Here is a 227369-nt window from a genome sequence, read left to right as displayed (position 1 = left end):
GTCAGGCGACGGCATGTCGTCGGCGTCAAGGCGCGGCGCGGGCACGAGCCGCAGGAGCGGCCTTCCCTGCGCCGCAGCCCGACGGCGGACAGACCCTCCGCCGGCCGATCCGCCACCGGCACGCGCGCCGCCTCCCCTTGGACGGCCTCCGCCCCCACGTTCAGGACGTCCCCCACCCTCTCCGCCGAAACGCCGCCCTGCGCCCCCACCCTCTCCGCCAGAACGTTTTCCGTCCCCACCTTCTCCACCGGAACGTTTTCCGTCCCCACCCTCTCCTGTGGAACGCCCTTCGCCCTCACCATCGCGAGGACGGCCGCCCCCGCTCCGGAGACGCCCCTCGTCCCCGCTTCCGGAACGGGCGCCACCCTCGTCCCCACGCCGGCCTTCACCCCCCGAACCGGCGGATCCCAGGCCCGGGGGCCGAAGACCGGCAGGCCCCGCCTCCCGATCGCTGGAGCGGTCATTGACATACGTACGTTCGAAACTCGGTCGGCCGGCGGAATCGCCATCCCGACGGCCGTCCCCCCGGTCCTCACCCTCATTTCCGGCCCGGGGCGCCGGTCGCCGGGTGGCGTCTGCCAGAAGAGTGAGGCGCTTGACGTCTTCGCTGGTGGCATCTGTGATGGTGGTCGCTCGCATGTTTGACCTCCCCGCCGTCCCGGCCCGAAAAAAAGACCCAATAAAGATCGGCAAATCGAACACGGTGTCGATCGAACTCCCGTACGATGTTGTACACCACGCTGCCAACAATTTCGAGGAAGACTCGAACAATTGTTTGAAGATGATCTTCAACAGCGATACGGTCGCTGTGTGCGACACGAAGACCACGGACCGGAAGATTCGCCGGTGAGGCGGGCCGCCGGGCGAGGAGGCAGATCATGAGCGATCGGGATGACGCCAACGGGGTCAGCGACCTCGCGGTGCGTCGGCGTGACTCCCTGGGCCTGACGCCCAGGCAACGCAAGATCCTCGAGGTGATTCGCGACTCGGTCCAACAGCGCGGATACCCGCCATCCATGCGCGAAATCGGCGAGGCCGTACAACTGACCAGCACGTCCAGCGTGTCGCACCAGTTGACGGCGTTGCAGCGCAAGGGCTACCTGAGACGTGACCCGCACCGGCCGCGCGCGCTCGAGGTGCGGCTGCCCGGCGAGCCCGTGCTCTGGGTCGACCCCGAGGCCAGCGAGTCCGATCCTCCGGTGAGCAGGCCCACGGCCGCCTACGTGCCACTGGTCGGCCGGATCGCCGCCGGTGGTCCGATCCTCGCCGAGGAGAGCGTCGAAGACGTCTTCGCCCTGCCCAAGCAGCTGGTGGGTGAAGGCACGCTCTTCCTCCTGCAGGTCGCGGGTGACTCGATGATCGAGGCCGCCATCGCCGACGGCGACTGGGTCGTCGTTCGCCAGCAGCCGGTCGCGGAGAGCGGCGACATCGTGGCGGCCATGATCGATGGCGAGGCCACGGTGAAGACGTTCAAGCGCAAGGACGGCCACGTCTGGCTGGTGCCGCACAACTCCAACTACGACCCGATCCCCGGCGACGAGGCCAGCGTGCTGGGCAAGGTCGTGGCGGTCCTCCGCCGCCTCTAGTATCTGCGGACATTTCGGGCGTACGGCAGAGTGACGGCCCTGCCATACGCCGTCTGCGACGTACGCACATCCCGTGGGCATGGCAGGAGAGCGACTCTCCTGCCATGCCCTATTTCTGTGCCGGGAAGCTTGCGCGGGTCGGCGGTACGGTCCAGCCCGTCGATGGTGAGGTCGCACGAAAAGGGCCCAGGTCGGGGATCGGCCCGTCTCGGGCGGTCTGGCATCGGGAGTTGGCCTGTCTCAGGTGTCCGGCATAGGAGAACGGCCGACCTCGGGCAGTCCGGCATCGAGGACCTGGCGGATATTGGCCCGGACGTCGCCGCTCATAGGGCAGCAGCCCAGCCAGTTCAGGCAGTACAGCCACAGCCAGCCTGGTCTGGATCGGATGTAGCCGTGGGGAGCCTGGCCTGTCGCGTGGTCTGAGTCGGACGTAGCAGCAGTTATCTGGGGTTCTTGATCCCTTCTCGCAGGTCAGAGCGAGATGACCTCTTCAGACGAGTAAGGCGCGCTCTGGCCCTGCTCCGCACGCGGTGAGGAGAGCTCGCGGCGCGGCCGTGGAACGTCATCAGATTCCGCTGTTCGTCCCACCGAGCTGGATGAGGCCTCCCGCGCGACTGACTGCGACCGCACCGCCGGCTCCACGACGATCGCGCCGACCGGCTGGCGCACCAGGAACTCGAAGAGGCCACCACGCTCTGGAACCGTAACGGCCAAGGTGGCAAGTTACAAGTTTTGACATCTGTAACCCACCCGCTTAGCGTTTCTCGCATGGAGCAGAGAACACTCGGCGCCGACATCTGTGTGGCGGCGGTCGGGCTCGGCTGTGCGGGCATGTCCGGCGCGTACGGACGCAGCGCCGACGAGCAGAGCATCGCGACGCTTCGCAACGCGCTCGACGCCGGGATCACGTTCATCGACACGGCCGACCACTACGGGATGGGGCACAACGAGACGCTCCTCGGGCAGGCGCTGCGACCCGCCGATCGCGACCGCGCCGTGGTGAGCGTGAAGTTCGGCGCGTTGTTCGGTGTGGACGGCAGCGTGCGCGGCATCAACGGCCGGCCCGACGCGATCCCGAACTTCCTGGGCTACTCACTGCAGCGGCTGGGCACCGACTATGTGGACATCTACCGCCCGGCCAGGCTGGACCCCGCTGTCCCGATCGAGGAGACCGTCGGCGCCGTCGCCGAGATGGTGCGGAAGGGCTACGTGCGCGGCATCGGGCTGTCCGAGGTCGGCGCCGAGACGATCCGCCGCGCCCACGCCGTGCACCCGATCACCGACGTCCAGATCGAACACTCACTGTTCAGCCGCGGCGTCGAAGACGAGATCCTGCCCACCTGCCGCGAGCTGGGCATCGGCGTCACCGCGTACGGGGTGCTCGCCCAAGGAATGCTGACCGGGACGTGGCGACCGTCGGCCGGCGACGTACGGCTTCGCGGGCACCTGCCCCGCTTCGCCGCCGGCAACATCGAGGCCAACCTCGCGTTGGTCGAGCGGCTGCGGGAGATCGCCGCCTCCCGCGGCGCCACGGTCGCACAGCTCGCGATCGCGTGGGTGCTCGCGCAGGGTCGCGTGCACCGGGACATCGTCGCGCTGGTCGGGGCGAGCCGACCGCGCAACATCACCGAGGCGGTGGAGGCCGCCGACCTGCGGCTGACCGAGGACGACCTGAACGCGATCGAGCAGGCCGTCCCCCGAGGGGCGGCGGCGGGAGAACGCTACCCCCCCGCCCTGCTCGCGCTGCTGGACAGCGAGCGAACGGTCGGCAGACGCTGATGCCCGCCCGAACCCCGCTGGACGCGAACGCCATCCTGGCGGCCACCGAGGAGATCCTGCGCCGCCACGGACCGGACAAGGCAACGGTCGTCGACGTCGCCCGGGCACTCGGGGTCAGCCACGCCGCCGTCTACAAGCACTTCCCCTCCAAGCAGGCGCTGCGCGAGGCCGTGACCCGGCGCTGGCTCGACCGCAACCGCGACGCCCTCGCCGTCATCGTCGCCGACAGCGCGGTCCCGCCGGCGCGGCGACTGCGTACCTGGCTGCACGCCGTTCTGGCCGTGAAGCAGGCCAAGATTCGCGAGGACCCGGAGCTGTTCGCCGCCTATGGAATCCTCGCGGCCGCGCACAGCAGCGTCGCCACCGACCACGTCGCCGACCTCTTGGGCCAGCTGACGGCCATCATCGCCGACGGCGCCGCCGACGGCAGCCTCCGCACCGACGACGCGGAGGCCACCGCCCGCGTGGTCTTCAACGCCACCGCCAAGTTCAACCACCTCGCCCACGCGGCCGAATGGCAGAACCCCGGCATCGGCGCCGAACTCGACGAGGTGTGCAGCCTGCTGCTCGAGGGTCTTCACGCCCCCACATCGCCGTAGCCGAACCGGGTCGAACACACGCCGCGACTCGTCAGCGGCGCGGTCGGCCCTGCCCACCGCCGCCCAGGCGGCAACGACCAAGGAGTGACGAACGACCATGGTTCAAGCAATCGGAGTGACGCGACCAGGCGGACCGGACGCTCTCGGCGAGTTCGACCTGGCGGCCGAACCGATCGGTCCCGGTCAGGTCAGGATCCGGGTGAGCAGCGCCACGGTGAACCCGATCGACGCGGTGATCCGTTCCCGTCCGCGGCAGGATGGGGCGGACGCGGTGCGGGTGCCGGGCATGGAGGTCGCCGGCGTGATCACCGAGATCGGCCCCGCCGTCGACCGCCCGTTCGCGATCGGGGACGCCGTCATGGCCATCGTGGTGCCCTCAGGTGCGCACGGCGGCTACCGGGCAGACCTTGTCATGTCGGCACGCTCGGTCGCGAAGATCCCGGCCGGGCTCTCGGACGTTCAGGCCGCCACCATCCCGATGAACGGGCTCACCGCCCGGCTCGCACTCGACACGCTGGCGCTCCCGGCCGGCGCGACGGTTGCCGTCACCGGCGCCGCCGGCACCGTCGGCGGGTACGTCGTCCAGCTCGCCAAGCAGGCCGGGCTCGTTGTCGTCGCCGACGCCGCCAGACAGGACGAGACCTTCGTCCGCGAGTGCGGAGCCGACGAGGTCGTGCCGCGAGGGGACGACTTCGCCGCAATGGTCCGCCGCCACCATCCGGGCGGCGTCGACGGGCTCGTCGACGCCGCCGTGCTGGAGGCCGCCGTGCTCCCTGCCGTCAAGGACGGCGGCACCGTCGTCACCGTCCGCGGTTACCAGGGCGACGGGACCGACCGGGTCCGCGTCGCCCCGATCTTCGTCCGCGACTACGTCGAGGCCGCGGCCGAGCTCGACCGGCTCGCCGAACTCGCCGGTGAAGGACGGCTCACCGTCCGCGTGGCCGGCGAACTGCCTGCCTCCCGAGCCGCCGACGCGCATCGCTCGCTCGAACGGCGCGGCGTTCGGGGGCGGTTCGTCCTGCGGTTCGACTGACCGATCCTCGCGGAGGGCTGCACATGACTCCCGAATACTCACATCTCAGAGCGAGGTGATCTTGACAGTAGCGGCCTGGTCGGTGCGGCGTGGTCAGTAGGGCACGGGCCGGTTGTGCTGCGCCCAGAGCTGCTCCGCCTCCGAACCCGTCGGGGGCGGGCACAGCCCGTCGATCATCCACAGATCCCGCGGGGTCTCGTCGACGTGGAACTCGCAGTGCAGCCCGCGGTCGCCCGTATGCGCGGCCAGCAGGCGACCCAGGGCCTCGCTCATCCGCTCGCGCAGGCCGGGATCCTCAGCATGGCGGGCGATGTGCTCGATCACGACGCGCACGGTGTCGTCCGAAGGCACTCCCCCGACCAGAAACGATGCCCGAGGGACCTCGTGGAAGAGCGTGACGACGTAGAACTTCGGCAGTCCGAAACGGGCGTAGAACTGCGTGGCATCCTCGGCGAAGTCACGCTTCTGCTCCTCGGAAAACGCGCCGACGGGATGATAGACCTGCCACAACGGCATCTGCTCTGCCTCCTTGAGGTTCGACGGCTACGCGCCTGACAGCTCAAATGTCAGACGGCTCAACGTCCGATGGCCACGGTGAGCCCTCCTACCGGGCCGGACAGCGCCGCCTTCATCCGCCTGGTGACCTCGTCCACGAGCACCTCGTCGGCACCGCTTTCGAGGCCGTCCAGCACCGCGATGGCGACCTCGGCGGGCGATACCTTCGGGGCCGAGATCCCGGCCACCATGTCGGTGTCGGCGAGGCCGAGGTGCACGCCGACGACCTGGGTGCCCTGCGGGGCCAGTTCGACGCGCAGGGAGTTCGTGATCGACCACAGCGCGGCCTTCGAGGCACCGTAGGCCGCCGCGCCGGCACCCCAGGACAACACGGAGTGCATGTCGACCAGCGCCCCACCGCCGTTGGCCGCCAGGACGGGAGCGAAGGTCCGCGCCACTCGCAGCGCGCCGAACACGTTGGTGTCGAACGTGGCGACCACGTCGGCCATGTCCGCCTTCAGCAGCGGCGACGGGATGAGCACGCCGGCGTTGTTGATCACGATGGTCACCTCCCGGGCCTGGGCGGCGAGGGACGATACCGCGTCCTGATCGGTGACATCGAGGGCAACGGGCAGGATTCGCGGATCATCACTGGTAGCGGGTTTGCGCGCGGTCACGTAGACCTTCGCCGCGCCGCGCTCCACCAGTGCCTCGGCGAACGCCTTGCCGAGACCGCGCTGGCCACCGGTCACCAGCGCCACGGAATTCTCGATCGCGACCATGGACGGACCTCCTTCTGAGTAGAATAGATGATGAGCATCATCTATATCGTGAGGGAAGTGTACCCACCATGCCCCGAGCATCCAAGGCCGAAGCCGAGCGGCACCGTGAGCAGGTGATCGAGGCCACGGCGAAGCTGCTGCGCGCGCACGGCGTCGAGAAGGTGAGCGTTCCGCAGGCGATGGCCGCGGCGGGGCTGACCCACGGCGGCTTCTACCGCCACTTCAGCTCCAAGGACGACCTGGTCGCCCAGGCCTGCTCGGCCGCGTTCGCCGAACGGGCCACCGCCCTGGACGACCTCACCCAGCACGCCACCCCCGGCCGCGCCCGCACCGAATTCCTGGCGGGCTATGTGTCGGCCCTGCACCGCGACAACCCCGCCCTCGGCTGCCCCGGCCCGGCCCTCGCGGTGGACGCCGCCCGCGCGGAACCCGGCGACCCCCTGCGTCAGGCGTTCGCCACCGGCTTGCGCGGCATGGTCGACGGGATGCGGCAGCTCGACGACGGGAACGAGGAGGCGGTGCTCGTGGAGTTGTCCACCATCGTGGGAGCGGTGCTGTTGTCACGGGCCTGCGCCGACGACGACCTGTCCGACCGCATCCTCACCGCGGTCCGCGAACATCTCGTGGGTGACGCGAACGGGGAGACAAGCCCCGCCGAGTAACCCGGAGCTCCGCGCCCAGCGGCTCTCGACCTTCTCCTGCACCGTGACCGGATGCTCGACCTGCTGGCCAACCTCGCGCCGGGCCGCGTCCTCGGTCCAGCGGCGCTCTCCACGACACCTTCGGCTGACGGCGTTCGACCGGCCAGCGGGCCGCCACCCTGGGTCGTCCGTCGTCGGTGAGCGGCGGGAACACTGGCGAGTTCCTCAGCCGGTGAGCCGTCGGTGAGCCCACGGTGAGCGGCCACCGTCACTGTTGAGCCATCGCCGGATCCACCGAGGGCCCGGCCACTGAGCGAGGAGCAGAGATGGACGTTCTGGCAGGCAAGACGGCGTTGGTGACGGGCGGTTCGCGCGGCATCGGCCGGGCGGTGGCGCTGCGGCTGGCCGCCGAGGGCGCGCTGGTCGCCGTCCACTACGGCAGCGACGAGGGCGCGGCCAAGGAGACCGTGGCGCGGATCGAGGCGGCAGGCGGCCGGGCGTTCGCCGTCCAGGCCCGGTTCGGTGACGAGGGCGCGGTGGATCAGCTGTTCGTGGGCCTGACGGCGGGGCTGGCGGGACGCGGGCTGGACATCCTGGTCAACAACGCGGGCATCGGCTCGGGCAACCCGATCTCACAGGTCACCCCGGAGGAGTTCAGCAGGCTGCTCGCGATCAACGTCGCCACCCCGTTCTTCGTGATCCAGCGCGCACTGCCGCTGCTGAACGACGGGGGCCGCATCATCAACATGGGCTCGACGGCCAGCCGGTTCGCGGTCTCCACGCAGATCGGCTACACGATCAGCAAGGCGGCGCTGGAATCGATGGCTCCGTCGCTGGCCAACGAGCTCGGCGCGCGGGGCATCACGGTGAACACGGTCGCGCCCGGCGCGGTGCGGACCGACCTGACCGCGGGCTTCACCTCCATCCCCGAGGTGGTCGCCGGGCTGGAGGCGATCACCGCGCTCGGCCGGCTCGGCGAGCCCGAGGACGTCGCCGATGTCATCGGCTTCCTGGCGGGGCCGCAAGGCCGGTGGGTGACCGGCCAGACCATCGACGTCTCAGGCGGCACCTACCTCGGCCCGATCGCCCCGCGCACGTGACCGTCCCCGCCTGGCGGTCACCGCGTGACCGTCCCCGCCTGGCGGTCACCGCGTGACCGCCCCCGCGTGGCTGCCGCCGCGTGATCGCCTGGGAAGGCTAGAAGCGGGGGAAATCCGTCTCTCCCACCCCCGGCGGCCCAGCGCCCACCGAGTCCTTCTTCATGGACTCCGCCACCAGATACTCCAGCCGCCCAGTTATAGCCCCCTGAATCACGACAAGGGCCATGGACAACCGCCACCCCACCTTGATGGCAGCCAGCCGGGAAGCCGGATTGACGGCCGCGACCAGGCGCAGCGCCATGATCAATCCCAGCTCGCCCACAGTCGTCCAGAACGCGTACGAGTGCAGCCGGTTCAGCTGCCTCACCGCGTCCTGCAACCCGACGGCCCGGCCCGCGGCGTAGTCGGCGAGTTGGATACCCGCGGTGACGAAGTCGCGTAGCTTCTGGTCGGCGACGTCCTTGGCGCCGCCGTGCCACGCGGCCGCCAGTGCCTCCAGTTTCATCGGGTCCCCGGCCCCGAAGGTCTGGCCCAGGGAGTTGGCGGCGTGCCGCCAGGCCGCGATGGCCTCGTCGACCTTCTCGTCGTGCCAGGACACGGTGACCAGCCAGAGCAGGAGCCCGGTTCCGGCCGTGATCGACATCGTGGCGGCGACCTTGAGCATGGACAGCGTGCGCTGGCTCAGGTTCGCCATCTTCGCCGCCTCGGCCGACAGGTTCGCGATCCCGGCGGCCGAGCCGCGCTGGAAGTAGGAGGACGCCTCTGCCAGCCGGATGAGGGTCGCACCGGTGGTGCCGAGCGACATGAGGCCCTGTCCCACACCGTTCCGGACTTCCGACTCCGGCGAAGGCGCGTCCCCGCGTACGAGAGGCTGCGTGTGGCGGCTGACGGCAAGGACCGCGCGCATGACGTCGTTGGAGGCCCGCACGTACCCGTCCGCGGTGAGGTTCAGGTTGCGCGAGATGCCCTCGGCCGACTCCACGCCCCGCCGCGCCCGGCCGTTGAACTCGTCACTGGCCTGGTTGTGACGGTCTCTCGCCGAGTCACCGGCGATGCCGAACGTCCCCCAGGGGAGCTCTGGAACAGCGAGCCCTTCGAGAGCCTTCCGGATTTCCTGGGCATTCAGTCCGGTTTCCCGGATACCGCTCTGACGGTAGGCGAGAGGTTCCACCGCCTTACGCCTGAGGAAGGAGGGTGGGCGAGAGCCAGGGGGAGTCACTCTGGCGGTACGCGAGGGGCTTCATGGGGTCAACCCTGCCTACATGATCCGCTCCGATCATCATGGGAGCAGATCCCGTGATGATTCCGTTATGTCAGGAGAGGCGGCAGGTGTGGCTCAGCGCGTCATTTGGCGAGCTGACCATTGCGTTGATCAGAGAGTTGATCTCTGTTACGGCCGGCGACCGTAACAGAGCGGGCGCATAGGATCGCCGGCATGGCACTGCGACCTGTTCAGGTGAACATCAAGGCTCTTGACAGCTTGGCGGTCGGCCGGTTCTGGGCGGAGGCGCTCGGCTGGAGTGTTTACCGACCTGGCGTGACCACCTACGTCGGACCCGTCGGCGGCCCCGTTTGGCCGGACCCGGTCGCCGTCTGCGTCGACGTCGTTCCCGTCCCGGAAGCCAAGACAACGACGAAGAACCGTGTGCACCTCGATCTCGCCACCACCTCCGCGGCCCATCAGGCGGAGTTGGTCGCGCGCCTCCAGGATCTCGGTGCGACGCCCGCCGACGTGGGCCAGGGCGACGTCCCGTGGACGGTCCTCGCCGACCCGGAGGGCAACGAGTTCTGCGTGCTGGAGCCTCGGGAGATCTACCGGGACACCGGGCCGATCGCCGCGGTGGTGGTCGACTGCGCGGATCCGCGGGCCATGGCCCGGTTCTGGGGGGAGGCGGTGGACTGGACCCTGCATGAGGTGACTGACGATCATGCGGCGTTGCGCTCCGCCAAGGGTGTCGGGCCGTATCTCGAGTTTCTCCGTGCGCCCGACGTGAAGACCGTGCCAGACCGCGTCCATCTTGATCTGCTGCCGTACCCCGGTGACGACAAAGCAGCGGAGGTGGCCCGGCTGCGGGCCCTCGGCGCCACCGACCTCGATGTCGGCCAGGGCGACGTCCCGTGGACGTGCCTGACCGACCCGGAGGACCACGAGTTCTGCGTCCTCGCCCCGTCCTGACGCGGAGCCTTCGGGATGGGGCTGGCAAAACCAGAGGGGGTTTCTAAAATGACCGCGTGACCGACATAAAACGGGCAGAAGACCTCAAGGCAACACACGACGGATTCAAATGGGCAAAAGCTGCCCCCGGCGTCATCCCCGCTTGGATAGCCGACATGGACCTCCCCACCGCCCCAGAGGTCATCGCCGCCCTCCAGCGCCGAGCCCACGGCGACCTCGGCTACCCCACCTGGCTGGACAACCCCAGCTGCGGCCCCCTGGCCGAGGCGTTCGTCGAGCGGATGGGGAGCCGGTACGGCTGGCAGCCGGATCCCGAGTACGTGCGCAGTTATACAGACATCAACCAGGCACTCCAGGTGTTCCTCCACCTATGGACCCGCCCGGGCGACGGTGTGGCCGTACACACTCCGGCCTATCCCCCGTTCCTCGGCACGCTGGAGAACATGGATCGGCCGCTGCATCCCCTGCAGCTGAGCGCCGACGGGGATTCGTGGCGGTTCGAGGTGCCTGATCTGTCCGGGTGCAAGGTGCTGCTGCTGGTCAATCCGCACAACCCCACCGGCCGGGTCTTCACCCGCGAGGAGCTGACCGAGCTGGCCGAACTTGCCGAACGCCACGACCTGCTGGTCATCTCCGACGAGATCCACGCCGACCTCACGCATGCCCCGCACCAGCACATCCCGTTCGCCACCATCCTGCCCGAGCGGACCGTCACGCTCACCTCCGCGACCAAGGCGTTCAACCTGGGCGGCATCCGCTGCTCGGTCGCCCACATCGGCTCGCCGGAGCTGCGTAAGGCCCTCGACGCGCAGCCGCCCTTCTTGTACGGCTCGGCCAACCTGTTCGGTGTGGAGGCGACGGTGGCGGCCTGGCGGCACGGTGACGCCTGGCTTCAGGAGACCCGTGCCCTGCTCGACAGGAACCGCAGGACGATCGCCGACCGCCTGCCCGAGGGAGTCAGGTACCGCATCCCCGAGGCCACCTACCTGGCCTGGCTCGACTACGGCCGTCCTGGCGTACAGGAGATGCTCGAACGCGATGCCAAGGTCATGCTGAGCGACGGCGCGACGTTCGGGCCCGGCGGCGCGCACTGCGTACGGCTGAACTTCGCCACCACCGAGCCCCTCCTGACCGAGATCCTCGACCGCATCGCACAGGCGGAGACCAGCGGTGGTCCAAGCCAACCGCACCGGAGCTGAAGGCCGGGTGCCGGCCGGCTGCCAAGAAGGGCGGCAGCCGGTCGGCTCCAGACCGACCACGACCTGCTGATCAGGCCGGGAGCGGCGGCAGGTCGGGAGGCATGGCGGCGGGGTTCTCGGCCAGGGCGGCGAGCGCGAGTTCGACCGCCTTCTCCAGCTGTGGATCGCGGCCTGCCACCCGGTCCTGCGGTGTGATGACCACCTCGATGTCGGGGTCCACGCCGTAGTTCTCCACGCCCCAGCCCTGACCCGCCAGCCAGAACGAGTAGCGCGGCTGGGTCACCACGGTGCCGTCCACCAGCGAATACCGCGAGTCGATGCCGATCACCCCGCCCCACGTCCGGGTGCCCACCAGCGGACCGAGCCCCCGGTTCTTGATGCCCGCGCTGACGATGTCGCCGTCCGAGCCCGCGAACTCGTCGGTGACGGCCACGATCGGGCCGCGCGGCGAGTCCTCCGGGTAGCGCATCGGCTCGTAGCCGCGCGCGTGCGCCCAGCCGGAGACCCGGCGGGACAGCTTCTCCAGGACGAGCTCGGAGGTGTGCCCGCCGCCGTTCTCGCGTACGTCCACGACCAGCCCCTCGCGGGCCATCTCCGTACGCAGGTCACGGTGGAACTGCGCCCACCCGGAGGCCACCATGTCGGGTACGTGCAGGTAGCCGAGCCGCCCGTCCGACGCCTCCCTGACGTAGGCCCGGCGGCCCTCCACCCAGTCGTGGTAGCGCAGCTGGGTCTCGTCCGAGATCGGGGTGACCACCACCCGGCGCGTCTCGCCACCCGAGGCCGGTCGTACGGTCAGCTCGATGGGCTGGCCGGCCGTGCCGGACAGGGCGGCCAGCGGGCCGCGTACGGGATCGACCGGCCGGCCGCCCACCGCCACGATCGCGTCGCCCGCGCGCACGGCGACGCCCGGCGCGAGCAGCGGTGAGCGCGCGTCGTGGTCGGACGACTCGCCGGGCAGGATCCGCTCGACGCGCCAGACGCCTTCCGGGTCGCGGGTGATGTCGGCGCCCAGGAGGCCCTGGCGGCGGCGCGGGTCGTAGGTTCCGCCGCTGGCGCGGGCGTAGGCGTGCGAGGTGCCCAGTTCGCCCTGTACCTCCCAGAGCAGGTCGATGAGCTCGGAGTAGGAGCCGATCCGTTCGACCAGCGGCGCGTAGCGGTCGAGCGCGCCCTGCCAGTCGACGCCGTTCATGTCCGCGCGCCAGAAGTGGTCGCGCATCAGCCGCCCGGCTTCGGCGTAGCCCTGCCGCCACTCGGCGATCGGGTCGATCTGGACCGTGATCCGGTCGAGGTCGATGGTGACGACCTCGTCGCCCTCGCCGCTGGCGCGGGTCTGCAGGCCGTTCTTGCCGTTGAGTACGAGCCTGGTGCCGTCGCCGCTCACCTCGAAGGCACGCGCTTCCTTGCCGAGCTCGGCCTTGGCGCGCTTCTTGAGGTCGTAGCGTTCCAGCACGGTCTCGGCCGCCGAGTCGGTGCCGTCGCCGAGCTGCCCGGCGACCGGGTGGCGCAGCCAGAGCAGCGCGTCCTTGGCGGTGCGCAGGTTGCGGTAGTGCGCGGCGGGGACGGGCACGGGCACCACCCGCGAGGCCAGCCCTTCGGCGTCCACCTCGGTGCGCGGCGGCTCGGCGTCCTTCTTGTCCGAGCCCTTCTTCTCCTCCGCGGCCGAGGCGGGCTTGTCGTCCTCGCCGTTGAACCCGCGCCCCTGCAGGCTCGGGTCGAACGGTGAGGGCGTCGTCGCCTGCAAGGGCACGATGTACGGCCGGCAGCCGGCCGGGAACGACAGGTCGAACACGTGCGCGTCGTAAATCGGATCGAACGTCCGCACCGACAGGAACGCCAGATGCTTCCCGTCCCTGGTGAACACCGGGTCATAGTCGGAGAACCGCAGCGGCGTCACGTCGATGACCGAGGTCCCGTCGAGACGGCCCATCCTGATCTGCGACAGCCGTTCGTCGTGCGGATGTACCCAGGCCAGCCAGGACGAGTCGGGCGAGAACGTCAGCCCGCTGACATCGCCCTGCGTGGTGCGATCCAATTCCCGGACATTTCCGGATTCGAGGTCGACGACCAGCAGCCGCCCGTCGTGCGTGGCCGCGGCCACGTGCTTGCCGTCGGGCGAGGCGGCCAACTGGAGCACCCGGCCCAGCTCGCCCGCCGCCAGCGTACGGATCTCACCGCCGGGCGTGCCGATCTCCAGGCCGTCCTCGCCGGTGGCGTCCGACACCCAGACCGCCCGGCCGTCGGAGTCGAGCACGCGCGGCAGCCGTACCCGGACCCCGGGCTCCACCCGCAACGCGCCCGCGGGCCCGTCGCGATGGGTCACCCAGTGGGCGGTGCCGCGGATCTCGACCGCGCTCGCCCGGCCGGTCTCGTCCGGCGAGAAGCCGCCGACGCGGGCCGGCGCCGGTCGCCGCGCGCGAGCCGGACGCGGCCCGCCGAGCTTGACCTCCAGCTTGTACGGCTCGGCGTCGAGGCTGTCCAGCAGCCACAGGTCGCCGGCGTGGCTGTAGACCACCCGCTCCCCGTCGGTCGAGGCGTGGCGGGCGTAGAACTCGTCGTGCCCGGTGTGCCGGCGCAGGCCGGAGCCGTCGGGCAGGGCCGAGTACACGTTGCCGGTGCCGTCGACGTCGGCCAGGAAGGCGACGCGGTCGCCCACCCACATGGCCGACCAGTACTGCGCGTCGCTGTCGGCGAACAGCCGGGCGAACTCACCGCTCCCGTCGGCGTCGACCCAGAGCTTGCCCGCCGTGCCGCCCCGGTAGCGCTTCCACTGTGACGGCTCGCGCCAGATCGAGGACACGGCCGCGACCCGGTCCCCGCTGACGGCGGCCTCGCTCACCCACCCGTACGGCAGGCGCACCGCCTGGCCGCCGTCGAGCGGCACCGCGTACGCCCAGGTCCTGGTGCGCCCGCCCTCGCCCGCCGCGCTGACCGCGAGCACATCCCCGCCGGCGGTCCACCCGCGCGCGCCGGTCGTCGAGCTGCCCCAGTGGGTCAGCCGCTCGCCCTCGGCCCCGTCGAGCTCGGCGGCGAACACTTCGGGCTGTCCCTCACGATGGCTGGTCCACGCGATGCGGGCGCCGTCGGGAGAGAACCTGGGGAACGTCGCGGCCGTGCGGTCGGCGGTGAATCGCCATGCCCGTCCGCCCGTGACGGGTGCCAGCCAGACATCGTCGTCGGCGACGAAGGTGACCAGGTCACCGTGCAGATGTGGATATCTCAGGTATGCGCCAGTTGTCACAGAAGCACACTAGTGCGCGTCCGGCCGTGAAGGCTGCCCTTGAAGTCTTGGTCAAGGCCGGTCGCTGGACGCGTGTGATGGATGGTAAGGGGCAAGAGCCGAACGCGACTTCGGTTTCGGGAGGAATCATGAAGATCTTCGCCCGCGCCTACCAGTGGCCGCCTCGCCTGGCCGCGGGGGCGTACATCCTGAACTCCGGGCTGTCCAAGGCCCAAGCCGATCGGGACACCGCGATCGGCGTGCACGGTATGGCGGCCACGGCCTTCCCGTTCCTGGGTGAGCATGACCCCGAGACGTTCGTGGGGCTGTTCTCGAAGGCGGAGATCGCCGTGGGGGCGGCGCTGCTGCTCCCGACGGTGCCGTCGCTGGTCGCGGGGGCGGCGCTGACCGCGTTCGCCGGCGGGCTGCTCGGCTTCTACCTCAAGATGCCGGGGCTGCGCGAAGAGGGCAGTCTGCGCCCGTCGCAGCAGGGGATCGGCATCGCCAAGGACATCTGGCTGCTGGGCATCGGGCTCGGCCTGGTGCTGGACGAGCTGACCCAACGTTCCCGTTGACTCTCGGCCGTCGCGCTCGTGCCGATCGACTACGACCAGCAGCAGCCCTTCTTCGGCTGGGCCGAGAAGGAACTGCTGCCGGCGCTACGCCAACTCTGAGCGGGGCTCGTCAGGGGACGATGTTGACCAGCTTCGGCGCGCGTACGATCACCTTGCGCGGCTCGCCCGTCAGGTGCGCGCTGACCTTCTCCGACCCCAGGGCCAGCGCCCTCAGGTCGGCCTCGGAGATGTCGGGCGACACCTCCAGGCGGTCACGCACCTTGCCGGCCACCTGGACGACGGCGGTCACCGACTCCTGCACCAGCAGCGCGGGATCGGCGGTGGGCCAGCCGGCCCGGCCGACGCCGGTGCCGCCCACGTGGCCCAGGCGCTCCCAGCCCTCCTCGGCGGTGTAGGGGGCCACCAGCGACAGCATGACGGCCAGTGTCTCGGCCGCCTCGCGGACCGCGGGGTCGGCGGCACCAGGACCGGAGTCGATGGCCTTGCGGGCCGCCGACGTCAGCTCCATCATCCGCGCGATCGCCACGTTGAAGCGCTGGGACTCCACCAGCTTGGTGACCTCGTCGATCGTGTGGTGGGTGACCTTGCGCAGCTCGACGTCGCCGCCCTCGAACGGCACGCCGGGCTCACTGGCCACCTCGGTCATCACGCGGAAGGCGCGGGCCAGGAACTTCTGCGACGCGGCCGGCGACATGTCGGCCCAGTCGATGTCCTCCTCGGGCGGCCCGGCGAACAGCATGGTCAGGCGGACCGCGTCGACGCCGAAGTCGTCGATCTGCTTGCCCAGGTCCACGCCGTTGCCCAGGGTCTTGGACATGGCCTTGCCGCCGTTGATCACCTGGCCCTGGTTCAGCATGCGCCGGAACGGCTCGGTGAAGTCGAGCATGCCCATGTCGTGCAGCACCTTGGTGAAGAACCGCGAGTAGAGCAGGTGCAGCACCGCGTGCTCGATGCCGCCGACGTACTGGTCGATCGGGCCCCACTTGCGGACCTGCTCGACGTCGAACGGGCCCTCGGTGTAGCCGGGTGAGGTGTAGCGCAGGTAGTACCAGGACGAGTCGACGAAGGTGTCCATCGTGTCGGTGTCGCGCTGGGCGGGACCGCCGCACTTGGGGCACTCGACGTTGACCCAGTCGGTGGCGCTGGCCAGCGGGGACACGCCCTTCGGCGCCAGGGCCTCGCCGCGCAGGTCGGGCAGCGTGAGCGGCAGCTGGTCGTCGGGGACGGGCACCTCGCCGCAGTCGACGCAGTGGATGATCGGGATCGGCGTGCCCCAGTAGCGCTGCCGGGACAGCAACCAGTCGCGCAGCCGGAAGTTGATCGCGCCCGTGCCCCTGCCGTCGGTCTCCAGCACTTCGATGATCTTGGAGATGGCGTCGGCCTTGGTCAGCCCGTCCAGCGGGCCGGAGTTGACCAGCGTGCCCTCGCCCGGCGTGGCCTCACCGGTCTCGCCCGGATCGGCCAGGCCGGTGTGCACGACGACCTTCACCGGCAGCCCGAACTTCAGCGCGAAGTCCAGGTCGCGCTGGTCGTGGGCGGGCACGGCCATGATGGCGCCGTGGCCGTAGTCGGACAGCACGTAGTCGGCCGCCCAGACCTGGATGCGCTCGCCGTTGACCGGGTTGATCGCGTAGCGGCCCAGGAAGACGCCGCTCTTGTCCTTGTCGGTGGACAGCCGCTCGATGTCGCTCAGCTTGGCCGACTCGGCCCGGTAGGCCTCGAACGCCGCGCGCTGCTCGTCCGTGACGATCTCGTCGGCCAGCGGCGCGTCGACCGCCACCACGAAGAACGTCGCGCCGAACAGCGTGTCGGGCCGCGTGGTGTAGACGTGGACCGGCTCCTCGCGGCCCTCGATCTCGAACAGCACGTCGGCGCCCTCGGACCGGCCGATCCAGTTGCGCTGCATGGTCAGCAGGCGCTCCGGCCAGCCCTCCAGCTGCTCCATGTCGTCCAGCAGCCGCTGCGCGTAGTCAGTGATCTTGAAGTACCACTGCGTCAGCTCACGGCGGATCACGTCGGCGCCGCAGCGCTCGCACTTGCCCGCCACGACCTGCTCGTTGGCCAGCACCGTCTGGTCGTTGGGGCACCAGTTGACCAGGCCGCCCTTGCGGTAGGCCAGGCCGCGTTCGAAGAAGCGGATGAACAGCCACTGGTTCCAGTGGAAGTAATCGGGGTCGCTGGTGTGCAGGCGGCGCGACCAGTCGAAGGAGATGCCGTAGCGCTTGAACGAGCCGGCCTGCGTCTCGATGTTGGCGTAGGTCCATTCGGCGGGGTGCGCGTTCCGCTTGATGGCGGCGTTCTCGGCCGGCAGGCCGAAGGAGTCCCAGCCGATCGGGTGCAGGACGTTGTAGCCCTGCTGGAACCAGAAGCGCGCGATCACGTCGCCGATCGCGAACACCTCGGCGTGGCCCATGTGGAGGTCACCGGAAGGGTAGGGGAACATGTCCAGCATGTAGCGCCGCTCACGCGTGTCGGCGGCGTCCTCGCTGGCCCGGAACGGGTCCTGCTCCTCCCATCGCTGCTGCCACTTGGCCTGCAGCGCCTGCGGGTTGTACTCACTCACGGCGGTTGTCCTTTTGGATTGTGTCGGACCCATAAGAAAACCCCTCGTGCGCACAACGAGGGGCCAGCCGCGACGGCGAGATGTCAAGGCCGTCGCGGCCCGCTAAGAAGCAGGGTCGCGGAACGCATAGGTCAAGCCTAGCGCACCTCTTCGGCTGAATGCGGGCCATCGATCCGGCCTAGTAGGCACAATGGAACCTTCTGGTCTGGTGAGACCCGATGGTGATCTATCCGTTGTGACCTCTAATGTCCCATTAGAATACTGTCGTCGCCGTGGTGTACCTAGTTGAGCCAGAACATCCAGAAGGTGGCCTGCCCATGCAGGACCCACCGACGGATCCGCACGGCTTCGCGCGTTTTACTGCGAAACCCCTGGTCTCGCGTGAGATCATGCCGGATGCGTCAAATCCGGACATAACCTCGGGAGGTACGGCAGCAATGGCAACGGAGAATTCCGGAGCACCCCATCTGCCACCGTCCTGGCCCGAGGCGCCACAGCCGGAGGTGCCGACATCCTGGCCCGAGGCGCCTCGCCAGGACTCGTCATGGCCCGACTCCTCACGGAGCGGCGCCGGTCAGTCATCATGGCCGGACCCGGCACAGTCGCAGCCTTCGTGGCCCGACCCCGCGCACTCCGCACCGTCGTGGCCCGACCCCTCGCAGTCGGCGCCGAACTGGCCGGACCCCGCACAGTCGGCCCCCTCTTGGCCTGACCCGTCGCACTCGGCGCCTTCTTGGCCCGACCCGTCGCAGTCGGCGCCGAACTGGCCCGACCCCGCGCGGCAGGGCTCCCCGCCGCCGCAGGGACCGGGGCCGCAGCAGTCCCGCCCGGATGCCGCCTGGTCCGAGGCTCCGCCCGCCTCGAACGCCTGGTCGAACCTCGGCCATCCCGACGCCCAGCCCCAGCAGCGTCCCGGCGACCCGCTGGCGCACCCAGGCTCGCCGGACAACCAGGCCACGGCGTACCACCAGTTCCCGAATCCGCTCGGCGAGCGCGCGTACCCGCCCCAGGACGACCGGGGGGCGCCACGCGGCGACTTCGACCAGCGCGGTGGGCCGCGCCCCGGCTTCGACGACCGAGGGGCACCCCGGTCCGACTTCGACCACCGCGGCGGGCCGCAACCCGGCTTCGACGACCGAGGGGCACCCCGGTCCGACTTCGACCACCGCGGCGGGCCGCAACCCGGCTTCGACGACCGAGGGGCACCCCGGTCCGACTTCGACCACCGCGGTGGACCGCAGCCTGGATTCGACGACCGCGGCGCGCCCCGCTCCCCCTCCCCGCTGGACGGCCCGCGGAGTAACGTCACTCCGCTGGACAGCCGGCGTGGTGGCACGCCCCTGGACGAGCGTGCGGTGCCGCGTTCCGCGCCCTCCCCGGACGACCGCCTGGTCGCCTATGGCCAGGCTCCGGGTCAGGCTCCAGGTCAGGCGCCGGGCCAGGCCCCGCCCCAGGCGCCGGGCGCCGAGCACCACCAGGCCGAGCACGGCAGGCCGGGCGCCAACCTGAGCCGCGACCCGTCCGACCCGGAGAACAGGTTCGTGACGGCCGGCCAGATCAGCGGCTCCCGCACCCCGCCGCCCGAGCGCCAGCAGGAGCTCTGGGACAACGTCTTCGGCGACAACTACCAGGCGATGGGCGAGCCGGAGTCGCTGGACACCCCCGGCAAGCCCATCTGGATCTACGCCCTGGCGGGCTCGGTGGCCATCGCCCTGGTCGGTGCCGTCCTCTGGGCGTTCCTCGCCGGACCCCTGGCGGCCGACAAGCCGACCGCCAGCAGCAGCGCGGCCGCCACCGCCAAGTCCAGCTCGTCGCCCAGCTCCGCCCCCACCAAGACGACCAGCTCGATCCCCCGCCTGCCGCGGTGGTCCGGCAAGGCCGCTCCGGTGCTGGGCACGGTCGCCAACCCCACGGCCGGCATCACGATCCCGCGCCTCGGCGGCACCTGGCAGCAGGACCAGCGCACCACCGTCAAGAGCACGTACGGCTTCGACACCCGCCAGTACGTCGTGACGGGCACCAACACCTCCGCCCAGATCCTCACGGGCCCGCTCCCGGCCAAGCTGGCGTCCGCGTTCACCAGCGAGGACGACCTGGAGCCGGTGATCAAGCAGGTGGTGCTGAACGCCCGCAAGCGCTTCTTCCCCGCGGACAACAAGGTCCGCAAGATCGCCCAGCAGCCGCTCAAGGTCGGTCAGTCGTCGGGCCGCGTCATCGCCTACGAGCTCACCTCGGGCACCGGGAAGGCCACCATCGTCACGGCCGCGATCAACACGGGCAAGGACGTACCGGCGATCGTTTACATGTCGATCCCGTCGACCAGCAAGCAGCTCCTGCCCGACGTCAACACGATCATCAAGCAGCTGAAGGTCACCGCGTCCTGACCCCCGGGACCCGGGGGTCAGGACCCTGCTAGAAGGTGCACTCCAAGCGCTTGATGCCGTTGATGAAGCTGGAGTACAGGCGGTCCGGCTTGCCCCCCTCGATGCCCGGCACCCGGCGGAGCAGCTCGCGGAACATCACCGTGATCTCCCGCCGGGCCAGGTGCGCCCCCAGGCAGAAGTGCGGCCCCGGCCCGCCGAATCCCACGTGCGGGTTGGGCGAGCGGGTGATGTCGAACCGGTCGGGGTCCTCGAAGACGGACCGGTCGCGGTTGGCCGCCCAGTAGAACATCACCACCTTCTCCTCCTCCCGGTACAGGTGGCCGTTCATCTCGAAGTCCCTGGTCACCTTGCGGCGCATGAAGTTCACCGGCGAACCGAGGCGGACGATCTCCTCCACGGCCCCCGGCGCCCGGCCCTCGATGTCCTCCAGCCAGAGCGCGCGCTGGTCGGGGTTGTTGGTGAGCAGGCGCAGGCCGTACGAGATGGCGTTGCGGGTGGTCTCGTTGCCCGCCACCACCAGCAGGATGAAGAACGACCCGAGCTCCTGCAACGTCAGCCGCTCGCCGTCGATGTTGGCGTTGACCAGGGAGGACGTCAGGTCGTTCGTGGGGTGCTCGGCGCGGTAGGAGGCCAGGTCCTGGACGAGTTGCTGGAGCTCCGCGCCGGCGTTGAGCAGGCGCGGGACCACCTGACTGACGTCGCCGCCGGTGTATTCGGGGTCGAAGCCGCCCAGGATGACGTTCGAGCGATCGTAGACGAACTGGTAGTCGCGCTCGGCGATGCCCATCATGTCGCAGATGATCTTCAGGGGCAGGCGGGCGGCGACCTGGGCGACGAAGTCGCAGCCGGGACCCGCGTCCAGCAGGTCGTCCACGATCTTGGCGGCCGCGGTGTTCACGTCCGCCTCGAACTGCTTGATCATCTTGGGGGTGAACGCCCGGGAGACGATCCGGCGGAGGCGGGCGTGCCGGGGGTCGTCCATGTTGATCATCGAGCCGAAGTACTCGGCGAACTCGCCGGGCATGTCGATGATGTTCGTGGCACCGCCGCTGCCCGAGGAGAAGACCTCCGGATTGCGGCTGGCCTCCAGGATGTCGGCATGCTTGACCAGGGCGTAGTAACCGGGACCCTGCGGGGCGAAGTCGACCACGGGCTCGGCGAAGAAGGCCGGCGTATCTCGCGCCCGCAGCCGGTCGAAGGCATCCCTCCGCTCCACCATCGGCTTGGCCCAGAACTCACGGTCCGACAGGTCGAAGTCAAGCACGTCCATGAAACACCATCATTCGGATAGCGGCCTATACACGTCAACGTGATCGAAGTACACCGTACGTCTGCGTGGGCGGGCGCGCGCGGAAAATCGATGGCCTCGGCAGGCAGTTGATCTATAGCGTGGGCCCATGACGTTCTTCTTCTTCCTGCGTTAGCGACCCGCCGGCGGGCCGTGGATGACCCACCGCCGGTGATGCGGGACGGCCGGCCGCCGTCCCGGGTCGCGACGTGGGAGAAGGACACGTGCATACGCTTGCCGTGGCCAGGGCGGTGCGTGGCATCGAGCCCCTGGTGGCCGCGGAGATCCGACGTGCCGGGCTCGGGGTGGTGCGCGGGGTGCGCCACCGTGAGGTGTGGTTCGAGCCGGCCGGTCCGGGGCCTGAGCTGCTGGGGCTGCGGATGGCCGACGACCTGCTGCTGGTGGCGGCGGTCGTGGAGGGGGTCGGGCGCGGTAAGGAGGCGCTGGTACGCCTGGCGCGGGCCGCCGGCGAGATCGACACCGAGAGCCTGACGAAACGCGCCGAGCAGATCACCGGCCGAGCCGTTAGAAGCCCGTACCACGACCCGCACGCCGTCCACGTCGCCGCCGCCAACGCCGCGCGCGACACGACGGGCAGGATGGCCGTCCGAGACACGGCTCGCGGCCTGGCCACCCCGGACGCGGCAGGCGACGCCTGTGGAGGCGTCTGCGGCACCGCGGATGCGGAAGGCTGCGTCTGCGGCACCGTGAACGCGGCGGGCAACTTTTGCAGCGTCCCGGACGCGGCGGGCGGCATCGCCTGGGGGGTGGCCGACGCGGGGCGGATTCCTCTACCGGACCGCAGCGTGGATCGGGTCCTGGTGAACCCGCCCTGGGACCGTCAGGTGGCCCCGAGCGGCCGTCTCCGCCGCGATCCCGGCCGCCTGTGGCGGGAGATCCATCGCGTCCTGGCCGTCGACGGCATCGCCGTGGCGCTCCTTCCGGAGCCTGGGCAGCCGCCCGGGTTCAGGGTGAACAGGATGGTTCACCTCACCCTGTCAGGGCGGCATCCGGTCATCGCGGTCCTCAGGAGGTCACCCAGTCGAGGATGAGCCGGTTGACCTCCGCGGGCTGTTCGAGGTGCAGGAAATGGCCCGCGCCGGACACCAGCTCGGTCCGCGACCCCTCGGGCAGGTGGCTCTGCGCGTCCTTGACCAGGTCGGCCGCGAGGGCGCCGTCCCGTGTCCCGTGCAGGTAGAGGATCGGCCCGGTGGTCGCGGGCTCCGGTGCCGGGTAGCGCCCGGTGGGCGGGGTGGTGCCGAGCATCGCCCGGTAGTAGCCGATGGCCGCCGCCAGGTTCGCCGGCGCGCCGATGCTCTGGCGGACGAACTCCAGGTCCTGCTGGGCGTCGTAACCGGGCGACCAGTCGCGCCAGAGCCCCTCCAGGAAGCCGGGGGCGGCGGCGGCCGTCTCGGCCAGGCCGGTCTGGAAGAGGAAGACGTAGAACGACCGCTTGAGCTGCTCGTACTCCAGGAACCCGGCCGCAATGGCGGCCAACGGCGGCACCGCCATGGCCACGGACCGGCGGAAACGGTCGGCGGTCCCGTAGACGGGGAACGCGCCCCAGTCGTGGCCGACGAGCACCGCGTCGGAGTCGCCGCCGAGTTCCTCGTGCAGAGCGCGTACGTCGGCGACGAGCGCGCCGCCCTCGTAGGCGCCGTCGGCGGGGATCTCGGTCGGTGCGTAACCGCGCATGAACGGCGCGACCGCGCGGTAACCACGCTCGGCCAGTGCCGGCAGGAGGTGGCGCCAGGTGTGGGCCGTGTCAGGGAAGCCGTGCAGGCACAGGGCCAGAGGCCCTTCCCCTACGGTCAGATACGCGAACTCCACCCCGTTGGCGTGGATAGTTCTGATCTCCATGACTGCGAAACCTAGCATTCGGCTCCCGGTTGGAGTACCACTTCACCTATGCGACGAAGCTGGGTGTTAGCACTTGCTTCTCTCACGATCGTGCTCGTGGTCGTCGACCTGACGGCTGTGACGATCGCCCTGCCCGCCATCCGCTCCGATCTGGGGGCGAGCCTGCCCGAGGTGCAGTGGGTGGTCGACGCCTACGCGCTCACGCTGGCCGCCGTCCTGCTGCCGGCCGGAGTCCTGGCGGACCGGTACGGCCGGCGCAGGCTGCTGGCGATCGGCGTGACCATCTTCACCCTGGCCTCCCTCGCGTGCGCCCTGGCCCCGAACGCGCCACTGCTCGACCTGGCCAGAGGCGTGCAGGGGCTGGGCGCTTCGGCCCTCTACGGCACGACGACGCCGCTGATCGCCTCCGTCTATCCGGAGGGCCCGGAACGCGGCAAGGCGCTCGGCATCTTCAGCGCGGTGTCGGGGCTGGCGATGACGCTGGGCCCGGTGGTGGGCGGCGCGCTGACGGCGGGCTTCGGCTGGCGGGCCATCTTCCTGATCAACCTGCCCATCGGCGTGTTCGTGCTGGTCGCGTTACGGCAGCGGGTCGAGGAGTCGCGGGGCGCCGGCCATCTCGATCCGCTGGGCATCGTGCTGATCAGCGCGGCGCTGTTCGCGATCATCCCGGCGCTCATCCACGACCTGCCGTGGCTGCTGGTGGCGGGGCTGGTGCTGCTGGCCGCGTTCGTGCTCGTGGAGCTGCGGCTGCGTAACCCGATGGTCGACTTCGGGCTCTTCAGGAACCGGGTGTTCGCGGTCGGGTCGGGCACGACACTGCTCATGCTGGCCGCGCTGCTCGGCGCGTTCACCTATCTCACGCTGTACGTCCAAGGGCCGCTCGAGGCGACGCCCGTCGAGGCGGGGGTGCGGTTCCTGGCCTTCAGCGCGGCGGCCGTCATCGGGCCGGTGGCGATCGGCCGGGTGCTGCACCGCTGGCCGATGGGCGTGCTCATCGCGGTCGGCCCGGCGCTGATCGCGGTCGCGCTGCTCGTGATGGCGATACCGGCCGCGAACCGGTGGACGCCGATCATGTTCGGGCTGTTCCTCGGCGGTCTCGGCCTGGGCGCCGGGAACGTGGTGGCCAACCAGGTCGGCCTCACCGCGCCCATGGACCGGGTCGGCATGGCCACGGGCATCGTCAACACGCTCAAACAGGTCGGCACCGCCGTCGGCGTGGCCGTGCTGGCGGCGCCGTACAGCTCGGGGATCGGCACGATGCTGCTCGTGGCGGCCGGGCTGGCCCTGGCCGGGGCGCTGCTGCCGGTGGCTCTGGCCGGCCCGCTGATCAGCCGGTCTTCTCGATCCCCTGGAGCAGGCAGCGCAGCCCGAACTCGAACTGATCAGTGAAGTCCAGGTCGTCGGCCTCCACCACGCTCCTGGCGAACTCCGGATAGTCACCGCTCGCGACGACCTCCCGGATGTAGGGAGCGACGCTCGCCCGCCACTCCTGCTCGGTCATCCCCGTGCGGCGGCTCGCCTCCTGGTCGGCGAGCTCCCTGGCCACGGCCCCCAGCACGTAGTCGCCGATCAGCGCCATGACCGCGGAGGCCCGCGTGATGTCGGGGGTCAGGGCGCCGGCGGCCTTCAGCGCCGCGTCGAAGCGGCGTAGCGAGTTGGGGCCGAGCGAGGGCCTGCTCGCCAGCAGCGCGCCGAGCCAGCCGTGGCGCAGCAGCGTCGAGCGCTGCCGGCGCGCGACCTCGGCCAGATCGGCCCGCCAGTCACCGGTGACCTCCTGAGGCGGGTCCTCGCCCCAGACCGCGTCGGCCATCAGGTCGAGCAGCTCGTCGCGGTTGGCGACGTAGCGGTAGAGGGAGGTGGTGCCCGACTTCAGCTCCGCCGCCACCCTGCGCATCGACAGGGCGTCGAGGCCCTCCGCGTCGGCGATCGCGATCGCGGTGCGTACGACGCGTTCGACGCTCATCGCCTGCCGCTTGGGCGAGTACGGCTCGCGATTCCACACCAGAGACATCCGGCCACCCCCTCTGGACGTCATCGTACGACAGTGGTTACAGTGTTCCCACAAACGGGAACACTGTTCCCACAGCCGAGAGGGGAAGCGCCATGCACGACGTCATCATCACCGGAGGCGGCTCGGTGGGCCTGAGCGCGGCGGTGTTCTTGGCACACCACGGTGTCCGGGCCCTGGTGGTCGAGCGCCGCCCAGGGCCGCAGATCCATCCGCGCGCCACCGGCCTGGGCATGCGGACCGCCGAATTGCTGCGCGAGGTCGGTCTGGAGGAGGCCGTCAACGAGGTGGCGGTCAATATGACCGGCATGACCCTCGGCAAGATCACCGTTGACACGCTCGCGGGAGCCGACCTGGCCGCCCTGGCCACGACCGTCCCCACCCGCGCCCAGACCGTCGCGAAGATGGACTACACGCCGGCCCGGATCCGCGGCACCTGCCCGCAGAACCGGCTGGACGCGGTGCTCCTCGACAAGGCCCGCGACCTGGGCGTGACCGTCCGCTACGGAGCCGAGGTGGTCTCGGTCGAGCAGGACGGCGAGGGGGTGACCACACAGCTGTCCGACGGGACCACACTGCGGGCGCGCTACCTCGTCGCCGCCGACGGCGCGCGCAGCAAGGTGCGCTCGGAGCTCGGCATCGGCCTGTCGGGCCCCGGCGCGCTCGGCCCCTCCATGAACAACATCCTGTTCCGCGCCGACCTGAGCGGGCTGACCGGCGAGTACACCTTCGGCCTCTGCGAGATCACCGACCCGGCGGCGCCCGGCATGATCATCACGATCGACGGCAAGAGCGAGTGGGTGTTCCACACCGGCCAGGAGCCCAGCGCCGAGCTGATCAGGACCGCGATCGGCGACCCCGGCCTGGAGGTCGAGATCCTCAGCGTGCTGGCCTGGCGGGGCCGCGCCCAGGTGGCGGACCGGCTGTCGCTGGGCCGGGTGTTCCTGGTCGGGGACGCGGCGCACGCCGTACCGCCCACGGGGGCGTTCGGCCTCAACACCGGCGTCGCGGACGCGCACAACCTGGCGTGGAAGCTCGCCTGGGTGCTGTCGGGCCGGGCCGCGCCCGGTCTGCTCGACACCTACCACGACGAGCGGCGCCCGGTGGCGGTGCTGGCGATGGAGCAGTCGCTGCTGCGCATGCGCGACCTGAGGCTGCACTTCGACGGCGGCCCTGACGCGCCCCGGCTGCGCGCCGAGGCGGGCGCGGTGAACGCGCCCATCGTCCACCTGGGCTACCGCTACGGCGCCACGATCGGCGAGCTGCCCTCGACCGAGGACGTGGCACTCACGCTGGACGGCTCGCCCGGCTCCCGGCTGCCGCACGTCTGGGTCGGCGAACGCTCCACGCTCGACCTGGTCGGCTCGACGTTCTGCGTGTTCGCCGCGGCGCCGGTGACCGGGCTCGACGTGCCGGTGCACGTGGTCGACGGCTGGCCGTACGGGACGCTGCTCGTACGACCGGACGGGTTCGTCGCCTGGCGCGGCGAGGAAGGGCTCGCCGAGGCGCTCAGAAGGTGTACTTCAGGTGCTTGATCCCGTTGATGAAGTTGGACAGCAGGAAGTCGGGCTCCCCCTCCGCCCTGATGCCCGGCAGGCGGGTGAACAGCTCGCGGAACATCACGGTCATCTCCCTGCGCGCCAGGTGGGCGCCCAGGCAGTAGTGCGGGCCCGGGCCGCCGAAGCCGACGTGCGGGTTCGGATCGCGGGTGATGTCGAACGCGTCGGGGTCCTGGAACACCGTCTCGTCGCGGTTGGCCGAGTTGTAGAAGAGCAGCACCTTGTCGCCCTTCTTGTACTGGGTGCCGTTCATCTCGTGGTCGCGGGTGAGCGTGCGGCGGAACTGGATCACCGGCGTGGAGTAGCGCACGATCTCGTCGCACGCCTTGGTGACGCGGCCGTCGAAGTCGGCCAGGAGCAGCTCCCGCTGGTCCGGGTGGTCGGTGAAGAGCTTGAGCCCGTACGCGATCGCGTTGCGGGTCGTCTCGCTGCCGGCCACCACGAGCAGGATGAAGAACGAGCCCAGCTCCTGCGAGGTGAGCCGCTCCTCGCCGTTGACCAGCAGGCTGACCAGGTCGCCCGTGGGATGCTTGCGCCGCTCGTCGCCCAGGCGGGCGGCGAGGCGGTTGAGGGAGAAGCCCGCGTGCAGCAGCTTGGCCAGGCCCCGGGCCACGTTGACGCGGCTGAACTCGGGGTCGATGCCGGTGTACTCGGGGTCGGCGTTGCCGAGGATCACGTTGGTCCGGCGAAGCACCATGTCATGAAATGTCGCCGGAATCCCCATCATGTCGCAGATGACGCGGACGGGGAGCCGGGCGGCGATCTGCGCCACGAAGTCGCCCGGACCCTCCTTGATCGCCTGGTCCACGATCTCGGCGGCGGCCGTGGCCAGGTCCTCTTCCATCTTGGACAGGATGCGCGGGGTGAACGCCCTGGACACGATCCGGCGCAGCCGCGCGTGCCGCGGGTCGTCCATGTTGATCATCGACCCGAAGTACACGGCCAGCCAGCGCGGCATGTCGGGCACGCTGTTCGAGCACGGCTCGCTGCTGAACACCGCCGCGTTCCTGCTGGCCTCCGATACGTCCGCGTGGCGCACGAGGGCGTAGTAGCCGGGGCCGCCCTTGATGAACGGCACGGCCTGCTCCGTCAGGAACACCGGCTGGTCGAGCTGCCGCAACCGGCGGAAGGCCGCCATGCGCTCGGCCTGGGGCAGCCCCCAGAACACGAGCTGCGAGATGTCCAGGTCACTGGAGATCGTCATGACCCAAGCCTTCTGCAAGCGGTCACTTACGTCAAGAGCGCCCGGCGATGAGCTCGGCCCCCTTCTCGCCGATCATGATGGCCGGGGCATGCGTGTGCCCGCGGTTGAGGGTCGGCATGATCGACACGTCCACGACCCTGAGCCCGTCGAGGCCGCGTACCTTGAGCGACGGGTCGACGACCGACTCGGCGTCGGTGCCCATGCGGCAGGTGCCGACCGGATGGTAGAGGGTCTCGCCGCGCTCGCGGACCCACTGGGCGAGCTCGGCGTCGCTCTCCGGGCCCGCGTACGGGGCCATCGGGCCGCCCGCGTACGCCTTCATCGCGGCGGTGGCGAAGACCTGTTTGGCCGTCTTCAGCCCGGCGACGAGCCGCTTGACGTCGGCCTCCTGGGCCAGGTAACCGGGGTCGATCACCACCTCGCGGCCGTTCAGCCCGATCCTGCCCCGGCTCTCTGGCTGCAGCAGCACCACGCCGACGGTCAGCCCGTGGCCGGTCGGCGGCGTGAGGCCGTGGTCGATGAACGGGCCGGGCGCGAAGATCAGCTCGATGTCGGGTGCGGGCTCCTCCGGCGAGGTCCTGATGAACGCCACCGCCTCGCCGACGTTCGTGGTGAGCATGCCGGAGCGCAGCACGATGTAGCGGAGCAGGTTGCCGATCGACTCCGCCTTGGTCAGCGTGACCGGCTGCTTGGACTCCACGTACACGCCGGTCGACAGGTGGTCCTGCAGGTTCTTGCCGACTTCCGGCAGGTCCCGCACGATCGTCACGTCCGCGTCGCGCAGCTCGTCGGCCGCGCCGACGCCCGAGCGCATGAGCAGGTACGGCGAGCCGATCGCGCCCGCCGACAGGATGACCTCCCGCTTGGCCCTGACCTGCGCGCCGCCGCCGTGCTCGATGCCGACGGCCCGTGTGCCGTCGAAGACCACCCGGTCCACGGTCGCGCCGGTGATCACCGTCAGGTTGGGCCGCTTCAGCGCCGGGCGCAGGTAGGCGTCGGCGGCGCTCCACCTCCGGCCGCGGTACTGCGTGACGGGCGTGGGGCTGTAGCCCTCGTTGGAGCGGCCGTTGAGCTCGTCGAGCCGCTCTAACCCGAGCTCGCCGCAGGCTTGGAGGAAGGCCGCGGTGGTGACGTTGGGGCTACGCAGCTCGGAGATGAACAGCGGGCCCGCCGTGCCGTACGCGCCGCCGCCGTTGCTGCCGACGCGGTGCTCGGCCCTGGTGAAGTACGGCAGGACGTCGTCGTAGGTCCAGCCGGGGATCTCCCACTGGTCGTAGTCGCGCTGGCAGCCGCGCACCCACATCTGCGCGTTGAGCGACGAGGAGCCGCCGATCACCCGGCCTCTGGGCCAGTAGAGCTCCCGGCCGGACATCTCGCTCTGCTTGGCGGTCGTGTAGTTCCAGTCGTAGTCGGTCTTGAACAGCTTGGCGAAGCCCGCGGGCATGCGGATCTCCAGCTTGTCGTCCTGCCCGCCCGACTCGACCAGCGCCACGGACACCCCGGGATCGGCCGACAGCCGGTTGGCCAGGACACACCCCGCCGACCCGGCCCCCACGATCACGTAGTCGTACTCCATCGCGCCCCTCCCAGGGGTAAGTAAACTGGTACTTGCTTACTCCAGGTGGACCACGGCGTCCATACATCCATCTGCCCTCAGTGTGACCCACGACAGGCCGCGTCCGACGGATGTCGGCAGGTTATGGAGTTTGCACCTACCGGTCGGTATGTCCTTCCTGCGATGATGGCGCGCAAGTCGCACACAGGGAGGAAGGCGCTCATGCTCAACCTGTCGATCGTCCTGGAGGACAGCGCCAGGAACACCCCCGACGGCACCGCGATCGTCTTCGGCGACATGCGGCTGCCGTACTCGATGATCGACACGGTGGCGAACCAGGTGGCGAACCTGCTCGTCTCGCGTGGCATCGCCAAGGGCGACAAGGTCGCGCTCGCCTGCCCGAACCTGCCGTACTTCCCCTTCGTCTACTACGGCATCCTCAAGGCCGGGGCGACGGTGGTGCCGCTCAACGTGCTGCTGCAGTCGCGGGAGATCGCGTACCACCTCGACGACAGCGACGCCAAGGCGCTGTTCTGCTTCGAGGGCACGCCCGAACTGCCGCTGGGCGAGCGGGGCAAGGCCGGGTTCGAGGGGGCAGAGGGCTGCGAGCATCTGTTCGTGCTGCCCGCCACACCGCTGGCGACCGAGTCGGAGTACGGCGAGTCGATCTGGGCGGCGCTCGGCGGCATGCCCGGCGAGTTCGAGACCGTGCAGACGGCGCCCGACGACACCGCCGTGATCCTCTACACCTCCGGCACCACCGGCCAGCCCAAGGGCGCCGAGCTCAGCCACCAGAACATGCTGCTGAACGCCATGGTCAGCGACAAGATGTTCCCGCGCGGTGACGGGGGCGACACCTATCTGGCGGTGCTGCCGCTGTTCCACTCCTTCGGCCAGACCGTCGTCATGAACACCGGCTTCCTGCGCGGCGCCACCGTCGTGCTGATGCCCCGCTTCGAGCCGGGTGAGGCGGTCGCCCTCATGCGCAAGGAGGGCGTCACGTTCTTCGCCGGGGTGCCGACGATGTACTGGGGCATGCTCACCTCGGTCCACGCCGAGGGGGCCGACGTGCCGTCCACGCTGCGGGTCGCCGTGGCGGGCGGGGCGTCCTCCCCCGTCGAGGTGCTGAAGGACTTCCAGCAGACGTTCGGCCTCGGCATCCTGGAGGGGTACGGCCTGTCGGAGACCTCCCCGGTGGCCAGCTTCAACCAGCTCGGCCGGCCCACCAAGCCGGGCACGGTCGGCACCCCGATCTGGGGCGTCGAGATGAAGCTGATCGACGGCGACTGGAAGACCGTCGAGGGCGAGGGGCCCGGCGAGATCGCGATCCGCGGCCACAACATCATGAAGGGCTACTACGGGCGCCCCGAGGCGACGGCCGACGTGCTGCGGGACGGCTGGTTCCGTACGGGCGACATCGCCACCCGCGACGCCGACGGCTACTACTCGATCATCGACCGCTCCAAGGACATGATCATCCGCGGCGGGTTCAACGTGTACCCGCGCGAACTCGAAGAGGTCCTCATGACGCACGAGGCGGTCTCGCTGGCGGCCGTCGTGGGCGTGCCGCACGACTCGCACGGCGAGGAGATCAAGGCGTACGTGATCCGCACCCCCGGCTCGGCCACGACCGAGGAGGAGCTGATCGCCTGGGCCAAGGAGAACATGGCGGCCTACAAGTACCCGCGCGTCGTGGAGTTCCGCGACGCGCTGCCGATGACCGCCACGGGCAAGATCCTCAAGCGCGAGCTCAGGTAGACCTGCCCGCCCGGCCTACAGGGATCGCCGCGCGACGACGGCCCGGCCCATCGCCGGGTCGTCGCAGAACGCGCCGTCCACGCCCAGGTCGAGCAGCCTGGTCAGCCAGCCCATCACGTCGCCGGTGGCGCGCGGGAAGGCGGGGCTGGCCGGGTTGCCCAGCCGGTAGTCGAGGGGGAGCTGGGAGTTCTCGTTGCGGATGGTCCAGACGTGCACGTCCAGCCGCCTGCGGTGGGCGTCCGCGACGAGCGTGGTGGGCTCCGTCAGCTTGCCGTCCGCGCCCACCGGCACGACGCGGCGGGTGTCCACGCCGATCCCGTTCGCGTACGAGGCCACCTCACGCAGCCCGTCGGGCTTCACCATGTCGTCATAGGTACGCGGATCGCCGGCGGCGACCCAGTCGTACGGCGCCCCGCCGAACGTGATGAGCTGGATCAGCGGCAGCCTGGTCTTCTTGCGCAGCTCCCGCAGGTTCGCGGTCTCGAACGACTGGATGTACGCCTTGCGCACGTGGTTGGCGTTCAGGATGTCGAGCAGCGGCTCCTCCAGCGACAGGCCGATGGAGTCGAAGTACGTCGGATGCTTGGTCTCGGGATAGACGCCGACGCCGTGGCGCTGCGCGAGCCGCACGACCTCCTCGAACGTCGGGATCTCCGCCACCCCGTCGAAGGCCGTGTTGTCGGGCCGCAGGTCGGGCACGCGTTCCTTGGCCCGCAGCGTCTTCAGCTCGGCCAGGGTGAAGTCCTCGGTGAACCAGCCGGTGATCGGCCGCCCGTCGACCGTCTTGGTGGTGCGCCGGTCGGCGAACTCCGGATGCGCCGCCACGTCGGTGGTGCCGGTGATGTCGTTCTCGTGCCTGGCCACCAGGATGTGGTCCTTGGTGGAGACCAGGTCGGGCTCGATGTAGTCGGCGCCCATCGCTATGGCCGCCTCGTACGAGAGCAGCGTGTGCTCGGGACGGTGGGCGCTGGCGCCGCGGTGACCGATGACGACGGGGGCCTGGGCGCGGCGCTCGGCCGTGGCGGCGTGGGGCTGGAGCAGCACGACGGCGACCGTACCACCGGTCAGGACGGCCAGGGCACTCGCGAATAATCTGCGCGTCAGCATGCCGGGAACGCTAGACCGGCAAGGTGGACGGTGAGTGACGACCGGGCACACATCCGTTGATCTCATGACCGGCGCGGCGCCGCGGCCGGGGTGACCTTGAACGTGAAGCCCTCCATCAGCCGGTTGCGCTTGGTGTTCTGGAAGGCGGCGATGCGCCACTGGCCGTCGGCGTCGCGGACCAGCGTGTACGTCTGCACCTTGGGCAGCTTGCCCGGCCGCTTCTTGCCCACGTCGCCCCGGCCGAGCACGACGGCCGTGTCAGTGCCGTAGAAGCGGACCTCGACGATCTCGTTGAACATCGTGGTGCCCTTGAGCACGCTGTCGAACAGCGCCTGGTGCCCGCCCGCGATGTCGGCGCGGCCACGGTAGACGGTGCCGAAGAACGCCGTGTAGCTGGCGTCCTGCGTGAAGCAGGCGGCGTAGGCGTTGCCGTCGCCCCGGTTCCAGGCGTCCTCCATGGCCGTGAACAGCTCCCGGATGGCCTGCTGGGCGTCGCGCGTGGTGTTCATCCTCTACCCCTCTGATAGCTTACTCAATGCAGTGTCTGCATTGAAGATTTATCTGCTTACTTGCAGATATTAGATTAGAGAAGAGGATTCTCCGTGTCAACAGACCCGAGCGCGGTCTTCCGCCGCTACCTGAGCGCGATGGTGCTCAACAGCCTGGCGAGCGCCGAGGCGGCCGGCCTGAACGCGACCGACTACTACGCGCTCAATCTGCTCGACCTGGCGGGCCCGCTCACGTCGGGCGAGTTGGCCGCCCAGACGGGCCTCACCACGGGCGCCACCACCCGCCTGATCGACCGCCTGGAAAAGGGAGGGAATGTCCGACGGGTCCAGGATCCGGCGGACCGGCGCAAGGTCATCGTGGAGGCGGCCGGCCAGCCGGAGTCCCTGGACGAGGTCCTGGCCGGCACCCGGCGGCGGCTCGGCGAGCTGCTGAGTGGCTATTCTGAGGAGGAGTCAGCGATCTTGTTCGACTTCTTCCACCGGGCCTCGGCCGCCTATCAGGAGGCGACGGACGAGCTCGTCAACAGCAGAAAGGGCTGACCTGTGTTAGCGCTCTTCGACCTGGACAACACCCTGATCGACCGCCTCGACGCCTTCCGTCGCTGGGCCGCCGAGTTCGCCGCCGACAGGGGGCTGGGCTCGGAGGACGTGGCGTGGATGATCGAGCTGGACGCCGACGGCTCCTTACCGATGAGCACCTTCTTCACCCGCGTCCGCGAGCGGTTCGCGCTCGCCGAGTCGGCGGACTCGCTGTGGCGCGGCTACCGCGAACGCCTGCCGCAGCTCGTCACCTGCCGCCCCGCCGTACTCGAGTCCCTCGATCGGCTGCGCCTGTCCGGCTGGATGGTGGGCATCGTGACGAACGGCATGACCGACAACCAGTCCGGCAAGATCCACCACAGCGGCCTGGTGGACCGGGTCGACGGCTGGGCCATCTCCGACGCCGAGGGCGTCCGCAAACCGGCGCCCGAACTGTTCGAGATCGCCGCCCAGCACTGCGGCACCACACTGGCGGACGGCGGCTGGATGGTGGGCGACGACGTGGAGAAGGACGTGGCGGGCGGACGTGGTGCGGGCCTGCGCACGATCTGGATCGACCGCGGCCTGTCCCCCGGGCTGTCCCCGGGGGCGGACCACGAGGTGACCGACGTACTGGACGCGATCGCCCTGCTTGATACCGACCTTTAGGTCACGCGGGGGAGGTTGCCAAGCAGGGCGTCGAGAGCGCCGGGCTCGGCCGCGCCGCCTGCCGCCAGGACGACGCCCTGCCGGTCTGTCAGCACGGCGTACGGCGGCCACGGGATGCCGTGACGATCGAACACCCCCGGATCGATGACCAGTGGCAACTCGACCTCGTGCGCGGCCAGGTAGTCGCGGACCTGCCCCTCCTCCGCGGCGCTCACCAGGACGACGTCCACCTGCTCCGCCGCGACGAAGGCGGGCAGCATGGCGCTGCAGACACCACATGTCGGCGCGATCAACGCGTACAGGATGCCGAGCTTTTCAGCGGTGAGGGCCTGTGGGGTCACGTCCCAGTGAGTGCCGGGACGAGGGCCGACGCGGCTGCGCTCCGCTGCTCCGATCAGCCGGGCCGGCAAGAAGGTCAGCGCGAGGTACGCCGCTCCCACCAGCAGGTGGACGAAGCTGAACGGGAACGGGCCCGCGACGGCGGCCATGACCGCCAGCGCCGCGAGCAGGCCGGTACGGGTCACGGTGGCGGGGCCGACGAGGTCGCGATCGCCGAAGCAGCCGCAGCCGACGCTCAGCCCGCGCCGCAGCACGGACGCCATCGCAGCGAGGAAGGCGGCGAACAGCACCGCCGCGAGGAGTGCGCCCCAGCGCCGGGTGGCCGGCGCGGTGAGCAGCCCGGCCGCCGCCAGCTCCGCACTCACCACCGCGACGGCGGCGGCGAGCGTGAGCCGCTGCGGGATCAGCTGGTAACCCGCGATATCGGCGGCGAATCCCGGCAGGTCACGAGCCTTGCTCACGGCCGCGTACAGCAGCACCGCGATCAGAGCCGCATAGGCCGACGCCAGAACAATCACCGGACCGCCCGGGCATCACGCCAAGTGGTCATGTGACCGCCTCCCGGTAGGCCTGGGCCTGGAGGGTGTACATGTCGGCGTAGGAGCCGCCCTCCTCCATCAGCTCGGCATGCGTGCCCTGCTGCGCCACCCGCCCGTGGTCGAGGACGTAGATGCGGTCGGCGTACCGGACGCTGGCGAGCCGGTGCGTGATGAGGACGATGGAGCGGCCGTCGGCGTGCTTGCGGATGCGCTCGAACAGGGCGTGTTCGGCGCGCGCGTCCAGTGCGGAGGTCGGCTCGTCGAAGATCACCAGGGCGGCGTCGCGGTAGAAGCCGCGGGCCACGGCGATCCGCTGCCACTGCCCGCCCGACAGATCGTGGCCGCCTCGGAAGCGCTGGTCGAGCAGCGAGTCGTACCCGTGCGCCAGCCCGGCCACCACCTCGTCGGCCCCGGCCGCGGCCGCGGCGGCGGCCAGGCGCTCTTCGTCCAGCGGGCGGCCCATGAGGATGTTCTCGCGGAGGGTCAGCGGCCACCGGGTGTGGTCCTGGGCGATCACCGAGATGAGCCCGCGCGTGTCGAGGTCGGCCAGGTCGGCGCCGTCCCAGCGGATCGTCCCCGAGTCCGGCCGGTACAGCCCGGCGAGCAGCTTGGCCAGCGTGGTCTTGCCGGAGCCGTTCTCGCCGACCAGCGCGATGACCTCGCCGAACCCCACCGAGACGCTGATCCCGGTGAGCGCGGGACCACTCGCCCCCGGGTAGCTGAAGGTCACCTGGTCGGCGGTCAGCCGCCCGGACGGTTCCGGCGCCTCCGTACCGGATGGCTGTCGCACGTGCGAGGCGGCCAGCGCGCGGAACGACAGGTAGTCGCCGAAGTAGAGGCCCGCCTCGTACAGCCGGTTCATCATCTGCACCAACCCGGCGAGTGACATCTGGCCGGCGCGGATGGCCAGCACGGCCGCGCCCGCCACCGGGAGCGGGATGACGCCGACGGCCAGCAGCCCGGCGAGCGCGGCGTAGACGGCGACGGTCGCGGCGCCGGTCAGCAGGTCGCCGGCGGCCTTGGTGACGGCACGGCGACGGGCGACGTCGAGTTGCACGTCCTGTTCGAGGTCGGCGACGTTCCCGTACTCGCCCAGCAGGAAGTCGCGCAGCGCGAACGCGCGTACCTCGGCGGCGGGCAGCCGTTCGGCCATCAGGTCCGACAGCATGAACTTGCGCCGCCGCGCGGCCGACAGCCGGTAGTACGCCTGGTACTGCAGGCGTGCCGCCCGTACGGCTGCCCAGCCCGCGGGCACGACCGTGACCAGCAACAGCGGCGTCAGGAGCGGGTGCATGAGGCCGAGCGCCACGGCCGAGGCCAGCACGCCGACGGCTCCGCCGATCACGGCGACCGTCGCCTCGACCACGCCCGCGGCGTCGGGCACGCCACTGTCGCGGGCCCTGCGCATCGCGTTGTGGAACTCGTCGTCGTCGAACGCGGTCAGCTCCACCTGGGTGGTCAGCTCGAAGAGCCGGGTCTCGGCCAGCCGTTCGACCTGTACCTTGAGCCGCGCCTGGGCCCAGGTGGCGGCGGTCACCAACGCCCCGCGCAGCCCGGCGGCGGCCGCGACGAGCGCCAGCGAGGGCAGCGCCGCCCGGACGCGCTCGGGCGTCGGCCCGCCGGCGAACAGCGAGGCGAGCACGTCGGATGTCGCGACCAGGCCGTAGACGGTGAAGACGCCGGCCACCAGGTTCCCGGCCAGCGCGATGATCGTGTCGCGGCGGTGGGCCTCCCATGCCATCCGCAACGCGGACATCACCAGGTACGGCAGGCGGCGCGCGATCTTCGACAGGCTCGCCGTCAGGAGTTCGTCGTCGTGGCTCTCCCAGTAGGCGACCGCCAGCCCCGACCTGTCCGCCGGAGCGTCCGGGGTTCGCTTCTTCCAGAACGACTTCATGCGGGCGGCCGGTTGATCACCCGGCCAATCTAGGTGACCGATGTATCCATGTAAAGCCCAGTTGTAAATGATTTGTCCCGAAGGTGGTGCGACCTGGCTCTTGTTGAGTGACGTCTGGACATGGTTGGTGAAATATGCACATAATGCGTCCGTTTGGCCGCGACAGGCGATTCCTATCGCGGTCAGGGCGCGGGTAACGGCGCCTACCCGGTGCCGTTCCCGAGGCTCGAATCCACCATCGGCCACCTACCGGTGGCCAAGGAAGGAGCCCTCATGTCCGTTCTCACCCTTGAGCCCCGCGACGCCGGCGTTGTGGAGTACGAGGACCTCGCCATCGACTTCGAAGGCGAGCTCACCGCGCTGCTCCACGGCCCGCAGGCTTGCGTCAACACCTGCAAGCGCACCGTGTGCTCGACGTTCCCTTGCTGCCCTTCGATCGTGTAATCACGCGGTAACGCGTTCGGTGTCTGCGGCGACGCACGACTTGTTCCGTAACGCGGCGGAAAGGCCATCGGCGCACTTCCGGTGGCCTTTCTTCGAGCATCCGGCCGCTCCGGCGCAGAAGGGTTTTCCCGTTGACAGTAAATGTGGTTGTCACCCTTACCCATTTTGCCGAGTCGAATACTAGGGAAATCTACGAGGGCGACACCTGGGTCAGTGTTCACGACCCGCGTGCGACGACGCCCAACCAGGGCTGGAAGCTGCACGTCTCCGCCCGTCCCGGCACCCTGGCCGCCACGCTCGACCGGGTCCTGCCCGTCCTGGCCGGCGTGTCCTGCGACTTCAAGGTCGCCCTCTCGCCCGACAAGCTCGCGGAACTCAACTCCGGAGACCTCGACCCGGGCGCGGTCGGCAAGGCCATCACCGTCTACCCACAGCCGGACGAGGTCGTCCCCCTCGGTCACCGGCTGGCCGAGGCACTGGCGGGGCTGGCCGCGCCGCGCATCGTCAGCGATCGCCGGGTACGCCCCGACGCGCCGGTCTATTACCGGTACGCCCCCTTCGCTCCGCAGTACCGCGTCGACGAGAACGGCGACTTCGAGCTGATCATCGTCGGCCCCGACGGCGAGCACCTGCCGGGCGCGGCAGGACCCGAGTTCACCTGCCCGCCGTGGGCGACCGACCCGTTCCGCCCGCAGGGCGGCGCCCCCGGCCCGTCCCGGGAGAGCACCGCCAGGCCGTCCCAGGAGAGCACCGCCGGGCCGGACGCCGGCGAGGCGCCCGTCAAGCTGATCGGCAACCGGTACCGCCTCACGTCCGGCGTCGCGCGCGGCCCGCGCGGCAACGTCTACCGGGCCGAAGACGCCGACGGCAGACCGGTCGTGGTCAAGGAGTCCCGCGCCTACGTGGGCGAGAACGCCGAAGGCTGGGACCTTCGCATGTACCTGCGCAACGAGCTGCGCATCCTCAAGGCTTTGGAGGGCGTCGCGGGCGTCCCCACTCCGATCGACCACTTCCGGCACGGCGACGACGAGTTCCTCGTCATGACCGATGCCGGCAGCCTGGACCTCAACCGGTTCGTCGGCGAGCAGGGCCGTTTCACCCTCGCCGATGACGGCGGCGGCAGGGACCTCACCGCGCTGGCGGGCCGGCTGCTGGAGGTGCTGGACGCCGTGCACGCGCGCGGCGTCGTCGTCAGGGACTTCTCCCCCAAGAACGTGGTGCTTGGCGAGGACGGCCGCTGCACGCTGATCGACTTCGGCAACAGCAGGTACGAGGGGCTGCAACTTCCCGGGTGGAGCCGCGGCTACAGCGTGCCCGGCCAGCAGGCGGACCGCTCCTCCGAACCCGCCGACGACTACTTCTCGCTCGGGGCGACGCTGTTCTTCGCGGCGACCGGGATGAACCCCATCATGATCGACTCCGACCAGGCCCGGAACGTCGAACGGACGGTGATCTGCCTGGCGCGGATGTTCCCCGGCGTCACGACGGGCATCATCGGGCTGCTGCCTCGTCTGCTGAGCCTCGACGCCGAGGAGCGCGTGGCCGCCGCGGCCGACCTGCGGGCCGGGGCCGGAGCCGGAGCCGGCGTCGGCGTCGGGCGACCGGGCCGTACCGTGTCGCGGTCTGACGGGGTGCGGTTCACCGGCGATCTGCTGTCGCGGGTCCTGGACCACACCACCCGCGCGTGCGTACGGTTCGCCGAGGGCCTGATGGACGGCCCTGCGGACCGCACGGCGAGCCCGCCGGTGACGAACGTCTACGGCGGATCGGCCGGGGTCGGCATGGAGCTGCTGCACCACCCCGAGGCCAAGGCCGTCGCCGCCGACCTGGCTCGCTGGACGGCCCGCGTCATGCCGCCCACCGCGCTCCCGCCGGCGCTCTACTTCGGCCGAACCGGAACGGCACTGTTCCTCGCCGCCGCGCGGCTGACCGCCGTCCCCGAACTGCCGGACCCCGGGCCGATCGTCTTGGAGGGCGAGCAGCGCGCGGACCAGGCGCACGGCGTCGCCGGGATCGGCGCGGGACACCTCTCGCTGGCCGCGCTGGAGCAGGATCCGCGCCACCTGGAAGTGGCCGCCGAATGCGCCAGGCTGCTCGTCTCCGGCGAGGTGACGGACTCCAAGGACGCGGTGGCACCGGCCCAGGCCGGTTCGGGGGTGAACGTGGAGATGGCTTTCGCCCACGGCGCCGCCGGCTGCGCGGAGTTCCTGCTCTCCTACCACGAGGCCACCGGCGACCACGCAGCCGGGCAGGCCGCCAGGGAACGCTTCGCATCGCTGGCCATCGCCACCGAGGCCATGCTCGGCGAACTCGCCGGGCCGGACGCCAAGGCCATGGGCGCGTCCTGGTGCCAGGGGGTCTCGGGCATCCTCGGCCCGCTGGCGCACGCGGCCACCGCGTACGGCGACGACCACTACCTCGACCTGGCCGAGCGTGGCGCCCGCGCGAGCCTGGCCATCGCGCCGCAGGCGTGGGTGGTGTCCCAGTGCTGCGGCCTGGCGGGCATCGGCGAGGCACTGATCGACCTGGCGATGGCCACCGGCGACGACGGCTACTGGCGGGGCGCCGAGGAGGTCGTCGAGCTGATGCTGATGCGCGCTGGCGGCGAGTTCTCCGCACCGGTCTTCACCGGCAACGACCTCGACAAGCCCGGCTACACCTGGGCGACCGGCGCGTCCGGTGTCCTGTCATTCCTCCGCCGCCTCGACCGCCGCACCGGAGCTCGCCTGTGGACGGCGAACTGGCGCCTCCCCTGAGTAGATCGTCGGCGGGGAGCTGGGCGGGTTCGTCATCGCGTCGCTACTCAACGGCCGGGCTCAGGGGGACGTGGCAGTGGGCATCCGGGTGAAGCTCGCGCGATAGGCGCTGGGAGTGAGCCCGACCCGGTCGGCCATGTGCTTGCGCAGGGAATCCGCACTGCCCAGGCCGCTCTTCTCCGCCACCTGGTCCATGGGCAGTTCGGTGGTCTCCAGCAGCTCTCTGGCCCGGTCGATGCGCCGGTGCAGCAGCCACTGGAGCGGGCTCAACCCGGTCTCCGCGTGGAAGCGCCTGGTCAGGGTCCGGACGCTTGTCCTGGCGTGACCGGCCAGATCGGCCAGGGTGAGCGGGCGATCGAGGTGCGCGAGGGCCCAGGCCCGGGTGAGGGCGAGTGAGGTGCCGCGCTCGGGAGGCAGCGGGGTCTCGATGAACTGCGCCTGGCCACCCGGCCGTACGGGAGGGACGACCGCGAGCCGCGCGGCCGCGTTGGCGACCGCCGCGCCGTAGTCCACCCTGACCAGATGCAGGCACAGGTCGATGGCGGCGGCGGCCCCCGCGGAGGTGAAGATGCCGCCGTCCTCGACGAAGAGGAGGTCGGGCTGAACATCGATCGAGGGGAAACGGATGGCGAGGTCGGCGGCCAGCCCCCAGTGGGTGGTGGCGCGGCGCCCGTCGAGCAGGCCGGCCTGGGCCAGTACGAACGCACCCGTGCACAGGGAGGCGATTCGTGCGCCGCGGTCCGCAGCCTTCCTCAAGGCGTCGAGGGTCTCCACGGGAGCCTGCTCGCCGCCGCTGCCGACGGCGAGCACCGTGTCGGCGCCCTCCACCGTGTCCAGGCCATCCGTCACCACGATGTCAGGGCCCCCGACAGTCGGCATCGGGCCGGGCCGCGCCGTACAGACGCGCACCTCATAGTGGGGAACGCTGTTGAACACCATGAGCGGGATCGAAACGTCGAAGCTCAGCACGGGGGGCACGACGACTGCGGCGACGCGGTGCATGGCCAGATCCTCCGGATAGTCGGCATTCCGGCCACTATGCTACGAGGCCGCCAGTCGGCACCGTTGTCATCATGAAATTTCACGTGATCGTGGGTCGCGGGGCCACCGCGTCGAAGACCGCTCTCCTGCTGGCCGAGGACGGCGAGCAGGTACGAATGATCAGCCGAACCGGCGGCGGGCCCGAGCACCCGCTCATCGAGAAGGTCGCCGCGGACGCGACCGACACGGATCGGCTCACCCAGTTGACGGAGGGGGCCACCACGCTGTTCACCACCGCCGCGCCGCCGTACCACACCTGGCCCGAGCAGTTTCCGATCCTGTCGGCGTCGTTGCTCACCGCGGTGCGGCGGACGGGCGTCGCCTACGTCATGCTCGGCAACCTCTACGCCTACGGGCCGGTGGACGGGCCGCTCAGGCCGGACTTCCCACTGACCGCGACCGGGCGCAAGGGCCGGGCCAGGGCGCTCGTCTGGGAGGAAGCCGCCGCCTCGGGGGTGAAGGTCACCGAGGTGCGGGCCGGTCAGTTCTACGGCGCCGGCGCGTTCTCGGTGTTCAGTCTCATGGTGCAGCGGCAGGTTCTCGACGGCCGGCTCGCCCTGGTCCCGCAGGAACTCGACCTGCCGCACAGTTACTCGGCGATCGGCGACACCGCACGCACGCTGGTCGCCGCGGGCCGCGACGAGCAGGCGTACGGCCGGGCCTGGCACGCACCCACCTCGACCCTGTCGGTGCGGGAACTGGCCGGGCGGCTCGCCGAGCTCGCGGGGGCGCCGAAGCCTCGGATGGAAGAGCTGACCGAACGCGATCTGGCCCTGCTCGCCTTCACTGAGCCGTTCTGGGCCGAATTCCACGAAGTGCTCACCAAGCCCGGCCACCCGTTCGTCATCGACTACTCCGAGACCGAGAAGATCCTCGGCGTGAGCGCCACACCGGTCGACGACGTGCTCCGGGAAGTGATCTAAGTCAGTCGATGGCTGCGGTGAGGTCTCGGATGTGTGCGATCGCCGCGGCGGGCACTTCGCCGCCATGGAGGCACCCGACCTCCTGGTCGACGATGTGCGGGAGTTCTTCCGCCGGTTCCGCTGACGACAATCAGACAGCGGGCCCACGCCGACGCGCTCGGTTCGTCACGATTCCGGGCCGGCGCCGTGTGGGTTGCGGGGACGCCTGGTATCCACGTTGCCGGTCAAGGTTCGGAGGATGCCGGGTAGTTCGGCCACCGTTTCAGCGGGCAGGCCGGTCACGGTCTCCTCCGCCAGGGCGCACCATAGCCGCTTGACCTGGTCGGCCAGGGCTTTGCCGCTGTCGGTGAGTTCGACGATGCTGGCGCGCTTGTCGGCGGGAGCGGGTTCGCGGCGGATGTGGCCGGCGGCCTCGAGCTTGCGGGTCATGACCGTGATGCTGGGCGGCTCGCAGCCGAGCGCCTCGCTGAGCTGAGTCTGGGTTCGCGGGCCGGTACGGGCGAGCGCGAGCAGGAGCGCCTCCTGCCCGGGATGCAGGCCGAGCGGGTCCAGCAGCGCCGCGGCCCTGGCCCGGTGGCGCAGGCTCAGCAGGCGAATGGCCTGGTTGAGGGCGTCGGCCTGGTCGAAGTCCATGGGGCCTCCTTGACAAGTTAGTTATGCGCATAATATTTATCCACATAACTAATCTTACATCGAGGAGCCGAACATGACGGTGAAGGTCGCGGTCATCTACTACAGCGCGACAGGAACGGTGCACGCCCTCGCGCAGGCCGTCGCCGAGGGCGCCGCCTCAGCGGGGGCCGAGGTACGGCTGAGGCGGGTCGCCGAACTGGCACCCGACAGCGCGATCGCCCAGAACCCGCAGTGGCGGCAGCACGCCGACGCCACCACATCGATCGCCCAGGCCTCGGTCGAGGACCTGGCGTGGGCCGACGCGTTCGCGTTCGGCACGCCGACCCGGTTCGGCGCGCCGGCGGCGCAGCTCAAGCAGTTCATCGACCAGGCCGGCGGGCTGTGGCGGGAAGGCGGGCTGGCCGACAAGCCGGTGACGGCCTTCACCTCGGCGTTCAACCGGCACGGCGGCAGCGAGGCCACGATCTTGTCACTGGGCAACGTGTTCTACCACTGGGGGGCGCTGATCGTCCCGCCCGGATTCACCGATCCGGCCGTGTACGCCGCCGGCGGCAACCCCTATGGCACGTCGTACGTGACCGGCCCGACCGGAGACGGCCCGGACGCCGCGGCGCTGGAAGCGGCCAGGTACCAGGGACGGCGGCTGGCTCAGATCACGATCCGGCTGAGAGGAAGCCAGGCTTCCGCAGGCGACGGGAACGCCCGCGGAAGCCTGGCCGGAACAACCTCCCAGACCGCGTGAGCAGCGAGGAAGTCGTGAAAGACACCCGCACCGCACCTCAGCGGGCCAGGCCACACGCCGGCCCCGCCTGGATGATCATGGCGCTGGCGTGTGCCTGCCAGTTCATGGTGATCTTGGACGCGTCCATCGTCAACGTCGCCCTGCCGTCGATCCGCGAGGACCTCGGCTTCACGCCCACCGGCCTGGCCTGGGTGGTGAACGGCTACCTGCTGACCTTCGCCGGCTTCATGCTGCTGGGCGGCCGCGCCGCCGACCTGTTCGGCCCGCGCCGGATGCTGGTCGCCGGGCTGCTGTTGTTCTCCGTCGCGAGTCTGGCCGGCGGCCTGGCGACCGCGCCGCAGATCCTGGTGGCGGCACGCGTCGCGCAGGGTGTGGGAGCCGCCATGCTGGCCCCGGCCACGCTGGCCGTGATCAACACCGGCTTCACCGAGGAGCACGCGCGTGCCCGGGCCTTCGGCGCATGGTCCGCCTCGGGCGGTGTGGGGGGAATGGCCGGCGCGGTCGCGGGCGGTGCCATCACCACCGGCCTGTCGTGGCGGTGGGTCTTCCTGATCAACGTACCGATCGGCGTGGTGCTGATCGTCGTGGCCATGATGTCGCTGGCCGGCGCGCGAACCGGCCGGCGGGAACCGCTCGACCTCACTGGCGCGGTCACGGGGACGGCGGGGCTGGCAGCGCTGATCTACGGGGTCATGCGGAGCGCCGATCATGGCTGGACGTCCGTGCTGGTCGTCGGGCCGGTCGTGGCGGGCCTGCTCCTGCTCGTCGTCTTCACCGTGGTGGAGGCGCGTTTCTCCGCCCAGCCGATGATGCCGCTGCGGCTGTTCAGAATCCGGGGCGTCGCTGTCGGCAGCGGCATGCTGCTGCTGTTCGGCGGCATCGCCATCGCGATGTGGTACTTCACCTCGCTGTTCCTGCAGAACGTACTCGGCTTCAGCGCGCTTCAAGCCGGGCTCGGGCAGACGCCCGCGGCGGTGACGTTCATGGTGATCGCACGATGGGCCGCCGCCCTGCTGCCGCGGACCGGTGTGCGCCCTCTGGTGCTGGCCGGCTGCGGCTGTTTCCTGGCCGGTTTCGGCTGGCTGGCCCAGGCCCACGCCGACAGCGGCTACGTCACCAGCGTGCTCGGGCCTACGCTGCTCATCGCGGTCGGCATCGGGCTGACCTTCCCCACCCTCATGGCCGCGGCGACCGCCGACGTTCCCGAGGGCGATGCGGGGATCATCGGCGGCCTGGCCCAAACCGCCAACCAGGTAGGTGGGTCGGTAGGCCTCGCGGTGCTCGCGACGGCCGCCGGCGCCGCGACCCAGGCCGGCCGGAGTTCCCTGGCCGCCGGCTACGACCGGGTCTTCCTCATGGCGAGTGGGCTCGGCGTGGCCATCGCGGTGGTCAGCTTGCTGCTGCCACGGCACCGGCGCGACTGACCGACGACGACACGACCCACGATGACGGACAGGAACATATGGGTGGGCGTGGCGGCGGTCGTCGACGTGAGCCGTCACCCGTGATGATGTCGCGCCGACGGTGCGGCCGCCTGTCCCTACGGCAAGGTCAGTGCGAATGAATCTGTTCGTGAGCCTCTTCGAGAGAAGATCCCGCCAGATGCGCCGCGACCCCGCCCGTGAAGTTGGGGCACTCGAGGATGTCCTTGTGCGGGCAGGCCAGGCCGTGGGCGATGGCAGTGCGTGCCACCTGGGCCTGGGCGATCCGTTGATCCAGCTCGGCGAGCTTGCGTTGGTACAGCTCCCGCCACCCGTCGCCGGCCGGCGAACGAGACGCGACGAACGCTTTGATCTCCCGCAGCGTGAAACCGACATCTCTCAGCATCACCACCACACCGACCAGCCCGACCGCCGATGGCGCATAACGCCGTTGGCCTGCGACCCGGGCCGGTGCCGGGAGCAGGCCGAGCTCCTCCCAGTAGCGCAGGGCGGAGGTGGCGACACCGGTGCGGGCCGCCAGCTCACCGATCGTCAGCTGCTCGTCCATTTGACTTCAAGCGTACTTGAAGCCGTTGACTGGCGATCATGCAGACAGCAGGTACGTCTCTCAAGCAACGCGTGATCAGATACCTGGTGGGCCAGGCCCATCGCCCCCGGGGCATCGTCGGGTGGGCGAACGGCTGGATGTTCGCCCTTCGCCCCTCCAACCGGCGGCGCAACATCTGGGCGGTGTCGTTGCTGGACGTGCGGCCCACCGACCGGGTGCTGGAGATCGGCTTCGGTCCCGGCATCGCCATCGCCGAGTTCGCCGGCCGCGCCACCCGGGGCCACGTCTTCGGCATCGACCACTCGCAGGCCATGGTCCGGCACGCCGCCCGTCGCAACGCCGCCGCCATCCGCGCCCATCGCGTGCACCTCACGCATGCCTCCGTGGAGCAGCTGCCGAGCTTCGGCGACCCGCTCGATGCCATCCTCGCCGTCAACTCCGCAGGGTTCTGGCCCGACCCGGTGGAACGGCTTCGCGAGCTGCGCGGCCTGCTCCGCCCGGCAGGACGCATCGCGCTCGTCAGCCAGCCTCGCTCCCCCGGCGCCACCCGGGACACCACGGCCCGGGCCGCCCAAGAGCTCCAGGACCTGCTCACCCAGGCCGGCTTCACCCAGCTCCGGGTCGAGATGCTGGAGCTCGACCCGCCCGTTGCCTGTGTGCTGGCCAACAATCCGACCGGCATGCCGTCATGACCGACCAGCTTCTCCGCCGGCATTCGACTCATCGGGCTCGGACTCGCCCCCCCGGGACTGATGATCTTCCGGAATTGTCGGCGCCGTCGGGCATGCTGGGCTCTGCCGCCAAGAGTTCGGAAGGGATGTCCTCGTGCCGATCCGGATCGCCGGCCGTCGTCGTTCGGCGGCCTCGCTCGCCAAGGCCTTTCCCGGAGCGCAGATCATCGACGTGACCTCCAAGGCGGCTGAGCCATGGGTGCGGTTGAGCCCGTTCTATCCGCACGGCGGCATCCCGGTGCCGCGGACGCACGGCGTCACCGGTCAGTCGGTCGAAGGAATCTGGCAGGCACTCAAGGTCTTCGAAACCATGGACGTCGACCTCACCAAGCTGGACATCACCACCATGGCCGGTCTCAAGCGCACCGTCCGCAGATACGGCCAAGTGCGCGGGCACCGCGATGGCTTACGTGGGGAGCGGTTGCTGGGGTACGAGACGGCAAGACGGCACATCTACCTGCCCGCCTACCGATGGGTCCTGGAGAACAAGACCACCGACCTGATCGAGCGCCTCCGCGACCTCACTGACGAGCAGGAGGTTGTGCTGCTCGACTACACCACCAACGGCGAGGTCACGGATCCCAGGACGCCGCTGTCCCATGCCGCGCTCGTACGCCTCTATCTCCAGAACGAATGGCCGGACGAGGACGATCAATCGGATCGCGCTGCCTGAGACGCGCAATCCGTGGAGCCGCCGCGCGTCCACTCCGATCAGAGGGCGGCGAGCAGGGCGAGAACGCATCCCGTCAGGTGCTCGGGATCCGCCGATGACGCAAGTGCAGGGCTACAACACCGGCTCCCGGGTCGGCCCCGAATTTCCGGTGACCCATCTTGTCCTGGTCGACGTGTCCAGCCAGCCCGGCGAAGCGTTCAAAAAGGCGTCCGAGCGGAGCGAGGTCATTCAGCCGCCTGGGAGAGCGTCCGGAGCGAAGGGCCGTTGTGGGCGGGCGGGCATCAGACGGCCAACCACCCAGACGGGTAAGGGGTGGGCCTTTGGTGTGAGGGGTCGACCAGAACCCCTCACACCGGAAAGCTCTAGGGCCAGTCGATCGACGGTCGCAGCGGCACCCCGGCGCGACCCTCCGAGTCGAGTTTGACCCCCAGCACCTGGTGCAGCTGCACCTTGTTGCGTTCGAAGCCCACGATGCAGCCGGCCATGTACAGCGCCCAGACGCGGGCGGTGCCCATGCCCACCTCCTGCACCGCATCGGCCCAGTTGGCGTCGAGGTTGTCGCACCAGTGGCGGAGCGTCTTGGCGTAGTGCTCGCGGAGGTTCTCCTCGTGGCGGATCTCGAAGCCGAGGTCCTCCATCTGCCTGACCAGGTAGCCGACCGACTCCAGCTCGCCGTCGGGGAAGACGTAGCGGTTGATGAAGCCGCCCTTGTTGAACGTCTTCTCGGTGCCGGTCGGCCGGGTGATGCAGTGGTTGAGCAGCCGCCCGCCCGCCTTGAGCTTGCTGTTCAGGAACGAGAAGTAGGACGGGAGGTTGTGCTTGCCGATGTGCTCGGTGAGACCGATGGAGCTGACCGCGTCGAAGCCGGTCTCGGCCACGTCGCGGTAGTCCATGAAGCGGACCTCGGCCAGGTCCTGGAGCCCGGCGTCGATGATCGCTTTCTGCGCCCATTCGGCCTGCTGCTTGCTGAGGGTGACGCCGAGGGCCTTGACGCCGTAGTGCTTGGCGGCGTGCATGACCATGCCGCCCCAGCCGCAGCCGACGTCGAGCAGCCGCATGCCGGGCTCGAGGCCGAGCTTGCGGGCCACCAGGTCGAACTTGGCGTATTGCGCTTCCTCCAGCGTCGACTCCTCCGAGGGGAAGACGGCGCAGGTGTAGGCCATGGACGGGCCCAGGACCCACTCGTAGAAGCGGTTGGAGACGTCGTAGTGGTGGTGGATCGCCTCGGCGTCACGCTGCTTGGCGTGCCGGGAGCCGAGCTTGGCCAGGGTGCTCGACCGGATCTCCTGCGGCGGCGCCGGGACGCGCATGAGCAGCGGCTTCAGGCCCAGCGAACGGACGGCCGCGAGCTTCTCCGAGGTCGTCAGGTCGTTGGTGGTGATGTTCCACATGCGGTCGAGCAGGGTGTACATGTCGCCGTGGATGTCGATGTGGCCGGAGATGTAGGCCCTGGCCAGGCCGAGCTCTCCGGGCGCCTGGGCGAGGTAGGCGACCGCTATCGGGGACTTGACCTCAAGGGCGAGGTCCGCACCGTCGGGTCCCGCCTTGCTGCCGTCGTAGGCCATGAACGCGATGTTGGCTTCCGAGCCAACGATCTTCTCAAAGATGGATGCGAGAGCCATCTGCTCACCTTCCCCGTACACACTTGTCGTACAGGTCAAGCATTCGGCCGTTCGGGTCGTATTCCTGCTTGACCGGCCAGTAAGCATCGCCGTTGTACAGCTGCCAGAACTGCTCACGGGCGTAGAAAGAGGTCGAGTAAAGCGACTTGTGCCCGTCGAGTTCGTGCACCGAGTTTTCGATGAGTCGGTTGTAGTAACCGTCGAACTGCCCCCGAGGCAGCGGCACCATTCCCCAGAAGCCGAAGTTGATGTACAGCTTGCCGGGCTCCATCGGGTAGATCGGCCAGCGGGACGAGGCCCGCAGCGGGCACATCCACACCGGCGTCATGCCGACCTTGTCGTGGAAGAACTCCAGGAACTCCGCGCCCCGCTCGACCGGGATCTCGACGTCCTGGATGACCGATTCCTGGACCGGCTGGCCACGCCACCGGTCGATGCGCGCGACCACGCCGTATTTCCGGTCGAGCGCGACCAGCCGCCGGTAGACGTCGGAACGCATCCAGCGGCGCGGCATCAGCGAGCGGACCACCGACTGCTGGACGCCGAAGGCACGCGAGCACCAGAACCAGTCGGTGTCCCAGCGCCAGAGGTAGTCGCGGATCGTCAGCCAGTCGCGGTTGCGCTGCCTGATCGACTGGTAGTAGATGCGCATGCCGGTGTAGTCGGAGGTGTAGGGGGCGCGTTCGGCGAAGCGGCCGACCGTGATGTAGAGCTCCCCCGGCTCGAAGAAGACGCCGTCGACGAAGTCGACGGGCTCCCCGTCATGCTCCATGCTGTCGCAGATCTCCTGCAGGGCCAGCATGCACTTGTCGGCGTCGGTGAACTTGACGTGCGTCAGCTTGACGTACGGCTCGACCTTCCTGAGCTTGATCTTGATGCGCAGGGCGTAGCCGAGCGTGCCGTAGGAGTTGGGGAAGGTCCGGAACAGGTCGCGGTGCTCGTTGTCGTCGCGGGCGATGACGACGCGGCCATCGCCGGTCAGGATCTCGAGCTCCTCGACCGACTCGTGCGGCAGGCCGTCCCTGAAGCTGGTCGACTCGATCCCGAGCCCCGTCACCGCGCCGCCCAGCGTGATCGTCTTGAGCTGGGGCACCACGTACGGCATGAGCCCGTGCGGCAGCGTGGCATCGACCAGGTGCTCGTAGGTCGTCATGCCCTGGACCTCGGCCGTCATCGTCACCGGGTCGACGCTGATGACCTCGTCGAGCTCCCTGGCGGAGAGCTTGGCGGTCTTGCCCGAGTCGCGGAATCGGAAGAGGTTGGACGTGGCCTTGGACAGCCGTGGCGAAGCGTCCCCCGGGAGCTCCGCGTAGGACTGCCTGATGTGCTCTACTGCCCGTTGGTGTGTCGACATCGTCGTCGTCACTGAAGCACCCCCTTGAGCTGGTAGAGATCGTCCTGAAGAAGGTATCTCCCTGGACTGACATCGACCAGACCGGGGTCGTTAAAGACACGAAAACTGTTTATCGTGCCAGGTCGTATGCCTACGCGGTGGGCGAACCCTTAAACTTCCGGCGGATGATCGGAGATATACCGTTTATCACATTCGCTACCTCGCGTCCGTCCAGCGCCGCCGTAAGGTTCGCCATGGTGGCCGTGAGCAGGCGTCCTGTGGACTCCGGCGTCACTCCGGCGGCGTGTGGCGACAGCAGCACCCCGTCGAGCTCGCGCAGCGGATCGCCGTCGGGCAGCGGCTCGACGTCGAACACGTCGAGCGCGGCGCCGCCGAGATGACCGCCGGTGAGCGCGGCGGCCAGCGCCGCCTGGTCGACGACCCCGCCCCTGGCCGCGTTGACCAGTAACGCCCCCTGCTTCAGCCGCCGGGGGTCGATGAGGCCGCGGGTCTCGTCGGACAGCGCGATCACCACGACGACCACGTCGGAGGTGGACAGCAGCGGCTCCAGCTCCTGGTAGCCGGGCTCCTCGCGGGGGGTGCGGGTCCAGTAGGACACCTCGCAGCCGAACGCCCGGAACAGCCGGGCGCAGGCCGCGCCGATCGGGCCGAAGCCGACGATGCCGACCTGCCGGCCGTGCAGCTCGCGCGGCTGGAGGCTCTGCTGCGGCCAGTGGCCCGCGCGGACGGCGGCGTCGGCCTCGGCGAGCTTGCGCGACAGGGACAGGGCGGCGGCCAGGCACCACTCGGACACCGCGACCGCGCTGACGCCCGCCGTGTTGGCCAGCGGCACGCCCGCGGCGGCCAGGGCGGTCAGGTCGTGGCCGTCGACACCGACCGAGGGCTGCTGGACGAAGGCCAGGCGGGGCGCGGCGGCCACCGCCTCCGCGTCGAGCGCCAGCCGCGCCGTCCAGTCGCCGAGCACGATCTCCGCCTCGGCCAGCGAGGCGAGGAGCGCGGCGCGGTCACGGACCGGCGGCACCCGCACGGCCACCCGGTCGCCGAGCGGCGCGAGCAGCTGCCGCAGCAGCTCCTCGGGGAGCGGCGGCAGCGCGAGCAGGTCCCAGGGCGACGTTGAACTCATGCGGCCACCGTAAAGCTGGCGATCACCTGCCGCATCAACCCCTGGTCTCGTTTCCACTGGGCCTCGGTGGCCGTCCACGACAGGATGTAGGCGGTGTCGCCGATCGCCACCGCCCGCCGGACCTCGTGATACTTCGTGCCCTGCGTGCTCCACGGCGCGTCGCCGGTCGCCCCCGCCGTGTAGGTGAACTCCCATTCCACGGCCTTGGTCCCCTGGTGCGTGACGGCCCTGCGGCGCAGGGTCTGGAGGTCCGTGGCGTTCTGCTCGAAGGTCTCCTGCGAGTCGCGGATGAGCTGGTTCGGGTCGAGGTTGACGTAGACGGCCTCGACGCCCAGGTGCGCGGCCCGGTCCCGGCGGGTCCACTCGGTGTACGCCTCCTTGCGCGCGCCCTTCCAGCCCACCGGCCGCATGATCGACCAACCGTCGGGCGACGTCCAGGCCCGTACCGTCGGCACGACCCTGGTGCGGGTGGGCGACGGGGTGGGGGTGGGCGTCTCGCTGGTCTCGGCGCTGGGCGTCGCCGTGCTCGGCGCGGCGCTGACCGCCATCGCGCTCGTCGTGACGACCGGCGCCCCTTCGGCCGCCCCGCTGAGCTTGAAGAACGCGAACCCGCCTCCCCCGACCACCAGCGCCGCCGCCGCAGCGACTGCGACGAGGGTACGACCACCGCCGCGGCGCTGCTTCGGCTCGACCACGACCCGGTCGTTGTTCGGCTGCTTGGCGGCGACGACGGCGGCCAGCAGCGCGTCGGCCTGCTCGGCGTTGACCCGTTCGTGCGGCTCCTTGCGCAGCAGCCCTTGCAGGGCCGGGTGCATGATCGGCGGGATCCGGCGGTAGTCCGGCTCGTCGCTCAGCAGCGCGTTCAGCGTTGCCATGGGATCGCCGCGCTCGAACGGCGACCGGCCGACCAGCGTGGCGTAGAGCGTGGCGCCGAGCGACCACAGGTCGGAGGCGGGCCCGGACTCGGCCGCGCGCACCCGCTCGGGAGCCAGGAAGCTCGGCGAGCCGGTCACCATCCCGGTCTGGGTGAGCGACGCGTCACCTTCGGCGGTGGCGATGCCGAAGTCGGTGAGCACGGCCCGGCCGTCGTCGGTGAGCAGGATGTTGCTCGGCTTGACGTCGCGGTGCAGGATCCCCTCCGCGTGCGCGGCTCGCAGCGCCGAAAGGACCTGCCGGCCCACGTCGGCCGCCTGCCGCACCGGAAGGGCTCCGGACGTGGCGACGACCTCCTCCACGGACGGGTACCGCACCAGCTCCATGATGATCCACGGCCGGCCGTCCTCCTCGACCACGTCGTAGATCGAGACGACCGACGGGTGGTTCAACCGCGCCGCCACACGTGCCTCACGGGCGGTGCGGAGGAGCTGCCGTTCCTGGTCCGCCCGAGGCAGTCCCGGGGGGAGGAGCACTTCCTTCACGGCGATCTGCCGGTTGAGCAGTGTGTCGCGGCCCTCCCAGACCACGCCCATACCGCCCCGCCCCAGTTCGCGCAGTAACTGGTAGCGCTTGGCGACCAGCCGGTTGCTATCCGAAACCATGTCCAACCCTTATAGACCCACCCGAACAGTGGGCAAGTTTCCCATACCTCGCGTATGTCTGCCTGAAGGTCGGGAAGGCGTCTTGCCACAGGTCACCGAATGTTGTTCTACTGGGGCCAGCCGAGTCGTAGGAGATGCCGATGTCCGAAGGCCGTCAGGGTCCGCTCTCCGGGGTCCGGGTGCTGGAGCTCGCGGGGCTCGCGCCGGGGCCGTTCGCCGGGATGATGCTCGCCGACCACGGCGCTGACGTGCTGCGCGTCGATCGCGTGGCCGCCGTGTCCGACGAGCCGCGCAAGGACGTCATGGACCGCGGCAAGCGCACCATCGGCCTGGACCTGAAGTCGCCCGAGGGCGTCGCCGCGTTCAAGGAGCTGGCCGGGCACGCCGATGTGGTGATCGAGGTGTTCCGGCCCGGTGTGGCGGAACGGCTCGGCATCGGCCCCGACGACCTCCACGCGGTGAACGAGCGGCTGATCTACGGCCGGATGACCGGCTGGGGACAGGACGGCCCGCTCGCCGCCACCGCGGGCCACGACATCGACTACATCGCGATCTCCGGCATCCTGTCGATGCTCGGCCGCGAGGGCGGCAAGCCGACGCCGCCGATCAACATCCTGGGCGACTTCGCCGGCGGCGGCCTCATGCTCGCGTACGGCGTCCTGCTCGCCCTGTTCGAGCGGGAACGCACCGGCAAGGGCCGGGTGATCGACGCGGCCATGGTCGACGGCGCCTCGATCCTGTTCGCGATGTTCTACCACGGCGTGCAGAGCGGCTTCTGGGGCCCGCGCGGCACGAACCTGCTGGACACGGGCGCCCCCCAGTACGACACCTATGAGACGGCCGACGGGGAGTTCCTGGCGGTCGGCTCGCTGGAGCCGCAGTTCTGGGAGGCGATGGTGACGCGGATGGGGCTGTCGGACCTGCCGGACCGTGGCGACAGGAAGCAGTGGCCCGCGCTCAGGGCGCGCCTGGCCGAGGAGTTCAGGTCGCGGACGCGGGCGGAGTGGGAGGCGGTGTTCGAGGGCTCCGACGCGTGCGTGTCGCCGGTCCTGTCCATGGCGGAGGCGGTACGGCATCCGCACAACGTGGCCAGAGGCGCCTTCGCCGACGTCGGCGGGCTCAGCCAGCCGGTCCCCGCTCCGCGCCTGCTCGGCGTGCCGGGCCAGGACCTCTCGCCCGCCACCCGGCTCGCCGACCTGTCCGCCTGGGGCCTGAGCGCCGAGGCGGCGGAGAAACTGCGCTCCCAGGGAGTGCTGGCCTGACCTGAGTGAGTTCCGGCCCGACATGAACCCCGACCTGAGGGAGTCCCGGCCCGACATGAACCCCGACCTGAGGGAGTCCCGGCCCGACATGAACCCCGACCTGCTCGACGGCGCCCTGTACGCGGGCGACCCCGCACCCGTCTACGCCTGGCTGCGCGCCCACTCCCCCGTCCACCACGACGCCGCGAACGGGCTGTGGGGCATCTCCCGGCACGCCGACATCTCGGCCATCGAACGCGATCCCGGGCTGTGGACCAGCACCGGCGGCTACCGCCCCCAGTTGCCGTCCGACCCGTCGATGATCGGCATGGACGACCCCGAGCACGCCGAGCACCGCCGCCTCGTCTACCGCCGCTTCACCCCGCGCCACGTCCACGAACGCTACGCCGGCCGCGTCCGCGAGGTCGTCACCGAGCTGATCGACCAGGCCCTGGAGACGGGCACCGTGGACGCCGTACCGGCTCTGGCCGCGCCGCTGCCCGCCCGCATGATCGGCTGGCTGCTCGGCTTCCCCGACGCGGACTGGCCGCGGCTCAAGCACTGGTCGGAGAGCACGATCGTGGCGGGCGGCGGCCTGCGTTACGTCACCCACGAGGCCGCGGTCGCGGCGGGCGAGTTCGGCGAGGCCGTGCTGGCCCTGGCCGAGGAGCGCCGCAAGTGCCCGGCCGACGACCTGGTGACCCTCTGGTCCGGCCGGGCCGCCTATGACGACGACCACCTGGCGAACGAGGCGCTGCTGCTGCTCGACGGCGGCGCGGAGACCACCCGTACGGTCATCGCGACCGCGATCGACGCGCTGATCCGCCATCCGGACCAGTGGCGGCTGCTGCGCGAGGACCCGGGCCGGATCGAGAACGCGGTGGAGGAGTTCATCCGCTGGACCACGCCGATACTCAACATGTGCCGCTCGGCCACCCGCGACACGGTCCTGCACGGGCAGCGCATCGGCCGCGGCCAGCAGGTCCTGCTCATGTACGGCTCGGCGAACCGGGACGAGGCGGTGTTCGACCGCCCGGACGTCTTCGACGTGACGCGGAAGGCGGGCGGGCACATCGCGTTCGGCCTCGGCACCCACTTCTGCCTGGGCGCGGCCCTGGCCCGGCTGGAGTTACGGATCTTCTTCGAGGAGTGGATCGACCGGGTGGGCTCGGCCGCCTGGGCCGACGACGCCGGTCCGCGTATCCTGCCCAACGCGTTCGTCCGCGGCGTCACGTCGTTTCCCGTCGTGCTCTCGCCGCGCGGGTGAACTGGTCGTCGAAGCGGCGGGGGAACGGCACCATCCGGTGCTTGTGCCGGTACGGCGCGGCCTGGCGTACCACGTTGAAACCGGCGGCCGACACGATGCGGCCGGCCGTGGCGAACAGCGGCCAGGCCGGACGGACGGCGAGATGCGCGACCTCGGCCGGCAGGCCGGGCGGGGCGGCGGGCGAGACGAGCACGAGGCGTGGGCTGAGCCCTTCCAGGGCGGCGCTCTCCCGCGCGTACGCCACCAGCTCCAGGATCTCTTCGGACGGCCCGGAATGCACGATCAGCCAGTCCCCGGGAGCCGTCACGCCCCACGGGCCCGGCGGGTCCTCAGGAGCCGTCACAGACGCCCGGCCCGGCGAAGCCGTCGCGGGCGGCCGGCCCGGCAGGTCTCCGGGAGCGATCGCGGGCGGGCCCGGCGGATCCCGAAGCGCCAGTGGGGCGATCCGATCCGAGACCGAGCGCAGGTACGCCAGGTGCGGCCCGCTCACCGGCTCGGCCAGCCACGTCTGGGCGAAGCGGAGCGGGCGGTCCGGGATCAGCGGCCGGTAGGCGTCCCAGCGCAGCAGCCTGGCCAGGTGCACGACCCGCACCCCCGGCGGCACCCCCGCCGCGTCCAGCTCGCCGTCGAGCCCGGCGGGGAAGGCGTCCACCACGATCTCGTCGGCCCGCGAGAGCGCGGCCGGATCACCCGGCCATTCGGTGAGGATCGTGGCCGCGGCGCCCGGATGGACGGTGTGCAGGTAGGCCCCGACCCGGGTGAGATGGCCGAGCCCGCCACCCCTGGCATAGCAGACGATCATGGCGGAGCAGACGACATGCGGCGCTGTCGAGCCGAGCGGACGATCATGCGCTCTCGCGGAACACCCGCAGGTAGCCCTCCGTCTCGGCGGCCACCGTGAAGTCTCTGCGTACCCGCTCGGCCGCCGCCGTGCCCAGCTTGGCGAGCTGTTCGTCCGTGGCCCGCGCGGCCCGGTCGACCGCCGCCCGGCACTCGTGCGGGTCTCCGGCTGCGAAGCGGAAGCCGATCTCGTCGTCGACCAGGTCGGCCAGCCCGCCCGCGTCGGAGGCGAGCAGCGGGACGCCGAGCGCCACGGCCTCCAGGGCAACGTTCGGCAGCCCGTCGTAGAAGGACGGCAGCGCGACCAGGTCGCAGGCGGCGTAGAGCGCGGGCAGCTCGTAGCGGTCGAGGAACGGCAGCCGCGTGTGCCCGGCGGGCACGGCCAAGTGCTCCTCCAGCTCCCCGACGAGCAACAGGTGGAACCGGTCGGCGTGCCCCGAGGCGGCCAGCGCGTCGAGCAGGAAGCCGACGCCCTTCTTGTTCTTGAGCTGCCCGATGAGCCCGATCGTGCGCCGGCCCGCGGCGGCCCGCCTGGCCAGGCCCGCCGCGCGTTCGGAGGGCAGGATCTGCCAGCTCGACGTGTCGATGCCGTTGGCCACCCACCGTACCCGCGCCTCCGGAACGAGCGCCGACACCAGCGGGGCGTGCCCGGAGGCCACCACGCACACCGTCGCCGAGGCGCGTAAGGCGTCGAGCAGGGCGCCCCTGCGGCGCAGCGAGAACACCCCGGTGTCGAAGTCGTTGCCACGCAGCAGCGTCACCAGCGGGGTACCGAGCCAGGCGGCCAGGATCGGGGCGCCGAGCATCGCGTACGTGCCGCCGAACGCCACCACGTGCGTGTACGACTCGCCGCGCAACGTCGTCCACAGCCGGCGCAGCGCGTGCTCGGGATTGTCCTCCAGCGGCACGGTGAGCAGCCGCCCGCCCCGCTCGCCGCCGATCTGCCACGGCCGGTCCCGCCTGGTCAGATGCGCGACGTCGATCTCCACGCCCGCCTCGCGCAGGCCCCTGACGATCCGGTCGCAGGACTCGGCCATGCCGCCCCTGCTCGGCGGGTAGTGCTCGGTGAGCCACAGCAGCCGCATCAGCTGTCCACGAAGTCGCGGTCGTCGCCGTCGCCGAAGTCACCGAAGTCGCCCTGGTCCTCGGGGTCGAAGGCGCCTCTGTCGTAGTCGTCGAACGAGCCGTACCAGCCGGGGTCCGAGTACGTGGACGAGGTGCTGTAGTAGTGGTGGCGGCGGAAGCCACTGGTCCACAGCGGGTCGTACGGGGAGCTGTACCCCTGGGCGGCCGCGCACTCGGGACAGACGCCGCCGGGAACGACATGCCGGTCGCAGATCGGTCTGCCGCACTGGCCGCAGGCGGCCACCGGCGCGCGGCCACAGCGGCCGAGCACGAAGAATCCGGTGCTCACCATGCACGGGGTCACGCGGCCCGCCTCCTCTGTTTCATCTGAACGACTTCGTCCATCGGAACGGCTCGGTCGCCGCCGTCATGATCACCCCGAGCTGGTCGCGGTCGGCGGGCAGCGGCACCTTGGCGGCGGCTCTGATCACGGTCTTGACGCCCGGCCGGACCTTCACCTGGATCCACCACGGCGGCGGGCCGCCCGGCCGCACCGGCGTCTGGCCCTTGGCCAGCGAGCGGCTGGTCCGGATCCGTTGTACGCCCTTCGTCTTGGTCTTGCTCTTGCGCTTGCCACGCGGGTTGACCTTGACGATGTGGCGGTATCTGACGACGTCGGTGACGGCCAGCGTGAGCACGCTGCCGTCACGCAGCTCCGAGCGGGCGCTGAGCCACGCGTCGGTCACCCACCACTGTTCGGCCCGGCGCACCGGCCGTACGACGGGCAGGGCCTGGCGCGGCCCGGTCTTGCCGGGGACGCCGTGGCCGCGCAGGTCGGCGGTGATGCCGACCATGCCGCGTCCGACGTCTTCGCAGAGCACCCTGATCAGCGGGACCAGCACGCTCTCCGTCCGTGCGGGCAGCCGCCACTTGCGCCTGCGGACGAGCGCGTCATGCCGGGCGAGGCTGTTCAGCAGCGCCGCCCACTCCGCCCTGGGCATCGTGGCCGACAGCGTGTGCTCCCAGATGAGGGCCTGGTGCAGAGGGTGGAACCCGGCGATAGCCGCTCGCGTCTTCCGCCAGAACATGGTGCGAAGCATTACACACGGTTGTAGACCTCGGCGAGCTTTGCCCGGGAATCGGCCCAGGTGGGCACCCTGCCGACGGCCCGCGCCGCCATCGCCCGCGCCTGGTCGGGGTACTCCAGGAGGATCCGGATCGCGCGGGCCAGCTCGGCGGGCCGGTCGGGCGCGACCAGCCGGCCGTCGTCCCCCAGGATCTCCCGTACGGCCGGCAGGTCGGAGGCGACGACCGGCGTGCCGGCGGCCATCGACTCCAGGATCTTGAGCGGGGCGCAGCCCTGGTCGAGGTTGCGCGGGCAGGCGGTGAGCGGGGCGGCGGACACGGCCGCGCCGGCCAGCCAGCCGGCCACCTCGTCGTGGGGCAGCGTGAACCGCCACACGATCCGCTCGGCCACGCCCAGGCGGTCGGCGAGGCGTTGGAGCGGTTTGGCGCGGCGTTCCGGGACGGAGGAGCAGACGACCAGGCGCAGGTCGGTCAGGTCGGCCAGCCTGGCGAAGGCACGCAGCAGCACGTCCACACCCTGCCAGCGCTGGAGGGCGCCCACATAGATGATGTAGTGCTCCGGCGCGCCAGGCGGCCTGGCGCGCGACACCGCCGACGCACCGGCCGTCGCCGCCGCCGCCGTCGTTGTCGTCGTCGGCGGCGACGACGACGACCCCGGCGCCGGGGTGACAGGGTCGGCGGCGTTCGGTACGAGGAACACCTTTTCCGGATTTATCCCCATGCTGCGGATGGCGTCGCCGATGACGCTCGATGGCACGACAACGGCGTCCGCCCGTTCCAGGCAGTGCGTCTCCAGCCGCCGCAACTTGGCCACCGTGGCGGGCGCCGCCTGCGGCCAGGTGTGCGGCAGCTCGATGGACGGCAGCCCGTTCACCTCGTACACCACCTTGTGCCGGTGGCCGAGCACCGGCAGCGCGCTCCACGGGTCACGCACGTGGACCAGCTCCAGCGTGTCCAGGTGCGGCGCGAGATGGCGGGCGACCCAGTGCGAGTACGCCTCGGCCCGGTCGATCAGGTTGGGGATCTGCTCGTCGAACCTGGCGATCTCGACGTCACCCTCTCGCTGGTAGCGCGGCAGCCCGCCCCCGCCCAGCACCCCCAGGAGCCCGCCGCCGAACCGGTCGAACAGTTCGGCCGCCATCTGCCCGATGTGCACCGCCGACCCCTTGCTCGAAGGGAACCGGTCGAAGGCGAAATAGGCGGCACGCACGGCGCGCAGTCTATTCGCGGCTTCCCGCCGGATATCTACTGGCGCACGCTCTCGTACGCCGAGTAGTCCTTCAACGCGATCGAGTCGTGCAGCCGTATGCCCTTGCTGCCGAGCTTGGTCACGGCCCTGCTCACCGCGACCGGCACGTGGCCGATCAGTCGCGCGGCCTGGGTGAGGGCCCACAGGTCGAACCGGGTGCCGGGCACGATCCGCTTGGCCGCCCCGACCGCGAACGCGCGGCTGCGCCGTACGTACTCGCCGATCTCGGCCTCGTAGGCGGGGAAGGCGCGCTCATGGTCACCGTGCGCGGCGGCCAGCTCGCCGGCCAGGATGTACGCCCCGACGACGGCCAGGCTGGTGCTGCCGCCCACGGCGGGCCCCGGGCAGTAGCCCGCGTCGCCGACCAGCGTCACCCGGCCGCGCGACCAGGTGTCCAGGCGTAGTTGGGTGATGGAGTCGAAGTAGAAGGCCGGGGTGCGGTCCAGCTCCGCCAGGAGCCGGGGGACCTCCCAGTCCATGCCCGCGAACCGCTCGCGCAGCAGTTCCTTCTGCCGGGCGACGTCGCGGTGGTGGTACTGGAGCTGCTCCGGCGTCCTGAACAGGAACAACGCACGCGCGTCGGCCAGGTGCGCCGCGCCGTACATCCCGGCCACCCGCCCGATGCCGGACAAGCCCTCCATACGGCCGTCGAGGCCGAGGTAGTTGGGCACCGAGAAGACGGCCAGGTAGGCGCCGATCCAGGTGGAGAAGCTCGACTCCGGGCCGAAGACCAGGCCGCGCACGTTCGAGTGCAGCCCGTCGGCGCCGACGACCAGGTCGAACCGCCGGTCCGCGCCGCGCTCGAACGTCACCGTGCCGTCCTCGCCGATGGCGGTGATGGAGTCGTCGAAGACGTACTCGACGTCGTCGCGGGTGGCGTCGTAGAAGATCTCGCTGAGGTCGTCGCGCATGATCTCGACGTGCCGGTCCGACACGGCCGTGAACACGCGCCGCAGGTCGACCTCCACGGCTCCCTCCGCGCCCTCGCGGTACATGGTGAGCCAGTTCGTGCCGGTCTTCCTGGCCAGGATCGGGTCGATCAGGCCCATCTTCTCGACGATGTCCATCGCGGGCCTGAACAGGTCGATCGCGTGCCCACCCGTCTTGCGGAGCGACGGGGCGCGCTCCACGACGGTCACGTCGAAGCCGTACCTGTTGAGCCAGTACGCCAGGGCAGGTCCGGCGACGCTCGCGCCGGAGATCAGGATCTGCATGGTGGCACCTCCTTACTTAACGGATGGTAAGCGAGCCGGATCGACGGGCGCAAGGGCTTACTTAACGATAGGTAAGGGATAGTCTTGGACCATGGCGAGGCCCAGTGACACCAAGGCGCGCATCCAGGCGGTGGCGCGCGAGTTGTTCGTCGAGCAGGGAGTGCAGAACACCAGCCTGCGGCAGATCTCCGACCGGCTGGGCATCACCAAGCCCGCCCTCTACTACCACTTCGCCTCACGCGACGAGCTGGTCAGGAGCATCATCCAGCCGCTGGTCGAGGACATGGAGCGGTTCGTGGCCACGCGCGGGTCCGGTGACGCGCGCGAGCTGCTCGAAGACTACTTCGACATGCTCTGGCGGCACCGCGACGTCACCGTCATGATCGTGCGGGAGATGTCCACGCTGGGCTATCTCGACCTGGGTGAGCGCATGTTCGACTGGCGGCGGCGGCTCATCACGCTGCTGCTCGGCCCGGACCCCGCCCCCGCCCGGCACATCCACGCGACCGTGGCGATCGGCGGGATGTCCGACTGTTCGGTGGAGTACGCCCACCTGCCCCTCGACGAGGTCAAACCGGCGGCGGTCGACGCCGCCGCCGCCGCGCTCGGCCTATGAGCCCTTGACCCGAGCCCGATCGGGGCTCGGGCTCGGGGAACGGCTAGTAGACGGCGACGTAGAGGTCGGCGCCACCACGGTGGTGCACCTCGAGGTCCGTCGTGAACGCCCGTGGGGGCGTGCCGCCCGACTCGGTGTGCTTCCACACCTGCTGCCAGGCCTCGACGATCGCCTGCGGCATCTGGCCGCGCGCCTCCACCCGCAGGGCCGTGCCCGCGGGCACGCGTACGGCGACCATGCCCTCGGGCAGCCTGGGCACCGTCCGGACGCCGATGCCGACGATCTGCGTGTAGGCGCCGTGCTGGTCGCTCTCGTAATCGGTCAGGACCGCGTAAAGGTTCTCGTCGACGCGTCCCGGGACGTGCGCGAACGCCCCGGGGGCGCCCGCTCGTTGCCACAGCACGGGCAGCTTCGCCCTGGCGGGGTCGATCTCGTCGGCGTTAGACGTACGTACCGCGATACCGACGACTGTCAGCTCGTTTCTCTCAGTGACCTCCACAGGCCCTCCATCCCCCCTCAGTTTCCTGGCCGATCATATGGCCACGAGACAGGGGAAACCCCTCGTTAGGGAGTCACCGCATAAGATGGACGAACGTGAAGTTCCTTAACGGCCTCGCGCCGCAATACGACTTGACGTACAGCGACGTGTTCATGGTCCCGTCGCGTTCCTCGGTCGGTTCCCGGCTCGCGGTCGACCTCTCGACGAACGACGGCACGGGCACCACCATCCCCATCGTCGTCGCCAACATGACCGCGGTCGCCGGCCGGCGCATGGCCGAGACCATCGCCCGCCGGGGCGGCATCACCGTGATCCCGCAGGACATTCCCATCGACGTCGTGGCGGAGGTCGTCGACTGGGTCAAGAAACGCGACCTGGTCCACGACACGCCGCTCACGCTGACCCCGCACGACACCGTCGGCGAGGCCATGCAACTGCTGCCCAAACGCGCCCACGGCGCGGTCATCGTCGTCGACTGGGACAACCGGCCGGTCGGCGTGGTCACCGAGGCCGACTGCCAGGGCGTCGACATGTACACGCAGCTCTCGCAGGTGATGTCCAGCGAGCTGCTGACGCTGCCGACCGGGCTGGAGCCGCGCGCGGCCTTCGACCGGCTGCACGGGGGCCGCCACCGCCTGGCGCCCATCGTCGACGCCGAAGGCCGCCTGGTCGGCATCCTGACCCGGACGGGCGCCCTGCGCGCCACGCTCTACCAGCCCGCGCTCGACGCCGCGGGCCGGCTGCGCATCGCGGCCGCCGTCGGCGTGAACGGCGACGTCGCGGCCAAGGCCAAGGAGCTGCTCGATGCCGGGATCGACTGCCTGGTGGTCGACACCGCGCACGGGCACCAGGAGAAGATGGTCTCCGCCCTGCGCGCGGTCCGGGCGCTCGACCCGGGCGTGCCGGTGGCGGCGGGCAACGTGGTGACCGCCGAGGGCGTGCGTGACCTGGTGGACGCGGGCGCGGACATCCTCAAGGTGGGCGTCGGCCCCGGCGCCATGTGCACGACGCGGATGATGACCGGGGTGGGGCGGCCGCAGTTCTCGGCCGTGCTCGAATGCTCGGCGGAGGCGCGCCGGCTGGGCCGGCACGTGTGGGCCGACGGCGGCGTCCGGCACCCGCGTGACGTGGCGCTCGCCCTGGCGGCGGGCGCGGCGAACGTGATGATCGGCTCCTGGTTCGCCGGGACGTACGAGTCTCCCGGCGACGCGCGTACCGACGCCGACGGGCGCAGGTACAAGGAGAACTTCGGCATGGCGTCGGCGCGGGCCGTGCGGCTGCGCACGGCGGAGGACAGCGCGTTCGATCGGGCCAGGAAGTCGCTGTTCGAGGAGGGGATCTCGACCTCGCGCATGTACCTGGATCCGCGGCGGCCGAGCGTGGAGGACCAGATCGACGCGATCGTGGCCGGGTTGCGGTCGTCGTGCACGTACGCGGGGGCGGCGAACCTGGAGGAGCTCCACGAGCGCGCCGTGGTCGGCATCCAGAGCGCCTCCGGCTACACCGAGGGCATGCCGCTCCACCAGAGCTGGTAGCGCGGAGCCTCAGGTGCGGCGCCAGCCGCCCGCCGCGTGGATCCCGCCGTCGACGTGCACCGTCGTGCCGGTCACGAACCTGGCCAGATCGCTGGCCAGGAACACCGCCGCGCCCGCCGCGTCGGCCGGCTCCCCGAGGTGCCCGAGCGGCGGCAGCCGTACCGGCTCGAAGGGCCCGTCCACCATCCGCTCCCGCACCTCGGTCTCGCCGTCGGTGGGCAGCCCGTCGGGCGCGATCGCGTTCACCCTGATGCCCAGGGGCGCGAACTCCAGCGCGAGCGACTTCGTCAGGCTCTCCACCCCCGCCTTCATGGCGGCGTAGACCGCGAACCCCGGCGCCGCCTGATGCGCTTCGCTGGAGGTCACGTTGATGATCGAGGCCCCGGCCCCCATCATCGGCAGCAGCCGCCGGATCATGCCGGTGACCTGCGTGAAGTTCTCCTCGATCAGGGTCCGCTCGCCGCGGACCGTGGTGTCGGCGAACGCGGCGTGGAACGTCCCGCCCGCGTTGTTCACCAGCACGTCGACCCGCCCCCACCGCTCCCGCACCGCCTGCGCGAACACCTCGACGGCGACCGGATCCCGTACGTCCAGCGTCATCGCGAACTCGCCGCCGTAGGACGGCTTGTCCCGGTCGCAGATCGCGACCAGAGCCCCGAATGCCGCGAACGTCTCCGCGATCGCCCGCCCGATCCCCCGGGCCGCCCCGGTGATGACGGCGACGCGCCCGGTGAGCAGGATCGCATCAGGAGAAAGGGCGGCCATGAACGCTGACCTTATCCCGACCGCATAGAGTCGTCGGGTTCATTCTGATCGCCAATTCTCGTCAACAGGAGCAATTCGTGGCACTCGAGAAGCCGGAAATCGACTTCCCCGGGGGCAACCCGCCCGCCGACCTGGAGATCACCGACATCGTCGTGGGTGACGGCCCCGAGGCCAAGCCCGGCCAGAGCGTCAGCGTCCACTACGTGGGCGTCGCGTTCTCGACCGGCGAGGAGTTCGACGCGTCGTGGAACCGCGGCAGCGCGTTCGACTTCCCGCTCGGCGGCGGGCGCGTCATCGCCGGCTGGGACCAGGGCGTGGCCGGCATGAAGGTGGGCGGCCGCCGCAAGCTGGTCATCCCGCCGCACCTCGGCTACGGCAGTAGCGGCGCCGGCGCCCGCATCAAGCCGAATGAGACGCTCATCTTCGTCGTCGACCTCCTGGCCGTCCGTTAACACGCCGGGGCGGGCCCCAGGCCCGCCCCGTCCCTTCGGGGGCCCAACACCGGACAAAATGCTGGTCTGCGCACGGCGGAATTGTCGGCGAAGTACGGCAACATAGGGCATGTGTTGTTGATCGACGTGGTGCGGGTTTCTGAGGCGGTGACACGCACGTCTGCCCGGCTCGGCAAGATCGGCCATCTGGCGGAGCTGCTCGGCCGGGTCGGCGCCGATGAGGCGGAGATCGCCATCTCCTACCTGTCGGGCGAGCTGCCGCAGCGCCAGGTGGGCGTGGGCTGGCGGACCCTGCAGGACCTGCCCCCCGCCAAGCTGGCCGCCACCGCCACCCTCACCGACGTCGACGCGCTGCTGTCGAGGATCAAGTCGGTCTCCGGCCAGGGTTCGCAGGCGGCGCGCAGGACGCTGGTCACCCAGCTGTTCGCCGGGCTGACCACCCAGGAGCAGGCGTTCATGCTCAGGCTGCTCGGCGGCGAGCTGCGTCAGGGCGCCCTCGACGGGGTGATGATCGAGGCGATCGCCAAGGCGTCGGGCGCGCCGTCCGCCGACGTGCGGCGGGCGCTGACGCTGCGCGGCTGGCTGCCGGCCGTGGGCGCGGCAGCGCTGGCCGGTGGGGTTGAGGCGCTGCGCGCGTTCAAGCTGGAGGTGGGCCGGGCGGTCTCGCCGATGCTGGCCGGCAGCGCGCCCAACATCGCCGCCGCGCTGGAGAAGGCGGGCGCGCCGGCCGCGCTGGAGTGGAAGCTCGACGGCGTACGCGTGCAGGCGCACCGCTCCGGCGACCAGGTCCGGGTGTTCACCCGCACGCTCGACGACATCACCGCCCAGGTGCCCGAGCTCGTGGAGGCGGTGCTCGGCCTGGCCTCCGACGACCTCGTGCTCGACGGCGAGGTGATCGCGCTGCGGCCCGACGGGCGGCCGCACCCGTTCCAGGTGACGGCGAGCCGGGCGTCGAGCAAGACCGACGTGCCGCGGCTGCGGGAGCGGACGCCGCTGAGCGTGTTCTTCTTCGACGCGCTGCGGGTCAACGGGACCGACCTGCTCGACCTGCCCTACTCCCTGCGCCAGGAGCTCCTCGCCGAGACCGTCATACCCGGCCTGCTCACGCCGCGGATCGTCACGGGTGACGTCTCGGAGGCGGAGAAGTACTTCACCGACGTGATCAAGGCCGGCCACGAGGGTCTGGTCGTCAAGTCGCTGGCCTCCCCCTACGCGGCCGGCCGCCGGGGGGCCGGGTGGATCAAGGTCAAGCCACGTCACACGCTCGATCTCGTCGTGCTCGCGGCCGAATGGGGCCATGGCCGCCGCGAAGGCAAGCTGTCCAACCTGCACCTCGGCGCCCGTGACCCGGAGAGCGGCGGGTTCGTGATGCTGGGCAAGACCTTCAAGGGCCTGACCGACGAGCTGCTCACCTGGCAGACCGAACGCTTCCTGGAGCTGGCCGAGGGGCCGGCCGACGAGTGGACGGTCAAGCTCCGTCCCGAGCTGGTGGTGGAGATCGCCTTCGACGGGGTGCAGCGGTCGCCGCGCTACCCCGGGGGGATGGCGCTGCGGTTCGCGCGGGTGCTGCGTTACCGGCCCGACAAGCGGGCGGTGGACGCGGACACGGTGGAGACGGTCCGCTCGCTCATGTTCTGAGTACGGCTTCCAGTACGACCGGTTAGTTCGGCATGCCCGAAAGTGCCGTCAACCTACCCCCAAGGTGACACAGTCCGCGTTCTCCGGATGTCCCAAGATCCCCGGCGTACGCTCAGCGTTCTGGCAAACTTGTGACCAAAGTGAGATATATCACTGAACGTCCCATTAAGTTGTCTTTACTTGCTGTTTGTCGCATATGTTCGTCCACGTTCGCGGGGCACCCGCCCTGCGTGTGGGATTGGCCGACGCGCACCCCCGATCAGCCCCCGACCTGGCCTTTCCCTGTCCTGTCCCCTAGCTAGGACTGTGGTTTACCTTGGGCCAGCACTCCGCCAAGCCGAGCCGTCCGAACCCGGAGCGTCAGGCTCCGAACAAGCGCCGTTGGGTCACCGTCGCGGCCGGCGCGGCCGTCGTAGCCGCCGCCTCGACCACCGCCTGGGCCGCCGTCGCCAACGACGACGCCCCCAAGACCGCCGCGGCACTGGACGTCGCGCCGTCCCCCACGTACACGAGGTCGGACCCCCCGTCCACAACCCCCCAGCCGAACAAGCCCAGCACCAAGTCGGCCACCCCCAAGCCGTCCGAACCCAAGACCACGGCCCTCCCCAAGGCCGCGGCGGCCCAGCCGAAGACCAAGCCGGCCGACGAAGCGAAGACCGTGCCCGTCCGCAAGGCGAAGACCGAGGCCGCCAAGCCGAAGACCCGCGTCATCAGTTCGGGCACCTGCGGCGCCTCCTACTACGACGAAGGGCAGATGACCGCCAGCGGCGAACGCTTCGACCCGTCCGCCATGACCGCCGCCCACAAGACGCTCCCGCTGGGCAGCAGGGTCCGCGTCACCAACCCGGCGAACGGCGATTCGGTCACGGTCCGCATCAACGACCGCGGTCCGTACGTGGGCGGTCGCTGCCTCGACCTCTCCTCGGCCGCCTTCTCCGCCATCGGCGACACGGGCGCCGGCGTCATGACGGTCAAGTACGAGGTCCTGGGCCGCTCCTGACGCCGAGTCCCGCAGTGCGTTAACCTCCACTCATGCATCACCTGTGTGACTGATCAGCAGCCGCCCGGCGCCAGACCCGCCGGGCATCCCGCGAAGCGATCCCCCCTTCGCCCGTCCGGCCTTCCCGGTCGGACGGCTCGGCTGCTTGGAGTCACCAGGTGTCATCCGTCCCTTCCCGCCTGCCCGGAATCGCGCTGCTCGCCCTGCTGCGCGGCAACCCCGACTTCCGCCGGCTCTTCCTCGCCTCGGCCCTCAGCCTGACCGGCGACTGGTTCACCTTCGTCGCCCTGAACGCCTTCGTCTATCACCGGACCGGCTCGGCCGGGCTGACGGCTCTGCTGTTCGCCGTCGAGTCGCTGCCCGGCATCCTGCTGATGCCGCTCATCGGCTCGCTGACCGACCGCCTGGACCGCCGCCGCCTGCGCATCGTCTGCGATCTCGCCGCCATCGTCCCCCTCGCGGGCCTGCTGGCCGCCTTCCACCTGGGCTCGGTCCCCCTGGCGCTGGTCTCGCTGGCCGTGCTGTCGGTGTCGGCCGCGGTGTCGAGCCCGATCCCCGAGGTCGTCCTGCCCCACCTCGTCGCCCCCGACCGGCTGCCCCTCGCGCAGGCCACGCTCGGCAGCCTCTACTCCTCCAGCCTGCTGCTCGGCGCCGGGCTCGGCGGGCTGGTCACGGCCGCCTGGGGCAGCACGGCCACCCTGCTGATCGACGCCGTCTCCTTCGCCGCGTCCGCCGTCCTCATCGCCCGCATCCGCCGCCCGTTCTCCACCGGCCCGGTGACCCGCCGCATGCGCGTACGTACCGACACTTCCGAACTGTGGCGCTTCATCCGTGACACCCCTACCGTGTCGGCCCTGCTCTGGCTGACGGCGGCGCTGCGCCTGTGTTACGGCATCGTCGGTCTCCTGCCCGTCTACGCGCTCGAACGGTTCGGCGCCACCGACGCCGGAATCGGCGTCCTGTACCTGGCGCAGGGGGTCGGCTCCGTGCTCGGGCCGTTCCTGGGCCGGCGACTGATCGGCACGTCACCGCTGACCGGGCCGTGGTCGCGGCGGCGGCTGCTGGTGCCGGGCGGCGCTCTCGCGGTGTTCGGGCTGGGCTACCTCGCCCTGGCCCAGGCCGGCAGCCTGTGGACGGGCATACCCGCCGCCATGGCCGGTCACCTCGGGGTGGGCGCCTGCGCGATCCTGGCCATCAACGGGCTGCAACTGGCCAGCCCCGACCACATCCGCGGGCGGGTGATGGTCACGGCGTTCGGGCTGTCGTCGGGGTTGCAAGGGGTGTCGTCGCTGGCGGTGGCTCCGCTGACCGTCGCGTTGGGCATGACCGGGGCCACCCGGCTGCTCGGCGTGCTCGCCGTCGGCTTCGCCCTGGTGTGGCTCCTGTACGCGCTCCGTCTGCCCGAACCCGGTGAGTGAGGTGGCCCTCGCCGAGCAACTACACTTCCGACGCACCAAGGGGGAATGGCGTGATTCGGATTCTGCTCGCGGAGGACATGCACATCCTTCGCGAAGCGCTGGTCGAGTTGCTGTCGCTCGAGGACGACCTCACGGTGGTCGCGGGGGTCGCCTCGGGTCTGGAGATCGTGCCGGCCGCGCTGGAGCACCGGCCCGACGTGGCCGTGATCGACATCGACCTGCCAGGACTCGACGGCATCTCCGCGGCTGCCGAGCTACGCGAGCTGCTGCCCGATTGCCGCGTCCTGATCTTGACGGCGCTGACCAAGCCGGGCACCCTGCGCAGGGCACTCGGCGCGCGGGTGGCTGGATTCGTCCCGAAAGATATCCGCCCGGCCGAACTGGCCGCGGCGATCAGGACCGTGGCCGCCGGTGGCCGGGTGGTGGACCCGGCTCTGGCCTTGGGGGCGTTGGAGGCGCCGGAGAGCCCGCTCTCCCAGCGGGAGACCGAGGTGCTGCGCATGTCGGCGAGCGGGGCCCAGCCCGCCGAGATCGCCGAGCGGCTCTTCCTGACCTACGGCACGATCCGCAACTACCTCGCCTCAGCCGTCACCAAGCTGGGAGCCCGCAACCGGGTGGACGCCATCCGGATCGCCACCGAGTCCGGCTGGATCTGAACCGAACTCGGCGATCACCTCGAACCTTCCCCCGGGGTGACGCGCCACCGCCAATCGCCCGCCGGTGCGCTGCGCGATGCTGCCGAGCCCGGACCCGTGCCGCCCCGGCTCCGTCTCCGTGAGGGAGCCGTCGTTGACCACGCGCAACCGTACGAGACCGTCAGTGCCGGAGATGGTCATCTCGCAGGTCCGGGCCTGGCTGTGCCGCAGGACGTTGGTGACGGTCTCGCGGAGCGCGGTGGCCACCGCCGTGTCCACCTCGGCCGGCAGAGGGCCCGTCTCGACCTGTGCCGCCGCCTCGATTCCGGCGGCCGTCAGCACCTCACGCGCCGCGTCGAGCTCGGCCGCCAGCCGCAGTTCGACCCGGTCGCCGGCGATGGACTCCAGCTCCACCAGCGCTCGTTCGACCAGCGCCACGAGCGCGGCGAGCTCGGTCCTGGCCCGGTCGGGGTCCGTCTCCAGCAGCCGTTCGGCCAGCTCGCCCTTGAGCGCGACCGCCGACAGGCTGAAACCGAGTACGTCGTGCAGGTCGCGCGCGACCCGGGTCCGTTCCCGCCGTACCGCGGCCTGGGCGAGCTCGTGCCGGGCCCGGTCCAGTACGGTGATCAGCCCGGTGAGGCGCCCCAGGCTGTACACCAGCCAGGCGAGCATGACATGACCGCCGAAGGAGGCGAGCACGTTCGGGAGGGGATAGCCGCGCGTGGCGGCCTCGTACAGGAGCCAGGCCAGGTGCCCGGCCAGGACGACACCGGCGAGCGCCCACGATCGAGGCGGTCGTACGGTGAGCAGGACCTTGCCGGTGAAGAAGCTCAGCACGCGGTCCCAGGAGCCGGGGATGGCCGCGAGGGGAAGCAGGAACAGCAGGCCCTGCAGGACGAACGTGGCCCGGTTCTGCGGCAGGACCTGCAGGATCACGATCCCGATGAGCCCGAGCAGCGCCCAGGCCAGCGTCGTCGGACCGGCCTCGTCCACGTAGTAGAGGTTGATCAGCACGAGCACGCACTGGATGAGCAGCACCGCGAGCAGGACGAACCGCGCCAACCGTGGTGACTCGATCCGCGCCGGGGGCTCGGCGATCGTGGTGGCACGGTAGGCGCCGGCGGTCGCCCGCACCTCCGCCAAGGTCCGCCGGGCGAGCCCGACACCCTCGCGGATGTCATGCCGGGCGTCCACCGGCTCTTCCCGAGCCGCTTTCCGCATCCGGAACGCGATCGCCCGCAGCTTCCCGCCCAGGACGTTCCGCAGCTCGCCGTCCAGCCGCAGGCGTTCCCTGACCAGCGCCAGGCGGGCCAGTTCTCCCCGGGTGTCGTGCAGCCGCCGCGCCGTACCGAGGAGCGCGGCCAGGCTGAACACGATGAGACCGTCGTCCGCCGTGACGATCATGAACCAGATCGAGTCGTAGACCCCGTATCCGAGCAGAGCGGCCGCCGTACCGGTGGCGGCCAGGACAAGGGCGAACAGCGGCCACGCCGGTCGCGCCGGGAGCACGCACAGCACGCCGGCCGCCACCGTCCACGGCATCCAGTCCCACCCCGTCCCGACCACGAGGAAGGGCAGCAGGTAGAGCAGCACCAGCGCCGACAGCAGCCCGTGCCGGACGGCCGGGCGCCAGCGTCGCGCCAGGATCGCGATCAGCGGCGGATACGACGCCATCGTCAGCAGCAACGCGAGCGGGGTGGCGTCGCGCCACACCCCGCTCATCGTGCGGATGTAGACCAGAATGCCGAACGACGCCCACAGCATGCCGCCGGCGAGCCGCAGCGGGAGGTCGTCAGCGGTCCGCGCCACTCAGCTCTCCCGATGAACCATGCAAAATGCATACCCGCCTGGTTACAGGGACACTATCGGCACCTTCCCGGCCACTGTCACCCTTTGCGTGGGAAATCACCCACATGATCGTCGCGACAAGAATTGGGCACACGCTGATGGAACCCACCGAGATTCTGCCGGTCATCGCGATCGTGTCGCTGGTCACGGTCGAGTTCGGCGGGCACGCGCTGCTGCGCTTCATCACCACCGATCACGAGAAGCTGGGCGAGTTCCGCGAGCGGTTCTTCCGTGCCGGCCACGCGCACGCCGGGGTGTTGCTGCTGCTGTCCCTGGTCTACCTGCTCTACCTGCCCCGCGCCGGTTTCTCCGCCGGCCTGGAGTGGCTGGCCGGCGGGGTCCTGCTGGCGGGGGTGCTGGCGCAGTCGGGTGGGTTCTTCCTGCATCTGGCCGTCGGCGCGCAGGGCGCCCGTTCGTCCGGCACGATGGTCACGAGAATCGGGGGCCTGCTCCTCGCCGTCGCGCTGATCACCCTGGCCGTCGGCCTCATCGGTGCCGCATAGACCTATGACCTGATGGGAGACATGATGATCTTAGTGACCGGCGCCACCGGCAATATCGGCTCACCCCTGGTGGCCACTCTGGCCCAGGCCGGGCAGCGGGTACGCGCGCTGGTACGCGACCCGGGGGCCGTCACACTGCCCACCGGCGTCCAGCCCGTCACCGGCGACCTGAACCAGCCCGACAGCCTGGCCGATGCCCTGACCGATGTGCGGGGAGTCTTCTTGCTGCCGGGTTACGCGGACATGCCCGGTCTGCTGGCCCACATACGCCGAGCAGGGGTGCAACGGGTTGTGCTGCTGTCAGGGGGCTCGGCCGCGAACGCGGACATGAGCAATGCGGTCTCCCGGTACATGGCGCTCTCCGAGAGCGCCGCGCGGGAGTCGGGTGTGCCCTGGACGTTCCTGCGGCCCCGGGCGTTCATGTCCAACGCGCTGCGCTGGCTGCCGCAGCTTCGGACCGGTGACCTGGTACGCGTACCGTTCGCCGGGGTGGCGGCCGCCGCCATCGACCCCGCCGACATCGCGGCGGTCGCGGCCCTGGCGCTGACCGGCGATGGGCATGAGGGCCGGATCTACGAGCTGACCGGCCCGGACTCGCTGCGGCCCGCGGACCAGATCGCCGTGCTGGCCAAGGTGCTGGGCAGGGACCTGCGCTGCGAGGGACTGTCCGATGAGGAGGCTCGGGCTGAGATGGAGGCGAGCATGCCGGTCGAGTACGTCGACGCCTTCTTCAGCTTCTACGTCGACGGCACGCTCGATGAGTCGCAGGTCCTGCCGACCGTGCGAGAGGTGACCGGCCACCCGCCCCGCACCTTCGAACAGTGGGCGGAGGCACACGCCGAAGCCTTCCGCTGAGCACGATCCGGCGGTCAGTCCCGTTCGGGCACGGCCATCTCGCCGAGGAGGGACCAGTCGTCCTGAGGCACGGTCGCGTTCACGATGCGCGGCGTCTCGGCGAGGTAGGGCGGCAGGGTCTGCTGAGCCTTCCTGAAGTGCTCCGACTGGACGTGCGCCGCCCCGGCCTCGCCATCGCGGAACGCCTCGACCAGCACGTACTCGGCCGGATCCGCCAGACTGCGCGACCAGTCGAACCACAGGCAACCAGGCTCGTCACGGGTCGCCTGGGTGAATTCGCCGGCTATCTCGGGGAACCGGTCGGCGTGCTCGGGCAGGACGCGGAACTTCGCGGTGATGAAGATCATGAGACCATTCTTCCAGGTCGAGGCCGAGAAACGCAGAAGCTCGTGCGGTCGGCTGACGTCAAAGCAAGCATTGACGTCAGCCGGCGGCACGAGCCCGCAACTCCCTGCTACTTCACCAGGCGAATCGTCATGGGATAGCGGAACGGATTCTCCGAAAGCGCCGAAATGCCACCGGCGATGGACAGAACAACCGCCGCCACCCAGATGACCGGGAGGAGCACTATCCCGATCACGGTGAACGGCAGCAGGAACGTCGCCCCCAGCACGGTGAGCTGGAAGTTCAGCGCCTCCATCGCGTGCCGTCGGATGTACGGCGACGTCTTGCCGCCCGTCAGCAGCAGAATCAACGGACCGACGATCGGGAACCCCACCAGCGTCAGCAGATGAGCCGCCGAAGCCCCGAGCCGTTCGTTGCTCTCCGTCGGCGCCTCCGGCCGAACCGGCGCGGGCATCGGCCGGATCCTGGGGACGGCGCTCGCGCCGTACAGCTCCGTCATGATGGGCATCAGGTCACCGTGCGTACGCGCGGTCATCGCGCGTTCCAACCGGTCGTCGAACTCGAGCTTGTCGAACCGGCCCTCCGCGTACGCGGCCTGGACGTGCTCGACCACGTGCTCACGGTCCTGGTTGGTGACGCGCAGATGAGCGGGCGGCACCTGTCCCGGGCCCGGGGGTCTGGGTACCCCAGCCATAACAGCCATGCCTCTCCTTAGAATCGGGCAGTCACCATCCATACTGAACCGCCGCACGTCATCGTGGCCATCCGGAGAATCCCCGATGTGTCCCCTAGATCACCCCGACGCGCGCGGCCGTTTGACGGTATAAAAAGGACTCATGAGATGGCGAGACCGCTACGGCATTCGGCGGCTGCGCGGTTCCAAAATCGCGAAGTTCGACCGGGAAGCCACTGACGCCGATATCGAAGCGCTCATCGCCTTCGCCAAATCACGGCGAGGCGTCGAGTTCTTCGTCGAGCCGGAGACCTTCGCGACGGACACCACGGCCGTCGCCGTGGCCGACGACGGCGAGTGGACCCGCCGCCGGGTCGGCTCCCCCGCTGTGATCCACAAGGTCGCCCGAGACCTCGCCCTGCCGGTGTACGACGTCCAGATCATGGGCTACCCACCACGGATGCGCGCGTACAACGAACGGCGGCGTCGCGAGGAAAATCTGTAACCGTCGCCCGAACCCCCTGCGGCTCCCGTCATCCCGTCTCCACCCGCTCAGGGCCGGCCAGCACGTCCCGCACCGAGGTCCACCCGGCGAGCGCGTTCCGTACGTCCGCCCGGGTCTCCTCCCCCAGCGCCTGCGCGTGGGCCCGCTCCAGCACGTCGTCCAGGCGCTCGACCCGGCCGCTCGTCGCGGACCGCACCGCCGCCTCCACCATCGCCAGGCTCATCACGTTCTCGTGCACCTCGCCGGACGGCGGCTCCCCCGTCCGGAGCGCCCGCACGAACACCTGCAAGGCGCCGGCGATCCCGGAGTACGACGAGCCGGCCGCTTCACCGGCAGCCACCTCGGCGTCGAGGACCGGCTCGTGGTCGCCGTCCCAGAGCGCGGTGCCCCTCTCGCCGCTGACCCGCCAGGTCCCGTTCCACGAGGTGATGTCGCCGGGACTGCACCAGCTGCCGTTGTAGACGTACCGGGTGCCGCCCTCCATCTCGAACACCACGGTCGCGTTGGCGTCCCCCGCGAACCAGCTCCACGGCGGGTTGTACGACTGGCAGTACGCCGTCACCGGCTCGGCCCGGAGCAGGAAGCGCGCCGAGTCGAAGGCGTGGATCGCCATGTCGACGAGCAGCGGGTACGGCATCAGATCCCGAAACCCGCCGAACCGCTCGGACCGGAAGAACGCCGTGCTCACTGTCCCGATCGCGCCGAGCCGCGCGGTCATCCCCCGCAGCGCGGCGAGCTGCGGGTTCCAGCGGCGGGACTGGCTGACCATGAACAGTTCGCCGGTGACCTCCGCCGCTGCGGCCATGGACAGCGCCCGGCTCACGTTCTCCGCGACCGGCTTCTCACCGAGCACCGGCAGGCCGGCGAACAACGCCGCGGTGGTCACCGGATGGTGCGCCTCAGGGATGGTCACGTTGATCAGCGCCTGGGCGCCGGTCTGCCGGGCGAGGGCGACGGCGTCGGTGCCGACCGGGAGATCCGGCAGGCCGGCCGCGTCGGCGGCGTCCCGGGCCAGCGCCACGTCCAGGTCGGCGATGCCGGCGAGCGTCACCTCGGGCGAGTCGGCGACGGTGGCCAGCCAGGCCCGGCCCATGCCGCCGGCGCCGGCGATGACCACCCGGAGCGGGTCCGCCGGGCTGCAGGGGATCGTCCGGAAGCTCACTGGAGCGGTCCCGTGTAGCCCTGGCCCTGGAAGAACTCGCCGGTCGCGTACCGCAGGAGCACGGGATGGCTCCGTTCCGGCCGGTCGGTGCGGGCCCAGGCGACGCCGTTCGCGATGACCCGGCGCACGTCCTTGTGATGGTAGGTGGGGTACGCCTGGTCCCCCGGCCGGAAGTAGAAGATCTTGCCGTGGCCGCGGCGGAACGTACAGCCGCTGCGGAACACCTCCCCGCCGCTGAACGAGCTGACGAACACGAGCTCGTCCGGTGCCGGGATGTCGAAGAACTCCCCGTACATCTCGTCCTCGTCGATGATCAGCGGGTGCGGCACGCCCTTGGCGATGGGGTGCGTGGGGTCGACCGTCCAGATGAGCTCACGGTCGTGCTCGTCGCGCCAGCGCAGGGTGCAACTCGTCCCCATCAGTTTGGTGAAGATCTTCGACCAGTGCCCGGAGTGCAGCACGACGAGTCCCATCCCGGACAGCACGTGCCGGTGGACGCGCTCGACGACCTCGTCGGTGACCTCGTCGTGCGCCGCGTGCCCCCACCAGGTGAGCACGTCGGTGTCGGCCAGCACCTCCTCGGTCAGGCCGTGCTCCGGGTCGTCGAGCGTCGCGGTGCGGACGACGCAGCCGTCGCCGAGGTTCTCCTCGATGCCCTCCGCGATCGTCGTGTGCATGCCCTTCGGATAGATCTTCGCCACGTGCTCCTCGATCTGCTCGTGGCGGTTCTCGCCCCACACCGTCACACGCAGCGGGCCGGGCGTTCCGTTTGTCATGTCGAACCTTTTCTGCTGGGGGTTGCTGGATTCACTTGACGGCGCCGGCCGTCGTTCCCGCGGCGACATAGCGCTGGGCGACGACGAGCAGCACGATGGCCGGGATGGAGGCGAGCACGGCGGTGGCCATGACCGAGCTCCAGTCGTTGACATATGTCCCGATGTAGGTGTAGAGCCCGAGCGTCACCGGGCGCACGTCCTCGGTCGTGGTGAGGGTGAGGGCGAACAGGAAGTCCGCCCAGGAGAAGAGGAAGGTGAACAGGGCCGCGGTGATGAGCGCGTTGCGGCTCATCGGCAGCACGATGGAGACGAACGTCCGGACGTGACCGGCCCCGTCGACCCGGCCGGCCTCCAGGACCGCCGGCGGAATGTTGGTCATGAACGCGCGGACGATCAGGATCGCGAACGGGATGCCCGCGGTCGAGTCGGCGAGGATCAGGCCCGGGACCGAGTTGAGCAGCCCCAGGTCGTTGTAGGCGGTGTAGAGCGCGTTCGCGATGACGATCCCCGGGATCATCTGCGAGATCAGGATCCCGAAGAGGAACGCGCCCGCGAAGCGGACCTTGAACTGCGCCAGTGCGTACGCCGCCGGCATCGCGATCAGCAGGCTGAACACGACCGAGCCGAGGGCGACGACCAGGCTCGTGACCAGGTTGCGGCCCTGCTGGCCGAGCGCGGTGGCGTAGCCGTCGAAGCTGAGGTCGAGCGGCAGCCACGGAGTGCCGACCGCCGAGCCGCCCGGCTGCAGCGAGACGTTGACCATCCAGTAGATCGGGAACAGCAGAACGGCGAGGATGACGATCCCGACGACGGTGCTGCCCCAGCCGGCCTGGGTGCGCCTTGCGATGGTGGTCATGACGGCCTCACTCGTCCACGGCACGCCGGTTGGCGCGCAGGTAGAAGATGGCGAACACCAGGGAGATCGCGATCAGGATGTTGCCGAGCGCGGCACCCTGACCGAAGTCGAACTGCTGGAACGACAGGTGGTACGACTGCGTGGCGATGGTCTGGCTGGCGTTGGCCGGGCCGCCGCCGGTCAGCGCCAGGATCACGTCCAGCACCTTGATCGTGTAGACCACGCCGAGCACCAGCACGACACTTACCACCGGGCGCAGCAGCGGCCAGGTCACATACCGGAACCGCTGCCAGCCGCCCGCCCCGTCCAGCGCGGCCGCCTCGTACAGGTCCTCCGGGATGTCCTGGAGCCCGCCGTACAGGATGGTCAGGTTGAACGGGATGCCGATCCAGATGTTCACCAGGATCACCGCCACCAGCGCCAGCGAGGTGCTGGTCAGCCAGCCGGGGTGGTCGCTCGCCACGCCTATGGCGGCCAGGAACCGGTTGAGCGCGCCGTTGTCCTTGTCGAGGATCCACCGCCAGACCGCGCCGGAGGCGATCAGCGGGATCAGCCACGGCAGCAGCAGCAACGACCGGAGCACACCGTTGAGCGGGAAGCGGCGCCGGAAGAACATCGCCAGGGCCAGACCGATGACGAACTGCGCGGCGATCGAGCCGGCGGTGAACAGGACGGTGTTCAGCATGGCCTTGCCGAACACCGGGGAGGACACCACCGCGGCGTAGTTGGCGAACCCGACCCACGGCGCCTCGCCGGTGTAGAAGGTGCTCGTCGTGTACTCCTGGAAGGCCATCAGGAAGTTCTTGACGATCGGGTAGCCGAAGAACGCCACCATGTAGATCACGGCCGGGGCCAGGAACAGCACCTGCGCGGCGCGGTTCTGGAAGTGGTGCGACTGCCAGAAGCGGGGTCCGGCGACCGCCACGGTCGCCGGTGGTGGACTTGTCTGACGTACCATCGTGGGCTGTTGTGGGTGCTCAACCATTCTGGGCCGTTTCCAGGGCCTTGGCCGGTGTGGCCTGCCCGGTCAGCGCGGACTGGAACGCGGTGTAGATCTTCGTGGCCGCCTTCGGCCAGTCCGCGCCGAGTTCACCGGTACGCGCCCGCGCGGTCGGGATCTGGTCCACGAAACCGGCCATGTTCGGGTTGCTCGAGCTGAACTTCTCCAGCAGCGCCGTCTTGGTGGGGATGGTCTGGGTGCCCTTGGCGAGGCTGAGCTGGTTGTCGTCCGAGTTGAGACAGGCGACGACCTTGGCGGCCTTGGCCTGCTTGTCCTTGTTCCCGGTCTGCGGCACGGCCCACGTCTCACCGCCGAGCGGCGCGACGATCGGTTTGCCCGCGACCGGTGCCGGGATCGGCGCCACCTGGTAATTGACGCTCTTGTCCTCGTCCAACGCCGGGAACTGCCACGGCCCGTTGACCGCCATCGCGGCCTTGCCCGCCCGGAACTGGTCGTTGACGTCCGCCTGGGTCCAGTTGAGGGCGGACTTCGACACCGAGCCGTCGTTCATCAGGTCGACCCACAACTGCACCGCCTGCGCGGTCTGCGGCGTCGCGATGTTCTTCTCGTCGCCACCGTTGGACCACATGAACGGCAGGAACTGCCAGGTGCCCTCGTAGTTCGCCGGTGCCGAGAACGCCAGCCCGTACGTGCCGCCGGAGGTCAGCTTCTTGGCCGTCGTCCGCAGCTCCGCCCAGGTCGTCGGCGGCTTCACACCCGCCTTGTCGAGCAGGTCCTTGTTGTAGAACAGCCCGATGGTGTTGGTGATCGGCTGCAGGCCGTAGAGCTTGCCCTTGTACGTCGAGGCGCTGACCACGCCCTCCACGTACCCGTCGGCCTTGAGCCCGAGGTCGTTCAACGGGGTGAGGGCACCGCTCTGGGCGATCTGCTGCAGATCGGGGTTGTCCAGCATCAGGACATCCGGAAGGGTCCGCGAGGACGCCTGCTGGAGCACCTTCTGGATCAGGGTCGCGCCGGGCACCGCCTCGCGCTGGATGGTGACACCGGCCTGCTTGCCGCAGGCGTCGATGGCCTTCTGCCAGACCGTCTTGCTCGGCTCGTTGTTGTAGTAGTCGAGCACCCGCAGGGTCGAAGAGTCGCCGCCGCTGTTGGAGCCGCCGCCGTTCGAGCCGCCGCCGCAGGCGGTGAGTGCGAGGGGCAGGGTGAGCATCGAGGCGAGCGCGGCCTGGGCGCGGCGGGATCGGGGGGAGCGGATCATGTCGTGTCCTTTCGGATACGGAAGATTTCCGGGGCGGATCGAGTCTCTGTCGATACGTATCGACTGCGGCTATGTGAGGGGTCCGTCGATACGCATCGACGATGCGTATCGCGGGCCTGTGACGGCTGATCAGTTGGAGGGAGTAGGCATCACGGTCGTACGACGGGTGAGTCGAGGCGCGACCAGGTCGATTGCGGGACGTTCCACCCCAGAACTTGGATCAAGTAACCAGAACAGCGTCTCCATCGCGCGCCGCGAGACGTCGCGCGGTTCCCCGGAGACATTCGTGTACGGCGGATCGGACTGCTCGGCCTCGCGGTCGGTACTGAGTCCGATGAGGGAGATGTCCCGGCCCGGCACGACGTCCCGCTTCCGCAGCGCGTTCAGCAGCGGCACGATCGCGTCGCTGTGCGGCACCAGTACTCCGAGCCGCTGATGTTTGTTAGTCCATCGGGCGAGGAGCTGATCGACCGCAGCGGCCTCCTGTCCACGTTCCACCGGTTCGATCACCGTCAGCGGAAGGCCGCGCACCCGCGCCTGCCGCCGCGCCGATCGCAGAACACGGCCGACGAAGTTCAGGCCCCGCTCCATCGACGAGGCCGGGTAACCCATCACGACGATCTCGTCGTGCCCGGCGCCGGCCAGCTCGTCGACGGCCATCCGGGCCGCCGCCTCGAAGTCGAGGTCGACGCAGTGCAGCCCGGCCGGGTCGGCCGGCACACCGATGAGCACCACCGGAACGGACAGCCCGGCGGCCACCGGGACCCGCTCGTCCTGCTCCTCGATGTCCATCATGATGATCGCGTCGCACAGGGCCCGTCCGGCGAGGCGCCGCAGACCCGCGGAGCCCTCGTCCGCGGTCACGAGCAGAACATCGTGATCGTGGGCGCGGGCCGAGCTGGTGATGGTCTCGATGAACGGCAGCAACCCGAAGGTGTCGCCCCCGATCCCGAAGCGCACGACCAGTCCGACCACACGGGTACGACGCCCCGCGAGAGCCCGGGCACCGGCGTGCGGTTCGTAGGTGAGCTGTTCCATCGCGTCAAGGACCCGCCGCCGTGTGCGCTCGGAGATGGGCCGCTTGCCGGTCATCACATAGGACACGGTGCTCTGCGAGACACCGGCGACACGCGCGACGTCCTTGCTGGTGAACGCCGCCATGACACCCCCTGGAGGAAATCGTCGATGCGTATCAATCGCCAGTGCCGATACGCTACGACGGCGATCCTCTGAGTCACAAGACATCTCCCCGCAATATTTCTGGAATCCCGCTGAATCGTCTGGTTGCGCGGGAATCCTGCCGCTGCGACCCGAGGCGCCGGCAGGCAAGGGGCATCGGCCGCGTGCCGTGACACTCGCGGGTCTGGCCAACGACGTCCGGCCGGTCACCCTCGACAGGCTCGTGGTGGCACCGGAATTGCTCCGGGAATGCACTTGCATCGGGCACCGAACGCGTTTACACCTGAATGCAGGAGTCCGTTCAGGAATTCTCTTTCAGTAAACAGCTGAATACTTTGCGGGAGAGGCAATGTTACGTGCCATTCGCCCTGGTCGCGCGGCATGTGCGGCCATTGCAGCAATCGCCGGGGTGATCTTTATGGCCGCTCCCGCACATGCGGACGTAGGACGGCTCACATTCTTCGCCGACACGGCTTTCTCCCAGCCGACGACCAACATTAGCTACAGCTCCTGTGATGCCTTTATCGGCTTGGTCCCCGGCCAGCAGGTCGGTTCCTTCGACAACCGGCCACCGTCCGGCTGCCAGGTGATCCTCCATGCGCTGAGCGGCGACCTCACGCTCTGCGTCGGCCGCGCCATCGTGCCGCCTGCCCTTCGCCGCGCGTTCTTCTACGAGATCCGCACGGGCGCCAGCGTGCCCTGCGCCGTCTAGCGGTCGCCGAGTGCGCCCTTACCTCCGTCCGCTTTTCCCGCGGGCATGCCACAACACCACCGCGTCGCAATCGACCTCCACCTCACCAGGTCGCAGCTCACGGCCTGGCAGAACCACTAGTAGAGGTCGCACCAGCCGTTCTTCAGCGTCTGGCCGGTGAGGCGGTCCATGGCGTCGTAGTCGGCGCTCAGGTCACCGACAGTGGTCGGGCGACCGGCCAGGTCGTGGTCCATGTCTTCGGTGCGCGAGGTCGCGTGCGGGTGGGGCGATGAGTTTTCGGGGTTCGCCGCCTCTGTACAGATAGGCCCACGAACGGCGCGGGCCGGTTCTGGACGTCCATGGGAGGTCGCCGGGATGAGCAAGGCGGTTGTGATCCGGTACGAGACACGGGCCGACGCGGCGGAGGAGAACCAGCGGCTGGTGGAGCGGGTGTTCGACGAGTTGAACGAGGCAACTCCCCCGGGGTTTCGTTATGCGGCTTTCCGGCTGGCCGACGGGGTGAGTTTCCTGCACGTCGTGATCAGCGAGGGGGATGACAGCCCGCTGTCGCGGTTGCCGGCGTTCGCGGAGTTCCAGCGGAGGGCGTCCGAGCGCATGGCCGGGTCGCCGACGCGATCTGATGCCGCGCTGGTCGGTTCCTACCGTTTCTGCGCGCCGTGAACAGAGAGAAGGAGCAGATCATGAATCTTCCCAAGGTCGTATCCCGCGAGGAGTGGCTACCGGCCCGGCTGGAGCTCCTGGCGCAGGAGAAGCAAGCCATGCAGGCGCAGGACGCGGTCACCGTACGGCGTCGCGAACTGCCGATGGTGCGGATCGACAAGGAGTACGCGTTCGAAGGTCCTGCTGGTCCGGCGCGTCTGGTCGATCTGTTCGAAAGCCGTCGCCAGCTGCTCGTCTACCACTTCATGTTCGACCCGAGCTGGGATGAGGGCTGCCCGAGCTGCTCGTTCGCGGTCGACAACGTGGGCCGCCTGGAGCATCTGCACGCCGGCGACACCACGTTGGCGCTCATCTCCCGCGCGCCGCTGGACAAGCTGGAGAAGTTCCGGGCGCGGATGGGATGGACGATCCCGTGGTACTCCTCGGCCGGGACCACCTTCAACTACGACTTCCACGTCACCAACGACGAGTCCGTCGCGCCCGTGGAGTACAACTACAAGGACAGGGCGACCTTGGAACGGGAGGGCCTGACCCACGCGCTGCAGGGCGACGCCCAGGCCGTGAGTGTCTTCCTCCGCGACGGCGACACCGTCTACCACACCTACTCGACGTACGGACGCGGCGCCGAGGTCATGTTGAGCACCTACCACTACCTCGACCTGACCCCGCTCGGGCGGCAGCGCTATGTCACCGAATTCCCCTACCACGACACCTACGGCGACCGCTCCCGCCCCCATTCCCACCACTGAGCCACGGACGGCAAGGCGGGTGATGCCGCGAACCGCAGGCGTCACCCGCCGCCTCGAACACGGAAGTCATCGAATGATCGAGTCAATACCCATCAGGTGGGTGCTCGCCCTCCTGCTGGCGGGCACCGCGCTGTGGTTCCTGTCGCGCTCCGCGCGACCCGGCTCCGGCGGCGGCGAGAGGATCTCCCATCTGGCCCATGCCCTCATGGCCGCGACAATGATCGCCATGATCTGGCCGATGGGATGAGGGGCGGGGCGATGGCGGGCACACGTCAGCTCCAGGCGGATATCGCCGATTCGCCCGGCGAGGCGTTCGCCAGGCTGAGCGAGCCGTTCCGGCGGGAGCTGCTGGCGTACTGCTACCGGATGCTCGGCTCGATCCACGATGCCGAGGACGCGCTCCAGGAGACCTACCTGCAGGCGTGGCGGGGCTACGACGGCTTCGAAGGGCGTTCCTCGGTGCGCACCTGGCTGTATCGGATCGCGACCCGGGCATGCCTGAAGGCGCTGCAGGGCGGCCGGCGGCGGCCGTTGCCCTCCGGGCTGGGCGGCCCCAGCGACGATCCGGACGAGACGATAGGCCCGAGACCGCCGGAGGTGCTGTGGCTGCAGCCCGCTCCCGACGTTCTGTTCGGCACCGATCCGGCCGCGGTCGTCGAGGCCAGGCAGACCATGAGACTGGCGTTCATCGCCGCGTTGCAGTACCTGCCCGGCCGCCAACGTGCCGTGCTGATCCTGCGCGACGTGCTGGCCTGGCGGGCGAGCGAGGTCGCCGACCTGCTCGGTGTCACGACCGCCGCGGTCAACAGCGCGTTGCAGCGCGCCCACGCGCAGCTCAGCCAACTCGCCCCCGATCAGGAGGGGATCACCGAACCGGCCGAACCGGACCGGCGGGCGCTGCTCGACCGGTATGCCGCCGCCTTCGAGAACGCCGACATCGCCACCTTGACGGAGGTGCTGACCGAGGACGCGGTCTGGGAGATGCCGCCGATCCCGACGTGGTTCGCCGGCCGGGAGCGGGTCGGGCGATTCCTGGCCACCAGGATCCGGGCATCCGGTGACCACCGGATGGTCCCGACATGCGTCAACGGCCAGCCCGCGTTCGGGTCCTACACGCGCGACCGCGACGGCGTGTACAAGGCGCACGCGATTCAAGTGCTGACCGTTTCGGCCGTGGGCATCGCGCGGATCGTCGCGTTCCTCGACCCCGGCCTATTCCCCCTCTGCGGGCTGCCGCCCACCGCTGCCGCCGAGTCCATGCGGTAACGCGGACCGGCCTGCCGGTTCATCACGTGGCGCTGCGACAGGCCCACATCCCGGCCGGCCTTCCGTCCGCCAGCCAGATGAAGCGGCTGACCGGCCCGCCGGGGTCGGGGCCTTGACGAACGCGACCGCAGACGGCGATCCGGTCGGCATCGGCGAGCATACGGCCGATGTGGAAGCGCAGGTCTGGTCGGGATGCTTTGATCCGCTCGATCGAACTGACACGGATGCGCAACGGCGGCGCCCTGGTCGAGCAGGCTCTGTCCCGGCAGGGCCGCTGGCAAGTCCGCATCGACGGCGCCGGTGACGTCAGGTTCATCATCTGCCACAACCCCGACCAGCAACTGCGTGACCAGCACGCAACGCACGCGAGCAGGCGATCACGCGGATCGAGGCCGAACTGGAGCGGATCAAGGCCCAGCGCGAAAGGTCTTCCCCCACCTCGAACACCCCATCCGCGCGCAGGTGCTGATCTGCTGGCTCGCCCTGCTGCTGACCCAGGTCGCCAAACGCGGATGCGAGCGAAGATGGCCTCGGATCCACGCGTGCAGAGTAGAACAGCATGTGTAATTTCCCGCTACGAGCCCGATCTGGTGCAAAAATATTTGATAACAGCCCAAGACGATCTAGACCTTTGATCCGGGCGCCCCGTATCGTCGCCGCATGACGACTGTGCTCTGCGTACCACAGTGGCAAGGCTCAGCATCCAGCAAGGCGCCGCAGCTGATGACCGGTGCCCGCCGCGCCGCCGAACTCGTTCCGGCCGACGCGGTGGTGACCGTGCCGGTGCTTGAGACCGGCGGGGACAAGACAGCCGGGATCCGCGCGTTCGACGCGCTGGTGGAGAACCAGCAGCTGACGCGGAAGGCATTGGCCGCCATCGACGACCGTGTGATCACCATCGGCGGCGACTGCGCGGTCGACATCCCGTCCATCGCCGCTGCCCACGCCCGCTATGGGGACGCTTTGACAGTGCTGTGGATCGACGCGCACCCGGACGTCTACAGCCCGCAGACCCTGCCATCGGGCGCCTTCCACGGGATGGTGGTACGCGCACTACTCGGAGACGGACCAGCTGCCCTCACACCGGAGCAGCCCTTGAGCCCCGAGCAAGTGATCATCGCTGGAGAGCGGGCAGGCGACGCGTCCGAACACGAATACCTCGCGAAGACCGGCCTGCGCAGGTACGGCGTCGACGACCTGGAGCGCGCGTTCGACGGCCTGCACGGCCCCGTGTACGTACACATCGACCTGGATGTCCTGGAACCCACCGCCTTCGGCGCGACCTGCTACCCGGAGCCGAACGGCGTACAGCCACAGCGACTGATCGACCTCGTCTCCCAGGTGAACGACATCATCGGAGCCGCCATCACCGAACACGCTCCCTCCAGCGACGACGTCAACCCCGACGAGGCCGACGTGATCCACCGGCTGGGCGCCGCGCTGACACACTGACGGCCGACATATCCACGCCTTCTTCCGCACCCACTCACCCGACAACAAATTTTAGATCACATGTTCGATTCATGTGTCACGCGACCAGGTGCTACTCGGGGAGTCCGGACAGCGCCATGCCCACCGGGGTGCTCTCCCAATGCGTCATCAGCCGAGCATGAACCGTTCGGGGTGATGCGATTCGTGGCGCCGACCGCAGGATGGTGGCGCGGGTGGCAAGACGTTCACGGCGCCCGTTGTGTCGGGAGCCGCGAGTAGCACCCAGGCGCAGTCGACGACCTCAAGGTGGGGTGGCACAGTGCTCAATTCCCAACCTTCCTGGCGGTGTTGGCCGCCGAGCCTCAGCATGCGGCTCGGCGGTTCGGCGGTTCGGCGGTTCGGCGGTTCGGCGGCGGAAGAAGTGCAGCAGGCCCGGGACCTGCACCCGAAGATGCTGCGCGTCACCACCGTCACCGAGCCCCTCAACCCCGGCATTCCCGGCTAGTGACACAGCCGTAGCCGGACCGGCAGACTGTGCCGGTCCGTTCCCGATCATGATGAGAGCGCCCATGAAACGCTGGATCACCCTGATGGCCGTGACCCTGGTCTCCGCCGCGCTGGTCGCTCCGCCCGCGCCCGCCCAGGCCGCCGTCGACCCGGTCTCCACGCTGAAGAAGCAGATCGCCAAGCGTCAGGCGGTGCGGGTGGTGGAGTTAGGCGGCCTGTACCTCGGCCGCGACCAGGACATCTTCCAGGTGGAGAACCGCGGCGTCCTGATGCTCGGTGGGACGGGGGTAGGCGCGGCCGACATCACCCGTACCCTCCGCCCCGGTTTCCGGATGCGCGACCAGATGAAGACGGGCGCCTGGGACGCGGCGAAGGTGGGGACGGAGTCCAAGCCCAACCGGTCGATCGCGGTGAACGGACTGCTCTATCGGTCCGGTCCGCTGTACGCGCCTGTGCTGCCCGAGGGGAGGACGTGGGCGGCGGCGGGCCGCAGGAGTGCCACCGCGGCGGCGTACGGGGACCAGTTGATCAACGTCTTTGAGCCTGCCACGCTGAAGACGCTGCTGGCCATGGCTTCCAGCAAGCGCCCCCAAACGTACGGATCCGACCTGAAGGCCACCATGTACCGGGGCACGATCACCTTCCGGCAACTGCACGCGGTCTCTCCCACCTTCCGCGCCCTGATCGGCACCCGGCCCTTGGCGAAAGTCGCCGCAACGAAGATCAGCTGGATGCTGCACATCGACGACGGCCGAGGCCAGGCCCTCACCCTGAGCACCGGCTGGCCCGTCTCCGGCGGTCGCCGGGCGGGGGTCTTCTCCCAATATCCCGGCCGGGATCACCCGAGAACGCTGGGCATGCGCGTCTCGACGCCGCGTCCCGCACAGGTGGCGCCGGAATCGTCGCTGACGGGGAAGCTCCCCCGTCCCAGTGCCCTGCTCGACTTGACCTTCCCTTCGGGCGCGTAGGCAGCCGCCCCGAGCCTGCGACGCACGCCTTTTCACCGCTGACGCCGGCGAACGGCAAGATCAGCGTGATCGCGGCGCCCACACCGGCTCCGGCCGCGAGCGTGGTACGGACACTTTCGATCCGCGCCATCGCCGCCTCGGCACCTTTTAGCGGCGGCAGTACCAGTAATTGAGGCAACCATGAGGAAGGCAACGGGCGTACTCCTGGCGCTCAGCATCCTCTGCTCTTGCAGCAGTCGGGGTGAGCCCCGCGAGTACACCGTGGACACGCCCGTTAACCAGGTGAGCCTTTCCCGGGAAGGCACCGTTCTGACTGCGGAGGTCATGGGTGTGGCCGGGATTCCCAGGGGCACTCCCTGCACGAAAGTCGGTCGAGCCGAAGCGGTGGAGACACCAACCACCGTTACTGTTCGAGTTGATCTGACGCACTGCGCTGGCGGCTCTGCGGGCACCCCCATAGTGGGTGCCGGCTGGAGCCACACGGTAGATATCCCGCTCAAGTCCGCCCTCGGTAAGAGGACCGTCCAAAACACGAAGGGTCACCGCCTCAGGGTCAAACGCCTGAAGTGACGGAGTCTCGCCGGACAATCCGGGCGGTCGGCGAGGCCCCTGCCCCCTGACGCACCGTTGTAAGTTCTTCAGTCCCGAAATCGAGGCTGGCCAGGAGCCGGACCAGGCTGGTTAGTTTGGGTCCCGGTCTCGACCGGTCGATGGCCATCTGGTCGGTCAGTGGTCAGGCCCGGCAGGTGGCCGGGCCGACGGGAGCCGGTTGGTGGTGGGGCCGACGGGGGCCGGTTGGTGGTGGGGCCGGTTGAGGGCAGGGCCGGTTGAGGGCAGGGCCGGTTGGGTGTGGGGCTGCGGGATGAGGTGCACAGGTCAGGCCGCCGTTTCGTGGTCTTCGTCGAGGATGTTGATCAGGGGGATCAGCCAGCCCGCGTGAACAGGGCCCATCGCGGTGTCCAGTTCGGCCGGGGTGGGGAGGCGGTCGAGCAGGGTGGCCGGGGAGAGAAGTTGCTGGAGGGCGTGCATGAGGAGGTTGGCCATCGAGTAGCTGGGGTCGGTGGTCAGGGCGCGTTCGAGGGCGATGGTGGCCAGGACGCTGTCGCCGGCCCGCCAGGAGGCCATGGCCAGCAGGGACGCCACCGGTGGGATGAAGCGCGGCTCCAGGCGGCGGGTGAGATCTTTCCAGAGGGTGGCGTGGGTGTCGCTGGCGAGGGTCCAGGCTTCGTCGCGGATTCTGATCACCGCCAGGTCCAGGCCGAGTCTGGCCGCTTCCGCGTCGTCCAGGCGGCCACCTGCGGCGTGGGTGGCCAGGGCGGCGCGGACTCTGATGATGCCCCGGGCGACGAACTGCTGGGCGAACGCGTTCACGTCCGTGCTGTCCATCAGTCTGGTGCGCAGGTCGGCGACGGCCTCTGCTGTGGCGCGGCGCATCGCGACCCGGATGGGGCCAGTGATGGGGGCGATGGTGCGTTCCAGGCTCTGGCGGTTGGGGAGGGCCACCAGGCCGTGCACGGTCGCCTCGGCGGCGATCTGGGTGGTCGTGGGGTCGTACGGGGTGCCCTCGGGTGGGCAGCAGTGCGGGGTGTCGCAGATGTAGGACCAGTAGCGGCTGTCTTCTGCCCGTAGTGCCTCGTCCACGCCGACGCCTGACCTGGCGGCCAGGTGGCGGGCCTCGTCCACGGCCGGGGTGACCCGGTCTCCGGGGCCGTAGCCGATCACGATGATGTGGGTGATGGCCTCCCGCTCGAACAGCGCGGCCAACGGGTCGAGCGTGCCCGGCGGGAAGGGCAGGGGCCAGCGGGTCGCCACCTTGGCCTGGCCATGGGCGAGGCCGAGCACGATCAGGCTGTCAACCGGGTGAAAGCCCACGAGATAGGGCACCGCGGCCAGGACGTCGGTGGGGCTGGTCAGGGTCAGGCAGGGCTCGGAGGCGTTGGTCGTCATGAGGCATGAGGGTGCCTGGGCGGAGGGGGTCCACGACGCGCCGAACCGCATTCTGGGGATGACGGGGTGAAGGTGGAGCAGGGTTGTGGACGACCGTGTCGAGCGGTCGTGGTCAACAGGCGGTGCGAGCCAGCGGTCAGTGACGAGGCTGAGGGGTCAGGGAGTGGGCGTCGGGACCAAGGCGGTCGCGGACGAACAGGGCCGCCCCCGCCACCGCCGCCGGCATCGCGATGACCGCCACGAACGGCACCAGGAACAGCAGGAACACCACCACCCCGAACCCAAGCGCCCCCGCCTTGTTCCCCCGCAACAGCGCGAACCGCTCCTTACGCGCCATCCCCCGCCGCTCCAACGCCAGCGTCGTCAGCTCCACCGTCAGGAAGAACCCGGAGACCAGGGCCCCCAGCACCGGCGCCACCGTCTGCCCGACCACCGGCACGAACCCCAGGAAGAACAGCGGCACGGTGAAAAGCAGCACATAGCCCAACGTCACCAGACTGTCCCGTAGAGACCGGGGCAGGGTCCGCCACCACGGCTGCTCCTCCGCCCCCGGCAGCGGATCCACCGTGGCCGACAGCTTCTCGTAGAACGGCTCCCCCACCGCCAGCGTGAGCGCCGTGAAGGTCAGCACCGCCAGCGCCAACCCGCCGAGGACCAGCGCGATCGCGATCATCGTCCGGAAGAGGTCCCGCCACCCCCACGTGTCGGCGAATGGGGTAAGAAATTCCGCCATATCGGTGGCGTTCGTGCCGAGGAAGATCAGCGCCACCACATAAACCACGAAAGCCAGCAGCGCCGGGATCAACCCGAACAGCCACCACCGGCCGTGCTTGGCGACCCAGCCCACACCCTGCAGGAAGAAGCCGACACCCGCCACGAAGTCGCGCACTGATCGCATGCCCGGCAGGCTAGCGCCAGAAAGAGGTCACCGCGTAGCCCAATTCGTCGAACAGGCTGCGGACGAGCGGCAGCGAGATGCCGAGCACGTTGCCGTGGTCGCCCTCGATGCCGTCGACGAACCAGCCGCCCCGCCCCTCGATGCTGAACGCCCCGGCCAGGCCGAGCGGCTCGCCGGAGTCGGCGTAGGCGGCTATCTCCTGGTCGGACGGCATGCCGAAGTGGATCACGGTGGTGCACACCTCGGCCACCTGCCGGCCCGCGGGTACGTCGATGACGCAGTGGCCGGTCACCAGGCGTCCGGTCCGGCCGCGCATGATCCGCCACCGCTCGGCCACCTCCTCGGCCGTGGCCGGCTTGCCGTACGGCCTGCCGTCGAGCTCGAGGATGGAGTCGCAGCCGATGACCAGTCCCTCGTCCAGCCCGCTCGCGACCGCCGCCGCCTTCGCCTTGGCGAGTTCTAGGGCGAGCGCCGCGGGCGAGTAGGCGGAGTAGGACTCCTCGTCGACACCGCTGACGATTACCTTGGGGTCGAGTCCGGCGCTGCGGAGCAGGGCCAGCCGGGCGGGGGACGCTGAGGCCAGGACGATCACCGCATCAGCTTACCGTTCACCGATCGAGGTTCGGCTGCCCGGGTGTGTCGATGGAGTCGTTGTCGAAGATGCCGGCGAGCAGGTGTCGCAGCTCGTCGGGCAGCGTGGCGTCCTCCTGGTTCAGGGCTTCGGCGACGGCCTCGGTGCCCATGCTCCCGCGGGTCGCCCGTACGGCCAGCAACGACATGATCATGGGCGCGACCAGGGGCAGCAGCCTCATGATCGAGCGGGAATCCACCCCCACCAACCGGGACAGTTCCTCGGCCGCCTGCTCGGTGCCCTGCCCGCCGAGTACGTGCCCCAGGATGCTCAGCCCGTCACGCGACAGCGACGCCACGTCGCCGTTGAACGGGTCCGCGTCCACATGGTCGTCCAGCGCGCCGCGCAGCGCCTCCGCGCCGTCAGGGTGCGCGGCGTTGCGGGCCAGGCCGCCCACGATCGTTCCGGACACCAGCGTGAGCGTGTTGTGGGCCGTGGCGATATCGGTGCCGAGCAGCCCGGCGACCTCCTCCAGCCCGGCATCGCCGAGCTCTGAGAGAAGCTCGTCGTGGAGTGTCACACAGTAGACGTGCCCGGCACGGCGTCTAGCTACGTTCCGGCCTTGTCCAAGGTCCCGGAAAGCCCGGCGGCGGCGTAGGCACTGACCTCGTCGAGCGTCTCGTGCTCCAGCAGGGCGGCGACGATGGCGTCGAGTTTGTCGCGGTTGTCGCTGAGGACGCGCAGCGCGCGTTCGTAGCACTCGTCGACGATCCGCCGCGCCTCCTCGTCCACGGTGGCGAGCATGGCGGGCGACGCCTGCGGGGGCTGGCCGTCGTTGGGCAGGATGGTCAGCGGGCCGACCTTCTCCGACATGCCCCAGCGCCCGACCATGCCGCGGGCGATCATCGTGACCTGCTCCAGGTCGTTCTCGGCGCCGGTGGTGATGACGCCGAACACAACCTGCTCGGCCGCCATGCCGCCGAGCGCGCCGGTGATGCGCCCGCGGAGATACTGCTCGTCGTAGGCGTAACGGTCGGTGTCGGGCGTGGACAGCGTGACGCCGAGCGCCCGCCCGCGCGGGATGATCGAGATCTTCCTGACCGGGTCGGCGCCCGGCTGCAGCATGCCCAGCAGCGCGTGGCCGGCCTCGTGGAAGGCGGTCCTGGTGCGCTCCTCCTCCGGCATGACGATGCTACGGGCCGCGCCGAGCTGCAGTTTCTCCAGGGCATCGGCGAAGTCGGCGATGCCGACCTTCTCCTTGCCGCGCTTGGCGGCGAGCAGCGCGGCCTCGTTGACGAGGTTCGCGAGGTCGGCGCCGGTCATGCCGGGCGTGGTCTTGGCGATCTGGTCGAGGCTGACCTCGCCGTCGAGCGGCACGCTCCTGCTGTGTACGGCCAGGATCGCGGTACGGCCGGCGGCGTCGGGCAGCCCCACCTGGACCGTGCGGTCGAACCGGCCCGGCCGCAGCAGGGCCTGGTCGAGGATCTCGGGCCGGTTCGTGGCCCCGATGACGATGACGCCCTCGACCCCGGAGAAGCCGTCCATCTCGGTGAGGATCTGGTTGAGCGTCTGCTCGCGCTCGTCGTGCCCGCCGATGCCACCGGCGCCGCCCCTGGACCGGCCGACGGCGTCGATCTCGTCGATGAACACGATCGAGGGGGCGACCTTGCGCGCCTCCTCGAACAGGTCGCGCACCCGTGACGCGCCCACGCCGACGATCATCTCGATGAACTCCGACGCGCTGGCCGAGAAGAACGGCACGTTCGCCTCACCGGCCACGGCGCGGGCCAGCAGCGTCTTGCCGGTGCCGGGAGGCCCGGCGAGGAGCACGCCCTTGGGCAGCTTGGCGCCGAGCCTGCGGTATTTGTCGGGGTCCTTCAGGTAGTCGACGATCTCGACGAGCTCGTTCTCGACCTCGTCGATGCCCGCCACGTCCTCGAACGTGGCCCGCACCTGCCCCGCCTCGACCGGCTTGGCCGCCTTGGACCTGCCGAGGCCGCCCAGCCCGCCGCCGCCCATCATGCTGGCGCCCCGGCGCATGACCCAGATCCAGAGCCCGGCCAGCAGCAGCACGGGGAACAGGGAGAGCAGCAGGTTGAGGAAGAAGCCGCGCCCGCCGTTGATCGGATCGGCCTTGATGTCGACCCCGGAGCTCTCCAGCTGCTGGTAGAGCTGGTCGTTGTTGGCGAAGGCGGGGATCTCCGTCTTGAACTTCGTGTACGACTTGTTGCCGCTGTCGGGGTCCTTTGCCGCGGCCCGCAGATCGCCCTCGACCGACAGGCCGGTCGCGTAGATGTCCTTGACGTTCTTCGACGTCACCTGCTTGGTGAACTCGGTGTAGGACACGGTCTCGACGGAGCCGGAGTCGAAGAAGGACGAGACCAGGAAGAACGCCGCGTAGACGACGAGCAGCGTGATGACGAAGCGCCACCAGTTGATCTTCGGGCGGCCGCCGCCGGCCGAGCCGGGCAGCCCTTCCGCGCGCCAGGGCGGCTTGGGCTTCTCCCTGTCAGGCGCCTGCGGCTTGCCCGAGCGCTTGTCAGGCACCTTTGGCTGACCTGAGCGTTCCACGGCGTCACTCCCCCATATCGCCGCACCATGATCTTCTAGCCTAGAACACGCACCCCGGAAACCACGCGCGTGATGTCACGCCACCTGGTCCGCTGTGAGTCCGGCACTGTCACGAACGCCAGCCCCGGCTTGGCCATTCCCCCGTCGAGCACCACCACGGCCGCCCGGGAGACGTGCTTGCCGTACCGCACCTGATAGACGAGCAGCCAGCCGCCCTTGTCCGGCTGGGAGGCCAGCCAGCGGATCCGCGCGCCCTTGGGGTGATGGTTGAGCGTCCAGCGGGCGGCGAGCAGCGCGGTGTCGCGCACCGACTTCTGCGCCTCGATCGGGAGCGGGCAGGTGACGAGCATGCCCCGCTGGTTCGAGCCGCGCCGCAGCGGGAGCACCTGCTTGCTGGTGAACGGCGCCGCGTGGTGCGCCTTCCACGGCTTGGCGAGCCTGGGCACGGCCAGTCCGGTGCGCTTGTCCTGGAACACCCGCTTGCCGGGCTTGGCCATCGCCACCCGCCCGGGCTTCTTCGGCAGCTTGGGGAGCCTGCGATCGGCGTACAGGGCCTCCATGGCCGTGTACCCGGGCGCCAGCGACGAGCCGGGAGAGGGCGTCGTCCGGGGAGCGGGCGCCGCGGTCGCGGAATCAGCCGCCGAAGGCGTCGCCGACGGTTCGGCCGAGACTGAAGCCGAGGCAGAAGGGGCGGGCCCGGACGAGGCCGGCACGGTCGATGGCGCGGCAACCGGCCGTGCGGCGACCTCGTCCGGCCGCGACGGGAGCAGCATGACCAGCGTGGCAGCGACGACCGCCACCGCGGTCGCCACTGCGAGCCCCCGGTATACATCCCGCATCCGCATGTCGCCGATGCGAGAGCGCCTGGGCGGAGAAGCAGGGGTTCCCGGTCTGGCAGCAGTTCTCACACGGGAACCTTTGGTCCCATCATCCCCATCGAGCACGATCGGGAGCGTACGACAAATCCCAGCATTCCGCTTATGAAGCTACCGAAGTGCAATCATGGCTTCGTGGAACAGGTGGAGCTCCGATTTGACCCGGCCTCTCAGGCTTCCGAAACGCACACGAACCTCTCCGCACTGCGGCACGACGGCACGGGCCTGTGGGTAGCCGGTGACGAGACCGCCACCATCGAGCATCTGGCCTGGTCCGGGGCACACTACGGCGGCCAGCGCACCTTCCGGCTGGCCGACTACGTACCGCTCCCCGCGGGCCCGGAGGACGAGGCGGACATCGAGGGCCTGGCCCGGGCGGACGGCCACCTGTGGGCCGTCGGCTCACACAGCCTCAAGCGCCGCCGCGTCAAGTCGAAGGACCCGGCCAAGGCCGTCAAACGGCTGGCGAGCGTGATCCGCGAGGAGAACCGCTTCGTCCTGGTACGCCTGCCGCTGGACCCCGCCACCAACGCCCCGCTGCCGGGAGCGATCCTGTCGGGCCGGCACAACCTGGCCGCCCACCTGGAAGACGACCCGCACCTCGCGCCGTTCCTCGCGCTGCCGGGCAAGGACAACGGCCTCGACGTCGAGGGCATCGCGGTGCTGGACGAGCGGGTCTACCTGGGCCTGCGCGGCCCGGTGCTGCGCGGCTGGGCGGTGGTCCTGGAGATCAGTCCGGTCGAGACCGAGCCGGGCAGGCTGCGGCTGAGCGCACCGTACCGCAAGCACTTCCTGAACCTGGGCGGGCTGGGCGTGCGGGACCTGTGCCCGTACGGCCGCGACGTGCTGCTGCTCGCCGGGCCGACCATGGACCTCGACGGGCCGGTACGCGTCCTGCGCTGGCGGGTCCACCGGGCCGGCGACGTGGTCCCGGCGGAGGAGCTGGAGACGGTCGCCGAGCTGCCGTACGGCATCGGCTGCGACCATCCCGAGGGGATGGCGTTGCTGCCGGACGGCAGACTGATGATCGTCTACGACAGCCCGTCGCCCGAGCGGATCACCCCGGCGGGCGGCGTCCTGGCCGACGTGATCACGATCTAGCGACCCGCCCATACAGCCACGGCGCGTCGGCGACGAACGTACACGAGCCCGGCTCGATCTCGGTGAACCCGGCGTCGCGCACCACCGGCAGCCCCGCCGCCACCATCGACTCGAAGTCGGCCGCCGCCGCGGTGCGCACGGACACGCCCAGCCCGGCCGCCCGCCAGGCGGCACGCTCTGCCTGGTCGCTGGCCCACCAGGCGAGCTGGGCGGCGTGCCCGGCCTGGGCCATGGCCTTGCCCGCCGACATGGCGAGCCCGGGGTTGGCCCACAGGATCGGCGGCTCCGCGGGCGTGAGTTCGCCGCCGTCGGTCAGCTCGGTGCCCGAAACCTGCAGCCTGGCGAGGTCTCTCGGCCAGTCGTCGAGCGGCACGGGCGGGTGCACGCGCACCTCGGCCGTACGGTGCTCGATGGTGCGGCCGGGCAGGGCGACCGCCCTGCGCCACTCGGCTCCCCTGGCCCGGCGCACGACCTTGCGGATCTTGCCGGTGGACTGCCAGGCGTGCAGCTCCTCACCCCACTCGCCGGGGTCGTCGAGCAGGCTCAGCACCGCCATCGCGGCCGCCTCCAGCGCGTCAGTACGCTCGGGCGGCGTCGCTCTCTCGATCCTGACCACCAGGGGCAGGACCATCAGTTCAGACTCGTTCATCGCCCTTTAGCATGCCCGATCGCCAGGGACATGCCGGCGGCCAGGAGGCAGAGCGCACCCGAGGCGTACCAGGCCAGGTCGTAAGCGCCCAGGTGGTCGCGGGTGAGCCCGGCGCCCACGGCGGCGAACGCGGCGCCGATCTGGTGCGAGCCGAACACCCAGCCGAACACCACTGCCCCGTCCGCCCCGTAGATCCGGCGGCACAGCGCCACGGTCGGCGGCACGGTCGCCACCCAGTCCAGCCCGTAGAACACGATGAAGATCAGCATGCTGGGCTCGGCGGTCGCCGCGAACAGGCCGGGCAGCACCATCAGCGACAGGCCGCGCAGCCCGTAGTAGACACCGAGCAGGATCTTCGGATTCACCTTGTCGCTGAGCCAGCCGGAGGCGATCGTGCCCGCGACGTCGAAGATCCCGATGACCGCGAGCAGTCCCGCCGCGACCGGCTCGGCCATGCCATGGTCGTGCGCGGCGGGGATGAAGTGGGTGCCGACCAGGCCGTTCGTGCTGGCTCCACAGATCGCGAAGCCGCCCGCCAGGAACCAGAACGCCCGGGTCCGCGCCGCCGACCTGAGCACCGTGAGTGCTCTCACGGCCGCGTTCACCTGGACGGGCGGAGTACGGACCGTGCCGGGCTCCGCCCCCAGCGCCGTGGTGCCCACGTCCTCCGGATGGTCGCGCAGCAGCCACCATACGAACGGCACCACGGCCAGCGCGGCTCCCGCCACGGTCAGCGAGGCCACCCGCCAGCCCGGCCCCTCGGCCAGCTGAGCGAGCAGCGGCAGGAAGACCAACTGCCCGGTGGCGCCCGCCGCGGTGAGCACGCCGGTGACGAGCCCGCGGTGCCTGACGAACCAGCGGTCGGTCACCGTCGCCACGAACACCAGCGCCATGGAGCCCGTGCCGAGCCCGACGAACACGCCCCAGAACAGCAGCAGCTGCCAGCTCGCCGTCATCAGCACCGTGAGCCCGCTGCCGGCGGCCACCAGCAGCAGCGCCAGGGACACCACCCGCCGCATCCCGAACCGGTCCATCAGCGCGGCCGCGAAGGGCGCGGTCAGCCCGTAGAGCACCAGGTTCACCGACACCGCGAGCGAGATCGTGCCCTTGGTCCAGCCGAACTCCGCCTGGAGCGGGTTGATCAGCACGCCGGGGGTGGCGCGGAACCCGGCGGCGCCGAGGATGGCCACGAACGCGACGGCCGCGACGAACCAGGCCCGATGCAGCCGTCTGGTGCGGGTGGTGGTGCTTATGGTCATCCGCTAATCCTGATTTATCCACACTTGATGCCGCGAGTGGCCGGAAAGCCAATATATGCAAGAATCCGGCCATGGCCCATCGCGTCGCGGTCCTCGTCCTGAACCACTTCGCCCCGCTTGACCTGGGCGTTCCCGGTCAGGTCTTCTGGTCGGCGGAGTCACCGTCGGGCGAGAAGCTCTACGAGGTCGTCACCTGCTCCCCCGGCCGCGAGCCGGTCCGCTGCTCGGCCGGATACAGCGTCCTGCCCGACCACGACCTGGACGTTCTGGACACGGCCGACACCGTTCTGGTCCCCGGCATCCACGCGGGACGCGCGATGAAGGACGGCACGATCCCGCCCCACCTGCGCGAGGCGCTGCAGGGCCACGAGCGGATCATGTCGATCTGCACGGGCGCGTTCGTCCTGGCCGCGGCGGGCCTGCTGGACGGCCGCCCCGCCACCACGCACTGGCGCGAGGCTCCCCGCTTCGCCGAGCTGTTCCCCAGGGTCGAGCTGGACCCCTCGGTCCTGTTCATCGACGACGGCGACATCCTCACCTCGGCGGGCGTGGCGGCCGGCCTGGACCTCTGCCTCCACGTGATCAGGCGCGACTTCGGCACCGAGGTGGCCAACCGGGCGGCCCGCCGCTGCGTCATGCCTCCCTGGCGGGAAGGCGGCCAGGCCCAGTACATCGACCGCCCCTTCCCCGACCCGACCGGCACCAGTACGGCGCCGACCCGCACATGGATGCTCGCCCACCTGGACCAGCCGCTCGACCTGGACGCCCTGGCCGAGCACGCCAGGATGAGCGTCCGCACCTTCACCAGGCGCTTCCGCGAGGAAACCGGCATGAGCCCGTCGCGATGGCTGACGAAACAACGCGTCGACCACGCCAGGCACCTCCTGGAGACCACGGACGCGGGCGTGGAGGAAGTGGCCCGCAGAGCCGGTTTCAGCACCACGGTCTCGCTCCGGCAGCACCTCCACGCCGCGGTCGGGGTCGCGCCGCTGACCTATCGGCACACCTTCCGGCGCTAGGGAAGCCACGGTCAAGTGGACGCACGTAACGGCGGCCGGCCCCGTGCGGGTTCAGCGGGCGTTTTCCTGGAGGCCCTCAGCCACGTGCGGCGGGTGGCGGTGGGGGCGGCTTTGCCGTAACGGATGGAAGGGGTTTTCCAGAAAGCCCGGCCACGTGGGGCCGGATCACTCGAAGAGGTCTGGTTGTTCGCGGGTGATCTGGTCGTGCAGGGGCTGGTAGTTGATCCAGCCGACCAGGTCGTTGCCGATCTGCCGGTGGGTGAGCGCCGCGTTGTCCGGCTCGATGGGCACCACCTGCCCCGCCGCCTGAGCGACGAGTTGCACCTGCGCCGAGCGTTCCATCGTGATGAACCACCACGCCGCCGCGTCCACGGTGTCGCCCACGGTCAGCAGCCCGTGGTTACGCAGGACGACGGCCTTGTTGCCGCCCAGCGCGGCGGCGATGCGCTTGCCCTCCTCCAGGTCCGTCACCACGCCCGTGTAGTCGTCGAAGAGCGACACGTCACCGTAGAACGCGCAGGCGTCCTGCGTGATCGGCTCGATGACCCGCCCGAGCGCCGACAGCGCGCGCCCGTACACGGAGTGGCTGTGCGCGGCCGCCACGACGGCGGGCCTGGCCTGGTGCACCTGCGAGTGGATGGCGAAGGCCGCCTCGTTGACGGGGTAGCGGCCCTCGACGACCTTGCCCTCGTGGTTGACGAGGATCAGATCGCTCACCCGGACGTGCTTGAACGACATGCCGAACGGGTTCACCCAGAAGTGGTCGGTCACCTCGGGGTCGCGGGCGGTGATGTGCCCCGCGACGCCCTCCTCGAAGCCGAGCTTGCCGAAGATCCGCAGGGCGGCGGCGAGGCGTTCCTTGCGATGCCGCCGCTCCTCCTCGACCGTCTCGAACGTCGGCGGCAGGCGAAAGATCAGGTTCTCCGGCATGAGCCCTCCTAGAGTCCGGATCAGGTTAACCGAACCAGGTTCTGACAGCCTCGTCCAGTGACTCGTCCGGGGTGCCGGCCCAGGCCACGTACCCGTCCGGGCGGATCAGCAGCGCGTCGGCGGGCGGCGCCAAGCACTTGGCCGTGACCACGTCGATCCGGTCGCCCCACGTGTCCGCCCGAAGCGGCTCCTGAAGGCCTCCGTCGAGGTCGAGCAGAAGCGGCCGGCCCGTCCGCATGAGCGTGGCCAGAGACACAGGCTCCAGCTCGAGGTCCGGGACGAAATGGCCGGTCAGCGGGTGTGCGGGGGCGGCCGTGGGATAGGCGACATCCGCACCCGACATGAGCGCAGATATACGGCTACGGGCGCTCTCATCCTTGAGGAGCTCACCGAACACCTCGCGCAGCGCCGTCACCTCCGGCCCCGGCGACATGAGCGCGAGCTGGGCCTTGCTGTGCGTGGTCACCCGATCGGCGGCCAGGTGACGCTCTCGTTCGTAGCTGTCGAGCAGGCCGGGCGGCGCCGTGCCGCGTACCGTGGCCGCCAGCTTCCAGCCGAGGTTGGCCGCGTCCTGCAGGCCCAGGTTCAGTCCCGGCGCACCGACCGCCGAGTGCACGTGGGCGGCGTCCCCGGCCAGCAGCACCCTGCCCGCGCGGAAGCGGTCGGCCACCCGGGTGTTGCGCCCGGTGAGGCGGCGCAGCAGGTGCGGTCCCGGCCCCGGCGGGGCGGCCAGCGGGATGTCGGCCCCCAGCACCCTGGCCAGACTCTCGCGCAGCTCGCCGAGCGTCATCTCGACGTCCTCCCCGGGATCGTCGCCGTCCCACTCGACGCAGCTGATCGTCAGCACCTCGGGACTCAGGGGCAGCAGGCCGTACGCGCCACGCTCGGTGCGGTGCCAGGCGTAGAGGCTGACCGTGCCCACGCCAGGCAGGTCCAGCTCGGCACGGTCCATCCGGATCGTCGCGGTCGGTAAGACGACGTGGGCGGCACGCGAGGTGATGGAGGCGGAGTTCGTGCCGGGGAAGCCGATGCCCGCCTGCTTCCTGACCGTGCTGTGGGCGCCGTCGCAGCCGACCAGATAGCGGGTGCGCAGCCGGTCGCCGCCGTCCAGTTCGAGTGTCACGCCCTCCTCGTCCTGGGTGAACGCGGTCAGCTCCCGCCCACGCCTGATCTCCACGCCCAGCTCACGGGCCCGCTCCTCGAACAGCTCCTCCAGACGGGCCTGCTTGATGCCCATGCCGTACATCGTGTTGCCCTCGACCCCGGCCAGGTCGAGCGGCAGCGCGCCGAACAGGAACATCGGGATCGGCCGCGGCGGCTCGGTGACACCCAGGAAGCGCTGGTAGAGGCCGCGCTGGTCGAGCAGCCTGACGACCTGCCCGATGATGCCGTTGGCCTTGGGCGCCTGACTCCGCTCCGGCAGCCGCTCCAGCACGATCGGCCGTACTCCGGCCAGGGCCAGCTCACAGGCCAGCATCAGCCCGTTGGGGCCACCACCGGCGATGACGACATCCGCGGTCATTGGGGCACTCCTCGCCTCATTGGGTCGGGCTGGGTGGACGGGTCGGGGAGGCCGGCGGCGAGTTGCCGCAGTGCCTCTTCGATCAGGGGTAGGAGCGGCACGGCGGGCTCGACGCTCAGCCAGTAGCGGACGGCGGCCTGCGTGGCCCCGATCACCGTCGTGGCGACCAGTTGCGGGTAGAAGTCGCGCTCGGGGTCGGTCCCGGTGCGCTCGGCGACGGCCGCGGCCAGCTCGCCGTCGGCGGAGAAGAGCAGCCGCAGCGACTCCCCCTCCATGGCGGGCGCACTGGTCAGCAACCGCAGGGGCTCCCGCACCTCGGGGCCGGGTGGCAGCATCGTCCGGCCCGCGCCCTCCCACGGCGCCAGCAGGGCCCGCGTCAGCGCCTCCCACAGCGGCTCGCCCGGCGGCCTGTCGCGCAGCACCTGTGCCGAACGTCTGATCCGGTCGGTGTGGCGGGCGGCGAGCGCCTCGTACTTGCTGGAGAAGTAGTTGTTGAACGTCCGCGGCGACACTCCCGCCGCCTCGGCGATGTCCTCGACCCGCACGTTCTCGAGACCCCGCTCCAGAGCGAGCTGGAGCGCGGCCGTCATCAGAGCGTCGCGGGTCGCCTGCTTCTTGCGTTCGCGTAGCCCGGTCATGGCTCCTAGGGTACAGAACTTTGCGGACTCGGCAAATTTTCTGAGTGCGCAACATCTAGCCCCACGCAGACCAATAGGCAATCTTCCGATCACAAAGAAGCGGGAAAGGGCATTCCCGAACATCAACGTGAATAAAGCCCACCCTCGCCGCCCACGTAACACTCAGCACCCAAGAGGACATAACCACCCAACCAACTCCCCCTCCCGCAAACGCGAAGAGATTACGCGATACATATGCGATCATCGGCTAGGATCAAGCGTCACTTCATAAACCCTGAAGAATGACGCTTTATAAGCACATGGGCGAACTATGCACACATTACCTTGATGTCCACTTTGTTCACCCATGCGGATGATCGACAGAATCCCATTCTGGGAGATGGACAGGCGCGCTAACCAACTCGGCCGCTTCGGAGTCGGCGCCTGGGGGGCCTGAACAGCCAGTCAGTACCACTACGAAGATCGAAAGGCAGCCTAGTGGCTATCACCTCCCGATGCCTGGGAACACCAAGGAAAGAGAATCTCGGGCCGACAAAGCTCCACCGCGAGCAACTGGAGCAGCTCGCCAAGATATTCGAGCAGACCGGGTCCTATTCCAGCATCTGGACCGACTCCAACTACGTCGTGTACGAATCCACCTCTTCGGCGGACATCGCCGACCTCGGTACAAAGATGACCCCGGGCCTGAAGATAGTGAGGATGATCCGGCGCGACCCCGTGACCAAAGACAAGATCATGGACTTGACCCTCTCCTCGGCGACGGCCCTACTGCTCCGCTATCGGGTGGACGAGACGGCCAACGACGCGGCCCGGATCAGGGAGATCTGCAAGGAAAGAAAGCGCACCTGGGCACAGTTCGCCCATATCCCCGGCTTGGCCGTCGGAACGGTCGCGGCGATCGTCGGCGCGGCGATCGCGGGCGGCTTCCTCGGCTCGTCCTCGGGCCCGGTGTGGTTGAGCCTGCTGCCGGTCACGATGGTTCCGCTGGTCCTGGGGCTGGGATTCAAGTATCTGTGGAAGCGACTCGGGGCCGGCCTCACGCAGGCGGTCATCATCAACGTCCCGGAGGGCTCACAGGGCGGCCTGCTGTCACGCAAGCGCGATGACCTGATCGTCGCGGTGACCATGTTCGTGCTCAGCACGGCCACCAATGTGTTATTCACCCTGCTGCTACAGCACAGGTAGGGTTCGCGACGCGGACCACGGGCTTTGCGCTGATCGCAGTTGCCCGAAAACCCGCCCAGGCCCGGGCCTGGGCGGCCGCCACCCTTTCGACGACTTTCCAAGAGAGTTGTTCGCCTGCCGCCCAGGTGACGGGGAGAACTCGTCGGAGTGGCTCGCGACGGTGAAAACTACTGACCCGGCTCGGACCACCCCCACTGCGGAACCTCCCGAAGCGGGTGAAGCTGGTCGTCGGTTTCGGCGTGAGAGTTCTGCATCGCCACCTTCGACCCGAACTCCACATGGGACCGCAGCGCCTCCCGGAAAGGCGCGTCGTCGGGCAGCTCCGCCTGGTCAGCGGCCGCCATGTACAGCTCGACGAACCGCTGCCGCTGCGCCTCAGTGATCTTCAGCCCCCGATGCGCATCGATCAGCCTGGAAAACCCGCCCATTTCCAGGGAGAAAGTGTCGGGCCCGCCAAAGGTCTCGGCGGTGAAGGCCGTCAGATGCGCCACGTGCTGCGGAAGTCCTTCGCCGAACAATGGCTGGAGCAGTGGGTCGGATAAGAGACTCCCGTAGAAGATGTCGATGAACCTGTGGAGCCCTTCTTGGCCGCCCGCGTGCTCAAAGAGAGTTTCCATGATTACATCATTACACGATCCCTCACCCAAGCGCTAGATTGGCTCCGGACGCGCGACAATGGTCCAGAGACAGCGTGATGTTCCGGAGTGGTCTGGTCCGCCGATCCAGAACCGGGGTCCGGTCATGGTCATCGTACGGAGCAGGTGGTCGGGCCCGCCGCCGACCAGACGCCCCGCACTCAGCCCACTTCGTCGAACAAACCTTGAAGGGTGTGGGCGGTGGCCGCTCGGGCAAGCCAGGTTTCGAGTTGTTCAAGGTCCGCGCAGGTGGTGATCCGGTCGCGAATGTCGTCGGGAACGTCGAAGCCACGGGCAGCCAGCACGAGCAGCACCGACCTGCCAGCCTCTTCGGTCTTGCCCTCCGTCTTGCCTTCTGCCATGCCTTCTGCCTTGCCGCGGCCGAAGTGCTCGCGGGCGAAGGGACTGTAGACCGGCCATTCGGTGGACGCGGACTTCATGATCTCCTCCATAAGACGGCGAATCTCGGGCGCGGACATGCTGTAAGCGTATTCGAAGTAATCCGGAGCGTGTTCATCGTCCACGCCAGCCAACGCAGCGGTGAACGCCTCGAGGACCTTGGGGTTGCGGCCGTGGACCATGACCGACATGGCCGCGAGATCCGGGTGGGCGGCGGCCTCCTGAGGGTCGATGATCGCCGGAATGTCATCCGGCCCCAGCACCCAGGGTTGCAGGCGGTAGCCGGTCAGCCCGGACTCGACCGGCTGCGCGTAGTAGGCCGCGGCCGCACGGTCGGGGCAGACGACCAAGACCGAGACATCGCAGCCCAGCATCAGCCACAGGGCGGCGGCGTAGCGAGCCAGCTGCTGGGGAGCCTTGGACTTGTCCTGCTGGATCTCCACGATGATGGCGTGGGCAGGAGGCCGCGGTGGCCCCAGCACGACGACCAGGTCGGCCTCGATATCGTCGGAAGGCCGGGTATTGAAGGTGGCTTTCTCCAGTCGGACCAGCGGAGTGGCGGGCAGGTCCACCCCCAGGAAGTCACGCATGATCTCCACCGCCAGTTGAGGTCGGCAGGAGAACAGCTTGACGAGGGTGTCATGTGGAGGAGATGGCATGACTCATTGTTACATCACAAGCACGAAAAGTGATGGCTATTAGCTGGTCAAGTCCCTCCCACCCACTAACGCGAAGCGCTGGGAGGCGAAGCCGATGGTGGCCCGAGAGACCGCACCCTGATCTCGCCGAGCGTGGCGTGGCTGGCCCGGATGTCGGAGATCAACACGTACGCGACCAGCAACAGCCCAAGACAGAGGGCGTCGGCCGCCCACCAGGGGATCTCGGCGAGCAGCAGATTGCCGTCACTGTCGCTCAGCGACCTGATCACCACCGTGACCGCGGCCACCACCACGGTGACCATCAGCCAGCTCCGCAGCCGCGGCAGATTCCCCTTGTTCCACAGCCGAATACGCCAGGTCATGAACACGGTGAGCACACCGAGCAGAGCACAGAACCCGATCAGCCACCACGGCAGGGCGAAGGCGGTCTGCTCGGCGATCTGCGCCTGCGTGGTGCGGAGCTCGGCCTCGGCCTTCTGCTTGGCCACCACGGCGGCGTCGAGCTGCTTCTTCAGCTGGGCCACGCTCTTCTCCTGCCGCACGGGCGGCGAGGCGACGTCCGTCGGCAGCATCCGCGCCACGACGGTCAGCATGATCGCCACGAAGGACAGCGCCAGGACGATGGCCATGAACAGGTCGATGAAGCGCAGGTCGAGCGGCGGTGCGAACGATCGGCCGGGTCGCTTCCTCACTTCTCCCTCACCAGGGTGTACTTCTGCGGCCGGCTCTCGGCGGCGCTCAGCCGCTCCACCGCGGTGCGCAGCGCGTCCAGGCCTTTGACGAGCTCCTCGGTCCTGCCTCTGGACTGGGCCAGCTCCTGGGTGAGCCCGTGCATGGCGGGAGCCGCCTGCTTCGCGGGCAGGCGCGCGATATAGATGAGGAACACCTCATCGGCGGCCACCACGCCGGCCCGCTCCGCCCGCTCGGTCAGGGCCATCGCACCGAACGCGAGCACGCTCAGGAACAGCGCGATCAAGGTGACGCCGAACGCGGACGCCAGCTCGGGCAGCACGTGCTGCTTGAGCGCGGTGATCAGTACGCTGGGGTCGCCCTGGCTGTCGAGGGCGTTCGAGAACGCGCTGACCATCCCGGCCATCGTCAGCGCGGTGCCGATGAATCCGAAGACCGGCAGCGCCCAGATGAGCGCGTGGTCGAGGTGGTGCTTGTTGGCCATCTCGCTGTCGTCCAGCGCGGACCGGGCGCTCAGCACCGCCTCGCAGTCGTTCCCGGCCTCGGCCGCCTCCTTGAACAGCTTGAGCCGCCGCCCCACCAGCGTGTCCTCGGTCGGCTTCACCGCCTGGACGTTCGCGACGGCCCGCGCCGTCGCGGCGCTCTCCCGCTGGATGTCCGGTACGGCCCTGGCGATCCTGAGCACGGTGGTCACGAACACCGCGAAAATGAGCGTGACCACGAGCTCCGCGGCCGGCGGGGCCGTGGTCGCGCCTACGGACTTCAGCAGCGATCCCACCGCTCCGGCCATCAGCAGCAACGCGGAGAGCAGCAAGCCCACCACAGGCGCGAACACCGTGTGACGCCAACCGTACCTTGACACCCTTTAACCCCACTCCGGCACACAAACTGTCAAAGGTCCACCTAAGCATACGTAGAGCAATTATTGGTTACGGTGAGGTCAGGTTGGCTTCCTGAGCTTCGACCGCGGCGACGATGTACGGATGCGAGAGCTAGTCGTATCTCGGTGCGCTGGCCCTGCACTCCGGTGCCTTTGACCCGGAATGGCGCTGGGTGGCGAGCCGAGGTTCGCGAGCTGTCACCCCGTCAGCAACTTGGGCTGAATAGTCCGGAGTTGCTCGGCGCCTAACCCCAAGGGTTGAGCGGATTCGAAGCCGCGTCCACGTGGGTCCCTGGTAGCGATCACGAGCAGCAGACCAGTCAGGACCACTCCGCCCTCGCCATCGACCAGGTAATCTGTCAAAGAGTCAGAATATCCTGGCTTTTTGACAGTACATACAGAGCGTGATCATTCTGTCACGCATGCCCCTGACGAAGGATCCAGGCATGCAGCAACCACCGCCGTCGATCTTCCCGATCTTCCGCTCTCGGATCACCTGCGCCGTGCTGACGCACACGTACGTCGGCGACACGGAGAACTCCGTCGGCGAGCTGGCCGAAGCCGCCGAGACCGACAGCGGCACCATGGCCCGCGAGGTGTCCCGGCTCGAACAAGCCGGCGTCCTCAGTTCGCGTCACGTGGGACGCACCAAACTGGTCCGGGCCAACCAGACGGCCCCCTTCTACGGGCCGCTGCGCGACCTCGTCACCATCACCCTCGGCCCGGCCCAAGTCCTCGCCGAAGAACTGTCCCGCCTCAACGGGGTCGAGGAAGCCGCCGTCTTCGGGTCGTGGGCGGCACGCATGCGCGGAGAGCCCGGCCCCGCCCCGGTCGACATCGACCTCCTCGTCATCGGCCGCCCCGATCGCGATGATCTCCATGAGGCGACCGCCCGCGCAAGGTCCAGGCTCGCACGCGAGGTCAACACGGTGGTCATCACTCGTGCCCGGTGGGAAGCCAACGAGGACGGGTTCATCCGCGAACTGCACAGCCGTCCCCAGGTGCCCGTACCGATACCCATGGGAGATGGCGAATGACGAGCTGGGCGCGCGGGAGAGACGAGATCATCGGCATGCTACAACGACGCGAACTCACCCAGGTCGTCGCGGATGCCGAACTCGCCGAGCGGATGCTCGCGACCGCCCGGCAGCACCTGGTCAGCGCTGAAGCACTTGCCCACACAGATCCATATCTCGCGTACGCGGCCCTGCATGACTCGGTCCGCAAGTCTTTGGCGGCGCTTCTCCAGATCCAGGGCCTGCGGGCGACGACAACCGGTGGCCATGTGGCGGTGCAGCATGCCGCCCGCGCGCAGTTCGGCGCCTCCATGGGAGCGATCCTCCGCCCGGTTGATCGCATCCGTACGACCCGGCACGAAAGCGAGTATCCGACGACGACGACCTGGATCGATGAGGACACCGTCCGCGACGACCTTCCGGCCGCGACCGCGGTCGTAGACGCGGCGGACAAGGCGCTTCATCACCTGTCACCGTTCGTCCTGTGAAACCGTTATCGATGATCCCCGCCTGGCCCTTACTGACCAAGAGCCAGAGGTTGCGGAGTAGCGGGATCCCGGGCGGCGACGTGATTACCCGCGTTTGGAACCCTTTGCGGGCATCCGGATAAGTACAGTCGTGACATCCACTCCCCACGAAGAGCCGGCCTTGCCGAGCCTGACGCTCCACATGACCGCACCAGCACAGATGCGAATACGCGACCATACGCCTGACGCGGACGCGGCGGTCATCAAGGCCTCGCTGCACGACCCGGAGCGGTTCGCCGAGGTTTTCGACCGGCACGCCGCCGTCCTGCATCGCTATGTCGTACGGCGCCTCGGCCCCGACCACGCTGAGGACGTGGTCGCCGAGGCGTTCACCAGGGCGTTCGAGAAGCGGCACAAGTACGCCTTCGACCGTAGCGACGCCCTGCCGTGGCTGTACGGGATCGCCACCAACATCATCGGCACCCACCGCAGGGCGGAGGTCCGTGGATACCGGGCGCTCGCCCGCACCGGGGAGGACCCCGTGGCTGCGGCCTTCGACGATCAGGTGGTTGCCCAGGTCACGGCCTCGGCCACTCGCGAACTGCTGGCCGCCGCTCTCGCGAAGCTCGGCCGTGGCGAGCGCGACGTACTGCTGCTGATCGCCTGGGGCGATCTCACCTATGAGGAGACGGCACAGGCGCTGGACGTACCCGTCGGCACCGTACGCTCCCGGCTGTCCCGCAGCCGCCGCAAGATCGCCCACGCCCTGGGCGGCAGCAACCCCACCGACGTGATCGAGGAGGCCCGATGAACGACCTGGACATCGTCCGCGACCTGCGTTCGCAGGTGCGGCAGACAGAAGACCGCGATCTGCGCGAAGCACGCCGCCGGCTGCTCGCCTCGATGACTCCCGCTCCCCGCCCCCGCAGGCTCCCCCGCATGGTGTTCCGCGTGGCAGCCGCCGGCGCCCTCGCACTCGCGATCACCGCCGGCGTCACCGTCGTCCAGAACCTCGGCACGGACACCCCCGGAAGAGGCACCGTCAGTCCCCCGGCGTGGGTTCCGGTCGCGAACGCGGAGACACTCGCGAAGCGGGCGACTGCGGCAGCGGCGGGTACGACCGATGTCTACCCCCGTGCCGACCAGTGGATCTACGTCAAGAGGGACTTCTACCGCTCTCCAAAGGTGATGAACACCTCCCAAAAGCCGTCGACAACCGAGTCCCGGCATGTCGAGGAACAATGGATCCGGGGTGACGGCAAGGAAAGAGCGCGACGGGAGGAAGGCAGCGAGACGGTCACAAGGATTCACGGGGGAGCAGACCCACATCTTCGGTACGACCCCGACTATCTGCGCTCGCTCCCATTGGAACCATCCGCCTTGCGGCGAAGCTTGCAAAAGGATACGGAAGAGGCCACTCCTCTACGTGGCGAGCGAGCGGTGTTCTCGCGTGTCTCGCTCATTCTCCAGGAAGGCGCTCCGGCGGCTCGCCTGCGTGCCGCCCTCTATACCGTCCTCTCTCAGCTGGACGGGGTGGGTGTGGAGCAGAAGGTACGCGATGTGGTGGGCAGGGAAGGCATGGGACTGTACATGGACGCCGACACGGAGCGGCGTGAAATCCTCATCGACCCGAAGAGCTACGATTTGCTCGGCGGACGCCTGATCTACCTCGGAGGTGCGGAGAAGTCGTCCCCGTTCGCCCGCCTCACACCGGGCGAGGTGGTTTCCTCGGTAGCCCAGGTGGCCTACGGAATCGCCGACCACGCGGGAGACGTCCCATAACGACGCCAGCCGGCGCCCTGATCACCGTCCTGCGGGCCGGTAGCCGGACCTGCCTTCCTGGCCACTACCGGCCACGCTGACCCGCTGGTATCCGCGAGCGGGGCCCAAGGACAACCGCGACCTGGGGACAGGGGGACCGATCGCGACCGCGATGCGGGTGGCCGACCAGGAGATATTTCACGACGAACACCACCCCTCGACGGTTGTCCTTCCCATCTCCTGAAACCTCGGCGCCGAGCGAGAACGCCGGTGCAACCGGAGCTCGGGAAAACAAATCCCATTCAGCGAATATCCGATGCACCGAACGCGACGATTCCCGCTAGGACATTTCCAATGTCCGCCAGCCGTGACGACGACGAGGCCGCAGCGTCCTTCGCCCGCACCCTCCTCCAACAGCTCGCGGCATCGTGAGGACGAAGTCGTAGCAGAGGACGACCGACAACAAGATCTTGAACGTCGCCGCCCGGAACCGTCCGTCTGGCGCTGCTCTTGCCAGATGCGGTGGCGATCGCCCTCACCCCGCCGTGCCTGCCCGCGATGACGTCCTGAGGCGTGTCTCCGATCAGCACAGTACGGTCAGGGTGTAGGTCAGTCTGGTCGCCGGTCTGGCGGGGACGAGCGAGAACTACGCTGGATGTTCCTGTCGCGGTGTTGATCGGGCAGCCCTCTTTCAAGGATGACAACGTTCGGCGGCCGCTGGTTTCACCTCCGTGCCCGCCTCAACCACATATGACAGGTTTCACGACCCGCAGCTGCCCGCCGTTTATCAAGTGGTCCTCCTCGTCCATGATCGAGACAATCCGGATGGGAGTTCAACGTATAGAGGAGACGTCTGGATGGCTGCTTCGCGAGCCGCCCTCACACGCGACGACCTGAGGCTGAAAGTCGCCGTCCAGCGTGGGCGGCTCGGCGGCACGGATTTCCGGGTGATCCGACCGGCTAGACCGTTGAAGAACGGGGCACTCTACAAGGCCCGAGATTGGTACGAGATGTATGCGGACCGGACGGACGGCCGACGCATTGGCACTCTGATGCTGCTCGCGGCGCGATCCCCGCGATCCCTGATCTACCTGCCGATGCGTACCACCCCGACCGCTCCCGGGGACGGGGTCGGCTGGGACGACGAGAAGCGGCTCGACCTCGTGCTGGCCCATCGCGCGGTGCAGTTCAGGCCCTCCCGGTGGAAGCAACTGCGGGAGCGCATCAACGCGGGGAACGCTCCCCGAGAGTTACGCACTGCAAGCATCCCGGGAAGAGACCTGTCGGCCGACCACGGGCTCAAGGCCTCAGCACGAAGCGATCCGAAGCACAGCAACCTGCTTCACCAGGCCGTTTACGCGGAGACCCTGTTCCTGACGGGCAGCACGACGGCGTTCCGGGAAGCGGCACAGGAGATCTTCGCCGTCACCAAGGACGGGCCGCCCCACGCCGCGACGGAGCATTACGTTCCCGGCGCCTGCAATTACCACGTCTGCCGCAGCCTCTACGACTGGCCGGATCTGGAGGAGCATGACTGGGACCAGTTCCATGTGGAGTTCTGCCCGCAATGGGCGAGATGATCAGGCGAAGGACTCCGGGCAGGTCATCGCCCCGGCCAGCCGGGCCATCAACAGATCACGATCTCGGACTCACTGACGATTTCGAGTCAGCAGTGAAATCAAGCTGGCAGTATCCACCGAGTCCGAATGTGCACTACCCAACGAATCTAGCTGCATACGGAATACTCTGCGAAACAACGTAAGAGCTTCGTCAGTCCGCCCCATTTCAATAAGCACCATTCCCAGCCGATACCGACTTCGCAAAGCCTTTCTACTCTTATTGCCCAGAAGCTCGCTGCGAAGCTCCGCTACGGCACGCAGTTCTGTCTCCGCTTGTTGAAACCGCATGAGATCCCTGCACACGCGACCAACACTGTCCAAGGCGACTATGGCGAAAATATCCTGGGGTCCGCGCTCCGCGCCGCATCGATCAACGATCGACCGAAGCTCCGCCCAAGGCCCCTTGAAACCGCCTACATACCAGGGTTCGATCGATTCTTTACCAGCATGCTTGCTAGACAACACTTCATTTCTTGCATTTACGGCGATTCGCAAGCCTGCCAAGGCATCTTCCTCGCGGCCCGAGCGATCGAGAAAAAACGCGAGGTTGCTGACGCTTATCAGCGTCTGAGGGTGAGCTAGTCCCCACGCGGCCTTCCTACCTGAAAACACTAGTCGTTGCACCTCGACCGCTTCATCGAACCGATCCATGGCAGCGAGCAGGAAGGAGAGTTTGTTCAGGCTCATTAATGTCACCGGATGCTCACCCCCCAAAGCCCTCTCCCTCATAAAAATTACTTTGCGGCATTCACGCTCAGCTTCATCAAGCTGGCCAAGATCGCGTAGAATTCCGGTAAGATTGTCGCGCGCGATGAGCGTGTATGGATGCTGTTCATCCTGAACTTTTAGTCGTACATTCAACACGGCTCGTAGTTCGGCCTCTGCTTCGTGCAGGTGTCCTTGGTACCAGAGGACAGTTGACTGATTATTACGCGCGGTCAAGCGATCCGGATGATCTTTCCCCAATACTGTTAGCTGAATAGAAAGAAGCTCATCGTTCTCAGCCCTTGCCTGACTGAGCCGGCCCTGATACCAATGAATGCTCGCGACGGTCTCAAGTGTTGAGAGGGTATCCGGATGCTCAAGACCGAGGACACGGCGTTGAGCTTCGAGTGTCGCATTACCTTCTATCTCCGCTATTGCGAGACGTCGCTGCTCGGCGTGCACCTGGGCAAGTTCGCTGCGAATAACAAGGCTCTCAGGATGCTCATACCCGAGGACCCGTTCGCGATACTCATAGACAAACTTAAGTTCATGCTCCGCATCGTCTAGCCGTCCCAGCGTGAAGAGGAGATGGCCGAGAACCCCTCGACTCGTAATAGTGTCCGGATGCGCATGGCCTAAGGTATCCTCTTGAGTTTTAATGACGTTGTTCAGTTCTTCCAGAGCAATCCTGGATTTCCCGAAAGCGCCTCGGAGTCGGGCAAGTCTTGTCCGCGTTGCCATAGCATCGGGATGAGTCTCGCCGAGATTGTCCACACGCAGCGCGACGGCCTTACACCAGGCACTCTCGGCGATTTGATAACGCCCTAGCCGCTGGGCCGTATCGGCCAGTGATTCGGAGTTGAACTCATCCGCATAGTTTAGACAAGCTTCGAAGACAAAGTCTGGAACATCGCCGCCGATATCGTCCTTGCGTTGCCGCATGTCAACCAGGTAATCGAATACCTCAACACTTTCTCCGTCAGAGGCTATCGACAGAGGAGAGACAGTCGTGCCTAAGCTCTGCGTCGCCCATCCCCAAGCCGACTCGAGACGCTCTGGCAACAGTAGGTGGCCACCGCGTTCCACAAGATAGTGCTCATGAAGCTCTTCGAGCAAAGATTTCGGGGCGGGGCCAACGAACCCTAACCGCCGACAGTCGATCGCTGCGGCAATTAACGCTGCAGCCCGGGGGCGACCCCCGGGCGCCCACGAATTTTCCACCGCATTGTTAATTTGGGGGCCCGCAGACAGGTATTCTGCTATACCATACGTATCCACATGCTCTAGAGCCCTACTAATCCTAGGGTCCCATGATCTCGTCCTAGCCCGTTCTTGCTCTGCCGCGCCAAACCGCCTATCGATTCTTATTCTATAAGCTTGCTCCAAGACTTGTTGTGTGCGGCGGCCTGAAAATCGATCCGCTTCGTCCGAGTCCGTCATTTCAATCGTCAACCGTGATTCTTCGGCAGATCTTATTGTCGCCAATATGACCCTCCTATGGTCTTCACCGCCAACAAGTCTAACTACTTTTTCCTTGGTCAGCCCGCCAGTGCCGAGATAGCCTTCCAAATCGTTCAGCCACAAAACGGCTTTGGATAGGGTACTCATATGCTCTATGGCTGCATCCAGGCTCGATCTCTCGCATGGAGAAATGAGCGTGTGGTCACGAAGGGTCGCCTGCATTGCTTCGTAAGCAGTGCGTGACTTGCCAGCGGCAGAATCGCCAACCAGAAGAACAAAGCCTCTCGTCGCAAGACGCTCCCTCAGTTCCCCGTCAACATCTCGCGGAATATAATCGGGCACCTTGTCCGCAGGCTTAGGGTGCTCCTTCAGTGTGATCGTGGGATGCACTCCGAACGCGATCGGATCCCTGATCTGGTGAACCTTAGGCCACTTTCCATTGGCCAGCACGAGACACCCATGCTGGATCTTTATTGCATGCTCTTCGCGGTACGCTAATACTTTGGCCGCCCGCTCCCGCCACGCCCCTGTTGCTGCTCCCAGGAAGGTCACTATCCCCGTTGTCAGTCCGATCAGCCACTTATCCGTCACACCGAGTGCAGTAAGGATCGAGGGCGCAGCAACCGCGGTGGCGAGGCATCCGAGCATTATCACGATGGCGGATTGGCGGGAACGCCTGATGTGCATCATGCACCCCCTGGTCAAACTGCGACAGCAATACCCAAGGCTAACCGACATCAGGCATTGATCACCAACATCATGGATCGATTCCAAGTGCGCGACCGAGGAGATCGCGCGCATTCGATGTGAAGACGGAATGATGTTTCGTGACAATTCGGGCGAGGAGACCGTAAGCGGATGTTCTTTGGTGCTACCTGCGCCGCCAGCCTGCCGCCGTGGCATACCGGCGGTATTTCCTGCACCGGAACAGGTGAGAGTGCTGATCTGAACGGCACGGATTGCGGCAGGTCATGATCTGCTGGCGTGGTTTCGCCGCACACGGACATACGCTGGTGCGACTCACATCGAGGCCGGGCGTTCGGACACGGGCGGGTAAGCACGCATCTGTACGCGTGACGGCGCAAGGATCAACCAGGCCTGGGCGAGCAGCGCAAGATCGTCGTTCTTCAGCGGTACCGCCCTGCCAAGCTCCAGAACAGCGGCGACCGGTCGGTCGGTCGGAGTAGTGCGATATGGCAGCTCACAGTGCGCACGACCACCGCAAAGGCGCCCGCGCTTGAGGAGTACATCCGCCTACACCACACCCTCGAAACGCCTGACATCGTTGTGACATCCATCGTGGGCGGCGATGCTGAGTACTTGAAGTGGATCGATGGACACGTAGCCCCCGCTACAGCCACTCATTCTGGATTACGCTGAAGAACGACCCAGCCATCGCGTCGTCAGAGCAGACGCCGGTGCGGCCCACCGAGCGGCGGATCCGCAAGCCGGCCAGGAAGCGATCGCACTCATCAAAGGTGTAGTTCGAGCCGCGTTCGGTATGGAACACGACGCCGGACTGCAGCAGGCCGGTGCCGGCGGCCATCCGGATCGCTTGATCAGCTCGGTACGGTAGTAGTCGGCCATCGCCCATGGGATCCCAAACGGGAGCCACCGCAGCGCCGGGCGTGACCAAGATGCGCGTGTCCCAAATAGAGAACGGCGACGCCACCTCGGTAGAAGTGCTGGCCCGCTACATCGAGGCCATCGGCGGACGACTGGAGCTGACCGCCACCTTCGATGACGGCACCTATCGTATGGGCGACGCGACCGCGGCCATGTGACCTGGTTAGATTCTTGAACGCTCCCCAGTTCTCACTACTGCTCACTGGGGGCGGGCTCACAACCCGCGAGTTCGGACCCTTGCTGATCAAGCGGTCCGCCCAGCGGCTTCCCCGAACACTCACGCCGCCGGGTGACAAGCAAGCCATTCAGGAAGGGCCATAGCAGCATGTGCAGGCGAAGCCTGCGCCCAGATAAGGGCGTCCGAGCGAAGCGAGGCCCTCCAGGGGTCGGGACTGGGCCCGATTGGAAGCAGCGACTGAGCGTCCATAAGCGCGAAGCGCCCAAAGCGAAGCCCTTTGTGGAAGGGCGGGCGTCAAACGGCTAACCACCCAAATGGGCAACGGGCGGGTGGCCCCGGGAAGAACGCCCGGAGCGAAGCGGAGGCCCTTTGTTGGGGGTGAGTGGAGCTATGGGGATTCGAACCCCAGACCTCCTCCATGCCATGGAGGCGCGCTACCAACTGCGCCATAGCCCCTCGAACCGTCCACAAGTGTATCCGACTCCAGCCCCACCCACGCCCCAGCCCACCACCCACAGGCAATGGGCCGCCCCCGAAGAAGCGGCCCAGCCTGCGGAAAGCGACCCAGCAGAGCGGCCCAGCCAAGCCAGCCAGAAGTACGGCCGAGAGCGGCTACCCCACCGAGCGGGCCTTGTCGATGAGTCCCGCCAGTTCCGTCACCATCGGGTCCTCCGCCGCCCCCGCCAGCCTCCTGGCCTGGTCCCCCAGCGTCGGCAGGTCCATCCCGAACGCCTTCCGGTCCCGCATGTAGACCGCGAAGGCCGCCGCCACCACGTCCACCTGCAGCCGCATCGGCGCCTTCTCCCACACCGACTCGTTCAGCGCGCCCACGTCCACCGCCTTGCTCGCCTCGGAGGGGCTCCTGGTGTCGGGGTCCTGCCAGCGTACGGTCGCCTGGGCCAGTTGCCCCGTCGCGCCGGACTTGAGGCGTACCGCGTAGAGAGCCGTGACCGAGTGGCCGGGGCCGACCTCGCCCCCGTCACGGCTGTCGTCGCGGAACTCCTCGGTGGACAGGGCGCGGTTCTCGTACCCGATGAGCTGGTACCCCTCCACGACCGCCGGGTTGAACACGACCTGCGCCTTGGCGTCGCGCGCCCGCAGCTCGATCGTGGCCGGGAGCTGGGCGGCGAAGACCTTGTCCGCGTCCTCCTGCGTGCTGACGTAGACGGCGGCGCCGTCGCCGTTGTCGGCCAGTTGTTCCATCAGCGAGTCGCCGTAGTCCCGGCCGACGCCCACGGTCAGCAGGGTGACCTGCCGGCCCGCGTACTCCTTGACCCGGTCCAGGATGGAACGCCATTCGGTGCTGCCCTGGTTGGCCAGGCCGTCGGAGAGCAGGATGACCCGGTTGGTGGCCGCGGGGCGGAACGCCTTGGCCGCCTCCTCATAGCCGGTGACCAGCCCGGACTCCAGGTTGGTGCTGCCGGCCACGGCCAGCTGGTCGACCGCCGCGTGCAGCTCGGCACGTGCGGCCAGCGGCGTCATCGAGGCCAGTAGCTTGGCCTCGTCGCTGAAGGAGACGATCGACACCTGGTCGCCCGGCGCGAGCTGGTCGATCAGCGTGTGCAGGGACTGCTTCACCAGGTCGAGCCGGCCGGGCTCGGCCATCGAACCCGACACGTCGACCACGAACGTGAGGTTGGCGGGCCGCCGCGCCGCCGCGTCGGAGCCGCGCGTCTGCAGCCCGACGCGCAGGACGGCCTGGTTGCGTGAGGGCATCCTGGCGCCGTCGACGTGTACGGTGAACCCGTCGTCGGCCGGCTGCGCGTAGTCCTGCCGGAACGCGTTGACGAACTCCTCCGGCCGGATCTGCCCCGGTTCGGGCCAGCGTCCTTCCTGGAGGGTACGGCGGGCATAGGTGTACGAAGCGGTATCCACGTCCAGGGCGAACGTCGAGATCTGCGCCGCGGACGTGTCTTCCTGAGTCTCCGGAGAAGCACTCACGGAGGGCTGAGGCTTTGCATCGGCGGGCGTCTTGACTCCTGACGTAGCCCTTGGTGCTGCGGGACCGGTAGCGGGCGCCCGCGCGGCGGAGTCTTCGTGGGATCCCCCCGAGCCGCCACAGGCGGCCAATGTCAGAAGCCCAACGACCCCGACACTGGCGACTAAAGGACGAAATTTCATCGCAACCACCTCCGGCCGTATGACGGCTTCCGGAAATGGCGTGGCCGGGCCGGTGACGCAAGCGAGCGCAAACCGCGATCAACACGTGATCCGCTCAGCCGGCCAGCGCCGCCTCCTCCACCCGGACCCGGACCGCCAGCAACACCCCGTTCACCAGCGTGAACACCAGCGCCGTGAGCCAGGCGGTGTGTACGAGCGGCAACGCCACCCCTTCCGCCACCACGGCCACGTAGTTCGGATGCCGCGACCACCTGTACGGCCCGGCGCTGACCAGCGGCATCCCGGGCACCACGACGACCCGCGTGTTCCACTGCCGCCCCAGGGCGGCGACGCACGACCAGCGCAGCCCCTGAGCCATCAGCACGATCGCCAGCATCGGCCAGCCGAGCAACGGGATGAAGGGCCGGTCGAACAGCCACACCTCGGCCGGACAGGCCAGCAACAGACCGGTATGGGCCAGGACGATCCAGCGATAGTGCCGCCTGCCGTACTCGATGCCGCCCTTCGACCTGGCCCAGGCCAGGTTGCGGCGGGCCACGGCGAGTTCGGCCAGCCGTTCGGCGGCGACCAGCCCGATCAGGATCGTGTAGGGACTCACCAGTGCAGCAGGAGCAGTTCGGCCGAGAAACCGGGCCCGAGGGCGAGGAGCACGGCCGGCTGGCCCGGACGGCCGCGGGTTTCCTGCAGGACGTGCAGTACGGAGACCGACGACATGTTCCCGTGCTCACGAAGAGACCGCCGCGTGACCTCCAGAGCCGAGGGTTCCAGGCCCAGTCGCTCCACGATCTTGTCGATCACCTTCGGGCCGCCGGGGTGGCAGATCCAGGTGCCGACCTGCTCCGGGGTGAGCCCGTTGTCGGCGAGGAAGGTCCTGATGTCGCCCGCGAGCACCTTCTCCACGAAGCCGGTGAGTTCGGCGTCCAGGATGAGGTGGAATCCCCGCTCGCTCACCTGCCAGCCCATGAGGTGCTCGGTGCCCGAGTACAGCCTGCTGCGCGTGGCCACCACCTCCGGGCCCTGGCCGCGTCCCACCGCGACGACGGCCGCCGCGCCGTCACCGAACAGACCACTGGCGACCAGGTTCGAGATCGAGGTGTCGTCGCGCTGGATGGTCAGCGAGCACAGTTCCACGCAGACTAGCGCCGCGACCTGGTCGGGCCAGCCGCGCAGGTAGTCGTTCAGCCGCGACAGACCCGAGGCTCCCGCCGCGCAGCCCAGTCCGAACATCGGCACCCGTTTGACGTCCGGCCGCAGCCCCACCCGCTGCAGCAGCCGCGCGTCCATGGACGGCGTGGCCAGGCCGGTGGTCGAGCAGAACACCAGGTGATCCACCCGCCGCGGGGATACGCCCGCCTTGTCCAGCGCGCCACGGAGCGCCCGTTCGCCCAGGTCGAGCGCGATCTCCAGATAGATGTCGTTGGCGCGACCGAACGAGTCGAGCTTGGCGTAGTCGTCGAGCGGAAGCACCAGGTTCCGGTATTGCACGCCGGTGGCCTCGTGGAAGCGTTCGAGCTGGTCGTGGTCGGCCTCGGTCAACCGGGAGAACGCCTCGGTGATCTCCGCCTGCGCGTAGCGGTAATCGGGCAAAACGGTCTGTACCCCCGAAATGTGCATATATCTCTTCTGCCGCTGAGAGTGGCGGGCTAACATGCGGCCATGCTCATGCCCGTACGCACTGGACTGCCGAGTGTCGCCGTGCTCGCCTTCGATGGGATGTCGCCGTTCGAGCTGGGGTGTGTGGTGGAGATCTTCGGGCTGCCCCGGCCCGAACTCGGTGTGCCCTGGTACGACCTCAAGGTCTGCGCCGAGACGCCCCAGCCGCTCCGGGCGGTCGGCGGGTTCACGCTGCAGGCGGCACACGGGCTCGACGCGCTGGTCTCGGCCGGCACCGTGATCGTCCCCGGCGTGGCCGACGTACGCGGGCAGGTCTCCGGCGAGCTCGTCGCGGCGCTGCGGCTGGCGCACGAGCGGGGCGCGCGCATGGTGTCGATCTGTTCGGGGGCGTTCGCGCTGGCCGCCGCCGGACTGCTCGACGGGCGCGAGGCGACCACCCACTGGAAATACGCCGAACTACTCCAGGAGCGCTTCCCCAAGGTGTCGGTCAACGCCTCGGTCCTGTACGTGGACGACGGCGACGTGCTGACCAGCGCGGGCAGCGCGGCCGGGCTCGACCTGCTGATCCACCTGATCCGCGGCGACCACGGCCCGAACGTCGCCAACGCGGTGGCCCGCCGCCTGGTCATCGCGCCGCATCGGGAGGGCGGGCAGGCGCAGTTCATCCAGGCCGCGGTGACGCCGGTCGAGGACGACGACGCGGTGGCCAGGGCGATGACCTGGGCCATGGACCACCTGGCACAGCCGATCAGCGTCGGCGACCTGGCCGGGGTGGCGCACATGTCCGAACGCTCGTTCATCAGGCACTTCAAGCGGCAGACGGGCACGAGCCCGCTGCGCTGGGTGATCTCCCAGCGGGTGGCGGCCAGCCTGCCGATGCTGGAGGGCACGGCCGCGCCGGTGGAGGAGATCGGGGCCGCCGTGGGGTTCGAGAGCCCCGTGACGTTCCGGCACCACTTCACCCGCGCGATGCGTACGTCGCCTTCGGCCTACCGGCGCGCGTTCAGCGACGCTTGAACCGCGAGCCGCCACAGGGACGTCACCTCGGCGGCCCGCGCGGCGCTGAGCGGATCGGTGTCGTCCGACGCGCGCCGATGACGCGGCCGGGTGTCGAGCCGGTCCACGACCCGCAGCCCCGCCGCGTCGAAGGCGGCCATCAGGTCGGCGCGGGATCGTAGCCCCAGGTGCTCGGCCAGGTCCGACAGCACCAGCCAGCCCTCGCCGCCCGGCTCCAGGTGATCGGCCAGGCCGTCGAGAAAGCCTTGGAGCATGCGCCCGCCGGGGTCGTACACGGCCTGGTCGAGCGGCGACGACGGCTTGGCGGGCAGCCAGGGCGGGTTGCACACGACCAGCGGCGCGCGGCCCGGCGGGAACAGGTCCGCCGCCACCACCTCGACCCGATCGGCCAGGTCCAGCCGGGCCAGGTTGTCGCGCGCGCAGGCCACCGCGCGCGGGTCGAGATCGGTGGCCACGACCCGCTCGACGCCCCGCTTGGCCAGCACCGCCGCCAGAACGCCGGTGCCCGTGCCGAGCTCGAAGGCCAGCCGCTTGTCGGGCAGGGGCGCCTGAGCCACCAGATCAACGTATTCGCCGCGAATCGGGGAGAACACTCCGTAGTGCGGATAAATCCGGGCACCCAAGGCCGAGACCTCGACGCCCTTCTTCCGCCATTCGTGCGCCCCGATCAGGCCGAGCAGCTCGCGCAGCTGGCCCACCGCCGGGCCCGCCGCCGGGCCGTAGACCTCCTCGCAGGCCTGCCGTACGTCGGGCGCGCGGGCGAGCGGGATGCGGTGGCCTTCCTCGTACGGGATCAGCAGCATGCCGAGCGTGCGCGCCCGCTGCCCCTGGGCCTGGCGGTATTGGTAGAACGTGGCGCCGGGATCGACCGGTTTACACCGGCGGCCCATCGCCTGGAGCAGCTGGCGGGCGTTCTGGAAGTCGCCGCGCCACAGCAGCGCGGTGCCCTCGCAGGCCAGGCGGTAGGCGGTGTCGGCCTTCATCCGGTCGTCGGCGATCACCACGCGCGTGGGTGGCGGCGCGCCCAGCGCGGAACGCCACGGCGCCGAACGTTCCTCGCCCGCCTCAGTCCATCGGATCATCAGACCCCGACCGTTTCATGAACGGCCGTCCGTGGCGAATCGTGGTGCCAGGAGCCCCGCGACGAGCGCACGCAGCCCCTCGCCGTAGGTGTCGCGCGCGGTGAGTTCCTCCCACCGATCTCCCACCGCCGCGAGGCGCGGCAACGCCTCGGCGTCGAGCTCGGCGAACACCCGCCGCCGATAGGTCGGCCCGCCCTCCTCCCGCCTGCGCCGCGCGGCCGCCCGCGCGGTGATCTCCCCCGCTGTGTAGTGCCAGATGATCCGGTACGCGTCCACGGCCCGTTCCAGGGTCAGCCCGGCGCGTACGGCCGCGTCGATGATCGTCTCCGGATACCACAGCGCGTTGACCGAGAGGAGGTCGTCCGCCCTGAGGACGTCCACGACCCACGGGCGGCCCGCCAGCGCGTCGTGCATGGCGACGGCCGCCGCCGCCATCCGCTCGGCCGGTTCGTCCGGGAGCTCGGGCCGGGGCATCACCGCCGCGTAGTCGTCGAGCAGCAGCAGGAGGAGTGCCTCCTTGTCCTGCACGTGGTGGTAGAGGGCCATGGGCGTGGTGCCGACCTCGCGGGCCAGCCTGCGCATCGTCAGGCTCTCCGTCCCTTCGGCCTCGATGATCCGGTGGGCGGCGGACACGATGTCCGCTCTGGAGATCTTGGGTGGCCGTCCTGTACGCGCTGGCATCCTGCCATGCTACTTTCTATACGCGTATAGAAACTCGCTCGAAGGGAACGACATGAGCGCGGAACGACTCATCGCCATGGGTGACGAGCTGGTGAAGTTGCACGATGGGTTCCGGCGGGAGCTCGCGGAGCTGCGGCGGGCGCCCGGCTCGCGGCCCCAGCTACGGGAGCACTGCCTGACCTTCTGCGACGCGCTGCACGCCCACCACACCGGCGAGGACGACGTCCTGTTCCCGCATCTGGCGGGCGCGCACCCCGAGCTGGCAGAGGTGCTGGCCCGGCTGCGCGCCGAGCACCAGGTGGTGGCGCGGCTGCTCGCCCGGATCCGCGAACTGCCGGAAGGGGGCCACGGCGCCGAACTCGATCAGCTCTCCCGCGAGCTGGAAGCGCACCTCGACTACGAGGAGGAGCAGCTGGTGCCGCTGCTCAACGCGATGACCGACTTCCCCGAAGGGCTCTAGACCGCCTTCAGGGCGTCGAGCATCAGCGTGAAGTGTCGCCGCCAATGGCCCGGCGCGGCCTCCGCCACGCGCGAGTTGGCCATCATGAAGAACACCAGGTCGAGCGGGCCGACGTCGGCCCGCAGCGCCCCGGCCCCCTGCGCCCGCTCCACGAGCCGATGGATCAGCTCATTGATCTCGGCCCCGTCGTCCTGATGGGACAGGCAGGCCAGCTCGGTGAACGCCCGATCGGCGGCCTGCAGCTCGCACGTGCGCTCCAGGAACTCCGCCAGTCCCCGCCACGGATCGTCGGCGCCGAGCGACTCGCGGGCCAGGTCGGCCCAGGCCCGCGTCTTCTCGTCGAGCAGCGCGTCGACCAGGTCGCCGCGCTCGGGAAAGTGCCGGTAGAGGGTGCCGATCGCGACACCCGCCCGCCGGGCCACGGCCTCCAGCGGCGCGTCCACCCCCCGCTCGGCCAGCACCTGACGGGCGGCCGCGACCAGGGCCTCACGGTTGCGTTGGGCGTCGCGGCGAATCACGCCGCTCATCCTACCGAAGTCGAGGCATGCCCTCATGTTCCTGCTAACCTGAGGATCACCCTCGACTTAAGGAGTCCGACATGAAGATCGCGATCATCGGCGCGGGGCCCGGCATCGGCCTGGCGGTGGCCCGCAGGTTCGGCCGGGAAGGGTTCGACGTGGCACTGACCGCCCGGGACGCCGGGCACCTGGCCGCGCTGACCGGCGAGCTCGCCCGTGATGGCGTCGCGGCGTCGGCGCATCCCGCCGATCTGACCGATTTCGTCTCCCTGACGGCGGCCCTGGAGCGCGTCGGCCCGGTCGACGTCCTCCTCTACAACGGCGCCGGCGTCGCCGGCTCCCTCACCTCCGCGCTGGACGTGACGCGGGAGAGCGCGCAGGACGCCTTCGACGGGGCGGTGCTGGGCGCGGTCACCGCTGTCCGCGCGGTGCTGCCCGGGATGCTCGAACGCGGCTCCGGCACGCTGCTGTTCACCTCGGGCATCTCGGCCGTCCACCCGATCGACTTCCTGGGCAACGTCGGCATCGCCGTGGCGGGGCTGCGTAACTATGTCCTCGCCCTGGCGCAGGCGGTGTCGGACCGTGGCGTCCATGTGGGCCACGTCCCCATCGGCGCCGCCATCGCCCCGGGCTCTCCGGCCGCCCCCGAGGCGGTGGCCGAGACCCACTGGCGCCTGCACACCGACCGGGACCGCAACGAGGTGATCCTGGGCGACCTGGCGACGGTCCAGGCCGCGATCAACGGGCTGCAAGCCTCGTAGCGCTCGCCGGCTCCGTTCCTCAGAGCCGGTAGTCGAAGACGTACGAGTGCGCGCCGTCGGGGGCGATGAGGATGTCCAGCTCGCCCCTGAGGCCGGTCAGCTCGCCGGTCCCGGAGTCCGGTACGACCGCGACGCGCAGCGACTTCTCGCCCCGGTCATCCACCGCGAAGTGCTGGAACACGAAGCTGCCCGACCTGCCGTCCAGGCTGCCCACGACCCGTTCCATCGCCACGTACGCCCGCGAGCTCTCCTCCGGGGTCCCCGCCACGATCAGATGGACCACGCTGGTCCCGGTCAGGTCGCCGTGGAAGGTCTTGCCCATGGTGACGTGGCCGAGCGAGACGCCGTCGGCCTCGTCGTACGGGGACTGGGCGTTCCAGTCGGCGGTGTCGAAGGTTCCCTTTGCTGTCATACGTCCCATGGTGACGGGGATACCTGTCAGGAACGGTCAGGTACCACTAAGTTCGGCCACAACGGGGGCGAAGGCGTCCATGGACCCCGCGTCCACTGTGACGTACGAGATGCCGAGCTTGTCCCTGCGCTCGCGCAAGGTGGCGGCCATCTGGTCCGGGGTTCCGGTCAGCACCCCGGCGCCCTCGTACGGGCTCGCCGCCGCGACAGTCAGGCGCATGCTGAGCTCCAGGTGGTCGTAGCGGTCGCCGGCCAGCTCGTAGAGCTCGTCCAGCGTCGCCGCCACCCGCGCCTCGGCGCACCACGGCGGCAGCCGGAGATCCACCGTGTCGGCCTTCTCGGCGGCCACCCTGAGCAGCCCGCTGCAGGACGCGGCGATCAGGATCGGCACGTCACGTACGGCGTCGGCGGTGCGCGCCAGCCTCCTGACCTGCTCGGCGGGGGTGTCACCCGTCACCGGTGGGACCGCGCCCAGGCCCAGCTCGAACCGGCCGCCGCTGACCGCGCGTAACCCGGCCGCCTCCCGCGCCACGCTCTCCGGCGTCCACGAAGGAACGTCCACGACGTACGTCCCGACGCGCAGGGTGGTCGTCGCGGCGGCGACGGCGGCCGCCGCGGCGAACGGAGACAGCGCGCCCGACAAATCCGAAATGTCGGACGAGCGCGAGGACACCAGCAGGGTGTCGAAGCCGCGGCCCTCCGCGCGGCGGCCCAGCTCGCCCCAGCCGTCGGGATGGAGATCGGCACCGGCGACGGCGCCGAATCTGAACGGGTGCGTGGTCATGGTCCCACGATCGACCACCGGCCCCGGCGAGACATCGTCCCCGAGACCGGTGATCCCGTACCCCGCCGGGCGCAAGCCCGCACGGCTCGCCTACTCCCCTAGCAGTATCCGCACGAAGTCGTTGCGGAACTTGCCCGCCGGGTCATAGCGCCCCACCAGGTCTCGGAAGCGCTCCGGGCACGACGGCCACCGGGTGAACAGCTTGCCCCAGTGCGGCCGGGGATCGAACGGCGCCAGCCGCTCCTCGACCAGCTCGATCACCGGCAGCACCGCCGCCGTGTCCTTGACCCAGGTGAAGTGCACGCCCACCGTGTCACGGCCGTTGTAGGGGCTGAGCCACAGGTCGTCGGCGGCGATCGTACGTACCTCGGAGATCTGCAGCACCGGCCTGATGCGGTCGCCGATGGCCCGCAGCTCGCGCAGCGCCTCGGCCGCGCGCGCCCTGGGGAGCAGGAACTCCGACTGCAGCTCGTTGCCCGCGCTGCTCGGCGGCGAGTCGGCCCGGAAGTGCGGCAGCCTGTCGTACCACGGCCCGGGCACGCCGAGCTGCTCGGTGCAGCTCTCGGCCGGCATGCCCGGCACCGGATGGCGGGGGCCGTCGGCCGCGCGGGTGCCGTGCCAGTCGCCGGCGGGCAGCTCGGTGCGGCGCTTGAGCCACACGCGGGTGGACAGCCAGTCGGTGAACAGGCTGACGCTGTATCCGGCCGACATGACGGCCTCGAAGTCGAAGTCGTCGGGCAGGTCCTCCCGGACGTACTGGCGCAGGTCGAAGGCCGGGACGAGGTCGAGGGTGACCGAGGTGACGACGCCGAGCGCGCCGAGCGCCACGACCGCGCCGGGGAAGTCGGCGTCCCCCCGCCGGAGGGTGGTCAGGGAGCCGTCGGCGGTGACGAGGTCCAGCGCCGCCACGGCCGCCGACAGGCTCTGGTTGCCGCCGCCGGAGCCGTGCGTGCCGGTCGCGCACGAGCCCGCCACCGAGATGTGCGGGAGCGACGCGAGGTTGCCGAGCGCGAACCCGTTCGCGTGCAGGATGGGCGCGAGCTCCGCGTACGTCGTCCGCGCGCCGACCCGCACGCACGCCGTGGCGCTGTCGATCTCCACCTCGGACGGCAGGCGGTCCAGGGTGACGAGGTCGCCCGTCGTGTCGGCGACGTCGTTGAAGGAGTGGCCGCTGCCTAACGCCCGGATGGTGGCCGTGTCGGCGACCAGGTTCTGCAGCTCGTCGAGGGTGGAGGGATGGTGGACGGTTTTCCCCTGAAAGGCGATATTTCCCGCCCAATTCTTCAGCGTCACCGCTTTACCCTTCCATACCTCTTGTCGGCGCCGCGAGCGGGCGCTACCTTCGAGTGCCGCGACGAAAGCGCCGACGACAAAGGCACTCCTGACGAGGGCCTCGCCAAGGAGAATTCCGTGCTCTACCTGTCCGAGGCTCTCGGCCTGGCCACGATGGTGCTCTGGCTGTACTGCCTGTTCGACGCGATCACCACGCCGGAAGAGGCGTGCCGTAACCTACCGAAGATCCTCTGGGTGCTCGTCGTGCTGCTGTTCCCGCTGGTCGGCTCCGTGATCTGGCTGGTGGCCGGGCGGCCGCAGGCGGTCCAGGCGGCGCGGCCGACCGGGTTCCCCGAGTACGACCGGCCGGGGCGGGCGACCGCGAGCAACCCCGACGACGACGAGGAGTTCCTGCGCCGCCTCCGCGAGCGTGCCGAGGAACAGCGCAGGAACGCCCCGAAACCACCCGACGAAGACGCCTAGAAACCCAGACGCCCAGAAGCTGCAGACGCCTAGAAGCCCTGCGCCAGCCGGTAGTACGCCTGGTTCCAGCGCAGTTCCTTGGCGAAGCTGCGGGCCGTCGTGTCCGCGTCGATGATCAGCAGTTCGACGCCGAGCATGTCGGCCAGGTCCGTCAGCTCCTCGGCGCCCACCGCCGTCGAGAGCACGGTGTGGTGCGGCGCGCCCGCGGTCAGCCAGGACTCGGCGGAGGTACGCAGGTTCGGGCGGGGCCGCCAGACCGCGCGCGCCACCGGCAGCTTGGGCAGCGGGTGCGGCGGCGCGACGATGTCGATCTCGTTGGCCACCAGCCGGAACCGGTCCCCCATGTCGGCGAGCCCGATGACGATGCCGGGCCCCGGCTCGGCGTCGAACACCAGCCGCACCGGGTCCTCCCGGCCGCCGATGCCCAGGGGGTGGATCTCGCAGGTCGGGGTGCCCGTGGCGATCGACGGGCAGACCTCCAGCATGTGCGCGCCGAGGATGAGCTCCTCGCCCGGCGTCAGGTTGTAGGTGTAGTCCTCCATGAACGAGGTGCCGCCCGGCGCCATGGCCTTGAGCGTGCGCAGCAGCACCGAGGTCTTCCAGTCGCCCTCGCCGCCGAAGCCGTACCCGTCGGCCATCAGCCGCTGCACGGCCAGGCCGGGGAGCTGGCGCAGGCCGCCGAGGTCCTCGAAGTTCGTGGTGAACGCGCGGAACCCGCCCGCCTCCAGGAAACCGCGCAGGCCCAGCTCGATCCTGGCGGCGTAACGCAGCGACTCGTGCCGCTCGCCCAGCAGCTCCGGCGCCACCCGGTAGAGCTCCGCGTACTCCTTGACCAGCGCCGTCACATCCGCGTCGGAGGCCGCGTCCACGGCCTCGACCAGCTCGTTGACGCCGTAGGTGTTGACCGAGACGCCGAAGCGGAGCTGCGCCTCGACCTTGTCGCCCTCGGTGACGGCGACGTCGCGCATGTTGTCGCCGAACCTGGCCAGCTTGAGCGTACGTACCTCCGCCAGGCCCGCCGCCGCCCGCGACCAGGCGAGCACGCGGTCGGCCACGAACGGGTCGCTGACGTGCCCGGCCACGGTCTTGCGCGGCACGCCCAGCCGGGTCTGGATGTGGCCGAACTCACGGTCGCCGTGCGCGGCCTGGTTGAGGTTCATGAAGTCCATGTCGATGGAGCTCCACGGCAGTTCGACGTTGGCCTGCGTGTGCAGGTGCAGCAGCGGCTTGCGCAGCGCGTCGAGCCCGGCGATCCACATCTTGGCCGGGGAGAAGGTGTGCATCCAGGCGATCACGCCGGCGCACGAGTCGTCCGCGTTGGCCTCCAGCATCACGCGCCTGATCGCGGCCGCGTCGGTGAGCACGGGCTTCCACTCGACGGTCACCGGGAGTGCGGCGGCGATCCGCTGCGACTGCTCGGCGACCTGGCGCAGCGTGTCCTCACCGTACAGCCCTTGGCTGCCGGTCAGAAACCAGATGTTCAACGCGGGCTCCTCTGTCCGTAGACGTTCTGATAGCGGTCGTACAGGCGGTCGATGTCGTCCTGCGGAATGGCCAGCGGCTCGCCGAGCTGGCGGGCCACGTGCACGGTGCGGGCCACGTCCTCGCACATCACCGCCGCCTTCACCGCCGCCTTGGGGGTGGGGCCGATGCTGAAGACACCGTGGTTCTGCATCAGTACGGCCGGCGAGCGGTGTCCCTTGAGCGTCTTGACGATGCCCTGGCCGATGGAGTCGTCGCCGATCAGCGCGAACGGCCCGACCGGGATCTCGCCGCCGAACTCGTCGGCCATGGCGGTGAGCACGCACGGAATGGCTTCACCGCGCGACGCCCAGGCGGTGGCGTAGGTGGAGTGGGTGTGCACCACCCCGCCGACCTCCGGCATGGCGCGGTAGACGTAGGCGTGCGCGGCGGTGTCGCTGGACGGCGCGTGCTCGCCCTCGACCAGGTTGCCGTCGAGGTCGCAGACGACCATGTTCTCCGGGGTCAGCTCGTCGTAGGAGACCCCGGACGGCTTGATGACGAACAGGTCCTCGCCGAGGATGCGTCCGGAGACGTTCCCGGCGGTCCAGGCGACGAGGTTGTTGCGCACCAGTTCGGCGTGCAAGTCGCAGACTGTCTTCCTCATGCGCTTGCCTCATTCCTGATGGCGCGCAGCTTGTGCAGCATTCGTCCGTCCCCGAAGTAGTCGTGCAGTGTGCGGTATTCGGCGTAGAGCCGGTCGTAGGCGTCGGCCCGCTCGGCGTCGGGCGCGTAGGCGTTCTCCTGCCGCGCGCCCATCGCGGCCGCGGCCTGCTCGATGTCGTCGTACGCGCCCGCCGCGACGGCGGCGTGGATCGCCGAGCCGAGCGCGGGGCCCTGCTCGGAGTCGATGATCGAGAGCGGGCGGCGCAGCACGTCGGCGTAGACCTGCATGAGGAAGCGGTTCTTCAGCAGCCCACCGGCCACCACGAACTCCGCCACCGGCACGCCCGACGCCTCGAACGTCTCGACGATCACCCGGGCGCCGAACGCGGTGGCCTCGATGAGCGCGCGGTAGACGTCTTCGGGCCTGGTGGCCAGGGTCTGGCCGACGATCACGCCGGACAGGTCGTGGTCGACCAGCACCGAGCGGTTGCCGTTGTGCCAGTCGAGCGCGACCAGGCCGTGCTGCCCGACCTGCTGCGCGGCGGCCAGCTCGGTCAGGTAGTCGTGCACCGACTGGCCGCGCTCCTCGGCGAGCCGCGCGTACGAGGCGGGCACGGCGTTGTCGACGAACCAGGCGAAGATGTCGCCCACGCCCGACTGTCCCGCCTCATATCCCCACAGCCCCGGCACGATCCCGTCGCGGACCACCCCGCACATGCCGGGCACCTCGGCGAGCTGGTCGGACGGCATCACGTGGCAGGTGGAGGTGCCCATGATCGCGACCATCTGGCCGGGCCGGACCGCGTCGGCCGCGGCGGAGGTGACGTGCGCGTCGACGTTGCCGACCGCGATCGCGATGCCCTCGGGCAGCTTGGTCCACTCGGCGGCCTGCGCGGTCAGCCGGCCGGCGAGCCCGCCCAGCGGCGACAGCTCCTGCCCCAATTTGCCGACAAATCCGGAGAAATCGGGGTTGAGCGCGGCCAGGAAGTCTTCGGAGGGGTAGCTCCCATCCTGAAATATGCCTTTGTATCCGGCGGTGCAGACGTTACGCGTCTCGACGCCGGTGAGCTGCCAGATGATCCAATCGGCCGCCTCGACCCATCGCTCGGTCCGAGCGTACGTCTCCGGGTCTTCCTCCAGCAGCTGCAGGCCCTTGGCGAACTCCCACTCCGAGGAGATCTTGCCGCCGTAGCGCGGCAGCCAGCTCTCCCCGCGCCGGGCGGCCAGCTCGTTGATCCGGTCGGCGTGCGCCTGCGCCGCGTGGTGCTTCCACAGCTTGGGCCAGGCATGCGGCCGCTCGGGCGTCTGGAAGCAGAGCGGCGTGCCGTCACTCGTGGTCGGCAGCACCGTGCACGCGGTGAAGTCGGTGCCGAGGCCGACGACCTGCGCCGGGTCGATCCCCGCGGCGGCCACGGCCTCCGGCACGGCGGTGCGCAGCACGTCCAGCCAGTCCTGCGGGGACTGCAGCGCCCAGTCGGGTCCCAGCCGGATCTCGGAGCCGGGCAACCGCTCCTCGATGACGCGGTGCGTGTACTCGTGCACGGCGGTGCCGACCTCGGCGCCGTCGCCCACCCGCACCACCACGGCGCGGCCGGACAGCGTGCCGAAGTCGACACCGATCACGTAGGTGTTGTTAGCGTTCACATAATCTCCCTTAGATCCGCCACGACGGGGTCGCCCCGGAATTCAGGTTCGGCGTGCCGAGAATAGGCGCTGAAGCAGGATGAAGACGAACAGCAGGAGGCCGATGAAGATCTTGGTCCACCATGAGCTCAGCGTGCCCTCGAAGCTGATGACCGTCTGAATCAGCCCCAGCACCAGCACGCCCAGCACGGTACCAAGCAGGAATCCTGAGCCACCGGTCAGGAGGGTACCTCCGATGACGACCGCCGCGATCGCGTCCAGCTCCATGCCGACGGCGTGCAGGCCGTAGCCGGAGAGCATGTAGAACGACAACAACACCCCGCCGAGCGCCGAGCAGAACCCGCTGATCGTGTAGACCGTGATCTTCGTCCGGGCCACGGGCAGGCCCATCAGCAGCGCGGACTGCTCGCTGCCCCCGGTGGCGTAGACGGAGCGGCCCAGGCGCGTGTAGTGCAGCACGTACGCCGCCACCAGCACCACCACCGCGGCGATGATCACGCTCGGCGAGATCCACAAGTCGGCGAACAGGTCGATCCTGGTCTGCGCGAACGCCGTGAACGTCGGGTCCTCGATGGGGATCGAGTCGGTGCCGATCGTGTAGCACAGCCCTCTGGCCAGGAACATCCCGGCCAGCGTGACGATGAACGGCTGGATCTCGAAGGCGTGGATGATGTACCCCATCACCATCCCCAGCGCGGAGCCGATGAGCAGCACCAGCGGGATCACCAGGTACGGCGGCCACCCGGGCCCCTTCATCAAGCTCGCCGAGATCATCGTGGACAGCGCGACCACCGAGCCGACCGACAGGTCGATGCCCCCGGTGAGGATCACGAACGTCATGCCGACGGCCACGACCAGCAGGAAGGCGTTGTCGATGAAGACGTTGAGTATCACCTGCCCGCTGGCGAAGCCCTCGTAGCGGATGCCGCCCGCGACGAACATCGCCACGAACAGGCAGGCGGTCACCAGGACGGGCACGTACTTGGCCGGGATCGTCCTGAGGCCGTTGAGCTTGAGCGTCACGGTCGTCATGCCGTCACCCGGACCTTCTCCTCCGCCGCCGGGCTGGGCGGCACGGCTCGGCGGCGCCGGCCGAACACCTTCTCGCGGAACGACTTCGACTGGATGAGGCAGACCGCGGTCACCACGAGCGCCTTGAACAGCAGCGTGGTCTCCGGCGGCACGCCGATCGAGTAGATGGTGGTGGTCAGCGTCTGGATGATCAGCGCGCCGAGCACGGTGCCGCCGAGCGAGAACCGCCCGCCCGACAGCGAGGTGCCGCCGATGACCACGGCCAGGATGGCGTCGAGCTCGACCCAGAGGCCGGCGTTGTTGCCGTCGGCGCTGGACACGTTCGAGCTGATCATCAGCCCGGCGACGCCGGCGCAGAGCGCGGCGAAGGCGTAGACCATGATGATGATGCCGCGCGAGCGGATGCCGGCCAGCCTGCTGGCCTCGGCGTTGCCGCCGACCGACTCGATCAGCATCCCGAGGGCCAGCCTGCGGGTGAGGAACACGGTGATCGCCAGGACCACCGCGACCAGCAGGATGCCGAAGGGCACGGTCAGCCAGTAGCCGCCACCGATGATCTTGTACGAGGGGCTGTTGATGGTGATGATCTGCCCGCCGGTGATCAGCTGGGCCAGGCCGCGCCCGGCGACCATGAGGATCAGCGTGGCGATGATCGGCTGAATGCCGACGACCGCGACGAGCAGCCCGTTCCACGCCCCGAGCAGCACCGACAGGCCGAGCGCCAGCACCACGGCGGTGAAGACGCCGGCGTCCTGGCTGATCTGCAGGCAGGCCAGCGCCCCCGAGATCGCCACCACCGAGCCGACCGACAGGTCGATGCCGCCGGTCGCGATGACCAGCGTCATCCCGAGCGACACCAGGATCAGCGGGGCGCCGAAGCGCAGGATGTCGATCAGGCTGCCGTAGAGGTGGCCCTCGCGCATCTGGATCGAGAAGAAGTTCGCGGTGAAGAACACGTTGACGATGAGCAGCAGGGCCAGGATGACGGCCGGCCAGAGCAGGCGTCTCATTCCGCTCGGCCTCCGCTCGCGCCGCCACTTGCGATGGTCTCCATCAGCACGTCCATGGTGAGGTCGTCGTCGTTGGGCAGCTCGGCGACCATCCTGCGGTCACGCAGGACGCCGACCTTGTGGCTGAGCCGCAGCACCTCCTCCAGCTCGGCGGAGATGAACAGCACCGCCATGCCGCCGTCGGAGAGCTGGGCGACCAGGCGCTGGATCTCGGTCTTCGCGCCGATGTCGATGCCGCGGGTGGGCTCGTCGAGGATGAGCAGCCGGGGCTCCAGGATCAGCCATCTGGCCAGCAGGACCTTCTGCTGGTTGCCGCCGCTGAGGTCGCGTACGAGGTGCTCGGGGTTGGGCGGGCTGATCTTCAGCGCGGAGATGTACTTGCCGACCAGCTCGTCCTGCTGCTCGCGCGGGACCGGCCGGGTCCAGCCCCTGGTGGCCTGCAGGGCCAGGATGATGTTCTCCCGGAGCGTGAGATCGGGGATCAGCCCGTCAGACTTGCGGTTCTCCGAGCAGAACGCGATCCGGTTGTTCATCGCGATACGCGGCGTGCGCAGCGAGACGGCCGTGCCGTCCATGGTCACGTCGCCGGCGCTCGCGTGGTCGGCGCCGAACAGCAGCCGCGCGACCTCGGTACGGCCCGAGCCCAGCAGCCCGGCCAGCCCCAGGACCTCGCCCTCGTGGATGGTCAGCGTGAACGGCTCGATCGCCCCGGCCCGGCCGAGCCCGCGCGCTTCGAGGAGCGTCCGGTCGAACACCTTGGCCTCGCCGTGCAGCTTCTCCAGCGCGGCGAGCTCTTGGCCGATCATCTTGGCTACCAGCTCGATCTGGCTGAGGTCCTTGGTGAGGTATTCGCCCACCAGCCGCCCGTTGCGCAGGATCGTCATCCGGTCGGAGATCTCGTAGACCTGGTCGAGGAAGTGCGACACGAACAGGATCGCGATGCCCTCCTCCTTGAGGCTGCGCATCACCTTGAAGAGCTGTTCGACCTCGATCGCGTCGAGGCTGGAGGTCGGCTCGTCGAGGATCAGCACCCGGGCCTCGATGTCGATGGCCCGCGCGATGGCGACCATCTGCTGGATGGCCGGCGAGTAGGTCGACAGCGGCGCCGAGACGTCGAGGTCGAGCTCCAGCCGGGCCAGCAGTTCCGCGGCCCGGGCCCGCATCCGGGGCCAGTCGATCCGGCCCCAGCGGCGCGGCTCGCGGCCGACGAAGATGTTCTCGGCGACCGAGAGGTTCGCGCAGAGGTTGACCTCCTGGTAGACCGTGCTGATGCCGGCCCCCTGCGCCGCCAGCGGGCTGCCGAACGCGACGGGCTCGCCGAGCAGTTCGATGGTGCCGGCGTCGATGGGGTGGACGCCGGTCAGCACCTTGATCAGGGTGGACTTGCCCGCGCCGTTCTCGCCCATGAGCGCGTGCACCTCGCCCGGCAGCAGTCTCAGGTCCACGCCGTCGAGAGCCTTCACGCCGGGGAACTGTTTGCCGATTCCGCTCATCCGCAGGATCGGCGCGGGTACGACCATCTCGGCGTCCCTCTCCTCCTCTTGAGAGTGGGCCGGCCGCGCGGGCCGGCCCCCGTCAACGGTCAGTACTGGCGGTTGGGCAGCGCGGCCTTGGCCTGCTCCTGGTTGAACACCGTCTCCTCGGTGACCACCCGGGTCGGTACGGTCTCGTTCTTGACGACCTTCTTGGCCAGGTCCATCAGCTGCGGGCCAAGCAGCGGGGAGCACTCGACGATGTAGTTGATCTTTCCGTCGGAGAGCGCCTGCATGCCGTCCTTGACGGCGTCGATCGTGATGATCTTGATGTCCTTGCCGGGCACCTTGCCCGCGCCCTCGATGGCCTCGATCGCACCCAGCCCCATGTCGTCATTGTGCGCGAAAAGGACGTCGATGTCCGGAGTGGACTTCAGGAAGGCCTCCATGACCTCCTTGCCCTTGGCCCTGGTGAAGTCGCCGGTCTGCGAAGCGACGATCTTGAACTTGGGATCGGCTTTGATCTCCTCCTGGAAGCCCGCCTTGCGGTCGTTGGCGGGGGCCGAGCCGGTGGTGCCCTGCAGCTCGACGATGTTCACCGGGTCCTTGCTGTCCTTGTACTCATCCACCAGCCACTTGCCGGCCTTCTTGCCCTCCTCCACGAAGTCCGAGCCGAGGAAGGTCTTGTAGAGCGAGGTGTCCTTGGAGTCCACGGCCCGGTCGGTGAGGATCACCGGGATCTTCGCGTTCTTGGCCTCCTTGAGCACCGTGTCCCAGCCCGACTCCACCACCGGCGAGAAGGCGATGACGTCCACCTTCTGCTGGATGTAGGAGCGGATCGCCTTGATCTGGTTCTCCTGCTTCTGCTGGGCGTCGGAGAACTTCAGGGTGATGCCCGCGGTCTTGGCCGAGTCCTGCACGGACTTGGTGTTCGCGGTGCGCCAGCCACTCTCCGCGCCGACCTGCGAGAAGCCCATAGTGATCGTGCCATCGCCGGCCGACGCGCCACCGCCGCCGCTACTACTTCCGCAACCGGCCACCGCCAAGGCGGTGAGGCCGGCGAGCATCAACGCCGAGATCCTCTTCAACACGTGGGGTCCCTTCTGGTGTGAGCGCTAACATCGAACTCGTGCCAGCGCCGCCCTGTCATTCGTGTACGGGCTACCGCCGGGCCGTACTGGCCCGGGAAACGAGCGAGGGCGGGACCACGAGGCGTTCGCGCTCATGGGACCCTTGGCCCTCGATCTGCCGAAGGAGCACCTCGATGCTGTGCCTGCCCACCGCGCCGAAGTCCTGCCTGATGGTGGTGAGCGGCGGCGAGAAGAACTCCGACTCGGGGATGTCGTCGAAACCGACGACGCTCACCTGATCGGGCACTCTCACCCCCTGCTCGGTGAACGCCCGCAGCACGCCCAGCGCCATCTGATCGTTGGCGACGAACACCGCTGTGACGTCCTTCATGCTCGCCAGACTGCGCCCCGCCTCGTATCCCGAGCGCGGGCTCCAGTCTCCAGCGAGCGGCTCCGGGGCCGGGCGGCCCGCCTGCTCCAGCGCGGCCCGCCACCCGGCCACGCGTCCCTCGGCCTCCAGCCAGTCGGAGGGGCCGCGGATCTGCCAGACCGTCTCGTGTCCCAGGGAGAGCAGGTGCTCGGTGGCCAGCCTGCCCCCCTCGACCTGGTCGACGCAGACGACCGAGGCCTCGCCGGCCTCGCCGCCCTCGACGGCGACCGTGGGCACCCCGAACGGGAGCTCGGCCAGCGCCTGGGCGGCCGACCGCTGCGGCGCGACCACGACGATGCCGTCGACGCCCTGGTCCGTCAGGTAGTCGAGGGCGTCGTTGACGCCGAGCTTGTCGATGGACTTGAGGCTGACGATGCTGACGAAGTAGCCGGCCGCCCGGGCCGCCTGCTCGATGCCGTAGACCGTGCTGGCCGGGCCGTACAGCGTGGTGTCGAAGCTGACGACGCCGAGCGTCCTGGAGTGCTTGGTGACCAGAGCGCGAGCGACGAGATTACGGCGGTAGCCGAGCTTGTCGATCGCCTCCTGCACCCTCGCGCGGGTCTCGCTGCGCACGTTGGGATGCTCGTTGAGCACGCGTGAGACCGTCTGGTGCGATACGCCGGCCTCTTTGGCCACGTCGGCCATGACCGGCGGTCTACGCCCCTGGGTCGATCCCACTGCGTGCTCCCTTCCTGGCTTGGCATGACTGTGAACGTTAACAACAGGTCTCGTCAAGAGGTCGTTCTATTACGGTCGCGTCACACGAGGTCTCTTGACGTCGCGGCGCGCTCCTCTTACCTTGGCGACCATCCTGCTTGTGGATACTCACCCGAAATGTTAACGCTAACATAACCGAGGAGCCCCCGGCCATGCCGCGAACAGCCTTATCCGCGCTGCTCAGGGGCCCTTCATGAGACCCGTGCCCGGGCGGGGACCTGCCCTTCCCGCCCGGGCACGTTCACGACGACGACGTGGAGTCTCGGATCACCAACTGGCAGGGCATGCGGTGGACGCCCGGTGTCGCCCGCCCGTCGATGGCCGCGAACAGGTGCTGGGCGGCCGTCCTGCCGAGGAGCTCCAGGTTCATGTCCACGGTCGTCAGGGCCGGGCGCGTCTCGGTGGACAGCACCTCCCAGTTGTCGTAGCCGATCACCGCGATGTCGTCGGGCACCCGCCGCCCTCGCTCGCGGGCGCCCTCGACGAACCCGGCCGCGATCTGGTCGCTGCCGCAGAACACCGCGTCGATCTCCGGCTGTGACATCAGCAGCATCTCCGCCGCGTGCCGCCCCCACCGCTGCGACCACGCCCCCCAGAGCGTCTCCCCCGCCTGCGTGAGGCCGGCCTCGGCCAGCGCCTGCTCGACCCCCTCGACGCGGTCGCGCGCCGCCTTGTAGTGGGCGGGCCCGGTGACGTGCGCGATCCTGCGCCGGCCCAGCGCCACCAGATGCTGTACGGCCATCGCCGCCCCGCCCACGTCGTCCGGCACGAACGACACGTCCTCGGGATCGTCGGACGGCCCGTAGGCGTACACCACGGGGACCGGCAGGTCCCTGCTGACGGAGGAGCGCGGGTTGGTGCTCTCGCCCACCACGATCAGCCCGTCGACGCGGCGCGACAGCAGCGCGCGCAGGTGGTGCTGCTCCCTGATGGCGTCGCCGCGGGCGTCGCAGAGCAGCACCGCCATCTCCCCGGCGCCGAACGCGTCCTCCGCCCCGAGCAGCACCGGTATGCCGAACCGGCCCGCGCTGTCGGAGGTGAGCAGCCCGACCGTGCGCGTCTGCCCGGACAGCAGCCCCCTGGCCAGCGCGTTCGGCTGGAAGGCGAGCTCCTCCGCCGCGGCGAGCACCCGCTGCCGGGTCGAGGCCCGCACGTCCTGCCGTCCGTTGAGCGCCTTGGAGGCCGTGGCGATCGACACCCCGGCCAGGGAGGCCACGTCGTTGATGGTCGCGCGCCTACCCGCCATATTTTCGAAACCCTTTTCAGTAACCGATATCTGGATCAAACCCTAACACCCATTGACAGGCCCGGATGTTTCTTCTACGTTTCCGAAAACCTTTCAGTTCACGGGGGTCCCGAAGGAGACAACCATGAGACTACGGCTGGCTGGGATCGCCTTCCTCGGATTGTTAGCGCTCACAGCCGCCGCCTGCGGCAGCGGTGGGAGCGAGAAACAGCCACCGGCGGCAGGCCCGGTCACGATCACCATGTGGACCCGCGCGGCGACGCAGGCCCAGAGCGAGCGGCTGGTGAAGGCCTACAACAGCAATCACAAGAACCAAGTGAAGCTCACCGTCATCCCGACGGACAACTACCAGCCGCGCATCGCGGCGGCGGCGGGGGCGAAACAGCTGCCGGACGTGTTCGCGGCCGACGTGATCTTCGTCCCGAACTACACCTCGCAGGGCCTGTTCATGGACATCACCGACAAGGTCGGCGCCCTGCCGTACAAGGACAGTCTCGCGCCCTCCCACATGAAGCTCGGCACACTGGACGGCAAGTTCTACACCCTCCCGCACACGCTGGACCTGTCGGTCTGGTTCTGGAACAAGGACCTGTACGCCAAGGCCGGGCTCGACCCGGAGAAGGGGCCCAAGACCCTGAAGGAGTTCGCCCAGCAGGCCACCACGATCCAGCAGAAGCTGGGCAAGGACGGCAAGGTCCACGGCACGTTCTTCGGAGGCAACTGCGGCGGCTGCTACGTCTTCACCTTCTGGCCCTCGGTCTGGGCGGCCGGCGGCCAGGTCATGAACCCCGAGGGCACCACCTCGCTCAACGACCAGCCCGCGATGACCGAGGTGTTCAAGACCTACCGCGACCTGTACGAGAAGAAGGTCACCGGCCCGACGGCCAAGGAGGAGCAGGGCCCGACCTGGACCGGCTTCTTCCCCAAGGGCGAGATCGGCGTCATGCCCATGCCGTCGACCACGCTCGGCACGATGCCCGCGGACATGAAGATCGGCGTCACGCCCATCGCCGGTCCCGACGGCGGCGAGTCGACCTTCGTCGGCGGCGACTCGATCGGCATCTCCTCGACCTCCAAGAACGCCGACGCGGCCTGGGAGTTCCTGTCCTGGACCGTGTCCGACGAGGCGCAGGTCGAGGTCATGGCGAAGAACAAGGACGTGCTCGCGCGTACCGACCTGTCCAGCAACAAGTACTCGGCGGCGGACCCGCGGGTGGTCCTGATCAACTCGCTGGTCGCCAAGGGGCAGACGCCGTTCGCGCTGCGCTTCGGCCAGACGTTCAACGACCCACAGGGACCCTGGCTGCGGCTGGCTCGTGAAGCAGTGTTCGGCGACGCGTCGAAGATCCCCCAGCTGAACGCAGAGATCACGAAATCCCTTCAGCAATGACATTGACCCTCGGCAAGCCCAAACGGCGGGCGGCACATACCGTGCCGTCCGCCCGATGGCGGGGAAGACAGGCCCAGGGCTGGCTGTACGCCGCGCCGACCGCCGTCATCGTGGGGACCCTGTTCATCGCGCCGCTGGTGCTGGTCGTCTGGATGTCGCTGAACCGGTGGCCGCTGCTGGGCCAGGCCGTGTTCAACGCCCCCGACAACTACACCAAGATCCCGAACAACCCGCTGTTCTTCGACGCGGTGCTCTTCACGCTGAAGTACACCGCCATCACCACCGTCCTGCTCTCGGCGGTCGCGCTCGGCCTCGCCCTGCTGGTGCAGGAGCGGCGCCCCGGCGTCGCCTTCTTCCGGACCGCGTTCTTCCTGCCCGGAGCCGTCGGCTTCGCCGCCGCCGCGCTGCTGTTCTACGGCATGCTGAACAACGACTTCGGCCCGATCGACCCGCTGCTCCAGACGTTGGGGATCACTCACGAGCCGGTGAAGTGGATCGGCACGCCCAACATGGCGTTGTTCTCCACGATCGCGCTCGTGCTGTGGCGCTTCGCCGGGTTCAACATGCTCATCCTGCTGACCGGCCTGCAGTCGATCCCCGTCGAGGTGTACGAGGCGGCCAAGAGCGACGGCGCGAACCGCTGGCAGATCTTCACCAAGATCACGCTGCCGCTGCTCCGCCCGACGCTGGCGCTGATGCTGATCCTCAGCATCACGGGCTCGCTGCTGGCCTTCGACCAGTTCTTCATCTTCACCAACGGCGGCCCGGACAACAGCACGGTCTCGATGGTCATGGTCGTCTACCGCGACGCGTTCTTCCGCTTCGACCTCGGCGGGGCGGCGGCGCTGTCCGTCGTGCTACTGGTCGCCCTGGTCGGGTTCAACACCTTGCTGATGCGGAGGCTCAAGTGAGGTACTACCCCACTGTCACGGCGCTGGCCATCCTGTTCCTGTTCCCGCTGCTGTGGAGCGGCTGGGCCTCGCTGGAGGAGCCGTCCAACTACCTGAAGATGGCCCAGTTCGGCGAGGGCGTCGGCACCTACGCCACCAACAGTGTGCTGGTGTCGTCGATGACCGTCTCCGGGACGCTGATCGTCTCCGCGCTCGGCGGCTACGCGTTCGCCCGGTTCGACTTCCCCGGCAAGAACCTGCTGTTCCTGGCCACGCTGGCGATCCTCATGGTGCCCTACGCGACGATCCTCATCCCGCTCTACGTGCTGCTCGGCTACCTCGGCCTGCAGAACTCACTGCTGGGGCTGTCGCTGGTGTTCGTGATGTTCCAGTTGCCGTTCGCGCTGTTCATGATGCGCAACGCGTTCGAGGCGATCCCGCGCGAGCTGGAGGAGGCGGCGCTGGTCGACGGCTGCGGCACCTTCCGGGCCTTCTCCCGGATCCTGCTGCACGCCGTACGGCCGGCCCTGGTCACGGTCGGCCTGTTCGCCTTCCTCGCCTCGTGGAACGACTTCTTCGCGCCACTCATCCTGCTCAACGACGGCTCGTCGTTCACCCTGCCGGTGGCCGTGGTCAGCATGACCCAGGGCACGTTCGGCGCCATCGACTACGGCATGCTCCAGGCCGGCGTCATGGTCATGGCCCTGCCATGCCTCATCCTGTTCGTCATTCTGCAGCGCCACTACGTGCGCGGATTCATGTCGGGAGCTCTGCGTGGCTAATCCAGTCCTGCCTTCATCGGGCGTGCTGTCCCCCCTCGGCCTGGACGCGGTACGCCCGGCGCCCGGCTTCTGGGGCGACCGCATCGCGCTCAACCGGGACGTCACCATCGCCCACTGCCTGGAATGGGAGGAACGCGAAGGCTGGATCGGCAACTTCCGCGGCCGTCTCCCCCGCAAGGGCAGGGAGTTCAGCGACTCGGAGACGTACAAGCTGCTGGAGGCGATGGCGTGGGCCGACCACCCCGCGCTGCCCGAGCTGGCCGAGACCGTGGCCAGGGCCCAGGAGGGCGACGGCTACCTCAACACCCGCTGGACCGGCAACCGCTACAGCGACTTCGAGTGGGGCCACGAGCTGTACTGCTACGGCCACCTCATCCAGGCCGGGGTCGCCAGGCTCCGCATGCACGGCGAGGACCGGCTGACCGAGGTGGTCCGGCGGGCGGCGGACCACATCTGCCGCCGTTTCATGGACACCTCGGAGACCTGCGGCCACCCGGTGGTGGAGATGGCGCTGGTCGAGCTGTACCGGGCCACCGGCACCGAACGCTACCTGGAGATGGCCCGCCGCTTCGTCGAACGCCGCGGCCTGCCCGCGCTGGGCGACATCCCGTTCGGCCGCGCCTACTTCCAGGACGACGTCCCGGTACGGCAGGCGCGGTCGTTGCGCGGGCACGCCGTACGGGCGCTCTACCTGGCCGGCGGCGTCGTGGACGTGGCCGTGGAGACCGGCGACGTGGAGCTGCTCAAGGCCGTCGAGGCGCAGTGGGAGCGCGCGGTCGCCAGGCGCACCCACCTGACGGGCGGCATGGGCTCGCGGCACTCCGACGAGTCCTACGGCGAGGACTACGAGCTGCCGCCGGACCGCGCCTACTCCGAGACCTGCGCGGGCATCGGGTCGATCATGCTGGCGCACCGGCTGCTGCTGGCCACCGGCGACGCCCGCTACGCCGACCTGGCCGAGCGGACCCTGTACAACGTGCTGGCCACCGGGGTGGCGCTGGACGGACGGACGTTCTTCTACGCCAACCCGCTGCGCGTGCGGGTGCCCGCCGAGCCGCTGGACGGGGTCAACCACGCCGCCGAGGGCGGACTGCGGTCGCCGTGGTTCGACGTGTCGTGCTGCCCGCACAACATCGCCCGCACGCTCGCCTCGCTGGCGGCCTATGTGGCGACCTCCGACGCGGGCGGGGTGCAGATCCACCACTTCACGCCCGGCGAGATCACGCACGGGCCGCTCGCGTTGCGGGTGGAGACCGGGTATCCGTGGTCGGGCGGGGTCTCGGTGCGGGTGCTGTCGGGGGGCAGCGGGCAGATCTCGCTACGCGTCCCCGCCTGGGCGAAGGGCGCCAGGCTCTCGTACGGGCCGGCCACGCCAGCTTCGTCTGATATTTCGCATATGTCAGGTGTTCGTGAGGTCGAGCCCGGGTACGCCGTCGTCGAGGGTGACTGGCAGCCCGGTGACGAGATCCGCCTCGAACTGCCCATGGCGCCTCGGTGGACCTTCCCCGACCGGCGTGTGGACGCGCTGCGCGGGAGCGTCGCGGTGGAGCGTGGGCCGCTCGTCTACTGCGCCGAGTCCGTCGCCGACGAGCCCCCGCTCGCCGACGTGGCCGCCCGCGTCTCGTCCCCGCCCACCGACCACCTGCCCGACCAGCCCACCGACCACCTCACCGGCCACCTGGCCGACTCTCCGGCCGGGGCGCCCGCAGCCGTCCCCGCGCCGGAGGCGGCCGGTGCCGCCGAGGCGGGCGCGCCCGTTCCCGTCGCGGGCGCGCCCGCCGCACCTACGGATCCCGTCGCGGACACGCCCAGCGGGTCGGCTGGGCCCGAGGGCGATCCCGTCGTCGAGGTCGAGGTCGCCGTTGTGCTCGGCGCTCCCGATGCCAATGGCTGGCCGTACGGGCCGGAGCCCGATTCGGTGGAGGGCGTGGACACCGTGCTGCGGCTGGTGCCGTACCACCGGTGGGGCAACCGCGGCCCCGCCACCATGCGCGTCTGGCTGCCCGTCGCCGAGTAACACCCCCAATGGAGGACCCTGTGCGCAGAACCCTGCCGGGCCTGGTCGCGTTAGCCGTGGCGGGCAGCCTGCTCGGCGCCGCTTCCCCGGCCACGGCCGTCCAGGACGATCTCGGCATGCCGGTGTTCACCGGCTCCGACCCCGTCCCGGCCGAGCCCGTCCGCTACGAGCCGCGCAAGATGATGGCGGAGATCTACAAGAAGGAGAAGGGCGGCGACTCGTACTGGATCGACCGCATGCTGGCCCGCCCCGGCGACGACCCGGCGGGGACGTGGCTGATGTCGCGTGGCCGGGCGCTGTTCATGAAGGAGCACGACCCCTCGGTCATCGGCTTCGGCGGCAGCGTGGCGTACTGGGAGAGCATCGACAACCGCGGCGCCTACACCGTGTCGCTCGGCACGGATCTCAAGGAGGACGTGAGCAAGCGGTTGCAGATGCCCAGCCACTGGACCGGCCAGTACGCGGGCGGCGGGCTGGCCGTGACCGTCAAGAAGTTCATCACGCACGAGAACGTGGCGGTCACCACGCTGGCAGTCACCAACACGGGCACCGCGAAGGTGGACGTACCGGTCACGGTGACGTCGCCGTACACGAAGACCGCGGACGGCGACCGCGAGCTGACCGGCGTGGTGGCGGCCAAGAACCGGCTGACCACGATCTTCCCCCGGCTCAGCGGTGACGGCCTGAAGGTCGCGGACGGCGCGCTGAAGGGGACGTTCGCCGTCGAACCTGGCAAGACCGTGCGGACCAAGGTGCAGATGGGCTTCGTCACCGAGGAACTGGCCGGATCGCGGCCGGAGTACGACGGCTACAAGGGGCGTTCGCCGGAGAAGGCGCTGCTACGGCAGTTGCAGGACTACAACGCCTGGTGGGCGGAGAACCTGCCGTACATCGACGTGCCGGACGAGAACATCAAGAAGTTCGTCTACTACCGCTGGTGGTTGATGAGGTTCAACTTCCTCGACGCCGACATCCCCGGGAACGACTTCCAGTTCCCAACGTCGGTGGAGGGGGCGCTCGGCTACAACAACGCGATCGTGCTGACCGTGCCGATGTTCCTGCAGGACCTGAAGTACCTGCGGGATCCGATCTACTCGTACGGCCCCTGGATCTCAGCCGGGGAAGTATCGCGTAACTCGAAATATACGGATAACCCAGGTGATCCGGAGAACTGGTCGAACAGCTACACCCAGTACATCTCGGCTTCGGCGCTGGAGAGCTACCAGCTCCACGGCGGGCAGCCCGCGATCCTGCGCAACCTCGCCCGCTACGCGGAGAAGGACGTCTACGGGCAGCTCAACGCCTACGACTCCAACAAGAACGGGGTCATCGAGTACGACTGGGAGGCGATGACCGGCAACGACGCCGACGCGGTGTCGTTCCACTACTACAACCGGGCGAACGAGCGGCTCGAAGGCGCCTACGTCTACGCCAACGCGATGGCGGCGGCGCAGGCGTACACGCTGATCGGCGACTCGGCGAAGGCCACCGAGCTGCGCGGCGTGGCCGACAAGGTGAAGAACGGCATCCTCACCCTGCTCTGGGACGACCAGAACAAACTGTTCAAACACCGCGACCTGCAGACCGGCAACCTGATCCCGTGGAAGGAATCCAACAACTACATCCCCTACGCGACCGGCCTGGTCCCGACGGACGACCCGAAATATCGGGAAGCGCTCCGCCTATGGGCCGACCCTGCGGAATATCCGATTTTCCCGGCCTACACGGCTAACCAGAAGGACAAAGCGGAGGCCGCCGCGCAGGGCCATCCGGGGTCGAACAACTTCTCGCAGATCAACTCGACCCGGAACTTCTCGCTGTTCTCCAAGGCGCTGCGCGAATACACCTCGCCGTACATCACCGCCGCGCAGTACAAGCAGTTGCTGTACTGGAACGCCTGGTCGCAGTACGTCGGCGGCGACACCCGCTACCCGGACGCCAACGAGTTCTGGGCGGACTGGAACCCGGCCACCAAGTCCATCGACTACCGCTCGTGGATCCACCACACGATCCTCGGCAGCAGCAACTGGACGGTCATCGAGGACGTCATGGGGCTGCGCCCGCGCTCCGACGGCAAGGTGGAGCTGTGGCCGGTCGACATCGGCTGGGACCACTTCACCGTCAACGGCATCAACTACCGCGGCAGCGACCTGAGCATCGTCTGGGACAAGCCCGGCGACGGCGCCACGCACTACGCGGGCGTGCCCGAGGGCTACTCGATCATCGTCGACGGCAAGCGCAAGGTCACGCTGTCCGGGCTCGCGCACGCCGTCTGGGACCCGGCCACTGGCACGGTTGAGGGCGGCACGGTGGTGCACTCCGAGGCGGCCCGGTCGATGAAGGCGCCGGCCGAGGTGAAGCTGTCGGGCGACCGGGTCGAGGACCTGTTCCAGAAGGCCGGGGTCGATCTCCACTCCGTCCGCCCGAACCTGGTCAAGTCCGCCACCGCCTCGCACGGTGACCCGGCGGGCGCGGTCGACGGGTTCACGATCAACGAGCCATACTGGGGCAGCAAGGGGTCCGGCCAGGCGCGGGACTGGCTGGAGGTGGACCTGGGCTTGGCCCGGCCCGTCGACCTGCTGCGGCTGTACTTCTACAACGACCGCAAGGCCGGCGGCTACAGCGAGCCCGCCCTGTACTCGGTGCAGTACCTCGACGGCTCCACCTGGAAGGACGTTCCCGGGCAGGCCAAGGAGCCGGTCTATCCACGGGCCAACCTCAACGACGTTCGCTTCAGGTCCATCGTCACTCAGAAGCTGCGCGTGCTGGTCACCCACCGGCCCGGCTACTCGACGGGCTTGAAGGAGGTGCAGGCGTACTCGACCGGCTCGGCGCCGCCGTCCACGGGCAACCGGGCTCCGTACGTGCTGGCCGTACCGGATGCCACCTTCAACCGGCCCGGGCAGGCCAAGCTGGACGCGGTCGTCAAGGACGACGGGCTGCCGTCGGGGACGCTCAGCATGCGGTGGAGCGTCGTCGACGGGCCCGGGGAGGCGATCTTCACCGATCAGACGAGCCCGGCCACGACCGCGGCGTTCAGCGAAGCGGGCACGTACCACCTGCGGCTGACCGCCGCCGACGGCGCGAAGTCGGCGTCCGGCACCGTCGCGGTCACGGTGGGCGAGATCGGCGCGCAGGTGAACGTGGCGCCGCAGGCGACGCCGACCGCCTCCTACACCTCACCGTGGGAGAAGGTGACGGCGATCAACGACGGCATCGACCCGCCGCGCTCCAACGACGGCGCCAACCCGCGCTGGGGCACCTGGCCGCAGCAGGGCACGCAGTGGGTGCAGCTCGACTGGCCGTCGCCGGTGCGGGTGAACAAGGCGGAGGTGTACTTCTTCGACGACGACGGCGGCGTCCGCGTCCCGGCGTCGTGGAAGATCCAGGCGTGGGACGGCGACTCGTTCGAGGACGTGACCGGCGCCGCTTCCTACCCGGCCGCGGTCGACGCCTACAACACGGTCTCGTTCGACACGGTGAAGACCACCAAGCTCCGTGTCGAGCTGGTCTCCGGGCAGGCGTCCGTCGGAGTGCTGGAGTGGAAGGCGTACGCGGTGCCGCCGGACTCGGTGCGGCCCGTGCACGTCCCCACGGTGGCGGGCACGCTGCCGCGGCTTCCCGCCACGGTCGAGACGCTGTACGCCGACGGCGGCGGGGGCCAGGCGGCGGTGACGTGGCAGCAGGTGACCGCCGACCAGGTCAAGACCGGTGGCACCAGCTTCAAGGTCGCCGGGCTCGCCGAGGGCCTGCGGTCGCCCGTCGAGGCTACGGTGTACGTCAGGACGAGTCCGGCGGTGACCATCACCTCGATCTCCGAGGAGGCGGTACGGACCCGGGCGGGCACCGCGCCGTCACTGCCCGCGACCGTCGTGGCCACGTACAACGACGGCTCCAAGGACAGCTCGGTCGCGGTCACGTGGGCGGCGATCGATCCCGGCTCGTACGGCTCCCCCGGGACGTTCGAGGTGACCGGGCAGGTGGCGGGGACCACGGTTCTCGCGAAGGCGACGGTGACAGTGGAGTGATCCGGTAAATATTTCACCATTTTTCGGGTAGCTGGGGGCCCTCGCTATCTCATGGAGGGAACTCGATGGGCTGGAGCTACCGAAAGTCAATCAAGCTGGGGCCGTTCCGGCTGAACCTGTCACGCGGCGGCGTCGGGCACAGCTGGGGCAACCGGTTGTTCCGGGTCACCCGCACGGCGGACGGCCGCCGTACGGTGTCCGTCAACCTGCCCGGCGGTTTTCACTGGCGCAAGACGACAAGCCGACGTAGCTAGCCGGATATTCGCGAGGGCCGGAGGCGATCGCCTCCGGCCCTTGCGCTTGGGCTCACTCCGAGACGGCGTTGACCAGCCGCGTCCAGAACTGGGTGAGCTCACTGCCGGTGTAACGGCGGAAATGGATGCGCTCGTGTCCCCGATAGACGGCCACCTCCGTTATCGGCGCATCCTCCTCGTCGAAATTGGTGTAGAGGCTCGTCCAGTCGTCGGGACCGGCTTGCCAGTCCGCGAAGGCCAGGTGGGCCGCATGCTGTTGGAGCGCTTCAACCCAGCGTTCCTCCCCCGAGGAGTGCATGAATTTCACCTTGCCAGGAGAGACCCCATGAGCAGGCAAAACACCCTATTTCCCGACCTTGGCGGCTGAAGCGCCTCGAAAACACAAGACTGCCTCTTTCTCGTAAATCCCCTTAGATTCCTCGGCACCGCTACCCCGAGGAGAACCTTGTGGCTGAACTATGGGAACTGCCCGCCGGAGAGCTGGCACGGCTGGTCGGCGCCCGGGAGGTGTCGAGCCGTGAGGTGGTCCAGGCGCACCTGAGCCGGATCGCCGAGGCGAACCCGCACGTCAACGCCATCACCGTGGTGCTGGACGAGCAGGCGCTGGAAGCCGCGGACGCGGCCGACCGCGCGCTGCGGGACGGCGCGGCGCCGGGCCCGCTCTGCGGTGTCCCCATGACGGTCAAAGAGAACGTCGACGTGGCCGGCTCGGCGACGACACTCGGCATCGTCGCCCTCCGTGACGCCGTCGCACCGCGCGACGCCCCGCACGTCGCCCAGCTGCGCGCGGCGGGCGCGATCCCGATCGGGCGGACGAACCTGCCGGAGTTCGGCATGCGCTGGCACACCGACAACGCCCTGCGCGGCGCGACCCGTAACCCCTGGTCGGCCGGCCACACGCCGGGCGGCTCCAGCGGCGGTGACGCGGTCGCGGTGGCGACCGGTCAGGCCCCGCTCGGCATCGGCAACGACGGCGCGGGCTCGCTGCGCTGGCCCGCCCAGTGCTGCGGCGTCGCCGCGCTGAAGCCGTCGCTGGGCCGGGTCGCCCACGGCGGACAGGCGTCGCCGTTCGGGTTCCAGCTGCTGGCGGTGCACGGTCCGATCGCACGGCGGGTGGCCGACCTGCGTCTGGCCTTCGACCACATGTGCGGCCACGCGCCCGGCGACCCCTGGTACGCCCCGGCGCCCCTGCGGGGCCCCGCCCCGGCGGCGCCGCTGGGCGTGGCCGCGGTCACCGGGCTCGACGCCGACCCCCAGGTCACCGCCGCCGTACGGCAGGCGGCCAAGCTCCTCGCCGACGCCGGCTACCAGGTGGCGGAGAGCCTGCCACCGGCCCTGGACCGAGCCGCCGAGATCTACACCCAGATCATGTCCTCGTACGGCCGCGTCCACGAGGAGCAGCCGCCCGTCGAGACGATCGCCTCCGAGGGGTTCGTCCGGTTCTGGACCGCGTTCGAGGAGCCCTGGACGCGAGCGGCCGGCCGGGCGGCCTTCGACCCGATGATGGAACGCGCCGCCATCGCGCGGGCGTGGGACGACTGGACGGCCTCGACCCCGCTGGTGCTGGCGCCGATCTGCACGCTCCCCGCGTTCCCGGTCGGCGCCGACCTCGATCCCGGGTGGGTGGCCGGGTGGCCGGCGGCTCTGCGCATGAGCGTGGTGGCCAACCTGCTGGGGCTGCCGTCGGTCGCCGTGCCCACCGGTCAGGCGGACGGGCTGCCGCAGGGCGTACAGATCATCGGGCCGCGCTTCCGCGAGGACCTGTGCCTGGACGCGGCCGCCGTCATCGAGGCCGGAACCCCGCGCCTGACGCCGATCGACCCCCGATAATCGGTCGTCGCGGACCGGCCGGTCGAGCTAGCATCGTGCGATCTATGCGGCGCATCCTCGTGGTCGGCATCACCGGGGCCGGCAAGTCCACCATGGCACGGACCCTGAGCAGCCGATTCGCGGTGCCGTACCACGAGATGGACGCCCTGCACTTCGCCGGCCCCGGCTGGGCGGTGAACGACGAGTTCGTCACGCAGGTCGCGCGGATCGCCTCGTCACCGGCCTGGATCTTCGACTCCTACGGCTATCCCGAGGTCCGTGACCTGCTCTGGGAGCATGCCGACACCGTGGTCTGGCTGGACTATCCCCGGCGGGTCATCATGCCCCGGGTCCTCAGACGATCGCTCCGCAGGACCCTCCTGCGTGAGCGGATCTTCGGCGGGAACCGCGAGACCCTGACCGACTGGTTCCGCCGCGATCACCCCGCCTGGTGGGCGTGGTCACAGCACGGGGTGCGGCGGGCGGACATCCAGCGGCGCGTCCGCGATCCGCGCTTCGCCCCTTTGCAGGTGATTCGCTTCGGTACTCCGGAGGAAGCCGCCGACTGGCTGCGGAGTCAGTGACAGGTCTCAGCGGAGGGCTCTGGCCAACGGCGTGTCCGCGGCCGGGTCCAACGGCGGCGCCAGCATGAACGGCATCTGCGCCATGAACCTGGGCCGCTCACCGAGGTGCTCGTGCGCGGCGTGCACGGTCAGCGGATGCACCAGATAGGCGTCTCCCGGCGAGCCGGTCGCCAGTGCCACCGGCCGGTCCCGGCTGGCCGCGTCCACCAGCGCGCCCGCGCTGACGTGGTCGTGCACCTGCTCGCCCAGCGCCCCGAGGCTGTCACGATGCGATCCCACCCTGATCCGGGTCGGCGCGTCCAGCTCACCGACCTCCGAGAACAGCATCAGCACCAGGAGGTTGTGCGCGCGGACGGACACCCCCCAGGTGCCGTCGGGCCGCGGCAGGTTGAGGTCGAGGTGCCAGCCGCGGTCGTCGGCCGGCGGCAGGTGCGGGAACCGGATCGGGATGTTGCCCGCCGAACCACGCGGCTGCCAGCCGCCCTTCCCGCACACCGCGTCCAACCCGGCCGCCAGCACCGGCGACCTGACCAGCTCACCGAACGGCCCGTGCCCGGTCATGTCCGCGGCCCACACCACCGGCTCGCGCCAGCCCTCGGGATCGCCGGGCGACAGGCCGATCTGCTGCCACAGCAGCTCCTGCGCCGCCTCTCCCTGCTCGCGCGTGCCGATCGTCAGCTTCACGAAGCCGTCCCGTACGAACGACTCCACCAGTTCCTCCATACCGATCAAGGTATGCAGGGCCGCAACCGGTTTTCGCGTGTGCGACGTTTTGTAAGGCGGCTTGCATTATTTCGGTAAGGTGCCTTACATTTCCCGGATGTCCGACACTTCGTACACCGAGCTCGTCGCCCGGCTCGGCACCCCCCTCGGCGTTGAGGAGGCTCGCGCCCAATGGGGCCGGCTGGTGCGCGCCGCCCAGGACGGCGAGACCACGCCGATCACCCGCGAACGCTGGGAGTGGGCCGCCCTGATCCCGATCTCCGAGGTGTCCGGGCCGCTGACCGGTCTGCCCACCCTGGCGCTGTCAACGGTCCGCCGCAAGCTCGGCGACCTCGTACGGCAGGCCGCCCAGCCGTACGACAGCGGCCCCGTGATCCTCACCCGCCACCGCACCCCCGTGGCCGCCCTGGTCGGCGCCCGCCACCTGGTCGACAGATCTCGTCCGGCGCCGGAGGACCTGCTCCGCGACGGCCACACCATCCTGCTGACCCACCTGACGCAATCGGTCTACTCCGCGGTCGCCCACGAGCCCGACGGCAAACCGATAGCCAGCGGCCAGGGCAACAGCGTCAACGAAGCCCTGCGACGCCTGCGCCCACTGGCCTGAGATCACTTACCGTCCTTGTCGGAGTCGGCCGAGAAGACGATCACCCCCAGGTAGCCGTCGTCCTCCTCGGTGACCTTCAGCAGCATGCTGTCCTTGTAGATGTTGTCGCCGTCGTTGAAGGTGTCCCGGCCGGTGTGCGCCGCGTACGGCGACTCCGTGAAGACCTTGGTGTTGAGCGCCTCGTCGAACATCACCTGGGTCGTGAGCACGCGCGCGTTGCTGAAGTGCACCATCGCGTGGATGTGCACCGTCCGCCCCCGATACCACCCCGGCCAGATGGTGGTGAACTCCACGATCCCATCGCTGTTGGTGACCTGAGCCCCGCGTAGGTAGCGCTTGTCGTCGGTCGGGGTCAGGTCGTTCGCAGTGGTCTCGCCCGTCGGGGCGCCCGTGGGCGGGTTACCGCTCGGCGGGGCGCCGGTCGGCGGATTGCCGCTGGGCCGGCCGCCGCCCCCGGTCGACAGCGACTCGGCTCCGGAGTAGAGCCCGGCCGCGTCGCAGTGCCAGATCTCCACCACGGCGTTGCCCAGCGGCTTGCAGCTCTCGCTGTCCTGGACCTTGAGCATCAGGCGCAGCCGCGTGCCCTTCCGGTCCTCGCGGATGTCGCTGCGGACCTTGTCCGCGTCGAAGTAGTAGGGGCCCTGCGTGGTGGTGGCGGTCAACGTGCACGTGTTGGCCTCGGCGAACAGGGCGGTGGCGTCCTTGGCCGTGGTCGTCGTCGTGGCCGTCGGAGACACGGTCGCCCCGGTGGAGGTGGTCACCGCCGGCGCGTCCTGGCCGCAGGCGGCGAGCAGGCTACCGAGCCCGAGCGAACTGACACCGGCGATCAACCGCCGCCGGCTGACCCGCTGACCCTCATGATCGTGTCCCACGTGGCTGCCTTCCAGAAGAGTGTCCTTGCTGACGAGGCAAACGTACGATCCATGCCTTGGCACCCCATTTGCGGCAGATGAACTTTTCATGAGCCACAGCCCGTACAAAATAGGACAAGGCTCCATGGAAGGTCATGGGGTTGCTACTGTCCTCATAACCGCGTGGGGAACGAGGAGGCGACGAATGAGTGACGCACCCCGAAGGCCAGGTGTGTCGGCCGGTGTTCCCAGCGTTGCCCGGATGAACGACTACTTCCTGGGCGGCAAGGACAACTTCGCCGCCGACCGCGAGGCCGCCGCGAAGGTGCTGGCGTTGATCCCGGACGCCAAGGAGATGGGCGAGTACGTCCAGGACTTCCGGGAACGCGTCGTGCGCTACCTCGTCGAACAGGGCGTCCGGCAGTTCATCCACGTCGGCTCCGGGCTCCCCACCAGGCAGAACGTCCACGAGGTGGCCCAGTCGCTGGACCCCGGCGCCCACGTCGTCTACGTCGCCGACGACCCGGTCGCGCTCAACCACGCGCGGGCGCTGCTCGCCACCAACGAGCGAACCGGAGCGATCGAAGGCGACATCCTCCACCCCGACGCCATGCTGGACGATCCCGCCCTGGGACAGCTGATCGACTTCGACGAGCCCGTCGGCGTCCTGATCATTGGCTCGCTCCAATACATTCCCGACGAGAACGGTCCGTTCGAGAACGTGGCCCGGCTGTGCGAGCGACTGGCGCCCGGCAGCTTCCTCTGCCTCACCCACGCCGTCTTCGACGGCCGCCCCGAGATAGCCGAGCAGATCGCCGACGTCTTCCGGGAGGCGCTCAACCGGCCCAAGGGCGGTCCGCGCAACCGCGACCAGGCGGTGCGCTTCTTCGACGGACTGGACCTCGTCGAGCCCGGCTTCGTCTACGTGCGCCAGTGGCGCTCCGACATTTCGGTCTCCAAGCAGGAGGAGAAGCGGGCCTGGGTCCTGGCCGGAGTCGCCCAGAAACCCCAGGCCTGAAGCGATCGTGCCCTGCTCGTGATCCACTTCCGGCATGATCACGGCCCATGAAGAAGATGATCACGTCCCTGGTGGCCTGCGGCGCTCTCCTGGTGCCCGCCACCCCCGCGCAGGCCACCGCCCCCAAGGATCCCGTCCAAGCCCTGAAGAGCAAACTGATCGCCGGGCACGGCGTGCGGTTCACCGAGACCACCACCCTCTCGGGCGACGACAAGGTCAAACTGCAGGACCGCAAAGGTATGTTCCAGTTCAACGCCAGGGGCGTCGCGGCCTCCGACATCAAGACCAACGCGCTCAAATCCGAGCCCGAGCGGAGTATCAGCGTCGGCAAGGTCGGCTACACCTCGGGCGGGCTGTTCAACGACCGCCTCCCGGAAGGCAAGACCTGGCTCAAGAGCGGCGGCATGTACGGCGGCGCCGGCGGTTTCTACGGGCAGGTCATCAACCCCGCAGAGCCGAAGACCTTAGCCACGCTGATCAAGAAGGGCAGGCTGACCAGGAGCACCATCACGGGAAAGATCACCTTCGATGAGCTCGAGAAGGTGTCGCCCTGGTTCGGTGCGTCGATCCCGCTGCGCATGCACAACGAGAAGGTCACTTACACCCTCACCCTCACCTCCGCCGGGCTCGTGAGCAGGGTGAAGAGCTCGTACGCGGCGACGGGGGTGTTCGACAAGAGCGAATTCGACGGCAAGACCATCACGATCGACAGCCGCTTCACCGGGTGGGGCACCAAGGTGTCGATCAAGGCGCCGGACCCCGCGACGGTGACCAGCAAGATGACCAACTGACGCTCCGTTCGTCCTGGCCTGCCGGTATTTCTCAGCCGAGGTTAATGGTCACATCACGTTCGCCCCATGGCGGCCGGACATCGTCGTAGTCGTGAGCACAACGACGGTTGCGGTCCTCCAGGACGAGATGGCGGGAAGCCAACCGGCCGAGGGGCCGGTTGGCGGGTATGACGAGCGACGAGTACAGGTTTCCCCTCGGGCGTACTCCTTCGCCGCCTGGGTCCGGCAGGCCCTGATGCCCGCCGGGATGGCGCGCCAGCTGCCGGCGTACATCGCCATCGGATTCATCAGCACGATCGCCTACCTGCTGCTGTTCGCGATCCTGAGCATGATCGTGTCCTCCGTCACCGCCAACGCGACTGCCATGGTCCTCACGACGATCGCCAGCACGGCGGCCAACCGCAGGTTCACCTTCGAGATGACCAGCCGGGCGGGCGCGGTCCGCACCCATGTGGAGAGCATGCTCGTCCTCTGCATCGCCCTCGCGATCACCACTGTGAGCCTGGACCTGCTGCCCTCGGCCACGTCGCCCCTCACCGAGCTCGCCACCGTCATCCTGTCCAACGGCCTGGCGGGCATCGTCCGGTTCGTACTGTTGCGGACTTGGGTGTTCAACCCTCGGAGGGCGTCGTGAGCCGTACCGTCGAAGGCACCGAGTATGTCCACCAGCGGGCGGTCGAGCGGGTGTCGCGCAGGGCGTTGGTGGCGCAGTGCACCTCGCCGCCGAGCAGGTGCGCCCACGACAGGTCCGCAACCCAGCGTACGCGCACACCCTGAGCCGCCAGCGCGCTCCGCGCGGCCTGCCGGAACAGATCGTGCCCGCCGACGACGGGGCCGTGCGGGTCGGGCGCGGCGAACTCGCGGGCCGTCAGCGACAGCCCGTTGGGGATGCCCGGCGTGTACGCCTTCAGCAGTGACGGTTCGACCGCGCTCGCGCTGAACAACACCGGCACCCGTACGATCAGCGCCCAAACCCCGGCAGACCGCAGGATCGGCGCGGCCTACCGGAGTTACAGGAGTTCCCGGATCACAGGGTGTGCAGGTCGAGGGCGTCGGCCATCGCCTGGTAGCCGGCCGGGTTGGGGTGGAGGTGGTCTCCGCTGTCGAAGGCCGGGCGGATGCGATCGGGGTCGGCGGGGTCGGCGACGGCGCGCTCGAAGTCCACGGCCGCGTCGAACTCGCCGCTGGTCCTGATCCACGCGTTGACCGCGTCGCGGATCCGCTCGACCTCGTCGGAGTGGTAGGCGTACCCCTTGGTCGGCAGGAGGGTGCCGCCGATGATCCGGACGCCGCGGGCGTGGGCGGCGCGGATGAGCTGCCGGTAGCCGGTGATCAGGTCCTCGGCCCCGACCTTGGTCGCGGGTGTGGTGCACGGCGTGGGCTCCTGCAGGCCCAGGAGGATGTCGTTGATGCCTTCCAGCACGATCACCGTCTTGACGCGGGGCTGGTCGAGCACGTCCCGGCCGAAGCGGGCCAGTCCCCGCTCGCCCAGGCACGCCGAGTCGCTGAGCAGGCGGTTGCCGGCGATGCCGAGGTTGAGCACCGGCCGCCGGCCGCCCAGCCGGCGGGCCAGCGCGTCCGGGTAGCGGTTGTCGGCGTCGAGGGTGGCACCGTATCCGTCGGTGATGGAGTCACCGAAGGTCGCCACCGCGGGCCCACCGCCGTGCACGTCGACTCCGGACAGGTAGAACCAGGAGCTGTTGGTCTCGGTGAAGGCGGTCCCGCCGAGATCGCGGGTGTGGTCGCCGACGGCCCGGTAGGAGGTGGTCTGGGCGAGGTTGTGGTAGCTGGCGGGACCGGTGGCGCCCTGGAAGTACAGCGTCACCGTCAGCCGTTCCCCCGCCTTGACCGCGAGCCGGACCGGATCGCTGGCGGCCTGCCGGCCGGTGGGGAGGTTCACGGAGGTGGCGTGCGCGAAGGTCAGCGGCCGGAGGGTGCCCGCCTGCACGGCCGCACCCGCGCCGGCCTTGGCCACGCTCGCGCCGGTGAGCCGGAGAGGACTGCCGTAGGCGTTGGAGAGCCGGATCTGGAGCGTGGAGCCTCCCGTGGTGACCCGGACCACCTGGCGGACGGAGTGGTTGGTGAAGCCCTTTTCCGCCCAGGTGGGATACCAGACGTCGGCCGACGGCTGCTGGGCGGCGGTCGCCCAGGCCGGTGTCCATCTGCCGGTGTCCGCGTCGGCGGACGCCGGTGCTGTCGTCAGGGCCGCGATCAGCGCGGCGGCGGTGGCGATTCTCAACACGTTGATGCTCTTTCAGTCCAGGACCGGGAAATTGGCGCGGAAGATGCCATAGGGGTCGCGGTGCCGCTTGATCTCGCGCAGCCGAGTCAGGGCGTCGGCGGGGAAGGCTTGGGCGGCGTTCTCCGCCGGTGCGAGGAAGGTGTACGGCTTGCGACCGCTGACCGTCTGGCCCAGCGCCTCGACCAGGGCGCTCTGCTTGGCCCGCACCGCATCGACCAGGTGGGGCAGCCGCAGGCCGAGCAGGTAGAGCAGGTACGGTTCGGCCAGCGCGCCGCCCGCGCCGCCGGCGGGATCGGCCTCGGCCAGCGCCCCGCCCAGATGCCGGACCTGGAGATTGAGCAGCGGCGCGAGCTCCGAGCCGCTGAGCGTCTCCAGCGTCGCCTCATCCAGGCCGGTCAGCAACTCGGTGCGGGCCAGCATCGGGCTGGGCTCGACCGGCTCGGCCGCGATCGCGCCCAGGTCGGCGATGTCCATCAGCCCGCGGCTGTCGGACAGGCTGCCACCGAGCTCCGCCAGCGGCGCCAGCAGGGCCTTGGCCTCGGCCAGGTCGCCAAGGTAGGTCACGTCCAGGGTGACCATCGGCGGCGCGGGCGGCGGCGGGGCCACCCGGTTGAGCCACACCGACAGCTCGCGCGGCGCGTCCGCGGTGATCTTGCGGAAGGCGTCGAACACCTCGGCGGTGCGGGCCGCCGGCCAGACGATCCGTCCGCCGTACAGGCTGGGCACCGGGTACAGCGCCAGCTCGATCGACGTGATCAGCGCATAGTCACCGCCACCGCCGCGCAGTGCCCAGAACAGCTCGGCATCGGACTCGGCGGTGACCCGAGCCTGCTCGCCGCCCGCGTCGACGATCTCGAAGGCGCGTACCGAGTCGGCGGCCCAGCCGTAGCTGCGGCCGAACCACGAGATCCCGCCGCCGGCGACGAAGCCGGCCACGGTCACCGCCGGGCTGCTGCCGGCCGGCCCGGTGAGGCCGTGCTTGCCGGTCTCGGCCAGCACCTGACCCCAACGCGCCCCGGCGCCGACCCGGGCGATGCGCGCCCGCGCGTCGACCTCCACCCCGTCGAGGCGGCCGGTACGTAGCAGGATCACGCCCTGCACGTCGCCCGAGGCGCCATGGCCCGACGGCTGGGCGGTGACCGTCAGCCCGGCTTCACCGGCGTAGCGCACCAGCGCCGCCACATCCGCGGCGTTCTCCGCCTCCACCACGGCGGCCACCGGCTGGTGGACGCCGACCGCCCACGGGCGGGCCGCCTCGTCGAACCCGTCCTCGCCGGGAAGCAGGACACGCCCCCGGACGGTATTACGCAGATCCATATCCGTTGTCTCCTTCGGGGACTACCAGGGAAGGGGGCCGTCGTGCTGGACGAAGGTGGCGGTGGGGCCGTCGGCGGCCAGCAGCGCCATGGCCACGATCGGCGCGGCGCCTTCTTCGGGGGACTTGATGCCTTGGTTGTGGTTGATGTCGGTCTTGACCCATCCCGGGTCGACCGTGTTGACCTTGATCGGGGTGTCCCACAGCTCTTTGGCGTAGGACACGGTGATCATGTTCAGGGCGGCCTTGGACGAGCAGTAGACCAGGTTGAGCATCGGCCACAGCGGATGGTCCCGGTCCAGCGTGCGCCCGATCGAGCCCCGCTCGCTGGAGACGTTCACGATGCGTCCCGCCGGCGAACGGCGCAGCAGCGGCAGCAGCGCGTTGGTGACCTCGATGACGCCGAACACGTTCGTCTCGTAGACCTGGCGGGCCTCCTCGGTCGTGCTCTGGCTGGGCGGCCCGTCCGGGAAGGTGATCCCGGCGTTGTTGACCAGGATGTCGAGCTTGCCGTACTCCTGCTCGATCCACGCGGCCGCGGCTCGGATACTGGCCGCATCGGTGACGTCGAGTCGCACGTGCGGCAGGCCGAGCCGCTCGGCCGCGGCGCGCCCCCGCTCCTCGTCGCGGGCACCGATGATCGCGGTGATGCCCTTGTCGCCGAGCTGGCGCGCGATCTCGAACCCGATGCCTTTGTTCGCACCCGTGACGAGGGCGACCGTTACCATGCCGCACCCGCGATCTGCCGGGTGGTCGCGTTCAGCCGGTTCCACAGGTTGACGGAGGAGATGGTCATGATCAGCGCGGCCAGCTCGGTCTCGGAGTAGTGGTCGGCGACCTCGTCCCACACCTCGTCGCTGATCTGGCCGCCGTCGGCGAGCCGGGTGACCGCCTCGGCCAGTGCCAGGGCGGCGCGCTCGGCCTCGGTGAAGTACGGCGCCTCGCGCCACGCCGCCACGGCGAACAGCCGCTCGTCGCTCTCGCCCGCCTTGCGCAGGTCCTTGGCATGCATGTCGACGCAGACGCTGCAGCCGTTGATCTGGCTGGCCCGCAGCAGCACCAGATCGGCCGTGATCTTGGGCAGTCCGGCCTGATCGATCGCCTTGGCCAGGTCCATGAGCGCTTTCATCGCACCGGGCAGAGCCACGGCGGGGTTCTTCATGCGTGCTTGCATGGTCGGTCTCCTTCGAGGGGTTCTGGTCGTCGTCACTTCTGTGACGGAGGCGAGCGGGGAAAGGTGACCGCCGCGCCGTACGACCAGCATCACGGGGGCGATCAATACATCCGCGATGCATCGACGATGCGATGATCCGCCGCGGCTATAGACTCCTGCGCATGCTCGGCGGGAATGTGCGCTTTGCGATCCTGGGTGCGGTGGAGGTGTCGGCCGAGGGTCGCGAGCTTCCCTCTCTCGCCCCGCGGCACCGCGCTTTCCTGGGATACCTGCTGCTGCATTCCGGCACGGTGGTGAGCGTCGAGCGGCTGATCGAGGCGATGTGGGGGCCGACGCCGCCGGACACCGCCCGAGCGCAGGTGCACGCCGCGCTGACCGCGATGCGGCGTACGCTCCGCGCGGCGGACGCGGCCCACCTGGTGCGGACCCAGCCGGCCGGATACCTGATCGCTCCGGCGGCGGGGCAGCTCGACCTGCGGGAGTTCGACACGCTCGTGGCCGAAGCGGAGTCCGCGCCGGCCCTGGCCGTACCGACGCTGCGCCAAGCGCTCGCCCTGTGGCGCGGGCCCGCCTTCGCCGACGTCCAGGCCCATTTCGCCGACAGCGCCAGGGCACGGCTGGAGGATCGGCGGCTGGCCGCGGTCGAACGCCTGGTGGAGCTCGAACTCGCCGCCGGAAGGCACGCCGAGCTCATCGATCAGCTGGCCGCCGAGCTGACCGCGCATCCCCTGCGTGAACGGCTGACCGGGCAGCTGATGCAGGCCCTGCATCACGCCGGGCGCCAGGCGGACGCGCTGGCCGTCGGTCGTGGCTACCGTCGCAGACTGGCCGATGAGCAGGGACTGGATCCAGGCCACGGCTTCCTGGCCGTCGAGGAGACCGTCCTGCGTGGCGAGCCGCCCGCCTTGGTCCTGCACGGCGAGCCAGTCGCGGCCGCCCTGATCCGGCCCGCACAGTCCCAGCCGCCCGACACCCGTACTCAGCCCGGGCCGCCCGAGGCCACCCCGGCCAGGCCGTTGGCGGCCTTTCTGCCCTACGACGTCGCCGACTTCGCCGGCCGCTCCGTCCAGGTGGAGGAGCTGTGCGGGCCGGCCTCCCGGACAGTGACGATCTCCGTGATCGACGGCATGGCCGGCATCGGCAAGACGGCACTGGCCGTACATGCCGCGCATCGCCTCGCCGGACGCTACCCCGACGGTCAGCTCTTCATCGACCTGCACGCCCACACGGCGGGCCAGCGACCACTTGAGCCCGCCGAAGCGCTGGAGGTGCTGCTGCGGCAGCTCGGTGTGGCGACCGAGCGCATCCCCGCGTCCATCACCGAAAGGGCCGCGCTGTGGCGAGCCGAGCTGGCCGGCCGCCAGGTGCTGCTGGTGCTGGACAACGCCGCCGACGCCGCCCAGGTCCGGCCCCTGCTGCCGGGCGCGTCGAACAGCCTGGTGCTCATCACCAGCCGCCAGCGGCTCACGGACCTGGACGGCGCGCGGGCCGTGTCCATGGACGTGCTCCCCTTACCCGACGCCGTCGCGCTCTTCACCGGCATCGCGGGCGAGCGCGCGGCGGCCGAGTCCGAGGCGGTCGCGGAGGTCCTGCTCCTGTGCGGGTTCCTGCCGCTGGCCGTCCGCATCGCCGCCACCCGTCTGCGGCACCGCCCCCGCTGGAGCGTGGCCCATCTGGCCGAACGCCTGCGTGACGAGCGCCGCAGGCTCACCGAGCTGGCCAGGTCGGAACGCGGTGTGGCGGCGGCGTTCACCCTGTCGTACCGCCAGCTCACCGCCGACCAGCAGCAGGTGTTCCGGCTGCTCGGGCTGCATCCCGGCCGCGACATCGAACCCCACGCGGCCGCCGCGCTCGCCGATCTCCCCGTGGAGCGCACCGAGGACCTGCTGGAGGATCTGCTGGACGCGCACATGCTCCAGCAGCGCGCCTTCGGCCGCTACGTCTTCCACGACCTGCTCCGCCAGTACGCCGCCCAGCTAGCGGCCGAGCAAGAGCCGCCGCAGGCCAGGCAGGCGGCGCTGACCCGGCTGCTCGGCCACCAGCTGACCACGGCGTCGGACGCCATGGACCGGCTCTATCCCGACAGCGCCCACCGGCGGCCGCGCATCGAGCGGTCCGAGTGCCCGCCGGTGCCTCTCCAGGACGCGCCGCGGGCGCTGGCCTGGCTGGAGGCCGAACGCGCCAACCTCGTCCTGGCCGCCGATGGCGACCTGACGCACACCGGTCTGCTGGCCACCACGGTGTACCGCTATCTCTATGACCACGCCTACCACGACGATGCTCTCACCCTGTACGGCAAGGCACTGCACGCCGCCCGACGCCGCGAGGATCTGGCCGGTGAGGGCCGGGCCCTGACCGATCTCGGCTGGGTGCATCAGGTCCAGGGAAGTCATGACGTCGCCCGCGAACACTTCGACCAGGCCCTGGCCGCCTGCCGTACCGCTGAAGACCTACGAGGTCAGGCCCGGGCGCTGGTCGGCTTGGGCAGGGTGAGCACGGACGAAGGCGACCACGAGCGGGCCAAGGCAGCGAACCTGCGCGCCCTGGAGATGTTCCGCGACATCGGCGACCGGTTTGGCGAGGCCGTGACGCTGGACTATCTCGGCGTCGTCCACGAGCGGCTCGGCCAGTACGCGCAGGCGGCCGACCTGCATCGCGAGGCGCTGGAGCTGTCCCGAGAGATCGGCAGCCGAGGCGGCGAGGCCGACGCCCTGGACAACCTCGGGGTGGCCTGCACCCGGCTCGGCCGGTACGCCGAGGCCCGCGACCATCACGAGCAGGCGCTGGAGCTGTATCGGCGCTTCGGCTACCGGCGAGGCGAGGCCAAGGCCCTCAACAGCCTGGCCGAGATCGCCGCGACCCTGGGCGACTCCGGCCAAGCCGTACGCCTGCACACCGCCGCTCTCGATCTGGCCGTAGAGCTGAGCAACCGGAGCGAGGAACTACGTGCCCGCGACGCCCTCGCCCGGCTCCCTCCCGGCCAGCGAATCTCGCTCGGGTCCATCGATCCGGTACACACCACATAACTTCCGTCCAGCGGAGCCACTTAACGCTCACTTGAACACCGCAGCCCCTGGTCGACGAGAATGACCCAATGAACATCGGTATCGCCGTTTACTCCAATTGCCACGGTTTAACCCCGCCCGAACTCGGCCGGGCCGTTGAAGAACGTGGCTTCGAGTCCCTGTTCTGGACCGAGCACACGCATATTCCGGTGCACAGCCGGCGCTCCTCCGGCGGTTCGACCCGGGGCTACGCCGAGACCATGGACCCCTTCGTCGCGCTGGCCGCGGTCGCCGCGGTCACCACCACCCTCACTCTTGGCACCGCGGTATGCCTTGTCGCCCAACGGGATCCGATCATCACGGCGAAGGAGGTGGCCAGCCTCGACCAACTGTCCGGCGGGCGCTTCCAGTTCGGCGTCGGCGGTGGGTGGAATCGCATGGAAATGGCGAACCACGGCACCGATCCGCGCACCCGGATGGCCCTGCTCGCCGATCGGGTCCGCGCCATGCGGGAGATCTGGACCACCGACGAGGCTGAGTATCACGGCGAGTTCGTGGACTTCGACCCGATCTGGTCCTGGCCGAAACCCTCGCAAAAGCCGCACCCACCCGTACTGGTCGGCGGGAACGGGCCGGGCACGGAGGACCGGGTACTGGACTACGGCGACGGCTGGCTTCCCCAGGTGGACATGATGGACGTCGACGAGCTCGCCCGGCGAGCCTCCGCGCTCCGCGCCCGGGCCGCCGAGGCTGGGCGGGGACCAGTGCCGATCACGCTGTTCGGCGCGATCCCGGAGGGTGGCCCGATACCCGAGCCCGGCCGGCTCGACGCGTACGCCGACGCGGGTGCCGATCGCAGCCTGTTCACCCTGCAGTACCGGTCCGCCGACGAGGCGCTGTCCACGCTGGACCGGTGGGCCACACTCATCCCCCGCTGACGCTCAGGTCATGGAGTGATCGGTCGTACGGCCGTTCTGGTGAGCGGCGCTCGTCCTTACGCCAATCCATGTGGCAATGCGGACGCAAGCTGTTCAAGTTGCTTGATGGCCGCGGGCAGGTCATCGGCGAGGGGATGGACAAGCACATGGTCGGCACCGGCGTCGAGGTGCGCCTGAACGCGCGCGGCGATGGCATCCGGAGTGCCCCACGCGGTCAGCGCGTCGATCAGCCGATCGCTTCCCCCGCCGGCGATGTCCTCCTGGCTGTAGCCGAGCCGTAGCCAGTTACGCGTGTATGGCGAATCCGGGTTGGCCTTGCCTCGGTACCGCCGAGCGATGGCACGAGCTTGCTCAGGATCGGCTTCGATGACGAACGCCTGCTCGGGGATGAGCAACTTGTCGGCTCCCAGGACCTCGCGAACAAGAGCGGTGTGTTCGACCGGAGCCGAAAACGAATGGACGCCGTCAGTGCGGTCGCGAGCCAGTTGCACCATCTTGGGCTGCAAGGCGGCCAGCACCCGAACAAACGGCTCCGGCGGCGGGTTACGTGTCTTCGCTTGGTCCATCGTGTCGAGATAGTCCCGCATGATCTTGAGGGGATGACTGTAGTCCAGCCCGTAGGCTTCGACCAGGAACCGTTGGCTGACGCCGATTCCGAGGACGAACCGTCCAGGGTAGGCCTCGGCCAACGCCGCGGCGCCGCCCTGCATCGTGGCGGGATGACGCGCCCAGATGTTGGCGATTCCAGTGCCGATCATCAAGTGCCTGCTCGCGGCGAGCTGAATGCCGCCATTGACCAAGGCGTCCTTGCCGCCGATGCCTTCGGGCCCCCACAGCGAGCCGTACCCGAGTTGCTCAAGGCGCCCCACGGCATGGCGCCAGCTCTCGACCGGAGTGCCATGTAAGTAGGGTCCGCCGAGCCACACTCCCACGCGTCCCAGCTTCGCCTTCACTTCTGTGATCACTGCCGAAACCTCCACACCCGACGACTGCTATCCGGGGACTGTCCCCGGTAAGCGCGATGCTATCCGGAGACAGTCCCCGGTACAATCGTCCAGCCGGAAGGGGATCAATGAGCGACACGAGCGCACCACGTGCGATGCGGGCAGACGCACAGCGCAATCGGGCACGGTTGCTCGCCGCGGCGAGCGCGGCGTTCGCCCGCGCGGGCGTGGAGACCTCGCTCGATGACATCGCCCGCGACGCCGCCGTAGGTTCGGGCACGCTTTACCGCCACTTCCCCACCCGCGAGGCCCTGGTGGAGGCCGTTCTCGACGACCGTTACGAGTCCCTCGCCGCCGAGGCCGCCAAGCTACAGACCGAGCGTTCACCACAGGAAGCGCTCGTGGCTTGGTTGAAGCTCTTCGTCAACCACCTCATGACGTATCGGGGGCTGGCGGCAAGCGTCACCACCGCGCTCCACGACGAGACGTCGCCGTTGCACTCGGCCTGCCACGCGATGCGCGCCGCAGCATCCGAGCTCGTGGCAACGGCCCAGCGCGACGGCACCGTCCGGGACGACATCGACACCTCGACGATCCTGCGCCTCGCCGCCGGTGTCGCCTGGGCCACCGAGCAGTCGCCCACCGCCCCGGCCCGCGTCGAGCAAATGCTGGCGGTCCTCATCGACGGACTGCTCCGCACTTGATCCCGGTGTATCGACGCTGCGACGGTTGGTTATTTTCAGCTGATGTGATGCGCTTTGTGGGACCATGATCGCCATGTTTTGGACGACGGCGTACCGCTTGATGCTGATCCTGGCCGCGGTGGTCGGCCTGATCTACACCTGGCTGGCCCTGGGCAGCCCGCTGAACCCGCTCGTCCTCTTCACCGTGCAGAGCAACCTGCTGCTCACCGGGTTCTACCTCTGGCAGGTGGCTGGCAGAGGGCGACGCCCGCCCACCCAGCTCAAGGGGGCGGTGACGCTCTACATCGTGATCACCGGCCTGGTCTGGCACTTTCTCCGCATGCGCGGAGCCAGCCCCTTCGAGCACCTCTCCCTTCGCGGCCACGGTCTGGGCAACTTCCTTCTCCACTACGTGACGCCGGTCCTGGCCGTGATCGACTGGCTGTTCTTCGACCGCACCGCCCCTCGGCCGAAATGGACGGCCGCTCTCACCTGGCTGGTCTACCCCATGGCATACCTGGCCTTCGCCCTGGTCAGAGGCGCCCTATTGCCGCCAGATGCGTGGAAGCGCTATCCCTATCCGTTTCTGGACGTGGACACATTCGGGTACGGCGGGGTGGCCCTGAACGCGCTGGCACTGGCCGTCTGCTTCGCGCTGCTCGGTTACGGGTTGATCGCCCTGCGTCGCCTGGTCGACCACGCCCGTCGTACGACCACGACTTCCGCACCCTCACCCGACGAACAGGAACCGAACCTGAAGCCGCCGAGAACCGCCGGCAGACCTACGCCGGGTGCCTGATCCAGCACACCGACGATCGAACAGCATGACCTTCGACCGCTGGGTTCCGAAATGCCCGGCGACTGTTCCCTCGCGCGCTACCAGCGGCCTGACACCACCAGCGCCCTCCGCTCCGACCGCCACATGAATCAGCCCAGCGGCCTTGATGGGCAGGCGAGCGGGTAGGCGGCGGTCGTCCGGGCTGCTGGGCGGCATGTCGAAGGCCTTTCCGAGTCGGCGGGTGTCGGCGTACGACCTCCAGTGCAGAGCCAGGAACGGGTAACGTGCAGCGATGATCGGGGTGTCTGCTGAGGCGCTGGAGTCTGAGCCGGCGTCTCTGCTGAGGCAGACAGGGCCCCCGTGTCCCGGACTAGAGTCTTGGTGCATGGCCGTTATTCACCAGACCACCATGACTCCCGGAAAACTGGAACTCCTGTCGGCGTGGCTTCCCTCCCAGCCCTGGTACCAGGGCGGACCGCCGGCTCTGGTCAAGTGCGGCGGCTTCCGGCTCGACGATCCGGCCGGCGAGGTCGGCATCGAGTTCATGCTGGTGGCCGACAGCTCCGGCGACAGCCCTGCGGTCTACCACGTGCCGCTCACCTACCGGGGCTCCCCGCTGACCGGGGCCGACCACGCCCTCGTCGGCACGGCAGAGCATGGCGTCCTTGGCCACCGGTGGGTCTACGACGGAATCCGCGACCCCGTGCTGACCGCCCAGCTGCTCGCGTTCCTCCGCGGTTCGGCCGTGGCACAGGCGCAGAATGCCGACGACACCCCCGACCCGTCGGTCATCGCCCACCTCGACGGCGTCGACCTCACCTCTGCCGCGCAAGCCTTCTCCGGCACTGATCTGGCCACCGAGCCGGGACTCACCGTCCGTATCGTCCGCGCACTCCAGCCGGCCGAAGGTGGCGGCTGTGCGACGACCGGAGCCCGTGGATGCGTCACGGCCGGGTGGCGCACCCCCGACGGCGCCGAACAGCGTGGCCCCCTCTTCACTGTCCTGAGGTAGGACTCGACCCGCCCGATGAGCTCCACCGCCGTACCGGTAACGGGCCGGCCAGCGCACGTTCGCCATGAACACCGGGTCAGGAACACCCAGATGCTCAAACTCCCAACCGACCGCCGCGCAGGCCTCGGCCGTGGCCGCGAACATCTCTGCCGTCCGCCCGTTTCACGCCAGTGCAGCCAGAACGGCTACGAGGCGATCCCCACCACCTGCGGGTCGAGATCCAGCAGGATCAACCGGTCCCGCTCCAGCCAGGATTCGTAGCCGACATGATCGCGGGTTGTCGCCGACCAGCACCAGCCGGCGAGGCCCCGGCCTCCCTTGGCCCAGCGGAACCCCCGCACCGGCGGCGTCCTCCGTTGGTTCGAGCGGCCAACGGGGACGCGCGGGCGAAGCCCCCGCCCAAGTAAGGCGTCCGAAGCGAAGCGGAGGCCCTCCAGGGGTCGCGGCTCCGGCGCGACTGGAGGCAGCGCCTGAGCCCTCGACCGCGAAGCGGCCACGGCGAAGCCCGTTGCGGAAGGGCGGGCAGCAGACGGCCAACCACCGAATCGGGTAACGGGCGGACCGCCCAAGAAAAAACGCCCGCAGCGAAGCGAAGGCCCTACAGGGGGTCGGGACCAGGCCCGACTGAAAGGAAACAGCCCGAGCGAAGCGAGGCCCTTTGGCCCGACGCTGGGGGTTCGGGGGTTATCCCCCGATGTAAACAACAAGGAGGCCGCGGGGAGCATGCCCCCCGAAGGGGGTACATGCGACCAAAACAACCCCGCCGACGCGTGGAGCTATGGGGATTCGAACCCCAGACCCCCTCCATGCCATGGAGGTGCGCTACCAGCTGCGCTATAGCCCCTTGTTGCGTAGCCAGTGTATCGGAATCCCGGCGCGCCCGTGTCACACACGATCCACCGTGATACGTCTTAAGTCCTATGTCGACCTTCGAAGACCACCGAAGCCTGCTGACCGGCGTCGCCTATCGAATCCTGGGCAGCATGGCCGACGCCGAGGACGTCGTGCAGGAGGCGTGGCTGCGCTGGTCCGGCGTGGACGAGACGACCGTCGCCGACCCCAAGGCGTACCTGATCAGGGTCACGTCGCGGCTGGCCATCGACCGGCTGCGGTGGGCGAAGTCGCGGCGGGAGTCGTACGTCGGCCCGTGGCTGCCCGAGCCCATCAGCACCGCGCCCGACGTCGCGGAGCACGCGGAGCTGGCCGACTCCGTCGAGCTGGCGCTGCTTGTGGTGCTCGAGACGCTCTCGCCGCTGGAGCGGGCGGTGTTCGTGCTGCGGGAGGCGTTCGACCTGCCGTTCTCCGAGATCGCCGAGGTCATCGGCCGGGCCGAGCCCGCCACCCGGCAGCTGGCCAGGCGGGCCCGCGATCACGTACAGGAGAAGCGGCCCCGGTTCGACGTGGACCTCGGCGAGCGACGGCGCATCACCGAACGCTTCCTCCGCGCCTCCACCAGCGGCGATCTGGACGGGCTGATCGGCCTGCTGTCCAGCGAAGTGACGCTGGTCAGCGACGGCGGCGGCAAGGCCCGCTCCCCGCTGCGCGCCCTGACCGGTGCCGAGAACGTGACGCGCTTCCTGGCGTCCATCACCACCCCCGAGGGCATCGCCAAGTTCATGGCCTCGATCGGTGTGGGTGACTTCTCCACCATGTCGTACGGCCTGGCGAACGTGAACGGCGCACCCGCCATGGTCGTCTCGGCCGAGGGCCGGGTCGTCACCGTCATCTCCCTGCTCATCACGGACGGCAAGATCGACACCATCTACCTCCTCGCCAACCCGGAGAAGATCGCCCACCTCGACGCCCCCTCCTGACGCGAGTTCACGCCGTCCGAGCCGTCGGCATCCCCGTCTCCTCAACCAGCGCCCGCAGATCCACCCCACCGGCCCGCAAGATCCGCCCCGCCCCGTTCGAGTAGTCGGCCAGCAGCCCCCACAGCAGCCGCTCCCCCGTGACCGCCCCCGGCCGCCACATCGCCACCTCCACCACCTTCCGCGCGTGCATGGCGAGCGGAACCGAACCCAACGGCCCGTGCAGGGTGACCCGCAGCGGGTTGAGGCGCGACCGCGTCAACCGCCACCGCGCAGGATCGGAAGTCCCCGCCCTGGTACGGCGGTGCACCTCGGCCAGATCGATCCCCAGGGTGGCGAGTAGCTCACGGCGATCACCGAGATCGACCTGCTCCCGAACGTCCTCAGCCGTCACGGTGAAACTGGCCAGCGAGAACGGCCGGATCTCAGCCAGGGCGAGCAGCAGCAGGTCAGGGGTGAGCGCCGGACGTCCCGCGTCAAGGGCCAGCGTGCCGGCCCTGATCAGCGCGCGGCGGGCGGAGTCGGTGAATCTGGCGAGCATGCGGTTACCTTCCGATCCTGCGGGCGTGCTTGCGGTGGGCGGACTGCCGCCTGACCCCGAGGGCGTCGGCGATCTGCTCCCAGGACCACCCCTGGTCCCGGGCGTTGGACACGTGCGTGGCCTCAAGCTCCTCCAGCAGAGCCCGCAGCGCGGCGACGGCTGCGAGGCCCACGCCGGGGTCGCGATCAGTGGCCGCGTCGGCCAGCTCGTTGACCTTCATGGCGTCAGCATACGCTGACAAGCAGCCGCTTGTCAGCAGATGCTGACAGAGCATCAGAGGCGTTCCGCCAGCGCGACCAGGATGGGCAGAGCGGCGGCCAACCGAGACCGTTCCTCCTCGGTGAGCGAGTCGACAGCCGCGGCCAGCTGTTCAGTGATGACCTGTTCCCGACTGTCCAGCGCGCCACGCCCCGCATCCGTGATCACCGTGATGACCCGCCGCCCATCGACCGGATCAGGCCCGCGCGACACCATGCCGCGGCGATGCAATCCACCCAGCACCGTGCCGATCGCCTGAGCGGTCACCTTCTCCAGGTTGGCCAGCTGGGCCGAGGTGTGCGGCCCTTCCCGCTCCAGTCGCGACAGGACCGCGAGCTCGGTGAAGGAAATGTCATCGCCTGAGGCATTCGTGTACAGCTGGCGGATACGCCGGGCCAACCGCCCGACCGCGAGCCGCAGATCTTTCGCGAGCACGAAGACAAGTCTAGCTTTATCAATCTGGCTTTGGTAATTTCACCGCACCATGTGCTACGACAATGACGCGAAACCACCTGCCCACGCCGCCCCCGTCACCGGCACGACGGCCTCCGACACCAAGGTGACCTCGGCCGACGGCACCGCGTTCGCCGCCTACGAGGCACGTCCCGACGACGTCCGCGGGCCGGGCGTGGTCATCCTGCCCGACGTACGCGGGCTGCACGACTTCTACAAGCAGCTCGCCCTACGCCTGGCCGAACAGGGCCACCCGGCCATCGCCATCGACTACTACGGCAGGACCGCCGCCGACGACGAGCGGGGTGAGGGCTTCCCCATCATGGAGCACGTCTCCAAGCTCGGCAGGCAGACGATCCAGGACGACATCATGGCCGCGGCCGACCGGCTGGGCAGGCCGGCGGTGGCGCTCGGGTTCTGCATGGGCGGGCGCAACGCGTTCTTCGCGTCGGCGCCGCGCTTCGGGTTCGCGGGCGTGATCGGCTTCTACGGCGCGCCGGGCATCGCGGGCCCGTACGGCCCGGGGCCGACCCAGCACGCGGCCGAGCTGGGCGCGCCGATCCTGGGCCTGTTCGGGGGCGCCGATCACGGGATCACGGGTGAGCAGGTGAGCGAGTTCGGTGAGGCGCTGACGGAGGCGGGGGTGGAGCACGAGCTGATCACCTACCCGGGCGCCCCGCACGGCTTCTTCGACGCCACCGCCGCCGAGCACGAGGAGGCCTGCGCGGACGCGTGGAAGCGAGTACTGGCCTTCCTGAGGGCCCTCAACCAGTAGTAGTGGTGCGCATGGTCAGCGCGGCATCCTCCAGAGACAGGACGACCGTAACGGCCCCCAACTCCCCCGCACGCCGAACATGCGTACCACCACACGGGATAGACGTCTCACCCTCCGGCAGCGCGCAGTGCCACGTACGGCGGGCCGTCAGCCCGGGCCCCGGCACGTCGAGCCAGACCGCCGCGTCGGCCGCGACCCACGCCTTGAGCCGGTCGTTCACCTCCGCGGTGACCTGCGAGAGCTCCAGCCCGTCGGCGGAGAACCCCTTCTTACGCAGGGACTTGCCGAGGCGGTAGACATCCTCGCTGCCGAAGGGCGAGATCCGCGACGAGGTGATCGCGCTCTGGTCGAAGTCCGGGTGGCCGAGCCCGTCCGGCGCCACCGGCTTGCGCCAGTGCCCGGCCAGGGCGGCGTTGAGCGCGAGCGCGGCCAGGTGACAGGCGGTGTGCCCGGCGGACAGCGCCGCCCGATGGCCCGGGTCCACCTCCAGCGCCACCTCGGTCCCCACCGGCAGCGGGGTGTCGGTCACGTGGACGACCAGCCAGGCCCAGCCCTCGGTGCCCCGGCGTACCGGGATGTCGGAGCCGAGGAAGATCTCGCCGGTGCCCGACTGGGCCCCCGTGACGCAGTCGGCCACCGGCAGCCCACCGATCGTGCCGCGATCGGCCGGCTGGTCCGGCCAGGTGTGATCAAGCGGATGGAACGGGGTTTCGGCGACGACGAGGCCGTGCCGGCCCCCCGCCGGCACGACCCCGACGACCTCCGAACGGCCACTGACATGACCGTCGGGGAAGGTGACGACTGTCGAATTCATCCGCCTATTGTGGCAGGCACGCGCTGGTCGTCCTGCGAGGCGTCCAGCGACGAGGACTCGTCCTCGAGGTAGCGGTTCCGCCCCGCGTACAGGCCGGTGAAGAGCTGCACGACCAGCACCGCGAAGATCAGCGCGTACGGCAGCGTCCACCCACCGGTCATCTGGTGCAGCACCCCCACGAGCAGCGGCCCCGCACCCGCGATCAGGTACCCGGCGCTCTGCCCGAACGCCGACAGCGCGGCGGTGGCCTCCGGCGTACGGGTGCGCAGCGCGAGCATCATCAGCGCCAGCGGGAACGACCCCATGCCGATCGCCACGAACGTCACCCAGACCGCCGCCGTCGAGATCGGCGCCAGCCAAAGCCCGGCGAACCCGACGGCGTAGCAGGTGACGAGCCCGACGACGACGGGCCGCTGGTCGGCGAAGCGCGAGGCGATGACGGGCACCAGGATCGAGACCGGGATGCTCAGCGCGGTGAACACACCGAGCACCAGCCCGGCCTGGCCGGTGGTGTAGCCGCCTTCGGTGAGGATGGTGGCGAGCCAGCCGAACATGATGTACGCGATCATGGACTGGCTGCCGAAGTAGAGCGCGACCATCCAGGCCAGCTTGCTCCGGGCAAGCCGGCGAATGCCCGCGTCCCCCCGGCCGGTGTGCCGCTCCGGCTCACTGCGCAGGAGCGCAAGCCACGGAATGGCGGCCACGGCAGCCAGGGCCGCCCACACGCCGAGCGCGATGTGCCAGTCACCCGACGCGCGCTCGATCGGCACGGTGGCCGCGGCGGCGAGCATGGTGCCGACGGCGAGTGCGACGGTGTAGACGGTGGTCATGATCCCGGTTCTGGCCGGGAAGTGGCGCTTGATCAACGTCGGGATGAGCACGTTGCCGACGGCTCCGCCGGACAGCGCGACCGCGCTGCTCAGCAGGAACACCGGCGCGGAGTCGACCAGCGACCGCACGAGCATGCCGGTGCCGAGCGTGACGAGGGCGAGCAGCAGCAGCCGGTGCTCGCCCACGCGCCGGGCCAGCGTGGGCGTGACCGCGCCGACCGTGGCGAAGGCCAGCACCGGCAGCGTGGTGAGCAGGCCGGTGCCGACGCTCGACATGCCGAGCGCACCGGCGAGCTGGTCCAGTAGGGGGCCCACGCTGGTCACGGCGGTGCGCAGGTTGAGCGCCGCGAGGACGATACCCAGCACGAGGAGCCAGACGAGGGATCTGCCTTTGGTCTCTTGGGCGAGCACACTCATGCGGGGGCGTTTCCTCCACTCATCAAGTCATGGGATGAATCGCCATCTTAACAGGGCCGAAACGCACATTTATTCCAGACCATGACGAAACCCCCCGAGACACTCGGGGGGCTTGTCGTCAAACCATCACAGAACGGGCGGCGGCTGCGGCGGCTCGTTACGCGGAGGCGGCGGCCCGGGCACCGGGCCGGGCGGCGGGAGCGTGGCGCCCCCAGGAAACTCGCCGCCACCACCGATGGTGCCGGGCGGCATCTGGCCCCCGGTCCCGGGTGGCACCGGCTGGTCGCCGGGCTCGTAGCCGGAGCCGCTCTGGTGCGGTCCTGGCACCTCGCCGCGCCAGGCGCCGGTCTCGCCGCCGCGCGACTCGATGAACGACTTGAAGCGTTCCATGTCGTTCCTGATGCGCAGGCGGACGATCTGCAGCCAGTCGCCGGCCGTCTCGATGAACCCCTCGGGGTCGTACTCCATCTGGAGCGTGACCCTGGTCGTGTTCGGGTCGAGGTGGTGGAAGGTCACCACACCCGCCTGGTGCGGACGGTCGGTCGACCGCCAGGCGACCCGCTCGTCCGGATGCTGCTCGGTGATCTCGGCCTCGAACTCCCGCTTCACTCCCGCGATCTCGGTCGCCCACGCCGTACGCGTGTCGCTGAGCTGCTTGACGGATTCGACACCCTCCATGAACTCGGGGAAGCTCTCGAACTGCGTCCATTGGTTGTATGCCACCCTGACGGGGACCTGGACATCTACTGAGTGCTCGATCGTGCTCATGGGGGTGGCCCCTGCCCGGACCCGCGATCGGTTAACGCCTGCGCAACAGCCAGTAGAGGCCGACGAACGGCAGGACCAGCGGGATGAACAGGTAGCCCTTCCCGTAAACCGACCAGACGGTCGCCTCGGGAAAGGCGGCCGGATCGAGGACGCTGGCCGTGCCGATGAGCAGCACGCCCGCCAGCTCGACGCCCAGCGCCGCCAGCGCGAGGGTGCGCGCGCCACGGATCAGCGCGACGGTGAGCAGGATGTAGACCAGCGCGGCGAACGCCGACAGCGAGTAGGCCAGCGGCGCCTCCCCGAACCGGGTGATGATCTGCACCGTGGCCCGCGCGCCCGCGGCGAGCGCGAAAAGCCCGTAGACGGCGACGAGCGCCCGGCCCGGCCCGCTGCCGAGGGACGGCGCGGTCACGGGAGGCCCTGCCAGATCTGCAGCAGCCGGCCCGTCATCACCGCGATCGCGAACCCGGCCACGACCAGGATCGCCGGCCCCCACCGGCTCCGCTCGGCCAGCGCGAGGAAGACCCCCGCCGGCGGGATGACCGCCTGCCCGGCGAGGTAGCCGTAGAGCGTGGTCTTCGTGGCCGGACCCTGGCCGCCGACGACCGCGGCGATCACGATGCCCGCCTGAACCAGCACCGCCACCTCCAGCACGGCGAACCCGATGAGCAGGACCATGCCCATGGGCCGGTTGCGGATCGCGGTGATCAGGCTCGCCAGCGCGAGCAGCAGCGAGCCGACGATCACGATCGTGGCGACGGTGGTGTTCATCGGGAAAAGGCTATCGCCCGGGTAGGTCGCCCTCGATTCCGTCCAGCAGCCAGTTGAGCCCCCGCTCGTAGGTGTCGTCGGCGCCCGCCACGCCGCCCTCGATCAGCGGCGCGAGCCGGGGGAACGCACCGCTCGCGACCAGGTCCCGCATGTACGGCTCGGCGATGGCGGTCCGCTCGGCGTCGTTGACGCCCATCGTCCGGGGCGCGGTGCGCTCCATCGACTCGCGGATGATGTAGCCCAGCGAGTAGTCGTCGACCGTGGCCAGGATCCGCCACTTGGTCAGCTGGTCCACCTCCAGCCCGTCGAGCGCGGCCAGCGACTGCTCGACATGGCGCAGGCCGTTCGGCCCGACGGAGACGCGCTGGGCGACCAGGTCGACCCGCCACGGATGCCGGCGCACGACCTCCCGCTCGCGCCGGGCGATGGTCAGGATCGCCGCGCGCCAGTCCTCCGGCAGTGGCTCGTCGACCAGCACCTCGGCGGCGATCTCGTCGGCCATCAGGTCGAGCAGGTCTTCCTTGCGCTCGATGTAGGAGTAGAGCGTCATCGCGCGGGCGCCCAGCTCGGTGGCCACCCGCCGGATCGAGACCGCCGCCAGCCCTTCGGCGTCGGCGATCGCGATCGCGGCGGCCACGATCGCCTCCCGGGTCAGCGCGGGACGTCGCTGCGGCGCGGGCCGCGACCAGACGGAACTCACGGGCTCAGTCTAAGCGAGCCGATACACCGTACGAATGGTGCTACGGTGTACGCCATGCGATACAGCGTACGAGATCCCCTCAAGACGACCGGCCTCGTGGTCCTGCTGGGTGTGATCATGACGATTCTCGACACGACGATCATGAACGTGGCGGTCAACGCCCTGGCCCACGACTTTCACACGACGCTGTCCACCATGCAGTGGGTGATCACCGGCTACCTGCTGGCCCTGTCCATGTCGATCCCGGTCACCGGCTGGGCGGTCGGCCGGTTCGGGACGAAGGCGGTCTGGCTGACCTCGCTGGTGCTGTTCGCCGGCGGCTCCGCCCTGAGCGCCGCGGCCTGGTCGGTGGGCGCGCTGATCGCCTTCCGCGCGGTGCAGGGGCTGGGCGGCGGCCTGCTCATGCCGGTCGGCCAGGCGATGATCGCCCAGGCCGCGGGCCAGGACCGGATGGGCCGGGGCATGGCCATGATCTCGGTGCCCGCGATGCTGGCCCCGGTGCTCGGGCCCCTGCTCGGCGGCGTGATCGTGCGCAACCTCGACTGGCGCTGGCTGTTCCTGGTGAACCTGCCCGTCTGCGTCATCGCCCTGCTCGCCGCGATCAAGCTGCTGCCCGGCGGGCCGCCGAGCGGTGGCAGCCGCCTCGACGTGCTCGGTCTGGCGCTGCTCTCCCCCGGCCTGGCCGCGCTGGTCTTCGGCCTGTCGGAGGTGGGCAACGGCGCCTCGCTCGCCCATCCGGCGCTGTGGTGCGGGCTCGCGCTGGTGGCGGTGTTCGCGGTGCGGGCGGTACGGACTCCGGGCGGGCTGCTCGACCTGCGGCTGTTCGGCGACCGGACGTTCGCCGCCGCGGTGGCCGCGCTGATCTGCTACTCGGCCGCGCTGTTCGGCGTGACCGTGCTCGTCCCGCTCTACAGCCAGCTCGCCCAGGGCGGCGACGCGCTCGACGCGGGGCTGCTGCTGGCGCCGATGGGCGCCGGCGCCGCCCTGACCATGCCGATCGCCGGCAAGCTCACCGACCGGAGCGGGCCGCGCGGGGTCGGGGCGGCGGGCGTGGTGCTGGCGACGCTCGGTGTGCTGGGGTTCATGCTGTTCGGCGGGCTCGTGCCGATGTTCGTGCTGGGTCTCGGGCACGGGCTGGTCGCGCCGTCCGTGGCGGCCGCCGCGTTCAAGACGGTCGAGCGGGCCGCCATGCCGGCCGCCTCGACGCTGAGCACCATCTCGATACGGCTGGCGTCGTCGTTCGGCGTGGCGCTGCTGGCCGTACTGCTGCAGGTCTTCACCCGGGCGGGCGTCGCGGAGCCGTTCACCTACGCGTTCGGCTGCGCGATCGCGCTGGCCGCCGTCTCGCTGGTGCCGATCGCGCTCATAGGATCGTCAGTATGGAAAGAGTCCTCGTCAGCGCCTGCCTGATGGGCCGGCGGGTGCGCTATGACGGCGGCGCCAAGACCAGCGCCGACGCGCTGCTCGCCACCTGGCGCGAGGAGGGCCGCCTGGTGCCGTTCTGCCCCGAGGTGGAGGGCGGGCTGCCGGTCCCCCGCCCGGCCGCCGAGATCGAGGGCGGGGTGAGCGGCGCGGCCGTGCTGTCGGGGGCGGCCCGCGTGCTCACCGCCGACGGTTCCGACGTCACGGCCGAGTTCCTGTCGGGCGCGCAGTCGGCGCTCGCCGTCGCCCGGTCCTTCGGCGTACGACTGGCGGTGCTGAAAGAGGGCAGCCCCTCGTGCGGCGCGCTGACCATCTATGACGGCACCTTCCAGGGCCGCCGCACGCCCGGTCAGGGCGTCACCGCGGCACTGCTGGAGCTCAACGGGATCCGCGTCTTCACCGAGGACCACCTCGCCGAGGCCGCCGCCTACCTGCGCAGCCTCGACCGGTAGAGCGCGCCGACCAGGCCCGCGATGAGCAGCGCCGCCATCGTGCGGTGATACCAGGTGTTCAGCGCGGTCGTCTCGGCCGCCCCGAACGCCAGCGCGAGTATCCCCATCAGCACCCCGGCCAGCGCCCCCGCGTGCGTGTAGATCAGCCCGTCCCACGCCCACGGCCGTCCGGTCAGCGCGCCGCGGGCGCCGATGAGCAGGACCACGCCGCAGAACGTCTCCACGATCGCCGCCGGTACGATCACGGCGTCGTGCAGCGGGCCGAGCGTGAGCCCGGTGTGCAGCAGCGCCGCACAGAAGAAGATCAGCGCATAGGCCACCGAGAGGGCTCCCAGCGCTTTCCGCAGTGCGTCCATGCCCTTACGCTGGCACCTCGCGCGGTGATCGGAATCGGCCCCAGGTCGATGGCTCGGCTACGCCGTCCGCGGTAGTGGGCGATCATCAGTACTCCCAGGTGTCCGTACGCTGCTCGCCGCTGATGCACCACACGCCCGAGCCGTGCTCGCCCTTGACCAGGTCCACCCTGATCCAGCCGGTGTTCCTGGCGACCTTGGCCGTGTAGCCGCCCCTGGGCGTGGCCGACACCAGCCGGCAGCCCTCGGGGCCCAGCGTGAACGCCACCTCACCACCCTTCACCGACACCACCCGCAGGTTCTTCGGGGTCCTCGTGGGCGCAGGTGTCGGCGTCTTCCGCACCGTGGGTTTGGCTCGGGTTGGGATCGGCCTGGGGGTGGGCGTTTTGGTGCGGGTTGGGGTGAGGGTGGGCGTGGGTGTGGGCGTTCTGGTGGGAGTACGGTCGCCGTCCGAGACCGCCTGCGCCACGAACGGCTCAACTTGGACATCGTCCACGAACTCGGTACGCAAGACGCCGCGCACCCCGAACCACGACACTGAGATCGCGACCACGGTGGCTCCACACCAGATCACGACGTATCTAAAGGCGCGACGCATGACAAGGATTATGTATGGGTGGGGTGAATGGCGACGGTTCTTGTAGTCGAAGATGATGAATTCGTCCGATCGGCGATCATCCGCGAGCTGACCGGCCGGCAGCACGCGGTGCGCAGCGCGGGCTGCGCCCTGGACGCGCTGCGGGAGATCTCGCAGCACCCGCCGGACGCCGTCATCCTCGACCTCGGCTTACCCGACCTCGATGGCTCGGAGGCGCTGAGGATGGTGCGCGGCATCTCCGACGTACCGGTCATCGTGGCCACGGCCCGCGACGACGAGACCGAGATCGTCCGGCTGCTGGAGGCGGGCGCCGACGACTACCTGGTCAAGCCGTTCTCCGGCGGGCATCTGGGCGCCCGGCTGGACGCCGTGCTCCGCCGGGCCAGGTCCGCGCCACCGCCGCAGGTGCTGCGCGTGGGCGGGCTGGTCGTCGACGCCAACCGGCGGGCGGCGGAGCTGGACGGCGGGCCACTCACGCTGACCAGGCGCGAGTTCGATCTGCTCGCCTACCTCGCCACGCGGGCCGACCGGGTCGTCACCCGCAAGGAGCTGCTGACCGAGGTCTGGCACCAGGCGTACGGGGACGACCAGACCATCGACGTGCATCTGTCGTGGTTGCGCCGCAAGCTTGGCGAAAGCGCCTCGAACCCCCGCTACCTGCATACCGTCCGAGGTGTCGGCGTCATGCTGTCCGCACCCCGATGAGGCGGGCCCTGGCCGTACTGATGGTCGCCGTCACCTCGATGGTGGCGCTGGCCTTCCTGGTGCCGCTCGGCCTGATCGTCAAGGAGACCGCGCGGAGCAAGGCGGTGGCCGGCGCGGAGCGCCAGGCGTCGGCGCTGGTCCCCGTGCTGGCGCTGACGACCAGGACGGAGGACCTCGCGCACGCGATGGCCCGCACCGACGCGGGCCGGCGCGGCCTGCTCGCCATCCACGTCAAGGGCGGCCCGACCGCGGGCACGTCCCGCGCCCCGGCCGCCGACGTGGCGCGGGCGGCGGCGCAGACCAGGGCCGGCACCGTCGAGCTGCCGGCGGGCCAGGTGCTGCTCCGGCCGGTGGCGCTGGACGGCGACCGGGGCGCGGTGATCGAGGTGTTCGTGCCGGCCGACGACCTGAACCGCGGGGTCGGCACGTCCTGGGCGGTGCTGACCGGCGTGGCCGTGGTGCTCGTGCTCGGCTCGGTACTGGTCGGCGACCGGCTGGGCGCCCGCGTGGTCCGCTCGGCCCGCCGGCTCGGCTCGGCGGCCACCGCGCTGGGCGCGGGCGACCTGAGGGAGCGCATCCATCCCGAGGGACCGCCGGAGCTGGTCGCGGCGGCCACGGCGTTCAACGCCATGGCCAACCAGGTCACGCATCTGCTCGCCGCCGAACGCGAGCTGGCCGCCGACCTGTCCCACCGGTTGCGTACGCCACTCACCGCGCTCCGGCTCAGCCTCGACCAGCTCGGCACGCAGGCCGAGCCGAGCAGGCAGGCGCTGGCCCGGCTGGAGGGCGAGGTGGACACGATCATCTCCGCGGCCAGGCGGCCGTCGCGCGCCGACCGGGCCTGCGACGCGGCGCAGGTGCTGCGCGACCGGCTGACGTTCTGGTCGGCGCTGGCGGAGGACCAGCAGCGGCCGTGGCAGCTCATCGGCGCCACGCTGCCGGTACGGGTGCCGGTGCCCGCGGCCGAGCTGACGGCGGCGGTGGACGCGCTGCTCGGCAACGTGTTCCGGCACACGGCCGAGGGCACCGCGTTCAGCGTGTCCCTGCATGAGGGCAAGGACACGGTCGGCATCCTGATCTCCGACGCCGGTCCCGGCATCGCCGATCCGGAGGCGGCGCTGGAGCGGGGCACCAGCGGCGCCGGCTCGACCGGGCTCGGCCTCGACATCGCCCGCCGGCTGGCGGAGTCGTCCGGCGGGTCGCTCCGGCTGGACCGCTCGTCGCTGGGCGGGGCCCAGGTGCAGGTCTGGATCCGCCGTACTGAAAAGCCGCCTAAGCCAACCTTAAGAGCGGTTTAAAGAGGCTTTTTCGCCCTTTTTCATGCTTCAACGTGATCTGCATGCAGATCACCCGCAAGGCCATCGCCGCCGCCGTCCTGACCGCGCCCACGCTGTTCGTCCTGACCGTCGCGCCCGGCGTCGCCGACGCCCACGGCACCATGAACAACCCGCCCAGCCGCACCATGGTCTGCTTCAGCGAGAACCCGGAGAGCCCCAAGTCCGCGGCCTGCAAGAAGGCCGTGGAGATCGGCGGCACCCAGCCGCTCTACGACTGGAACGAGGTCAACCTGGCGAACGCCGCGGGCCGGCACCGCGAGATCATCCCGGACGGCAAGCTGTGCAGCGCGGGCCGCGACAAGTACCGAGGCTTCGACCAGGCACGCGCCGACTGGCCGGCCACCGGCATGGCGAGTGGCGCGTCGTTCACCTTCCGCTATCGGGCCACCGCTCCGCACAAGGGCTCCTTCGACCTGTACGTCACCAAGGACGGCTATGACCCGACGAAGCCGCTCAAGTGGTCGGACCTGGAGTCGAAGCCGTTCCTCACCCAGCGGGACCCCGCGCTGACGGACGGCGCCTACACCCTCCAGGGCAAGCTCCCCGCCAAGCAGGGCCGCCACCTCATCTACGCCATCTGGCAGCGCAGCGACAGCCCCGAGGCGTTCTACTCCTGCTCAGACGTGACCTTCGGCGGCGGCACGACCACCCCGAACACCCCGACCACAGCGCCCACGACCAAGCCGACCGCCACCGCGACGCCCACGACCAAGCCCACGGCCACCCCGACGGGCGCTCCCCCGGCGCAGCAGCCCGGCGGCATCACCGTGTCGTCGATCAACGCGGGCGCCGGAGTCAGCCCCGCCTCGGTCCAGGTGGGCCGGCGAGTGACGGTCACGGCGGTGTGCGGCGGGTCCACGGTCCGCGGCGTGGCCTCCGGAGCCCTCAGCCCGCGCCGGGCGGTGGCCCCGGTGTCCGCCGTCGCCTGGACGCCGTCGTTCAAGGCCGTCCGAGCAGGCACGTACGCGGTGGTCGTCTACTGCCAGAACGGCGGCCAGGCCCGCGCCGTCCTCACCGTGCGCGCCTGACCACATCTCAACAACTGTGACAAATGGGTCTTCTCAGGATGAGGTCCGCTGGTTACCTTCAGGCAGCGCGGCTGTTTACGGGGCTGTCCGCGCTTGCCCAACATCCCAGACCGGGATCTACCAAGCGATCTCCCTCTGTCCACCCCCCACGGAGGCACCCGATGAAGCTCCTCGCAGCATTAGGCGCTCTCGCCCTGGCCTTACCCCTGGCGCTCAGCGCGCCCGCGCCGGCGGCCGTCGCGGCCGCTCCACCGAACATCTCCCTCACCAACGTCAAGGCCCACCTGGCCCAGCTGCAGACGATCGCCACCAACAACGGCGGCACCCGCGCGCACGGCCGGCCCGGCTACCTGGCCTCGGCCAACTACGTCAAGGGCCAGCTCGACGCCGCCGGGTACACCACGACGCTGCAATCCTTCACCTACAACGGCGCTACCGGCTACAACGTGATCGCCGACTGGCCGGGCGGCGACCCCAACGACATCCTCATGACCGGCTCCCACCTCGACAGCGTCACCGCCGGCCCCGGCATCAACGACAACGGCTCGGGCTCGGCGTCGATCCTGGAGGTCGCGCTGGAGGTCTCACGCCAGGCGCTGCAGCCCACGAAGCACCTGCGCTTCGCCTGGTGGGGCGCCGAGGAGCTGGGCCTGCGCGGCTCACAGTTCTACGTGAACAACCTGCCCGCCACCGAACGCGCCAAGATCAAGGCGTACCTGAACTTCGACATGGTCGGCTCCCCCAACCCCGGCTACTTCCTCTATGACGGCGACAACTCCGACGGCACCGGCTCCGGGCCGGGCCCGGCCGGGTCGGCGCAGCTGGAGCAGACCCTGGCGGCGTACTTCTCCTCCATCGGCGTCCCGACCCGCGGCACCGACTTCGACGGCCGCTCCGACTACGGCCCGTTCATCGCCGTCGGCATCGCGGCGGGCGGCACGTTCACGGGCGCGGAGGGGATCAAGTCGAGCGCGCAGGCGCAGCTCTGGGGCGGTACGGCGGGCCAGGCGTTCGACTCCTGCTACCACCGGTCCTGCGACACGACCGCCAACATCAACGACACCGCGCTCGACCGCAACGCCGACGCCATCGCCTACTCCGTCTGGACCATCGCCACCGCCACGCCGCCCGTGACCGTCTGGTCGGACACGTTCGAGACCGCCACCGGCTGGGTCACCAACGCCGGCGGCACCGACACCGCGACCACCGGCCAGTGGGAGCGCGGCGACCCGGAGGCGACGACGTCCAGCGGCGCCAAGCAGCTCGGCACCACGGTGAGCGGCACGAACGACCTGGTCACCGGCAGGCTGGCCGGAGCCAGCGCGGGCGAGAACGACCTGGACGGCGGCACCACCTCGATCCAGTCGCCGCCGATCACCCTGCCGTCCGGGACGCTCAGGCTGTCGCTCTCGTGGTATCTCGCGCACGGCAGCAACGCCTCCACCGCCGACTTCTTCCGCGTCAGAGTGGTGGGGAACACTACCAGCACGGTGTTCCAGCAGTTGGGGGCCGCGAGCAACCGTGACGGAGCCTGGAGCACGGCCAACGCCGACATCTCCGCCTTCGCCGGGCAGAGCGTCCGCATCCTGATCGAGGCCGCCGACGCGTCAGGGGCGAGCCTGGTCGAGGCGGGCGTGGACGACGTCAAGATCACCCGGTAATGACCCAATGAGCCCGGGCCGCGCGGGGCCCGGGCTCATTGCTTTCCAGCGTCGTGCAGGGCCACGGCCGTGCCGTCGATGAGTGCGCGCAGGCCGTGTTCGAAGGCTTCCTCACCGAAGGGATCACCGCCCTCCGCCAGGGCCGCGGCCAGCGGGGCCGACATCCCGCCGTCGAGCAGGTCCGCCGGTGCAGCCGAAGATCGCCCGCCCTGTGCCTGGAGGGCGAACCCGTTGACATAGTGGGCGACGCTGGTGATCGTCCGCAGCGCCAGCACCGGAGTGAACCCGCGGCCCACCATGCCGGCCACCTCCTGCTCGAACATCCGGACCGTCGCCGGGCTGGGCTGAGCCGCCGTGCACACGATCCGGGCGCCGTCGCGATGGGCGAGCAGCGAGTCGCGGTAGGCGCGGGCGCGGCGGCCGAGCCACTCCTGCCAGGACTCGCCGTCACGCGGCGGCCCCGTCCCGGCGCCCAGGATGATCGCGTCGGCCATCCCGTCGAGTAGCTGCTGTTTGGTACGGACATGCCAGTAGAGCGCCGGAGACTGGACGCCGAACTCGGCGGCGAGCCGGCGCACCGTCAGCCCTTCCAGCCCGACCTCGTCGAGCAGCCGCAACGCCGTCTCGATCATCGTCTCGCGGCTCAACCGGGGCCGCATGCCGCTGTCCATCGATTGCCAGTCTCGCAAACAGCCGGTTTCAAGCGGTGCAGGAGGGCAGCGAGCCTCGGGTGCGACAGTCGTCCGGTTTACTCCCGTTTTAGATCGACAGGGATTGAATCGGAGCAACTCAGCTGGAGGACATAGTGACGCCAACGAGTTCTGACCAACCACACGAGGAACTATCGATCGCACCAGACGAGCCACGCAGGCGCGTCCCACGATCGCTGATCATCACCGCGACCATCGCGCTGGCGGCGACGGGCGGGATCGGAGTGTCCGCCGCGGCGGCGTCGGGAACGGCGACGACACCGACGGAGTCGCCGACTCCCACGGCGACGATCAGCGAGACACCCACGGAGACACCGACCGAGACGCCCACAGAGACGCCGTCACCCACCGCACCCGAACTACCGCCGATCAGCCCGTGGGGCTTCGTCGGCGCTATGCACGGCGAGTTCGCGGTGGCGGGCAAGGACGGCTGCGGCGTCATCACGCTGCTCGCTCAGACCGGGCAGGCGACCGCGGTCGCCGAGGACTCGATCACCGTGAAGAGCCAGGACGGCTTCGAGAAGGTGTACGCGATCGACGAGTCCACCCGGACGATCGCGGGACGCCGCGGCACCAGCGCGGTCAAGGTAGGCGACTGGGTGTCGGTGACCGCCACCACAGCCGCCGCCACAACTCCCACCGATACCCCGACCCCCACCGCCACCGAAACCCTTACCGCTACTCCCACCGAAACCACCACCACTACCCCTACTGAATCCGTCACCCCCACCCTCACCCCCACCGAAACCCCCACCGAAACCCCCACCGAAACCTTCGCCCCCACGCCCACGGCCGGCACCGGCGAGACGGCGGGCACGGCCGCTTACGTCTTCGATCTGTCGCGGCCTACCAAGATCTCCTGGCGCAACCGCGACTGGTGGCCGCCGAAGCAGTGGTGGACAGGCCAGCCGAAGTGGCGAACCCCGGCCGTCTGCCCCACCCCCACAGAGACCGTGACCCCGACCGTGACCCCGACAGAGACCCCGACAGACACCCCGACCCCCGACCCGTCGACCTCGGTCTCGGAAACCCCGACCCCCACCCCCACACCCACCCCGAATTCATGAGCATCCGGTAGCGGCGCGATCCCGTCCCGAGCAGCCCCTCACCGGAAACGCTCGAACCAACGGCTCGCCGCTCCACCGCCTGAAGCGCGGTGGAGCGGCGGAGGCAGGGGCCATCAGCGGTCCTGTTTGTCCCGATAGAGACCCGAGTCGGCCATGGAGCCTATGATCGGGCTTCGGGGGTCGGACCATGTTGCGGGCGTTCTTCAAGACCGAAACGGGCAGCACCAGCGTGCTGCTGGGTGCGACCCTGCTCGCCCTGCTGTGGGCCAACTCGCCCTGGGGCGACACCTACGAATCCTTCTGGCAGACCACCATGGGCCTGTCGTTCGGCAGCGCCTCCTTCGACCTCGACCTGCGCCACTGGGTCAACGACGGCCTCATGACCGTCTTCTTCTTCGTCATCGGCCTGGAGATCTCGTACGAGGCCCGGCTCGGGCAGTTGCGGGATCGGCGGCTGATCGGCGTGCCGGCCGTGGCGGCGCTGGGCGGGATGATGGTGCCCGCCGCCGTCTACCTGGCCCTGAACGCTGGTGGGCCCGGGGCCGGTGGGTGGGGAGTGCCGATCGCCACCGACACCGCGTTCGTGCTGGGCATGCTCGCCATCGTGGGGGCACGCTGCCCGGAGCCGTTGCGGGTGTTCCTGCTGACGCTGGCGATCGTCGACGACGTGCTGGCGATCATCATCATCGCGATCTTCTATACCGAGAGCCTGGCCGTCGTCTCGCTGGTGGTCGCGGCGGCGCTGCTGGCGGCGATCATGACGCTGCGGTGGCTGCGGATCTGGCGGCCGCCCGCGTACATCGTGCTCGGGTTCGCGCTGTGGGTGGCCACGCTGGAGAGCGGCGTGCATCCGACGCTGATCGGCATCGCGCTGGGCATCCTGGTGTTCGTGTACGCGCCCACCGACACCAAGTTGCTGCGCGCCGATGAGGCCGTGCACGTGTTCACCAATGACCCGAGCGCGGAGGCGGCCAGGGAGGCGACGCGTACGCTGCGGCGGGCCGTGTCCGTGAACGAGCGGCTGCAGCTCCTGCTCCACCCGTGGAGCAGCTACGTGATCGTGCCGGTCTTCGCGCTGGCCAACGCGGGGGTCCGGTTCGACGGTGAAGCGCTGCGCACGGCCATGACGTCGCCCATCACGCTCGGGGTGGCGGCCGGGCTGCTGCTGGGGAAGTTCGTCGGCATCTCGCTGGGCACCTGGCTGCCGCTGAAGTTCGGCTGGGGGATCCTGCCCGGGAACCTCGTGTGGGGGCAGTTGCTGGGCGGGGCGGCGGTGTCCGGCATCGGGTTCACGGTGGCGCTGTTCATCGTGGACCTGGCCTTCGACGACCCGTCGGTGCAGAGCCAGGCGAAGATCGGCATCCTGTCCGGATCGCTGCTGGCGGCGCTGCTGGGTGGGGTGATCTTCCGGCTGGCCTGGGACCGGGGCGGGGTGTGCGCCCCGCCCGACGCGGAGCCCGAGGAGGAGCTGCCCGAGCTGCTGGCCGAGCCCGTGGGACCGGACGACCACGTACGGGGACCTGCGGACGCGCCGGTGACGATCGTGGAGTACGGCGACTTCGAGTGCCCCTACTGCGGACGTCTCCATCCGATCCTGGACGAGCTCCTGCGAAAGAACAGCGACGTGCGGCTGGTCTTCCGGCACTTCCCGCTCCGCACCATCCACCCTCGGGCGTTCCCCGCCGCGCTGCTCGCCGAGGCCGCGGCGAAGGAGGGCCGGTTCTGGGAGATGCACGACACCCTCTACGACAACCAGCGCTTCCTGACCGACACCGACCTGGCCCGCTACGCCGACGAACTGGACGTCGAGCCGTGGTCCGACATACCCGGGCAGTCGGCGCCGATCACCCGGGACGAGGAGTCGGGCCGCGCGAGCGGGGTCCGCGGAACGCCCACGCTGTTCCTGAACGGCGTCCGCTACCAAGGCGACATGGATCTCCGCTCGATCACCAAGGCAGTGGAAAGCGCGCGCCAATCCACGTAACGTCGCGTGTCGAACATATTCCGCGAAAGCGGAAGACCTGCTTGACAGAGCTGAAAGACGAGAACATGTCACTCTCGCAAGTGTTGTACGTCATCCTCGCGCTGGGGATGAGCGCCCTGCTGGTCGTGGGCGTCGTGCTGATGATCAGGGCGAAGGCGGAGCACGGCCGGGCGGCCACCTTGGGGCTGTTCGGCTGCGTCGTGCTCCTGCTCGGCGAGGTGTACAGCATCGTACGCATCTTCACGATATCGAGCCTGGTCGGGGCACTCGGCGCGGACGCGTTCGGCCCGGTGGTGTTCGTGATCGACCTGATCGGCATGCTCTTCAACGCCGTCGGGTTGGGATTGCTGATCTTCGCTGTGATCGCCCGCCGCACCCCGGTGCAACAGCCGCAGGCACAGGGCTGGCAGCAGCCCCAGCAGCCGTACGGCGGCTGGCAGCAGCAGCAGCCTCAGGCACCGGCCGAGTGGCAGCCGCAGTCCCCGCCCCAGCCGTCCCCGTCCCCGCAGCCGGGCTGGCAGGACCCTAACCAGCCGGGCTGGCAGAATCCGCAGGGCTGATCATGGCTGGAGAGCAGCCGGACCCACCCGGCCCCGACCCCAACCGGACCATCAGGCACCGCTGGCCACAACCCGGGCCGCCATCCCAAGACCCCGGTCACTCCCCTTCCACCCAGCGCCTGCCGTACACGCCCGACATGCTCCCCGACGTCCCCCAGTACGAGGCCAAGCCGCCGAAGTCGAGCTGGTGGTGGGTGATCGTGGTCGGCGGGATCGCGGTTCTGGTGGCCGCGGTGGCCGTGGCGGCCCTCTTATGGAGCAGGAGCACCGCCGAGCCGCCCGCCAAACCGGGCTCTCAGGCGCCCGCGCGGATCACCGACACCAAGGCCCAGGTGTCCTACCTGATCCCGGCGGGCTGGAAGCAGGCCGACCGGCCGTCGTACACCTCGGGCATCTCGGCGGGCGGCGCGGTCGTGGTCGCCTTCCCGCAGCAGCAGGGCGGCATCGGCGGCGCCGCCACCTCCGAGCAGTTGCAGGCCACGGCCGACACCGTGGCGCTGGACACGGCCCGGCGGCTGCTGCCCGACATGGGCAGCCGGGACGGGCTGCGTACTCGGGCGCTGGAGGTCGGCGGTCGGCCGGCGGCCACGGCGTCGTTCCGGGTGGTGTTCAAGAGCGCCACCAAGGATCCGGCTTATGTCCGCATCGTGGCGGTGCACACCGGCGACGGCGGCCTCTCGTACGTGTACGGCAGCACGGTGCCCGACGGCGACGCCGCCCGCCGCGCCCTCGACGACGTCCTGGACAGCGTCACGCCCGCGTGAAGTCCATGGTCCAGTTCGTCTCCCAGGTCTGCTCGCCGTCCGCCGAGAACGCCTGCTCCCACCGGCAGGCGTCCGGGCCGTGCACGGTCCAGATGAACCGGCAGCGTACCGACGCGCCCTCGTGCTGCTCTTCGCCGTAGAACTCGCCCCGGTCACCGTCGAAGCGGCCGACCATGGGCGTCGGGTCGAGCGTGCCCCTTGTGGTGCTCGCCCAATAGATGGACCACTGCTCGGTCGCGGGGTTGAAGATCCGGATGGTCAGCCCGGTGAAGCCCCTGCTCGGACACTTGATCTCGTCGAAGCTCGCCGCGCCGTCGAAGTGGCGGCTGGCCACGCTGGTGCCGGGGAACTCGTCCCACTCATCGCTGCCCGTCAGCGGCTTGACGAGCCTGCGGTTGATGACGTTCCAGGAGCCGGCGAAGAAGTCGAAGTCGTTCATGCGGCTGAACGTAAACCAGGGTCACTGACAGGTAGTGTCAGTGAAATGCGTGCTTCCCGGCTGGTCTCCCTCCTCCTGCTGCTGCAGACGCGGGGGCGCATGACGGCCCAGGAACTGGCCGACCGGCTCGAGGTCTCGGTGCGGACGATCTACCGCGACGTCGAGTCGCTGCACACCGCGGGCATCCCGCTGTACGGCGACGCCGGGCCGAAGGGCGGCTACCAGCTCCTCGACGGCTACCGCACCAGGCTCACCGGGCTGACCACGGACGAGGCCGAGTCGCTGTTCCTCGCCGGGCTGCCGGGCCCCGCGGCCGAGCTGGGGCTGGGCGCCGTGGTGACGGCCGCGCAGCTCAAGCTGATGGCCGCGCTGCCGATCGAGCTGCGCGACCGGGCCGGGCGGATCCAGGAACGCTTCCACCTCGACGCGCCGACCTGGTACCGCGACCCGCAGCCGGTGACGCACCTGCCCGCCGTGGCCGACGCCGTGTGGAACGAGCGCGTGGTGGAGGTCAGATACCGCCGCTGGAAGGCGCCCCAGGAGGTCGATCGGCGGCTGGAGCCGTACGGGCTGGTGGTCAAGGCCGGGCTCTGGTACCTGGTGGCGCGGTCCGGTGACCAGGTACGCACCTACCGGGTGTCGCAGATCCTCAGCCTGCACCCGCTGCCCGAGCGCTTCACCCGGCCCGGCGACTTCGACCTGGCCGCCTACTGGCAGGCGTATCTGGCCGAGTTCGAGGCCAGGCTGCGGTGGGGCGAGGCGGTGGTCCGGCTGTCGCCGCAGGGGATGCGGCTGCTGGCCAACCTGATGACGCCCGGCGTGGTGGCGGCGGCGAAGGAGACCGCGCAGCCGCCCGACGACGAGGGCTGGACCCGGGTGACGGTCCCGATCGAGTCGATCGAGCACGCGGCGGGCGAGTTCCTCCGGATCGGCACGGACGTCGAGGTCCTCGCCCCCGCCGAGCTCCGCGAGCGCGTCGCCGCCACGGCCGCGGAACTGACCCGCCGCTACGGCTGAGCGCTCACCGCGTGAGCGCCGTCTCCTCGGCCTGCCAGCAGTGCGTCCAGCGCCCCTCGCCCAGCTCGGTTCGGCCGGGCACCCGCTCCGAGCAGACCGGCAGCGCCACCGGGCAGCGCGGATGGAACCGGCACCCGCTCGGCGGCTCGATCAGGCTCGGCGGCTCACCGTGACGCGTCGTCTCCGGTGGCGTCACCCGGCCGGGATCGGGCGCGGACGCCAGCAGCAGCTTGGTGTAGGGATGGGCGGGCGACTGGGTGAGTGACTCGCCGTCACCGCTCTCGATGAGCCGCCCGGCGTACATGACCGTGATGTCCTCGGCGAAGTAACGCGCGCTGGCGATGTCGTGCGTGATGTAGAGAAGCGCCAGCCCGCTCTCGTCGGCCAGCCGCTCCAGCAGCCGCAGCACGCCGAGCCGGATCGACACGTCCAGCATCGACACCGGTTCGTCGGCGATCAGCGCGAGGGGCCGCACGGCCAGCGCGCGGGCGATCGCCACCCGCTGGCGCTGTCCGCCCGACAGCTCGTGCGGCATCTTGTCCATGAACTGGGTGACCGGGGTGAGGCTGACCCGTTCGAGCAGTTCGGCGACCAGCTCCTGTTCGTGAGCGTTCGAGCGGACATGCCGGTGGATGCGCAGCGGCCGGGCCAGGTGGTAGCGGACCCGGTGGAACGGGTTCAGCGACGCGAACGGGTCCTGGAAGATCAGCTGCACCTGCCGCCGGTAGTCGCGGAACGCCGCCCCGCGATGCGCCCGCACCCGCTCGCCGCGCAGCAGCACCTCACCCGAGGTCGCCGGGTACACCTGGGCGAGCAGCCGCGCCACCGTACTCTTGCCGCAGCCGCTCTCCCCGACCAGCGCGGTCACCGTCCCGGCGCGCAGCGCGAGGGACACGTCCTCTACCGCGCGCACCGGCGGCCGCTTCCCGAACCGGCCGCGTGGACCGCGCGCGGCGGTGAAGTGCTTGGTGAGGTTCCGGCCCTCCAGGACGATCTCGCCGCTCACTGGCGCACTCCCGTGTCGTCGTTCAGCAGGCACGCGACCTGCCCTTCCGCGCCCGGGACCAGCTCGGGGCGGCGCTCGGAGCACGCGTCCATCGCGAAGCGGCAGCGCGGGTGGAACGCGCAGCCCGGCGGTGGTGATCGCAGGTCGGGCGGGGTGCCCGGGATGCCGAGCAGTTCCTCGCGCGGGCCGTGCAGCCGGGGGAAGGAGCGCAGCAGGCCCAGCGTGTACGGGTGGCTGGGCGCCTTGTGCAGCGTCTTGGCCGAGCCGGTCTCCACCACCCGGCCCGCGTACATGATGGCGATCCGGTCGGAGATCTCCATGAGCAGGGACAGGTCGTGCGTGATGAACACGACCGCGAAGCCGTACTCCTCCCGCAGGGCCCTGATCTCGTGCAGGATCTCGCGCTGGACGACCACGTCGAGCGCGGTGGTCGGCTCGTCCATGATGATGATCTCGGGGTTGAGCGCCAGCGCGATGGCGATCGCGGCGCGCTGGCGCATGCCGCCCGACAGCTCGTGCGGGTAGCCGCGCCGACGGTCGGCGCCGATGCCGACGCGGCGCAGCAGCTCGGCCGTCCGCTCGACGCGCTCCTTGCGTGACATGCGCGGGACGTGGACGCGGAGCACGTCGTCGATCTGGGCGCCGATCGCGCTGACCGGGTTGAGCGCGTTCATGGCGCTCTGGAAGACGACCGCCAGCTCCTTCCAGCGGAAGGCGCGCAGCGCGCCACGGTCGAGCCCGAGCACGTCGACCGGCCCGCCGTCCCTGCGGTGGTAGACGACGGAGCCCGAGGTGATCGCCGCCGGCGGGCGCAGCAGCCGGGCGACGGCGTTGGCCAGCGTCGACTTGCCGCTGCCGCTCTCCCCCGCGAGGCCGAGGATCTCGCCCCGGCGCAGGTCGAGCGAGACGTCGGCGACAGCGTGCACGGCTCCGCCGCCCGAGTGGTAGTCGACGCTGAGCTCGCGGATCTCCAGCACGTTCATGTGCGAGCCTTCCGGACCTTGATGGTGCGCAGGCGGGGGTTGGCGATCTCGTCGATGCCGAAGTTGACCAGCGCCAGCCCGGTGCCGATCAGCGCGATGCACAGCCCCGGCGGGAGGAACCACCACCACGCCCCGATGAGCAGCGCCTGCCCGTTCTGCGCGAAGTACAGCATGCTCCCCCAGCTGACGGTCGACAGGTCGGCCAGGCCGAGGAAGGACAGCCCGGCCTCGGCCAGGATCGCGCCGACGACCGTGGCCAGGAAGCTGGTGGCGATGACGGGCAGCAGCACGGGCAGGATCTCGAAGAAGATGATCCGCAAGGGCCGTTCGCCGCTGGCCCGCGCCGCCTCGACGAAGTCGCGCCGCCGTACCGACAGGGTCTGGGCACGCAGGACGCGGGCACCCCAGGCCCAGCCGGTGACGGCGATCACCACCGCGACCGAGGCGACGCCGCGCTGCGGCAGGTAGCCCGCCAGGACGATGATCAGCGGCAGCGAGGGCAGCACCAGGAAGATGTTGGTCAGCACGGAGAACGTCTCGTCGATCGCGCCGCCGAAGTAGCCGCCGACCAGGCCCACCGCCACGGCCAGCAGTGTGGCGATGACCGCCGACAGCAGGCCCACGCCCATCGAGATGCGCGCGCCGTACACGATCTGGGTGAGGATGTCCTGGCCGGTCTGCGTGGTGCCGAGCCAGTGCGCGGCCGACGGGCCCTGGAGGCCGTCGTCGCTGGTGGCGGCCGGGTCGGCGCCGATGAGCAGCGGCCCGAAGATCGCCATCAGCGCGAAGAAGACGAGGATGCCCGCCCCGATCCTGATCTTCATGGGGCCTCCTGCCTGGTGCGGGGGTCGAGGACCACGTACGCGAGGTCGGCCAGGAAGTTGGCGACGAGCACGGCCAGCGAGATGACGAGGAAGATGCCCTGCATGAGAGGGAAGTCCTCGTTCTCCACGCCTTTGAGGAGCATCGACCCGATTCCCGGATAGGAGAACACGATCTCCGTCAGCACCGAGCCGCCCACCACGAAGCCGAGCGACAGCGCGAAGCTGGTGATGTTGGGCAGGATCGCGTTGCGGGCCGCGTACGCCCACATGACGCGGCGGCTGGTCAGCCCCTTGGCCTCGGCCATCACCACGTAGTCCTCACCGAGCGTGGTCACCATGACGTTGCGCATGCCGAGGATCCGGTCGGCCATCGAGGCCACCACGATCGTGACGGCGGGCAGCGCCGCGTGGTAGAGCACGCTGGCGGCGAACTCCCCGGTGAAGCCGGGCACCACGTCCAGCCCGTACGCCCGGGAGACGGGGAACCACTTCAGCGTCACCCCGAAGACGAACACCAGCGCCAGCGCCACCCAGAAGTAGGGCACGGCGTGCATGAACGTGGCGGCGGGCAGCACCCCGTCGAGCCAGGTGCCGCGCTTCCACGCCATCAGCACGCCGAGCGAGGTGCCGGCGAGGTAACTGATCAAGGTGGCCACGCCGACCAGCCCGAGCGTCCAGGGCAGGGCATCGGCGATGACGGCGGACACTTCGGTGGGAAAGAAGGTGATCGAGCGGCCGAGTTCCCCATGAGCGAGATTGCCCAGATAGTCCAGATACTGCTGCCACAGGCTCGCGTCACTGATCCCGAAGGCCCGCCGCATCGCGTCGATGGCGGCGGGGTCCACGGTGCCCCTCATCCGGGCGACCAGCAGCTCGACCGGGTCCCCCGGCATGAGCCGGGGGATGAGGAAGTTGAGCGTGACGGCGGCCCAGGCCGTGAGGAGATAGAACCCGAGCCGCCTGGCCAGAAACCTCACTTGGCCGCCGGCTTCAGGTGGAGCAGGACCACGGCGGCGTCGGGCGAGGTGTACGGCGAGGGCATCGCGTACGGGTCCTGCTCGGAGGGCCAGCCGACATACTTGTCCGTCCGGTACTGCGACCAGGCGGCGCTGTAGAACAGCGGCACCGTCGGCAGCTTCTCCACCATGATCTTGCCCAGCGCCTGGACGGTCTTCTCCTGCTCGGCCTGGTCCTCGGTGGCCGCGTACGCGTCGATCAGCTTGTCGGTCTCGGCGTCCTTCCACCGCTCGTAGTTGCCGGTCGCCGCCTTGCCGACCGGAAGGGCGAGGTCGCCGTAGAGCATCGTGCGCAGCTGGAAGTACGGCGTGGGCCCGGAGGGCGTGGCCCTGATCGACAGGTCGTAGTCGCCCTTGCCGACCTTGGACACCCAGTCCGCGAACGCCACCCCGCGCGTGTCCACCTTGATGCCGACCTTGGCCAGGTCCTCCCTGATGAGCTGGGCGGCGTTCACCCAGTCGGTGAACGGCGAGGGCACCAGCAGGGTGAAGCTCAGCTTGGCCGGGTCGACGCCCTTGAGCAGCTCCTTGGCCTTCTCGACGTCCACCTTGAAGGCCGCGTCCTTGTACTCCGGCGGCAGGTAGGCCTCGCCACCCGGCATCGGCACGCCGGTCGGGTGCGCCGCCTTGGTGTAGCCGCGCTCGGCCACCCGTACGAGCTTGTCCCGGTCGACGGCCAGGCTGATGGCCTGCCGCACCTCGGGTTTGGCCAGGGTCGGGTTGGCCTGGTTCGGCAGCAGCGTCACCACGCCCTCGGGCGGGAAGAAGAACTTGTTGACCTCCGGCTTTCCCTGGACGTAGATCTTCTCGATGTCGGGCACGAACGCGCCCGCCCAGTCGAGCTCGCCCTGCTGGAGCGCCGTCTGCACCGCGTTGGCGGTGTAGGCGGGGAACTTCAGCGTCGGCACCTCCGGCTTGCCCGGCTGCCAGTAGCCGGGGTTCTTCTCCATCTCGTAGAGCTGCGCGCTGAACTTCGACAGCTTGTACGGCCCGGTGCCGACCGGCTTGGGATTGGTGAACGTGACCGGATCCTGCTGCTTCTCCCACAGGTGCTTGGGCACGATGGGGGTGTTGCCGGCGATGTTGTAGAGCTTGGCGTACGACGTGGACTTGAAGGTGATCTGCACCTTGTCCGGCGCGAGCGCCTTGGTGCCCGCGATCTCCAGCGCGCTCCTGTTGAGCTCGGGGTTCTTGCTGAGCAGGTCGAAGGAGAAGACCACGTCGTCGGCGGTGAACGGCTGCCCGTCGGTCCACTTCACCCCGTCCCGGAGGGTGAAGGTGATCGTCTTCCCGTCGCCGGACCACTGGTGCTCCAGGGCCAGCCAGGGGGTGATCTCGCCGGGTTTGAGCTTGTTGAAGAACTCCAGCGTCTCGTAGATCATCCCGGACGTGCCGAAGTTCACGTTCTCCAGGTGGTACGGGTTGAAGTCCTCCTGGAAGGTGCCCGCGTCCACCGCATGGATGACCAATGGCGGCGAAGCGGCGGCGCTCTTGCCCGTGGACCCGCCGCTCGAACAGCCTGCCACCGCGACGACCAGAGCCGCGCTGACCACCAGGCTCCGTTTCATGGGGATGCCGCCTTTCCGAAGTAGCGCACCCGGAGATCACGGGAGCCCTTCGGGGCGGCGAACGCCTGGGCTCGGCGGAATCCGGCGGGTGCACCGCGCACGATCGTCAGCGCGCGGTAGTAGTCCACGTACGGGAAGCCGTACGTCTCTCCTCGGGCGTACGCGTAACCCGTGATCGCCGCCGACCAGACCTCGTAGGCCTCGTCGGACAGGTCGACGAACACGTCGGGCGTGTAGCCGTCGGCGTCCTCCCAGTTGTCCGCGTAGTAGAGCTCGCTCGCCCAGTACGCGGGCAGCTCGCGCTCGAGCGTTTTCAGGCCGCCGTAGAAGCGGGCGTCCTGCACGATCCGGTGGGTGCGGGCGTGGTCCTTGTGGATGGACTCGCTCCAGTGGGTGAGGATGACGTCCGGCCTGAGCTCCCTGATCAGGTCGCCGACCCGCAGCTTGACGTCCTCGTCCTCGGGCAGCAGGCCGTCCTCGTAGTCGAGGAAGCGCACGCCCGCGCCGATCGCCTCGGCGAACCTCTCCGCCTCGGCGCGCTTCTGCTCGGCGTAGTCGGGGATGGGCAGGCGCGGGTGGCCGCGCTCGCCGAGCGTGAGGTGCAGCAGCGTCGCGCGGTCGCCGCGCAGGACGTGCTGGGCGAGTACGGCGCCCGCCGTCAGGTCGAGGTCGCCCGCGTGGGCGCCGATGGCGAGCACGTGGGTCACGCCGACCGCCTCATCACGTGGAAGCGCCTGGTGACCTGGTAGCCGGCCCTGGTGTAGAGGTGGCCGGCCGGGCTGGTCTCACCGGTCCACAGGAACCAGGAGCTGTGCAAGGCCTCGGACCGCATCATGGTCATGGTCAGGTGGAGGAGGATCTTGCCGAGCCCGGTGCCCCGCTCCTCCGGATCAACCCCGAACGGCCCGAACCGCTCGGGAATCCCCCGGTAGGCCCCGTACAACGCGAACCCGGCGATCCCCTTGTTCTTCGCGATGATCATGCGTTTGGTGTCGCGGTGCTGCCGGATCGCCTCGCCCCAGTCCGGGTTGAAGACGTCGGCCGCGAACCGGATCAGTTCTGGTAACTCGCCCTCGTACGGGCTGCGGAAGGCGTACCCCTCGCTCTCGCGCTTGGCCCGCAGCGCGCGCACCTCGTCCGGCATCGCGTAACCGACCAGCGTGCGGTCCATCGCGACCGGCGAGTAGAGCGTCTCGAACCCCAGCTCGCCCAGCAGCCGGAACCCGTCGGGATAGAGCTCGGCATCGGCGCCCGGCAGCACGTAGTTGGGCGTGTAGGAGGAGAAGTCGATCCTGGTCCTGCCCTGGGCCTCGAGGAAGGCGATCGCCTCGCCGAGCAGCCGCCGCCCGAGCCCGCCCCCGCGCTGCTCGGGCGCGACGAAGAAGAACGGGATCCAGCCCGTCTCCGGCTCCAGGTCGGTGCCTGGGGCGAGCGGGGTCAGCCTGCGCACGGCGTACGCGCAGCCGGCCACCCGCCCGTCGATCACGGCGACCCGGAGCCCTTCGGGGTCGAAGTTCGGATCGAGCAGTACGCAGTCGCGGAACCATCCGGAGGTCGTGGGATCGCCTGGCATGCTGCGGTTCCAGGCGTCGATCAGGGAGGTCTCATCCCCCGAGGCGAACGCGCGGATAGTGACCATAAGACCAGAGTTGCCAGTGATTACGGACAAGGTCAATATGTGTCAGGAAGAAATTTTTACTGACATCGTCCCCCTTGAAACTTATTTCCACTTGCGGTAAGTATGAGCCTCAGCGGGCGCCACCTCGGACATTGCCCGCCGTGACCAGGCTCACCGGCCCCAGGGCGGTGCCGGTGGCCGTCGTGACCGCGAGCGCGAGCGTGTTGTCCCCCTGATGATCCAGTACGCCCTCGGGAAGGGAGAAGTCCCGCTGCGGGCCGAGATCGCCGGAGTACTGGCCGAGGTTCCAGCCGTTCAGGAACACCAGCACCCGGGCACCGACCGGAAGCTCGCCACCGAACCGCAGGGCGATGGGCGTGTCCTGGTCACCGGGCAGGTTCAGCCCGAACGTGGTCCGATACCACCGCACACCCGGAGTCCGGGCCGACGGGGTGGACGTCTCCTGCCATGAGCCGTCCCGGTATCCGGGCAGATGCCAGCCGGCCCGCTCGCCGTACAGGCCGCCGGTGTTGAGCGGACCGCGTACGGGATCGACCAGGTCACGGCCGCCCCGGGCGCCCTGGATCTTCCAGGAGATCGCCGCCGAAGACCCGCTGACGGCCACGCCGAACAGGCCGCGCGGCTGCTTGGACCGGTTGTCATCGGCGGTCCAGTCGTCGTTGTGGCCCATGTTCTGCACGAGGACCGCCAGGACGGCCCGCTCGCCCGGCTTGAGGAGCCCGGCGGGGATCGCGAAGTTCCCGGGGCCGGGATCGGGGTTGCGGGTGTCGGAGTCCGCCTGGGTGCCGCCGGCGGCCGAGCCCAGGTAGTGGCCGTTCAGCCAGGCCAGGTACGTCCCGCGCCGGCCGGTGATCGCGTTGAGCGCCACCTGGGTCTCCGCGCCGGTGGCGGTGAACCTGCCCCGGTACCAGACGTTCCCGTAGTCGAAGCCGTACTCCTCGGCGAACAGGACGGGCTGGGTCTTCGGCGCGTACGGGATCGCGGTGGTGGTGTGGTCGGCCACGGTCCAGGTGGAGTCGTCGAAGCCGGGCAGCGCCTCGGGCGCCTCCGCCGTGGTCCGCCAGCGGGTCAGCGCGGGCAGCCGAACCGGTCGAGGGCCGGGGAGGGCTCCCAGCAGGGACCCACTGGGCGTGCCGGTGGCCGCCACCTTCTGGCCGTTGACGACGAGACGGCGAGCGGCGCCGAACACCTCGACGTCACCGGCCCGCGCGGTGTCGGCGCGCAGGCTGACGGTGTCCCCGCGCACGTCCGCCGACCGCACCAGCGAGGTGCCGCGCACGAGGACCGAGCCGGCCTGCCAGAACGTCGCCGCCTGCGCCTCGGTGCCGAGCAGGAGCAGCAACGGGCGCCGCCCACCACCGGTGATCAGCACCCGGGCCAGGCCGGTGTGCGTGTAGTCCAGGGTGAGATCACCCGAGGCGTAGGCCGAGGTGACCGCGCCGTCGAGCACCTTGACCACGGGAGCGGAGGAGTACCGCAGCACGGTCCGGCCGGTGGACCCGTCGCTCCCGTACAGCACGGCGAGGTCCCGGCCGCCCGTGGCCAGGTGGGTCATGATCTCGGAGGTGGAGTAGACGAGCCGCTGCCCGCCGAGGTCGTACCCGGCGACCAGGACCTTCGCCTCGCGGCCGCGCACCTGGACGGGCACGGAATAGCCGCCGTCGGGCGTGCTCCAGGCGAGCGTGGCCGCGTCGGTGGAGCCGGCGGCCCGGTCGGCGTGCCGGACGAGCACAAACTGGGTGCCGGTCCCGGGGTTGGCGCGGGCCACCGTGGTCACCGCCGGGTTGCCGGAGGTGGGGCTGGTGACGGGGTCGGTCTCGGCGATCGGAGTGACGGCCCGCAGGAAGTAGCCCTGCCGCTTGAACTCGTCGTACTTGTCCGTCAGCTGCCGGGTCTCGGTGATCGCCGCGCCGTAGTCGTAGGAGGTGTAGGCGTCGTTGGGCTGGGCGAGCCAGCCCCAGTTGGTGCCGCCGTAGCCCATGTAGTAGCTGAACATCGTCGCGCCGCCGGTGATCAGGTTGTTCTTGTAGAAGAACCGCATATAGCCGGGCCCGGTCAGCTCCCTGCACCCCTCATATCCGGCGTTGAGCGTGTCGATGGCGCCGGCCTGGTACTCGGCGGCGAACACCGGGCTCCCCTGGCTCGCCCGCTCGGTGACCCCCTCACCCCACGGACCCCAGGTGGTGGCCGGGTTGGCGCAGTCGAAGGACTGCGGGTAGTCGTCCACGCCGGGAAGCTGGACCGCCCCCAGGCCCGAGGACCAGTCGGTGGTCCAGGACGCGTTGTCGCAGCACTGGTTGTGGCTGATCGGCACGTCGATCCCGTCCGCGCGGGCCTTCGACTGGATGTCCGCCATGTACTGCCGGTCGGTGTTGACGGCGTACTCGTTCTCCGCCTGGTAGACGATCACCGAGCCGCCGCGAGTGATCTGGTGGCGGGCGATGATCGGGTCGATGTGGCCGAGCCAGTCCTGGTACGCGGCGGTGAACCCGGGATCGCTGGACCGCCCCCGGCCTTCGACCGTCTTCAGCCAGGCCGGGAAGCCGCCGCCCGTGGTCTCGGCGTTGATGTACGGTCCGGGGCGCGCGATGACGTACAGACCGGCCCGTTCGGCCTCCCGCAGCAGCCGGTCGACGTCGCGTACGCCGGTGAAGTCGTACACGCCCGGCTTGGGCGAGTGGTAGGCCCAGTCGAAGTAGAGCGAGACCGCGTTGAACCCGCCGGCCTTGAACTTCTCCAGCACGTCCCGCCACAGAGCCGGGCTCGGCAGCCGGAAGTAGTGGAACTCCGCCGCCTGGACCACGACCCGCCGCCCGTCGATCTTCAGCGAGTAGCGGTCGTAGGAGACCTCGTGCGACCGGCTCCGGGCGGCGCTCGCGGGCGGCCCGCCCAGGCTGAGGACGGCCAGCAGGATCGCCAGGAGCGCTGCGCTGAGACGACGGGTTCGCACCACGATCCCCCTGCCACCGACGACCTTTAGTTTGTTTTATCACTAAACCAACTATCGTCAACCGCCCACGACGCGGAACCAGAGCCCACTCCACCCCCCGCCGAACGGCTTGCCCTCCTTGTCCGTGCCCCGGCCGTCCAGCGACATCGTCTACCCCGTGCCGGCGGCGAACACCACATCCACCCAGTAGTTGCTGGCCTGGTAGCTCTTCGTCGGGAAGCCGTTCGTCGCGCCGTACCGGTACAGGCCGTTGCCGCCGCTGCTCGCACTGTCCGGAGCGATGAGCGGACCGTTGGTGTACTGCGTGGCGAAGTAATTCCTGTCCACCGAGTAGAACCCCGATGTCGTGAAGTACGAGACCACATAGGTGGTATTGGCAGTGATCGTGACCGGTGTGGAGAAGTCCGCCCGTTGCCAACCGCTCGCCGTCTCGTTGCTGAACGCCGCCGACGCCAGCAACTGACCACTGCTGTTCCACAAGTACCCGGTATGGCTCCCGGTGTTCTGCGCCCCCTTGAAGAACCGGACCCCCAGGATCCTGCCGGCCGTCGTCGACCTGAACTTCACGCCCAGCGCCACGGCCGACGGATCGTCCGCCGACTGAACCGCCGGAACCGTCGAGTCATCCCACAGGCTGTTGGTCGGCGGCGGAGCGGACGTCGTGTAGACCACGTCCACCCAGTAGTTGCTCGCCGAGTATGTCCTGTTGGGGAAGATGCTGCTCCCCGCGTACCGGTACACGCCATTGCCACCGCTGCTCGCACTGTCCGGAGCTGTGAGAGGTCCGTTTACGAACGGGCTCGTGAAGTACGAGAGGTTCTGCGCGTATCCCCCGTTGGGCGCGAAGTACGAGGCCACGTAGGTGGTGTTGGCGCTCACGTCGACCGGGGTGGAGAAGTTCACCTGCTGCCAGCCACTCGCCGTCTCGTTGGTGAACGTGGCTCTCGCCAGCAACTGACCGCTGGTGTCCCAGAGACTCCCGACGTGGGTGCCGGTGTTGCCCGCCCCCTTGTAGAACCTGATCCCCGAGATGGCTCCCGCGGACGAGGCCCGGAACTTCACCCCGACCTCGACCCCGCTCGTGTCGTCGGTAGCGGGCACGGCGGGCACGGTGGACGGCGTCCAGATACTGCACGGGCAGCCCGTGGTGACGTTTATGGTCCTCGAGGTGGGGTTCGCCTGGAGGTTGCCGCTGTCGTCGACCGCCCTGACCATGATGGTCTTGGAGCCGCCGGTCTGGAATGACGCTCCATACTGCCAAGTGGCGCGGCCCGTCGCCTGACGCCACTGGGTGCCGCCGTCGATCGACACCTCCACGGCGGCCACCACGCCGCCCCCGGTGTCGGCCGCCGTTCCCTGGATCAGGACGCTTCCGGACGGCACGGTCGCCCCGGCGGCCGGACTGGTGATCACCGTGGTGGGTGGAGTGGTGTCGGTCGACGCGGTCGCCGCGACAAGACCTGACTGGAGGCTGACCGGCTGGGCTCTCATGTCGGCCAGGAGATTGACCGTCGCCTGCTGGATTCTGACATCTGTGGGGGTGCCCGCCCGGTCATGGACGGCGTCCAGGCCCCACGACCACTGGACCGTGCCGGCGCCGAAGACGAGCCCACCGCCGGAAGGCTTGTAGAGCGTCAGATTGTGCGTCGCGGTCCCGGCGCCGTAAGTGGACCCGTAGTCGAGCAGGTATTTGTTGGTCGTGGTCAGCGTCGTCCGGGAGAGCCGGATCAGCCCCGGCGGGGAGAAGTCATCGTCGGGAGACAGATCCCATTCGAACCCGAGCATTCCCGCCGCGAAGTTCGCGGTCTGCCCGGGCTGCAGGTTGGCCACGGACGTGTTGCGCCAGAACCGCATCGGGCCGTACTCCGCCGGAACGCTCATCGGGTCGTTGACGGTCCCGTTGATCACGAAGCGAGTCCCGCTCACCCGGTTCTCCGGCCTGCCCCCGTCCGACGGCGGAGAGAATCGCGGGTCGCGCCACGTCCCGGTCCACAGGGGGCTGGGGTCGATCTTGGCGTTGGCGTGCGTCTCCTTGTAGCAGACGAGCGTACGGAACGGCGTGGACGTGCCGTCGATGCTCGGCTCCCACCTGGTCTTCCAGAACATCTCGTTGCCGGAGAAGAACGCCACGTTCACGCCACTGTTGCGGGCGGTCTCGACGGCGTTGCGCTGCTCGTTCGACCAGTACTCGTCATGCCCGACGGACAGGAACGCCCGGTGCTCCAGCAGTTCCGCACCGTGCGCGGCGGTCTCCACCTCGCTGGAATAGCTCACGTCGTAGCCGTTGGCCTCGAGCCAGCGAATCATGGGGTATTCGGCGTTGAAGAAGAAACCCTCGGGCGCGTCCATCTGCCCGGAGCCACGCGTGACGAACGGGCGGTTGTAACTGACCTTGTAGGCGCGGCCCGCCGGGCTGCCGAAGTACAGGCTGTTGCCGCCGTACCTGTTGTACGCCTGCCAGGTCGTGTCCGAGGTCTGCACCAGGATCTCCGCGCCCCTGGTGTCGTCCCGGACCACGAAGATGACGTGGCTGGCCCCGCTCCCGTCCTCCCGCTGCAGCTTCGCGATGTAGACGCCGGAGACGACGTCGTTGGGCACCACCCAGGAGGCCGACACCGCCCAGTTCCCGCAGTCGATGAGCCCGGTAGCCGCATCCGACAGGCAGTTGGGCTGCGTCTGGGGCAGGGAGACGGACGGCTGGACCGTCGTGATGAACCGCGCCCCCATGCCGCCGTAATAACCGATGCGGTAAATGTCGATGCGGTAATCGCTCGAGACGGTGTCGACCTTGAACCGTACGGTCTCCCCTTTGACGGCGCTCATCTGCGTCGCATAGCCCTGGATGGTCGTGCTGCCCGCCCCTACGACGTCCCATTCGCTGGCCGGGTTGCCGGGCTTGTTGTTCTCATTACAGATGACGGAGGTCGGCGGACAGACCGCTCTCCTGGCGCCACGCGGCCTGCCCAAGCGAGCCGCACGCACCTGCCTGCGCACCCCTTTCGCGACCCGCGCGGCAAACCCCGACGCACTCCGCCCCGGCCCTTTGGCGACCGCGCCACCGACCGGACCAGCAGGGGCCGCTCCACCGACAGGACCAGCGGGGGCCGCTCCACCGACCGGATCGACCGCGACGACCGGTGACGGCGCTTGAACCGTGGCCCCTGACCCACTCTCCAGCCCGCACACAAAGCCCGCGGCTATGGCAATACCCAGCCCGATCCTGGACAGCCGCCGCCCGACACCGGCTCTCTTCTCATGGTCAGACACGTGCACCCCAGGTCAAGACGCGAAATCCGCAGTGATCATCTACTCGTGACGCATGCTACGGCCCGAACCTGGCGCTCCTAATGTGACCACTGATATGACAGCAGCTCTTATGAAATGGGCGTGTCGTCACTTATAACGAGAAAAATCCCCGAAAACAAAAGATCGCCAACCAGCGAATCCATTGCAACCTCAAACCAGCCCAAATCAACCCACAGGAAACACCGGTCGAAGCGAAACGGAGGCCCTCCTCACGGCGCGACTGAAAGCAGCACCCGAGCCCCCGGCCACGAAGCCCGCCGCAGAAGAGCGGGCAGTAGATGGCCAACCACCGAATCGGATAACGGACGGACCGCCCAAGAAAAACGCCCGGAGCGAAGCGAAGGCCCTACAGGGGGTCGGGACCAGGCCCGACTGGAAGAAAACAGCCCGAGCGAAGCGAGGCCCTTTGGCCCGACGCTGGGGGTTCGGGGGTTATCCCCCGATGTAAACAACAAGGAGGCCGCGGGGAGCATGCCCCCCGAAGGGGGTACATGCGACCAAAACAACCCCGCCGACGCGTGGAGCTATGGGGATTCGAACCCCAGACCCCCTCCATGCCATGGAGGTGCGCTACCAGCTGCGCTATAGCCCCTGGTCACCGCTACGAGTCCACTCGTTGCGGCGCTCCGAGAGCATATAGCCATCGCTGGGAATCGCCTAATCGTGGCGTCCGTGCGCCACCCCGGCCACCAGAACGGCCAGCCCGTCCAACTGCCGCCGCAGCCCGAACTCGAAGAGCGAGTCCAGGTCGAGGTCGAGTCCGGGCTGCACGATGACCCTGGCCATGGTCGGGAAGCCGCCGGAGGACAGCACCTCGGCCAGTTGCCCCTCCCTGGCCCGCACCCACTCGTCGTCGCTCTCCGCCCGCGCCTGAACCTCGGCCTCCAGGCTCGCCGCGACCCCGCGTACGAACCCGGCCAGGGACACGCTGGCGTGCAGCATGGCGTTCGGGGTGAGGCCAAGGCCGTCGAGGGCCCGCAGCACCCATTCGGTGTGCGCCATTCCGTTGCGGACGAACTCGGGTCTGGTGAGCGGGATGGCCTGGGACAGCCACGGGTGGCGGCGGTAGAGGCGCCACTGCAGCCGCAGCGACACCTCCAGTTGGGCGCGCCAGCCGGCCGGCGGCTGGGCGGGCAGCGGTATCTCGCCGTAGGCGGCGTCGGCCATCAGGTGGACGAGCTCGACCTTGTTCCGTACGTGCCGGTAGAGGGACATGGCCGAAGCGCCGAGTTCGATGGCGATGCGGCGCATGGTGACGGCGGCCAGCCCCTCGCTGTCGGCGATCTTGATGGCGGTGCGGAGGATGCGCTGCTTGGTCAGGTCCGGTACGGGCCGGCGGGCGAATTCCAGCGTCCCGCCACGGCCACCGTCGGCCAGCCGATCGATCCGGGTCAATCCATCCGCATCCGGCAAGTGGTCGGCATGCTCGACCACAACGGTGCCGATCCCCGGCACCGGACGTACCAGCCCTTCGTCCCGGAGCGCTCCGATCACCTTGGTGGCCGTGGCCATCGCCACGCCCCAGTCCCGCATGATCTGCCGCGTGGACGGGATCCGGTCCCCCGCCACCAGTTCCTCCGCGGCGATCCGCCGCCGCAGCTCGCGGACGATCCGGAGGTAGGGCACCTCACCTCGATCCACCGCGGAATCTCCTCATCGCTCTAGTGCGCCGAACGACATAACACCACATCGTCCCTGTCGCCCGCACTAGAGCGACAAATCCTGGTATCTCGAGCAAGACCGCCCTATGGCACGCGTACGCCGTACACGCCCAAACCGCCCCAGGGCATGCCAAAACCGCCGCACGACGTGCTACGCGCGGCGGGGAGAGGCTAAGCCTCAGGCCGGTCGTCGCTGTTGACGGGCTCAGGCAGCGTGCCCGCGTTGTGCTCGAGCAGCCGCCACCCCTTACGCCCCTCCTGCAGCACCGACCAGGAGCAGTTGCCGAGCCCGCCCAGCGCCGGCCAGAGTTCCTCGGGCAGCCCGAGCATCTCGCAGATGCCCAGCCGCAGCGCCGCGCCGTGCGAGGTCACCACCAGCAGGCCGTCGTGGTCGAGCCGGTCCGCCCAGCGGCGCATGGCGACGGCCACCCGGCGGGCCACCTCGCCGACCGGCTCGCCGTCGGGCGCCTCCCAGGCCACGTACTCCTCCGGCCAGCGCGCGGCGATCTCGTCGCGGGTCAGGCCCTCCCACTGGCCGCCGCCGCGCTCCCGGAAGTCCTTGTCGACGGAGACCTCGAGGCCGACGATCCGGCCGAGCGCGAGCGCGGTGTCGTTGGCCCGCTGGAGGTCGGAGGAGACGATGGCCGTGGGCCGCAGCGACGCCAGCAGCGACGCGGCCCGGGCCGCCTGGGCGACGCCGGTCTCGTCGAGCGGGATGTCGGAGTGGCCTTGAAAGCGGTGCTCGACGTTCCAGAGCGTTTGGCCGTGCCTGAGGCAGACGATCCTCTTGCTCAAGTGCGGGCCCGCTGGATGTTGGCCTGCGCCACGCTCTCCGACAGAGGGATGGCCGGGCAGTCCTTCCAGAGGCGCTCGAGCGCGTAGAAGGTGCGGTCCTCCTCGTGCTGCACGTGCACGACGATGTCGAGGTAGTCGAGGAGCACCCAGCGGCCCTCTCGCTCGCCCTCGCGGCGTACCGGCTTGGCGTCTACCTCGGTGCGCAGCTTGTCCTCTATCTCGTCCACGATGGCGCGGACCTGGCGATCGTTCGTGGCGGAGCAGAGCAGGAACGCGTCGGTGATGACGAGCTGCTCGCTCACGTCGTAGGCGAGGATGTCATCTGCCAGCTTGTCGGCCGCGGCTTCGGCGGCGATCTGGACCAGCTGAACGGCTCTTTCGGATGCGGTCACGATGCGGGTCGGTCCTCCTGTGTCGGCAACATGCCCCTATAGCGAGGGTACCCGTTAGCGCTCCGGAGCCCCACGTACGGCACGAGTACCTTCAGCCCTCCGCATGATAAAGGCCGCGCTTGTTGATGTACTGCACAATTCCATCCGGCACCAGGTACCAGATCGGCTCGCCCTTCTCCACCCGCTGCCTGCACTCCGACGAGGAGATGGCCAGCGCGGGGATCTCGAGCAGGGTCACCTTTCCCGGCGGCAGGCCCGGATCGTGCAGGGTGTGACCAGGCCGCGTACATCCCACGAAATGGGCGAGCTCGAACAGCTCCTCGGCGTCCTGCCAGGTGAGGATCGCCCCGAGGGCGTCGGCTCCGGTGATGAAGTAGAGCTGTGCCTGCGGTCCATATATTTCGGAAATATCACGCAAAGTGTCGATGGTAAAAGTGGGTCCGGGCCGGTCGACGTCCACCCGGCTCACCGAGAAGCGGGGGTTCGACGCGGTCGCGATCACGGTCATCAGATAGCGGTCCTCAGGCGCGGAAACCTCGCGCTCCGACTTCTGGTAGGGCCGGCCCGTGGGCACGAAAACAACCTCGTCGAGATCGAAATGGTGCGCCACCTCGCTGGCGGCGACCAGGTGGCCGTGGTGTATCGGGTCGAACGTCCCGCCCATCACACCCACGCGTCGCAATCCCTGGACACTCGGCGCGTTCATCATGAAAGGACCCTACGCGGAAGCTATCCGACACCATCATGGGACCCCCCGCCGACCTCCACGGTGACGAACGTAAAGATGAACGCGCATCGTCCCGGCTCCCGACGTAGCATGCCGGGCATGACGACCACCCCGGACCGAAACCGCGTCCAACTGCCCGGCATCTCGTCTCGTGCCTACGAACACCCCGCAGACCGGTCCGCGCTGGTCGCTCTGCGTAAGTTGAGTGGGTTCGACACGGTTCTCAAGCAGATGTCCGGCCTCATCAGTGAGCGCCGCCTGCGCCTGATGTATCTGGCGTCGGCCGTGCGCGTGAGCGAGACCCAGTTCCGCTCTCTCTACGACATGGGGCGCGATGCCGCCTATGTCCTCGACCTGCACCGGATCCCCGAGATCTACGTTCAGCAGGACCCGCAGGTCCAGGCCAAGGCCATCGGCTTCGACGACCCGTTCATCGTCGTGACCACCGGCCTGCTCAACCTCATGAACGAGGAGGAGCAGCGCTTCGTCATCGGACACGAGACCTCGCACATCCTGTCGGGTCACGCCGTCTACCGGACGATGCTCGACATCCTCACCCGCCTGGCCACCCGCGTCGCCTGGATCCCGCTCGGCTACATCGGCCTGCGCGCGATCGTCGCGGGCCTGGAGGAGTGGTACCGCAAGTCGGAGCTCTCCTCCGACCGCGGCGGCCTGCTCACCGGCCAGGACCCCGACGCGGCCAAGCGCGCGCTGATGAAGCTGGCCGGCGGCGCCTACACCCACGAGATGAACATCGAGGCCTTCCTGGAGCAGTACGCGGAATACGACACCGCGGGCGACCTTCGCGACGGCTTCCTCAAGGTGCTCAACCTGCTCGGCACCACTCACCCGTTCGCCGTGGTGCGCGTGGCCGAGCTCGACAAGTGGCACCGCGGCGGCGAGTACGAGCGCATCCTCGGCGGCGACTACCCGCGCAGGGAGGACGACCCGAACGCCCGCGTCACCGACGAGATCAAGGCCGCGGCCGAGTCCTACCGCGCGTCGTGGTCCCAGTCGCAGGATCCGTTCATCGGCGTGCTGCGCGACGTGGCAGAGGGCGCGGTCAACGCGGGCGAGCGCATCTTCAACCGCTTCTCCCGCCGCGACGGTGGCCAAGGCTAGCCTCAGCAGTCACACCAGCGTTCAGCTAGTCACAGAAGCAACGCGATAGCGCGCACCGCCGCCGCGCACAGGGCGACGAACCCGCCCAGCACGGCCAGTGCGCGCAGCCCTTCCCTGCGCAGGTCCGGCAGACGAGCGCCGACCCGCTCGATCTCGCGTCCGGTGATGCCGCCGCACAGCATCCCGAACACGACGCCCGCGGCGGTGACCGGCGCGGGCTGCTGCCACCAGTCGGAGTCGATCTGACCGCCACCGATCAGCCAGAGCGCGCCACCCGCCGCCATCGCGACGGGCACGCCCGGCCATGCCACGGCGGTCGCGGTCGCCCCGGCGAACGCGAACGGGAAGAGCACCACGCGCAGGGTCACCCTGACCCGGCGTGACACGCGCTTCCTGACCATCCAGTGGCTCATCCAGAGCGTCCTGGTCAGCAACACGAACACGGCGGTGATCCCGATCGTCGCGATCGGCCAGATCACCGACGCCACCACACACGGCACGGCCAGCACAGCGAGCAGCAGCAGCGCCGCGTTGCCCGCGGGCAACGCGGTGGTGCCCGACTCCGACCTGACCCCGGTGTCGCGGGTGCCCGCCGTCCGGGGCTTCCCGGTCACGGCCCGCGCGCGGCTCCGTACGGGCGTGGCCTTCACGCCCTCGCCCGTACGGCTCCGCAGCACGGCGCTCTTTCCGTCCGTGGCCATCCGGCCCCGGGGAGCGGGCACCTTTCCGTCCGAGTTCGTACGGCCTCGAGGCGCCGGGACCTTCCCGTCCGCGTTCGACCGCGTACGCGGCGCGGGAACCTTCCCGTCGTCAGCCGTACGGGTGCGTGGCTTGGCCTCCTCACCGGTCCGGCTACGTGGCTTGGCCTCTTCACCGGTGCGGCCGCGCGGCTTGACGTCCTCCGCCGTACGCGTGCGCGGCTTGGCCTCTTCGCCGGTCCGGCCGCGTACCGCGGCGCCCTCCTCGGCCGAGGACACCGCGCGGGCGGGATCGGGCTCGGGCGGGCTGGTCACCTTGGCCAGCCGGGACAGGCGGTCGGCGAGCAGCGCGGCCGTCGGGCGCTTGCCCGGCTCGCGGTTCAGCGCGGCCCGCACCAGCGACAGCAGCGCCACCGGCACGCCCTTGAGGTCGGCCTGCCCGTTGAGCACCGCGTACATCTGCGCCTCGGCCGTCCCCCGCCCGAACGTCGGCCGCCCGGTCGCCGCGAACGCCACCGTCGCCGCCCACGCGTGGATGTCGGCGGGCGAATCGACCTGCTCGTCGGCGAAGATCTCGGGCGCCGTGTAGCCGGGTGTGCCGAGGAAGGTGCCGGTCATGGTGAGCCGGGTGGCGTCGTGCACCTGCGCGATGCCGAAGTCGATGAGGACCGGGCCCTCGGCGCCCATGAGGATGTTGGCGGGCTTGAGGTCGCGGTGCACCACCCCGGCCGCGTGGATGATCGCGAGCGCGGTGGCGATGCCCTGCGCCAGCTCGACCAGCTGCGCCATGTTGAGCGGGCCGCTGTGCCGGACCCGATCGAGCAGCGTGGAGCCCTCGATGTGCTCCATGACGAGGTAGGGCCGGTCGCACGACAGGTCGGCGTCGAGCACCTTGGCCACGTACGGGCTCTCGACCCGGCGCAGGGCCCGGACCTCGCGTTCGAGCCTGACCCGCATGGAGTGGTCTTCGGCCAGCTCGTGCAGGACCTTGAGGGCGACCCGCTCGCCACGGCGGGAGCTGGCGAGGTAAACCTCGCCCATACCGCCCCGGCCGAGCCTCTCAAGCAGGGTGTACGGCCCGACCTTGCCGAGCTTGGTCACCGTCCCTCCCCGCCCGGCGCGCCCATAAGGGACACAACCCTAGCGCTGGGAACGCTCACAGCGCGTGCGGCGCGCCGAAGCTTTATTGGCGAGGTTGCTCGGACAGCATGCTGTCGAGCTCGGTCGAGGGTTGCGCCGACAGGTTTTCGCGGCCCTTCCTTCGCCAGTGGACGTGGCCGCGGCTCTCCAGCCAGAGCAGCAGCCGGTCCGCGCCGAACAGCACCGCGGCCGAGCAGGCCAGGGCGATGACCATCTCCATGAGGTCCAGTCAACCGAGCTCCTCCGCTGACCGGTCACACCGACACGCCGCCGCTGCCCAATCTCGTCAGGCGCCTGACCGGGGAATGACCGTACCGGCTGATGTGCGTAGATGCCCTTCGCCGGTGTAGACCCATTTGGTGGACGTCAGCTCGGGCAGGCCCATCGGGCCACGCGCGTGCAGCTTCTGGGTGGAGATGCCGATCTCCGCGCCGAACCCGAACTCGGCGCCGTCGGTGAACCGGGTCGAGGCGTTGACCGCCACGGCCGCCGAGTCGACCAGCGACACGAACCTGCGCGCCGCCTGCTGCGACCGGGTGACGATGGCATCGGTGTGCCCAGAGCCGTAGCGCCGGATGTGGGCGACGGCCTCCTCCAGCGAGCCGACGACGGCGGCGGCGATGTCGAGCGAGAGGTATTCGGCGAGGAAGTCGTCCTCCGTGGCCGGCTCGACCTCGCCGTAGGCGGCGATCCGGTCGTCGCCGTGCACGGTCACGCCCGCGTCCTTGAGCGCCTGGAGCGCCCTGGGCACGAACGCGTCGGCGACCCCGGCGTGGACCAGGAACGTCTCGGCCGCGTTGCACACCGACGGCCGCTGCGCCTTGGCGTTGATCAGGATGTCGACGGCCAGGTCCAGGTCGGCGTCGGCGTCGATGTACACGTGGCAGTTGCCGACGCCGGTCTCGATCACCGGGACCGTCGACTCCTCGACCACCGAGTTGATCAGCGACGCGCCACCGCGCGGGATCAGCACGTCGACCAGGCCGCGGGCCCGCATCAGCTCCTTGACGGAGTCACGCGTGAGACCGGGCACGAGCTGCACCGCCCCGGAGGGCACCTCAGTGCGCTCCAGCGCCTCCTGCATGACCCGCACCAGCACGGTGTTGGAGGAATAGGCACTGGAGGAGCCCCTGAGCAGCGCCGCGTTGCCGCTCTTGAGGCAGAGCGCGGCGGCGTCGACGGTGACGTTGGGGCGGCCCTCGTAGATGATGCCGATCACGCCCAGCGGCACCCTGAGCTGGCGCAGCTCCAGGCCGTTGGGCAGCGTGCTGCCGCGGATCACCTCGCCGACGGGGTCGGGCAGGTCGGCCACCTGGTGGACGGCCTCGGCGATGGCCTGGATCCGGCGTGCGTCGAGGCGCAGCCGGTCGATCATGGCTTCGGGTGTGCCCTGCTCCCGGGCCTGCGCCACGTCCTTGGCGTTGGCCTCGACGATCTCGGCGGTGTGGGCGACGAGCGCGTCGGCGATGGCGCGCAACGCCCGGTCCTTGGGCGCCCGCGGCAGCGGGGCCAGCTCGGCGGCGGCCTCTCGCGCCGCGCGGGCGACCTTCAGGAACTCCTCGGACATCACACGCTCCTCCGCGGGGTGCTGACAGCGCCCCGGCTGCTTACTAGTTGTGGGCTTCCAGTATGACGATGTCGTCGCGGTGGATCAGCTCGCGTTCGTATTCCGGACCGAGCTCGTTGCCCAGCTCCCGGGTCGAGCGGCCGAGCAGCCCGGGGATCTCTCCCGCGTCGAAGTTGACGAGCCCGCGCGCCACCACCGCGCCGCGCGGCCCGCACAGGTCCACCGGGTCTCCGGCCGCGAAGTCGCCCTCCACCGAGGTGACTCCGGCGGGCAGCAACGACTTGCGCCTGGCGACGATGGCCTCCACCGCGCCGTCGTCAAGCAGCAGCCGCCCGCGTCCCGTGGTCGCGTGGGCGAGCCAGAGCAGCCGGGTGCCGGGGTGCCGGCCGCCCGGGTGGAAATAGGTCCCGACATCGGCCCCGGCCAGCGCCTGGGCGGCGTGCGCGGCGGCTGTCAGCACGACGGGCACCCCCGCGCCGGTGGCGATCCTGGCGGCCTGCACCTTGGTGACCATGCCGCCGGTGCCGACGGCCGCGCCGTTCTTGCCCAGCTCGACGCCGACCAGGTCTTCGGGGCCGCGGATCTCGGCCAGCCGCCGCGACCCGCTGCGGCTCGGCGGGCCGTCGTAGAGGGCGTCGACGTCGGAGAGCAGGACCAGCGCGTCGGCGTGGATGAGGTGGGCGACCAGGGCGGCCAGGCGGTCGTTGTCGCCGAAGCGGATCTCGTCGGTGGCGACGGTGTCGTTCTCGTTGACGATCGGCACGATGCCGAGCTCCAGCAGCCGGTTGAGGGTGCGCTGGGCGTTGGCGTGGTGGGCGCGGCGCATCATGTCGTCGGCGGTCAGCAGCACCTGTCCGACGCGCAGGCTGTAGCGGGCGAAGGAGGAGGTGTAGCGGGCGACCAGCACGCCCTGGCCGACGGACGCGGCGGCCTGCTGGGTGGCCAGGTCACGGGGGCGCGCGGGCAGCCCCAGCGGGCCGAGGCCCGCCGCGATCGCCCCCGAGGAGACCAGGACCAGGTGCGTCCCGGCGCGGCGGCGGGCGGCCAGCACGTCGACCAGGGCGTCGACCCGGTCGACGTCGATCGTCCCCTGAGGGGTGGTGAGCGACGACGAACCGACCTTGACGACGACCTTTGACGCTGAGCTGATCTGTTCCCGCACGCTACGAAGCCTATCGGAGCCCGGCCACCCGCCTCCGCCCGGTTTCCCCGCTCCCCGCCGGGGTCCGCGGTGTCTCTAGCCGAACCTGTTGTCGGAGCCGCGCGGTCCCTGTCGTACGGACTCGGCGTTGAGCGTGGGCTGCCAGTCGAAGACGTAGCCGCCCTCCATCGACCCGATGACGACCTCGGCGCCCGCGGTGGCCCCCGCCTTGACCAGCTGCTCCTCCACACCGAGCCGCTCCAGCCGGTCGGCCAGGTAGCCGACGGCCTCGTCGTTGGTGAAGTCGGTCTGCCTGATCCAGCGTTCGGGCTTCTCGCCGGTCACCTGGAAGAGGTTGTCGTTGACCCGGCGGACCTTGAACCCGGCCTCGCCGAGCTGCTTAGGCCTGAGCACCAGGCGCGTGGGCTCTTCGATGGGCTTGGCGGCCCTGGCGGCGGCCACCCATTCGCCCATCGCGAACGTCAGCTCCCGCAGCCCGTCGTGGGTGGCGGCCGAGACGGTGAACACCTTCAGCCCCCGCTCCTCGAACTCGCCCCTGACCAGCTCGGCCAGCTCACGGGCGTCGGGCACGTCGGCCTTGTTCAGGACGACGATGCGGGGGCGGTCCTCGAGCTTGCCGTACGCCTCGAGCTCGGCCTCGATCACCTGGTAGTCGGTGATCGGGTCGCGTCCCGGCTCCATGGTGGCGCAGTCGATGACATGAACGAGCATGTCACACCGCTCGACGTGGCGCAGGAACTCGTGCCCGAGCCCCTTGCCCTGCGACGCCCCCGGGATCAGCCCCGGCACGTCGGCCACGGTGAACACGGTCTCACCCGCGGTCACCACGCCCAGGTTCGGGATCAGGGTGGTGAACGGGTAGTCGGCGATCTTCGGCCGGGCCGCGGACAGGGCCGCGATCAGCGACGACTTCCCCGCGCTGGGGAACCCGACGAGCGCCACGTCGGCGACGCTCTTGAGCTCCAGCATGACGTCGAGCGCGTCCCCCGGCTCCCCGAGCAGCGCGAACCCGGGCGCCTTACGCTTCGTGGAGGCCAGCGCCGCGTTACCGAGCCCGCCGTAGCCGCCTTCGGCGATCACGTACCGGGTCCCGACGCCCACCAGGTCGACGATCACCTCGCCGGTGGCGGCGTCCTTGACGACCGTTCCGTTGGGCACGGGAATGATCACATCCCCGCCGTTGGCCCCGTCCCGGTTGGACCCTTGGCCCTGCTTGCCGTTGTCGGCCTTGCGATGTGGCCTGTGGTGGTATTCGAGCAGCGTGGAGGTGTTGGGATCCACCTCAAGGATCACCGCGCCGCCGCGCCCGCCGTTACCGCCGTCGGGCCCGCCCAGCGGCTTGAACTTCTCCCGGTGGACGGACGCACACCCGTTGCCCCCGTCACCGGCCTTGATGTGCAGCACCACTTGGTCCACAAAGTCAGCCATCCCGGCCCCTCCTCCTAGGCCGATCAAGGCCCATCACATAGCCCAGTCCACGGACCGGGGCCAAGAACGCGTATGTCACGGTGCGCGAGAGCCGGACACCGTGAAAACGCACTCAGGGGCGGATCGAGAACCCGATCCGCCCCTGAGCAGGAAACTCTAGAAAATCTACTCCGCCACCGGAACGATGCTCACGGCGCGACGTCCGCGCTTGAGACCGAACTGCACGTGGCCGGCGGACAGCGCGAACAGCGTGTCGTCGCCACCGCGCCCGACGTTGTCACCGGGGTGGAAGTGCGTGCCACGCTGCCGGACGATGATCTCGCCCGCGTTGACCAGCTGGCCGCCGAAGCGCTTGACGCCCAGGCGCTGCGCGTTGGAGTCACGGCCGTTCCGGGTGGACGACGCGCCCTTCTTGTGTGCCATCTCTCTAACTCCCGCTCAGGCCTGGTCGATACCGGTGATCTTCACCTGGGTGTACCGCTGACGGTGACCCTGGCGCTTCTTGTAACCGGTCTTGTTCTTGTACTTGAGGATGCGGATCTTCGGGCCCTTGGTCTCACCGAGAATCTCGGCGCTCACCATGAACTTGCCCGCCTCCGTGGTCACATCGCCGTCGTTGACGACGAGCACCGTGGGCAGCGAAACCGAAGAGCCGACCTCGCCGGCGACCTTGTCCACCTCGAGGACGTCACCGACGGAGACCTTCTGCTGCCTGCCGCCGCAACGAACGATCGCGTACACCGCGGAACCCTTCTACTGACTTCTGAATGCTGCGCCCGGCATTCGGTGCTGTCTGGAACCGACGAACCGAGTAGGCGCGCGAACAGGGCACGCCGCTGGACGCACCGATTCTCAAGAGTACCGGATTAACGGTGCCCTGGTCGAACCGGACGGATCGTCGGGGTAGTCCTCCGAGGAGCGCTCCCTTGCGGGAGCGCCTGGCTACTCGGCTGACTTGGCTCGGCGGGAGCGTCGCCGCCCCCTGCCGGAAGTCTGACCCGCCTGGTCGTCCTCAGCCGGGACGTCTTCAAGCGCATCGGTCACGGTATCACGGCTGCCCGAGTCCTTGGCCGCGGAGACCTTGTCCGAGACCGCCTTCTCGATGGCCATCTTGCCCTGGGTGCCGCGTGGCTCCGGCTTGGCCTCGACCGGCTCCGTGGAGACGATCAGACCCCGCCCGTTGCAGCAGTCACACGGCGTCGAGAACGCCTCCAGCAGCCCCTGACCGACCCGCTTACGCGTCATCTGGACCAGGCCCAGAGAAGTCACCTCAGCCACCTGGTGCTTGGTCCTGTCGCGCGCCAGGCACTCCAGCAGCCGCCGCAGCACCAGGTCACGGTTGGACTCCAGCACCATGTCGATGAAGTCGATCACGATGATGCCGCCGATGTCGCGGAGCCTGAGCTGGCGGACGATCTCCTCCGCCGCCTCCAGGTTGTTGCGGGTGACGGTCTCTTCGAGGTTGCCGCCCTGCCCGGTGAACTTGCCGGTGTTGACGTCGACGACGCTCATCGCCTCGGTGCGGTCGATCACCAGCGAGCCGCCGCTGGGCAGCCAGACCTTCCGGTCCATCGCCTTGCTGAGCTGCTCGTCGATCCGGTACGACTCGAACACGTCGCCCTGCTCGGTGTCCCACTTGGCCAGGCGCTCGCCGAGGTGCGGCGCGACGTACTTGACGTACTCGTCGACCGTCTGCCATGCCTCCTCGCCCTGCACGACCAGCGAGGTGAAGTCCTCGTTGAAGACGTCGCGGACCACCCGGACGGTCAGGTCCGGCTCCGCCGAGAGCAGCTCGGGCGGACTGGCCGACTTGGCCTTCTTCTGGATGTTCTCCCACTGCGCCGACAGGCGGGCCACGTCGCGGGCCAGCTCGTCCTCCGAAGCGCCCTCCGCGGCCGTACGCACGATGACGCCGGCGTTCTCGGGCATGACCTTCTTCAGGATGCTCTTGAGCCGGGTGCGCTCCTTGTCGGGCAGCTTGCGGCTGATGCCGGTCATCGAGCCGTCGGGCACGTAGACCAGGTAGCGGCCCGGCAGGCTGATCTGCGACGTCAGGCGGGCGCCCTTGTGGCCGATCGGGTCCTTGGTGACCTGCACCAGCACCGACTGGCCGGACTTCAGCGCCGCCTCGATGCGCTTGGGCTGGCCTTCCAGCCCCGCGGTGTCGAAGTTGACCTCGCCGGCGTACAGGACGGCGTTGCGGCCCTTGCCGATGTCGACGAAGGCTGCCTCCATCGACGGCAGCACGTTCTGGACCTTGCCGAGGTAGACGTTGCCGACGTAGGACTGGCTGGCCTCGCGGTTGACGTAGTGCTCGACGAGCACGCCGTCCTCCAGCACCGCGATCTGGGTCCGGTCGCCCTGGCGACGCACCACCATCATCCGGTCGACCGACTCACGCCTGGCCAGGAACTCCGACTCGGTGATGATCGGCGGACGCCGGCGGCCGAGCTCGCGGCCCTCACGACGGCGCTGCTTCTTGGCCTCGAGCCTGGTGGAGCCGCGCACGCTCTGCACGCCGTCGGCGGAGACGTCGTGCGCGGCGGCGCGGCCCGTGCGGGGCGCGCGGATGCGCACGACGGTGTTGGGCGGGTCGTCGACCGCGGGCTCGGCGCCGTCGTCGGCACCGCGACGCCTGCGCCGGCGCCGCCGGCGGGAGCTGGACGCCTCTTCTTCCTGAGGCTCGTCGCCCTGCTCGTCCTCGGACTCGTCGGACTCCTCGTCGGAGTCGTCACGCTCGCGCGCCTTGCCACGGCCCCTTCCGCCACGGCGGCGACGGCGGCGGCGGCCGCCGCCCTCCTCCTCCTGCTCGTCGTCGGCGGTGTCGGCCTCCTCGTCCGTGACCGCCTCCGCGGCCTCCTCGGGCTCGGGGGCCGGCGGCTCGGGCTGCGGCTGTGGCTCGGGACGCCGGGTCGCGGCGGGCTTGGCCTGGGTCGGGTCCGGGGCCTGGAACAGCGGCGCGAAGATGGCGGCCGGGCGCTGGAACGCGGTGCCCTGCTGGCGCTGCGTCCGCGCGGACAGGCCGAACGGGTCGGCCAGCAGACTCGGCCGGTCGTCCTCGTCGAGGTCCTCGCCGGCGGGCTCGTCGTCCAGCGGCTCGTCCTCGGGCAGGAGCTCGATGACGTCCTCATCGGCGTCGGCGCTGCCGGACCGCTCGGCGGCCACCTCACCGGCGCCCGCCGCGACCTCGGCGGACCGCCCCGACTCCGCCTCGACGCTCTGAGCGGCCTCCTCAGGCTCTGTCTTCTTGCGGGTGCGGCGACGCTTGGCGGGAGCGGCCTCGACGGCCTGCTCGCCCCCCTCAGCCGCTTCTGGAGTGCTCACGACCGCATCGCTGGTGGCGGTTACGCTCTCAGGGACCCCACCGCTGGTGTCCTGCGCGCTCTCCGCGACCTCGCCGTCGGCCTCCACGGCCTTCTTGCTCGTACGGCGGCGCGTCGTCGTCGCCGTCGACCGAGTCCTCGTGGCCCTCTTGGGCTTCTCCTCGGCAGCGATATCGGTAGCTTGTGCCACAGCGCCATCGGTGGCCTGCGCCACGACGTCATTCGCGGCCTGGGCCACGGCGGTCTCGACCGGGCTCACCGGCTCGGCCGGGACCGTTGCTGTCATCGTGGGCGACGGCTCGTCGGGCAGCTCGGGCGGCGGTCCCGCCGGCCGGCTCGCGGAACGGCGACGCCTGGTCACCGTGGGCTGTTCAGTTGTCTCCCCGCCGGGGCCATTGGCCCCGCCCTGGGGCTCGTTCTCGAGCATGCGGGCGCTCTCCCGTCAGCTCCCGGGCGCGTCGCCGCGCCGCGCAGGAGCTCTCGTGTCTCGTTGTCCGCCCGCGCCCCTCGGTAGGGGCGCAGGCGCCAAGTCCTGTCAGCGGTCGTACCCCGCTCACGCAAGGCACGTCCTTAACCGTCGACGTGCTCACCCGCCGAACCCGCCTCGCCGCCGCGCGTAATGTCGCGGTCCAGGTCGAGCGGGTCGGCAAGCGCACCGGTGCTGGCGTCAAGCGGCCCCTGCGCCAGCCTGGTCACCTCGGGGGGAACCGGCGGCGCGAAGTCGGCCACAAGGCGTAGCCCTGTGAGCACATCGTCGGGTCGTACGGCAGGAATCACGTGCCGAACAACCATGCGCAGTATGACACACGACTGTCCGGGCACCTGAGCTGCGGTTCTGTCTGTCCCCTCGGGCACCTCGAGCCTCAACACCGCCTCCCGGGCGTCGAAGCGTCGGGGCCCCTTCTTGGTCAGGCGTTCGACCTCCACGGCCTCGGCGGCGAGGAATTTCGCCACCGCCGTCTCCGCGAGCTCCCAGTCGGCGCCGGGCAACCGCACATCCCACTCAGATGCCTCCAAGCGGTCGGCCAGCCCACCAACGGTGGCCTCTACGACGTCGAGCACGTCGAGACCGGGCGGCAGCGAGCCGTCCAAGTCATCACGTATCCGTCCAGGTTCGCACGGTTTCGTGACGCCGATCTCAAGATATTCGGCTTCGCTGGCGACGCCGGTCGGCACCGCACCCGCGTAGGAGATCTTCGGATGGGGTGAGAAGCCCGCACTGAAAGCCACCGGAATGCCGGAACGGCGGACCGCCCTCTCGACGGCCCGTGAGATGTCGCGGCTGCTGGTGAAGCGCAGGCGTCCGCGCTTGGCGTAGCGCACACGCAGGCGCTGCACCGTAGGCGCGGGCGGAGGCCCATCGGGAACAGGTTTCAGAGCTGGTCGTCCTTCCCGTGTAAGAGTTCCTTCGTCTCAGGATATGCCGCTCCGGAGCCGCACCGTCCCGGATCATGTACGGCCAGGCACGGACCGCGCACTCAGCGCGCCTAGACCACCGTGAGAGGAAGGAGTTTCTTACCTGTCGGGCCGATCTGAATGTCCGTGCCCATGGTCGGGCAGACGCCGCAGTCGTAGCACGGAGTCCAGCGGCAGTCCTCGACCTCGGTCCCGGACACGGCCTCCTGCCAGTCCTGCCAGAGCCATTCGCGGTCGAGCCCGGCGTCGAGGTGGTCCCACGGCAGGACCTCGTTCTCCTCGCGCTCTCGCACGGTGTACCAGTCGACGTCGACGCCGGCCTTCTCGGCCGAGGCCATCCAGCGCTCGTAGGAGAAGTGCTCGCTCCAGCCGTCGAAGCGCCCGCCGTCCTCCCAGACGGCCCGGATCACCGCGCCGACCCGGCGGTCGCCGCGCGACAGCAGGCCCTCCACGATCGACGGCTTGCCGTCGTGGTAGCGGAAGCCGATGGCCCGGCCGTAATTCTTGTCGCCGCGCAGCGAGTCACGCAGCGCCTTGAGCCGCCGGTCGACGGTCTCGTGGTCGGCCTGGCTCGCCCACTGGAACGGCGTGTGCGGCTTGGGCACGAATCCGCCGATGGAGACGGTGCACCGGATGTCGCGCGAGCCGGTGATCTCCCGACCCGCCTTGATGACCTTCTTGGCCAGGTCGGCGATGCCGAGCACGTCCTCGTCGGTCTCGGTGGGCAGCCCGCACATGAAGTAGAGCTTGACCTGCCGCCAGCCCTGCGAGTAGGCGGTGGTGACGGTGCGGATCAGGTCTTCCTCGGTGACCATCTTGTTGATCACCCTGCGCATCCGCTCGGACCCGCCCTCGGGGGCGAAGGTCAGGCCGGAGCGCCGGCCGTTCCTGGAGAACTCGTTGGCCAGATCGATGTTGAACGCGTCGACCCGGGTCGAGGGCAGGGACAGCGAGGTGTTGGTGCCCTCGTAGCGGTCGGCCAGGCCCTTGGCCACCTCGCCGATCTCGGAGTGGTCGGCGGACGACAGCGACAGCAGGCCGACCTCGTTGAAGCCGGACTCCTTGATGCCGTTCTCGACCATGGCGCCGATCGTGGTGATCGACCGCTCGCGGACCGGGCGGGTGATCATGCCCGCCTGGCAGAAGCGGCAGCCGCGCGTGCAGCCGCGGAAGATCTCCACACTGAACCGCTCGTGCACGGTCTCGGCCAGCGGGACCAGCGGCTTCTTCGGATAGGGCCACTCGTCGAGGTCCATGACCGTGTGCTTGTGCACTCGCCACGGGACGTCGGACCTGTTGGGCGCGACCCGCTTGATGCGGCCGTCGGGGTGGTAGTCGACGTCGTAGAACTTCGGCACGTAGACGCCGCCGGACTCGGCCAGCCGCATGAGCAGCTCGTCGCGCCCGCCGGGGCTGCCCTCGGCCTTCCACTCGCGGATGACCTCGGAGATGGCGATCGCGATCTGCTCGCCGTCGCCGAGCACGGCCGCGTCGAGGAAGTCGGCGATCGGCTCGGGGTTGAAGGCCGCGTGGCCGCCCGCCAGCACGATCGGATCGTCGTCGCCCCGATCGACGGCCAGCAGCGGGATGCCCGCCAGGTCGAGCGCGTTGAGCATGTTGGTGTAGCCGAGCTCCGTGGAGAACGACAGGCCGAGCACGTCGAAGGCGCGCACCGGCCGATGGGCGTCCACGGTGAACTGCGGTATGCCCTCGGCGCGCATCAGCGCCTCGAGGTCGGGCCAGACGGCATAGGTCCGCTCGGCCAGCGTGGCGGGCAACTCGTTGAGGATCTCGTAGAGGATCGCGACGCCCTGGTTGGGCAGCCCGACCTCGTACGCGTCCGGATACATGAGCGCCCACCGCACATCGGCGGCATCCCAGTCCTTCACGGTCGAGTTAAGCTCACCCCCGACATACTGGATGGGCTTCTGCACCTTGGGCAGCAGCGCTTCCAGGCGGGGGAAAATCGACTCGACAGTCATAGCACCCAGGGTAGCGGCGCTCAGACCGTGGCAGGTCCAGGGATGTCGATGTCGTTCCCGCTGAGAACGATGATCTTATGTCCCTCGTAGCAGGTCAGCTCCACGGCGATGACACCGCTGGCGAGGTTGTGCACGGCTGTGACATGGCTGGCGGGCAGGAGGAAGCGCTCCTCGCACTCGTCGCAGTAGGCCAGAAACATACTTCTAATTAAACGTCTGTTCGCGGATTCTGATCGACTGAAGCAGCCCGATCGAGATGAGATTCGCGAACGTGGCCGTCCCGCCGTAGGAGACGAACGGCAGCGGCAGCCCGGTGATCGGCATGATGCCGATGGTCATGCCGATGTTGACGAACGTCTGGAACGCCAGCCAGCACACGATCATCCCCGCCACGAGCGTGCCGAACCTGTCGTCGCACAGCCTCGCGATCCTCAGCCCGCGCACCAGCACCACGCCGAGCAGCAGCACCACGGTGAGCGAGCCGAGGAACCCGAACTCCTCTCCCGCGACCGTGAAGATGAAGTCGGTGTGCTGCTCGGGCACGAACCGGCCGGTCGTCTGCCCGCCGTCGAACAACCCCTTGCCGAACAGCTGCCCCGAGCCGATGGCGATCAGCGACTGCGTGCTGTTGTAGCCGACCCCGCGCGGATCGACGCGCGGATCGAGAAAGGCGGTGAACCGCGCGACCTGGTACGGCTCCAGCATCTGGAACGCGAACACGCAGAACACCCCGGCTCCGGCGATCAGCGTCAGCAGGATGATCCACCTCTTGCGCACTCCCGCGATCACCAGCCCGGCGGCCGTGATCACGGCCAGCACGAGCGTGGTGCCGAGGTCGGGCTGCAACATCACCAGCCCCATCGTCAGCACCGCGGCGAACAGCGCGAACCCGACGTCCAGCCCGCGCGGCCGATCGCTGCCCTCGCCGGGCTGGGCCAGCAGCATCGCGATGATGAGCAGCAGCCCGAGCTTGGCGAACTCCGACGGCTGCACGGCGAAGCCGCCGCCCAGCAGGATCCACGAGTGCGAGCCGTTGATCGTCGCACCCAGCGGCGTGATCACCAGCCCCAGCCCGGCCAGGGAGAGCAGGAACGCCAGCGGCGCGTACGCCCGTATCGCGCGATGGTCGATCACGGTCACCGCCGAGCACAGCAGCGTCCCGATGACGACGTTGAGCAGGTGCTTCTTGACCAGTCCCGTCGAGCCGGGCGCCCAGGTGCGGGTCGAGGACCAGACCAGCAGCGTGCCGATCACACAGAGCGCGGCGACCGCGACCAGCATCACCCCGTCGAGCCGCCACATGGCCGACTGCGCGCCCACCGCCCGCCGGGCGAACGAGCGCCGCCCGCCCATCAGCGTGCGGTCCATCATCCCCCTGCCTCCGTGACGCCCTCCCCCTTGGTGTCCTTGCCCGTGCCGCCCTCCCCTGTGCTGTCCACCACCGTGGTGCGTGTCCCCGTCTTGCCCGCCACCGTGCCGTCGGTGACCGTGCCGTCCGTCACGGTGCCGTCCGCCCCTGTGCCATCAGCCACTGTGCCGTCGGCCGCGATCTTCGGCAGCTTGGACACCGGCCGGCCCCCGGGCAGCGCGGGTTTGCCGTGTTTACCGAAGCCGAAGATGCCCTCGTAGATCTCCCGCGCGGCGGGCGCAGCGGTGGAGGCACCCATCCCGCCCTGCGAGACCATCACGACCACGACGAAGCGCGGATCGTTGGTCGGCGCGAACGAGGCGAACCAGGAGGTGTCCTCCTTGCCCCACACTTCCGCGGTGCCGGTCTTACCGCCGATCCGCACCTTGTCCATCGGGAAGCCGGCGAACGCCCCCGCCGCGGTGCCGTCGGAGGGCACGTCGCTGAGCGCGTCCTTGATGTAGAGGCGTTCCTTCTTCGACAGCGGCAACTCGCCGACCACCGGCACGTCGATCCGTCTGACCAGCGCGCCATCGGGCCGGACCGTCGCCCAGCCGATGCGCGGGCTGCGCAGCTTCCCGTCACTGACCAGCGCCGCGTACGCCCTGGCCAGCTGGAGCGGCGTCACCAGCACGTCGCCCTGGCCGATCGAGAAGTTGGCCGAGTCGCCCGCCCGCAGCAGGAAGCCTTCGAGGCAGTTCTCGTTGGCCAGCCGCTTGAGGAACTCCGCCCGCGACTTGTCGGCCACCTCCGGGTAGCCGGTCTTGGCGCGCCGGCAACTGTTGCCGCTGGTCTGAGCCCACATGTTCTTCTTCCAGGCACGGTCGGGGATGCGCCCGGCCGACTCGCCCGGCAGGTCGATGCCCGTCGGCTTGCCGAACCCGAACCCCCTGGCCGTGTTGGCGAACACCTCCTTCGGCGCCTTCTTGGGATTGAGCCCGCCGTCCTTGAGCCACTGGGCGTAGCCCGCGGTGTAGAAGATCGTGTCGCACGACTTGACCAGCGCGGTGTGCAGGTTCATGGTGCCGAGGCCGATGCCGTGGAAGTTGTGGAAGGCCCGGTCACCCACCATGACCGCCCCCGGGCAGTCGTAGGTGCCGTTCAACGGGTATCCGGCCCGCAGCATCGAGGTCACCGACGACACCTTGAACGTCGAGCCGGGCGCGAACATCCCGTTGAGCGCCCGCGACACCAGCGGCTTGCCCGTGGAGTCCGACAGCAGCCGCTGGTAGCCGCGGTCCGAGATGCCGCCCGCCCAGACGGCCGGGTCGTAGCCGGGCGCGCTGGCCAGCGCGAGCACCCGCCCGGTCTTGGGTTCGAGCACGACCGCGGCGGCGCCGTCCGCCTTGGGGGCGTTCTTCATCGCGTGCCGCAACGCCTCCTCGGCCAGGGTCTGCACCCGGGCGTCGATGCTGGTGACCAGCGTGTCGCCACTGATGGGCGCCACCTGCTCCTCCACCCCGATGGCCTTGCCCATCCTGTCGACCTGCACCCGGCGCAGCCCGGCCTTGCCGCGCAACTCGTCGTCGTAGATGTACTCGAGCCCGTCGCGCCCGACCAGATCGACGCCGGAGAAGGCGGCCTTCAACCCTTCGCGCTTCTCCAGCTCGGCCGCGGTGACCGGCTGCAGGTAGCCGAGCATCTGCGCGCCGGCCTTGCCACCGGGGTACTGCCTGACGGACTGCACCTCGGCGGAGACGCCGGGGAACTCCTCCTGCCGCTCCAGGATCTGCAGCGCCTCGCGGGTGTCCGCCCGCTCCTCCACCGGGATCGGCTGGTACGGCGAGCCGGTCCAGCAGGGCTTGCTCACCCCGGGCCCGCACGGCGTGATGCGCTTCTGCAGTTGCTTGACCGGCTCGCCCAGCACCTCACCGAGCTTGCGCAGGACCGGAACGCCCTGCTCGGGCATCCTGATCAGCCCGGTCCGGTCGATCGAGACGACCAGCGAGGTCTGGTTGCGCACCAGCGGCCGCCCGGAGGAGTCGAGTATCTGCCCGCGCACGGCCGGCACGATCACCGAACGCGTCCTGGTCTCCGTGGCCCTGGTGACCAGCTCCTGTCCCCGCACCACCTGTACCTGCCACAGCCGCAGGCTGAGCACCGCCAGCACCGCCATCACGATCACCTGGAGCACGACCAACCGGGTCCGCATCCTGATCATTGGGGGAACCTCGGCTGCGGCCTGTCACGGGAGATCAGCCAGATGACCAGCGGCGAGACGATCAGCGTGTAGACGACCGTCACCGGAACCTGGTCGGTCAGAGTCGAGAGTGTCACCCGCGGATCCGCGATCAGGCCACCGAGCGCGGCGGCCACCAGCGGCGCCATCAGCACGCACAGGACGACGGTGGTGGCCGGCCCACCGACCCCCCGCCCGGCGACATAGCCGACCAGCGCGAACACGAACGCGTACTGTCCCACCAGATGCGCCGTCGGCGGCACGACGTCGACCAGCAGCCCGGCGCAGAACCCGATCACCGTCCCCGCCACGGGCCCACGCAGCAGCGCCATCGCCACCACGGCCAGCAGCACCAGGTCGGGCGCGCCCCCTCCCGGCAACGCCAGCCGATTGACCAACATGACCTGCAACAACACCGCCGCCAGCACGCACAACCCGACTATCATCCCGGCCCCTCCTTGGGTGGTAGCACGGCGTCCCTCGGGTCCTTCGCGGGCGCCCCCACCACCACGCCGACCACGTCGAGCGCGGTCAGGTCGGCGTACGGCCTGGCATACGCGATGCGGGTCAGCTCGCCCGGCGTCGCCTCCACCCGCTCGATCACCCCGATCGGCACCCCGGGCACGTACGGCGCGCCGCGCTGGGAACCGAAGCTGACGATGCGGCCGCCGCGGTTGATCGCCGCCGTCGAGTCCAGCAGCCGGAACCGTACAAGCCGCCCGTACTCCCCCACCCCGTGCACGACGCCGATCTCCTGACCGCCTTCGAGCCTGGCGCCGGCGGCCGAGCCCGGGTCGCTGATCAGCACCACGGTCGAGGTGTCGGCGGACGCCTGGATGACCCGGCCGACCAGCCCGTCTTCGTTGAGCACGGTCATCTCGGGGCGTACGCCGTCACTGGTGCCGACGTCGATCTCGACGGCGTCCTCGAAGCCGGGCTGGCCGCGCCTGGCGACCACGTTCGCCGTCACGATCTTGTAGCCGCCGAGCCCCGCCATCCCGAGCAGGCGCTTCAACTCCGCGGACCGGGCGGCGTCGAGCCGGCCCGCGGCCAGGCCGGCCCGCAGCTTGGCGTTCTCGGCCTTGACCCGGTCGAGCTCGGCCTGGGCGCCGGGGGCGTTGACGATGGCGTGGAAGAAGCCGCCGACCGGCCGGACCACGGAGCCGCCGGCCTGCTCGACCGTGCCGAAGAACCAGGACCCCATCGCGCGCAGCGGCCACAGAGGTGAGGCCGCGCCCGCCCGGTGGTCGACGGTCAGGATGACCAGCGCCACCGTGAGCAGCGTGCCTAGGATCAGCCGGGCGTGGCGCGACTCTCTCATCAGCGCCGCGACTCCGGCACGAGCACCTGGTGCAGCGCCTCGAACTCCTCGACACACTTGCCCGAGCCGAGCGCCACCGAGTCGAGGGGGTTCTCGACGAGGTGGACGGGCATCCCCGTCTCGGCCTTGACCCGCTCTTCCATGCCCTTGAGCAGCGCGCCGCCGCCGGTGAGCGCGATGCCGCGGTCCATCAGGTCGCCGGACAGCTCCGGCGGGCACTTGTCGAGCGTGGTCTTGACGGCGTCGACGATGGTGTTGACCGGCTCCTCCGTGGCCTTGCGGATCTCCGCACCGGACACCACGATCGTCTTCGGCAGGCCGCTGACCAGGTCACGGCCGCGGATCTCGGCATGCGCGTCCTCACCGATGGGGCATGCGGAACCGATGGCCATCTTGATCTCCTCGGCGGTGCGCTCGCCGAGCATGAGGGAGTATTCCTTCTTCGCGAAGGTGATCACCGCCTGGTCGAGCTCGTCGCCGCCGACCCTGATCGACTGGCTGGTCACCACGCCGCCCATGGAGATGATGGCCACCTCGGTGGTGCCGCCGCCGATGTCGACAACCATGTTGCCGGTCGGCTCGTGCACCGGCAGCCCCGCGCCGATCGCCGCGGCCATCGGCTCCTCGACGATGTAGACCTTGCGCGCCCCGGCCTGGTAGCCGGCCTCCTTCACCGCCCGCTGCTCGACCCCCGTGATGCCGCTGGGCACGGCGATGATGATGCGCGGCTTGGCAAAGTGCCGCCTCTTGTGCACCCTTTGGATGAAATAGCGCAGCATCCGCTCGGTGACATCGAAATCGGCGATCACGCCGTCTTTGAGCGGCCGGACGGCCACGATGTTCCCCGGCGTCCGCCCGATCATGCGCTTGGCTTCGATGCCGACCGCGACGATCTTCCCGGTGACAGTGTTGATCGCGACGACCGACGGCTCATTGAGCACGATGCCCCGGCCGCGCACGTAGACCAGCGTGTTGGCGGTGCCGAGGTCGACCGCCATATCACGGCCGAGAAACGCGAGCTTGCTGCCCATGGGGAACGGAGCCTTCCGTAACGTCGTTCGCGAATGACTACGGATCGAATTCGAATCGTAACGTGACGTTACCCACCAGGGCACGCAATGAGCCCCCTGTGCCCCACAAATTCTTGAGCCCATCCGGAAGCCCCGATGTCACCGCAGACGACGGACAACATTCGTCCTCCGTTTTGCACCGTTTTGACACGCCCGCCGTCCGGCTCAGCCCTGTCCACGGAACACGGCCGACGACGCGCACGTCACGGCGCCCGGCCACCTCCACCGGAGGAGCGTGCCCCTGGACAGGCCCCGGCCCCGTGCGGCGGGTGGGGCTCACCGGGCCGGCCGTACAAGATCGTAAAAGACGCGGCCACCTCGACGACGCGTGCGCTCCCGTGCGGCGGGTCTTGGCCAGGCCCGAAACTGCACAAAAAAGCGCCCGCCATAGCGGCGGGCGCTCGAGAAGAACAGGAAGACCTAGAACCGGTCCGGGAAGAAGATCTTGATCTCCCGCGCGGCCGACTCGGGCGAGTCGGAGCCGTGGACGATGTTCTCGCCGATCTCCAGCGCGTGGTCGCCGCGGATCGTGCCGGGCGCCGACTTGACCGGGTCCGTGAGCCCCGCCAGCGCGCGGAACGCCTCGACGGCGCGCGGCCCCTCCAGCACCAGCGCGACCAGCGGCCCCGAGGTGATGAACTCGACCAGCTCGCCGAAGAACGGGCGCTCGGAGTGCTCGGCGTAGTGGGCCTTGGCGGTGTCGACGTCGAGAGTGCGCAGGTCCATCGCCGCGACCTTCAGGCCCTTGCGCTCCACACGGGCGATCACGTCACCGATGAGGCCACGCTTCACCCCGTCGGGCTTGATCAGGACAAGAGTGCGCTCGGACACTTGAGGTTCTCCTTCGAACAGGGTGTGGGTCGGAGTGGCGGCCACATGCACCGGCCTGGCTCCCACGGGGAATCGGCCCCGGGACGCAGACCACACGCGTCAAGGTGGCTGCCGCTCAGCTTACCGCCCCACGACGGCTCCCCCGTTTCCCGCCATCAAGCCGCATCAACGCCCACGTACGAGCGCCCCTGCGCGACCCGCCGCACGCGACCCACCCGCACTCCACGCAGCTCGGCCAGCGAAACACCATCCACCCGCGCCTGCACCGGACCCACTTACTGGCGCACCACCCTGAACGGCCCACCCACCACCTTGTACGCCCCACCAGCTACCGCTGCACCCTGTACGACCCGCCTGCGGGCGCGCCCACCACCAGCTGTGGTGTCCGCACTCACCGTCCAGGAATACTCGGCCCACAGCCAGGCAGACGGCATCACTGGGAAGCGGCCCTACGGGGAGGTGGTGTCCTCGGGCGATTGGGCCTGGGGCGGCACAGGCGGGACCGGCCCGGTATCCTCGGCCGCCCCCTCCATACCCGCGGCATCCCCGCCAGCCGCACCGTCAGCGGCCCTGGAGGCCCCCTTCCGGGCGTCACCAGCCCCGGACGCCCGCTCTCCCCTGGCAGCCGCCGCCCCATGACCGGAGAAGTCGCTCACCGGGTCGGACACGGAGACGCGCGGTATCGCCCCAGTAGGCCGATCCTCATCCCCGGCCCCGGGCTGGACAGGCACCTCAACGGCATCCACCCCCGAGTGCCGCCGGCGACGATCAGACCCGTCACCTCCCGACGCCCAGGACTCCGCCTCGGCATCCGAGCCCTCCCCAGCGACCTCCGCACCCGGCGAAGAAGCCAGATCTTCGGACGAAGAAGCCGACTCACCGTCCGCCGACGACGCCTCAACCACCGGAGCCGCCCGCCGCGTAAGCAACTCGGCCAGGACGATGACCGCCACCACAAGAAACCCGCCGATCAGCGACCACAGATGCAACGTGCCCACGAACCGGTCCACCAGCTGCTGCGCCACCGTGACCCCACGCAGCATCTTCAGCTGCACCCCGGTGGCCAGCAGATAACCAGCCAGAACACCGGGAAAACACAGCGCGAGCCCGAACAGCGCCGCCCCGATGCCCACCTGACCGAGCGCGGACGTGAGCGCCACCGCCGCGCCCGCCGCCAGCAGCGTGAACGGGATCACCAGCACGAGCCCGTCGGCCGCCGGCACCACGACCCGCACCGAGGACAGACCGACCACCATCGCCAGCAGCCCCAGCGGCACGAGCCACCGCGAGCCGGCGAACAGCCGCACCCCGACGGCGGCCGCCAGCGCCAGCAGGCCCGCCACCAGGAACGGGATCCACAGCCCGGTCGTGCCCGGCCCACCGAGCAAGCCCGGTCCGCCGAGGCCGCGCATCTCTACATACGTCACCTGAGCCAGGCTCGGCAGCAACACGATGCCGACCGCGACCATCACGTACGCCAGCGTGCGTCCCTCGCGACTGCCGAAGTAGGCCATCACGAGCAGCGCCACGATCGCCAGCACGGCCAGCAGGATGACCAGGCCGGCACCCCACTCCTCACTCGCGGTGCTGATGGCGACCACGGCGATGCCCACCGCGGGCACGCTCGCGAGCAGCAGGCGGCTGGATTCGCCGGCCCGTGGCGTGGGCATCGGGGGCTGGCCCTGCAGCAGCCAGACGACGAAGTAGACGGCCGCCAGCGCGAGGGCGATGCCCGTCAGCAGTGGGTACGGCTGGAGTGTGACCCTCCAGTCGTCCACGTCGTCGAGCGGCCACAGCGCGAGCGCCTGGGCGGTGAGCAGGCTGACCGCCAGCATGCCGGTCCAGATGGCGCGCAACGCCATGGGACGCTCCCAGGCCGCGACCAGCGTGGCGGGAATGAGCAGGCCCGCGCCGACCCCGTGCAGCACCCGCAGCACCGCCACCAGGAACGTCGAGCCCGCGAACCCGCCCGCGGCATCGGCCAGGGCGAGCACGGCGAGCCCGCCGAGCAGCATGTGCGCGACCTTGACGTGGCGCAGCGCCACCGCGGCGAGCGGCACCGTGAGAATCATCGCCGGGAGCGCGAGCCCGTGCGCGCGCATCAGCGCCAGCTTGTCGAAGCCGTCGGGCAGCAGACCCGAGACCACGGACACGGTGTTGGGGATCGCGATGATCGCCAGTGGCAGGGCGACGATGATGAGCAGCCCGAGCACCGAGTCGAGCAACCACGGCAACCTGACGCCTGCGCTGGGTCCCGCGCTCGGCGCGTTCGGGGACCGCTGGATCGGGGGGACGGCCATGTTCGCCGACTTTAGCGGGAAGTCACGCCCTCGACACGGCGAGCGACGAATATCGCGGTAATCCATAGCGCCGCGAAGATCACTCCCAGGAAGAACATCGTCGGCACGAGGAACCCCGTGCCAATGGCCAGGACCTGCAGAATACTGCCCGCGACGTACGCGAAGGGCCGCTTGAGCAGCCCGGCGACGACCACGCACAGCACCGCGAGCCCGATACCGACAGTGACCGCCACCGCCGTCTCGACGCCGCTGTTGATCGCCACCGGCGTAATCAATCCGCAGACGATGGCCTCCATGCCGAGCACGCTGGCGCCGAGCCGGCGCATGCCTGGAGTGACCTGAAAGTTCATCACAAACCGTCCGCCTTAAGCAGATGACGGGCATCTCCCGCCGTCACGACCGAGCCGGTGATGAGCACACCCGTGCCGCTGAACTCGCCCTGGGCGTCGGCGATCCCGATGCCCATGTCGATGGCCTCGTCGAGGCGTTCGACGGTCCGCACCCTGTCCTCACCGAACAGGGGTACGGCCATCGCCGCCAGCTCGGCCGGCGACATCGATCGGGGAGAGGAATTACGCGTCACGACGATCTCGTCGAGAATCGGTTCCAGCAGGTCGAGCAGGGTGTGCACGTCCTTGTCACGCATCACCGCGACCACACCGACGACCTTGGCGAAGTCGAACGCCTCCTGCATGGCCTCGATCGACGCCTGCATGCCGCCCGGGTTGTGCGCCGCGTCGACGACGACCGTGGGATTGCGCCGCAGGATCTCCATCCGCCCCGGTGACGACGCCTGCGCGAACGCCTGCCGTACGAGCTCGATGTCGAGCGGGTCGTCGCCCCCCGTCAGAGCCTCTACAGCGGCCAGTGCGCAGACCGCGTTGCTCGCCTGGTGCTCGCCGTAGAGGGGCAGGTAAACCTCCTCGTAGACGCCCTTGAGGCCGCGTAGGGTGAGCAGCTGCCCGCCCATCGCCACATCGCGGGCCAGCACGCCGAACTCAAGCCCCTCACGCGCGACCACCGCGCCGACGTCGGCGACCCGCCGCATCAGCACCTGGGCGGCCTCGACGTCCTGCTGAGCGAATATGGCCGTGGCACCAGGCTTGATGATGCCTGCCTTCTCACCGGCGATGCTCGGAATGTCGGGCCCAAGTCTGTCCGTGTGGTCGAGCGAGATCGGAGTGATGATCGCCACGGTGCCGTCCGCGACGTTCGTGGCGTCCCAGGAGCCACCCATGCCCGCCTCGATGACCGCCACGTCCACCGGAGTGTCGGCGAACGTGGCGAAGGCCATGGCCGTCAGCAACTCGAAGAACTGGATCCGCCGCCCCTGCGTGTCGGCCAGCTCAACGTAAGGGGCGATCTCCTCGTACGCCTGGGCGAAACGCTCCTCGCTCAGCGGCTCCCCATCGACGGTGATGCGCTCGCGAACCGAGACGAGATGCGGGCTGGTGAATCGGCCCACGCGCAGGTTGCGCTCCTTGAGCAGCGCCTCGGTCAAGCGCGCCGTACTCGTCTTACCGTTTGTGCCCGCTATGTGTATGACAGGGTACGCCTGCTGCGGCGAGCCGAGCAGGTCCATGAGAGCCGCGATCCGGTCCAGCGTCGGTTCGAAGTCCCACTCGACGCCTCGCTCCATGATCGCGCGTTCAACCGCACGATAGTCCACTCCTCAACCCTACTGACCATACGGAGCGCTCCCCCACGCCGGCCACCTGATGATCAGCGGTTTCGGCACCCGGGCCTACGGCCGCGCTCTCCACAAACAGCCCAAACTGGACGCACCACTCAGCACGCTGTAGGCCCGTACACGGAGCGGCCGGCCGGAGCCCCCGGCGGACGACCTGACCCTGAAACGCAGAAAGGGCCCCACGCCTATGCGTGGAGCCCTTCCCGAACCAAAGATTGTCCGGCGGTGACCTACTCTCCCACACCCTCCCGAGTGCAGTACCATCGGCGCTGGGAAGCTTAACTTCCGGGTTCGGAATGTAACCGGGTGTTTCCTTCCCGCCATAACCGCCGTAAC

The 227369-nt window shown here is 69.5% G+C and carries 220 protein-coding genes, 3 tRNA genes, 1 rRNA gene and 2 pseudogenes; 90 read left to right on the top strand and 136 right to left on the bottom strand.

Features of this window, described 5'->3' with window-relative positions:
- Positions 1-595 precede the first annotated feature (595 nt).
- The 5 genes from KME78_RS27350 to KME78_RS27330 all read left to right on the top strand — a co-directional run bounded on the left by KME78_RS27350 (position 596) and on the right by KME78_RS27330 (position 4997).
- The gene (locus KME78_RS27350) at positions 596-850 is read left to right on the top strand and encodes a hypothetical protein (protein ID WP_219532217.1); all 255 of its coding nucleotides are present in this window, start codon (positions 596-598) and stop codon (positions 848-850) included.
- Positions 851-878: 28 nt separating this feature from the next.
- Positions 879-1586, top strand: coding sequence for a transcriptional repressor LexA (gene lexA, locus KME78_RS27345; RefSeq protein WP_219532216.1), 708 nt, complete (start codon positions 879-881; stop codon positions 1584-1586).
- A 768-nt stretch (positions 1587-2354) separates the two neighbouring features.
- The gene (locus KME78_RS27340; protein ID WP_219532215.1) at positions 2355-3365 is read left to right on the top strand and encodes an aldo/keto reductase; all 1011 of its coding nucleotides are present in this window, start codon (positions 2355-2357) and stop codon (positions 3363-3365) included.
- On the top strand, positions 3365-3964 hold the full coding sequence (locus tag KME78_RS27335; protein ID WP_219532214.1) for a TetR/AcrR family transcriptional regulator: 600 nt from the start codon (positions 3365-3367) through the stop codon (positions 3962-3964). The genes KME78_RS27340 and KME78_RS27335 overlap by 1 nt, the downstream gene beginning before the upstream one ends.
- 97 nt (positions 3965-4061) lie before the next feature.
- Positions 4062-4997 (top strand): NADP-dependent oxidoreductase, encoded by a 936-nt coding sequence (locus KME78_RS27330; RefSeq protein WP_219532213.1) that lies wholly within the window; start codon positions 4062-4064, stop codon positions 4995-4997.
- Between the two features lie 93 nt (positions 4998-5090).
- On the opposite strand, the gene KME78_RS27325 is transcribed toward KME78_RS27330, so the two are convergent.
- Positions 5091-5513, bottom strand: a complete 423-nt coding sequence (locus KME78_RS27325) for a tautomerase family protein (RefSeq protein ID WP_219532212.1) — start codon at positions 5511-5513, stop codon at positions 5091-5093.
- Positions 5514-5572: 59 nt separating this feature from the next.
- Positions 5573-6274, bottom strand: a complete 702-nt coding sequence (locus tag KME78_RS27320; RefSeq protein WP_219532211.1) for an SDR family oxidoreductase — start codon at positions 6272-6274, stop codon at positions 5573-5575.
- Between the two features lie 68 nt (positions 6275-6342).
- Here KME78_RS27320 and KME78_RS27315 point away from each other — a divergent pair, with 68 nt between their 5' ends.
- A complete protein-coding gene (locus KME78_RS27315) occupies positions 6343-6936 on the top strand; it encodes a TetR/AcrR family transcriptional regulator (protein WP_219532210.1) in 594 nt (197 codons plus the stop codon).
- Here the strand turns inward: KME78_RS27315 and KME78_RS68075 are convergent.
- Positions 6835-7044: pseudogene (locus tag KME78_RS68075) on the bottom strand (DUF6192 family protein); the annotation flags it as partial. The gene KME78_RS27315 and the pseudogene KME78_RS68075 overlap by 102 nt on opposite strands.
- Before the next feature lie 197 nt (positions 7045-7241).
- On the opposite strand from KME78_RS68075, the gene KME78_RS27305 reads away from it, so the two are divergent.
- A complete protein-coding gene (locus KME78_RS27305; RefSeq protein WP_219532209.1) occupies positions 7242-8015 on the top strand; it encodes an SDR family NAD(P)-dependent oxidoreductase in 774 nt (257 codons plus the stop codon).
- A gap of 97 nt (positions 8016-8112) precedes the next feature.
- On the opposite strand, the gene KME78_RS27300 is transcribed toward KME78_RS27305, so the two are convergent.
- Entirely contained in the window at positions 8113-9186 is a 1074-nt protein-coding gene (locus KME78_RS27300; protein ID WP_219532208.1) for a hypothetical protein, read from the bottom strand.
- 264 nt (positions 9187-9450) lie between these two features.
- On the opposite strand from KME78_RS27300, the gene KME78_RS27295 reads away from it, so the two are divergent.
- Positions 9451-10191, top strand: coding sequence for a VOC family protein (locus KME78_RS27295; RefSeq protein WP_219532207.1), 741 nt, complete (start codon positions 9451-9453; stop codon positions 10189-10191).
- A 155-nt stretch (positions 10192-10346) separates the two neighbouring features.
- Entirely contained in the window at positions 10347-11390 is a 1044-nt protein-coding gene (locus tag KME78_RS27290; RefSeq protein ID WP_219532206.1) for a MalY/PatB family protein, read from the top strand.
- Between the two features lie 70 nt (positions 11391-11460).
- Here the strand turns inward: KME78_RS27290 and KME78_RS27285 are convergent, their stop codons facing one another.
- Positions 11461-14631 (bottom strand): S41 family peptidase, encoded by a 3171-nt coding sequence (locus KME78_RS27285; RefSeq protein ID WP_219532205.1) that lies wholly within the window; start codon positions 14629-14631, stop codon positions 11461-11463.
- Between the two features lie 128 nt (positions 14632-14759).
- Here KME78_RS27285 and KME78_RS27280 point away from each other — a divergent pair, with 128 nt between their 5' ends.
- Positions 14760-15185 carry a hypothetical protein gene (locus tag KME78_RS27280; RefSeq protein ID WP_219532204.1) on the top strand — a complete coding sequence of 142 codons (426 nt, stop codon included), beginning with the start codon at positions 14760-14762 and terminating at the stop codon, positions 15183-15185.
- 109 nt (positions 15186-15294) lie between these two features.
- Here KME78_RS27280 and leuS read toward each other — a convergent pair whose 3' ends face one another.
- On the bottom strand, positions 15295-17781 hold the full coding sequence (gene leuS / locus KME78_RS27275; RefSeq protein ID WP_219532203.1) for a leucine--tRNA ligase: 2487 nt from the start codon (positions 17779-17781) through the stop codon (positions 15295-15297).
- A 404-nt stretch (positions 17782-18185) separates the two neighbouring features.
- Here leuS and KME78_RS27270 point away from each other — a divergent pair, with 404 nt between their 5' ends.
- Positions 18186-20132: a hypothetical protein gene (locus KME78_RS27270; protein ID WP_219532202.1), complete on the top strand. Its 1947-nt coding sequence runs from the start codon at positions 18186-18188 to the stop codon at positions 20130-20132.
- A gap of 28 nt (positions 20133-20160) precedes the next feature.
- Here the strand turns inward: KME78_RS27270 and KME78_RS27265 are convergent, their stop codons facing one another.
- Positions 20161-21402 carry a cytochrome P450 gene (locus KME78_RS27265; RefSeq protein WP_219532201.1) on the bottom strand — a complete coding sequence of 414 codons (1242 nt, stop codon included), beginning with the start codon at positions 21400-21402 and terminating at the stop codon, positions 20161-20163.
- A 242-nt stretch (positions 21403-21644) separates the two neighbouring features.
- On the opposite strand from KME78_RS27265, the gene KME78_RS27260 reads away from it, so the two are divergent.
- A complete protein-coding gene (locus KME78_RS27260) occupies positions 21645-22472 on the top strand; it encodes a TRM11 family methyltransferase (protein ID WP_219532200.1) in 828 nt (275 codons plus the stop codon).
- Here the strand turns inward: KME78_RS27260 and KME78_RS27255 are convergent.
- On the bottom strand, positions 22447-23280 hold the full coding sequence (locus KME78_RS27255; protein ID WP_219532199.1) for an alpha/beta fold hydrolase: 834 nt from the start codon (positions 23278-23280) through the stop codon (positions 22447-22449). The two genes, KME78_RS27260 and KME78_RS27255, sit on opposite strands and share 26 nt — an antisense overlap.
- Before the next feature lie 48 nt (positions 23281-23328).
- Between KME78_RS27255 and KME78_RS27250 the strand changes: the two genes are divergently transcribed.
- On the top strand, positions 23329-24669 hold the full coding sequence (locus KME78_RS27250; protein WP_219532198.1) for an MFS transporter: 1341 nt from the start codon (positions 23329-23331) through the stop codon (positions 24667-24669).
- Here the strand turns inward: KME78_RS27250 and KME78_RS27245 are convergent.
- On the bottom strand, positions 24608-25291 hold the full coding sequence (locus KME78_RS27245) for a TetR/AcrR family transcriptional regulator (RefSeq protein ID WP_281428867.1): 684 nt from the start codon (positions 25289-25291) through the stop codon (positions 24608-24610). The genes KME78_RS27250 and KME78_RS27245 overlap by 62 nt on opposite strands.
- Before the next feature lie 92 nt (positions 25292-25383).
- On the opposite strand from KME78_RS27245, the gene KME78_RS27240 reads away from it, so the two are divergent.
- Positions 25384-26823: an FAD-dependent monooxygenase gene (locus KME78_RS27240; RefSeq protein ID WP_219532196.1), complete on the top strand. Its 1440-nt coding sequence runs from the start codon at positions 25384-25386 to the stop codon at positions 26821-26823.
- Here KME78_RS27240 and KME78_RS27235 read toward each other — a convergent pair.
- Positions 26798-28051, bottom strand: coding sequence for a cytochrome P450 (locus tag KME78_RS27235; protein WP_219532195.1), 1254 nt, complete (start codon positions 28049-28051; stop codon positions 26798-26800). The genes KME78_RS27240 and KME78_RS27235 overlap by 26 nt on opposite strands.
- Positions 28052-28082: 31 nt before the next feature.
- Positions 28083-29627 carry a GMC family oxidoreductase gene (locus KME78_RS27230; protein ID WP_219532194.1) on the bottom strand — a complete coding sequence of 515 codons (1545 nt, stop codon included), beginning with the start codon at positions 29625-29627 and terminating at the stop codon, positions 28083-28085.
- Positions 29628-29828: 201 nt separating this feature from the next.
- Between KME78_RS27230 and KME78_RS27225 the strand changes: the two genes are divergently transcribed.
- Positions 29829-31364, top strand: coding sequence for a long-chain-fatty-acid--CoA ligase (locus KME78_RS27225; protein ID WP_219532316.1), 1536 nt, complete (start codon positions 29829-29831; stop codon positions 31362-31364).
- A 15-nt stretch (positions 31365-31379) separates the two neighbouring features.
- Here the strand turns inward: KME78_RS27225 and KME78_RS27220 are convergent, their stop codons facing one another.
- Both KME78_RS27220 and KME78_RS27215 read right to left on the bottom strand, forming a co-directional pair.
- Entirely contained in the window at positions 31380-32471 is a 1092-nt protein-coding gene (locus tag KME78_RS27220; RefSeq protein ID WP_219532193.1) for a glycerophosphodiester phosphodiesterase, read from the bottom strand.
- Between the two features lie 62 nt (positions 32472-32533).
- Complete coding sequence (locus tag KME78_RS27215; protein WP_219532192.1) at positions 32534-32980, bottom strand: SgcJ/EcaC family oxidoreductase; 447 nt, start codon at positions 32978-32980, stop codon at positions 32534-32536.
- Between the two features lie 93 nt (positions 32981-33073).
- On the opposite strand from KME78_RS27215, the gene KME78_RS27210 reads away from it, so the two are divergent.
- Together KME78_RS27210 and KME78_RS27205 are read left to right on the top strand one after the other, a co-directional pair.
- Complete coding sequence (locus KME78_RS27210) at positions 33074-33520, top strand: MarR family winged helix-turn-helix transcriptional regulator (protein ID WP_308127149.1); 447 nt, start codon at positions 33074-33076, stop codon at positions 33518-33520.
- 3 nt (positions 33521-33523) lie between these two features.
- Positions 33524-34168, top strand: coding sequence for an HAD family hydrolase (locus KME78_RS27205; RefSeq protein WP_219532191.1), 645 nt, complete (start codon positions 33524-33526; stop codon positions 34166-34168).
- Here KME78_RS27205 and KME78_RS27200 read toward each other — a convergent pair.
- On the bottom strand, positions 34165-35025 hold the full coding sequence (locus tag KME78_RS27200) for a TlpA family protein disulfide reductase (protein WP_219532190.1): 861 nt from the start codon (positions 35023-35025) through the stop codon (positions 34165-34167). The two genes, KME78_RS27205 and KME78_RS27200, sit on opposite strands and share 4 nt — an antisense overlap.
- Positions 35026-35053: 28 nt before the next feature.
- A complete protein-coding gene (locus tag KME78_RS27195; RefSeq protein ID WP_219532189.1) occupies positions 35054-36943 on the bottom strand; it encodes an ABC transporter ATP-binding protein in 1890 nt (629 codons plus the stop codon).
- A 153-nt stretch (positions 36944-37096) separates the two neighbouring features.
- Here KME78_RS27195 and KME78_RS27190 point away from each other — a divergent pair, with 153 nt between their 5' ends.
- Together KME78_RS27190 and lanL are read left to right on the top strand one after the other, a co-directional pair.
- The gene (locus KME78_RS27190) at positions 37097-37387 is read left to right on the top strand and encodes a hypothetical protein (RefSeq protein WP_219532188.1); all 291 of its coding nucleotides are present in this window, start codon (positions 37097-37099) and stop codon (positions 37385-37387) included.
- A gap of 143 nt (positions 37388-37530) precedes the next feature.
- Positions 37531-40143 (top strand): class IV lanthionine synthetase LanL, encoded by a 2613-nt coding sequence (lanL, locus tag KME78_RS27185; protein WP_219532187.1) that lies wholly within the window; start codon positions 37531-37533, stop codon positions 40141-40143.
- A 60-nt stretch (positions 40144-40203) separates the two neighbouring features.
- Here lanL and KME78_RS27180 read toward each other — a convergent pair whose 3' ends face one another.
- Positions 40204-41145, bottom strand: a complete 942-nt coding sequence (locus tag KME78_RS27180) for a GlxA family transcriptional regulator (RefSeq protein WP_219532186.1) — start codon at positions 41143-41145, stop codon at positions 40204-40206.
- A 71-nt stretch (positions 41146-41216) separates the two neighbouring features.
- Here KME78_RS27180 and KME78_RS27175 point away from each other — a divergent pair, with 71 nt between their 5' ends.
- Complete coding sequence (locus tag KME78_RS27175; RefSeq protein WP_219532185.1) at positions 41217-42107, top strand: Rossmann-fold NAD(P)-binding domain-containing protein; 891 nt, start codon at positions 41217-41219, stop codon at positions 42105-42107.
- Positions 42108-42272: 165 nt separating this feature from the next.
- Here KME78_RS27175 and KME78_RS27170 read toward each other — a convergent pair whose 3' ends face one another.
- Positions 42273-42740, bottom strand: coding sequence for a MarR family winged helix-turn-helix transcriptional regulator (locus KME78_RS27170; RefSeq protein ID WP_219532184.1), 468 nt, complete (start codon positions 42738-42740; stop codon positions 42273-42275).
- 73 nt (positions 42741-42813) lie between these two features.
- On the opposite strand from KME78_RS27170, the gene wrbA reads away from it, so the two are divergent.
- The gene (gene wrbA / locus KME78_RS27165) at positions 42814-43482 is read left to right on the top strand and encodes an NAD(P)H:quinone oxidoreductase (RefSeq protein WP_219532183.1); all 669 of its coding nucleotides are present in this window, start codon (positions 42814-42816) and stop codon (positions 43480-43482) included.
- 14 nt (positions 43483-43496) lie between these two features.
- The gene (locus KME78_RS27160) at positions 43497-44906 is read left to right on the top strand and encodes an MFS transporter (protein ID WP_219532182.1); all 1410 of its coding nucleotides are present in this window, start codon (positions 43497-43499) and stop codon (positions 44904-44906) included.
- Between the two features lie 127 nt (positions 44907-45033).
- On the opposite strand, the gene KME78_RS27155 is transcribed toward KME78_RS27160, so the two are convergent.
- On the bottom strand, positions 45034-45471 hold the full coding sequence (locus KME78_RS27155) for a MerR family transcriptional regulator (protein WP_219532181.1): 438 nt from the start codon (positions 45469-45471) through the stop codon (positions 45034-45036).
- 71 nt (positions 45472-45542) lie between these two features.
- Between KME78_RS27155 and KME78_RS27150 the strand changes: the two genes are divergently transcribed.
- Together KME78_RS27150 and KME78_RS27145 are read left to right on the top strand one after the other, a co-directional pair.
- Positions 45543-46163 (top strand): class I SAM-dependent methyltransferase, encoded by a 621-nt coding sequence (locus KME78_RS27150; protein ID WP_219532180.1) that lies wholly within the window; start codon positions 45543-45545, stop codon positions 46161-46163.
- A 133-nt stretch (positions 46164-46296) separates the two neighbouring features.
- On the top strand, positions 46297-46875 hold the full coding sequence (locus KME78_RS27145; RefSeq protein WP_219532179.1) for a DUF6939 family protein: 579 nt from the start codon (positions 46297-46299) through the stop codon (positions 46873-46875).
- Between the two features lie 362 nt (positions 46876-47237).
- Here the strand turns inward: KME78_RS27145 and KME78_RS27140 are convergent, their stop codons facing one another.
- From KME78_RS27140 to KME78_RS27125, 4 genes are all read right to left on the bottom strand, one after another.
- Positions 47238-48497: an SAM-dependent methyltransferase gene (locus KME78_RS27140; protein ID WP_219532178.1), complete on the bottom strand. Its 1260-nt coding sequence runs from the start codon at positions 48495-48497 to the stop codon at positions 47238-47240.
- A gap of 4 nt (positions 48498-48501) precedes the next feature.
- On the bottom strand, positions 48502-49851 hold the full coding sequence (locus KME78_RS27135) for an FAD-binding oxidoreductase (RefSeq protein WP_219532314.1): 1350 nt from the start codon (positions 49849-49851) through the stop codon (positions 48502-48504).
- 130 nt (positions 49852-49981) lie between these two features.
- Positions 49982-50974, bottom strand: coding sequence for an NAD(P)-dependent oxidoreductase (locus KME78_RS27130; RefSeq protein WP_219532177.1), 993 nt, complete (start codon positions 50972-50974; stop codon positions 49982-49984).
- The gene (locus KME78_RS27125; protein WP_219532176.1) at positions 50971-52512 is read right to left on the bottom strand and encodes a serine/threonine-protein kinase; all 1542 of its coding nucleotides are present in this window, start codon (positions 52510-52512) and stop codon (positions 50971-50973) included. The genes KME78_RS27130 and KME78_RS27125 overlap by 4 nt, the downstream gene beginning before the upstream one ends.
- A gap of 140 nt (positions 52513-52652) precedes the next feature.
- Between KME78_RS27125 and KME78_RS27120 the strand changes: the two genes are divergently transcribed.
- Both KME78_RS27120 and KME78_RS27115 read left to right on the top strand, forming a co-directional pair.
- Complete coding sequence (locus KME78_RS27120) at positions 52653-53774, top strand: CaiB/BaiF CoA transferase family protein (protein WP_219532175.1); 1122 nt, start codon at positions 52653-52655, stop codon at positions 53772-53774.
- A gap of 22 nt (positions 53775-53796) precedes the next feature.
- Positions 53797-55020, top strand: a complete 1224-nt coding sequence (locus tag KME78_RS27115; RefSeq protein ID WP_219532174.1) for a cytochrome P450 — start codon at positions 53797-53799, stop codon at positions 55018-55020.
- On the opposite strand, the gene KME78_RS27110 is transcribed toward KME78_RS27115, so the two are convergent.
- From KME78_RS27110 to KME78_RS27085, 6 genes are read right to left on the bottom strand one after another with little or no spacing between them, the layout of a single operon-like run.
- Positions 54983-55822, bottom strand: a complete 840-nt coding sequence (locus tag KME78_RS27110) for a hypothetical protein (RefSeq protein WP_219532173.1) — start codon at positions 55820-55822, stop codon at positions 54983-54985. The two genes, KME78_RS27115 and KME78_RS27110, sit on opposite strands and share 38 nt — an antisense overlap.
- A gap of 43 nt (positions 55823-55865) precedes the next feature.
- The gene (locus tag KME78_RS27105) at positions 55866-56945 is read right to left on the bottom strand and encodes a glycosyltransferase family 4 protein (protein WP_246651927.1); all 1080 of its coding nucleotides are present in this window, start codon (positions 56943-56945) and stop codon (positions 55866-55868) included.
- Complete coding sequence (locus KME78_RS27100) at positions 56945-57289, bottom strand: hypothetical protein (protein WP_219532172.1); 345 nt, start codon at positions 57287-57289, stop codon at positions 56945-56947. The genes KME78_RS27105 and KME78_RS27100 overlap by 1 nt, the downstream gene beginning before the upstream one ends.
- A 19-nt stretch (positions 57290-57308) precedes the next feature.
- A complete protein-coding gene (locus KME78_RS27095; RefSeq protein WP_219532171.1) occupies positions 57309-58013 on the bottom strand; it encodes a hypothetical protein in 705 nt (234 codons plus the stop codon).
- An 11-nt stretch (positions 58014-58024) separates the two neighbouring features.
- Positions 58025-59221 (bottom strand): glycosyltransferase, encoded by a 1197-nt coding sequence (locus tag KME78_RS27090; RefSeq protein ID WP_308127148.1) that lies wholly within the window; start codon positions 59219-59221, stop codon positions 58025-58027.
- Positions 59222-59256: 35 nt separating this feature from the next.
- Positions 59257-60474 (bottom strand): FAD-dependent monooxygenase, encoded by a 1218-nt coding sequence (locus tag KME78_RS27085; RefSeq protein ID WP_219532170.1) that lies wholly within the window; start codon positions 60472-60474, stop codon positions 59257-59259.
- 91 nt (positions 60475-60565) lie between these two features.
- Between KME78_RS27085 and KME78_RS27080 the strand changes: the two genes are divergently transcribed.
- The gene (locus tag KME78_RS27080; RefSeq protein ID WP_219532169.1) at positions 60566-61090 is read left to right on the top strand and encodes a TetR/AcrR family transcriptional regulator; all 525 of its coding nucleotides are present in this window, start codon (positions 60566-60568) and stop codon (positions 61088-61090) included.
- 43 nt (positions 61091-61133) lie between these two features.
- Here the strand turns inward: KME78_RS27080 and KME78_RS27075 are convergent, their stop codons facing one another.
- Positions 61134-61589 (bottom strand): GyrI-like domain-containing protein, encoded by a 456-nt coding sequence (locus tag KME78_RS27075; RefSeq protein WP_219532168.1) that lies wholly within the window; start codon positions 61587-61589, stop codon positions 61134-61136.
- Between the two features lie 95 nt (positions 61590-61684).
- Between KME78_RS27075 and KME78_RS27070 the strand changes: the two genes are divergently transcribed.
- Complete coding sequence (locus KME78_RS27070; RefSeq protein WP_219532167.1) at positions 61685-63124, top strand: GuaB1 family IMP dehydrogenase-related protein; 1440 nt, start codon at positions 61685-61687, stop codon at positions 63122-63124.
- Positions 63125-63133: 9 nt separating this feature from the next.
- Here the strand turns inward: KME78_RS27070 and KME78_RS27065 are convergent, their stop codons facing one another.
- Entirely contained in the window at positions 63134-63889 is a 756-nt protein-coding gene (locus tag KME78_RS27065; protein ID WP_219532166.1) for an SDR family NAD(P)-dependent oxidoreductase, read from the bottom strand.
- A gap of 77 nt (positions 63890-63966) precedes the next feature.
- On the opposite strand from KME78_RS27065, the gene KME78_RS27060 reads away from it, so the two are divergent.
- The 5 genes from KME78_RS27060 (at position 63967) to KME78_RS27040 (ending at position 69053) form a co-directional block, all read left to right on the top strand.
- Positions 63967-64341 (top strand): FKBP-type peptidyl-prolyl cis-trans isomerase, encoded by a 375-nt coding sequence (locus KME78_RS27060; protein ID WP_219532165.1) that lies wholly within the window; start codon positions 63967-63969, stop codon positions 64339-64341.
- 111 nt (positions 64342-64452) lie between these two features.
- On the top strand, positions 64453-65979 hold the full coding sequence (locus KME78_RS27055; RefSeq protein ID WP_219532164.1) for an ATP-dependent DNA ligase: 1527 nt from the start codon (positions 64453-64455) through the stop codon (positions 65977-65979).
- Between the two features lie 316 nt (positions 65980-66295).
- On the top strand, positions 66296-66979 hold the full coding sequence (locus KME78_RS27050) for a septal ring lytic transglycosylase RlpA family protein (RefSeq protein ID WP_219532163.1): 684 nt from the start codon (positions 66296-66298) through the stop codon (positions 66977-66979).
- 158 nt (positions 66980-67137) lie between these two features.
- Complete coding sequence (locus KME78_RS27045; RefSeq protein WP_219532162.1) at positions 67138-68397, top strand: MFS transporter; 1260 nt, start codon at positions 67138-67140, stop codon at positions 68395-68397.
- A 50-nt stretch (positions 68398-68447) separates the two neighbouring features.
- The gene (locus KME78_RS27040; protein ID WP_219532161.1) at positions 68448-69053 is read left to right on the top strand and encodes a response regulator transcription factor; all 606 of its coding nucleotides are present in this window, start codon (positions 68448-68450) and stop codon (positions 69051-69053) included.
- Here the strand turns inward: KME78_RS27040 and KME78_RS67325 are convergent.
- Positions 68979-70841 carry a sensor histidine kinase gene (locus tag KME78_RS67325; protein ID WP_219532160.1) on the bottom strand — a complete coding sequence of 621 codons (1863 nt, stop codon included), beginning with the start codon at positions 70839-70841 and terminating at the stop codon, positions 68979-68981. The two genes, KME78_RS27040 and KME78_RS67325, sit on opposite strands and share 75 nt — an antisense overlap.
- A 137-nt stretch (positions 70842-70978) precedes the next feature.
- Between KME78_RS67325 and KME78_RS27030 the strand changes: the two genes are divergently transcribed.
- Together KME78_RS27030 and KME78_RS27025 are read left to right on the top strand one after the other, a co-directional pair.
- Entirely contained in the window at positions 70979-71383 is a 405-nt protein-coding gene (locus KME78_RS27030; RefSeq protein WP_219532159.1) for a hypothetical protein, read from the top strand.
- Between the two features lie 21 nt (positions 71384-71404).
- A complete protein-coding gene (locus KME78_RS27025) occupies positions 71405-72238 on the top strand; it encodes an NAD(P)H-binding protein (protein ID WP_219532158.1) in 834 nt (277 codons plus the stop codon).
- A 14-nt stretch (positions 72239-72252) separates the two neighbouring features.
- Here the strand turns inward: KME78_RS27025 and KME78_RS27020 are convergent, their stop codons facing one another.
- Positions 72253-72585 carry a putative quinol monooxygenase gene (locus KME78_RS27020; RefSeq protein WP_219532157.1) on the bottom strand — a complete coding sequence of 111 codons (333 nt, stop codon included), beginning with the start codon at positions 72583-72585 and terminating at the stop codon, positions 72253-72255.
- 107 nt (positions 72586-72692) lie between these two features.
- A complete protein-coding gene (locus KME78_RS27015) occupies positions 72693-73286 on the bottom strand; it encodes a DUF1707 and DUF4870 domain-containing protein (protein ID WP_246651926.1) in 594 nt (197 codons plus the stop codon).
- Between the two features lie 133 nt (positions 73287-73419).
- Between KME78_RS27015 and KME78_RS27010 the strand changes: the two genes are divergently transcribed.
- On the top strand, positions 73420-73761 hold the full coding sequence (locus tag KME78_RS27010) for a hypothetical protein (RefSeq protein ID WP_214642774.1): 342 nt from the start codon (positions 73420-73422) through the stop codon (positions 73759-73761).
- 28 nt (positions 73762-73789) lie between these two features.
- On the opposite strand, the gene KME78_RS27005 is transcribed toward KME78_RS27010, so the two are convergent.
- The 6 genes from KME78_RS27005 to KME78_RS26980 all read right to left on the bottom strand — a co-directional run bounded on the left by KME78_RS27005 (position 73790) and on the right by KME78_RS26980 (position 79935).
- The gene (locus KME78_RS27005; RefSeq protein ID WP_219532155.1) at positions 73790-74923 is read right to left on the bottom strand and encodes a Gfo/Idh/MocA family protein; all 1134 of its coding nucleotides are present in this window, start codon (positions 74921-74923) and stop codon (positions 73790-73792) included.
- Entirely contained in the window at positions 74920-75699 is a 780-nt protein-coding gene (locus tag KME78_RS27000; RefSeq protein WP_219532153.1) for a ThuA domain-containing protein, read from the bottom strand. Before KME78_RS27000 ends, KME78_RS27005 begins: the two co-directional genes overlap by 4 nt.
- 31 nt (positions 75700-75730) lie before the next feature.
- On the bottom strand, positions 75731-76555 hold the full coding sequence (locus tag KME78_RS26995) for a carbohydrate ABC transporter permease (protein WP_219532152.1): 825 nt from the start codon (positions 76553-76555) through the stop codon (positions 75731-75733).
- Between the two features lie 7 nt (positions 76556-76562).
- A complete protein-coding gene (locus KME78_RS26990) occupies positions 76563-77513 on the bottom strand; it encodes a carbohydrate ABC transporter permease (protein ID WP_219532151.1) in 951 nt (316 codons plus the stop codon).
- 19 nt (positions 77514-77532) lie between these two features.
- Positions 77533-78774, bottom strand: a complete 1242-nt coding sequence (locus KME78_RS26985) for a sugar ABC transporter substrate-binding protein (protein ID WP_219532149.1) — start codon at positions 78772-78774, stop codon at positions 77533-77535.
- Between the two features lie 129 nt (positions 78775-78903).
- Positions 78904-79935: a LacI family DNA-binding transcriptional regulator gene (locus KME78_RS26980; protein ID WP_219532147.1), complete on the bottom strand. Its 1032-nt coding sequence runs from the start codon at positions 79933-79935 to the stop codon at positions 78904-78906.
- 367 nt (positions 79936-80302) lie between these two features.
- Between KME78_RS26980 and KME78_RS26975 the strand changes: the two genes are divergently transcribed.
- From KME78_RS26975 to KME78_RS26955, 5 genes are all read left to right on the top strand, one after another.
- Positions 80303-80665 (top strand): hypothetical protein, encoded by a 363-nt coding sequence (locus KME78_RS26975; RefSeq protein WP_219532145.1) that lies wholly within the window; start codon positions 80303-80305, stop codon positions 80663-80665.
- 354 nt (positions 80666-81019) lie between these two features.
- Entirely contained in the window at positions 81020-81325 is a 306-nt protein-coding gene (locus KME78_RS26970; protein ID WP_219532144.1) for a hypothetical protein, read from the top strand.
- Positions 81326-81345: 20 nt separating this feature from the next.
- Positions 81346-82074 (top strand): DUF899 domain-containing protein, encoded by a 729-nt coding sequence (locus KME78_RS26965; RefSeq protein WP_219532143.1) that lies wholly within the window; start codon positions 81346-81348, stop codon positions 82072-82074.
- A gap of 73 nt (positions 82075-82147) precedes the next feature.
- On the top strand, positions 82148-82321 hold the full coding sequence (locus KME78_RS26960) for a hypothetical protein (protein WP_219532142.1): 174 nt from the start codon (positions 82148-82150) through the stop codon (positions 82319-82321).
- A gap of 11 nt (positions 82322-82332) precedes the next feature.
- The gene (locus KME78_RS26955; protein ID WP_219532141.1) at positions 82333-83340 is read left to right on the top strand and encodes a sigma-70 family RNA polymerase sigma factor; all 1008 of its coding nucleotides are present in this window, start codon (positions 82333-82335) and stop codon (positions 83338-83340) included.
- Between the two features lie 22 nt (positions 83341-83362).
- On the opposite strand, the gene KME78_RS26950 is transcribed toward KME78_RS26955, so the two are convergent.
- Positions 83363-83572, bottom strand: a complete 210-nt coding sequence (locus KME78_RS26950) for a hypothetical protein (protein ID WP_219532140.1) — start codon at positions 83570-83572, stop codon at positions 83363-83365.
- Between KME78_RS26950 and KME78_RS68460 the strand changes: the two are divergent.
- The 4 genes and pseudogenes from KME78_RS68460 to KME78_RS26935 all read left to right on the top strand — a co-directional run.
- Positions 83562-83880: pseudogene (locus tag KME78_RS68460) on the top strand (hypothetical protein); the annotation flags it as partial. The gene KME78_RS26950 and the pseudogene KME78_RS68460 sit on opposite strands and share 11 nt — an antisense overlap.
- Positions 83881-84000: 120 nt before the next feature.
- Positions 84001-84792, top strand: a complete 792-nt coding sequence (locus KME78_RS26945; RefSeq protein WP_219532139.1) for an arginase family protein — start codon at positions 84001-84003, stop codon at positions 84790-84792.
- Positions 84793-85138: 346 nt separating this feature from the next.
- Positions 85139-85276 carry a hypothetical protein gene (locus KME78_RS26940; protein WP_219532138.1) on the top strand — a complete coding sequence of 46 codons (138 nt, stop codon included), beginning with the start codon at positions 85139-85141 and terminating at the stop codon, positions 85274-85276.
- 64 nt (positions 85277-85340) lie between these two features.
- Positions 85341-86246 (top strand): hypothetical protein, encoded by a 906-nt coding sequence (locus KME78_RS26935; protein WP_219532137.1) that lies wholly within the window; start codon positions 85341-85343, stop codon positions 86244-86246.
- A gap of 876 nt (positions 86247-87122) precedes the next feature.
- On the opposite strand, the gene KME78_RS26930 is transcribed toward KME78_RS26935, so the two are convergent.
- The 6 genes from KME78_RS26930 to KME78_RS26905 form a co-directional block, all read right to left on the bottom strand.
- Positions 87123-88193 carry a DUF4192 domain-containing protein gene (locus KME78_RS26930; protein WP_219532136.1) on the bottom strand — a complete coding sequence of 357 codons (1071 nt, stop codon included), beginning with the start codon at positions 88191-88193 and terminating at the stop codon, positions 87123-87125.
- A 136-nt stretch (positions 88194-88329) separates the two neighbouring features.
- A complete protein-coding gene (locus tag KME78_RS26925; protein WP_219532135.1) occupies positions 88330-89091 on the bottom strand; it encodes an EI24 domain-containing protein in 762 nt (253 codons plus the stop codon).
- Between the two features lie 10 nt (positions 89092-89101).
- Positions 89102-89683, bottom strand: coding sequence for a Maf family protein (locus KME78_RS26920; protein ID WP_219532134.1), 582 nt, complete (start codon positions 89681-89683; stop codon positions 89102-89104).
- Between the two features lie 16 nt (positions 89684-89699).
- On the bottom strand, positions 89700-90242 hold the full coding sequence (locus tag KME78_RS26915) for a DUF937 domain-containing protein (protein WP_219532133.1): 543 nt from the start codon (positions 90240-90242) through the stop codon (positions 89700-89702).
- 29 nt (positions 90243-90271) lie between these two features.
- Positions 90272-92209: an ATP-dependent zinc metalloprotease FtsH gene (ftsH, locus tag KME78_RS26910; RefSeq protein ID WP_219532132.1), complete on the bottom strand. Its 1938-nt coding sequence runs from the start codon at positions 92207-92209 to the stop codon at positions 90272-90274.
- Positions 92210-92268: 59 nt separating this feature from the next.
- The gene (locus tag KME78_RS26905; RefSeq protein WP_219532131.1) at positions 92269-93078 is read right to left on the bottom strand and encodes a hypothetical protein; all 810 of its coding nucleotides are present in this window, start codon (positions 93076-93078) and stop codon (positions 92269-92271) included.
- 165 nt (positions 93079-93243) lie between these two features.
- On the opposite strand from KME78_RS26905, the gene KME78_RS26900 reads away from it, so the two are divergent.
- Complete coding sequence (locus KME78_RS26900) at positions 93244-94209, top strand: DUF3616 domain-containing protein (RefSeq protein ID WP_308127147.1); 966 nt, start codon at positions 93244-93246, stop codon at positions 94207-94209.
- Here KME78_RS26900 and KME78_RS26895 read toward each other — a convergent pair.
- Positions 94199-94858: a peptidyl-tRNA hydrolase gene (locus tag KME78_RS26895; RefSeq protein ID WP_246651925.1), complete on the bottom strand. Its 660-nt coding sequence runs from the start codon at positions 94856-94858 to the stop codon at positions 94199-94201. The two genes, KME78_RS26900 and KME78_RS26895, sit on opposite strands and share 11 nt — an antisense overlap.
- Positions 94855-96117 (bottom strand): MFS transporter, encoded by a 1263-nt coding sequence (locus tag KME78_RS26890; RefSeq protein WP_219532129.1) that lies wholly within the window; start codon positions 96115-96117, stop codon positions 94855-94857. Before KME78_RS26890 ends, KME78_RS26895 begins: the two co-directional genes overlap by 4 nt.
- Positions 96118-96188: 71 nt before the next feature.
- Between KME78_RS26890 and KME78_RS26885 the strand changes: the two genes are divergently transcribed.
- A complete protein-coding gene (locus KME78_RS26885) occupies positions 96189-97136 on the top strand; it encodes a GlxA family transcriptional regulator (protein ID WP_219532128.1) in 948 nt (315 codons plus the stop codon).
- 165 nt (positions 97137-97301) lie between these two features.
- On the opposite strand, the gene KME78_RS26880 is transcribed toward KME78_RS26885, so the two are convergent.
- Genes KME78_RS26880 through KME78_RS26870 form a run of 3 tightly spaced genes read right to left on the bottom strand, consistent with a single transcriptional unit; the run spans position 97302 to position 100226 of the window.
- Complete coding sequence (locus tag KME78_RS26880) at positions 97302-98066, bottom strand: class II aldolase/adducin family protein (protein WP_219532127.1); 765 nt, start codon at positions 98064-98066, stop codon at positions 97302-97304.
- Between the two features lie 25 nt (positions 98067-98091).
- Complete coding sequence (locus tag KME78_RS26875) at positions 98092-99588, bottom strand: FAD-dependent monooxygenase (RefSeq protein WP_219532126.1); 1497 nt, start codon at positions 99586-99588, stop codon at positions 98092-98094.
- A complete protein-coding gene (locus tag KME78_RS26870; protein ID WP_219532125.1) occupies positions 99585-100226 on the bottom strand; it encodes a TetR/AcrR family transcriptional regulator in 642 nt (213 codons plus the stop codon). Before KME78_RS26870 ends, KME78_RS26875 begins: the two co-directional genes overlap by 4 nt.
- Positions 100227-100703: 477 nt before the next feature.
- Between KME78_RS26870 and KME78_RS26865 the strand changes: the two genes are divergently transcribed.
- Positions 100704-101411, top strand: a complete 708-nt coding sequence (locus tag KME78_RS26865; RefSeq protein WP_219532124.1) for a hypothetical protein — start codon at positions 100704-100706, stop codon at positions 101409-101411.
- A 167-nt stretch (positions 101412-101578) separates the two neighbouring features.
- On the opposite strand, the gene KME78_RS26860 is transcribed toward KME78_RS26865, so the two are convergent.
- The 4 genes from KME78_RS26860 to KME78_RS26845 all read right to left on the bottom strand — a co-directional run bounded on the left by KME78_RS26860 (position 101579) and on the right by KME78_RS26845 (position 104629).
- Positions 101579-102028 (bottom strand): group II truncated hemoglobin, encoded by a 450-nt coding sequence (locus KME78_RS26860; RefSeq protein WP_219532123.1) that lies wholly within the window; start codon positions 102026-102028, stop codon positions 101579-101581.
- 179 nt (positions 102029-102207) lie between these two features.
- Entirely contained in the window at positions 102208-103035 is an 828-nt protein-coding gene (locus KME78_RS26855; RefSeq protein ID WP_246651924.1) for an RpnC/YadD family protein, read from the bottom strand.
- Positions 103036-103169: 134 nt separating this feature from the next.
- Positions 103170-103796, bottom strand: coding sequence for a hypothetical protein (locus KME78_RS26850; RefSeq protein ID WP_219532122.1), 627 nt, complete (start codon positions 103794-103796; stop codon positions 103170-103172).
- Positions 103793-104629, bottom strand: coding sequence for a hypothetical protein (locus KME78_RS26845; RefSeq protein WP_219532121.1), 837 nt, complete (start codon positions 104627-104629; stop codon positions 103793-103795). The genes KME78_RS26850 and KME78_RS26845 overlap by 4 nt, the downstream gene beginning before the upstream one ends.
- Positions 104630-105120: 491 nt before the next feature.
- Between KME78_RS26845 and KME78_RS26840 the strand changes: the two genes are divergently transcribed.
- The 4 genes from KME78_RS26840 (at position 105121) to KME78_RS26825 (ending at position 107939) form a co-directional block, all read left to right on the top strand.
- Positions 105121-105711: a nucleotidyltransferase domain-containing protein gene (locus KME78_RS26840; protein WP_219532120.1), complete on the top strand. Its 591-nt coding sequence runs from the start codon at positions 105121-105123 to the stop codon at positions 105709-105711.
- Positions 105708-106178 carry a hypothetical protein gene (locus tag KME78_RS26835; RefSeq protein ID WP_219532119.1) on the top strand — a complete coding sequence of 157 codons (471 nt, stop codon included), beginning with the start codon at positions 105708-105710 and terminating at the stop codon, positions 106176-106178. Before KME78_RS26840 ends, KME78_RS26835 begins: the two co-directional genes overlap by 4 nt.
- 181 nt (positions 106179-106359) lie before the next feature.
- Positions 106360-106968 carry an RNA polymerase sigma factor gene (locus KME78_RS26830; protein WP_246651923.1) on the top strand — a complete coding sequence of 203 codons (609 nt, stop codon included), beginning with the start codon at positions 106360-106362 and terminating at the stop codon, positions 106966-106968.
- Positions 106965-107939, top strand: a complete 975-nt coding sequence (locus KME78_RS26825; RefSeq protein WP_219532118.1) for a CU044_5270 family protein — start codon at positions 106965-106967, stop codon at positions 107937-107939. The genes KME78_RS26830 and KME78_RS26825 overlap by 4 nt, the downstream gene beginning before the upstream one ends.
- A 281-nt stretch (positions 107940-108220) precedes the next feature.
- Here KME78_RS26825 and KME78_RS68070 read toward each other — a convergent pair whose 3' ends face one another.
- Entirely contained in the window at positions 108221-108613 is a 393-nt protein-coding gene (locus KME78_RS68070) for an HAD hydrolase-like protein (protein WP_372454945.1), read from the bottom strand.
- 162 nt (positions 108614-108775) lie between these two features.
- Here KME78_RS68070 and KME78_RS26815 point away from each other — a divergent pair, with 162 nt between their 5' ends.
- The gene (locus tag KME78_RS26815) at positions 108776-109498 is read left to right on the top strand and encodes a hypothetical protein (RefSeq protein ID WP_219532116.1); all 723 of its coding nucleotides are present in this window, start codon (positions 108776-108778) and stop codon (positions 109496-109498) included.
- Between the two features lie 69 nt (positions 109499-109567).
- Here KME78_RS26815 and KME78_RS26810 read toward each other — a convergent pair whose 3' ends face one another.
- Positions 109568-112393 carry a tetratricopeptide repeat protein gene (locus tag KME78_RS26810; RefSeq protein ID WP_219532115.1) on the bottom strand — a complete coding sequence of 942 codons (2826 nt, stop codon included), beginning with the start codon at positions 112391-112393 and terminating at the stop codon, positions 109568-109570.
- Between the two features lie 516 nt (positions 112394-112909).
- On the opposite strand from KME78_RS26810, the gene cutA reads away from it, so the two are divergent.
- Positions 112910-113083 (top strand): divalent cation tolerance protein CutA, encoded by a 174-nt coding sequence (gene cutA / locus KME78_RS68065; RefSeq protein ID WP_219532114.1) that lies wholly within the window; start codon positions 112910-112912, stop codon positions 113081-113083.
- Here the strand turns inward: cutA and KME78_RS26800 are convergent.
- Positions 113055-113249, bottom strand: a complete 195-nt coding sequence (locus KME78_RS26800; protein WP_219532113.1) for a hypothetical protein — start codon at positions 113247-113249, stop codon at positions 113055-113057. The two genes, cutA and KME78_RS26800, sit on opposite strands and share 29 nt — an antisense overlap.
- Before the next feature lie 97 nt (positions 113250-113346).
- Here KME78_RS26800 and KME78_RS26795 point away from each other — a divergent pair, with 97 nt between their 5' ends.
- Positions 113347-113487: a hypothetical protein gene (locus tag KME78_RS26795; protein ID WP_219532112.1), complete on the top strand. Its 141-nt coding sequence runs from the start codon at positions 113347-113349 to the stop codon at positions 113485-113487.
- Positions 113488-113890: 403 nt separating this feature from the next.
- Here KME78_RS26795 and KME78_RS26790 read toward each other — a convergent pair.
- From KME78_RS26790 to KME78_RS26775, 4 genes are all read right to left on the bottom strand, one after another.
- Positions 113891-113963: transfer RNA gene (locus KME78_RS26790), tRNA-Ala, on the bottom strand.
- A 156-nt stretch (positions 113964-114119) separates the two neighbouring features.
- Complete coding sequence (locus tag KME78_RS26785; protein WP_308127146.1) at positions 114120-115448, bottom strand: vWA domain-containing protein; 1329 nt, start codon at positions 115446-115448, stop codon at positions 114120-114122.
- A gap of 274 nt (positions 115449-115722) precedes the next feature.
- Entirely contained in the window at positions 115723-116226 is a 504-nt protein-coding gene (locus tag KME78_RS26780) for an isoprenylcysteine carboxyl methyltransferase family protein (RefSeq protein ID WP_219532110.1), read from the bottom strand.
- The gene (locus KME78_RS26775) at positions 116223-117278 is read right to left on the bottom strand and encodes a type III polyketide synthase (RefSeq protein ID WP_219532109.1); all 1056 of its coding nucleotides are present in this window, start codon (positions 117276-117278) and stop codon (positions 116223-116225) included. The genes KME78_RS26780 and KME78_RS26775 overlap by 4 nt, the downstream gene beginning before the upstream one ends.
- Positions 117279-117284: 6 nt before the next feature.
- On the opposite strand from KME78_RS26775, the gene KME78_RS26770 reads away from it, so the two are divergent.
- Positions 117285-118259, top strand: a complete 975-nt coding sequence (locus KME78_RS26770; protein ID WP_219532108.1) for a helix-turn-helix domain-containing protein — start codon at positions 117285-117287, stop codon at positions 118257-118259.
- Here KME78_RS26770 and KME78_RS26765 read toward each other — a convergent pair.
- Positions 118232-119341 carry a methyltransferase gene (locus KME78_RS26765; RefSeq protein ID WP_219532107.1) on the bottom strand — a complete coding sequence of 370 codons (1110 nt, stop codon included), beginning with the start codon at positions 119339-119341 and terminating at the stop codon, positions 118232-118234. The genes KME78_RS26770 and KME78_RS26765 overlap by 28 nt on opposite strands.
- 15 nt (positions 119342-119356) lie before the next feature.
- Entirely contained in the window at positions 119357-120022 is a 666-nt protein-coding gene (locus KME78_RS26760) for a helix-turn-helix domain-containing protein (RefSeq protein ID WP_219532106.1), read from the bottom strand.
- A 52-nt stretch (positions 120023-120074) separates the two neighbouring features.
- On the opposite strand from KME78_RS26760, the gene KME78_RS26755 reads away from it, so the two are divergent.
- Positions 120075-120482, top strand: a complete 408-nt coding sequence (locus KME78_RS26755) for a hemerythrin domain-containing protein (RefSeq protein WP_219532105.1) — start codon at positions 120075-120077, stop codon at positions 120480-120482.
- Here KME78_RS26755 and KME78_RS26750 read toward each other — a convergent pair.
- The gene (locus tag KME78_RS26750) at positions 120479-121000 is read right to left on the bottom strand and encodes a TetR/AcrR family transcriptional regulator (RefSeq protein ID WP_219532104.1); all 522 of its coding nucleotides are present in this window, start codon (positions 120998-121000) and stop codon (positions 120479-120481) included. The two genes, KME78_RS26755 and KME78_RS26750, sit on opposite strands and share 4 nt — an antisense overlap.
- A gap of 80 nt (positions 121001-121080) precedes the next feature.
- On the opposite strand from KME78_RS26750, the gene KME78_RS26745 reads away from it, so the two are divergent.
- Positions 121081-121761, top strand: a complete 681-nt coding sequence (locus KME78_RS26745; RefSeq protein ID WP_219532103.1) for an SDR family NAD(P)-dependent oxidoreductase — start codon at positions 121081-121083, stop codon at positions 121759-121761.
- A 19-nt stretch (positions 121762-121780) separates the two neighbouring features.
- Here KME78_RS26745 and KME78_RS26740 read toward each other — a convergent pair whose 3' ends face one another.
- The 3 genes from KME78_RS26740 to KME78_RS26730 all read right to left on the bottom strand — a co-directional run bounded on the left by KME78_RS26740 (position 121781) and on the right by KME78_RS26730 (position 124249).
- Complete coding sequence (locus tag KME78_RS26740) at positions 121781-122173, bottom strand: DUF3224 domain-containing protein (RefSeq protein ID WP_246651920.1); 393 nt, start codon at positions 122171-122173, stop codon at positions 121781-121783.
- Positions 122174-122209: 36 nt separating this feature from the next.
- Positions 122210-122956, bottom strand: coding sequence for an LLM class flavin-dependent oxidoreductase (locus KME78_RS26735; protein ID WP_219532101.1), 747 nt, complete (start codon positions 122954-122956; stop codon positions 122210-122212).
- Between the two features lie 90 nt (positions 122957-123046).
- A complete protein-coding gene (locus KME78_RS26730) occupies positions 123047-124249 on the bottom strand; it encodes an FAD-binding protein (RefSeq protein WP_219532100.1) in 1203 nt (400 codons plus the stop codon).
- Positions 124250-124270: 21 nt separating this feature from the next.
- On the opposite strand from KME78_RS26730, the gene KME78_RS26725 reads away from it, so the two are divergent.
- Positions 124271-124711, top strand: a complete 441-nt coding sequence (locus tag KME78_RS26725; RefSeq protein WP_246651919.1) for a PLDc N-terminal domain-containing protein — start codon at positions 124271-124273, stop codon at positions 124709-124711.
- A gap of 29 nt (positions 124712-124740) precedes the next feature.
- On the opposite strand, the gene araA is transcribed toward KME78_RS26725, so the two are convergent.
- The 9 genes from araA to KME78_RS26680 form a co-directional block, all read right to left on the bottom strand.
- Positions 124741-126195 (bottom strand): L-arabinose isomerase, encoded by a 1455-nt coding sequence (gene araA, locus KME78_RS26720; protein ID WP_219532099.1) that lies wholly within the window; start codon positions 126193-126195, stop codon positions 124741-124743.
- A complete protein-coding gene (locus KME78_RS26715; protein WP_219532098.1) occupies positions 126192-126839 on the bottom strand; it encodes an L-ribulose-5-phosphate 4-epimerase in 648 nt (215 codons plus the stop codon). Before KME78_RS26715 ends, araA begins: the two co-directional genes overlap by 4 nt.
- Complete coding sequence (gene araB, locus KME78_RS26710) at positions 126836-128482, bottom strand: ribulokinase (protein WP_308127145.1); 1647 nt, start codon at positions 128480-128482, stop codon at positions 126836-126838. Before araB ends, KME78_RS26715 begins: the two co-directional genes overlap by 4 nt.
- A gap of 42 nt (positions 128483-128524) precedes the next feature.
- Positions 128525-129514, bottom strand: a complete 990-nt coding sequence (gene yjfF / locus KME78_RS26705; protein ID WP_219532097.1) for a galactofuranose ABC transporter, permease protein YjfF — start codon at positions 129512-129514, stop codon at positions 128525-128527.
- A complete protein-coding gene (locus KME78_RS26700; RefSeq protein WP_219532096.1) occupies positions 129511-130524 on the bottom strand; it encodes an ABC transporter permease in 1014 nt (337 codons plus the stop codon). Before KME78_RS26700 ends, yjfF begins: the two co-directional genes overlap by 4 nt.
- A complete protein-coding gene (locus KME78_RS26695; protein ID WP_246651918.1) occupies positions 130521-132044 on the bottom strand; it encodes a sugar ABC transporter ATP-binding protein in 1524 nt (507 codons plus the stop codon). Before KME78_RS26695 ends, KME78_RS26700 begins: the two co-directional genes overlap by 4 nt.
- 62 nt (positions 132045-132106) lie before the next feature.
- On the bottom strand, positions 132107-133087 hold the full coding sequence (locus KME78_RS26690; protein WP_219532095.1) for an ABC transporter substrate-binding protein: 981 nt from the start codon (positions 133085-133087) through the stop codon (positions 132107-132109).
- Positions 133088-133157: 70 nt separating this feature from the next.
- Positions 133158-134141 carry a LacI family DNA-binding transcriptional regulator gene (locus KME78_RS26685; RefSeq protein WP_219532304.1) on the bottom strand — a complete coding sequence of 328 codons (984 nt, stop codon included), beginning with the start codon at positions 134139-134141 and terminating at the stop codon, positions 133158-133160.
- A 313-nt stretch (positions 134142-134454) separates the two neighbouring features.
- The gene (locus KME78_RS26680) at positions 134455-135459 is read right to left on the bottom strand and encodes a LacI family DNA-binding transcriptional regulator (RefSeq protein ID WP_219532094.1); all 1005 of its coding nucleotides are present in this window, start codon (positions 135457-135459) and stop codon (positions 134455-134457) included.
- A gap of 124 nt (positions 135460-135583) precedes the next feature.
- Between KME78_RS26680 and KME78_RS26675 the strand changes: the two genes are divergently transcribed.
- The 6 genes from KME78_RS26675 (at position 135584) to KME78_RS26650 (ending at position 144820) form a co-directional block, all read left to right on the top strand.
- Positions 135584-136849, top strand: a complete 1266-nt coding sequence (locus KME78_RS26675; protein ID WP_219532093.1) for an ABC transporter substrate-binding protein — start codon at positions 135584-135586, stop codon at positions 136847-136849.
- On the top strand, positions 136846-137760 hold the full coding sequence (locus KME78_RS26670; protein WP_219532092.1) for a carbohydrate ABC transporter permease: 915 nt from the start codon (positions 136846-136848) through the stop codon (positions 137758-137760). The genes KME78_RS26675 and KME78_RS26670 overlap by 4 nt, the downstream gene beginning before the upstream one ends.
- A complete protein-coding gene (locus KME78_RS26665) occupies positions 137757-138521 on the top strand; it encodes a carbohydrate ABC transporter permease (RefSeq protein ID WP_219532091.1) in 765 nt (254 codons plus the stop codon). The genes KME78_RS26670 and KME78_RS26665 overlap by 4 nt, the downstream gene beginning before the upstream one ends.
- On the top strand, positions 138514-140538 hold the full coding sequence (locus KME78_RS26660; RefSeq protein ID WP_219532090.1) for a glycoside hydrolase family 127 protein: 2025 nt from the start codon (positions 138514-138516) through the stop codon (positions 140536-140538). Before KME78_RS26665 ends, KME78_RS26660 begins: the two co-directional genes overlap by 8 nt.
- Positions 140539-140558: 20 nt before the next feature.
- Positions 140559-144566 (top strand): Ig-like domain-containing protein, encoded by a 4008-nt coding sequence (locus KME78_RS67320; RefSeq protein WP_219532089.1) that lies wholly within the window; start codon positions 140559-140561, stop codon positions 144564-144566.
- Between the two features lie 65 nt (positions 144567-144631).
- Positions 144632-144820 carry a DUF4236 domain-containing protein gene (locus KME78_RS26650; RefSeq protein WP_219532088.1) on the top strand — a complete coding sequence of 63 codons (189 nt, stop codon included), beginning with the start codon at positions 144632-144634 and terminating at the stop codon, positions 144818-144820.
- Positions 144821-144872: 52 nt separating this feature from the next.
- Here KME78_RS26650 and KME78_RS26645 read toward each other — a convergent pair whose 3' ends face one another.
- Positions 144873-145118, bottom strand: coding sequence for a hypothetical protein (locus tag KME78_RS26645; protein ID WP_219532087.1), 246 nt, complete (start codon positions 145116-145118; stop codon positions 144873-144875).
- Between the two features lie 149 nt (positions 145119-145267).
- Between KME78_RS26645 and KME78_RS26640 the strand changes: the two genes are divergently transcribed.
- Entirely contained in the window at positions 145268-146650 is a 1383-nt protein-coding gene (locus KME78_RS26640) for an amidase (RefSeq protein ID WP_219532086.1), read from the top strand.
- A gap of 44 nt (positions 146651-146694) precedes the next feature.
- Positions 146695-147213 carry a P-loop NTPase family protein gene (locus KME78_RS26635; RefSeq protein WP_219532085.1) on the top strand — a complete coding sequence of 173 codons (519 nt, stop codon included), beginning with the start codon at positions 146695-146697 and terminating at the stop codon, positions 147211-147213.
- A 6-nt stretch (positions 147214-147219) separates the two neighbouring features.
- On the opposite strand, the gene KME78_RS26630 is transcribed toward KME78_RS26635, so the two are convergent.
- Positions 147220-147936, bottom strand: a complete 717-nt coding sequence (locus KME78_RS26630; RefSeq protein WP_219532084.1) for a phytanoyl-CoA dioxygenase family protein — start codon at positions 147934-147936, stop codon at positions 147220-147222.
- Positions 147937-148033: 97 nt separating this feature from the next.
- On the opposite strand from KME78_RS26630, the gene KME78_RS26625 reads away from it, so the two are divergent.
- Positions 148034-148543 carry a type II toxin-antitoxin system prevent-host-death family antitoxin gene (locus KME78_RS26625; RefSeq protein WP_219532083.1) on the top strand — a complete coding sequence of 170 codons (510 nt, stop codon included), beginning with the start codon at positions 148034-148036 and terminating at the stop codon, positions 148541-148543.
- A gap of 2 nt (positions 148544-148545) precedes the next feature.
- Here the strand turns inward: KME78_RS26625 and KME78_RS26620 are convergent, their stop codons facing one another.
- A complete protein-coding gene (locus tag KME78_RS26620; RefSeq protein WP_219532082.1) occupies positions 148546-149415 on the bottom strand; it encodes an intradiol ring-cleavage dioxygenase in 870 nt (289 codons plus the stop codon).
- A 124-nt stretch (positions 149416-149539) separates the two neighbouring features.
- On the opposite strand from KME78_RS26620, the gene KME78_RS26615 reads away from it, so the two are divergent.
- From KME78_RS26615 to KME78_RS64660, 3 genes are all read left to right on the top strand, one after another.
- Positions 149540-150412: an SAM-dependent methyltransferase gene (locus KME78_RS26615; RefSeq protein ID WP_308127144.1), complete on the top strand. Its 873-nt coding sequence runs from the start codon at positions 149540-149542 to the stop codon at positions 150410-150412.
- A gap of 47 nt (positions 150413-150459) precedes the next feature.
- Positions 150460-151203 carry a hypothetical protein gene (locus tag KME78_RS26610; RefSeq protein ID WP_219532080.1) on the top strand — a complete coding sequence of 248 codons (744 nt, stop codon included), beginning with the start codon at positions 150460-150462 and terminating at the stop codon, positions 151201-151203.
- A 91-nt stretch (positions 151204-151294) separates the two neighbouring features.
- Complete coding sequence (locus KME78_RS64660) at positions 151295-151837, top strand: GtrA family protein (protein WP_219532079.1); 543 nt, start codon at positions 151295-151297, stop codon at positions 151835-151837.
- On the opposite strand, the gene KME78_RS26600 is transcribed toward KME78_RS64660, so the two are convergent.
- The 5 genes from KME78_RS26600 to KME78_RS26580 form a co-directional block, all read right to left on the bottom strand.
- On the bottom strand, positions 151815-152156 hold the full coding sequence (locus tag KME78_RS26600; RefSeq protein ID WP_219532078.1) for a protein-arginine deiminase family protein: 342 nt from the start codon (positions 152154-152156) through the stop codon (positions 151815-151817). The genes KME78_RS64660 and KME78_RS26600 overlap by 23 nt on opposite strands.
- A gap of 74 nt (positions 152157-152230) precedes the next feature.
- Positions 152231-153445, bottom strand: a complete 1215-nt coding sequence (locus tag KME78_RS26595) for an SGNH/GDSL hydrolase family protein (protein WP_308127143.1) — start codon at positions 153443-153445, stop codon at positions 152231-152233.
- Positions 153446-153457: 12 nt separating this feature from the next.
- A complete protein-coding gene (locus KME78_RS26590) occupies positions 153458-154762 on the bottom strand; it encodes an FAD-binding oxidoreductase (protein WP_219532077.1) in 1305 nt (434 codons plus the stop codon).
- A 21-nt stretch (positions 154763-154783) separates the two neighbouring features.
- On the bottom strand, positions 154784-155488 hold the full coding sequence (locus tag KME78_RS26585) for an SDR family oxidoreductase (protein WP_219532076.1): 705 nt from the start codon (positions 155486-155488) through the stop codon (positions 154784-154786).
- Positions 155482-155934 (bottom strand): carboxymuconolactone decarboxylase family protein, encoded by a 453-nt coding sequence (locus KME78_RS26580; RefSeq protein ID WP_219532075.1) that lies wholly within the window; start codon positions 155932-155934, stop codon positions 155482-155484. The genes KME78_RS26585 and KME78_RS26580 overlap by 7 nt, the downstream gene beginning before the upstream one ends.
- A 161-nt stretch (positions 155935-156095) precedes the next feature.
- Here KME78_RS26580 and KME78_RS26575 point away from each other — a divergent pair, with 161 nt between their 5' ends.
- Positions 156096-158960: an AfsR/SARP family transcriptional regulator gene (locus KME78_RS26575; protein ID WP_219532074.1), complete on the top strand. Its 2865-nt coding sequence runs from the start codon at positions 156096-156098 to the stop codon at positions 158958-158960.
- Positions 158961-159028: 68 nt separating this feature from the next.
- Positions 159029-159877: an LLM class F420-dependent oxidoreductase gene (locus KME78_RS26570; protein WP_219532073.1), complete on the top strand. Its 849-nt coding sequence runs from the start codon at positions 159029-159031 to the stop codon at positions 159875-159877.
- A 56-nt stretch (positions 159878-159933) separates the two neighbouring features.
- Here the strand turns inward: KME78_RS26570 and KME78_RS26565 are convergent, their stop codons facing one another.
- On the bottom strand, positions 159934-160842 hold the full coding sequence (locus KME78_RS26565; protein WP_219532072.1) for a TIGR03620 family F420-dependent LLM class oxidoreductase: 909 nt from the start codon (positions 160840-160842) through the stop codon (positions 159934-159936).
- A gap of 107 nt (positions 160843-160949) precedes the next feature.
- On the opposite strand from KME78_RS26565, the gene KME78_RS26560 reads away from it, so the two are divergent.
- The 3 genes from KME78_RS26560 to KME78_RS26550 all read left to right on the top strand — a co-directional run bounded on the left by KME78_RS26560 (position 160950) and on the right by KME78_RS26550 (position 163294).
- Complete coding sequence (locus KME78_RS26560; RefSeq protein ID WP_219532071.1) at positions 160950-161525, top strand: TetR/AcrR family transcriptional regulator; 576 nt, start codon at positions 160950-160952, stop codon at positions 161523-161525.
- A 73-nt stretch (positions 161526-161598) separates the two neighbouring features.
- On the top strand, positions 161599-162303 hold the full coding sequence (locus KME78_RS26555) for a Pr6Pr family membrane protein (protein ID WP_219532070.1): 705 nt from the start codon (positions 161599-161601) through the stop codon (positions 162301-162303).
- A gap of 364 nt (positions 162304-162667) precedes the next feature.
- Positions 162668-163294 carry a maltokinase N-terminal cap-like domain-containing protein gene (locus KME78_RS26550; RefSeq protein ID WP_219532069.1) on the top strand — a complete coding sequence of 209 codons (627 nt, stop codon included), beginning with the start codon at positions 162668-162670 and terminating at the stop codon, positions 163292-163294.
- A gap of 185 nt (positions 163295-163479) precedes the next feature.
- On the opposite strand, the gene KME78_RS26545 is transcribed toward KME78_RS26550, so the two are convergent.
- Together KME78_RS26545 and KME78_RS26540 are read right to left on the bottom strand one after the other, a co-directional pair.
- Entirely contained in the window at positions 163480-163635 is a 156-nt protein-coding gene (locus KME78_RS26545; protein ID WP_219532068.1) for a hypothetical protein, read from the bottom strand.
- Positions 163636-164065: 430 nt separating this feature from the next.
- A tRNA-Ala gene (locus KME78_RS26540) sits at positions 164066-164138 on the bottom strand.
- A 76-nt stretch (positions 164139-164214) separates the two neighbouring features.
- On the opposite strand from KME78_RS26540, the gene KME78_RS26535 reads away from it, so the two are divergent.
- Positions 164215-165108 carry an RNA polymerase sigma-70 factor gene (locus KME78_RS26535; RefSeq protein WP_219532067.1) on the top strand — a complete coding sequence of 298 codons (894 nt, stop codon included), beginning with the start codon at positions 164215-164217 and terminating at the stop codon, positions 165106-165108.
- Between the two features lie 7 nt (positions 165109-165115).
- Here the strand turns inward: KME78_RS26535 and KME78_RS26530 are convergent, their stop codons facing one another.
- From KME78_RS26530 to KME78_RS26520, 3 genes are read right to left on the bottom strand one after another with little or no spacing between them, the layout of a single operon-like run.
- Entirely contained in the window at positions 165116-165646 is a 531-nt protein-coding gene (locus KME78_RS26530; protein WP_219532066.1) for a Clp protease N-terminal domain-containing protein, read from the bottom strand.
- Positions 165647-165650: 4 nt separating this feature from the next.
- Positions 165651-165866: a helix-turn-helix domain-containing protein gene (locus KME78_RS26525; RefSeq protein WP_219532065.1), complete on the bottom strand. Its 216-nt coding sequence runs from the start codon at positions 165864-165866 to the stop codon at positions 165651-165653.
- 53 nt (positions 165867-165919) lie between these two features.
- Positions 165920-166339: a MarR family winged helix-turn-helix transcriptional regulator gene (locus KME78_RS26520; RefSeq protein WP_219532064.1), complete on the bottom strand. Its 420-nt coding sequence runs from the start codon at positions 166337-166339 to the stop codon at positions 165920-165922.
- Positions 166340-166388: 49 nt separating this feature from the next.
- On the opposite strand from KME78_RS26520, the gene KME78_RS26515 reads away from it, so the two are divergent.
- Complete coding sequence (locus KME78_RS26515) at positions 166389-167132, top strand: dienelactone hydrolase family protein (RefSeq protein WP_219532063.1); 744 nt, start codon at positions 166389-166391, stop codon at positions 167130-167132.
- Here the strand turns inward: KME78_RS26515 and KME78_RS26510 are convergent.
- From KME78_RS26510 to KME78_RS26485, 6 genes are all read right to left on the bottom strand, one after another.
- A complete protein-coding gene (locus tag KME78_RS26510; RefSeq protein ID WP_219532062.1) occupies positions 167122-167946 on the bottom strand; it encodes an alanyl-tRNA editing protein in 825 nt (274 codons plus the stop codon). The two genes, KME78_RS26515 and KME78_RS26510, sit on opposite strands and share 11 nt — an antisense overlap.
- Positions 167943-169193 (bottom strand): CynX/NimT family MFS transporter, encoded by a 1251-nt coding sequence (locus KME78_RS26505; protein WP_219532061.1) that lies wholly within the window; start codon positions 169191-169193, stop codon positions 167943-167945. Before KME78_RS26505 ends, KME78_RS26510 begins: the two co-directional genes overlap by 4 nt.
- 126 nt (positions 169194-169319) lie before the next feature.
- Positions 169320-169961, bottom strand: a complete 642-nt coding sequence (locus KME78_RS26500) for an SRPBCC family protein (RefSeq protein WP_219532060.1) — start codon at positions 169959-169961, stop codon at positions 169320-169322.
- 31 nt (positions 169962-169992) lie between these two features.
- The gene (locus KME78_RS26495) at positions 169993-170373 is read right to left on the bottom strand and encodes a hypothetical protein (RefSeq protein WP_219532059.1); all 381 of its coding nucleotides are present in this window, start codon (positions 170371-170373) and stop codon (positions 169993-169995) included.
- Complete coding sequence (locus tag KME78_RS26490; protein WP_219532058.1) at positions 170370-170732, bottom strand: hypothetical protein; 363 nt, start codon at positions 170730-170732, stop codon at positions 170370-170372. The genes KME78_RS26495 and KME78_RS26490 overlap by 4 nt, the downstream gene beginning before the upstream one ends.
- Positions 170733-170742: 10 nt before the next feature.
- Positions 170743-171432, bottom strand: a complete 690-nt coding sequence (locus KME78_RS26485) for a TetR/AcrR family transcriptional regulator (RefSeq protein ID WP_219532057.1) — start codon at positions 171430-171432, stop codon at positions 170743-170745.
- Positions 171433-171486: 54 nt separating this feature from the next.
- Between KME78_RS26485 and KME78_RS26480 the strand changes: the two genes are divergently transcribed.
- On the top strand, positions 171487-172842 hold the full coding sequence (locus KME78_RS26480; protein ID WP_219532056.1) for a DHA2 family efflux MFS transporter permease subunit: 1356 nt from the start codon (positions 171487-171489) through the stop codon (positions 172840-172842).
- Positions 172812-173306 (top strand): 2-thiouracil desulfurase family protein, encoded by a 495-nt coding sequence (locus KME78_RS26475; RefSeq protein ID WP_219532055.1) that lies wholly within the window; start codon positions 172812-172814, stop codon positions 173304-173306. Before KME78_RS26480 ends, KME78_RS26475 begins: the two co-directional genes overlap by 31 nt.
- Here KME78_RS26475 and KME78_RS26470 read toward each other — a convergent pair.
- Both KME78_RS26470 and KME78_RS26465 read right to left on the bottom strand, forming a co-directional pair.
- Positions 173282-173662, bottom strand: coding sequence for a hypothetical protein (locus tag KME78_RS26470; protein WP_219532054.1), 381 nt, complete (start codon positions 173660-173662; stop codon positions 173282-173284). The two genes, KME78_RS26475 and KME78_RS26470, sit on opposite strands and share 25 nt — an antisense overlap.
- A gap of 85 nt (positions 173663-173747) precedes the next feature.
- Positions 173748-174212: a hypothetical protein gene (locus KME78_RS26465; RefSeq protein WP_219532053.1), complete on the bottom strand. Its 465-nt coding sequence runs from the start codon at positions 174210-174212 to the stop codon at positions 173748-173750.
- Between the two features lie 72 nt (positions 174213-174284).
- Here KME78_RS26465 and KME78_RS26460 point away from each other — a divergent pair, with 72 nt between their 5' ends.
- The 4 genes from KME78_RS26460 to KME78_RS26445 all read left to right on the top strand — a co-directional run bounded on the left by KME78_RS26460 (position 174285) and on the right by KME78_RS26445 (position 178988).
- Positions 174285-174962, top strand: a complete 678-nt coding sequence (locus KME78_RS26460; protein WP_219532052.1) for a response regulator transcription factor — start codon at positions 174285-174287, stop codon at positions 174960-174962.
- A complete protein-coding gene (locus KME78_RS26455; RefSeq protein WP_219532051.1) occupies positions 174959-176260 on the top strand; it encodes a sensor histidine kinase in 1302 nt (433 codons plus the stop codon). The genes KME78_RS26460 and KME78_RS26455 overlap by 4 nt, the downstream gene beginning before the upstream one ends.
- A 41-nt stretch (positions 176261-176301) precedes the next feature.
- Positions 176302-177327, top strand: a complete 1026-nt coding sequence (locus tag KME78_RS26450) for a lytic polysaccharide monooxygenase auxiliary activity family 9 protein (protein ID WP_219532050.1) — start codon at positions 176302-176304, stop codon at positions 177325-177327.
- A 161-nt stretch (positions 177328-177488) separates the two neighbouring features.
- Positions 177489-178988, top strand: coding sequence for a M28 family metallopeptidase (locus tag KME78_RS26445; RefSeq protein ID WP_219532049.1), 1500 nt, complete (start codon positions 177489-177491; stop codon positions 178986-178988).
- 35 nt (positions 178989-179023) lie between these two features.
- Here the strand turns inward: KME78_RS26445 and KME78_RS26440 are convergent, their stop codons facing one another.
- Positions 179024-179647, bottom strand: coding sequence for a TetR/AcrR family transcriptional regulator C-terminal domain-containing protein (locus KME78_RS26440; RefSeq protein ID WP_246651915.1), 624 nt, complete (start codon positions 179645-179647; stop codon positions 179024-179026).
- Between the two features lie 146 nt (positions 179648-179793).
- On the opposite strand from KME78_RS26440, the gene KME78_RS26435 reads away from it, so the two are divergent.
- The 4 genes from KME78_RS26435 (at position 179794) to KME78_RS26420 (ending at position 184073) form a co-directional block, all read left to right on the top strand.
- Positions 179794-180765, top strand: a complete 972-nt coding sequence (locus KME78_RS26435) for a hypothetical protein (RefSeq protein WP_219532047.1) — start codon at positions 179794-179796, stop codon at positions 180763-180765.
- 187 nt (positions 180766-180952) lie between these two features.
- Positions 180953-182749, top strand: coding sequence for a Na+/H+ antiporter NhaA (gene nhaA, locus KME78_RS26430; RefSeq protein WP_219532046.1), 1797 nt, complete (start codon positions 180953-180955; stop codon positions 182747-182749).
- 65 nt (positions 182750-182814) lie between these two features.
- Positions 182815-183309: a hypothetical protein gene (locus KME78_RS26425; RefSeq protein WP_219532045.1), complete on the top strand. Its 495-nt coding sequence runs from the start codon at positions 182815-182817 to the stop codon at positions 183307-183309.
- 2 nt (positions 183310-183311) lie between these two features.
- On the top strand, positions 183312-184073 hold the full coding sequence (locus KME78_RS26420) for a hypothetical protein (protein ID WP_219532044.1): 762 nt from the start codon (positions 183312-183314) through the stop codon (positions 184071-184073).
- Here KME78_RS26420 and KME78_RS26415 read toward each other — a convergent pair.
- Positions 184060-184512, bottom strand: coding sequence for a hypothetical protein (locus KME78_RS26415; protein ID WP_219532043.1), 453 nt, complete (start codon positions 184510-184512; stop codon positions 184060-184062). The two genes, KME78_RS26420 and KME78_RS26415, sit on opposite strands and share 14 nt — an antisense overlap.
- 45 nt (positions 184513-184557) lie before the next feature.
- Between KME78_RS26415 and KME78_RS26410 the strand changes: the two genes are divergently transcribed.
- Positions 184558-185529, top strand: a complete 972-nt coding sequence (locus tag KME78_RS26410) for a helix-turn-helix transcriptional regulator (RefSeq protein WP_219532042.1) — start codon at positions 184558-184560, stop codon at positions 185527-185529.
- Positions 185530-185533: 4 nt separating this feature from the next.
- On the opposite strand, the gene KME78_RS26405 is transcribed toward KME78_RS26410, so the two are convergent.
- From KME78_RS26405 to nadD, 14 genes are all read right to left on the bottom strand, one after another.
- Entirely contained in the window at positions 185534-186535 is a 1002-nt protein-coding gene (locus tag KME78_RS26405) for an ABC transporter ATP-binding protein (protein WP_308127142.1), read from the bottom strand.
- Positions 186532-187518, bottom strand: a complete 987-nt coding sequence (locus tag KME78_RS26400; protein WP_219532041.1) for an ABC transporter ATP-binding protein — start codon at positions 187516-187518, stop codon at positions 186532-186534. Before KME78_RS26400 ends, KME78_RS26405 begins: the two co-directional genes overlap by 4 nt.
- Complete coding sequence (locus tag KME78_RS26395) at positions 187515-188342, bottom strand: ABC transporter permease (protein WP_219532040.1); 828 nt, start codon at positions 188340-188342, stop codon at positions 187515-187517. The genes KME78_RS26400 and KME78_RS26395 overlap by 4 nt, the downstream gene beginning before the upstream one ends.
- Positions 188339-189319 (bottom strand): ABC transporter permease, encoded by a 981-nt coding sequence (locus tag KME78_RS26390; protein WP_308127141.1) that lies wholly within the window; start codon positions 189317-189319, stop codon positions 188339-188341. The genes KME78_RS26395 and KME78_RS26390 overlap by 4 nt, the downstream gene beginning before the upstream one ends.
- On the bottom strand, positions 189316-190926 hold the full coding sequence (locus tag KME78_RS26385) for an ABC transporter substrate-binding protein (RefSeq protein WP_219532039.1): 1611 nt from the start codon (positions 190924-190926) through the stop codon (positions 189316-189318). Before KME78_RS26385 ends, KME78_RS26390 begins: the two co-directional genes overlap by 4 nt.
- A complete protein-coding gene (locus KME78_RS26380; RefSeq protein ID WP_219532038.1) occupies positions 190923-191633 on the bottom strand; it encodes a PIG-L deacetylase family protein in 711 nt (236 codons plus the stop codon). Before KME78_RS26380 ends, KME78_RS26385 begins: the two co-directional genes overlap by 4 nt.
- Positions 191630-192565, bottom strand: coding sequence for a GNAT family N-acetyltransferase (locus tag KME78_RS26375; RefSeq protein ID WP_219532037.1), 936 nt, complete (start codon positions 192563-192565; stop codon positions 191630-191632). Before KME78_RS26375 ends, KME78_RS26380 begins: the two co-directional genes overlap by 4 nt.
- A gap of 109 nt (positions 192566-192674) precedes the next feature.
- The gene (locus tag KME78_RS26370; protein ID WP_219532036.1) at positions 192675-195515 is read right to left on the bottom strand and encodes a beta-galactosidase; all 2841 of its coding nucleotides are present in this window, start codon (positions 195513-195515) and stop codon (positions 192675-192677) included.
- 150 nt (positions 195516-195665) lie between these two features.
- Entirely contained in the window at positions 195666-198482 is a 2817-nt protein-coding gene (locus KME78_RS26365; protein WP_246651914.1) for a DUF4082 domain-containing protein, read from the bottom strand.
- 858 nt (positions 198483-199340) lie between these two features.
- Positions 199341-199413, bottom strand: a tRNA-Ala gene (locus KME78_RS26360).
- Positions 199414-199478: 65 nt separating this feature from the next.
- Complete coding sequence (locus tag KME78_RS67315) at positions 199479-200462, bottom strand: TetR/AcrR family transcriptional regulator C-terminal domain-containing protein (protein WP_219532035.1); 984 nt, start codon at positions 200460-200462, stop codon at positions 199479-199481.
- Between the two features lie 191 nt (positions 200463-200653).
- Positions 200654-201277, bottom strand: a complete 624-nt coding sequence (locus tag KME78_RS26350) for a histidine phosphatase family protein (protein WP_219532034.1) — start codon at positions 201275-201277, stop codon at positions 200654-200656.
- Entirely contained in the window at positions 201274-201669 is a 396-nt protein-coding gene (gene rsfS, locus KME78_RS26345) for a ribosome silencing factor (protein ID WP_219532033.1), read from the bottom strand. The genes KME78_RS26350 and rsfS overlap by 4 nt, the downstream gene beginning before the upstream one ends.
- A 91-nt stretch (positions 201670-201760) precedes the next feature.
- Positions 201761-202378 (bottom strand): nicotinate-nucleotide adenylyltransferase, encoded by a 618-nt coding sequence (gene nadD / locus KME78_RS26340; RefSeq protein WP_219532032.1) that lies wholly within the window; start codon positions 202376-202378, stop codon positions 201761-201763.
- A 108-nt stretch (positions 202379-202486) separates the two neighbouring features.
- Between nadD and KME78_RS26335 the strand changes: the two genes are divergently transcribed.
- Positions 202487-203518 carry a M48 family metallopeptidase gene (locus KME78_RS26335; protein ID WP_219532031.1) on the top strand — a complete coding sequence of 344 codons (1032 nt, stop codon included), beginning with the start codon at positions 202487-202489 and terminating at the stop codon, positions 203516-203518.
- A gap of 29 nt (positions 203519-203547) precedes the next feature.
- Here KME78_RS26335 and KME78_RS26330 read toward each other — a convergent pair whose 3' ends face one another.
- The 21 genes from KME78_RS26330 to rrf all read right to left on the bottom strand — a co-directional run bounded on the left by KME78_RS26330 (position 203548) and on the right by rrf (position 227367).
- Positions 203548-205317 carry a serine/threonine-protein kinase gene (locus KME78_RS26330; RefSeq protein WP_219532030.1) on the bottom strand — a complete coding sequence of 590 codons (1770 nt, stop codon included), beginning with the start codon at positions 205315-205317 and terminating at the stop codon, positions 203548-203550.
- Between the two features lie 82 nt (positions 205318-205399).
- Positions 205400-205576 carry a hypothetical protein gene (locus KME78_RS26325; protein ID WP_219532029.1) on the bottom strand — a complete coding sequence of 59 codons (177 nt, stop codon included), beginning with the start codon at positions 205574-205576 and terminating at the stop codon, positions 205400-205402.
- A 66-nt stretch (positions 205577-205642) separates the two neighbouring features.
- Positions 205643-206923, bottom strand: a complete 1281-nt coding sequence (locus KME78_RS26320) for a glutamate-5-semialdehyde dehydrogenase (protein WP_219532028.1) — start codon at positions 206921-206923, stop codon at positions 205643-205645.
- 43 nt (positions 206924-206966) lie between these two features.
- Positions 206967-208085, bottom strand: a complete 1119-nt coding sequence (proB, locus tag KME78_RS26315) for a glutamate 5-kinase (protein WP_219532027.1) — start codon at positions 208083-208085, stop codon at positions 206967-206969.
- Between the two features lie 75 nt (positions 208086-208160).
- On the bottom strand, positions 208161-209513 hold the full coding sequence (obgE, locus tag KME78_RS26310) for a GTPase ObgE (protein WP_219532026.1): 1353 nt from the start codon (positions 209511-209513) through the stop codon (positions 208161-208163).
- 165 nt (positions 209514-209678) lie between these two features.
- Positions 209679-209936: a 50S ribosomal protein L27 gene (gene rpmA, locus KME78_RS26305; protein WP_219532025.1), complete on the bottom strand. Its 258-nt coding sequence runs from the start codon at positions 209934-209936 to the stop codon at positions 209679-209681.
- A gap of 15 nt (positions 209937-209951) precedes the next feature.
- Entirely contained in the window at positions 209952-210254 is a 303-nt protein-coding gene (gene rplU, locus KME78_RS26300; protein WP_103963887.1) for a 50S ribosomal protein L21, read from the bottom strand.
- 201 nt (positions 210255-210455) lie between these two features.
- Positions 210456-213263 (bottom strand): Rne/Rng family ribonuclease, encoded by a 2808-nt coding sequence (locus KME78_RS26295; protein ID WP_219532024.1) that lies wholly within the window; start codon positions 213261-213263, stop codon positions 210456-210458.
- A 143-nt stretch (positions 213264-213406) separates the two neighbouring features.
- Positions 213407-214174 carry a TIGR03936 family radical SAM-associated protein gene (locus tag KME78_RS26290; RefSeq protein ID WP_219532023.1) on the bottom strand — a complete coding sequence of 256 codons (768 nt, stop codon included), beginning with the start codon at positions 214172-214174 and terminating at the stop codon, positions 213407-213409.
- 149 nt (positions 214175-214323) lie between these two features.
- Positions 214324-216234 (bottom strand): TIGR03960 family B12-binding radical SAM protein, encoded by a 1911-nt coding sequence (locus KME78_RS26285; protein WP_219532022.1) that lies wholly within the window; start codon positions 216232-216234, stop codon positions 214324-214326.
- 20 nt (positions 216235-216254) lie between these two features.
- Positions 216255-216434, bottom strand: coding sequence for a hypothetical protein (locus KME78_RS26280; protein WP_219532021.1), 180 nt, complete (start codon positions 216432-216434; stop codon positions 216255-216257).
- Positions 216435-216438: 4 nt separating this feature from the next.
- Positions 216439-217605: a rod shape-determining protein RodA gene (gene rodA / locus KME78_RS26275; RefSeq protein ID WP_219532020.1), complete on the bottom strand. Its 1167-nt coding sequence runs from the start codon at positions 217603-217605 to the stop codon at positions 216439-216441.
- Entirely contained in the window at positions 217602-219803 is a 2202-nt protein-coding gene (gene mrdA / locus KME78_RS26270) for a penicillin-binding protein 2 (RefSeq protein ID WP_219532019.1), read from the bottom strand. The genes rodA and mrdA overlap by 4 nt, the downstream gene beginning before the upstream one ends.
- On the bottom strand, positions 219800-220267 hold the full coding sequence (mreD, locus tag KME78_RS26265) for a rod shape-determining protein MreD (RefSeq protein WP_219532018.1): 468 nt from the start codon (positions 220265-220267) through the stop codon (positions 219800-219802). Before mreD ends, mrdA begins: the two co-directional genes overlap by 4 nt.
- A complete protein-coding gene (gene mreC, locus KME78_RS26260) occupies positions 220264-221142 on the bottom strand; it encodes a rod shape-determining protein MreC (protein WP_219532017.1) in 879 nt (292 codons plus the stop codon). Before mreC ends, mreD begins: the two co-directional genes overlap by 4 nt.
- Positions 221142-222173: a rod shape-determining protein gene (locus KME78_RS26255; protein WP_219532016.1), complete on the bottom strand. Its 1032-nt coding sequence runs from the start codon at positions 222171-222173 to the stop codon at positions 221142-221144. Before KME78_RS26255 ends, mreC begins: the two co-directional genes overlap by 1 nt.
- Positions 222174-222632: 459 nt before the next feature.
- Positions 222633-223043: a nucleoside-diphosphate kinase gene (gene ndk, locus KME78_RS26250; protein WP_214642928.1), complete on the bottom strand. Its 411-nt coding sequence runs from the start codon at positions 223041-223043 to the stop codon at positions 222633-222635.
- A 449-nt stretch (positions 223044-223492) separates the two neighbouring features.
- Positions 223493-225343, bottom strand: coding sequence for a hypothetical protein (locus KME78_RS26245; protein ID WP_219532015.1), 1851 nt, complete (start codon positions 225341-225343; stop codon positions 223493-223495).
- Between the two features lie 11 nt (positions 225344-225354).
- Positions 225355-225693: a DUF4233 domain-containing protein gene (locus KME78_RS26240; protein WP_219532014.1), complete on the bottom strand. Its 339-nt coding sequence runs from the start codon at positions 225691-225693 to the stop codon at positions 225355-225357.
- Entirely contained in the window at positions 225693-226982 is a 1290-nt protein-coding gene (locus KME78_RS26235; RefSeq protein WP_219532299.1) for a bifunctional folylpolyglutamate synthase/dihydrofolate synthase, read from the bottom strand. The genes KME78_RS26240 and KME78_RS26235 overlap by 1 nt, the downstream gene beginning before the upstream one ends.
- 268 nt (positions 226983-227250) lie before the next feature.
- Positions 227251-227367, bottom strand: a 5S ribosomal RNA gene (gene rrf, locus KME78_RS26230).
- Positions 227368-227369 lie beyond the last annotated feature (2 nt).

The organism is Nonomuraea guangzhouensis, from assembly GCF_019396345.1.
GTDB classification, from domain to species: domain Bacteria; phylum Actinomycetota; class Actinomycetes; order Streptosporangiales; family Streptosporangiaceae; genus Nonomuraea; species Nonomuraea guangzhouensis.
The sequence above is the reverse complement of the archived record's forward strand: the minus strand, read 5'-3'. Positions and strand labels throughout refer to the sequence as shown.

What these genes read in the sequence shown, in the direction of transcription:
- wrbA (WP_219532183.1), top strand. Translation starts at nt 42,814, where the DNA reads ATGACGGTGAAGGTCGCGGTCATCTACTACAGCGCGACAGGAACGGTG.
- KME78_RS26670 (WP_219532092.1), top strand. Translation starts at nt 136,846, where the DNA reads ATGACATTGACCCTCGGCAAGCCCAAACGGCGGGCGGCACATACCGTG.
- KME78_RS27120 (WP_219532175.1), top strand. Translation starts at nt 52,653, where the DNA reads ATGTCCGAAGGCCGTCAGGGTCCGCTCTCCGGGGTCCGGGTGCTGGAG.
- KME78_RS27235 (WP_219532195.1), bottom strand. Translation starts at nt 28,051, where the DNA reads ATGACGATCTCCAGTGACCTGGACATCTCGCAGCTCGTGTTCTGGGGG.
- KME78_RS26735 (WP_219532101.1), bottom strand. Translation starts at nt 122,956, where the DNA reads ATGACCACGCACCCGTTCAGATTCGGCGCCGTCGCCGGTGCCGATCTC.
- KME78_RS26855 (WP_246651924.1), bottom strand. Translation starts at nt 103,035, where the DNA reads ATGCGTGACTTCCTGGGGGTGGACCTGCCCGCCACTCCGCTGGTCCGA.
- KME78_RS26830 (WP_246651923.1), top strand. Translation starts at nt 106,360, where the DNA reads ATGACCGCACCAGCACAGATGCGAATACGCGACCATACGCCTGACGCG.
- KME78_RS26635 (WP_219532085.1), top strand. Translation starts at nt 146,695, where the DNA reads ATGCGGCGCATCCTCGTGGTCGGCATCACCGGGGCCGGCAAGTCCACC.
- KME78_RS26825 (WP_219532118.1), top strand. Translation starts at nt 106,965, where the DNA reads ATGAACGACCTGGACATCGTCCGCGACCTGCGTTCGCAGGTGCGGCAG.
- KME78_RS26420 (WP_219532044.1), top strand. Translation starts at nt 183,312, where the DNA reads ATGGCTGGAGAGCAGCCGGACCCACCCGGCCCCGACCCCAACCGGACC.
- KME78_RS26960 (WP_219532142.1), top strand. Translation starts at nt 82,148, where the DNA reads ATGATCGAGTCAATACCCATCAGGTGGGTGCTCGCCCTCCTGCTGGCG.
- KME78_RS26775 (WP_219532109.1), bottom strand. Translation starts at nt 117,278, where the DNA reads ATGTTAGCCCGCCACTCTCAGCGGCAGAAGAGATATATGCACATTTCG.
- KME78_RS26550 (WP_219532069.1), top strand. Translation starts at nt 162,668, where the DNA reads ATGGCCGTTATTCACCAGACCACCATGACTCCCGGAAAACTGGAACTC.
- KME78_RS26335 (WP_219532031.1), top strand. Translation starts at nt 202,487, where the DNA reads ATGCCGGGCATGACGACCACCCCGGACCGAAACCGCGTCCAACTGCCC.
- KME78_RS27010 (WP_214642774.1), top strand. Translation starts at nt 73,420, where the DNA reads ATGAGATGGCGAGACCGCTACGGCATTCGGCGGCTGCGCGGTTCCAAA.
- KME78_RS26760 (WP_219532106.1), bottom strand. Translation starts at nt 120,022, where the DNA reads ATGCCAGCGCGTACAGGACGGCCACCCAAGATCTCCAGAGCGGACATC.
- KME78_RS27105 (WP_246651927.1), bottom strand. Translation starts at nt 56,945, where the DNA reads ATGCGGCTGCTGTGGCTCACCGAGCACTACCCGCCGAGCAGGGGCGGC.
- KME78_RS27225 (WP_219532316.1), top strand. Translation starts at nt 29,829, where the DNA reads ATGCTCAACCTGTCGATCGTCCTGGAGGACAGCGCCAGGAACACCCCC.
- KME78_RS26755 (WP_219532105.1), top strand. Translation starts at nt 120,075, where the DNA reads ATGAGCGCGGAACGACTCATCGCCATGGGTGACGAGCTGGTGAAGTTG.
- KME78_RS27240 (WP_219532196.1), top strand. Translation starts at nt 25,384, where the DNA reads ATGCACGACGTCATCATCACCGGAGGCGGCTCGGTGGGCCTGAGCGCG.
- KME78_RS26235 (WP_219532299.1), bottom strand. Translation starts at nt 226,982, where the DNA reads ATGGAGCGAGGCGTCGAGTGGGACTTCGAACCGACGCTGGACCGGATC.
- KME78_RS26800 (WP_219532113.1), bottom strand. Translation starts at nt 113,249, where the DNA reads ATGGCCGCCGGCACCGGCCTGCTGCAGTCCGGCGTCGTGTTCCATACC.
- KME78_RS26585 (WP_219532076.1), bottom strand. Translation starts at nt 155,488, where the DNA reads ATGGTAACGGTCGCCCTCGTCACGGGTGCGAACAAAGGCATCGGGTTC.
- obgE (WP_219532026.1), bottom strand. Translation starts at nt 209,513, where the DNA reads ATGGCTGACTTTGTGGACCAAGTGGTGCTGCACATCAAGGCCGGTGAC.
- KME78_RS27195 (WP_219532189.1), bottom strand. Translation starts at nt 36,943, where the DNA reads ATGAAGTCGTTCTGGAAGAAGCGAACCCCGGACGCTCCGGCGGACAGG.
- KME78_RS26645 (WP_219532087.1), bottom strand. Translation starts at nt 145,118, where the DNA reads ATGCACTCCTCGGGGGAGGAACGCTGGGTTGAAGCGCTCCAACAGCAT.
- KME78_RS26515 (WP_219532063.1), top strand. Translation starts at nt 166,389, where the DNA reads ATGTGCTACGACAATGACGCGAAACCACCTGCCCACGCCGCCCCCGTC.
- KME78_RS26325 (WP_219532029.1), bottom strand. Translation starts at nt 205,576, where the DNA reads ATGGAGATGGTCATCGCCCTGGCCTGCTCGGCCGCGGTGCTGTTCGGC.
- KME78_RS27095 (WP_219532171.1), bottom strand. Translation starts at nt 58,013, where the DNA reads ATGTTCTGGCGGAAGACGCGAGCGGCTATCGCCGGGTTCCACCCTCTG.
- KME78_RS26650 (WP_219532088.1), top strand. Translation starts at nt 144,632, where the DNA reads ATGGGCTGGAGCTACCGAAAGTCAATCAAGCTGGGGCCGTTCCGGCTG.
- KME78_RS26940 (WP_219532138.1), top strand. Translation starts at nt 85,139, where the DNA reads ATGCGGCTCGGCGGTTCGGCGGTTCGGCGGTTCGGCGGTTCGGCGGCG.
- KME78_RS26320 (WP_219532028.1), bottom strand. Translation starts at nt 206,923, where the DNA reads ATGTCCGAGGAGTTCCTGAAGGTCGCCCGCGCGGCGCGAGAGGCCGCC.
- KME78_RS26450 (WP_219532050.1), top strand. Translation starts at nt 176,302, where the DNA reads ATGCAGATCACCCGCAAGGCCATCGCCGCCGCCGTCCTGACCGCGCCC.
- KME78_RS26500 (WP_219532060.1), bottom strand. Translation starts at nt 169,961, where the DNA reads ATGAGCACGATCGAGCACTCAGTAGATGTCCAGGTCCCCGTCAGGGTG.
- KME78_RS27110 (WP_219532173.1), bottom strand. Translation starts at nt 55,822, where the DNA reads ATGATCGTCTGCTATGCCAGGGGTGGCGGGCTCGGCCATCTCACCCGG.
- mreC (WP_219532017.1), bottom strand. Translation starts at nt 221,142, where the DNA reads ATGAGAGAGTCGCGCCACGCCCGGCTGATCCTAGGCACGCTGCTCACG.
- KME78_RS26255 (WP_219532016.1), bottom strand. Translation starts at nt 222,173, where the DNA reads ATGGGCAGCAAGCTCGCGTTTCTCGGCCGTGATATGGCGGTCGACCTC.
- KME78_RS27125 (WP_219532176.1), bottom strand. Translation starts at nt 52,512, where the DNA reads ATGGTTTCGGATAGCAACCGGCTGGTCGCCAAGCGCTACCAGTTACTG.
- KME78_RS26570 (WP_219532073.1), top strand. Translation starts at nt 159,029, where the DNA reads ATGAACATCGGTATCGCCGTTTACTCCAATTGCCACGGTTTAACCCCG.
- KME78_RS26560 (WP_219532071.1), top strand. Translation starts at nt 160,950, where the DNA reads ATGAGCGACACGAGCGCACCACGTGCGATGCGGGCAGACGCACAGCGC.
- rpmA (WP_219532025.1), bottom strand. Translation starts at nt 209,936, where the DNA reads ATGGCACACAAGAAGGGCGCGTCGTCCACCCGGAACGGCCGTGACTCC.
- KME78_RS26890 (WP_219532129.1), bottom strand. Translation starts at nt 96,117, where the DNA reads ATGACCATAAGCACCACCACCCGCACCAGACGGCTGCATCGGGCCTGG.
- KME78_RS26410 (WP_219532042.1), top strand. Translation starts at nt 184,558, where the DNA reads ATGCGTGCTTCCCGGCTGGTCTCCCTCCTCCTGCTGCTGCAGACGCGG.
- KME78_RS26510 (WP_219532062.1), bottom strand. Translation starts at nt 167,946, where the DNA reads ATGAATTCGACAGTCGTCACCTTCCCCGACGGTCATGTCAGTGGCCGT.
- KME78_RS27340 (WP_219532215.1), top strand. Translation starts at nt 2,355, where the DNA reads ATGGAGCAGAGAACACTCGGCGCCGACATCTGTGTGGCGGCGGTCGGG.
- KME78_RS26700 (WP_219532096.1), bottom strand. Translation starts at nt 130,524, where the DNA reads ATGAGACGCCTGCTCTGGCCGGCCGTCATCCTGGCCCTGCTGCTCATC.
- KME78_RS26880 (WP_219532127.1), bottom strand. Translation starts at nt 98,066, where the DNA reads ATGCCGGAGAACCTGATCTTTCGCCTGCCGCCGACGTTCGAGACGGTC.
- KME78_RS26460 (WP_219532052.1), top strand. Translation starts at nt 174,285, where the DNA reads ATGGCGACGGTTCTTGTAGTCGAAGATGATGAATTCGTCCGATCGGCG.
- KME78_RS27335 (WP_219532214.1), top strand. Translation starts at nt 3,365, where the DNA reads ATGCCCGCCCGAACCCCGCTGGACGCGAACGCCATCCTGGCGGCCACC.
- KME78_RS26930 (WP_219532136.1), bottom strand. Translation starts at nt 88,193, where the DNA reads ATGACGACCAACGCCTCCGAGCCCTGCCTGACCCTGACCAGCCCCACC.
- KME78_RS26610 (WP_219532080.1), top strand. Translation starts at nt 150,460, where the DNA reads ATGAAGAAGATGATCACGTCCCTGGTGGCCTGCGGCGCTCTCCTGGTG.
- KME78_RS26475 (WP_219532055.1), top strand. Translation starts at nt 172,812, where the DNA reads ATGGAAAGAGTCCTCGTCAGCGCCTGCCTGATGGGCCGGCGGGTGCGC.
- KME78_RS27180 (WP_219532186.1), bottom strand. Translation starts at nt 41,145, where the DNA reads ATGCACCGCGTCGCCGCAGTCGTCGTGCCCCCCGTGCTGAGCTTCGAC.
- KME78_RS27015 (WP_246651926.1), bottom strand. Translation starts at nt 73,286, where the DNA reads ATGGCTGTTATGGCTGGGGTACCCAGACCCCCGGGCCCGGGACAGGTG.
- KME78_RS26490 (WP_219532058.1), bottom strand. Translation starts at nt 170,732, where the DNA reads ATGAACACCACCGTCGCCACGATCGTGATCGTCGGCTCGCTGCTGCTC.
- KME78_RS26870 (WP_219532125.1), bottom strand. Translation starts at nt 100,226, where the DNA reads ATGACCGGGCTACGCGAACGCAAGAAGCAGGCGACCCGCGACGCTCTG.
- KME78_RS27250 (WP_219532198.1), top strand. Translation starts at nt 23,329, where the DNA reads ATGCGACGAAGCTGGGTGTTAGCACTTGCTTCTCTCACGATCGTGCTC.
- KME78_RS26975 (WP_219532145.1), top strand. Translation starts at nt 80,303, where the DNA reads ATGTTACGTGCCATTCGCCCTGGTCGCGCGGCATGTGCGGCCATTGCA.
- KME78_RS27280 (WP_219532204.1), top strand. Translation starts at nt 14,760, where the DNA reads ATGAAGATCTTCGCCCGCGCCTACCAGTGGCCGCCTCGCCTGGCCGCG.
- KME78_RS26770 (WP_219532108.1), top strand. Translation starts at nt 117,285, where the DNA reads ATGCTCATGCCCGTACGCACTGGACTGCCGAGTGTCGCCGTGCTCGCC.
- KME78_RS26885 (WP_219532128.1), top strand. Translation starts at nt 96,189, where the DNA reads ATGGCCCATCGCGTCGCGGTCCTCGTCCTGAACCACTTCGCCCCGCTT.
- KME78_RS26240 (WP_219532014.1), bottom strand. Translation starts at nt 225,693, where the DNA reads ATGAACTTTCAGGTCACTCCAGGCATGCGCCGGCTCGGCGCCAGCGTG.
- KME78_RS27330 (WP_219532213.1), top strand. Translation starts at nt 4,062, where the DNA reads ATGGTTCAAGCAATCGGAGTGACGCGACCAGGCGGACCGGACGCTCTC.
- KME78_RS26860 (WP_219532123.1), bottom strand. Translation starts at nt 102,028, where the DNA reads ATGGAAACTCTCTTTGAGCACGCGGGCGGCCAAGAAGGGCTCCACAGG.
- KME78_RS26580 (WP_219532075.1), bottom strand. Translation starts at nt 155,934, where the DNA reads ATGCAAGCACGCATGAAGAACCCCGCCGTGGCTCTGCCCGGTGCGATG.
- KME78_RS27230 (WP_219532194.1), bottom strand. Translation starts at nt 29,627, where the DNA reads ATGGAGTACGACTACGTGATCGTGGGGGCCGGGTCGGCGGGGTGTGTC.
- KME78_RS26480 (WP_219532056.1), top strand. Translation starts at nt 171,487, where the DNA reads ATGCGATACAGCGTACGAGATCCCCTCAAGACGACCGGCCTCGTGGTC.
- KME78_RS26745 (WP_219532103.1), top strand. Translation starts at nt 121,081, where the DNA reads ATGAAGATCGCGATCATCGGCGCGGGGCCCGGCATCGGCCTGGCGGTG.
- KME78_RS27065 (WP_219532166.1), bottom strand. Translation starts at nt 63,889, where the DNA reads ATGGCCGCCCTTTCTCCTGATGCGATCCTGCTCACCGGGCGCGTCGCC.
- KME78_RS26445 (WP_219532049.1), top strand. Translation starts at nt 177,489, where the DNA reads ATGAAGCTCCTCGCAGCATTAGGCGCTCTCGCCCTGGCCTTACCCCTG.
- KME78_RS26835 (WP_219532119.1), top strand. Translation starts at nt 105,708, where the DNA reads ATGACGAGCTGGGCGCGCGGGAGAGACGAGATCATCGGCATGCTACAA.
- mreD (WP_219532018.1), bottom strand. Translation starts at nt 220,267, where the DNA reads ATGATAGTCGGGTTGTGCGTGCTGGCGGCGGTGTTGTTGCAGGTCATG.
- KME78_RS26425 (WP_219532045.1), top strand. Translation starts at nt 182,815, where the DNA reads ATGTCACTCTCGCAAGTGTTGTACGTCATCCTCGCGCTGGGGATGAGC.
- KME78_RS26505 (WP_219532061.1), bottom strand. Translation starts at nt 169,193, where the DNA reads ATGAGTGTGCTCGCCCAAGAGACCAAAGGCAGATCCCTCGTCTGGCTC.
- rodA (WP_219532020.1), bottom strand. Translation starts at nt 217,605, where the DNA reads ATGATGGACCGCACGCTGATGGGCGGGCGGCGCTCGTTCGCCCGGCGG.
- KME78_RS27030 (WP_219532159.1), top strand. Translation starts at nt 70,979, where the DNA reads ATGGAACCCACCGAGATTCTGCCGGTCATCGCGATCGTGTCGCTGGTC.
- KME78_RS26625 (WP_219532083.1), top strand. Translation starts at nt 148,034, where the DNA reads ATGTCCGACACTTCGTACACCGAGCTCGTCGCCCGGCTCGGCACCCCC.
- KME78_RS26375 (WP_219532037.1), bottom strand. Translation starts at nt 192,565, where the DNA reads ATGGTCACTATCCGCGCGTTCGCCTCGGGGGATGAGACCTCCCTGATC.
- KME78_RS27245 (WP_281428867.1), bottom strand. Translation starts at nt 25,291, where the DNA reads ATGTCTCTGGTGTGGAATCGCGAGCCGTACTCGCCCAAGCGGCAGGCG.
- KME78_RS26695 (WP_246651918.1), bottom strand. Translation starts at nt 132,044, where the DNA reads ATGGTCGTACCCGCGCCGATCCTGCGGATGAGCGGAATCGGCAAACAG.
- KME78_RS26280 (WP_219532021.1), bottom strand. Translation starts at nt 216,434, where the DNA reads ATGTTTCTGGCCTACTGCGACGAGTGCGAGGAGCGCTTCCTCCTGCCC.
- KME78_RS26525 (WP_219532065.1), bottom strand. Translation starts at nt 165,866, where the DNA reads ATGAAGGTCAACGAGCTGGCCGACGCGGCCACTGATCGCGACCCCGGC.
- lexA (WP_219532216.1), top strand. Translation starts at nt 879, where the DNA reads ATGAGCGATCGGGATGACGCCAACGGGGTCAGCGACCTCGCGGTGCGT.
- KME78_RS26955 (WP_219532141.1), top strand. Translation starts at nt 82,333, where the DNA reads ATGGCGGGCACACGTCAGCTCCAGGCGGATATCGCCGATTCGCCCGGC.
- KME78_RS26285 (WP_219532022.1), bottom strand. Translation starts at nt 216,234, where the DNA reads ATGACTGTCGAGTCGATTTTCCCCCGCCTGGAAGCGCTGCTGCCCAAG.
- KME78_RS26630 (WP_219532084.1), bottom strand. Translation starts at nt 147,936, where the DNA reads ATGGAGGAACTGGTGGAGTCGTTCGTACGGGACGGCTTCGTGAAGCTG.
- KME78_RS26970 (WP_219532144.1), top strand. Translation starts at nt 81,020, where the DNA reads ATGAGCAAGGCGGTTGTGATCCGGTACGAGACACGGGCCGACGCGGCG.
- nadD (WP_219532032.1), bottom strand. Translation starts at nt 202,378, where the DNA reads ATGATGAACGCGCCGAGTGTCCAGGGATTGCGACGCGTGGGTGTGATG.
- KME78_RS27290 (WP_219532206.1), top strand. Translation starts at nt 10,347, where the DNA reads ATGGACCTCCCCACCGCCCCAGAGGTCATCGCCGCCCTCCAGCGCCGA.
- KME78_RS26995 (WP_219532152.1), bottom strand. Translation starts at nt 76,555, where the DNA reads ATGACCACCATCGCAAGGCGCACCCAGGCCGGCTGGGGCAGCACCGTC.
- KME78_RS27325 (WP_219532212.1), bottom strand. Translation starts at nt 5,513, where the DNA reads ATGCCGTTGTGGCAGGTCTATCATCCCGTCGGCGCGTTTTCCGAGGAG.
- KME78_RS26615 (WP_308127144.1), top strand. Translation starts at nt 149,540, where the DNA reads ATGGAAGGTCATGGGGTTGCTACTGTCCTCATAACCGCGTGGGGAACG.
- KME78_RS26740 (WP_246651920.1), bottom strand. Translation starts at nt 122,173, where the DNA reads ATGACAGCAAAGGGAACCTTCGACACCGCCGACTGGAACGCCCAGTCC.
- KME78_RS26815 (WP_219532116.1), top strand. Translation starts at nt 108,776, where the DNA reads ATGGCTGCTTCGCGAGCCGCCCTCACACGCGACGACCTGAGGCTGAAA.
- KME78_RS26470 (WP_219532054.1), bottom strand. Translation starts at nt 173,662, where the DNA reads ATGGACGCACTGCGGAAAGCGCTGGGAGCCCTCTCGGTGGCCTATGCG.
- KME78_RS26895 (WP_246651925.1), bottom strand. Translation starts at nt 94,858, where the DNA reads ATGAACGAGTCTGAACTGATGGTCCTGCCCCTGGTGGTCAGGATCGAG.
- KME78_RS27135 (WP_219532314.1), bottom strand. Translation starts at nt 49,851, where the DNA reads ATGTCGACACACCAACGGGCAGTAGAGCACATCAGGCAGTCCTACGCG.
- KME78_RS26675 (WP_219532093.1), top strand. Translation starts at nt 135,584, where the DNA reads ATGAGACTACGGCTGGCTGGGATCGCCTTCCTCGGATTGTTAGCGCTC.
- KME78_RS27315 (WP_219532210.1), top strand. Translation starts at nt 6,343, where the DNA reads ATGCCCCGAGCATCCAAGGCCGAAGCCGAGCGGCACCGTGAGCAGGTG.
- KME78_RS27085 (WP_219532170.1), bottom strand. Translation starts at nt 60,474, where the DNA reads ATGCAGATCCTGATCTCCGGCGCGAGCGTCGCCGGACCTGCCCTGGCG.
- KME78_RS26840 (WP_219532120.1), top strand. Translation starts at nt 105,121, where the DNA reads ATGCAGCAACCACCGCCGTCGATCTTCCCGATCTTCCGCTCTCGGATC.
- KME78_RS26935 (WP_219532137.1), top strand. Translation starts at nt 85,341, where the DNA reads ATGAAACGCTGGATCACCCTGATGGCCGTGACCCTGGTCTCCGCCGCG.
- KME78_RS26395 (WP_219532040.1), bottom strand. Translation starts at nt 188,342, where the DNA reads ATGAAGATCAGGATCGGGGCGGGCATCCTCGTCTTCTTCGCGCTGATG.
- KME78_RS27320 (WP_219532211.1), bottom strand. Translation starts at nt 6,274, where the DNA reads ATGGTCGCGATCGAGAATTCCGTGGCGCTGGTGACCGGTGGCCAGCGC.
- KME78_RS26415 (WP_219532043.1), bottom strand. Translation starts at nt 184,512, where the DNA reads ATGAACGACTTCGACTTCTTCGCCGGCTCCTGGAACGTCATCAACCGC.
- KME78_RS26400 (WP_219532041.1), bottom strand. Translation starts at nt 187,518, where the DNA reads ATGAACGTGCTGGAGATCCGCGAGCTCAGCGTCGACTACCACTCGGGC.
- KME78_RS27000 (WP_219532153.1), bottom strand. Translation starts at nt 75,699, where the DNA reads ATGACAAACGGAACGCCCGGCCCGCTGCGTGTGACGGTGTGGGGCGAG.
- mrdA (WP_219532019.1), bottom strand. Translation starts at nt 219,803, where the DNA reads ATGATCAGGATGCGGACCCGGTTGGTCGTGCTCCAGGTGATCGTGATG.
- KME78_RS27080 (WP_219532169.1), top strand. Translation starts at nt 60,566, where the DNA reads ATGGCGAGGCCCAGTGACACCAAGGCGCGCATCCAGGCGGTGGCGCGC.
- KME78_RS27255 (WP_219532199.1), bottom strand. Translation starts at nt 23,280, where the DNA reads ATGGAGATCAGAACTATCCACGCCAACGGGGTGGAGTTCGCGTATCTG.
- KME78_RS26925 (WP_219532135.1), bottom strand. Translation starts at nt 89,091, where the DNA reads ATGCGATCAGTGCGCGACTTCGTGGCGGGTGTCGGCTTCTTCCTGCAG.
- KME78_RS26590 (WP_219532077.1), bottom strand. Translation starts at nt 154,762, where the DNA reads ATGGATCTGCGTAATACCGTCCGGGGGCGTGTCCTGCTTCCCGGCGAG.
- leuS (WP_219532203.1), bottom strand. Translation starts at nt 17,781, where the DNA reads ATGGGTCCGACACAATCCAAAAGGACAACCGCCGTGAGTGAGTACAAC.
- KME78_RS27175 (WP_219532185.1), top strand. Translation starts at nt 41,217, where the DNA reads ATGAAATTTCACGTGATCGTGGGTCGCGGGGCCACCGCGTCGAAGACC.
- KME78_RS26555 (WP_219532070.1), top strand. Translation starts at nt 161,599, where the DNA reads ATGTTTTGGACGACGGCGTACCGCTTGATGCTGATCCTGGCCGCGGTG.
- KME78_RS26905 (WP_219532131.1), bottom strand. Translation starts at nt 93,078, where the DNA reads ATGCGGATGCGGGATGTATACCGGGGGCTCGCAGTGGCGACCGCGGTG.
- KME78_RS27020 (WP_219532157.1), bottom strand. Translation starts at nt 72,585, where the DNA reads ATGATCTTCATCACCGCGAAGTTCCGCGTCCTGCCCGAGCACGCCGAC.
- KME78_RS27295 (WP_219532207.1), top strand. Translation starts at nt 9,451, where the DNA reads ATGGCACTGCGACCTGTTCAGGTGAACATCAAGGCTCTTGACAGCTTG.
- KME78_RS26715 (WP_219532098.1), bottom strand. Translation starts at nt 126,839, where the DNA reads ATGAGGAAGACAGTCTGCGACTTGCACGCCGAACTGGTGCGCAACAAC.
- KME78_RS26980 (WP_219532147.1), bottom strand. Translation starts at nt 79,935, where the DNA reads ATGGCGGCGTTCACCAGCAAGGACGTCGCGCGTGTCGCCGGTGTCTCG.
- KME78_RS27155 (WP_219532181.1), bottom strand. Translation starts at nt 45,471, where the DNA reads ATGGACGAGCAGCTGACGATCGGTGAGCTGGCGGCCCGCACCGGTGTC.
- KME78_RS26875 (WP_219532126.1), bottom strand. Translation starts at nt 99,588, where the DNA reads ATGACCGCGGATGTCGTCATCGCCGGTGGTGGCCCCAACGGGCTGATG.
- KME78_RS26245 (WP_219532015.1), bottom strand. Translation starts at nt 225,343, where the DNA reads ATGGCCGTCCCCCCGATCCAGCGGTCCCCGAACGCGCCGAGCGCGGGA.
- KME78_RS26440 (WP_246651915.1), bottom strand. Translation starts at nt 179,647, where the DNA reads ATGCGGCCCCGGTTGAGCCGCGAGACGATGATCGAGACGGCGTTGCGG.
- KME78_RS26765 (WP_219532107.1), bottom strand. Translation starts at nt 119,341, where the DNA reads ATGATCCGATGGACTGAGGCGGGCGAGGAACGTTCGGCGCCGTGGCGT.
- KME78_RS26455 (WP_219532051.1), top strand. Translation starts at nt 174,959, where the DNA reads ATGAGGCGGGCCCTGGCCGTACTGATGGTCGCCGTCACCTCGATGGTG.
- KME78_RS27140 (WP_219532178.1), bottom strand. Translation starts at nt 48,497, where the DNA reads ATGGCTCTCGCATCCATCTTTGAGAAGATCGTTGGCTCGGAAGCCAAC.
- KME78_RS27305 (WP_219532209.1), top strand. Translation starts at nt 7,242, where the DNA reads ATGGACGTTCTGGCAGGCAAGACGGCGTTGGTGACGGGCGGTTCGCGC.
- KME78_RS27220 (WP_219532193.1), bottom strand. Translation starts at nt 32,471, where the DNA reads ATGCTGACGCGCAGATTATTCGCGAGTGCCCTGGCCGTCCTGACCGGT.
- KME78_RS26945 (WP_219532139.1), top strand. Translation starts at nt 84,001, where the DNA reads ATGACGACTGTGCTCTGCGTACCACAGTGGCAAGGCTCAGCATCCAGC.
- KME78_RS26530 (WP_219532066.1), bottom strand. Translation starts at nt 165,646, where the DNA reads ATGCTCGCCAGATTCACCGACTCCGCCCGCCGCGCGCTGATCAGGGCC.
- KME78_RS27270 (WP_219532202.1), top strand. Translation starts at nt 18,186, where the DNA reads ATGGCAACGGAGAATTCCGGAGCACCCCATCTGCCACCGTCCTGGCCC.
- KME78_RS26810 (WP_219532115.1), bottom strand. Translation starts at nt 112,393, where the DNA reads ATGATGCACATCAGGCGTTCCCGCCAATCCGCCATCGTGATAATGCTC.
- KME78_RS27170 (WP_219532184.1), bottom strand. Translation starts at nt 42,740, where the DNA reads ATGGACTTCGACCAGGCCGACGCCCTCAACCAGGCCATTCGCCTGCTG.
- KME78_RS27115 (WP_219532174.1), top strand. Translation starts at nt 53,797, where the DNA reads ATGAACCCCGACCTGAGGGAGTCCCGGCCCGACATGAACCCCGACCTG.
- KME78_RS26385 (WP_219532039.1), bottom strand. Translation starts at nt 190,926, where the DNA reads ATGAAACGGAGCCTGGTGGTCAGCGCGGCTCTGGTCGTCGCGGTGGCA.
- KME78_RS26680 (WP_219532094.1), bottom strand. Translation starts at nt 135,459, where the DNA reads ATGGCGGGTAGGCGCGCGACCATCAACGACGTGGCCTCCCTGGCCGGG.
- KME78_RS26535 (WP_219532067.1), top strand. Translation starts at nt 164,215, where the DNA reads ATGTCGACCTTCGAAGACCACCGAAGCCTGCTGACCGGCGTCGCCTAT.
- KME78_RS27025 (WP_219532158.1), top strand. Translation starts at nt 71,405, where the DNA reads ATGATGATCTTAGTGACCGGCGCCACCGGCAATATCGGCTCACCCCTG.
- KME78_RS26685 (WP_219532304.1), bottom strand. Translation starts at nt 134,141, where the DNA reads ATGGCCGACGTGGCCAAAGAGGCCGGCGTATCGCACCAGACGGTCTCA.
- KME78_RS27215 (WP_219532192.1), bottom strand. Translation starts at nt 32,980, where the DNA reads ATGAACACCACGCGCGACGCCCAGCAGGCCATCCGGGAGCTGTTCACG.
- KME78_RS27130 (WP_219532177.1), bottom strand. Translation starts at nt 50,974, where the DNA reads ATGAGTTCAACGTCGCCCTGGGACCTGCTCGCGCTGCCGCCGCTCCCC.
- KME78_RS26575 (WP_219532074.1), top strand. Translation starts at nt 156,096, where the DNA reads ATGCTCGGCGGGAATGTGCGCTTTGCGATCCTGGGTGCGGTGGAGGTG.
- KME78_RS26990 (WP_219532151.1), bottom strand. Translation starts at nt 77,513, where the DNA reads ATGGTACGTCAGACAAGTCCACCACCGGCGACCGTGGCGGTCGCCGGA.
- yjfF (WP_219532097.1), bottom strand. Translation starts at nt 129,514, where the DNA reads ATGACGACCGTGACGCTCAAGCTCAACGGCCTCAGGACGATCCCGGCC.
- KME78_RS26295 (WP_219532024.1), bottom strand. Translation starts at nt 213,263, where the DNA reads ATGCTCGAGAACGAGCCCCAGGGCGGGGCCAATGGCCCCGGCGGGGAG.
- KME78_RS26965 (WP_219532143.1), top strand. Translation starts at nt 81,346, where the DNA reads ATGAATCTTCCCAAGGTCGTATCCCGCGAGGAGTGGCTACCGGCCCGG.
- KME78_RS27265 (WP_219532201.1), bottom strand. Translation starts at nt 21,402, where the DNA reads ATGGACGTGCTTGACTTCGACCTGTCGGACCGTGAGTTCTGGGCCAAG.
- KME78_RS26985 (WP_219532149.1), bottom strand. Translation starts at nt 78,774, where the DNA reads ATGATCCGCTCCCCCCGATCCCGCCGCGCCCAGGCCGCGCTCGCCTCG.
- nhaA (WP_219532046.1), top strand. Translation starts at nt 180,953, where the DNA reads ATGTTGCGGGCGTTCTTCAAGACCGAAACGGGCAGCACCAGCGTGCTG.